The sequence below is a fragment of the Scytonema sp. HK-05 genome (assembly GCF_963872035.1).
GTDB lineage: Bacteria > Cyanobacteriota > Cyanobacteriia > Cyanobacteriales > Nostocaceae > Kalymmatonema.
Window position 1 is genome coordinate 1 of sequence record NZ_CAWMYC010000046.1, and the last position, 165,905, is coordinate 165,905.

General features: G+C 43.9%; 132 protein-coding genes, 1 tRNA gene, 9 pseudogenes and 1 CRISPR repeat array. Of the genes and pseudogenes, 72 read left to right on the forward strand and 70 right to left on the reverse strand.

All coding sequences use genetic code 11. The features are described from left to right. Positions 1 to 409: 409 nt before the first annotated feature. A complete protein-coding gene (locus tag AACT52_RS07530) occupies positions 410 to 2,389 on the reverse strand; it encodes a DICT sensory domain-containing protein (protein ID WP_073629958.1) in 1,980 nt (659 codons plus the stop codon). Positions 2,390 to 2,526: 137 nt separating this feature from the next. Continuing rightward, positions 2,527 to 3,147 carry a pentapeptide repeat-containing protein gene (locus AACT52_RS07535; protein ID WP_073630187.1) on the reverse strand — a complete coding sequence of 207 codons (621 nt, stop codon included), beginning with the start codon at positions 3,145 to 3,147 and terminating at the stop codon, positions 2,527 to 2,529. A gap of 374 nt (positions 3,148 to 3,521) precedes the next feature. Here AACT52_RS07535 and AACT52_RS07540 point away from each other — a divergent pair, with 374 nt between their 5' ends. After that, positions 3,522 to 3,722 (forward strand): hypothetical protein, encoded by a 201-nt coding sequence (locus tag AACT52_RS07540; protein ID WP_073629960.1) that lies wholly within the window; start codon positions 3,522 to 3,524, stop codon positions 3,720 to 3,722. A gap of 110 nt (positions 3,723 to 3,832) precedes the next feature. Here the strand turns inward: AACT52_RS07540 and AACT52_RS07545 are convergent, their stop codons facing one another. The 3 genes from AACT52_RS07545 to AACT52_RS07555 form a co-directional block, all read right to left on the reverse strand. Further along, positions 3,833 to 4,951 carry an ABC transporter permease gene (locus AACT52_RS07545; RefSeq protein WP_073629962.1) on the reverse strand — a complete coding sequence of 373 codons (1,119 nt, stop codon included), beginning with the start codon at positions 4,949 to 4,951 and terminating at the stop codon, positions 3,833 to 3,835. A gap of 90 nt (positions 4,952 to 5,041) precedes the next feature. Continuing rightward, positions 5,042 to 5,917, reverse strand: a complete 876-nt coding sequence (locus tag AACT52_RS07550) for an Npun_R2479 family HD domain-containing metalloprotein (protein WP_073629964.1) — start codon at positions 5,915 to 5,917, stop codon at positions 5,042 to 5,044. Positions 5,918 to 6,049: 132 nt separating this feature from the next. Continuing rightward, on the reverse strand, positions 6,050 to 6,301 hold the full coding sequence (locus AACT52_RS07555) for a hypothetical protein (protein ID WP_143172748.1): 252 nt from the start codon (positions 6,299 to 6,301) through the stop codon (positions 6,050 to 6,052). Positions 6,302 to 6,382: 81 nt separating this feature from the next. Here AACT52_RS07555 and AACT52_RS07560 point away from each other — a divergent pair, with 81 nt between their 5' ends. From AACT52_RS07560 to AACT52_RS07570, 3 genes are all read left to right on the forward strand, one after another. Further along, positions 6,383 to 7,945, forward strand: a complete 1,563-nt coding sequence (locus tag AACT52_RS07560; protein ID WP_073629966.1) for an efflux RND transporter periplasmic adaptor subunit — start codon at positions 6,383 to 6,385, stop codon at positions 7,943 to 7,945. 87 nt (positions 7,946 to 8,032) lie between these two features. Then, entirely contained in the window at positions 8,033 to 11,203 is a 3,171-nt protein-coding gene (locus AACT52_RS07565; RefSeq protein ID WP_073629968.1) for an efflux RND transporter permease subunit, read from the forward strand. A gap of 55 nt (positions 11,204 to 11,258) precedes the next feature. After that, positions 11,259 to 11,330: transfer RNA gene (locus AACT52_RS07570), tRNA-Gly, on the forward strand. Between the two features lie 482 nt (positions 11,331 to 11,812). Next, positions 11,813 to 12,366: a CRISPR direct-repeat array (repeat unit 37 nt; unit sequence CTTTCAACCCACCCCTAGCCGGGATGGTTGTTGAAAC). Positions 12,367 to 12,863: 497 nt separating this feature from the next. Here AACT52_RS07570 and cas12k read toward each other — a convergent pair. After that, entirely contained in the window at positions 12,864 to 14,936 is a 2,073-nt protein-coding gene (gene cas12k, locus AACT52_RS07575; protein ID WP_073629970.1) for a type V CRISPR-associated protein Cas12k, read from the reverse strand. A gap of 162 nt (positions 14,937 to 15,098) precedes the next feature. On the opposite strand from cas12k, the gene AACT52_RS07580 reads away from it, so the two are divergent. The 4 genes from AACT52_RS07580 (at position 15,099) to AACT52_RS07595 (ending at position 19,725) form a co-directional block, all read left to right on the forward strand. Then, positions 15,099 to 15,272, forward strand: coding sequence for a hypothetical protein (locus AACT52_RS07580; protein WP_198940883.1), 174 nt, complete (start codon positions 15,099 to 15,101; stop codon positions 15,270 to 15,272). Between the two features lie 267 nt (positions 15,273 to 15,539). Next, positions 15,540 to 17,054, forward strand: a complete 1,515-nt coding sequence (locus AACT52_RS07585; protein ID WP_073629972.1) for a class I SAM-dependent DNA methyltransferase — start codon at positions 15,540 to 15,542, stop codon at positions 17,052 to 17,054. Next, the gene (locus AACT52_RS07590; protein WP_073629974.1) at positions 17,051 to 18,310 is read left to right on the forward strand and encodes a restriction endonuclease subunit S; all 1,260 of its coding nucleotides are present in this window, start codon (positions 17,051 to 17,053) and stop codon (positions 18,308 to 18,310) included. The genes AACT52_RS07585 and AACT52_RS07590 overlap by 4 nt, the downstream gene beginning before the upstream one ends. Continuing rightward, positions 18,307 to 19,725, forward strand: coding sequence for an ATP-binding protein (locus AACT52_RS07595; RefSeq protein ID WP_073629976.1), 1,419 nt, complete (start codon positions 18,307 to 18,309; stop codon positions 19,723 to 19,725). The genes AACT52_RS07590 and AACT52_RS07595 overlap by 4 nt, the downstream gene beginning before the upstream one ends. Positions 19,726 to 20,169: 444 nt before the next feature. Here AACT52_RS07595 and AACT52_RS41255 read toward each other — a convergent pair whose 3' ends face one another. Next, complete coding sequence (locus AACT52_RS41255) at positions 20,170 to 20,346, reverse strand: hypothetical protein (RefSeq protein ID WP_198940884.1); 177 nt, start codon at positions 20,344 to 20,346, stop codon at positions 20,170 to 20,172. Here AACT52_RS41255 and AACT52_RS07600 point away from each other — a divergent pair. The 4 genes and pseudogenes from AACT52_RS07600 to AACT52_RS07615 all read left to right on the forward strand — a co-directional run. After that, positions 20,321 to 20,470 (forward strand): annotated as a pseudogene (locus AACT52_RS07600) (zinc ribbon domain-containing protein); the annotation flags it as partial. The gene AACT52_RS41255 and the pseudogene AACT52_RS07600 sit on opposite strands and share 26 nt — an antisense overlap. Positions 20,471 to 20,661: 191 nt before the next feature. Continuing rightward, positions 20,662 to 22,287, forward strand: coding sequence for a patatin-like phospholipase family protein (locus tag AACT52_RS07605; protein ID WP_073629980.1), 1,626 nt, complete (start codon positions 20,662 to 20,664; stop codon positions 22,285 to 22,287). 16 nt (positions 22,288 to 22,303) lie between these two features. Further along, a complete protein-coding gene (locus tag AACT52_RS07610; protein WP_073629982.1) occupies positions 22,304 to 23,188 on the forward strand; it encodes a hypothetical protein in 885 nt (294 codons plus the stop codon). 246 nt (positions 23,189 to 23,434) lie between these two features. Then, positions 23,435 to 24,823 (forward strand): annotated as a pseudogene (locus AACT52_RS07615) (IS701 family transposase). A gap of 21 nt (positions 24,824 to 24,844) precedes the next feature. Here AACT52_RS07615 and AACT52_RS07620 read toward each other — a convergent pair. The 3 genes from AACT52_RS07620 to AACT52_RS07630 all read right to left on the reverse strand — a co-directional run bounded on the left by AACT52_RS07620 (position 24,845) and on the right by AACT52_RS07630 (position 25,991). Beyond that, positions 24,845 to 25,609 (reverse strand): transposase, encoded by a 765-nt coding sequence (locus tag AACT52_RS07620; protein WP_073629984.1) that lies wholly within the window; start codon positions 25,607 to 25,609, stop codon positions 24,845 to 24,847. A 93-nt stretch (positions 25,610 to 25,702) separates the two neighbouring features. Continuing rightward, positions 25,703 to 25,855, reverse strand: a complete 153-nt coding sequence (locus AACT52_RS07625) for a hypothetical protein (RefSeq protein ID WP_233153867.1) — start codon at positions 25,853 to 25,855, stop codon at positions 25,703 to 25,705. After that, positions 25,848 to 25,991 carry a hypothetical protein gene (locus tag AACT52_RS07630; protein WP_233153868.1) on the reverse strand — a complete coding sequence of 48 codons (144 nt, stop codon included), beginning with the start codon at positions 25,989 to 25,991 and terminating at the stop codon, positions 25,848 to 25,850. The genes AACT52_RS07625 and AACT52_RS07630 overlap by 8 nt, the downstream gene beginning before the upstream one ends. 69 nt (positions 25,992 to 26,060) lie before the next feature. Here AACT52_RS07630 and AACT52_RS07635 point away from each other — a divergent pair, with 69 nt between their 5' ends. Continuing rightward, entirely contained in the window at positions 26,061 to 26,396 is a 336-nt protein-coding gene (locus tag AACT52_RS07635) for a PDDEXK nuclease domain-containing protein (RefSeq protein WP_083630214.1), read from the forward strand. Continuing rightward, a complete protein-coding gene (hsdR, locus tag AACT52_RS07640; RefSeq protein WP_073629986.1) occupies positions 26,393 to 28,747 on the forward strand; it encodes an EcoAI/FtnUII family type I restriction enzme subunit R in 2,355 nt (784 codons plus the stop codon). Before AACT52_RS07635 ends, hsdR begins: the two co-directional genes overlap by 4 nt. Before the next feature lie 198 nt (positions 28,748 to 28,945). On the opposite strand, the gene AACT52_RS07645 is transcribed toward hsdR, so the two are convergent. After that, positions 28,946 to 29,203, reverse strand: a complete 258-nt coding sequence (locus AACT52_RS07645) for a helix-turn-helix domain-containing protein (protein WP_073629988.1) — start codon at positions 29,201 to 29,203, stop codon at positions 28,946 to 28,948. A 246-nt stretch (positions 29,204 to 29,449) separates the two neighbouring features. Between AACT52_RS07645 and AACT52_RS07650 the strand changes: the two genes are divergently transcribed. Beyond that, on the forward strand, positions 29,450 to 29,755 hold the full coding sequence (locus tag AACT52_RS07650) for a hypothetical protein (protein WP_233153869.1): 306 nt from the start codon (positions 29,450 to 29,452) through the stop codon (positions 29,753 to 29,755). A gap of 75 nt (positions 29,756 to 29,830) precedes the next feature. On the opposite strand, the gene AACT52_RS07655 is transcribed toward AACT52_RS07650, so the two are convergent. The 3 genes from AACT52_RS07655 to AACT52_RS07665 form a co-directional block, all read right to left on the reverse strand. Then, complete coding sequence (locus tag AACT52_RS07655; RefSeq protein WP_073629990.1) at positions 29,831 to 30,358, reverse strand: TniQ family protein; 528 nt, start codon at positions 30,356 to 30,358, stop codon at positions 29,831 to 29,833. Then, complete coding sequence (locus tag AACT52_RS07660; RefSeq protein WP_073629992.1) at positions 30,358 to 31,194, reverse strand: TniB family NTP-binding protein; 837 nt, start codon at positions 31,192 to 31,194, stop codon at positions 30,358 to 30,360. The genes AACT52_RS07655 and AACT52_RS07660 overlap by 1 nt, the downstream gene beginning before the upstream one ends. A gap of 62 nt (positions 31,195 to 31,256) precedes the next feature. Continuing rightward, complete coding sequence (locus AACT52_RS07665; RefSeq protein ID WP_073629994.1) at positions 31,257 to 32,996, reverse strand: Mu transposase C-terminal domain-containing protein; 1,740 nt, start codon at positions 32,994 to 32,996, stop codon at positions 31,257 to 31,259. A gap of 744 nt (positions 32,997 to 33,740) precedes the next feature. Here AACT52_RS07665 and AACT52_RS07670 point away from each other — a divergent pair. Then, positions 33,741 to 35,084, forward strand: a complete 1,344-nt coding sequence (locus AACT52_RS07670) for a restriction endonuclease subunit S (RefSeq protein ID WP_073629996.1) — start codon at positions 33,741 to 33,743, stop codon at positions 35,082 to 35,084. 5 nt (positions 35,085 to 35,089) lie between these two features. Here AACT52_RS07670 and AACT52_RS07675 read toward each other — a convergent pair whose 3' ends face one another. Both AACT52_RS07675 and AACT52_RS07680 read right to left on the reverse strand, forming a co-directional pair. Continuing rightward, complete coding sequence (locus tag AACT52_RS07675) at positions 35,090 to 35,464, reverse strand: type II toxin-antitoxin system RelE/ParE family toxin (RefSeq protein ID WP_339374971.1); 375 nt, start codon at positions 35,462 to 35,464, stop codon at positions 35,090 to 35,092. Further along, positions 35,410 to 35,667, reverse strand: coding sequence for a type II toxin-antitoxin system ParD family antitoxin (locus AACT52_RS07680; RefSeq protein WP_073630000.1), 258 nt, complete (start codon positions 35,665 to 35,667; stop codon positions 35,410 to 35,412). The genes AACT52_RS07675 and AACT52_RS07680 overlap by 55 nt, the downstream gene beginning before the upstream one ends. Before the next feature lie 2 nt (positions 35,668 to 35,669). On the opposite strand from AACT52_RS07680, the gene AACT52_RS07685 reads away from it, so the two are divergent. The 10 genes from AACT52_RS07685 to AACT52_RS07730 all read left to right on the forward strand — a co-directional run bounded on the left by AACT52_RS07685 (position 35,670) and on the right by AACT52_RS07730 (position 47,401). After that, a complete protein-coding gene (locus AACT52_RS07685; RefSeq protein WP_073630002.1) occupies positions 35,670 to 35,891 on the forward strand; it encodes a hypothetical protein in 222 nt (73 codons plus the stop codon). Positions 35,892 to 35,959: 68 nt separating this feature from the next. Then, positions 35,960 to 36,115: a hypothetical protein gene (locus tag AACT52_RS07690; RefSeq protein WP_158054580.1), complete on the forward strand. Its 156-nt coding sequence runs from the start codon at positions 35,960 to 35,962 to the stop codon at positions 36,113 to 36,115. Between the two features lie 220 nt (positions 36,116 to 36,335). Further along, a complete protein-coding gene (locus AACT52_RS07695) occupies positions 36,336 to 39,533 on the forward strand; it encodes a type I restriction endonuclease subunit R (RefSeq protein ID WP_073630004.1) in 3,198 nt (1,065 codons plus the stop codon). Next, on the forward strand, positions 39,530 to 40,228 hold the full coding sequence (locus AACT52_RS07700; RefSeq protein ID WP_073630006.1) for a M48 family metallopeptidase: 699 nt from the start codon (positions 39,530 to 39,532) through the stop codon (positions 40,226 to 40,228). Before AACT52_RS07695 ends, AACT52_RS07700 begins: the two co-directional genes overlap by 4 nt. Positions 40,229 to 40,839: 611 nt before the next feature. Next, entirely contained in the window at positions 40,840 to 41,340 is a 501-nt protein-coding gene (locus AACT52_RS07705; protein ID WP_041033465.1) for a DUF2231 domain-containing protein, read from the forward strand. Beyond that, positions 41,337 to 41,942 (forward strand): DUF2231 domain-containing protein, encoded by a 606-nt coding sequence (locus AACT52_RS07710; RefSeq protein WP_073630008.1) that lies wholly within the window; start codon positions 41,337 to 41,339, stop codon positions 41,940 to 41,942. The genes AACT52_RS07705 and AACT52_RS07710 overlap by 4 nt, the downstream gene beginning before the upstream one ends. A 92-nt stretch (positions 41,943 to 42,034) precedes the next feature. Further along, positions 42,035 to 42,940 (forward strand): cytochrome c oxidase subunit II, encoded by a 906-nt coding sequence (locus tag AACT52_RS07715; RefSeq protein WP_073630193.1) that lies wholly within the window; start codon positions 42,035 to 42,037, stop codon positions 42,938 to 42,940. A 157-nt stretch (positions 42,941 to 43,097) separates the two neighbouring features. Then, entirely contained in the window at positions 43,098 to 44,768 is a 1,671-nt protein-coding gene (gene ctaD, locus AACT52_RS07720; protein WP_073630010.1) for a cytochrome c oxidase subunit I, read from the forward strand. A 225-nt stretch (positions 44,769 to 44,993) separates the two neighbouring features. Then, positions 44,994 to 45,596: a cytochrome c oxidase subunit 3 gene (locus AACT52_RS07725; RefSeq protein WP_073630012.1), complete on the forward strand. Its 603-nt coding sequence runs from the start codon at positions 44,994 to 44,996 to the stop codon at positions 45,594 to 45,596. A 239-nt stretch (positions 45,597 to 45,835) separates the two neighbouring features. Beyond that, positions 45,836 to 47,401, forward strand: coding sequence for a GMC oxidoreductase (locus tag AACT52_RS07730; protein ID WP_073630014.1), 1,566 nt, complete (start codon positions 45,836 to 45,838; stop codon positions 47,399 to 47,401). Positions 47,402 to 47,619: 218 nt separating this feature from the next. On the opposite strand, the gene AACT52_RS07735 is transcribed toward AACT52_RS07730, so the two are convergent. Both AACT52_RS07735 and AACT52_RS07740 read right to left on the reverse strand, forming a co-directional pair. Then, positions 47,620 to 48,192, reverse strand: coding sequence for an HD domain-containing protein (locus AACT52_RS07735; RefSeq protein ID WP_073630016.1), 573 nt, complete (start codon positions 48,190 to 48,192; stop codon positions 47,620 to 47,622). 137 nt (positions 48,193 to 48,329) lie between these two features. Beyond that, a complete protein-coding gene (locus AACT52_RS07740; protein ID WP_073630018.1) occupies positions 48,330 to 48,752 on the reverse strand; it encodes a hypothetical protein in 423 nt (140 codons plus the stop codon). Between the two features lie 853 nt (positions 48,753 to 49,605). Here AACT52_RS07740 and AACT52_RS07745 point away from each other — a divergent pair. Beyond that, on the forward strand, positions 49,606 to 50,691 hold the full coding sequence (locus AACT52_RS07745) for an RNA-guided endonuclease InsQ/TnpB family protein (RefSeq protein WP_073630020.1): 1,086 nt from the start codon (positions 49,606 to 49,608) through the stop codon (positions 50,689 to 50,691). Positions 50,692 to 51,162: 471 nt separating this feature from the next. Here the strand turns inward: AACT52_RS07745 and AACT52_RS07750 are convergent, their stop codons facing one another. Together AACT52_RS07750 and AACT52_RS07755 are read right to left on the reverse strand one after the other, a co-directional pair. Next, complete coding sequence (locus AACT52_RS07750) at positions 51,163 to 51,402, reverse strand: hypothetical protein (RefSeq protein WP_073630022.1); 240 nt, start codon at positions 51,400 to 51,402, stop codon at positions 51,163 to 51,165. Positions 51,403 to 51,463: 61 nt separating this feature from the next. Continuing rightward, entirely contained in the window at positions 51,464 to 51,676 is a 213-nt protein-coding gene (locus tag AACT52_RS07755; protein WP_073630024.1) for a chlorophyll a/b-binding protein, read from the reverse strand. Positions 51,677 to 52,122: 446 nt separating this feature from the next. On the opposite strand from AACT52_RS07755, the gene rsmA reads away from it, so the two are divergent. The 6 genes and pseudogenes from rsmA to AACT52_RS07785 all read left to right on the forward strand — a co-directional run bounded on the left by rsmA (position 52,123) and on the right by AACT52_RS07785 (position 58,424). After that, entirely contained in the window at positions 52,123 to 52,950 is an 828-nt protein-coding gene (rsmA, locus tag AACT52_RS07760) for a 16S rRNA (adenine(1518)-N(6)/adenine(1519)-N(6))-dimethyltransferase RsmA (RefSeq protein WP_073630026.1), read from the forward strand. Positions 52,951 to 53,008: 58 nt separating this feature from the next. Then, positions 53,009 to 53,959 carry a 4-(cytidine 5'-diphospho)-2-C-methyl-D-erythritol kinase gene (ispE, locus tag AACT52_RS07765; protein ID WP_073630195.1) on the forward strand — a complete coding sequence of 317 codons (951 nt, stop codon included), beginning with the start codon at positions 53,009 to 53,011 and terminating at the stop codon, positions 53,957 to 53,959. 38 nt (positions 53,960 to 53,997) lie between these two features. After that, positions 53,998 to 54,315: a DUF3082 domain-containing protein gene (locus tag AACT52_RS07770; protein WP_073630028.1), complete on the forward strand. Its 318-nt coding sequence runs from the start codon at positions 53,998 to 54,000 to the stop codon at positions 54,313 to 54,315. Between the two features lie 27 nt (positions 54,316 to 54,342). Further along, complete coding sequence (locus tag AACT52_RS07775; RefSeq protein ID WP_073630030.1) at positions 54,343 to 54,987, forward strand: Uma2 family endonuclease; 645 nt, start codon at positions 54,343 to 54,345, stop codon at positions 54,985 to 54,987. A 4-nt stretch (positions 54,988 to 54,991) separates the two neighbouring features. Beyond that, positions 54,992 to 55,231: pseudogene (locus AACT52_RS07780) on the forward strand (cryptochrome/photolyase family protein); the annotation flags it as partial. Positions 55,232 to 56,057: 826 nt separating this feature from the next. After that, positions 56,058 to 58,424 carry a response regulator gene (locus AACT52_RS07785; RefSeq protein WP_073630032.1) on the forward strand — a complete coding sequence of 789 codons (2,367 nt, stop codon included), beginning with the start codon at positions 56,058 to 56,060 and terminating at the stop codon, positions 58,422 to 58,424. Between the two features lie 610 nt (positions 58,425 to 59,034). Here AACT52_RS07785 and AACT52_RS07790 read toward each other — a convergent pair. From AACT52_RS07790 to AACT52_RS07820, 8 genes are all read right to left on the reverse strand, one after another. Next, entirely contained in the window at positions 59,035 to 59,790 is a 756-nt protein-coding gene (locus tag AACT52_RS07790) for an alpha/beta fold hydrolase (RefSeq protein WP_073630034.1), read from the reverse strand. Between the two features lie 10 nt (positions 59,791 to 59,800). Next, entirely contained in the window at positions 59,801 to 60,301 is a 501-nt protein-coding gene (locus AACT52_RS41260) for a hypothetical protein (RefSeq protein WP_443216623.1), read from the reverse strand. Further along, positions 60,270 to 61,037, reverse strand: a complete 768-nt coding sequence (locus tag AACT52_RS41265; protein WP_073630038.1) for an ABC transporter substrate-binding protein — start codon at positions 61,035 to 61,037, stop codon at positions 60,270 to 60,272. Before AACT52_RS41265 ends, AACT52_RS41260 begins: the two co-directional genes overlap by 32 nt. Beyond that, entirely contained in the window at positions 61,034 to 62,086 is a 1,053-nt protein-coding gene (locus AACT52_RS07800; protein ID WP_073630040.1) for an NAD-dependent epimerase/dehydratase family protein, read from the reverse strand. The genes AACT52_RS41265 and AACT52_RS07800 overlap by 4 nt, the downstream gene beginning before the upstream one ends. 248 nt (positions 62,087 to 62,334) lie before the next feature. Beyond that, on the reverse strand, positions 62,335 to 62,943 hold the full coding sequence (gene clpP / locus AACT52_RS07805; protein ID WP_073630042.1) for an ATP-dependent Clp endopeptidase proteolytic subunit ClpP: 609 nt from the start codon (positions 62,941 to 62,943) through the stop codon (positions 62,335 to 62,337). A gap of 102 nt (positions 62,944 to 63,045) precedes the next feature. Continuing rightward, a complete protein-coding gene (locus tag AACT52_RS07810; protein WP_073630044.1) occupies positions 63,046 to 63,378 on the reverse strand; it encodes a cupin domain-containing protein in 333 nt (110 codons plus the stop codon). Between the two features lie 154 nt (positions 63,379 to 63,532). Next, positions 63,533 to 64,132, reverse strand: coding sequence for an SRPBCC family protein (locus AACT52_RS07815; RefSeq protein WP_073630046.1), 600 nt, complete (start codon positions 64,130 to 64,132; stop codon positions 63,533 to 63,535). Next, positions 64,117 to 64,452, reverse strand: a complete 336-nt coding sequence (locus AACT52_RS07820) for an ArsR/SmtB family transcription factor (protein ID WP_041033416.1) — start codon at positions 64,450 to 64,452, stop codon at positions 64,117 to 64,119. The genes AACT52_RS07815 and AACT52_RS07820 overlap by 16 nt, the downstream gene beginning before the upstream one ends. Positions 64,453 to 64,971: 519 nt before the next feature. Here AACT52_RS07820 and AACT52_RS07825 point away from each other — a divergent pair. The 11 genes from AACT52_RS07825 to AACT52_RS07875 all read left to right on the forward strand — a co-directional run bounded on the left by AACT52_RS07825 (position 64,972) and on the right by AACT52_RS07875 (position 79,424). Further along, complete coding sequence (locus AACT52_RS07825; RefSeq protein WP_073630197.1) at positions 64,972 to 65,814, forward strand: response regulator transcription factor; 843 nt, start codon at positions 64,972 to 64,974, stop codon at positions 65,812 to 65,814. A gap of 789 nt (positions 65,815 to 66,603) precedes the next feature. Beyond that, entirely contained in the window at positions 66,604 to 67,710 is a 1,107-nt protein-coding gene (aroF, locus tag AACT52_RS07830; RefSeq protein ID WP_073630048.1) for a 3-deoxy-7-phosphoheptulonate synthase, read from the forward strand. 292 nt (positions 67,711 to 68,002) lie between these two features. Further along, the gene (locus AACT52_RS07835; protein ID WP_073630050.1) at positions 68,003 to 68,587 is read left to right on the forward strand and encodes a chorismate--pyruvate lyase family protein; all 585 of its coding nucleotides are present in this window, start codon (positions 68,003 to 68,005) and stop codon (positions 68,585 to 68,587) included. Between the two features lie 26 nt (positions 68,588 to 68,613). Then, positions 68,614 to 70,152, forward strand: a complete 1,539-nt coding sequence (locus tag AACT52_RS07840) for a class I adenylate-forming enzyme family protein (protein ID WP_073630052.1) — start codon at positions 68,614 to 68,616, stop codon at positions 70,150 to 70,152. 28 nt (positions 70,153 to 70,180) lie between these two features. Next, positions 70,181 to 70,438 carry an acyl carrier protein gene (locus AACT52_RS07845; protein WP_233153870.1) on the forward strand — a complete coding sequence of 86 codons (258 nt, stop codon included), beginning with the start codon at positions 70,181 to 70,183 and terminating at the stop codon, positions 70,436 to 70,438. Positions 70,439 to 70,583: 145 nt separating this feature from the next. After that, positions 70,584 to 73,163: a condensation domain-containing protein gene (locus AACT52_RS07850; RefSeq protein ID WP_073630056.1), complete on the forward strand. Its 2,580-nt coding sequence runs from the start codon at positions 70,584 to 70,586 to the stop codon at positions 73,161 to 73,163. A gap of 25 nt (positions 73,164 to 73,188) precedes the next feature. Beyond that, entirely contained in the window at positions 73,189 to 74,910 is a 1,722-nt protein-coding gene (locus AACT52_RS07855; protein ID WP_073630058.1) for an NAD(P)/FAD-dependent oxidoreductase, read from the forward strand. A 552-nt stretch (positions 74,911 to 75,462) separates the two neighbouring features. Next, positions 75,463 to 76,545, forward strand: coding sequence for an SGNH/GDSL hydrolase family protein (locus tag AACT52_RS07860; protein ID WP_073630060.1), 1,083 nt, complete (start codon positions 75,463 to 75,465; stop codon positions 76,543 to 76,545). A gap of 23 nt (positions 76,546 to 76,568) precedes the next feature. After that, positions 76,569 to 77,762, forward strand: coding sequence for a 4-hydroxybenzoate 3-monooxygenase (locus AACT52_RS07865; RefSeq protein ID WP_073630062.1), 1,194 nt, complete (start codon positions 76,569 to 76,571; stop codon positions 77,760 to 77,762). 37 nt (positions 77,763 to 77,799) lie between these two features. Then, positions 77,800 to 78,789: a cupin domain-containing protein gene (locus AACT52_RS07870; RefSeq protein ID WP_073630064.1), complete on the forward strand. Its 990-nt coding sequence runs from the start codon at positions 77,800 to 77,802 to the stop codon at positions 78,787 to 78,789. Between the two features lie 26 nt (positions 78,790 to 78,815). Next, positions 78,816 to 79,424 carry a glutathione S-transferase family protein gene (locus AACT52_RS07875; protein ID WP_073630066.1) on the forward strand — a complete coding sequence of 203 codons (609 nt, stop codon included), beginning with the start codon at positions 78,816 to 78,818 and terminating at the stop codon, positions 79,422 to 79,424. A 133-nt stretch (positions 79,425 to 79,557) separates the two neighbouring features. Here the strand turns inward: AACT52_RS07875 and AACT52_RS07880 are convergent, their stop codons facing one another. Next, the gene (locus AACT52_RS07880; protein ID WP_143172752.1) at positions 79,558 to 79,758 is read right to left on the reverse strand and encodes a hypothetical protein; all 201 of its coding nucleotides are present in this window, start codon (positions 79,756 to 79,758) and stop codon (positions 79,558 to 79,560) included. Positions 79,759 to 79,914: 156 nt separating this feature from the next. Between AACT52_RS07880 and AACT52_RS07885 the strand changes: the two genes are divergently transcribed. The 6 genes and pseudogenes from AACT52_RS07885 to AACT52_RS07910 all read left to right on the forward strand — a co-directional run. Then, positions 79,915 to 81,561, forward strand: coding sequence for a flavin monoamine oxidase family protein (locus AACT52_RS07885; protein WP_073630068.1), 1,647 nt, complete (start codon positions 79,915 to 79,917; stop codon positions 81,559 to 81,561). Between the two features lie 672 nt (positions 81,562 to 82,233). Further along, positions 82,234 to 83,481 carry an RNA-guided endonuclease InsQ/TnpB family protein gene (locus AACT52_RS07890; RefSeq protein WP_073630070.1) on the forward strand — a complete coding sequence of 416 codons (1,248 nt, stop codon included), beginning with the start codon at positions 82,234 to 82,236 and terminating at the stop codon, positions 83,479 to 83,481. Positions 83,482 to 83,590: 109 nt separating this feature from the next. Further along, positions 83,591 to 84,961 (forward strand): terpene synthase family protein, encoded by a 1,371-nt coding sequence (locus AACT52_RS07895; protein WP_233153871.1) that lies wholly within the window; start codon positions 83,591 to 83,593, stop codon positions 84,959 to 84,961. Positions 84,962 to 84,967: 6 nt separating this feature from the next. After that, positions 84,968 to 85,093 carry a hypothetical protein gene (locus AACT52_RS07900; RefSeq protein ID WP_272937082.1) on the forward strand — a complete coding sequence of 42 codons (126 nt, stop codon included), beginning with the start codon at positions 84,968 to 84,970 and terminating at the stop codon, positions 85,091 to 85,093. Positions 85,094 to 85,167: 74 nt separating this feature from the next. Next, complete coding sequence (locus tag AACT52_RS07905) at positions 85,168 to 86,337, forward strand: RNA-guided endonuclease TnpB family protein (protein WP_073630072.1); 1,170 nt, start codon at positions 85,168 to 85,170, stop codon at positions 86,335 to 86,337. A 71-nt stretch (positions 86,338 to 86,408) separates the two neighbouring features. Continuing rightward, positions 86,409 to 87,347: pseudogene (locus tag AACT52_RS07910) on the forward strand (family 2B encapsulin nanocompartment shell protein); the annotation flags it as partial. A gap of 596 nt (positions 87,348 to 87,943) precedes the next feature. On the opposite strand, the gene AACT52_RS07915 reads toward AACT52_RS07910, so the two are convergent. Beyond that, a complete protein-coding gene (locus AACT52_RS07915) occupies positions 87,944 to 88,528 on the reverse strand; it encodes a CIA30 family protein (RefSeq protein WP_158054582.1) in 585 nt (194 codons plus the stop codon). Between the two features lie 460 nt (positions 88,529 to 88,988). Here AACT52_RS07915 and AACT52_RS07920 point away from each other — a divergent pair, with 460 nt between their 5' ends. After that, positions 88,989 to 90,308 (forward strand): tyrosinase family protein, encoded by a 1,320-nt coding sequence (locus AACT52_RS07920; RefSeq protein ID WP_073630091.1) that lies wholly within the window; start codon positions 88,989 to 88,991, stop codon positions 90,306 to 90,308. A gap of 75 nt (positions 90,309 to 90,383) precedes the next feature. Here the strand turns inward: AACT52_RS07920 and AACT52_RS07925 are convergent, their stop codons facing one another. The 5 genes from AACT52_RS07925 to AACT52_RS07945 form a co-directional block, all read right to left on the reverse strand. Beyond that, entirely contained in the window at positions 90,384 to 91,883 is a 1,500-nt protein-coding gene (locus AACT52_RS07925; protein ID WP_073630092.1) for a mechanosensitive ion channel family protein, read from the reverse strand. Beyond that, positions 91,876 to 94,023 carry an adenylate/guanylate cyclase domain-containing protein gene (locus AACT52_RS07930; protein WP_073630094.1) on the reverse strand — a complete coding sequence of 716 codons (2,148 nt, stop codon included), beginning with the start codon at positions 94,021 to 94,023 and terminating at the stop codon, positions 91,876 to 91,878. Before AACT52_RS07930 ends, AACT52_RS07925 begins: the two co-directional genes overlap by 8 nt. A 191-nt stretch (positions 94,024 to 94,214) precedes the next feature. Further along, complete coding sequence (locus AACT52_RS07935; protein WP_158054584.1) at positions 94,215 to 94,376, reverse strand: hypothetical protein; 162 nt, start codon at positions 94,374 to 94,376, stop codon at positions 94,215 to 94,217. A gap of 112 nt (positions 94,377 to 94,488) precedes the next feature. Beyond that, positions 94,489 to 95,676: a mechanosensitive ion channel family protein gene (locus AACT52_RS07940; RefSeq protein WP_083630209.1), complete on the reverse strand. Its 1,188-nt coding sequence runs from the start codon at positions 95,674 to 95,676 to the stop codon at positions 94,489 to 94,491. A 94-nt stretch (positions 95,677 to 95,770) separates the two neighbouring features. Beyond that, positions 95,771 to 96,160, reverse strand: coding sequence for a carbonic anhydrase family protein (locus tag AACT52_RS07945; protein WP_272937084.1), 390 nt, complete (start codon positions 96,158 to 96,160; stop codon positions 95,771 to 95,773). A 365-nt stretch (positions 96,161 to 96,525) separates the two neighbouring features. Between AACT52_RS07945 and AACT52_RS07950 the strand changes: the two genes are divergently transcribed. Beyond that, on the forward strand, positions 96,526 to 97,461 hold the full coding sequence (locus AACT52_RS07950) for a LysR family transcriptional regulator (protein WP_073630098.1): 936 nt from the start codon (positions 96,526 to 96,528) through the stop codon (positions 97,459 to 97,461). A 211-nt stretch (positions 97,462 to 97,672) separates the two neighbouring features. Here the strand turns inward: AACT52_RS07950 and AACT52_RS07955 are convergent, their stop codons facing one another. From AACT52_RS07955 to AACT52_RS07970, 4 genes and pseudogenes are all read right to left on the reverse strand, one after another. Further along, complete coding sequence (locus tag AACT52_RS07955) at positions 97,673 to 99,316, reverse strand: EF-hand domain-containing protein (protein WP_337251574.1); 1,644 nt, start codon at positions 99,314 to 99,316, stop codon at positions 97,673 to 97,675. Positions 99,317 to 99,392: 76 nt separating this feature from the next. Next, positions 99,393 to 99,683 (reverse strand): annotated as a pseudogene (locus AACT52_RS07960) (phosphoglycerate mutase family protein); the annotation flags it as partial. Positions 99,684 to 99,783: 100 nt separating this feature from the next. Continuing rightward, positions 99,784 to 100,755 carry a glycerol acyltransferase gene (locus tag AACT52_RS07965; RefSeq protein WP_233153873.1) on the reverse strand — a complete coding sequence of 324 codons (972 nt, stop codon included), beginning with the start codon at positions 100,753 to 100,755 and terminating at the stop codon, positions 99,784 to 99,786. Positions 100,756 to 100,931: 176 nt separating this feature from the next. After that, the gene (locus tag AACT52_RS07970) at positions 100,932 to 101,120 is read right to left on the reverse strand and encodes a hypothetical protein (protein ID WP_073630100.1); all 189 of its coding nucleotides are present in this window, start codon (positions 101,118 to 101,120) and stop codon (positions 100,932 to 100,934) included. A 59-nt stretch (positions 101,121 to 101,179) separates the two neighbouring features. Here AACT52_RS07970 and AACT52_RS07975 point away from each other — a divergent pair, with 59 nt between their 5' ends. From AACT52_RS07975 to AACT52_RS07985, 3 genes are all read left to right on the forward strand, one after another. After that, positions 101,180 to 102,418 carry an RNA-guided endonuclease InsQ/TnpB family protein gene (locus tag AACT52_RS07975; protein WP_073630102.1) on the forward strand — a complete coding sequence of 413 codons (1,239 nt, stop codon included), beginning with the start codon at positions 101,180 to 101,182 and terminating at the stop codon, positions 102,416 to 102,418. Positions 102,419 to 102,445: 27 nt separating this feature from the next. Beyond that, complete coding sequence (locus AACT52_RS07980) at positions 102,446 to 102,751, forward strand: molybdopterin dinucleotide binding domain-containing protein (RefSeq protein WP_233153874.1); 306 nt, start codon at positions 102,446 to 102,448, stop codon at positions 102,749 to 102,751. Positions 102,752 to 103,430: 679 nt separating this feature from the next. Further along, entirely contained in the window at positions 103,431 to 104,009 is a 579-nt protein-coding gene (locus AACT52_RS07985; RefSeq protein ID WP_073630104.1) for a Uma2 family endonuclease, read from the forward strand. Positions 104,010 to 104,394: 385 nt separating this feature from the next. Here AACT52_RS07985 and AACT52_RS07990 read toward each other — a convergent pair whose 3' ends face one another. From AACT52_RS07990 to AACT52_RS41275, 17 genes and pseudogenes are all read right to left on the reverse strand, one after another. Beyond that, on the reverse strand, positions 104,395 to 105,621 hold the full coding sequence (locus AACT52_RS07990) for a hypothetical protein (RefSeq protein ID WP_073630106.1): 1,227 nt from the start codon (positions 105,619 to 105,621) through the stop codon (positions 104,395 to 104,397). 574 nt (positions 105,622 to 106,195) lie between these two features. Continuing rightward, positions 106,196 to 106,384 (reverse strand): hypothetical protein, encoded by a 189-nt coding sequence (locus AACT52_RS07995; protein ID WP_143172755.1) that lies wholly within the window; start codon positions 106,382 to 106,384, stop codon positions 106,196 to 106,198. Further along, entirely contained in the window at positions 106,381 to 107,559 is a 1,179-nt protein-coding gene (locus tag AACT52_RS08000; RefSeq protein WP_073630108.1) for an ABC transporter permease, read from the reverse strand. Before AACT52_RS08000 ends, AACT52_RS07995 begins: the two co-directional genes overlap by 4 nt. Positions 107,560 to 107,813: 254 nt before the next feature. After that, positions 107,814 to 109,082 carry an efflux RND transporter periplasmic adaptor subunit gene (locus tag AACT52_RS08005; protein WP_073630110.1) on the reverse strand — a complete coding sequence of 423 codons (1,269 nt, stop codon included), beginning with the start codon at positions 109,080 to 109,082 and terminating at the stop codon, positions 107,814 to 107,816. Between the two features lie 82 nt (positions 109,083 to 109,164). Continuing rightward, positions 109,165 to 110,379 (reverse strand): glycosyltransferase family A protein, encoded by a 1,215-nt coding sequence (locus AACT52_RS08010; RefSeq protein WP_073630112.1) that lies wholly within the window; start codon positions 110,377 to 110,379, stop codon positions 109,165 to 109,167. 45 nt (positions 110,380 to 110,424) lie between these two features. Further along, the gene (locus AACT52_RS08015; RefSeq protein WP_073630114.1) at positions 110,425 to 111,558 is read right to left on the reverse strand and encodes a glycosyltransferase family 2 protein; all 1,134 of its coding nucleotides are present in this window, start codon (positions 111,556 to 111,558) and stop codon (positions 110,425 to 110,427) included. A 71-nt stretch (positions 111,559 to 111,629) separates the two neighbouring features. Continuing rightward, the gene (locus AACT52_RS08020; protein ID WP_073630116.1) at positions 111,630 to 112,802 is read right to left on the reverse strand and encodes a glycosyltransferase family 2 protein; all 1,173 of its coding nucleotides are present in this window, start codon (positions 112,800 to 112,802) and stop codon (positions 111,630 to 111,632) included. Between the two features lie 206 nt (positions 112,803 to 113,008). Continuing rightward, the gene (locus AACT52_RS08025; protein WP_073630118.1) at positions 113,009 to 114,148 is read right to left on the reverse strand and encodes a glycosyltransferase; all 1,140 of its coding nucleotides are present in this window, start codon (positions 114,146 to 114,148) and stop codon (positions 113,009 to 113,011) included. After that, positions 114,145 to 115,347: a hypothetical protein gene (locus AACT52_RS08030; RefSeq protein WP_073630120.1), complete on the reverse strand. Its 1,203-nt coding sequence runs from the start codon at positions 115,345 to 115,347 to the stop codon at positions 114,145 to 114,147. Before AACT52_RS08030 ends, AACT52_RS08025 begins: the two co-directional genes overlap by 4 nt. Positions 115,348 to 115,349: 2 nt before the next feature. After that, positions 115,350 to 116,531, reverse strand: a complete 1,182-nt coding sequence (locus AACT52_RS08035) for a glycosyltransferase (protein WP_083630211.1) — start codon at positions 116,529 to 116,531, stop codon at positions 115,350 to 115,352. Between the two features lie 28 nt (positions 116,532 to 116,559). Next, a pseudogene (locus AACT52_RS41270) lies at positions 116,560 to 116,709 on the reverse strand (DapH/DapD/GlmU-related protein); the annotation flags it as partial. Between the two features lie 413 nt (positions 116,710 to 117,122). Beyond that, positions 117,123 to 117,695 (reverse strand): acyltransferase, encoded by a 573-nt coding sequence (locus AACT52_RS08045; protein WP_073630125.1) that lies wholly within the window; start codon positions 117,693 to 117,695, stop codon positions 117,123 to 117,125. A gap of 140 nt (positions 117,696 to 117,835) precedes the next feature. Then, positions 117,836 to 119,644 (reverse strand): ABC transporter ATP-binding protein, encoded by a 1,809-nt coding sequence (locus tag AACT52_RS08050; RefSeq protein ID WP_073630127.1) that lies wholly within the window; start codon positions 119,642 to 119,644, stop codon positions 117,836 to 117,838. Then, positions 119,641 to 121,449: an ABC transporter ATP-binding protein gene (locus AACT52_RS08055; protein ID WP_233153875.1), complete on the reverse strand. Its 1,809-nt coding sequence runs from the start codon at positions 121,447 to 121,449 to the stop codon at positions 119,641 to 119,643. Before AACT52_RS08055 ends, AACT52_RS08050 begins: the two co-directional genes overlap by 4 nt. 83 nt (positions 121,450 to 121,532) lie before the next feature. Continuing rightward, on the reverse strand, positions 121,533 to 122,120 hold the full coding sequence (locus AACT52_RS08060; protein WP_073630131.1) for a hypothetical protein: 588 nt from the start codon (positions 122,118 to 122,120) through the stop codon (positions 121,533 to 121,535). 6 nt (positions 122,121 to 122,126) lie between these two features. Then, a complete protein-coding gene (locus tag AACT52_RS08065; protein WP_233153876.1) occupies positions 122,127 to 124,256 on the reverse strand; it encodes a glycosyltransferase in 2,130 nt (709 codons plus the stop codon). Positions 124,257 to 124,432: 176 nt separating this feature from the next. Continuing rightward, positions 124,433 to 124,556 (reverse strand): annotated as a pseudogene (locus AACT52_RS41275) (IS5/IS1182 family transposase); the annotation flags it as partial. 122 nt (positions 124,557 to 124,678) lie between these two features. On the opposite strand from AACT52_RS41275, the gene AACT52_RS08075 reads away from it, so the two are divergent. Next, the gene (locus AACT52_RS08075) at positions 124,679 to 125,689 is read left to right on the forward strand and encodes a hypothetical protein (protein WP_073630133.1); all 1,011 of its coding nucleotides are present in this window, start codon (positions 124,679 to 124,681) and stop codon (positions 125,687 to 125,689) included. 20 nt (positions 125,690 to 125,709) lie between these two features. Beyond that, positions 125,710 to 126,660, forward strand: a complete 951-nt coding sequence (locus AACT52_RS08080) for a hypothetical protein (protein WP_073630135.1) — start codon at positions 125,710 to 125,712, stop codon at positions 126,658 to 126,660. 81 nt (positions 126,661 to 126,741) lie between these two features. Here AACT52_RS08080 and AACT52_RS08085 read toward each other — a convergent pair. The 3 genes and pseudogenes from AACT52_RS08085 to AACT52_RS08095 form a co-directional block, all read right to left on the reverse strand. Then, positions 126,742 to 127,188, reverse strand: a pseudogene (locus AACT52_RS08085) (response regulator); the annotation flags it as partial. A 2-nt stretch (positions 127,189 to 127,190) separates the two neighbouring features. After that, positions 127,191 to 130,322 carry an MHYT domain-containing protein gene (locus AACT52_RS08090; RefSeq protein WP_073630139.1) on the reverse strand — a complete coding sequence of 1,044 codons (3,132 nt, stop codon included), beginning with the start codon at positions 130,320 to 130,322 and terminating at the stop codon, positions 127,191 to 127,193. Continuing rightward, the gene (locus AACT52_RS08095; RefSeq protein WP_073630141.1) at positions 130,316 to 132,694 is read right to left on the reverse strand and encodes an NACHT domain-containing protein; all 2,379 of its coding nucleotides are present in this window, start codon (positions 132,692 to 132,694) and stop codon (positions 130,316 to 130,318) included. The genes AACT52_RS08090 and AACT52_RS08095 overlap by 7 nt, the downstream gene beginning before the upstream one ends. A 1,182-nt stretch (positions 132,695 to 133,876) precedes the next feature. On the opposite strand from AACT52_RS08095, the gene AACT52_RS08100 reads away from it, so the two are divergent. The 6 genes from AACT52_RS08100 (at position 133,877) to AACT52_RS08125 (ending at position 140,528) form a co-directional block, all read left to right on the forward strand. Next, complete coding sequence (locus AACT52_RS08100) at positions 133,877 to 134,941, forward strand: NAD-dependent epimerase/dehydratase family protein (RefSeq protein WP_073630143.1); 1,065 nt, start codon at positions 133,877 to 133,879, stop codon at positions 134,939 to 134,941. Continuing rightward, positions 134,902 to 135,468 carry a dTDP-4-dehydrorhamnose 3,5-epimerase gene (gene rfbC / locus AACT52_RS08105; protein ID WP_073630145.1) on the forward strand — a complete coding sequence of 189 codons (567 nt, stop codon included), beginning with the start codon at positions 134,902 to 134,904 and terminating at the stop codon, positions 135,466 to 135,468. Before AACT52_RS08100 ends, rfbC begins: the two co-directional genes overlap by 40 nt. A gap of 453 nt (positions 135,469 to 135,921) precedes the next feature. Then, positions 135,922 to 137,202: a class I SAM-dependent methyltransferase gene (locus tag AACT52_RS08110; RefSeq protein WP_073630147.1), complete on the forward strand. Its 1,281-nt coding sequence runs from the start codon at positions 135,922 to 135,924 to the stop codon at positions 137,200 to 137,202. Positions 137,203 to 137,447: 245 nt separating this feature from the next. Further along, positions 137,448 to 138,299, forward strand: a complete 852-nt coding sequence (locus AACT52_RS08115) for a glucose-1-phosphate cytidylyltransferase (protein WP_073630149.1) — start codon at positions 137,448 to 137,450, stop codon at positions 138,297 to 138,299. A 34-nt stretch (positions 138,300 to 138,333) separates the two neighbouring features. Then, entirely contained in the window at positions 138,334 to 139,134 is an 801-nt protein-coding gene (locus AACT52_RS08120) for a PIG-L deacetylase family protein (RefSeq protein WP_233153877.1), read from the forward strand. Between the two features lie 77 nt (positions 139,135 to 139,211). Then, the gene (locus AACT52_RS08125) at positions 139,212 to 140,528 is read left to right on the forward strand and encodes a DUF4910 domain-containing protein (protein ID WP_233153878.1); all 1,317 of its coding nucleotides are present in this window, start codon (positions 139,212 to 139,214) and stop codon (positions 140,526 to 140,528) included. A gap of 137 nt (positions 140,529 to 140,665) precedes the next feature. Here AACT52_RS08125 and AACT52_RS08130 read toward each other — a convergent pair whose 3' ends face one another. Continuing rightward, the gene (locus tag AACT52_RS08130) at positions 140,666 to 142,366 is read right to left on the reverse strand and encodes a vanadium-dependent haloperoxidase (RefSeq protein ID WP_073630153.1); all 1,701 of its coding nucleotides are present in this window, start codon (positions 142,364 to 142,366) and stop codon (positions 140,666 to 140,668) included. Between the two features lie 121 nt (positions 142,367 to 142,487). After that, a complete protein-coding gene (locus AACT52_RS08135; RefSeq protein ID WP_073630155.1) occupies positions 142,488 to 143,771 on the reverse strand; it encodes a calcium-binding protein in 1,284 nt (427 codons plus the stop codon). 1,074 nt (positions 143,772 to 144,845) lie between these two features. Between AACT52_RS08135 and AACT52_RS08140 the strand changes: the two genes are divergently transcribed. Beyond that, entirely contained in the window at positions 144,846 to 145,406 is a 561-nt protein-coding gene (locus AACT52_RS08140) for a helix-turn-helix domain-containing protein (RefSeq protein ID WP_143172757.1), read from the forward strand. Positions 145,407 to 145,457: 51 nt separating this feature from the next. On the opposite strand, the gene AACT52_RS41280 is transcribed toward AACT52_RS08140, so the two are convergent. After that, the gene (locus tag AACT52_RS41280) at positions 145,458 to 145,637 is read right to left on the reverse strand and encodes a hypothetical protein (RefSeq protein ID WP_073630207.1); all 180 of its coding nucleotides are present in this window, start codon (positions 145,635 to 145,637) and stop codon (positions 145,458 to 145,460) included. 60 nt (positions 145,638 to 145,697) lie between these two features. Here AACT52_RS41280 and AACT52_RS08145 point away from each other — a divergent pair, with 60 nt between their 5' ends. After that, positions 145,698 to 147,017: an RNA-guided endonuclease InsQ/TnpB family protein gene (locus tag AACT52_RS08145; RefSeq protein ID WP_096549459.1), complete on the forward strand. Its 1,320-nt coding sequence runs from the start codon at positions 145,698 to 145,700 to the stop codon at positions 147,015 to 147,017. Between the two features lie 9 nt (positions 147,018 to 147,026). On the opposite strand, the gene AACT52_RS08150 is transcribed toward AACT52_RS08145, so the two are convergent. Next, entirely contained in the window at positions 147,027 to 148,775 is a 1,749-nt protein-coding gene (locus AACT52_RS08150; protein WP_073630157.1) for a S8 family peptidase, read from the reverse strand. 164 nt (positions 148,776 to 148,939) lie between these two features. After that, a complete protein-coding gene (locus AACT52_RS08155) occupies positions 148,940 to 149,674 on the reverse strand; it encodes a hypothetical protein (protein ID WP_073630159.1) in 735 nt (244 codons plus the stop codon). A 175-nt stretch (positions 149,675 to 149,849) separates the two neighbouring features. On the opposite strand from AACT52_RS08155, the gene AACT52_RS08160 reads away from it, so the two are divergent. Together AACT52_RS08160 and AACT52_RS08165 are read left to right on the forward strand one after the other, a co-directional pair. Continuing rightward, the gene (locus AACT52_RS08160) at positions 149,850 to 150,266 is read left to right on the forward strand and encodes an element excision factor XisH family protein (protein ID WP_073630161.1); all 417 of its coding nucleotides are present in this window, start codon (positions 149,850 to 149,852) and stop codon (positions 150,264 to 150,266) included. Next, a complete protein-coding gene (locus AACT52_RS08165) occupies positions 150,254 to 150,589 on the forward strand; it encodes a XisI protein (protein ID WP_073630163.1) in 336 nt (111 codons plus the stop codon). The genes AACT52_RS08160 and AACT52_RS08165 overlap by 13 nt, the downstream gene beginning before the upstream one ends. 324 nt (positions 150,590 to 150,913) lie before the next feature. On the opposite strand, the gene AACT52_RS08170 is transcribed toward AACT52_RS08165, so the two are convergent. Together AACT52_RS08170 and bchH are read right to left on the reverse strand one after the other, a co-directional pair. Next, entirely contained in the window at positions 150,914 to 151,138 is a 225-nt protein-coding gene (locus tag AACT52_RS08170) for a type II toxin-antitoxin system HicB family antitoxin (protein ID WP_073630167.1), read from the reverse strand. Positions 151,139 to 151,243: 105 nt separating this feature from the next. Continuing rightward, complete coding sequence (bchH, locus tag AACT52_RS08175; RefSeq protein WP_073630169.1) at positions 151,244 to 155,008, reverse strand: magnesium chelatase subunit H; 3,765 nt, start codon at positions 155,006 to 155,008, stop codon at positions 151,244 to 151,246. Positions 155,009 to 155,398: 390 nt separating this feature from the next. Here bchH and AACT52_RS08180 point away from each other — a divergent pair. Both AACT52_RS08180 and AACT52_RS08185 read left to right on the forward strand, forming a co-directional pair. Beyond that, a pseudogene (locus tag AACT52_RS08180) lies at positions 155,399 to 155,899 on the forward strand (N-acetylmuramoyl-L-alanine amidase); the annotation flags it as partial. A 6-nt stretch (positions 155,900 to 155,905) separates the two neighbouring features. Continuing rightward, positions 155,906 to 156,346: a hypothetical protein gene (locus AACT52_RS08185; RefSeq protein WP_158054586.1), complete on the forward strand. Its 441-nt coding sequence runs from the start codon at positions 155,906 to 155,908 to the stop codon at positions 156,344 to 156,346. A 12-nt stretch (positions 156,347 to 156,358) separates the two neighbouring features. On the opposite strand, the gene AACT52_RS08190 is transcribed toward AACT52_RS08185, so the two are convergent. Then, positions 156,359 to 157,327: a CHAD domain-containing protein gene (locus AACT52_RS08190; protein ID WP_073630173.1), complete on the reverse strand. Its 969-nt coding sequence runs from the start codon at positions 157,325 to 157,327 to the stop codon at positions 156,359 to 156,361. A gap of 263 nt (positions 157,328 to 157,590) precedes the next feature. On the opposite strand from AACT52_RS08190, the gene AACT52_RS08195 reads away from it, so the two are divergent. Then, positions 157,591 to 158,691, forward strand: a complete 1,101-nt coding sequence (locus AACT52_RS08195; protein WP_073630175.1) for a DUF3616 domain-containing protein — start codon at positions 157,591 to 157,593, stop codon at positions 158,689 to 158,691. A gap of 496 nt (positions 158,692 to 159,187) precedes the next feature. On the opposite strand, the gene AACT52_RS08200 is transcribed toward AACT52_RS08195, so the two are convergent. After that, on the reverse strand, positions 159,188 to 159,841 hold the full coding sequence (locus AACT52_RS08200; protein WP_233153879.1) for a flavodoxin family protein: 654 nt from the start codon (positions 159,839 to 159,841) through the stop codon (positions 159,188 to 159,190). A gap of 55 nt (positions 159,842 to 159,896) precedes the next feature. Continuing rightward, a complete protein-coding gene (locus AACT52_RS08205) occupies positions 159,897 to 160,301 on the reverse strand; it encodes an NIL domain-containing protein (protein WP_073630179.1) in 405 nt (134 codons plus the stop codon). A gap of 154 nt (positions 160,302 to 160,455) precedes the next feature. Here AACT52_RS08205 and AACT52_RS08210 point away from each other — a divergent pair, with 154 nt between their 5' ends. Continuing rightward, positions 160,456 to 161,046: a thioredoxin family protein gene (locus AACT52_RS08210; protein ID WP_073630181.1), complete on the forward strand. Its 591-nt coding sequence runs from the start codon at positions 160,456 to 160,458 to the stop codon at positions 161,044 to 161,046. 41 nt (positions 161,047 to 161,087) lie between these two features. On the opposite strand, the gene AACT52_RS08215 is transcribed toward AACT52_RS08210, so the two are convergent. Further along, the gene (locus AACT52_RS08215; RefSeq protein ID WP_073630183.1) at positions 161,088 to 161,324 is read right to left on the reverse strand and encodes a DUF6737 family protein; all 237 of its coding nucleotides are present in this window, start codon (positions 161,322 to 161,324) and stop codon (positions 161,088 to 161,090) included. Between the two features lie 531 nt (positions 161,325 to 161,855). Between AACT52_RS08215 and AACT52_RS08220 the strand changes: the two genes are divergently transcribed. Beyond that, positions 161,856 to 165,812 carry a sensor domain-containing diguanylate cyclase gene (locus tag AACT52_RS08220; RefSeq protein ID WP_073630185.1) on the forward strand — a complete coding sequence of 1,319 codons (3,957 nt, stop codon included), beginning with the start codon at positions 161,856 to 161,858 and terminating at the stop codon, positions 165,810 to 165,812. The last annotated feature ends 93 nt before the right edge of the window (positions 165,813 to 165,905 follow it).

Below are 165,905 nucleotides of genomic sequence, written 5' to 3' on the forward strand. Positions count from 1 at the left end.
GCTGTGGCGACGATAGTTGGCGGGTAGCTGCCTGTGACAATAGCTCGGTGCCAGGACTATTTTTAAAAGCAAAAAGCCCTCCAATAGACGTCTGGGGGGCTTTTGGTTTGCAATAAAGGCTAACAAATATTTTATTTAAAATTCTTTATTTAAAATTCAAAGACTTGTATATTTTTTAGGTAATAAAATCAGAACAAAAAAATCCCAAGAGGATTACCGCCTAAGTCAATAAGGGGACTGTTTTGGGAACGACCAGTAATCCTCTGAGACCAGCTTAACACCCATCAAGAAGTTAACTGTTTTTGTTTTGCGCACACTTCTACCGCAAGAAGGATGTAAATGTAACATTTCAATGTATGCTTGAATACGTTGTCAGCATAAAACCAGTGTAATGAATCTTGCGGATGATCTAAGCGGGTCGAGGTGCGATGGGCAGCGTAAAGTGAAACTCACTACCCTGATTTTTGCCACCAGAAACAGCCCAAATCTTTCCCCCTAGTCTTTGAATAATTTGACGACAAATTGCTAAACCCAATCCAGTACCACCAATGGTACGTTGCAAGAATCCTTCTTCTTGATAGAACAGTTCAAAGATAGCTTCTAGCTGACTTGGCTCTATTCCTCGACCTGTATCTGCAATAACCACTTCTAACATTTGAGTATTGTGCTGACCTTGGAAATTCACAACTTCAATACATTCCACATCTAGAACTTGGGCACGAATTGTCACTGTTCCCTCGGGATTGGTGAACTTGCAGGCGTTGTCCAAAAGTTTCATTAAGACTTCTATGACTCCTTCCCCATCGGCTTGAACCAAAGGTAAGTCAGAAGCCAATTCTAAAATAATCTGGGGTAAACTCTTGGGTGATTGATTTTTTTTGAAGCTACTGAGAACGAGATCTAAACTTGCCTGGAGTGAGATAGGTTCAAGTTGCCAGTTGACCCAACCACCCTCTAACCGAGAAAGAGTGAGAAAATCTTGAATCAGCTGACGCATACGCTCTGAATCAGCCAGAGCAGTTTGCAGCATTGACTGCTGGAATTGTAGCGGCATGTCTGGTTCGGTAGCTAAACTTTCCAAGCAAACTTGGATTGTAGACAAGGGAGTCCGTAATTCATGCCCTACAATGGCAATGAGATTACTTTGGGTACGCTCTAAAGCTGCCAGTTGACGGTTAAGAGTTTCCAGGTTGTTGTATGCTTGAGCTTGTATCAGGGCGACTCCGACTTGGGTGGCGATCGCTTCTACTAATGCTTTGTCCGAATCACTCCAAACTAATGGTTCAACCCCACAGTGATGCAGTTCCAAAATTCCCAACCAGCTTTCTTGATAGCGAATAGGAACCACAAGGCAAGACCGAATCATAAAGCGCTGAAGTTGAGCGCTTAACTTAGGATACCCCCGAATACCCAAATCTTGTGTCGTGTCAGCAATGGCAACAGCTCTATCCTCAGCCAAAGCCACTTGAAACAGCTCATGCTTTGCTAAAGACCAAATTTCTCCCTTTAAAGAAGGTAGACCATCAGTTACTGCTTCATACTCAATAGGCGCTGGTTGGTCAATTGCATTATAGCGGTAAAGCAGACACCGGCAAGGACTAAAAACCTCACCCAGTTCCGTCACCGTAATTTGGAAAATCTCTTCTGGGTTGAGAGAGTGGCGGATAGCGGTACTAATGGTATTGATGAGGCGCTCTTGGCGCTCCTTTTTAGTAATGGTACGGTAAGCCTTGAGCTGCTTGTATTGACTGGATTGCAAATAGGTCACCAGTCGGTCGGTAAACAATCTGGCATCAATTTCCAGTACGCGTTCAGATGCGGTTTGATTCGAGCTGATCTGAGTTAAACCATAACGTTGCCGCGCTATTTCTACTTTATCAGCCAGTTCCGGTCGATCACTTAGAATCCGCTCCAGTAAAAGTCGGGCTGCATGAGTACTAACTTCACGCTCAAATGTCCAAATTCCTTTAAACTGTCTTGCCTGGTCTAAGGATGCTGCGTCTACTGGGGAAGCGTATTCTTGGCAGACTATGCAAGCGCTATACTGTTGTCCAATAATAATGAGATGCCACTCTTGGGCTAGACTGTCGTTGGGGTCAAAAGGAACTGTAACATAAGGGTCTGAAATGGCGGCAAAGTTAGATTCTGGTGCAGCTAAGATATATACCTGATCTGTCCGTTGGGCAATTCGCTGATAGCGACGGCTCTCCTGACGATAAAAACGCTCCTGCTGAAAATTGGCGATGACTAGCGGCTTATCTGTCCCTACCAGTACCAAGTCTTCCATTGCGTGAGATAGCGCTGTCAAGGAAGCTTTGAAATAAACTTGACAACGTAAATGTGGTGAAAGCTGGAGGACATCGTGCAATAGGGAATTTAAAGTTTTCATCACTAGTAAACTATGGAGTCCCGTTTTGTTGCCAATTTCCAGTCAAAACGGAGGAGGCGCTCTTAGAGTTTACTCCCCAAAAAATGATACCCCGTAAATTCATTAATGGATGAATAATACCACTGTCCAGGGTGGTGTTAGTTTGCCCTACTTGAAAGTGATTCAGGTAAGTTTGCGCCGATTAAGTTTGCTTCACCCAGATCCACACCATCCAAATTGATGCTGCTTAAGTCGGCATAACATAGGTCGGTTCTTGACAAAATGGCTTTCGTGAAGTTTACTTTATACAAGTCTGCCTTACTCAGTTTTGTACCCGTCAGGTTTGCCCTGCTTAGGTTCGCTCCTGCCAAGTTAGCACCACTAAGGTCAGCATAGCGCAAGTCCGCACCTTCTAGATTTGTGTTGCCCAGGTCAGCGTAGCGTAAATCAGCTAACCGTAAGTCTGCCTTAGCTAGAGTAGCATTGTGCAAGTCCACTTTAAAAAGACTTGCTCGGATCAAATTTGCTTTACTCAAGTTTGCCCAAATCATAAAGGCTTCGCTTAAGTCGGCTCTCCATAGGTTTGCTTCCGCCAAAGTCGCTTCACTCAAATTTGCTCCTCGCAAATTCGCCCCTGATAGAGTCGCTCCAGTTAGATCCGACCGACTTAGGTTGATTCCAGCTAAACAGGTTTCGCTCAGGTGCGCTTGTCGCAAGCTCACTTGCAAAAAATCCCTGTTACCCACCCCGTAGTGTCTTATCAATTCATTAGCATCCATGATACAGACTGCAAAGATTGAAACTTCATAACCTGGATTTGACTGGAGAACCATAGTAAGCAATTCAAAATTGAAAATACCCTGCCTTAAGCCGCTCCGCCTCTACAAAATTCACACATAGGGAAAGCCAGCTCCCGCAACCATCCTGCCAGGATGCTGCCTGCAAATTTAATGTGCATGACTCCTATATGGCGATGACTGCATAGTTGTTGAGATGCCTCTATTGTCTTTGGTGTAGTACATGAGGGTGTTTGATTTTAAGATTTACATTAATAAATGTAACAAAATATTAAGACTATTCAAGGTATCTTAACGATTTTATAATTAGTTTTACCTTGAGAAATTATAAATAATACTTATATGAGCAATGGCTTATGAGAGTGGGTAAAAAAATTGGCGATTGGCTCTCGGGATGCCCCTTGGGCGATGGCGCAGAGCGCCCGCCTCTTCGAGGCGATCGCTCCTTTGGAGAAAAACTTTTTGGTTTACTCAATGTCGGTCACGCAAATCCTTTGGGTTTATTCGGAACAACAGGTTGGTATGCTTACTCAAATTTCTCGTTATTTGCTATGTAAAAAATTCTGGTTCAATCGTTGTAAAAACTAACGTTGTAAAAACTAAAACCCATCCCCACAAGCGGGGATGAGTTGTGTATCCGTTACATCCGTTACAAATCGGTTGCCACCTATCTCTGCAAACTACGCGGATCTAAAGCATCCCTTAACCCGTCACCCAGTAAGTTGAAAGCCAACACTGTAAGAATAATCAACACAGCGGGAGGCCAAATTAGCCAAGGTTGCAACACCAAAATTGAAGCGTTCGTTGCCAAAGACAACATATTACCCCACGAGGGGTCTGGTTGTTGAATTCCCAACCCGATGAGACTGAGTACCGCCTCTGCCGCAATAAAGCTAGGAACGGCAAGCGTAGCAGAGATAATGATATAAGTGGCGGTTTGCGGTAATACGTGACGCACGATGATATAAAGTGGATTAGCACCCATTGCTTTTGCCGCTTGGACATATTCTCTTTCTTTAAGAGATAGTACTTGTCCGCGAATCACTCGTGCTAATCCTGCCCAACTGATAAACGAAGTAATCACGACTATCAGCAAAAAGCGTTGGGTACTGGATAATCCTGGCGGTAATACTGCGCCTAAGGTAACCAAAAGATAAATACTGGGAAAAGTCATCAGCACTTCGGCTAGGCGCATGATAACACTGTCAGTCCATCCACCGAAATACCCAGAAATTCCCCCAATCAACATCCCCAAGGGAAAGGTGAGTGCAACTCCGATAATACCGATAAATAGACTGATGCGACCGCCATGCAGCAGGCGACTAAGTTGATCCCGACCTTGGTCATCTGTACCTAAAAGGTTATACTTTGCGTCACCGGCAGCACCAAACAAATGTATATTTAACGGGATACCACCAAATATTTCTACCTCATCCCATTTTGGGGGTAGAGGTAAACTCGTCTGCAACAGACGATACTCTGGTCCAGTGACAAATAGCCTGAGGGGAGAGGGCTTTTTGAAGTCTACAATAATTTGGCGATCGCCCGTTTTTAAATCTGTGTCTCCCTGAGTTGTTGGATAAATATGAGGACCAATAAACTGTCCTGATTGTTGAGAAACCCAATAAACACGAGTTGGTGGCAATAGAGAACCATTTGGTTGTGAGACGTAAGGGTTGTAAGGGGCAACAAAGTCCGCTGCAATAACTGCCACATAGAAAACCAACAGTAAAATTGCCCCAAATCTTGCCAAAGGATTTTTCTTGAGTCGATGCCACCAATTCATAGGAGTGATAACTTATAAGTTATAAATTATGGATTTTAAATTATGAATTATGAAACTTTCTAATTATTCATAATTCATAATTCTTAATTTTTAAGCACGAAGTTTTTCAAGGAGATATAGGGGTTCTTCCTGAGGTTTTTCGTGTTCTACGACAAATACATTCGAGTAGAGATTAGCAATGATTTGCTTTCCCTGCTGTGTTAGGGAAAGGTAGCGCAATGCATCTTTGATATAAGGATAAACGACATTCCAGTAGAACTTGGCATAGTTTTTGCGTAAGTCGGCAGGGGTTTGATAACCCAACACCTTATTCATTCCAGTTTCTTCAAACTCGTAGAACAAAGAAGTAATTTTCTTTAAGTAACGCGGATCACTCAGTTGTCCAATCAAATCAGCAGCACGCACTAACCCTGCAAAATTATTTGTATCTTGATGGTCTTCTGCGGCTGGTACTGGAAACCGGGTCAACTCAATATTGCTCTTAATTGCCTGTGAATCTATCAACTTGTGACCACCAAAACGCTCATCAATGAACAGTTTGGCTCTGTCTACATGATATGGTGTGAGACTGGCATCAGAAGCTCCAGGAGGAAGAGGAATCATTTTTCCATCTTTACCAGTGGCATACAAACCTTCGTCCTCTCGGTCTTGTCGGCAAACTCCTTTAACATAACCAATATCATGACACACCAAGGAGATCATAAAATGCAACCAGTCTTCACTGGAAACACCTCCTTCACGGATATGTTTGCCGCGTAAAATTTCTTGTCCAACCAGCGTGACTAAGATAGAGTGTTCTACATTATGATACAGGGCGTCACTATTAGCAATGTTTTCCAAAGCCATATTGCCCGCCCAAGCTATGATATCTTGGTAATCGTTTTTTAAGCAGCCGTAGGTGCGCCGATAGCCTTCGCGAATTTGAGCTACAAACGCATCAATTAAGATTTCAGTGGCATTAAACATACTAGTGACTCAGTTGTATACCAAATTATTTATTATTGGTTTATCTCAAAGAAAGCATAATCTGATGGCTGTTGGGGAATTTAGAACAATGCAGATAATTCCTTGTAGCTGCTTATAATGTAAACATAGGTGCTAGCAGTATGTGTAAGCGGCATATAGCAAATCTTTACGATAGCACAACATGAGCCGTGCCTCGTGACTAGCACACAGCCCCAAACCACCACAAGAGTAGAAGTTGAGGAAAAAACGAGTTTTTTTTCCCATACTCGACGGCAGTTGCCATAAGTCAGATAATTCCGAAGCGCGCACTGCTTCCTCTACCTTGGAAAAATGGTGACGATAGTCATGGGTATATTTGGGGAATAATGCAACAAAATGCGTCATATTTAATATACAGTAATCAATTGTAAACTTTCTTAAGCATAACTGCCTATCGGTGGTAGGGCAGAAAGTGGAGGCACAACTGTGGGTGAGGAAAGTTTTTCAGAACTAGAGGTGGAAGAACCAGTGGCGTTTGAAGACGCTAATTGGCAGAAAAAAAAAGCGTATAGAAGGCGACGTTCATGGCTGGTACCACTGGTAGTAGGTACTGGCTTGGGAGTTGTCATCGCCTTAGGGGGAATGCGTGTACTGAGTCAGCGTGCACCTGGGAATACAACAGTATCTGAAAATAAATCAGCAGCACAAAAAGTTGCGCCAACGATGACAGTCACCGTCGCCCCGGCAGAAACGACTCGTGTTGCTCGAAGTCTCAGCGTTACGGGGACAGTTGCAGCACGTGATTTAACTCCAGTTTTGCCTCAAGCGAACGGCTTGCAAATCAAAAAAATTCTCGTGAATGTAGGAGATGTTGTCAAAGCAGGTCAAGTGATCGCAGTGCTGGATGATTCCCTACTGCAAGACCAAATTAGACAAGCAAAAGCGGATGTGGAAGCAAAGCAGGCAGATGTTGCTTCAAAGCAGGCGGACTTGGCATCAAAGCAGGCAGGTGTGACATCAAGTCAGGCAGGTGTGACATCAAATCAGGCGATCGTCCAGCAAAAATTAGCAGACTTGGCTCAAGCTAAGGCAAAATTACGAGATGCCGAAATCAATTTCAAGCGCGATCAAGAACTGGCAGATCAAGGGGTGATTAGCCGTCGGGTGTTGGATACTGCTTCCACAAATTTGGCAACAGCAACAGAAGGGGTGCGCCTTGCTGAGGCAAATATCAAAAGCGCTGAAGCCAATGTCAGTAGTGCAAGAGCGAATATTGGTAGTGCCGAAGCAAGTGTCAAGATTGCCGAAGCGAATATCAACAGTGCCCAAGCAAGCGTCAAAAGTAGTGCCGCCAAGGTAGAACAACTGAAAACTCAGTTAGGACAAACAATAGTTCGCGCCCCAGTTTCAGGTGTTGTGGCGGAGAAACTAGCAAGAGTGGGAGATGTGACCGGTGTACCACCGCAAACACAGATAGCAACTGTGGTTGGTGGAACACAAAAGCTATTTTCGATTATTCAAGATGGGAAGTTGGAATTGCAAGCCCTCGTTCCCGAAGTTCAACTACCACAGGTGAAAATTGGCGCTGGAGTCCAAATTAGTTCTGATGCTGATAGCCGCGTGCGCTTGCAGGGGCAAGTCAGAGAAATAGAACCTGTGGTGAATCAGCAAAGACGTGAAGCGACGGTAAAAATTGATTTACCGCAGACCAACTTGTTCAAACCAGGAATGTTTGCCCGTGCTGCGATTACCACCGTAACGACAAAAAGCTTGGCGGTTCCCCAAAAAGCTGTGCAGCCTCAACCAGATGGGAGTGCAATTGTATTCATGCTATCGGGTGTAGACGCGCAAAGCACCGGTTCCCGCCGGGAAGACACAGTTCGCGCCCAGAAAGTAGAAGTAGGAGAAATCCTTGTTGGTGGCAGGGTGGAAATCAAAAATGGTTTGAAATTAGGCGATCGCGTGGTCGTTGACGGTGCTGGATATATCAAAGATGGCGACAAAGTGCGAGTCGTTAATAGTCAACAGCCAATAGTCAACAGCCAATAGTCAACACTTTTGACTCTATAGCTCATGTACAGACGCTTCAAACAGCACGTCTCTACAACTGATAACTGATAACTGATAACTAGTTCCATGTCCTTCAATATTTCAGCTTGGTCGATAAAAAAACCTGTTCCAACGATAGTTATATTCTTAATTTTGACGGTAGTGGGTTGGTTTTCCTTCACTTCCTTAGGGATTGATACCAACCCAAATATTGATGTCCCTACAGTATCGGTTACAGTAACACAACCGGGAGCAGGTCCTGCGGAACTCGAATTCCAAGTAACGAAAAAAATTGAAGATGCCGTTGCTGGATTGGGTAATATCGACGAATTGCGATCAACAGTTGCCGATGGCTATTCTACGACCACGATAAATTTTGTTTTGGGGACAAACACGGATCGCGCCACCAACGACGTTCGTAACGCTGTGGCGCAAATTCGCCAAAACCTCCCTCAAGACATCAACGACCCGATAGTCAAGCGCGTGGAATTTTCCGGGGGTGCAATTATGACCTACGCGGTGAGATCCAACAAGCGTTCGGTAGAAGAATTGAGTAACCTGGTTGACCAAACCATTAGCCGCGCTTTGTTGGCTGTTCGGGGAGTGGCACAAGTTAAGCGAGTGGGTGGAGTTGACCGGGAAATTCGCATAAACCTTGCGAGCGATCGCTTGCAGTCTTTGGGCATCACCGCCACTCAGGTGAACGACCAAATCCGCGCTCTTAACATTAACCTACCAGGCGGACGTGCTGAAGTTGGCGGTAGCGAACAAACGATCCGCACCCTTGGCAGCGCCTCTAATGTGAATCTTCTAAAAACCTACGAAATCGTTCTGCCAAATGGTGGTTCCGTCCCCTTGTCCAGCCTAGGAACGATAGAGGATAGCTATGGCGAAGTGAGACAAACCGCACGTTTAAACAACCAACCTGTCGTGGCGTTCCAGGTGTTGCGTAGCACTGGCAGCGTTTTGGTGACAGTGGAACAAGGAGTGAAGGAAGCGGCAGCACAACTGCAAAAAACACTCCCCCCAGATGTAAAACTGGAATTAATTTTTACCAGAGCAACTTTCGTGGAGGACTCTTACGAAAGCACAATTGATGAATTGATCCAAGCATCACTGCTAGCGGTGATAGTCATTTTGGTGTTTTTACGAGACTGGCGAGCAACATTGATTACAGCGGTAGCCCTGCCGTTGTCAATCATTCCCACCTTTGCAGTGCAGCAAGCGCTCGGTTACACCCTCAACAATATGACTTTGTTGGGATTAGCACTAGCGGTGGGTAACTTGGTGGATGATGCGGTCGTGGAAATTGAAAACATGGAACGGCACATGGCAATGGGTAAATCAGCTTGGGAAGCTTCTTTTGACTCGTCTGACGAAGTGGGTCTAGCAGTGATAGCAAGTTCGGCAACAATTATTGCCGTGTTTCTGCCTGTTGCCTTTATGGGCGGTGTTCCCGGTCAATTTTTCCAACCTTTTGGAGTCACCGTTGCCGTTTCCACGATTTTCTCAACCTTCGTAGCCCGGATGGTGACGCCGATGATGGGGGCGTATCTGCTTAAGGATAAGGAAAAGCACCAGGGGGAGCAGGGGGAGCAGGGGAGCAAGAAAGCAGTAAGAAAACTGTTCAATCTAAAATCCAAAATCCAAAATCCAAAATCGTCGCGGCGGCGCTTTCAACCTTATAAATCCCTGCTGAAATGGGCGATCAGCCACAGGTTGACAACCATCGGTATTGCGATCGCTTTCTTCATTGCCAGTTTGACGCTGGTTCCGTTAATCCCTAAGGGATTAGTTGATGGTGGCGATATTGGAATTTCCTTCATTACTGTAGAATTACCTCCGGGTTCCACCATAGAAGATACCAACAAGGTTGTGTCGCAAGTGACCAACCTCGTGCGGCAAAACCCGAATGTGATCAGCGTGCTGGCTACAGAACAGGTAAATGCTGCTAGTCTCACCGCCAAACTTAAGCCTAAAAAAGAACGGAAAATTTCTCAAAAGGAGTTTGAGCAGCAAGTGCGTCCGCAGTTCCAGGAAATTGCGGGAGCGAAAATTAGTTTTGAAAGTGCGGGAGCAGTTGGCGGTCTTAAAGATTTAACAATACTTCTGCGGAGTGAAAATCCGGAAGCGTTGAATCAAGCGGCGGCTGCAGTAGAAAGGCAGATGCGGACGATACCTGGATTGGTGGAAGTGTCTTCTAGTGCGAGTTTGGTAAAACCAGAGATTGTGGTGGTACCCGATCCGCAGCGAGCAGCAGATTTGGCAGTGACAGTGGAATCAATTGCCCGTACTGCCTCTCTGGCAACCATAGGAGACAACGATGCGAATTTGGCGAAGTTTAATTTGAGCGATCGCCAAATCCCCATTCGCGTGCAAATTGACCCGAAAGCGCGTGAGGACATCAACACGATCAAAAATCTCCAAGTTCCCACTCAAAATGGCAGCTTGGTTCCCCTCCTAGCAGTTGCAGATATCCGCTTTGGCAGCGGTCCTGCGACCATTAACCGCTACGATCGCTCTCGTCAAGTTTCCCTAGAAGCGAATTTGCAAGGCATTTCCTTGGGAGATGCACTCAAAGCAGTCAATCAGCTACCAGCCATGCAAAACTTGCCGCCTGGAGTCAGACTGCAAAACTCTGGTGATGCCAAGATTATGTCTGACATCTTTGGTCGCTTTGGTGGCGCACTCGGGCTAGCACTCATGTGTATCTATGCCATTCTCGTCCTGTTGTATAACAACTTCTTGCATCCCTTGACAATTATGGCGGCTTTGCCCTTCTGTTTGGGTGGCGCACTGGTAGCGTTGATGGTTGCCCAAAAAGCTTTAGGAATATATGCCCTGATTGGTATCGTCCTGTTGATGGGCATTGTGACGAAAAACTCGATTCTCTTGGTGGATTATGCAATTATTAACCTGCAGGAAGGGAAAACCCAACGTCATGCGCTTCTAGAAGCTGGGTTGTCCCGTTTGCGCCCGATTATGATGACTTCTCTAGCAACGATCGCGGGTATCGTTCCCCTTGCCTTGGGAATTGGTGCCGGTGCCGAAGTCCGCCAGCCAATGGGTATTGCAATCCTGGGAGGTTTCACAACTTCTACCCTCCTGACCCTTGTAGTCGTGCCGGTGTTGTTCTCTTACGTTGACGACTTTCAATGCTGGATTCTAGATGTCGCGAAATACGGCTTTGGCAAGAAACAACGGCGCAAAATTGCTGAAGAAAATCGAGTGGTGAGGAATCTGCCACCGACTGGTTGAAATGGGCAAATCGTGTTATAATGGGGGTTAGCTTTATTGAGGCTAACATCCATTTGCGGGTGTAATTCAGTGGTAGAATGTCACCTTCCCAAGGTGAACGTCGTGGGTTCGAGTCCCATCGCCCGCTTTCAAATGTAGAGCGACAAATTATTTGACCGTGGCGACAAATTATTTGTCAAAAGTGGTAAAGCGACAAATTATTTGTCTTATAGTCATTTAATGTAGCCGACTCTTATTGAGTATTGTACAGTGACAAATTATTTGTCAGTGTTACTTGAATGTCAGTAGATCACAAACTTTTCCCCGAGCTTAATCCCTAAAAAATAAACTCGTATAGTCAAGTAATCTAGGATACTTTAGAGCGACAAACAATTTGTCATTTGTTTGAACGACTAATTGTTTGTCACTCTTGCTTTTTTATAACTGGTAGAATCTTTTCTTTGCAAAAAAATAGCGATTAATTTCAACCTTCCATTAGCCAGCATAGCTTTTGACACTCTTCTAGTATTGGGAAGGTGACATTCCTTTCAACCCTCACAAGCAAACTTGACCCGGGATAGTTGTTGAAACCTTGCTGCATACAGCAGTAACAGATTTGCTCTTCCCGTCGTTTAAACCCACCCCTAGCCGGGATGGTCGTTGAACCTGGATTATTTTCACAGCATCATTGCATTCAATCTGCTTTCAACCCACCCCTAGCCGGGATGGTTGTTGAAACGTTCGAGTCCTCTGGCTCCTCGATGACAATTTCCTCTTTCAACCCACCCCTAGCCGGGATGGTTGTTGAAACTTGTGACAATGCGCCTTGTCAGTTCTGCTCAGCAGAACTTTCAACCCACCCCTAGCCGGGATGGTTGTTGAAACGTAACTTTCCGGCGTCTCAAGACGTAATTATTAAGAACTTTCAACCCACCCCTAGCCGGGATGGTTGTTGAAACCGATCGCTTCTTTTCTTATCGAAAGTATTGTGATCCCCTTTCAACCCACCCCTAGCCGGGATGGTTGTTGAAACCTTTTATAGAGCCTGGATGTAGAGCAGCAGATTCTTCTCTTTCAACCCACCCCTAGCCGGGATGGTTGTTGAAACTTGTTATGGTCGAGATTATTCTAGTAGTTTTTTTTGCAACTTTCAACCCACCCCTAGCCGGGATGGTTGTTGAAACTCTGCCCGTCTAGACCCTTGTTACTGAAGCTTTTCGCATACAAATTTGACAATGCTGCTAAAAAGCTTCTTCAATCTAATTTGAAAAAACTAAATCAATTGACACCTTAGTTTATGAAACTAATATAGAACAAGGGTTTTAAGATTTTGGCAAGGACTCCAGGGATTTCGCCCCCGCTTCGCTTTGCCAAAAAAAATATTTGGGAGGGTTCCCCCGACGAAGGGGGTGATTCAGTAGCCACCACTGTGGTAATCCACACCGTTATGAATAACGACTATGGCTAAAAGCCTTACTCCTTATTGCTGGGAGCGCACCTATCCCATCTATAGAATTCTACAGATGGCAGCATCAGAAGCGGGCAGCTACCAGGGTCAGAAAGCATGACAGTCTGACAACTGCCAAACTAACCCAGATTTTTCACAGTACAGAGGCTCGAAAGAGCATGAACTGCGGCGCTGTTATAACAATATTATATTTTCAAGGTTCAGATTAGTGAATTAAACTAAAGCGGCTTGACGTTCTTGGTAAGCAAAGACGGCTAAATCTCGTGCTTTTTCTTCTGGACTACCTCTGATTGGCTGTGTCCCAATTTCAGTAGAGATTCCGACTTTTGCAGCTTGGGATTTGATACTCTCAATTAATCGTCCATAACTCCAGCGATGAACGCTCAGACGATATTCTTTGGCGTATTTTTGTTGAGCTTCCTTGTAACCAGGACATTTCTTCTCTGCTCTGGATTGGATTTCACTGGTGATTTGCTCACGCATATCGCGGAGTTTTGGGATAACTATGCTGCCTGCTTGATAGGTTTTGGCGATCGCAATAATTGCATCAGCTAATAATCTATCTACATATTGACCTAATTCAGATTCACCAAAAGAATTGGGTGCATTTCGTTTCTGAGCTTTGTGCCGTTCGTGAGATAGGCGTTGCTGTTGTTGTCGCTGACGATTTAGTAGATTGTAGTTTTTTCCAAGTAGTTGTTTAGTGCTGCGATATGCCAAAACTTTCTTGTTGGCAACATCTACCACAGCTACCGTTGCAGGTTTATCCAGCCCAAAGCTGACACCGACAATAATATTGGGTTTACCTTTATATATAGGTTTGCTGGGACGATTTGGAAAGAGGTTGTTAAGTTTCTGTCTATGAGATAACACTTTTTGTTTTGGCTTTCCTTTTTGTTCGCTCTCTCTAATTTCAGTTTCAGCTTGATTAATTTTCTCAATACGAACGAGTTCTGTTTCCTCTTCTGTCCATAAGCGTGTCTCTATAGAGCATTGAAGAATCAAGCGGTTAACCTTCCAAGGTGCGCCTGTACCTTTTCTTTTTTGCCAGAGTAGACGTGCAGAACGAAGAAAAAATAAGCTAGAAGAATAGGTTTCTTCATTATCATGCCAAACTTGCCAATCCTGGCATAAGCGTTGAAAATAATGACGCTGGCGAGAATCACAACAAATATAAAATTCAGGATTAATGATATTTTTCCTCAAGCCATTAAACTTAACGAAAATACGACCTGCTTTGTTTTTCAGATTCAACCAATTCACATCTCTTTTAGGTAAGCATCCCCTTTGGAAATAAAGATATTTAATGAAACTGTATGAACCGGATTTTATTAACTGCTTTAAAAAATATATCTGCCAAACTAAGATTACCTTTTTCTTAATGTCATCATCATTAGAATGTATTAACCAATCTAAGTCTGTATTGCTTTCATAATCAACCGGATACGGTATATCGCTAGTTACTTTTAACAGACTAGCTTGCCAAGATTTTGCCTCCAATTGATCCACGGGAACTTGATTAGTTGCCTCTTTTAAAGCTGTTAACCATTTTTCTCCTGTTAAATCTCTACCTTTGGGTTTTCGACTTTTGAGTTGCTTTCTTAACCGTTCAATTTCTATTTCTTTCCGACGCCGACGTTTAACATATTCCTCTGGGTCTTCATCAATCTCACTAACCTGACAATTATTTTTGAGTAAATATGCAAGAGCACATTGAGACAGACAGTCTTTAGTTTTATCGTAAATCTTAAATAATGCGTTGAAAAGTGTAGACTCTTCCTCTTCTTTTTTATTTTTTTTAGTCTTATTGCCTTTTTTTTTAAATTGCTGATTTCTATTCTCAGTGAAATTGGCAACAAATGAAGTCAAAATTTCGTTAGCTTTGTTGCGAATAATATCCAAATTGCACTGGCTTTCTTGCTGTAATTCTATATCGCTCTTCAACATCTTGAGCCAACGTTCTTTTCCTTCTATTTTGCGTTGTCGTTCCTGTTGTAAGGCAAACCAAGATTTGTATATTTCTTTAACTAAAGTAACTGCTGATGTGTAAAAACGACCTGGTTGACCAGCAAAAGGCTCTTGAGTTATGAGAGATTTTTTTATCGTGTCGATAGCTTCTTCAGGTACTTCACCTTTTTTTAGCCATTTCTCGAAGTTCGGATGTTGTCCTACTTGTTCTAATAATTCATTAATGAGTGGCGTATTTTTCTCAGCCATCAGTTCCCACAGTTGACGGAGGGTGTTTTCTTCAGCAACCAAGCGACATTGAATTGTAATAACGCTCATGGTGTCCTCAGCTTTGTGGATTCTGTGAAACTGACAGGCTTGTTGATTGTTTTTTTACTTCTCTTATTATAGCGCAATGCCGCAATAGCGCAATGACGCAAATGTTCTTTTGCTGAGAGGCTGTGCAAAAATGAAAGCCGCAAGCTTTGGCTTCAAATTAGGATGGCAGAAGAAACTAGAGAAGTGCGGGGGAGACTCCCTAAAGACTTAAAAATCGCGTTTGAAATTGCTTGTGCGCGTCTGGAAGTGACGCAAACTGCGGCTTTGGAGGAGGCGATTAGAGATTGGTTGCAAAAAAAAGATTCCCCTACTGGTGGAAAGTCGCAAGGGAGTTAAAGGGTTATGGTTAAAATTGCTGAATTTCTTGTATAATGTACGTCCTGAAACTTTTGGAACACTGATTTCTCAGCCTTTGGGAGAAATCCGGGTTTACAGCTACATGAATCGGGAAATTTAATTTAGATTTGGGAATCTTAAATTGGAGTAACTATGTACGGTCTTTTGACCGTGATTTAGCACTCAACGAATCTCACGCTCATTTCACGCCGTAGGTGCAAGATGTGAGCCAAGCCATTAATATTAAAAATGCCACAGTAAAGCTAAATGTTTGAGCAAACTTTTAAAAATATTGATGATGTTCTCTGGAAGGAGGCGGGTTGTACTACAGAGTTAGATTACACGGAGCAAACCTCTTGGCTGCTGTTTCTGAAGTATTTGGATGATTTGGAGCAGGAAAGGGCGCTAGAGGCGGAATTGATCGGCAAGCCCTATGAATTTATTATTGATGAGGCGCATCGGTGGTCATCTTGGGCGGCTCCAAAAAACGCGGATGGGACGTTGGATCATGATAATGCGCTGATTGGCGATGATTTGATAGATTATGTCAACCGCAAGCTATTCCCATATTTACAAGGTTTCAAGCAACGGGCTACTAGTCCAGACACAATAGAATACAAGATTGGGGAAATTTTTAGCGAGATTAAGAACAGGTTCCAAAGCGGCTACAGCTTGCGGGATGCGCTGGAATATATTGATGAGCTACGGTTTAGATCGCAACAGGAGAAACACGAGCTATCGCATCTCTATGAAGCGAAAATCAAAAATATGGGGAATGCGGGGCGCAATGGGGGTGAGTATTACACGCCGCGTCCGCTGATTCGCGCCATGATTCAGGTGGTGAAGCCCAAGATTGGCGATCGCATTTATGATGGGGCTTGCGGTTCGGCGGGGTTCTTGTGCGAGAGTTACGAATATTTACGTCGGGGTAATCTCACGACAAAAGAGCTTGAGACACTTCAGAAAGATACATTTACGGGTAAGGAAAAGAAAAGTTTGGCGTATGTGATTGCCATCATGAATATGATTTTGCATGGCATTGATGCGCCAAATATTATCCACACCAACACGCTGACGGAAAATCTCAGTGATATTCAGGACAAGAATCGCTTTGATATAATCTTGGCTAATCCGCCATTTGGGGGAAAGGAACGCAAGGAAGTACAGCAGAATTTCCCGATTAAGACTGGGGAAACAGCGTTTCTGTTTTTGCAGCATTTCATCAAAATCCTGAAGATGGGCGGTAGGGCTGCGGTGGTCATCAAAAATACTTTCCTGTCAAATTCGGATAATGCTTCGCGGGCTTTGCGTCAAGAGCTTTTGAGTAGTTGCAATTTGCACACGATTTTGGATTGTCCGAGTGGGACATTTATCGGGGCGGGGGTGAAAACGGTGGTGCTGTTTTTTGACAAAGGAAAGCCCTTTGACTTCGTTCAGGGAACGCCTTTATTTTCTCAGGGAAAACCTTTAACTCAGGGGATGGCAACTCAGAAAATTTGGTATTACCAACTTGATCCGGGGCGGAATATGGGTAAAACCAATTCGCTGAATGATGAGGATTTGCGGGAGTTTGTGGAGTTACAGGCTACATTTGCGGAAACAGAAAAATCTTGGCTGGTGGATATTGCTGATGTGGATCGGGAGACGTTCGATTTGTCGGTGAAGAATCCAAATAAGGCAGAGGAATCGGCGTTGCGGGAACCGCAGGAAATTTTGGATGAAATTGCAGCACTGGATGCGGAGAGTGCAGAGATTTTGGCTGGCATTGGGGGGATGTTATGAGGGAAGGTTGGCGGACTAGTTCTTTTGAAGAAGTCGTTAAATTTATTGATTACAGAGGTAAAACACCCCAGAAGACAGAAGCCGGATTGCGTTTAATCACAGCCAAAAACGTAAAAATGGGGTATCTACAACGCAATCCAATGGAGTTTGTAGATCCGGAAATATATGATACATGGATGACAAGAGGAATTCCGAATAAAGGTGATGTTTTATTTACTACAGAAGCTCCACTAGGTAATGCGGCTCAACTTGATACAGATGAAAAGGTTGTTTTTGCCCAACGAATCATAGTAATGCAGCCTAATCGAGAAGTCCTTGATTCAACATTTCTCAAATATATGCTTCTCTCAGATTTGATGCAGGAGCGAATCCATGAGCAAGGAACTGGGGCAACTGTAAAAGGAATTAAGTCTCAATTATTGAAAAAAATTCAGATATCTTTCCCTAAATCCCTTCTTGAACAACAGCGGATTGTGGTAATTTTGGATGAGGCGTTTGAGGGGATTGATAGAGCGATCGCAAACACCGAAAAAAACCTCGCCAACTCCCGTGAACTCTTTGAAAGCTATCTAAACGCCATCTTCACCCAGAAAGGCGACGGGTGGAAAGAGAAGAAGTTAGGTGAAATTGGTGGCAAAGTTTTTACGGGACCATTTGGCTCACTTTTACATAAATCTGACTATGTTTCTAATGGGATTCCGATAGTCAATCCAGCAAATATTGAAAATGATAAAATCATTCCAAATTTCAACAAGACTGTTAGTCAAGATATAGTTAAACGACTGCAAGCGTACATCTTAAAACAAAATGATGTCGTAGTAGGTAGAAGAGGGGAGATTGGAAGATGTGCAGTTGTAAGAGAAGAACAAGCTGGATGGCTTTGTGGAAGTGGTTCTTTCTTTATCAAACCATTTGAAAATGTTGATTCAGTATTTCTTGCTCATTTGCTTAGGTCAGCTGTATACAGAAACAAGCTAGAGAGCCTTTCTACTGGAGCAACAATGCAAAATTTAAGTAATCAGTCACTTTCGGATCTTGTTATTGCTATGCCGTCCTTAGATGAGCAGAATCGAATAACAAACAAAATTGATGATTTAAGAACTGAAACTCAACAACTCGAAACCATCTACCGCCAAAAAATCGCCGCCCTCAACGAACTCAAACAATCCATCCTGCAAAAAGCATTCACTGGCGAACTCACCGCAGACACCGCGAACCAAACAACAAAAGCTGCTCAAGAAGTAAACGCTGCATGATTACCCTTGAAAACCTTGAAAAATGGCTCAATGCACCCGCAGAAACAGAACAGCTAGAATTCAAAGAAGCCAAACAACAGTTTGATTCGACTAAGCTGCTGAAATATTGCGTAGCGCTGGCGAATGAAGGAGGTGGTTATATTGTTTTGGGTGTTACTAATAAGCGACCTCGCCAAGTAGTAGGTTCGCTAGCTTGGTCAACAGCAGAAACTCTGAACAGTATTAAGGCGAGAATAGTTAATGAACTCGGATTTCGGGTAGAAGTTACAGAATTACAACATCCAAATGGTCGAGTGCTAGTTTTTGAAGCGCCTCCCCGTCCCGTAGGTCGTGCATTGGACTATGAGGGAGCCTACCTGATGAGAGTCGGCGAAGAACTGCGACCAATGACTCCTGATATGCTGAAGCGGATTTTTGCTGAAGACCAACAAGATTGGTTTTCCCAACCTGCCCGATGTAACGCTAGCCCTGACGATGTAATCGCCCTCCTAGATACCCAAACCTACTTTGAACTGCTAAAAATCCCCTATCCGACTAGCCGTGATGCTGTCCTAGAACGATTACAGAGCCAAGATTTAATCAAACAGACAGCACAGGGTTGGACAATCAGCAACTTAACCGCCATCCTTTTGGCGAAAAAACTGAATGCCTTTTCCCCTGCATTGGCTCGTAAAGCACCCCGTGTCGTTGTCTATGAAGGTATCAATAAGCTACAAACTCGTGATGACAAGACAGGCAACCGAGGATATGCTGTTGGCTTTGACGGATTAGTGGGTTTTGTCCACTCAGCAGCACCGCAAAATCGCTTTATCGAGGAAGTTGTGCGGGAAGAAGTAAAGATGTTCCCAAAACAGGCTTTACGAGAACTTATTGCTAATGCTTTGGTGCATCAGGATTTTCTAGCAACAGGTACTTCAGTGATGATCGAGATGTATAGCGATCGCATTGAGATATCTAATCCCGGCATCCCGCCCATTAAGGTAGAGCGATTTATTGATGAAAATCGCTCCCGTAACGAACAACTCGCAGACATAATGCGACGTTTCGGTATATGTGAAGAAAAAGGCAGTGGCATTGACAAAGTTGTAAGCGCAGCAGAGATGTTTCAACTACCCGCACCAGATTTTCGAGTAGGTGACACCCGCACGACAGCAGTACTGTTTGCCCATCAAGATTTTGCAGATATGAGCAAAACAGACCGAATTCGAGCCTGCTACCAACATTGCTGTCTGCTGTATGTCAGCAATAAACGAATGTCTAATCAAACCTTACGGGAGCGGTTCCGTCTAAGTGACTCGCAAGTAGCAACCGTTTCTCTGATTATAGGAGCTACCAAAGAAGCTGGCTTGATCAAGGCTGACGAATCCGAATCAACCTCTACCCGCTATGCTCGCTACCTTCCTTTTTGGGCGTAAAAGTGTTTTAACGCAAATCGAGATGAGTCACTCCCAAATCCTGAAACCCTGTCAAAACCAACAAAAAAGTGTTTTAACGCAAATCGAGATGAGTCACTCCCAAATCTTGAAACCCTCTCAAAACCAACAAAAAAGTGTTTTAACGCAAATCGAGATGAGTCACTCCCAAATCCTGAAACCCTGTCAAAACCAACAAAAAAGTGTTTTAACGCAAATCGAGATGAGTCACTCTCAAAGCCTGAAACCCTTTGAGAATAAGCTAAAAAGTGTTTTAACGCAAACCGATGCAGGCGAAATATGAACGAAGTTGACCCCTTCGAGGAACAGATTTGCGGTCACGGTACGGGTAAGTCAGACAGTTGCTTGGTTTTGGAAGATGATGGAGGAAATCACAAACTAGTGAGCTTGTCCTAAGACACCATTATCATAGACAAATCTAGTCACTCATTGACAATTGTCATTATCTTCAATGAACTCATCGATAAGATTTCTTAGCCGTTCCTGCCAATTAGGGATGGTTTTTAGCTTATCTTTCACACCTTCACGCACTCTCACGCAAAGAGGGGACTTATCGAAAGGCTCTTCATTAAAAGGAAAAACTTGTAGTAATTGCGGCACCAAAAAAGAATCCCTGTTGTTAAGTGAACGTTTTTATTCATGTGAACATTGCGGGCACGTGATGGACAGGGACTTGAATGCCGCAATCAATCTATCGCGTCTGGCTTACGGCGTGAATGCTTTCTGAGGGATAACCGCTCCCATGCTCCCTATGAAGAAAGAAGTAAATGTCTAGACTTGTCTAGGTTTTATGTAGCAGACATAATTGGTGTGACACTACAGGATGCGGAATGTAGGGTATTGTTTTTTTAGCTGGAAAATCTCATACTCATCTTGTATTAGAAATACTTTTAAGACAATACGTGCGGGGACTTCTCTATGCCTATGGAAGCTTACGCTATATTAGACGGTGGCGGGGTTAAGGGTGCTGCGCTGGTAGGATGTCTTCAGGCGGCAAAAGAGCAGGGCATTAAGTTTATAGGCTATGGCGGTACATCCGCTGGAAGTATTGTAGCTTTACTTGCTAGTGTCGGATATTCCCCACAACAAATCAAAGAGATAATGATTGAGGAAATTAATTTTAATGATTTTTTGGATGGTACTGACAATGACTTAAATCGTCTCAAAAAAATTCCTCAAGGATTTATCACTTCTTTTTTTAAAACTCTCTTTTTATTGCAAAATAAAGATTTAATTGACAAGCTTAATAAAAAATTAGGACTATGCAATGCCAAAACACTTACTGATTTTGTTTTAGAAAAAATTAAAAATAGCCCAATTTTTCAAGAGAAAACTAGTAACAATTCTGAATTAAGACAAAAAATCCAAAACGCAACAGACATCACTTTTCAAGAACTCAAAGATTTAGGATGTTCTCCTCTCAAAGTTATTGCTTCGGATATTAAAAACCATAAAGCTGTAATATACCCAGGAGATGAAGAAAAAGAAGCTTTAAATTATTCTGTTATTAAAGCAGTACGGGCGTCGATGTGTTTCCCGTTTGTTTTTATTCCAGTTAGACCAGAAAATGGCAGTGTTTTGGTAGATGGTGGGTTAAGTAGCAACTTGCCAATATTCCTCTTTCAGAAAGAGAGGTCTATTAATCACAAACCAGTAATAGCATTTGATTTGTGTGACGAGGAAGATAACATCCCTGCTCAGACTAACAATACGCAAGAATATCAACTAGGTGAATTGCTCGGAGATATGCTGGCAACAGCGCTAGAGTCAAGCGATGCCTTACTAAGGCAGGTGATAGATAATATTTATCACGTACGCATTCCTTTACCAAAAGATATAAATACACTTGACTTTTCAATTGATAAAGAGAAAAGAAAACGACTTTTTGATAGAGGACATAGTGTTACTTCGAGCTTCATAGGAACTAATTTATTGGCATGGAAACGAGCCAATAATACGGTAGAACGGCTGCAAGCCCTATATGCTCCTCCTCGTTTGGTTCAACCTATACTAAAAACAGTTGTGAGAGAACTGGAAGAAAGCCAAACTCTCAGTGATTGTCGTTCCTATATTATGTTGCCAACTGACGAAGGTAAATTGGCTACTGTATATCAATACCGTATGGATGACGATCCAGATATTGATTGGGAAATAGAAAAAAATAATGGAGGAGCTTGGTCGGAGACTTGGAATTTTAATCGAAAACCTGCTCTTCAAAATCTTGAAGTTCTTAGAGAAAACATTTTTAAATATAACATCACCAAAGCTCAAGCCAACAAAATACCAAAGGATAAAAAGACTACAGTTGTTGTTCCCATATTTAACTGGAAAATAATTACAGAACTTACAGATAAGCAATATAAAAAGTTTCTAAATTCTGATTTTCAAAATTTCCAAGACATTATTGACAAATATGATCTGATTGGAATTCTGTGTATAGATACTACCACCCCTACTCAGGATATACTTAATTCATCAAATTTACTTAATGTTTATCGCAGTATAATGGTAGAAGCTAGTATTCTATCAGGAATATTAAGATAGAGGATTAGATTAGATTATGATAGACCCAAGCGGAATTAAACCAAAGAATGACAAGTTGATAGTCAAAGAGGTAAAGCCTGGTGTATATACCATCGAAAATGCCTATGAAGGCGTTCACGAAGATTTCACCACCTCTAATTTTGATGTTGTAGAATCGTCTACTGTAGAAGAACAGTCTGATTCTAAAGAGAGGTTAGTTAAGGTTCTACTAAGTAAGGATGTTCTCTTGGAGGCGATACTCAATCGAACCCCATTGGTTGAATCAGCTCAAGTGTGGTTCAAAAGTGAATTAATAAACAGGAGTGTCTCAAAAGGGGTTGTAGAAACGTACCTTCTTAAAACTAGCGTAGACGTTATCTTGTTCATTCTTAGCTCAAAAAATGAGCAAAAAGCAAAAGAGTTTGTCTCCTATTTTATAAGCGAATATAACGTTTGCCAAACAACATATGACGATATTGAAAACAAAATACCTTTAGAACTTTTATATCAAGAAAAAAATAGTATATCAGAAATATTAAGATCATATGAGAAAGAGTATGCGAAGAAAAATGGTTACTATTATGTAACCCTAGAACCTCTATTACCTCTATTATCTGTAAATAATGATATTAGTAAGGTAATAACACCGCAGATGCTTGCAGATAGTTTGGTAATTGTAGAAGCTAGTTATGAGGATATGTCCAACAATGCAGCGCCACAAGCATTACGGGGGGTAGTTGAAAAAACAAGATTGATAACTCAGCGAAGAGAAGCACTTCGACAAATACTAGACGATAAACTAAAGGATCAACCTCAAACAATCGTTCAATTGTCCCTCGAACCACCCCCTGTGTCCCTCCCACTCGACGTCGATGTGTCCCGAGTACTCCAACGTTTACAGTTGTTGAAACAATTAAAGTAAAAACAACAATTAATCAACATCTAAATTAATGACAAATTGACTAATAATAACACATAAGCACTACTGCCTTTTATAAAGATTTGTTCTCTGAAATACTCTGAACGAATTCATAGGCATTTGGTGCATCATTTCTCATACCTGGCACCGTCCTGAACAAATAACTTCATGGCTATCCCTCTTCTGTCACTTTCCGGGTATTCTGAATAAAAGAATCAAAAGAAAAAACTCTGGAAGGTAAGCAGAGCAATGGATGTAGAATTACAAATCCTAAAACATTTGGCAATCTTATGCTCACCCAACAGTTGCCATCATAGATAAATATTGTGCAGAGTATAAAGACCTATTTAAAGAAGTAAGGAATTATGAGTGCTTCAAATATTTACACATGGGGATAATATCAACGATAAAACGAAAATCGTTACCAGAGATAGCGAAGGTAGTAAGTATAAATTCTGCACAATCATTACACCATTTTTTAGCAAATTCAGATTGGTCAGTAAATAAGTTAAAACAACGAAGATTAAATAAGTTGAAGAAACAATTAGATGGTCGGGCAATTACATTAGTAATAGATGAAACAGGAGACAGGAAAAAAGGTAAAAAGACTGATTATGTAGCAAGACTTTATTTAGGAAGCGTGGGAAAAGTAGATAATGGAATAGTTTCAGTCAATGCTTATGGAGTTTACGCTAACATAACTTTTCCATTAATCGTCAAAGTATTTAAACCAAAAGGAACACTAAAGGAGTCAAATAAATATAAAACTAAAATAGAGTTAGCATCAGAGATAATTACAGAATTAATGGAATCAGGGTTCAATATTGAATTAGTACTGGCTGATAGTTTATATGGTGAAAGTAGCCAATTTATTAGAAAAATATCTGAATATAACTTAGGTTATGTGGTATCGATTTCGTTGTAATCATGGAGTCTGGTTACCAGCAGGGCAAAGCGTTAGGGCGAATAAGTGGTGTAAATTTGAGAGAACATTTAGGAATCAAAAATCAGAGACAAGATATATTAGGGAAATAATTTATGGAAAAAAAAGAGCCATAACTTACTGGGAAATAACTACTGACCCAGAAACCATGCCAGAAAATTCTACAACATTCGTGATGACAAATCTGCAAGGTAATCTCAAGAAAACTGTAGGTGACTTATATGGATTAAGAACCTGGGTAGAATATGGTTTTCGCTACTTGTAAACAGGAACTAGGCTGGACAGATTACCGTTTCACTAATTTTCAACATATTGAGAGGTGGTGAGCCAGCGCGTTGCGGGGGTTCCCCCCGTTGTAGCGACTGGCGAACCCGAAGGGTGGGAGATTATTTTTTGTGTTTACACTGCGGTTTAGTTTAAATTCTCCAGTCTTCTTAAGCTTAAATCAATCTCGTCAACTTGAGATTGAGGCACAAGAAAATAGTGATACTGATTTTTCTAATCATCCACAATGGAACCATGAATGGGGATGGAAAAATACTTTAAATAACCTGCGTCTCATTATCCAACCACTCTTACTATTTTGGTTGATTTATCCCTGGCTAAATATTTTCAAAAATTCACATTTATTGCTGGGATTCAATAATTTAATTGCTGCAATGAATCAATTTAAACCCGGTTTTGCTTCTGGATAATTTAACTCCTGAACTACTTGCTTATTCCGGAAAGTGACAGAAGAGGGATATTTTCGGGTCATAACAATTAGCTAGTACAAACTTTTCTGCAACCGCCTGAACTTCTGTTGTTAATGGCTCCCATTCTGCCCAAGGTAATTTCATCTGCCCTGGTGATGTCTTTTTCTTCTTCCCCTTCACCACCTTGGATAACAACTTACTTCCCCAATGATAGCTTTTGTCTTGTTTTGGCTGTGGTCGATATCTCTTACAAAAACCACGATATTTAGAAGCGCATTCTTCTAACGATTTTCCTAAAGATAAAAATGCTGGATGCCACTCAGTTAGCCCATCATCAGTTAACCTATCGTGAGTTCCATAGTTACTAAAGTCATAGAAAAACCCCTGCTGCATTCCCGATGCTTTAGGGTTGGCATGAATGTATCGCAGCGTGTTTAATGCTCTTTTATAATCATTTTTTTCAAAGCCACTGCTGTGATATCTTTTCTCCCAAAAATGACCAGTGCGATTTAGCATTTGATTAAAACACATAGCGGTATACCAGTTTACCCAGTGCATGATTTTGGGAAGGTCTTCTGGTGTAGCTGGTTCAATCAAGTAGTGAATGTGATTTGACATTATGCACAGCGCATAAAGTTTAAATTGAAATTTATTGATAGCTTTTTTAATAGCGTAGAGAAACACTTCCCGGCATTCATGACGGCTTAATTTAAACTCGCGATTATTGTAACGAGAGGTGATGTGATAGCAAAAATTGGATTGAAAGTTACGTTTAGGACGGGGCATTGAGGGTTTTGATTTACTTGCGTCTTTTACCAACACGAGCTGCTAATTTATTAGTTAACTCCAGTTGGTACTGATTCTTGTTGTCCTCATAAACTAGAATTGTTCTGGGGTCGGCGTGACGGCTAAGATGTTGTACTTTCCCGTAATCACCTTCCGCCAAATTAAAAGCATCGGTAATACCTGAATGCCTAATTTATGGGGTGTCATCCGCTTTTTGATGCTAGCTAGTTCGTAGGTTTTACGCACAATAGCATAAATGCCGTCGCCGTCGCTGATGTCCGTCGTTTGTGTGGAAGTCTAGCGCAATAAACAACGGGTCACTAGGTTTGAGGTTGGTACGGCAACTTAACCAGTCAGCGATCGCGATTCGGGGCAGTGGCAAAGCCAATCGCCTAAGTGGAAAGTTTTACCTTCCTTTTCATCCTTCTTTCATATCTTGCCTTTTTTGTCAATGCGTAAGTCGTATAACCGTAAACTCAAACGCCTCTTCGCCATCGACCTCAAACTAGGTAACTTCCGTCACAAATACAAAAGACAAATGGAACTTTACCTGCCTTGGTTTGCCAAATACTATCAGGAGAGTGACGAACAGCCACCACAGGGAATCATCTTATGTACAGGTAACAAACAATCTTCAGATCGAATTGCTATAACTAGACAAAACTTGATCCACGTTGCCGAATTCTTCACCGTATTACCACTTAAAGAGTTGTTACAGGCTAAACTACAAGAAGCGATCGCGATCGCCCGCCGCCGACTGCCATATTCCAAAGACGAGCCATCATGAACGAAGCCGAAACTCGCGCTGAACTAATCGACCCCGCACTCAAAGCCGCAGGCTGGGGCATCATCGAAGGTAGTCGCATCCGCCGCGAAGTTATCGCCCCTGGTCGCTTGGTTGGCAATGGTAAACGTGCCCAATCAGACATCGCCGATTACGTGTTGGTCTATCGCGGCGAAAAACTCGCGGTCATCGAAGCTAAAAAACGCGACCTGCCCGATACCGAAGGTTTAGGACAAGCCAAAAAATACGCCGAAAAATTGCAGACTCGATTCGCTTACTCCACAAATGGCGATCGCATCTATCAAGTAGATATGCACACAGGTGCGGAAGGCTACATCAACCAATACCCCACCCCGGATCAACTGTGGTCAGCCACCTTTAGCGAAGATAATGAGTGGCGGGATCTCTTTGCTGCTATTCCCTTTGAAGACAAAAGCGGTACATGGGAAGCCCGTTATTATCAACACAATGCCATTAAGCACGTCCTAGAAGCGATCTGCCAAGGAAAAAACCGGATTCTGTTAACGATGGCAACTGGCACGGGTAAAACCTTCATCGCTTTCCAACTCGCCTGGAAACTCTTTCAAAGCCGTTGGAACCTCAGCCGACAACCCACCCGTCGCCCGCGAATTTTGTTTCTAGCAGATCGCAATATCTTAGCCAACCAAGCCTATAACTCTTTCTCTGCCTTCCCCGATGATTCCCTCGTCCGCATCGACCCCGAAGCTATCAAAAAACGGGGTCGAGTCCCCAAAAATGGCAGTATCTTTTTTACCATTTTCCAGACTTTTATGACCGGACGGGACGACGCTGGCAATCCTACGCCCAAATTCAGCGACTATCCCCCCGACTTCTTTGACTTCATCATCATTGATGAATGTCACCGAGGCGGAGCCAGTGACGAAAGCACCTGGCGCAGTATTTTAGAATACTTTTCGCCAGCAGTACAACTTGGACTCACTGCTACTCCTAAACGAGAAAACAACGCAGACACCTACGCCTACTTCGGTAACCCCGTCTACACCTATGCCCTCAAAGACGGCATTAATGATGGTTTCCTCACCCCCTTCAAAGTTAGGCAGATCGATACTACCCTTGATGAATACATCTACAGCGCCGAAGACCAACTCATTGAAGGTACGGTAGAAAAAGAGAGAATTTACACCGAAGCCGACTTCAACCGCATCATCGAAATTACCGAGCGCGAACGCTACCGGGTGCAACTGTTCATGGAAGAAATCAACCAGAATCAAAAAACTCTGGTATTCTGCGCCAACCAAGACCATGCTCTGGCTGTGCGGGATTTAATCAACCAAATGAAGATTAGCAGTAACCCTAATTACTGTGTCCGCGTCACCGCCGATGATGGGAAACTCGGTGAACAGCACCTCAGCACCTTTCAAGACAACGAGAAAACTATCCCCACCATTCTCACTACCTCCCAAAAGCTCTCCACTGGGGTTGATGCTCGGAACGTTCGCAACATTGTGCTGATGCGCCCAATCAACTCAATGATTGAATTTAAGCAGATTATTGGTCGCGGTACTCGCCTATTTGATGGGAAAGACTACTTCACGATCTATGATTTTGTCAAAGCCTACGAACACTTCAACGATCCGCAATGGGACGGCGAACCCCAAGAACCTGTACTGGTCAAAATTTCAAAGGGGCGGCAGGAATCAGGTAAATACAATGTCTCCACAACAGATACTGGTAAAGATAAAGGCAAAAATAGAAATGAAAGTACAGAAGTTCCCCGCCCCAAAACAATCAAAATCAAACTCGCTGATGGTAAAGAACGCACCCTCCAGCACCGGATGTCTACCAGCTTCTGGAGCCCAGACGGTAAACCCATGAGCGCCGCAGAATTTGTGGAACGTCTCTTTGGTGAAATTCCTGAACTATTCACAGATGAAGACGAATTAAGAGCAATCTGGAGCCGTCCTGACACCCGTAAAGCCCTATTAGAAGGACTGGCTGAGAAGGGCTACGGGGAGGAACAACTCACAGAAATTAGCCGCCTGATTGATGCCGAGAAAAGCGATTTATATGATGTGCTGGCTTATATCGCCTATGCCTCTCCACCCATGAGCCGCAGAGAGCGCGTCCTCGCTCACAAGTCCTTAATCTTCTCGCAGTATATAGGCAAACAGCAAGAATTTCTCGACTTTGTACTAGAGCAATACATCAACGCCGGGGTAGGAGAACTCGATCGCACTAAATTACCTCAACTGTTAGAGTTGAAATATCATACCGTTCGTGATGCTGTGGAAGAACTAGGGAGCGTTGCGAATATCAGTGAAGTATTTATCGGGTTTCAGCAGTATTTGTATTCACAGGATAGAGCAGCTTAATTGGGTAGATCACTACAATTAAGCACCCCAGTTAGAAGATTAACTCAAAGCTACATAACCATAGCTAAAAATGGCGATCGCCTATCAAAATACTTCAAAGCGTATTAATCTATACGTATAAATTAAAACTTACTCCTTACGTTCTATCTTTAACAGTTTTTTGCAGCTGGCTATTCTAGTGATATAGCAACATAGACTCTACGAAACTACATTAACAATAGAACTTTCTTTACTATCATCAGGCACATATTCCAAAAGCTCCCCAGGTTGACAATTCAATGCTATGCAAATGCCGTTTAAACGTTCTGGCGTTAGTCGGGGCATTTCATCAACTTTACGCAGCCTGTACACCGAATTTTCAGTTATTCCTAGCACCTCAGCCAAATCCTTGTTCCTCACTCGCGATCGCGCCATCACTTCATTTAATTTCCAGCGAATCACTTTATCCATAGGCATATTACTACATCCCCAGTTTAGTGGCTGCTAGGCGTAGATATCTCTACTTGTCACTATTTTAGCCTAAACGTAGATTTGTCCACATTTCAAGGTTATAAATCTACGCTTGACGTATTTCTACATGAGGCGTAGATTATTGAATAGACAAAAAAGGCGATCGCCCTCCGTCCAAAGATTGCGATCGCCTCTCTGAGGCGGCTCCTTTGGAGCATCGCCTTCTGTTAAACCCCATCAACGAGGTTCTTAATGATGATTGTACAAGATGAATTTGATAACCAAAGCTCAGCTGAATCAGAGCTTGAGGATTACATTGAGCAGCTAAGTGAAAAAGTAGCACCAGAAATCGAAATCGATTCAGTACCAGATGAATTAGGAGAACTATATCGAGTTTGGAACAGCTATCATCTGCTGGGAACTTTTTATCAGAATCTTGAAGGCAAATGGGTAGCACAACCCTGTAATAGAGATGAAAGAGCTTGTTGCGACACGCCTGAGTTAGCACAGCTTTTCATCATTGCTGTCAACGGGTTACTGGTGGCAGATGTAGCGTAACCACTAGCATCAATTATTTTTCCATCGCCTGGAGACGTGCTTAAATTCACGTCTCTTTCTTGTTTGGTGTTTTTGTCAATAGCGCTTCTGACGCCTTGCCATTTTTGCAAAAGGTAAAAAACAATGCGGACATTCTCCTTGCACCCAATCTGCGGGAATCGGGAAGGGTGTTTCACAGTTGGTGCATTTTGTGAGTAAGCCTAATTGATGGCGAGCATCCTTCGGATGAGCTTCGCTAACGCACTTAAGTTTGTCCTTAAACTGCCACTCGACACGGTGACAGGGTGACTCCTGATAACAAGCACCACACAATCGAATAGGTCTTGGTTTCATCGTCACACCTTTTGGTGGTAGCATCTCGATTAATCTGTCAACTTTAACTTCCACCACAGCAGCCAACGCTTCTAACTCCTGCGGTGTCGGAAATGGATTCAAATAAAACTTCTCCCAACGTGAAATAACTGCGCCAATTCCCGTTAATTTACCTAATTGAGTTGCAGTTAAATAATTTTCCCGACGAAAACGACCCAAAAAATGGCTTAAGCTTTCTCCTTCGAGCGGCTCTACTTGAAAAAATCGTGGTTGTTCCGCAGGTATTTCCATTACTCAAACCACTCCAAAACCTCATCCAAAGTAGCCTTATCAATGTTTTTCAAACCTTTTCTCAAGGATAAAATTGCAGCCCTTCTTAATACCCTATCTACCAAACCAATTTTGCCACTTGTTTTTTGATATAGCGGCTTTAAAGTTTCACTTTTTATTAAATTCGATGGCACAGGTAAACATAAAACTTCATCTTCCCAAATTTGTACAAATTCAGGAAATTTATTTTCTGATACTAATGGTAATTTATAACATTCTATAAATCTATCGTGAATATATCGCTCTTTTTTAATGAGATTATCCAGACCATCTGTCCCCACAAGAACAATTGAAATTTTCAATAAATCATAAATGCGAGCAATTTCACTAAAAGTATTTAACTTCAGAAAATTTGCTTCGTCGATCACCAGCATTTCAACTCTGGACTCCTTTAAAAGCCTTAACACTCGTCGTCTCAGGTCTGTAAGTTTCCCTGAAGTGGCATCATATTTCAAACTTTCAAGTATTAAAGTTAGCAACTCCCCAGCCGAACAATCTCCAGGTGCTTGCATATACAAGACGGGTACAATATCGCGTTTTCCTGTTCTTTTCTGCGGCTTATTTAGGAGTTTATAAACATCACAAGTCACCGACTTACCTGCTCGTGGTGGTGCAACAATTCGACCGCATTGTTTAGAGAGTCGTAAACTGTCTAACCAGTCATGAATTTTTTGGATATGCTCAAGTTCGACAACACTAGGAGTAATTAGCCGTTCAATTATCGGCAGTAATTCTTCCGGTATCGGGTCATCTCCCCATAAATTCTGCACCCACTTCCGCAAATAATCTTCTGCCATAATCAGTGGTTTCTCAAATATAAAATGCGTTCAAAATCGATAAACCAAAAACATCAATCAGATTAATCATCGTAGTCTTTGCGAAGTTGCTCGTAGTCAAATACTCTGGGGCGACGCTTTTGAGGTTGAGGTATTTCTTCTACAGTTTCTACTGGCTCCTTAGTTTGAAACGATTTGACAGAATGCACCTGAGCTTGTTCTTCTTTCTTGCGTTGCTTGTGACTCTTTTTCTTTTGCTTAATAAAAGTGTCTCTATCCTGCACTTCTGCTAAAATTGATTTATTACTTAATTGCTTGCCTGCATTCCGGATTTTCCGACTTGCAGCTTTTGTCTCCTCTAAGGAAATCTGCTCAGTTTCTAAGTCAATCGCATGAGCTTGAGACAGTAGCACTTCCTTGCCCGAATCTTGGCGGTACACGAACACAGTTGATATGTCTCTAGGGTCATATCGCAGCAACACACTTTCTCCTGCATAAGCTGATAAATAATCTCCCCGATACATAATGTTTTCAAAGCTTACATATCCGCCTTTGTAGATACTGCGGCGGGTCTTTTTCATCAGGCAGATATCCAACTCTCGCTCATTGACCAAATTCGGCAGTGCAGGTAATCCCGCTTCCCAGCGTTGAAACCTGGTTTGGTTTCCACTACGAGCATCAATTCGCTGATTGTAGTTATCAACGATGTAACGCACTATTAATAGATGTAATTCTCGCAGAGTAATACAAGCTTCCTCTTCTGCTCCTTCTGGACGCTTTTGTACATTTGAATCTAGATAACCGTAAAATCCTGACAAAAAACTGGTGTTGATAGTCCCAAATCCACGTTCTTCAATTCCACCTTCTGGTGGGCGATCGCGTAAATGGCACTCAAAACCAAGTTGAAAACCAATTTGCTTCAAATGCTCGGAGCGAAAATCTTTACCACCATCAGTAAATAGGTTTTCTGGAACCCCGTAAGTTCCCCACTCGCAATGAAGTTTATATTCCGAACTATACTGCTTGCGTAACATCGCATGACGCATAGCTAAGGCGACTACCAGAGAACTAGGTGCATCAAAACCTAAATGGATGCCCATAATGCAGCGCGAATAGCTATCTGTAATTTTTGTCAACCAAGGACGTGCCAAAGTTTCACCGTACTGGTCAACTAGCATGACATCCAATTTTGTATGGTCGCACTGCCAAACATGGTTACTATGATGTACATCGAGCGTCTGACCATCACGAGTTTGATGGGAAACTCTCGATCCACGCCAACCAATATTTCTTACCTTCTGCTTCTGCTCTTTACGTTCAATAATCGGGTTAAGAACGCGATAAACCGTCATGTGGCAGGGATATTTCTCTAAACCTAGCTGTCCGGCTCTAACCTGAACTCGAATTGCGACTTGGGCAGGTGTCATTTTTCTACCGCCCTTGTTACCTTCTTTATAAGTTTTGACGATAAAATCTTGCCAATCATCATCAATCCGATACCCACCTTTGTCAGAACGTTCGACTTCAGTAACGCCTGATAACCCCTGTTCTTGATATTTTTTGACGAGTCGCTGTACCGTCCGAACCGTCTTGCCAAGTTTTTCTGCGGCTTGCTTTAATTTAATTCCGTAGGTTTTGCGATCGCACGGCTCAATAAGACTTTGCAGTACCTGCATTCTCAGCTTGGCTTCCTCTGAGAGTTCAGTAACAATTACATTGCTTTGTTTTGTATCCTCACTCTCGGAAATTTCATCAACCTCATCCGAACCGTCGTACAAAACTAAAGATTCATCAACCTCGTTGGAGTTTAGCGTTTCACCCATAAACAAACTTCATCGCTTGAAACTAGTTGGTTAGCCAATACGGTACAGCAAGTCTAAGAGCGAAAAAGCAAAGTATACAGCCTCAACTCACATCAACCTTTAACGCAATATGAGGAATGACTTTGCAAGTAGAGAGAAATAAGAAGACTTGAGTACAACTATGTTTGTAAGCTGACGCGCATCTAAATGTAATATTTTGCAGCCTAAAGTCCTTGCTGCAAGGCTTTTGGGCAAAAAAATTAAATGCGTAACACCTTATTCGTACATAATTACTATTACCTAGTAAATATACTACTACTTTATTCCAAAAAGCGACACGTAATTTTAGATTTTTTACTCACTTCCAAAAGACGACACTTATTTTGTTATGAGCCGTTAAAAACTTTGGAAAGAGATTTTTTGAAAAAACGACACTTATTTTGTTATATTTACAAATTACGACGTTTAATTAGTTAAATATTTAGGAATGCTAAATAGAAATCAAAAAGGCTATAATCCTTGCTTAGTAACGATTATAGCCTTTACGTTTTGAGCGACATTAATTTGTTAAGACGACATTTAATTAGTTATTCGACAACTATTTATGGTGCAGTAACAACGGGGGATATTTGGAAGTTTTTGAAGTTAGAAGGCTGTGATGTGTTTATTGATTTGAATAATTATTATATTAAGGAGATCAATAAGATTTTGGGTATTTTATCTCAAGGTGTTCAGATTTGAGGGAGTTTTTGCAGGGGTTGGGGTATGCGTGAGGTTTTGGTGAAAGCTGAGGAGTTTAAGGATTCCCCTTTGGGGAAGATTCCAAAGGATTGGAAAGTTTATACCCTTGAGGAGTGTGTTCGTCCCGATGCACAAATTACTTACGGAATTGTTCAAGCTGGTCCTCATGTCGAGGATGGTGTCCCATACATTCGTACTGGAGATATGGCAGGAGACAGATTGAGCATTGAGGGACTGTTGCGAACTTCCCCGCAAATAGCTGCATCATATCGTCGTTCTACCGTCAAAACTGGTGAAATCGTATGCGCGATTCGAGCGACTGTTGGTAAGGTTTTAGAGGTTCCGCCAGAACTGGACGGTGCCAACCTAACACAAGGAACTGCTCGGATAGCTCCTTGCGAAGGAATTAACAGTCGTTTCCTTCTGTGGGCGCTACGCTCAACTTATGCACAGCGAGAGTTTAATTTAGCAGTAAAAGGAACAACATTTTCAGAAATCACACTGGAGAATCTAAGAAAGATAAATATTGCCCTTGCTGCAAGCCGAAACGAACAAGACAAAATTGCAGAAATTTTGGACACGGTGGATGATGCGATCGCCCGCACGTCCTCCCTCATTACAAAACTTAAACAAATCAAAGCTGGACTCCTGCACGACTTGCTCACACGCGGGTTAGATGAGAATGGACATTTGAGAGATCCACAAGCGCATCCTGAACAGTTCAAAGATTCGCCACTGGGAAGAATTCCGAAAGATTGGGAGGTTTTCAAAATTGAGTCATTACTCAATGGGCGACCAAAGAATGGATATAGCCCAAAGGAAGTTAATGAATGGACTGGCACATTAATGCTTGGGCTTAGTTGTCTCACCGAGGAAGGCTTTGAACCGCTTCAGTTGAAAAATGCACCGAGGAATGACCTAAAAGTTCACACTACTCTACTATGTGATGGTGATTTTCTATTAAGCAGATCCAATACTCGTGAGCGAGTTGCACTAACTGGAATTTATCAAAATATAGGCGTACCCTGCATCTATCCAGACTTAATGATGCGTCTAAGCATTAACGAGAAGACCTCTAGCCGCTTTCTGGAGCTACTATTGCGCCATTCTCCCGTCAGAAGACAGCTTACAGGTAATGCTCAGGGAACTTCTGGCAGTATGGTGAAAATCAGTTCTCAAACGGTAATTGAGACATTGGTAGCACTCCCAAATTCTACAGAACAAGCGAGGATTATTGAGTGCATCAACACCTACGACACCCGCATCCGTAAAGAAGAAGCCTACCTTAACAAGCTCAAACTTCAGAAACAAGGACTCATGCACGACTTATTAACTGGAAAAGTGCGAGTCAAGAATACCAAAAATTAGACTCATCACTCTTGCTCTTCCTCAAAAATAGCGGGGATATCTCGCGCTGCATGAACTACCCGCACTACCTCAATAGACTCATCGTCATATCGATAGAAAATCAAATATTTTTTAAAATCTTTCACTGCCCACTTACGCAACCCGACCAGACGAGGGTTTATAATCTGGAAGGCGCTACCCATACCAGGAGTTTTTGCTAATTGCGAAAACGTCAACCGTGCTGAGTCAAAAAATTGCAGTGCAGCATCAAAATTATCTTGGGCAATGTAAGCAAAGTGCTCATCAATATCTTGGCTTGCCCTTGGCGTAATAATAATGCGTCGCGTCATTTCTTTTGCTGGCGGAACCGTTGCATCATTTGAGCGCGTTTTTGTTCCCACCACTCATCTGTCACTTCAATGGGTTCACCACTTTCCAAACCCTCCAACAACATCGCCTCTAACTTCTCTTGCTCTGCTTTCTTTTGGGCTTGGCGAAGCAGATCGCGGATGTACTCACTCGCAGTGCTGTAGCCACCTTTTGCAACCTGCTGATCAATAAAAGCTCGCATCGAATCTGGTAAAGAGATGTTGAGTGTGGTCATTGATGGTTTACCTCTTATACTTTAACAGTTACCAGTTACCAGTTATCAGTTATCAGTTTCATCCGCAGGGTTTAAGTCCCCCACTAAGAGCACCGAAAGCGTTGGTGGCGGGTTTAAATCCCCCACCAGCCCGCTGGCGTCACTGGTCACTGTTCACTGTTTTAATATCTATATATTGGCAAAAATTGGCAATTTATGCCAACAATGCAAATGGTAATTCCTAAACTATTCAAACCTGAACATATAGTGGTTTGCATTTAAGTGCAATACATCAAGAAATAAAGAACCACAGATGAACAACGGACACTTGCTTCAACGGGGGGAACCCCCGCAACGCAGTGTCCTCCAGATGGACACAGATAAATCTGTACTTCATTCAAACGAGAAGCGCTATATTCGTAAAGCTTGGCAGCGCTTGCATGAGCAAAACTGGCTGACTTTGAGGTAAATGTTATAACAGCATTTGAATCAAGTTACTCCCTTCCCGGTGCAAGATTACCTATCTTTTCCTTGGCGTTCTTGGCGTCTTGGCGGTTCGTTAATAAGTAATCTACCTTACGGGAACGCCTAGCGGCGAACGAGCGTGAAAGGACTAAGAGGGTGAGCGATCGCTCTTCGCCTAACTATATCGCTATCAAATGCTGTGACTTTCCTCAAAAACTGCCACCATGTCTAAACAAACTCCTGAGTATATTCATGTAGAACTGCCCACTATTCAACAACTCAGTGAGATGGGTTGGCAGCATATCGAAGGTCATCAGTTCGACTTGCGAGTCACCGAACGCGAAAACTTCAAGCAAGTTCTGCTCATCCAACGCTTGAAAACCGTCATCAAACGCATCAACCTAGATGACAATGGTAATCCTTGGCTCGATGATACCCAAGTCAACGCAGTGGTGAGTCAACTTGAGCGTTTAGCAGCACCAAGACTCATGGAAGCAAATAAAGCTGCTACAGAATTACTGCTTTCTGGCACTACCATTTTAGGAAAAGACGGCAAACAGCACACCGTCCACTATATTGATTTTGAGCATCCTGAAAATAACGACTTTCTGGCAATCAATCAATACCGAGTAGATCCCCTTTGGATAACAGGCGATCGCGGTTTTATCGTTCCTGATATTGTGCTATTGGTCAACGGTATCCCCCTGGTTGTGATTGAATGCAAAAGTCCCAAGTTAGATAATCCCATCACCGCAGCAATTAATGACCTATTGCAATACTCGAACCAACGCAATAGCACTCAACCAGAAGGCGCAGAAAAACTATTTCATTACAACCTGCTAATGATAGCCGCTTCTAGGGGACGGGCGGTAGCTGGTGCAGTGGGTGCAAACCATGAGTATTACGTTGAGTGGAAGGATACCATACCCCGTTCCAAGGCTGAAATAGCCGCAGAGTTAGGCGTTTCCGAACTAAATACCCGACAAATGCTGATCGCCGGAATGCTCAAACCTGCGAACCTCCTCGATATCCTGCGGAACTTTACCTTATATGAAACCAGTGGCGGACGCACAATTAAAATTGTCCCTCGTTACCAACAATATCGAGCAGTCCAAGAAGCAATTGATCGACTGCTACACAATCAAACCCGTTTGCAACACGGTACAGATGACCAACGCGGTGGTATTATCTGGCATACTCAAGGTGCTGGCAAAAGCCTAACAATGGTTTACCTGATTCGGAAAATCCGCACGATTCCGGAATTACGCCGCTTTAAAATAGTCGTCGTGACTGATCGCACCGACTTAGAAAAGCAACTTTCCGATACTGCTGTTCTGACAGGCGAACCGTTGCAGATAGCGAAAAAAGTCAAAAAGCTAGAACAATACCTGCAACAACCAGGTGCAGGGTTAGTTTTCGGGATGATTCAGAAATTCAAAGGCGGCGAAGATTCCGAAGAAGAGGAACAGCCGGAAAAAATGCCAAAAAGCCTCAACCTTTCCGAAGATATCCTAGTACTCATTGACGAAGCGCACCGTTCCCACGCCAGCACTCTCCACACCAATTTACTCGAAGCCTTACCCAACTGCGTCCGTATTGGCTTTACTGGTACTCCCATCGTCAAATCTGCCAAAAAAACCACCAAACAAATTTTTGGTTCGTTTATCGATCAGTACAACATCCGTCAGTCCCAAGAAGACGGTGTTACCTTACCCATTCTCTACGAAGGTTTAGAAGCAAGGGGCGCAGTCACCCAAGGGGACGATTTAGATAAACTTTTTGAAATCATCTTTGCAGACAAAACCCCAGAAGAACAGGCGCATTCTAAAGCGAGATACGCTACCAAAACCCAAGTTGCTGAAGCACGCGAACTCATTAAAGCCAAAGCAAAAAATATGCTGCGCCACTATATACAGCGTATCCTACCCGGAGGCTTTAAGGCGCAAGTCGTCGCCCCTACCCGTCGCGCTGCTGTCCGCTACTACGATGCGTTTGTCGAAGCACAGCGGGAACTGGTGCAACAACTAGAAACTCGTGCCCCCATTCTGCGAAGTCTGGACCCAGAAGCTTTAGAATCTATTGATAATGAAGAAACGCGCTTTTTAGCCCAAGCACTTTCTTATTTGGAAACCATCCGCCGCTTACAATTTGGCGTTATCATCTCTGCGGACAAAAACGACGACCCCAGTTGGGAAGAGTGGACGAATAAAAGTAAGCAAGAAGCACGCATTGAACGCTTCAAAAAACCCCTAGTAAATTCTGACTCCACAAAACAGGATGGTCTAGCTTTCTTAATTGTCAAAAGTATGTTACTGGTTGGTTTTAACGCCCCAAATGAACAAGTTTTATATTTAGACCGGGAGATGAAAGAATATGAATTGTTGCAGGCGATCGCCCGTGTGAACCGCGTTTATAACGACACGAAAAAATATGGCTTAGTCGTCGATTACTACGGTGTCAACCTTGCAGAAGCTTTAGCAATCTACGAAGAAGTCGATACAGAATCAGCCTGGTTTGATATTGCGGACGAAATACCAAAATTACGCGATCGCCATCAGCGAGTTATCAATTTATTTACTCAAAACGGCTGCAAAATAGACAACGTAGATGCTTGTGTAGACTTACTCAGAGATGAACGCCTGAGAGTAGAATTCAACGAATTCTTGAAAGACTTCATCGATACCCTTGATACAATTCTGCCACGACCAGAAGCACGTCATCCCTATAATTTTGTTAAGGATGCTAAAAAACTCGGTTTCATTAAAAAATCTGTTGCAGACCTCTATCGAGATGAAAAACTTAACATAGTCACAGCCAAAGAGAAGGTGAGAGCATTAATTGACCAATATATTGAAGCACAGGGAATTGACCTGAAAGTTCCACGAATTGATATTCTGTCCCTAGACTTCAAAACCCACGTTCAACGCCATCGTTCAACTAAAGCGCAAGCCGCAGAAATGGAATTTGCTGCTCGTCATCACATTAGCGTACATTACGATGAAGACCCAGTTTATTACAAAAAATTAAGCGATAAATTAACAGAGATTCTCGAATCTTTTGCCGATAATTGGCAAGAAAAAGTGAATGTCTTGTGGCAATATATCCAAGAAATTCAAGCAGGTCGTTCTACAGATGAAACCGGACTCGACCCGAAAACTCAACTTCCATTTCTCAATATTTTAGCCGAACATTCCACCAAAGAATTAACCCAACTTGCCCAAGCCACACAAGAAATTGTCGAACACATCCGCCAAGATATTCGTCGAGTCAATTGGGACAGTCTTGTCAGTCAAGAAGACTTGCGAAAGTGGATAGCAGGTTACTTGGATGATAATGATGTCGTGAGTTACGACGAATTAGAAATAGTAGCAGATAAACTTGTGCAACTAGCTCGCCGAAATCGTGATAGTTTAATTGTATGACAACAATCACCTTTGGCGACCTCAGTTTTGAATTACGCCACAGTGCAAAACGTCGTACCGTAGGTATTACCGTCGAACGTGACGGTCAATTAATCATAGCTTCACCTCCAGAAGTGCCAATAGAAACTCTGGAGAAGATAGTCAATGAAAAACGCTACTGGATTTACAGCAAACTGTTAAAAAAAGAGTCATTCAATCCACCAGTAGGTGTTAAAGAATACGTTTGCGGTGAGAGATTTTACTACTTAGGACGCAGCTATCGCCTCAAATTAGTAGATAGGGTGAAAGGACAACCGCCACTCAAGTTTTACCAAAGCCGTTTTGAATTACACCGCGAAGAACAGCTACGGGGAAGAGAATGTTTTGTGAAATGGTATGGCGATCGCCTCTATCCAATTTTAAACACACATATTACTGTTTTTGTCAACCGTATTGGAGCTTTTCCCCGCTCAGTTCAGGTACGCGAGTTAGGCTACCGTTGGGGTTCATGCGGACACAAGGGGGATTTATATTTTCACTGGCGAGTGGCGATGCTGCCGCGAACCATGATTGAATATGTGGTGGTTCACGAGTTGGTGCATCTGATTGAACCGCATCATACTAATGCGTTTTGGGACAAAGTGGAGCGGATTGTGCCGGATTACCTTGAGCGCAAGCGGTGGTTAGCTGAGCATGGGGCGAGTTATGACCTATGACCCTGCATTTGAATTCTCTGCGAGGGAAATCATCCTCTACTTGTGAATTTTGATATTGTCGCAGAGGTGGCGAGCGATCGCCAGATCCATCTTTGATAGTTAAAAGCCACGCTGGAATAAATCAGAATTTATTTGTCAATTATAACAAAATAAAAAAAATATGAAACTATCAGATGATACATAAATTTTAATTACATAAGTTTAAGATAGCTAACAGTGGTAAACAGCCCAGGGGAAGAATTTACCACAAAAATGCAAATTTATTGGGCATGGGGCTGCGATTGAATCAGGTTTTTACTGAAAACCTGTGTCTATTTCATTATGTCATGATTGACCATCTGAGCCTCAAAATAGGTGTGGAATCATTGCGCGTGTTTATTGTGTGTCAGATTGCTCAAAATCCAGCCTATTAATACAGTAGGTTTCAATTAAACACTGTCCACAGCGGCTTACAGAAAAAGTTATTCTGTTACAACTTGACAGACATGAAATGTTGTAGAAGTTGCACTTTATTTAGACTGATAAACTTCAGTATAAACAGTATTCGCTGAATACATGATTTGCTGTCTTCAAATAGCAAATGGTTCAGAAAATATGTCTAGGAGACCATTATGTTTGAGTATCTTCCGGCTTTGAACGACCACAATTTACCGTATCCCGATACGATTCATCCCATCGTTGTACACTTCGTAATTGCGATGGTGTTGTTTGCCTTTGTTTGCGATGTCATTGGCTTTTTCACAGGGAAATACCGTCTTTTTGAAGCGAGTTGGTGGAATATGTTTTTCGCCACAATTTCCATCTTCATCGCCATCATTTTTGGTCAGTTTGAAGCAGGCTTGGCAGAACCTTACGATGCCGTTGAGTCAGTGCTGAATTTACATACACTGCTTGGCTGGTCGCTTTCAGGAATCCTTGCAGCGATTACAGCTTGGCGCTATGTGATTCGTATTCGCACTCCATATAAAGTACCGTTTTCGTATCTTGCAATCGGATTTATTTTGACAGTTCTAGTTGGTATACAAGTGTATCTCGGAGACAAACTCGTTTGGGTGTATGGACTGCATACAGTGCCAGTTGTTGAAGCACTAAAAGAGGGGTTGTTGCAATGAATGCTGAAGTTATTGACCAATTAAAAACGCATCTTGGCGCAAACGGATTGCCCTACGCAATACCAATTCATCCAAACTTGGTTCATCTCACGCTAGGTTTGTTCATCATTGGAATTGCCTTTGATTTCATTGGTGTACTGTTCCACCTCCAAACTCCAGTCTTCAAATTTTTGGTAATTCCCGTCGTTCGCTCCAATTTCTTTGATGTTGGCTGGTTCAATATGCTGGCTTCTGCCATCATCACCTTTTTTACTGTAGCAGCAGGCTTTTACGAAATCATGCTGGCAGAAGCACCATCTGATCTCAAGAGTGCTTGGGGATTGCACCCGCTGGAAACAATGCTCTGGCATGGTGTCGGTGGTGTCTTCTTATTAGCCCTGATTGTTGGTATGACTGTCTGGAGAGGATTACAGCGCTACGTTTGGTGCAAAAACGAAAGCCAACAAGTGCAGTGGAGTTATCTGCTCTCTGGGGTGACAATCATGTTGCTGATGTATCTACATGGAACACTAGGAGCGCAATTAGCTGCGGAGTTTGGCGTACATAATACCGCCGATATGTTGTTGCGATTGGGTCTTGACCCCAACACCTTGCTGAAGTAAATGATTTTAGTCCTTAGTCATTTGTACGAGTGCTAGTGACTACTAACCAATGACTAATGACTAATGACCAATGACTAATGACTTTTGTTGCTATGAAAATCTGGAATGTTTTGATATTAATTGTAAGTGCGATCGCTCTCACGGCTGCTAGTCTATGGATAGGGCAGCAAGCTTATTCCTGGCTTCCTCCACAAGCGGCAGCAGAATCGCAGCTGATAGATGATTTGTTTAGCTTTCTAGTCACACTCGGCGCATTCATCTTCCTGGGAGTGACTGCAACTTTGATGTATTCTGTGACTTTCCATCGCGCAGGCAAGTATGACTTTAGAGATGGTCCCCCTATTGAAGGGAATGTCACGCTAGAAGTTGTCTGGACAGCTATTCCAATTTTGGTCGTTTTATGGATTGCAGGCTACAGCTACCAAGTTTACGAGCAAATGGCAATTCGCGGTCCGATGGAGGTTGTCCACCTACATATGCCAATGGGAATGGAATCAGCGTATGCTGCGCCAATAAACTCCCCAACTCAACCCGTAGAAAACATTGAGGTCAATGCCAAACAGTGGGCTTGGGTGTTCCGTTATCCAAATCAAGGTGTCACCAGTACCGAATTGCATTTACCCGCCAATCACCGCGTTCGCTTAGCACTGCAATCAGAAGACGTTCTCCACGGCTTCTATATTCCTGCTTTCCGACTCAAGCAAGATATCATTCCCAAACGCAAGATTGACTTTGAATTCACTCCCGTCCGCATTGGCAAATATCAATTGACCGATTCCCAATTCAGCGGTACTTACTTCGCGACGATGCAGGCGAATGTGGTTGTTGATTCTCCTGAAGATTACGATAAGTGGCTTGCCGAAATAGCAACGCACAAACCATCCCCTGCACCTAATCAGGCAGTTGCCGAGTATACCCAGGAAACAAAGGGACTGATCAAAACTGGCTGGGCTACAGTTGAGCCTGCACAGCCTCCTGTAGTCAATTACAGCAATTAGTTAATGGTTAGTGGTCAACAACCAACAACTACTCCCTTCCCGGTATAAGATTACTTATCTTTTCCTTGGCGTTCTTGGCGTCTTGGCGGTTCGTTATTAAGTAATCTTCCAGCGTGACAGGAGTACAAACGAACAATCAACAACAAACAAAAGACAAATGACCAATATTTCTGTCAAAGACATCAGCATGAGTGGTGCGGAACCTCACCACGAAACTGCAACAGGCTGGAAGCAATACTTCAGCTTCAGCACTGACCACAAGGTCATTGGTATCCAGTACATTGTTAGCGCTTTCATTTTCTTTCTTGTTGGCGGCATATTTGCAATGGTGATTCGAGGGGAACTGATGACCCCAGAATCAGACCTCGTTGACCGCACAGTTTACAATGCCATGTTCACCATGCATGGCACGGTGATGTTATTCGGTTGGACATTCCCAGTGCTGGCAGGTCTTGCTAACTACCTTGTGCCACTGATGATTGGGGCGCGAGATATGGCATTTCCCCGCTTGAATGCTGCTGCCTTCTGGATGATTCCAATCGCCGGAACTTTGCTGATGGTGAGCTTCTTTCTCCCAAGCGGTCCAGCACAAGCGGGCTGGTGGTCTTACCCTCCCGTCAGTTTGCAAAACCCATCAGGTCAATTGATCAATGGGCAATTTGTCTGGCTTCTGGCTGTGGCAATATCGGGGGTTTCCTCGATTATGGGTGCAGTCAACTTCGTAACAACAATTGTCAAGATGCGGGCACCAGGCATGACATTCTTCCGGATGCCTATGTTTGTCTGGGCAGTGTTTAGCGCTCAGATTATCCAACTCTTTGGACTACCTGCATTGACTGCGGGTGCGGTGATGCTTCTGTTCGACCTGACGGTTGGAACGAGCTTTTTTGACCCTGCTAAAGGAGGAAATGCAATTCTTTTCCAACACTTTTTCTGGTTCTACTCGCACCCTGCCGTTTACGTCATCATTCTGCCCGTCTTCGGAATTTTTTCCGAACTGTTTCCTGTGTATGCTCGCAAACCTTTGTTTGGTTACAAAGTGGTTGCAATTTCATCACTCTTGATTGCTGGCGTCAGCGCTTTGGTTTGGGTACACCATTTGTATGTCAGCGGTACACCAGGCTGGATGCGGATGATTTTCATGCTCTCGACAATGTTCGTTTCTGTGCCTACGGGTATTAAGGTGTTTGCTTGGGTTGCAACCATCTGGGGAGGCAAGTTGCGGCTGAATACACCTATGCTGTTTGCACTGGGTGGATTAATATTGTTTGTCTTCGCGGGTATTACTGGTATCACACTCTCCTCTGTTCCGGTTGATGTTCACGTCAACAATACGTACTATGTGGTAGGTCATTTCCACTACGTCCTCTACGGCACAGTCACGATGGGAGTGTACGCTGCTATTTACCACTGGTTTCCCAAGATGACTGGGCGTATGTACCACGAGAGCTGGGGCAAGTTGCACTTTTGGCTGGCATTTATTGGCACTAACCTCAACTTCTTTCCAATGCACCCATTAGGATTGCAAGGAATGTTGCGTCGGGTTTCTTCTTACGCCCCAGAGTATGAATTCTGGAACATTATTGCCAGTCTCGGAGCGTTTTTGCTGGGGATGTCCACTTTGCCCTTCATTGTCAACATGATTGCTTCCTGGATGCATGGAAAGCAGGCTCCTAAAAATCCTTGGCGAGCAATTGGACTAGAGTGGATGGTTTCTTCGCCACCTCCTGTAGAGAATTTTGAGGAAATTCCTGTCGTTGTCTCTGAACCTTACGGGTACGGGAAGTCTGAACCGTTAGTAGCTAGTCAAGCGAATGGTCACAAATAGAGGTGTCAGGGGGTAAGGGCACAAAGCTTTAGGCTCTTAGGGTGTAAAAGAAATTCAAAATTATTCCCTGACACCCCTACACCGTTTATTTATATAGCTGTTTGCAAATAGAAAGAAATAATGAACCACAGATGGACACAGATGAACACAGATAAATACAGATAAATACAGATAGATTTGTACTTCCTTGAAATGAGCAGCGCTATATATAGGAGAATTCGATCAATGGACAGTTCTATCATTGCAGAACAGTTAGAGCAATCTGTGCATGAGCATACCCACGACGAAGAAGGCAACAAGATGTTCGGCTTTGTTGTATTCTTGCTCTCAGAAAGTGTGATTTTCTTGAGTTTTTTCGCCGGATACATTGTCTACAAAACTACGACTCCCGACTGGTTACCAGCTGGTGTTTCCGGATTGGAAATTAAAGAACCTGGCATCAACACGGTGGTTCTTGTTGCAAGTAGCTTTGTGATTTACTTGGCAGAACGCGCCCTAGCACGCCACGACTTGAATAAATTTCGCCTGTTTCTTTTAGCAACGATCGCTATGGGAACTTACTTCCTAGTTGGACAGGCGATTGAATGGAGCAATCTTGCTTTTGGCTTTACCACAGGTGTCTTCGGTGGGATGTTCTATTTGCTGACTGGTTTCCACGGTTTACACGTTCTCAGCGGCATTATATTGCAATTGATTATTTTTGCTCGCTCGTTCATTCCTGGTAATTATGACTCAGGTCACTTTGGTGTGAATGCAACATCGTTGTTCTGGCACTTTGTTGATGTCATCTGGATTATTTTGTTTGTCCTCATTTATGTCTGGCAATGAATATAACGGTTCTCGTTTCGATGCAGTACGCTTTGACCCCACCCCTTACCCCTCCCCGCAAGCGAGGAGGGGCGAATGTTCCCCCTCTCTGCTTGCGGAGAGAGGGGGGTAGGGGGTGAGGTTCCGAGTGCGTGCAATGAACAGAGAATTGCTATATCTCCCCTACACCCGTAGGACGCCATACGTTCTTGCGCCCCTACATCCCTACATCCCTACACCCTTAAGAGAGGAGAATTCCTATGATTATTGATGACCAGCACTATGACTTAATTATCGTTGGTACAGGTGCAGGTGGAGGTACATTATTACACAAACTTGCACCCACAGGTAAGAAGATTCTCGTCTTGGAACGAGGAAATTTCTTACCCAAAGAGAATGAAAACTGGAATGCTGTCGAGGTGTTTGGAAAAGGACGCTATAACGCTCAGGAACAATGGTACGACATTTCAGGAGAGCCTTTTCGTCCCCAAACTAATTATTGGGTTGGTGGTAACACTAAGGTTTATGGTGCCGCTTTGCTGCGCATGCGGGAAAAGGATTTTGAGAAGGTTCAACATCAAGATGGCACCTCTCCAGAATGGTGTGTCAAATACCAGGAATTTGAACCGTACTACACCGAAGCAGAAAAGCTTTACTCTGTCCACGGTAAACAAGGAGACGACCCAACAGAACCTCCTCGCAGCGAAGATTACCCTTGTCCTCCGGTAAGTCACGAACCCCGAATGCAGCAAATTTGCGATGCTATCTCTAAGCAGGGGCTGCATCCATCACATCTACCTTTGGGCTTAAAGCTGAATGAAAGCGATGCCGATGAGAGTTTTTGTATCCGTTGTAAAACTTGTGATGGGTTTCCCTGTAAGGTTGATGGCAAAGGTGATGCTGAGGTAACAGGAATTGTTCCAGCCCTGGAGTTTCCCAATGTCACACTAAAGACAGATGCTAAAGTCGTACGTTTACACACTACTCCGTCTGGTCGAGAAGTCAAAGCTGTCGAAGCGGAAATTGCTGGACACTCTTATCTGTTCTTTGGTGATATTGTTGTGCTGGCGTGTGGTGCTGTGAACTCGGCGGCGTTGTTGCTGCGATCGCCAAATGAACAGCACCCCACCGGACTAGCTAATAGTTCTGATCAGGTGGGACGCAATTTCATGAAACACCTGCTGTCAGCAGTGGTGCAACTCAGTCCCGCACCCAATCCTGCGGTGTTCCAAAAGACGATTTGCGTCCACGATTTTTACTGGGGATACTCGGATTTTGAATATCCGATGGGTCATATCCAGAATACGGGTAATCTTCTTCAGGAGATGATTCTGACTGAAGCACCACCCTTGTTGGCTCTTTTGTCAAGATTCATGCCAGGGCTTGGGCTGCGGCAGTTGGCATCGCGTACAATTGGTTGGTGGTTGCAGACGGAAGATTTACCCGACCCCAACAATAGAGTGCGCGTGGATGGTTCTAAGCTGCATTTGGATTACACGCCGAATAATGTTGAGGCTCATGACCGCCTGATTTATCATTGGACAGAAGTACTCAAAGCAGTAGACAAAGATACAAACAGCCCGGTGGGCATTTATCCTTATAGCAATACGACGATTCGAGTGGTGGCACATCAGTGTGGTACTCTCCGTTTTGGAGAAGACCCGACAACATCTGTTCTCGACCTTAATTGTCGCACTCATGATGTCGATAATCTCTACGTTGTGGATGGTAGTTTCTTCCCATCGAGTGCTGCGGTTAGTCCAACGCTGACAATTATGGCTAATGCGTTGCGTGTTGGCGAACACTTGATTTCACGGTTGAATTAGGGGCAAAGTACGAAGGTGATACCAAATTCTCGTTCAATACCTTCAGAATAGAATTTTGGGGCTATACAAACTAAGCCCCGAAGTTCCCTAGGTTGGGAAACCCCTTCGGATTCGCCAGTTGCCTGCGGAGGGAAACCCTCCTGCAGCACTGGTCTCACCGCCTGCAGGACTTCTCTCCGCCTGTGCGGGCTATAAAATTATTGACAGGCTACTACCTATCAACCTTGCTGAAACAGTTGAGACACAACTCGTGACAATTCCTCAGTCATCCTGTCAGAACCAGTCTCCCGAAATACCTGCACCAAGGACTGATAAAACCAGAATGTATCCTCCTTGCTACCGTTAAACTGACTCCAGATCACATCGCCTTGTTGTTGCCATTCTGCTAGTAGGGAACGAGCATTGTGAAGTTTATCAGCAAGCGACACTCGTCGCACTGATGGTGAAGCATAGCGCAGATGTTCTATGTAGCGGGTTTTGCGTTCTAGCCAAGGGGGTTTGGGTGTGATGTCTGTTTCTGTGCAACCATCCACAATTTCCACAACTTGTTCGCCGAATTGCTGGCGAATTTCCTCACGAGTCGCTTTGCCTCCTTGGTCTTCTACAGCATCATGTAAAAGGGCGGCGATCGCCTCATCTTCATTTCCTCCTGCTTCGAGTACCAAAGCCGCCACACTTAACAGATGTGCAATGTAAGGAACGTTGCCAAGTTTGCGAGTTTGGGTTGCGTGCAAGCGAGTGGCATATATCAATGCTGCTTCAAATCGTTCTGTCAATTTTGGTGCATTCATGTCTACTGCATACTGAGGTCAAGATAGAATTGTGTCGCGTACTTTTCCAGAATTCACGCTGACAGTCGAGCAGGTTTTGGTAGCATGATAGAGCCATGCAATAATTACAGAGGTATTGACGCAATTGTCAAAGAATTTCAAGTTCTAGTAGACCTTATGAATGAAAAAGTTTTTGCTAAACTTTGTTGAATCATACTCTTCATCCCAACAACAAACTTAATAAATTGCTCTTTTAAAGACTGATTAATTGGAAAACCTTTTTCTCGCATCTCTTTAATGACATCCATCAGCCCCTGTTTCATGCCTGGCTCTTGTTCAAGATACCTGGGCAGAGAATTTGCCAATTTTTCAATCAGAGCCGATACTATCAAAATAGTCTCTTCACGGTTGATTTCTGGGTCAATATATAGTTTAACAGCTTGCTCATACTTATCAATTGCATTTATTAAAGCTTTGGATTCATGCAAGTGAACCAATAAAGGCTCGTTGTCCCTACTCAATTTATTCGAGTTATCTTGTTCTCCTGAATTTCGTGGAGCAAAATATGGTTTTTCTTCCATATTATTAATGTTTTCCTATTAGCATGACACTTAGAATTGATATGGAAAAAATCAAGAAATACACTAATATCTCTTGAATCTTTGCTATTTCTCTATATTAGAATTAATGGCTAATCATAAATATGATAATTCATAAGTATTCCCAATGTAATCACTCAAGTTTGCACTCGTTGTATTATTAAAATGTGTTTTTCATGTTAACCCAATGAACCTCTAGTTAGTTCTCAGTGTCAGTTAAATTGTTTTACCTAAGAAATATCATTTCTTCACAGACGTAAAAAATAAGTATAAATACTCACCATAAGCAACGGTAGAAAAGTTGGAAAAGTGCGTTTTCCACAAGATAGAAAAACCCCCGCCTGACAAAATGACAGTGCAGGGAGTATTCGTGATTGTTGTTGCAGCATATGTTATAGTTCTCAGCTCAAACAAAGGAAATTACGCAAGATTTGCTATTTCTTTATAAAACTTAATCTAAAACTTCGGCTTAACCAAGGCGGGTGAGAATTTCCCTTCCTCACATGAAAGAAATCTGAAACGCAAGCAACAGAAATTAGCGAAGAAGCAAAAGGGCTAGGAACTGTAACTTATTTTCTGGACAAAGCTACCCATTGCTACTGATTTTTGGGTAGCTTTTTTCAAACTTGTTCGGTTGTAGTATGGTTTTCACTACTGACTTTATAGTCATATAATTGGCATAATATAACTATAAGCACAAAAAGATTATGCCAAAAAGAGATAGATGGTTAAAGATACTGCTAACTCAACAAGAGTTAGACAAGCTTGAAGCTTATGCCGAAAGTCAAGGATGGAATAAATCACAAGCACTTAGAGAATGGATTAAACAGTTGCCATGTTGCTCGGATTCAAAACAGAACTGAAACTAAACAATCAGCAACGTACGGCACTAGCAAAACATTGTGGAGTAGCACGCCATGCTTGGAATTGGGGACTTGCTCTGACTAAACAGATTTTAGATCACAACAAAGCGAATCCCGAATCCAAAATTAAGTTTCCCACTGCTATCGACTTGCATAAGTGGTTAGTAGCGTTGGTTAAGTCTGAGAATGAGTGGTACTACGAATGCTCAAAAAGTACTCCGCAACAAGCTTTAATGGCGTTGCGCGAATCTTGGAAACGTTGTTTTAACAAGACGGCAGGTGTTCCAAAGTTTAAGAAAAAAGGTAAACGTGATTCTTTTACGTTGGAAGGTACAGTTAAAATTTTAAGCAATAACAAAATCCAAGTCCCTGTTATTGGTGTTCTCAAAACTTATGAACGACTACCACAGGTAATAACTAAATCTTGCACAATATCTCGTCAAGCTGATAGATGGTTTATCAGTTTCCGGTTTGAGGTAGAAACTCAAGAATGCACTTCCAAGAGCGTTGTAGGCGTTGATCTTGGTGTAAAAAACCTTGCTACTCTTTCTACTGGTGAGGTAGTACTTGGAGCTAAATCCTACAAAAAGTACGAAGCCAAGCTATCCAGAATGCAATGGTTGCATCGTCATAAAATCATCGGTTCAGCTAACTGGAAAAAAGCGCTCCTTCAAATAGCTAGATTGCACAGAAAGATTGCCAACATCCGCAAAGATACATTGCACAAACTAACAACATTGCTTGCCAAGAACCACGGCACGGTAGTAATTGAAGACCTCAATGTATCCGGTATGATGGCTAATCACAAATTGGCTAAGGCTATCGCTGACATGAGCTTTTTCGAGTTCCGTAGACAGTTAACCTACAAGTGCCAGTTGTACGGCTCAAAGCTGGTTGGGGTTGATAGATGGTTTCCTAGTTCCAAGACCTGCTCTAGCTGCGGAACAAAGAAAGAAACGCTCACTTTGAGTGAGCGAGTATTTGAATGCAGCCATTGTGGCTTTGTCATTGACCGCGATTTAAACGCTGCAATCAATTTGTCAAGAGTCGTCAGTTAGACGATGCTAGCCTGTGGACTGGTTAACGCCGACGTTGCCAGGATGAAGCAAGGAAGTAAACGAAACCCAAAGTGTAGAAAAGTCCAATTATGGGTAGCTTTGGGTAGGTGTTATGTAACGGGAGTAAGTCACGGCGGAAATATAGAAAAGTTGTTGCCAAAGTGGGATTGTCGTACTGAACTGCAACAAGTATGCTTGCCTAAACGGTTTAGTTTCAATTTGATGTACATACAACCGTTTAGAGCGATCGCTTTAATTCCCAAAATCATAAGGAAATATCAAATTTATCAAAAAATTTATCATTGCCAATGGCTTTCATTATCTTCAATATCTCATTGGGCTATTGTCAACAATTCGCGTATATGGCGATCGCCCTCTAGTTCCAACTTACCGCTAAAAAAAGAAGCCCTGGTTACGTTGACCAGGGCTTTGAGAATAGTTCGTATTAACGATAATCTGGACAGAGCTTATTCATGCAAGGTGAGTGAAAACAGCTCCCCCCAGACTCCCAGCCACTGTGATAGCAATCAGCAGGTTAGTGAAAAATTTACCCAATTCAGCATTTCGTCCCAGTGCTTTATCTTCCTGACCGCCGGTGAAAAACAATGACCAAGCTTGATTAGCGCTGATGACTTCAAAGTTATTGAAATCAGGTCTAAACACAACAGGTCCAAGTAAGTCCGCTTTAGGAAAGTCAAAGTCAGTTCTCATCGTTATTTCTCCAAATTTGATTTATATAGATTGATCAATTTCTAAGAATTCAGCTTTATATTTACAAGCTACTGAGCCACCCAATCAAACCGTGTCCGGTAAGAACTTCGAGCGCGATAAGTGAGACAAAGCCAATCATTGCCAAACGCCCATTGAGCTTTTCAGCATACTCAGTGAAGCCAAACTTCTGGGTTTCGTCCACATAAATCTTGGGTTCAATTGCGTAATTGTTCAATCGATTCCCTTCTTCTACTACGTAGCTGCGTGCCGTCATGGTTTTTTTCCTTTTTCTCTCTGTTGTAAACAATAGTAAAGCTTTGTAAATAAAGTTTGCAATAACTTGACAAAGTTATTTAGGAGTATAAACAGTAATAAATCTATACGGAATTCCGTACTTGACTAAAATAAAGTGCCTTGTTTGGGGCTACATATGCCCCTGTTGTTGCCTTTCGATGAGCATCTTTGCCATTGCTGGGTCTCAGTTCAATGCTTGGTAATTGCTATGCTAGTTGATCCTGGAGTCACCCCAATACAGTACGGGAACGCCATGTTCATCCTTCAAAGATCTCCTCTAGCCGTTTATAGGGGGGAAATTAGCCCCCCTTAAGAAGGGGGGTTGGGGGGATCAAGTCTTATCCGAACCGTATTGAGAGTCACCGCTGATCTCTTAGTAGACATCGATTGTTACAAAAGTAATGGAAATTGAACAAGGCTAAAAGCATGACAGAAAAGGTAAAACCGCGTAAGCAATTTGCTCAGCATTGGCTCAAAAGTGAAAAAGCCCTCAACGAAATTATTCAAGCTTCCCAATTACAATCAACTGACTGCGTCCTGGAAATTGGTCCTGGTACAGGTATCCTGACTCGCCGCCTATTACCGTTGGTACAATCTTTGCTGGCGGTGGAAATAGACCGAGACTTGTGTAAGGTATTGACAAAAGAATTCGGACGCAAAGAAAATTTTTTACTTGTGCAAGGAGATTTTCTAGAGCTAGATTTACCATCCTTGCTAGCACCATTTCCAGCTTTTCAAAACCAGAATAAAGTTGTTGCCAATATTCCCTACAACATCACAGGACCAATTCTAGAAAAACTACTGGGTACAATTGCCAACCCAAACCTTGAACCTTATGACTCGATAGTGCTATTGGTACAAAAAGAAGTTGCTCAAAGGCTGGCAGCAAAACCAGGGTCAAAAGCTTTTGGGGCGCTATCAGTACGAGTGCAGTATTTGGCAGAGTGCGAGTTGATTTATACCGTACCAGCTGGAGCATTCTACCCACCACCCAAGGTAGACTCAGCAGTCGTGCGCCTTGTTCCACGCCAATTTGAACCACAAGCCACAGACACGCGACGATTAGAAACTTTGGTGAAGTTGGGATTCGGGGAAAAACGTAAAATGTTACGAAATAATTTGCAATCGCTCGTAGAACGCGATCGCCTGTCACAATTGCTGGAAAAATTAGAGATAAATCCTCAAGCTCGCGCTGAAGAACTCAGCGTTAGTCAATGGGTAGCTCTAGCAAATGAGTTAGGAGATTTGTCTTGACGCTTTCATGAGAGTGCGTCTGTACAAAAGTCCTAAGAACTTACGTAAGCACTGTAAAATGCGTTCCTACACCCTAATAGCCCCTGCCAAAATCAACTTATACCTGGAAATCATTGGCGCTCGCCCTGATGGTTATCATGAGTTAGTTATGATACTCCAAAGTATCGACCTAGCGGACGAAATTCATTTAGAAGCAAGCGACAATCAAGCCATAAGCGTTCGTTGCCCCCATCCGGAAGTTCCATTAGACAAAAGTAATATTGCATACAAAGCAGCAGAACTCATGGCGGCAGAGTTTCCAAACGCCTTTGCCAGGTATGGCGGTGTCAACATCACCATAAACAAGCGCATACCTGTTGCAGCGGGGTTAGCTGGGGGTTCGACGAATGCAGCAGCAGTGTTGGTAGGGATAGATTTACTTTGGAAGCTAGGACTGACTCAATCAGAGTTAGAGGAATTGGGAGCGCAATTAGGTTCAGATGTGCCGTTTTGTGTCGCTGGCGGAACGGCGATCGCCACAGGAAGAGGTGAGCAACTTTCTGCGCTTCCCAGTTTAGACAACATATATATAGTATTGGGTAAATATCGTAGCCTTGCAGTGTCTACCCCTTGGGCATACAAAACCTATCGACAACAGTTTGGTGATTCCTATCTCAAAGATACCGACAGCTTGTCAGCCCGTGCAGCAGCTATACATTCCGGACCAATAGTAAAAGCTATTTTAAATAAGGACGCAACGGAGATTGCTCAAAAGCTGCACAATGATTTAGAGCGCGTGGTGTTACCAGCACATCCGCAAGTATTGCAACTGCGGGAGACTTTTGCAAGTGCTGGTGTTTTGGGAACAATGATGTCTGGTTCTGGTCCGAGTGTATTTGCTATTTGTGAGTCGCAACAGCAGGCGGAAAAAGTTAAACTTCAAGTGAGGGAGACTCTTGCTGATGAGGATTTAGAATTGTTTGTGGCACGGATGACATCACATGGGGTTCAGGTGGCATCATCGATGTAAGGATTCAGATACGAACCCCAAAGGACAAAGAAGATTTTATGAGTGACAAAAATTTAACACAACAAGCAGAGACTCAAGCGCAGGTTCAACCAACTCCGTTACGTTGTATAACTGGAGCGGTGATTTCCGGGGGACTTGGGTATGCAGCGTACTCTCTGATGATTGCTATAGCCACAACTTTTGCCACTAAACCTATTCATTCAGATAACCCGATGGTAGTGAATATCGCCTCTGCGGTGCGTACCTTAGTTGTAGGTGTGATTGCTTTGGGAACTGGGATATTTGGGATAGTGGCGGTTGGGTTGCTGGCGTTAGGGGTACAGTTGTTGGTGCAGCAGTTGACACAGAAGAGCTGATGCGGCGTAAATTTGAGCAAAGCCATTATGGTGACATTGCAACTCAAACAAATTCGAGTTCCACCAGGTCAGCGGGTGCTGCTGGAAGATATTAGTTGGCAAGAATTTGAGGCAATTCTCAACGAGTTGGGGGAACACCGCAGCAGTCGAGTTGCATATAGGCAAGGCACATTAGAGATTATGGTTCCACTCCCAGAACATGAGAGAGCCAAAGTCATTATTGGAGATTTAGTAAAAATCTTACTAGATGAACTTGACCTTAATTGGGAGTCATTTGGTTCAACCACCTTTAAGCGCGAGGATATGACCGCAGGTGTTGAACCAGATGATTGCTTCTATATTAAAAATTATAAGCTGATGATTGGCACAGATAGGATAAACCTAAATGTTGACCCTCCTCCTGACCTAGCAATTGAAATAGATGTCACCTCACAAACCAAAATTAGTGCTTATCAAGCGTTAAGAGTACCTGAAATTTGGCGCTACGAAAACGGTAATTTGGAAATCAATCTGCTGCAAGGTGAGCAATACATCAAGTCCCAAACGAGTCTCACTTTTCCTAATTTTCCAATCATTGAAGGGATTTATCGATTTGTGCAGATGAGTCGAACAATAGGAACAACTCCAGCACTCAGGGAATTCCGAAAGTGGGTTAGAGAAGTAAAGAAATAAAAAAATGACCATAGGCGTTTGGATACTAGGCGACCAACTTTGGATAGAACAAGTAGCACTGCAAAGTTGTCAACAGAAAGTCCCTGTGATCATGATTGAGTCGCTGCGTCATGTCCAAGCACGCCCATAGCATCGGCAAAAGCTGGTTTTAGTATGGTCAGCAATGCGGCATTTTGCTGAGGAATTGCGACAACTCGATTATCAAGTCACCTACAAGTTAGCTGAGGATTTTGAAACACCACTCCTTTACAGCGTTTTTTAGGTAAATGGACCACAATCCTGACCTCGCTTCCATTCCTCTCTCCACCTCTTTTTAACCCTCCCCTAAAAGGGGAGGGAAGAGGAGCAGCTTTTATTACGGAGAGAGGCTTACTCCCCAACGCTAGTAGGGAAGGGGTTGGGGGTTAGGTTTCTTGGCATAGTCTAAAAGCGTGAAAATTGCTCTAAGAATGAACGATAAGTGCGTTGACAGTTGACTAATGAGTGAAATTCCGGTCAATAGTCGATAGCCTACTGTCAACAGATCCAGCAGTCAATGACTGCCTTGACGAAAAAAAACTGCAATTTTCGACACGTATCTGCTGATAAGTCTTTATTTTCTTAACATAATGTGAGTACTTACTTCAATATCTTTGACTTTAAATAACATTTTTTAACTTTGAATTACGTAATGATTAAATAATCGTGATAGTTGAAAGAATTTGATTTAATACCAAAGCCAAACAAGAGTCGAGCTTGTGATTGATGAACTGAACAAGGCTAAACTCATAGACTGCTTGCTAGATGCTAGAAAACGGAGGCATTTATGCAGATGATTCACTGGCAAATCAAGCTAGTTAAGTTCTGTAAAGAAGCTTATGGTTACCTCTGTAACAAAAACAGTCCTGAGGAGCCAGCGCCCAGCGGAGGAGACTCCCGTTGACGAGCCACTGCGCCCTTGGGGGTTCCCCCCGAGTCCCGCAAGTGGCGTGCGACTAACGTTGCTGAGTATTCAGTACTAGGTGTGTCATCTATTAAATCGACAAAGCTTTTCTCAGGAAAACTTTTTCAAACATTTTTAAGAGGCATTAATGAGTATTAATACCACTGAAAAAGGTGTCATCTTAATCGTGGATGACAATAAGGCACATATAGAACTCTTGCTCAATTTGTTAGATAATGCTGGCTTTACAGTTTTAATCGCTGACAATGGGGAAAGAGCAGTGGAAATAGCAGAATCTGCCTTACCAGACCTGATATTATTAGATATATTAATGCCGAAAATAGACGGTTTTGAAACGTGCCGTCGCTTGAAAACAAATCCAGGTACCCAAGATATTCCTGTCATTTTTTTGACCGCTCTTGCACAGAGGGTAGATAGGGTCAAAGGTTTGAATATTGGGGCAGTAGATTATATCACCAAACCTTTCGAGAGTGAAGAAGTTTTAGCAAGAGTTAATATTCACCTACGTCTGCGAAACCTCACGAAAAGACTAAAAGAGCAAAATGAGCATTTGGAGAAGGAAATTTCTAAACGCAAGCGTTCAGAACAAGAACGTTCGCAAGCTTTTCAAGCACTCCAAGAAAGTGAGGCTCGGTTTAGACGTTTGGTTGAGTCTAATATCATAGGGATTATTTTGGCAGACTTAAGCGGCAAAATCACAGAAGCAAACAATGCTTTTCTCCAGATGGTGGGATATTCGCGCGAAGAACTGCTGTCAGGAAAATTGCATTGGAACGAAATGACTTCCCCAGAATATTGGAGTGCGGATGAAAGGGCGATCGCACAACTCATCAATTCTGGAGTATGTACTCCCTTCGAGAAGGAATACATTCGCAAAGATGGTGGTCGTGTTCCTGTACTTATTGGTATTGCGTTCTGTAAGGTTCAAGAACAAAGCATAGTTGGTTTTGTCTTGAACCTTACACAACACAAGCAAGCAGAACAGAAAATCCGCGAACAAGCTGCTTTGCTCGATATTACGACAGATGCGATTCTTGTACGAGACTTAGATAACCAAATCCAATTTTGGAACAAAGGGGCTGAATATCTCTACGGATGGAACACAGAAGAAGCAATTGGCAAAAATGCCAATGAATTTCTCTATCGACAGGAAACTTTATCTCAACTTCAAGATATCCAAACAAGCTTGATTGAACATGGTTCATGGCAGGGTGAATTGAGCCAGGTACACAAAGACGGCAAGGAAATTATCGTTGCCAGTCGCTGGACACTCATGCAAGATGAGCAGGGACAACCTAAATCTATCCTGACAGTCAACACTGACATTACAGAGAAAAAACAACTCGAAGCGCAATTTCTCCAAGCACAGCGCATGGAAAGCCTTGGCACTTTGGCAAGCGGTATTGCCCACGACTTAAATAACGCGTTGACACCAATGATGATGACGGTTCAACTTTTACAGACACAACTGTTCGATAAGCAGGGCAAGCAGTGGCTTTCTATACTGGAAAATAACGTTAGACGTGCCGCAGATTTGGTAAAACAAGTGTTGTGGTTTTCACGAGGTCATGAAGTTAACTTCACGACTTTGGAGGTGAGACACTTAATTTTAGAAGTTGAACAGATTGTTAGACAGACATTTCCTAAAGCAATTGATATCTGCGTAGATATTCCCACGCCAAACCTCTGGACAATCTCTGGTGATGCTACCCAGCTACACCAAGCCCTGATGAATCTCTGCATTAATGCTCGTGATGCCATGCCAGAAGGAGGTGTTTTGCGGATTTTCGCTAAAAATATGTGGATTGATACGCAGCAGCTACGTAAAAATATTGATGTTCAGGTTGGTCCTTATGTTGCTATCACCGTATCTGATACCGGAACGGGAATTTCCAAGGAAATAATAGATAGGATCTTTGAACCATTTTTCACAACAAAAGAATTGGGTCAAGGCACAGGTCTTGGTCTTTCTACAGTGATGGGTATCGTTAAAAGCCACGGCGGTTTTGTGAACGTAGTTAGTGAAATCAAAAAGGGAACAGAGTTTCAGGTGTGCCTACCAGTTAAGCAGACAGTGGAAACAGATGAGATATTAACAGGGCACAACGAGTTACTGGTAGGACATGGAGAATTAGTTCTTCTTGTTGACGATGACGACTCAATTCGTGAGATTACTAAAAACTTGTTGGAAAGAAATGGCTACAAAGTTGTCGTTGCTCGTGACGGCATCGAGGCTGTGGCATTGTATACACAACATCAGCATGAAATTAGTGTCGTGTTGCTTGATATGATGATGCCCTCTATGGATGGTTCAACGACTATCCGCATCTTGAAAAGAATGAACCCAAAAGTCAAAATTATTGGCGTTAGCGGGTTAGTATCAAACCATGAAATGATTAAAATTGTTGGTGATAGCATCACAACCTTTTTGTCAAAGCCTTTTACCTCAGATGAATTGTTAAAAAATTTACAGCTAACTCTCAACACAAACTAGTACAAAAAGGCAGAAGGCTTTCAAAAGCATAAACTACAAACTACATGGTAGGGGCACAGCATTGCTCATACGTGTCAACTTAAGCTGAAAAGCTTGTAATTACCTTGCCTCATGCCCTTATACTTGTCCACAATTGTTGCGCAACCCCACCCCGGTTTTGTCTAACGCCAAAACCGCCCCTCCCCTTATTAAGGGGAGGGGATTAAGGGGTGGGGTCAAACCAACGTGGGATAAAGCTTTGAACGTGATTGTTGACACCAATGAGCAAAGCTTCGTGCCCCCACAGCCAACCTGTATCCTAATTACAGCGCTTCTTCTATGATTAGACCACAATATCGTAGGGTGGGCGTTGCCCCGAAAAGCCTATGTGATGGACATTTGAGATATTGGTGAGCAGTCCGTTGCGGAGCCAGCACTGAACGCGAGTGCGTGGCACTCCGTGCCATAGACGGAGAAGCCAGTGCAGGTGACTGGCGTTGGGGTTCCCCCCGTTGTAGGCGGAACGCCTTCGGTGCAGGGTAGGAACTGCTCACCCTCCGGGTGAGCAATGCCCACTCAAAAGAAAACCGCTGTAATAGAAAACTGCTGTAAAAAAACCAGATTTCTAAATTTACTCAGCACTCAGTACCGAAGCAAGGTGGGTAGGGCGAGACAGATAGGGGCAGTGTCCTCCAGGCAGTTCTATGGCATCAACTCCCAGGCGTTTACGTGCAGCATACCGCGACCATACAGGGGAAATTGTCCGGTCATCAGTGCAGGCAATATACGTGTACTCTACATCCGGGAAAGCTTGCAGGGGAGTGACCTCGAAAATGTGTGCCATTGATTGTTGATTCCGTAGTTTGGAGATTGCCCAACGCGCCACATCAGGTTCACAGTCGTGAAACAGAACTTCCATTGCTAGTGCTTCGCTCCCTGAAGAGTCTTTGCCAAGCGCAGCGCCAAGCACAGCTGGGTTGTACATATCAGGCTCATCACGGAACTGCTCGAACTTACTCGCCTCTGGCAGTTCGTAACCTAGTGCTTTAAGGGCATTGGGATCAACCTCATCATAGAACTGGTCGAGGACACTTGTTCCTACATGCGGAATGAGCGCGGCGAGGAACACTAGCCGACGGACTCGACGTTGGGTGGCGACAAGGGGAATAACAGTACCAGCCATCGAGTGACCGACTACTACCACATCCTCATCTTCTGGTATCGCTTGAACGACTGCATCTGCAAAATCAGACAAAGTGGCGGATGCATCTTCAATAGGCAAATCCATTGCGACGGCTTTGTGACCTCGTGCTTCCAATTCGGGAATCAGCAAATCCCAACACCACGCGCCTTGCAAAGCGCCGTGAACTAAACAGAAAAGACTCATACAACCTCCTTTAAAATCCTAATCTGGATGCCTTATTGTGTGACTTTGATTTCATGAATGTTCCAAAATTTGTGAGCAATGGGGGCGTATTTGGCGGAGTATTTGATGCCTTGGACGCGATCGCCGAAGGCGGGCACTTCGTGCCATCGCGCACTGCCATCATTTCCAAGCGGTTAATCAAGTAAATACACGGTAAATACTCCTGAGCAAGCCGCTGAGTTTCGGCATAAATTGCTTTACGCTTTGCTTCATCAAACTCTTGTGCAGCTTGGCTATACAGCTTGCCGATTTCTGCTTCCCAATCAGCTACCTTCCTACCTTGTATCGGCTTGTGTCCGGCTTGAGGGCTTAGATTAAACAAAAGACCTCCGTTTTCGGCAGTCCAGACACCTGCTAAATCGTTCGGTTCTAAACTGCTAAGAAAACTTCCAAAAGAAGTTTCCCAATCCTGGGAGTTAAAGAGCTTGTCTATGAGAGCATTATTTACCATTGTGACGAAATCGACGAGCATCTTTGCGCCAGTAGTAAGGGTTGCGCCGGAACACCAAACGTTGACCAATATCGTAACGCTCTAGTATATAAGGACCGTTAGCGATCAGTTGATCGGGAGGAGTATCGGTGCCCCACTTGGTTATAAACATCGGCTTCCCCTCTTTGTCTTTCGTTTTCACCGACGCTTGGAGAGCATGGGCGGGCAAAACTTCAGCAGCTGTAATACCCAAGAAAGGAACATAGGGTTCTGGTAGAATAAATTCAATCCGATGCTCATCTAATTTGCGAACCTTGGGCAATACCCTATTTTCACCAATCCGGAATGTATCAATGAGAACTGTGGAAATCTCTTCGTTAAGGTAAATATCTTTGTAGGTAAACACCACATCATCTGCTGTTAGAGGCTTACCATCAGACCATTTCAACCCATAACGCAAGTTAAAAACAATCCGTAATTTGTCGTCGGAAATTCGCCAAGATTCGGCTAAGGCTGGTTCAACTTTACCAGTTACTGGGTTTTCTTTGACCAACCCCTCATAAGTCAAGCCAAAAATATTAACTCCAGCTTGATTGAAAGCAGTGTTAAAGGTTTGGGGTTCGCCAAGGATAGTAGTTACTAATTGATTAACTGGAGCAGATTGTGTTTGAAAGTGAGCTGAGTTGTAAGCGAAAACTATAAGTGCTGTTGTCACAATCAGGATGATTGGTAACCAAAAACGCTGGATTGGGGAAAGGATTGTACTGAAAAATTTCATACAAGCTTGGTCAAAATAGCATCTTCAGTTCCGTAGTCCAGTAACCAAGGTTCCGCCAACTTCTCAGGTTCCTTTGGTGGATGAGTCCGCTCCCAGTCTATAGTTCGTTGCAGTGCTTCTTCTGGGGGTACAACTTCCTTGTATCCCAACTCTTGGCGGATGCGAGTTGAGTCTACAAACCAGTGTTGCTCTGCGTTCACCGGCAGTTTCCACTCTGTTAACAACTTGTCTTTAGATACAGAAACTACTTTACCCTGCCATCCTGCGACCTTGCCAACTCTAGTTATGCGTTCAGCCTCGGAAAACACCTCTGCGTCGGCGACATGATAAATCCGACCCTTTGCCTGTTCATGACACACTGCTAGAGCGATCGCATATGCCACATTCTCCACATATCCATACGAGCCTCGCCACTCAGCAATACTCTCTTCCAACACAATAGCAGGGCGGTTATCATCGATGCGTTGTAAGTAGGGAAACAAGCGGTGTCGAATATCTCCTGGACCATAAACCATTGGCAAGCGTACAATTGTTCCTGGTAAGTCAGGCTCTGACATGACCACCCGTTCAACTAGAATCTTTTCGTAATCAACTGGCGCGTCTAGAGGTCTATTAGGCATCTCCCGAAAAGGATAAAGTGAAGAGCGCAGAGGCGAATCTTCAGTTAACGGTACCAAAACAACTTCAGATTCCCTGCCTAAAATCACCCCATAGGCACGATACACATCCATACTGCTAATAACAACAACACGCTGGGCAATACCCTTAAACGTCTTCATCAGTGTCTGTGCATCCTGTTCAGTGTAGGCAAACATATCCAGGACGACTTGGGGCGAAATCTCCTCAAACTTGTTTTTGAACTTGTCTAGGTGAGTGCGTTCACCGAAGGTGTGCCGAAGGCTCTCGCCCAAAATGTGATGCACATCTGATGGTAATTCAGCTATGCTTTTTCCTCGATGGAAGACAGTCACCTCATGATCCATAGCACAGAGGTGACGAACGACAGGAGGACCAATAAAGTTAGTGCCACCAATGACTAGAATTTTCATCTTTGAAATCCTGTTCATCAATCAGTTTTTTATCTAAGCAGCAAGACGCCAAGGACACTAAGAAGTTTTGTGTCTTTACATCTTTGCATCAAGTAAATTCAAAACAAATATCAGCCTCCATTCAACTGATTGTCAATGTGGGAGTTGGTTGAAGAGTTAGACTTCTTGCATTCATTCCAAAAAAAAGAATAATTAACCACAGATGGACACAGATGGACACAGATGGAATCAAACAAATGCAATCTTGTCTATTGAACAGAGGTAGGTGTTCTCAGGATAACACCGTCAATTAAGCCGTAAGCTTTTGCCTCTTCAGCACTCATGAAAAAGTCTCGGTCTGAATCACGTTGAATCTTCTCTAATGCTTGACCTGTATTAGCAGCTAATATCTTGTTGATAGTTTCTTTGGTACGCAAAAGTTCTCTAGCTGCAACCTCAATATCACTAGCCATTCCCTGAGCGCCTCCTGAAGGTTGATGAATCATAATCCGAGCATTTGGCAAAGCATATCTTTTGCCCTGAGTACCTGAAGAAAGCAAGAATGCTCCCATTGAAGCGGCAAAACCGACACAGACAGTACAAACATCACAACGAATCTGATTCATGGCATCGTAAACAGCCATTCCTGCTGTTACTGAACCTCCAGGACTGTTAATGTATAATGTGATGTCTCGTTCTGGGTCATCAGCATCCAGAAACAACAATTGTGCAACTATCAAATTAGCCGTTTCATCTGTGACTTCACTCTTCAAAAATACAATTCGCTCTGCAAGTAAGCGCGAATAAATATCAAAGGCTTTGTCTCCTTTGTCTGATGGTTGAATAACCATTGGAATGCTGAGTTGAGGATTGTTCATAGTGTTTTTATCCAAATAGTAGACAATTTGAAATTAACCTAACTGCCCAAATAGCTAGGATATTTACAAAATAATTTTGCTGACAAAATCTCAAGTAGTAAGCTACTGAAAAACTCCCATCTTACCAAGACGAATCGTCAAGATTTCGACAGATGTGATAGCTGTGTGAGGACCATTTTTAGTGTTAGCAGGTGTACACCAAAATGTTCCTGGTGTGCATTCACGTCCTCCTGTTTCGATAGTTCCATTAAGAACATAGACATACTCGTCGCAGGGATGAAAATGAACCGGAATTACCGTACCAGCAGCCATTTGTAATTTATGGATTGAACCTTGTGGTACTGGTTCCGCCAATGACAGTATTTTTGTTCCTGGAAGTTGCTCAATATCCTGCCACTGTCCAGTGTGAGTGTCAACAAAATTTTGTTCAGTCATATTTCATTGCTCAAGTTTGAAACTTATCTCACCAAAGTTTGTAATGCTAGAAGCATCGACTTTTACAGAGATAATTTATCTGTGTTCCATAAGTGTGCAGATGTGGTTCTAAATATTCATTAATCATGCTTTTGTAAGAAGACTATTATTTTCCTCACGAGAGAACTTGTGGCAATGTATGTTCAAGTTTGTACTCCCACCTACCACAGAAATAGGAAGTAAGAATCACGCTCGTCGATGCCTGAAATTCCATACCTCTTGACCAATAATTGGACAATTGATGTTCGCCACTCGTTCTTATAAAAGTTCTTGTTTGCAAGGCAGATGCTGATTTTATCTGTGCAAGTGACTTTTTATATAGAGCAGTTGTTGTCGTTTGCTCATGCATAGACTCGCCTTGCCACGGTTGTCGCGATCCAGTCATGGCGGTTTCTAGAATTCTATGTTGCAAGCGCACCTGAGTACCGCCTTCTTGTGGTTCCAAAATCCAGGTGACAATGGAAGGCTGAGGCATGAATTTATCCTGCCAAGTGTAGGAAAGCCGTTTTGGCTCTTCTAGTTCAATGACTTCGCAATCAATACTTTCATCGAGTCCTGGCAGTGTAGACTCCTGAAATCGGAATTTGTGTCCTACACGCGGCTCAAAGTCATTTTCCATCAACCATGCAGCTAAGGCGCGACGGTTGGTGAGTACCTGCCAAACTCGTTGCGGTGGATATGGATAGAAAACTTCCTTGTTCAAGTTTCCGAGCATGAATCTTCCTCCAAATAGTTGCTTAGGGCATCCAGTTTTTCTTGCCAGAACTGTTCGTAATGTGCAATCCAGTCAGAAATCTGCTTAAGAGGCTCGGGGTTCAGGCGATATAACCGCTGTCGCCCTGCTTTTCGCATTTGTACTAATCCTACTTCACAAAGCACTTGTAAGTGCTGAGAAATCGCTGGCAAGCTCATGGCGAAAGGCTCAGCCAACTGTTTGACTGGTTGCTCACCAGTACGTAACTGATCCAATATCGCCCGTCGTGTTGGATCTGCGATCGCTGCAAAAACATCAGCACTGGCAGCTAGTCTACTCATAGCGATTTGGGATTGTGGACTGTGGATTTTGGAGCAGGTAAACCAGGCTAATGGGGATTGTCAGGCGATCGCTCCATCGCTTGAAAAAGCAAAAATCTGATCATTGGCGTCATCCCAATACTTAAGCGAATACTTAACTATCTTTAGTTTATATAAGCAATTGCTTAAATGTCAACGGCGAATTTTAAGAAATGTTACGAGAACACCTTATTTTGCGTAATACTAACCTACTGGAACTGAGTAATTACTTAGATGTGGCAGTACAGGAACAGAATACCTAACTTTTGTCTGCTGCATAAGCTCAATGAGTTGTTCCCTATAAAATTATGTTGCTTATGCTAATAAAAGCCACCGCTCATAATTAACTGCACTATTTCCGGAGGAATGATTGTGATTATGAAATCTGAGATTCACGGGGGCGGGAATTGCGCGGTTCAGTCTGCAATGGCGTTGACACATAACACCGCAGAAAAGTATGGGCAAACAGGACGTGGAGATTATCGCTCTACCAATGTTTGGATGGCACAAAAAACAGTGAAAAAAATTCTGGTGATTGAAAATGGAGCAAAAACCCGAAAACTTTTTCTAGAATGCCTGGAAGCGGAAGGTTTCTACACTATAGGTGCTGAAAACGGTCTTATCGGTGTCCAGCGAGCACAGGAAGAGTTACCCGATTTGGTAATCAGCGACACAATGTTGCCAAAACTCGATGGTTACGGCGTCCTGACTACGCTGCGCCAAAACCCAGCCACAGCGATTATCCCCTTTATTTTTGTCACTGGCGAAGTGACTCAGGCTGACATTCGCAAAGGTATGGAACTGGGAGCAGATGACTATCTTACTAAACCCTGTACACCAGAGGAATTACTGAGGGCGATAAGAGCCCGATTGGAAAGACAAGCCACCTTCTGTCAATGGTACGCTGCAAACTCACTATCAGTCCGAGAACCACCATGTGCTGACCTTATAAGACCGACTGCCCCTCAATGCATCTTTCCCTCCGACCCTCAGTTGAGTAAGGTCTTCGACTTTATCGAGGCAAATTATCACCAATCGCTTACCCTTAGCGACGTGGCTGTTGCTGTTGGTTACTCTCCAAGTTACCTCACTAACCTGGTGCGACGTCAAACGGGACAAACTGTACAAAACTGGATTATTGAGCGTCGCATGGCAGCAGCACGTTCCTTGCTCTTGGAAACCGATGAGAGAGTGGAGGAGATTGCTGCTAAGGTGGGCTATCAATGTGCGGTTCACTTCTTCCGCCAGTTTCGCCAACATCACGGGACAACTCCCCAAGCTTGGAGAAAGTCGCAGATCACTCAGCACAAACAACAGCGACAAAAGAGTTACTTCTATCGATAGATTGTCTATTGTTACCGCATACTGTATTTCAGTAAACTGATTAACGATTGCAGCCTTTCTCATCTCGTACTTAATATGCGTTTACTCTGCTTTTAACTTACGGGCATTGTAATGTTTCACCTTTTGATAGTTCTCCCTGTTCTCACTCTCAATAGCCATTGAAAATAGTCAAGGTCTCCAAAAAATTAGTGAATGAGTGAATGGTGTTAATTAGCAGAGTCAACTTGAGGAATGATTACTTTTGGAAATTGTAAAATTATGTAATTAAAAAGTGGCATTTTGCATCAAACTGGCTAACGGCAACTGATTAATTAATAGATATGCCAGTCCAATCGCAAAACACAAATTGTGTCTGTAATAGTAATTTGACAGTCAGTGTAATAAGTGATATAAAACGTTATCTCACTCAAAACGACTCTGACTAATTGCAATATTTTGAGAAATTGTAATTAATTATAGTCGTACTTAAGCGCTGTTCGTGTCCAGTGCAATCAGCAGGGGCAATCTCCAAATTCTGCTAAACACACTAACGGTGTTTCCAGGAATTCAAACACGTGAACATCATGTAAAAAGCTGGGCATATACTCTGAAATTTGAGGTAAAAGTTAATGATTTTTTTAGAAACTAGATTAATAAGAAAATATTATTTAGGAATTTTGCGTAAAACAGAGAAATGGACTTGATTACTACTTATAGAGGTTCAATGAAACGAGATGCAACTGAAATAACTGAGGTTAAGTCAGTCACGCAACACGATTATTTGCAATATTTAAAGAGGAATGTGAATCAATGATTATCATCATGAAATCCGACACTCCAGCAGCAGAAATTGAGCGAGTCAGCTCTGAACTCCGCCGATGGGAAATCACTCCAGAAAAATCTGTAGGTCAGCAGAAAGTGGTGATTGGTTTGGTAGGTGATACGTCAGAAATTGACCCGCGACAGATTCAAAATTTGAGCCCTTTTATTGAGCAGGTTCTACGGGTGAAAAAGCCTTTTAAACGGGCTTCAAAAGAATTTCGCTATGGCGAACCTAGTGAGGTCGTTGTACCAACACCCAATGGACCTGTAACCTTTGGACAAAACCATCCTTTAGTTGTAGTCGCTGGACCTTGTTCCGTAGAAAACGAAGAGATGATTGTAGAAACAGCGTCAGCAGTAAAAGCAGCAGGAGCGCAGTTTCTCCGAGGTGGGGCATACAAACCCCGCACCTCACCTTACGCTTTCCAAGGGCACGGTGAGAGTGCTTTAGAGTTGTTAGCTAAGGCTCGTGAAGCTACAGGTTTGGGGATTATCACCGAAGTCATGGATACAGCTGACATAGAGAAGGTTGCATCTGTCGCAGATGTGGTGCAAATCGGTGCGCGCAATATGCAGAATTTCTCGCTCCTCAAGAAAGTAGGGGCAACTCTTAAGCCAGTTCTCCTCAAGCGCGGACTTTCTGCCACGATTGAAGATTGGTTGATGTCAGCTGAGTACATTTTGGCAGCAGGCAACCCCAATGTGATTCTGTGCGAGCGGGGAATCCGTACCTTTGACAAACAGTACACCCGCAATACCCTTGATATATCTGCGCTCCCAGTATTGCGTACGCTGACTCACTTGCCCATCATGATTGATCCCAGCCACGCCACTGGTTTTTCAGAGTTTGTACCCACGATGGCAATGGCGGCGATCGCAGCTGGTGCAGATTCCCTGATGATTGAGGTTCATCCCAACCCGGCAAAGGCACTTTCAGATGGACCTCAGTCTCTCACAATCGAAGGATTTGAGCAACTAATGCTCAAGTTGGCTCCCCTTGCCCAATTCTTTGGTCGTTGGACTAAAATACCGTTTGCAACTGCAACGCCAAATTTTGCTCCAAGAGTTTCCTCCACCGCAGGCGTTTCCACATGACTTGTGTGCCAAGAGGCTCCAGTTCGACAATTACTCTTGGTATGGGAGGGATGGGTTATGCGATCGCGCCTCGCAATTCGTGCCCAACTAGGCTCACCGCCAGGCACAAGGACAGTAGTTTTTGCTGGTAATGGAGTCTTATGACCGGATTTGAAATCCATACAGCCTAGGACTTACGCCAGGAAACTGACTATGTGCATTCAATCCCACATTCTGTTTTAGATATTCCAGCACTAGGTACGAGCCACTTGAAGAGACAAATTTCGCTATCAAAAATTCAAGAGAAATTAAGATGAACGGTAAAACGGCTGTATTAACCCCCAACAACTCCAATCGAGATTTTTCATCTTCTCAGAAATGCTATATTGACCCCGTTGTATTGAGTATTTTTCAGAGAATTTTACTAATCAATAATGGCACGATCACCGATTTGATCGAAACCTATACGGGCGAATCGATTAAGGTGAAAAAATTGTCAGAAAACATTATGAAATTAAATGATAAATTGCTACCAATGCAGCTTAATGAGGGCGCGGTAGTCCTTGATAGAAAAATTCTCCTACAAGGCGGCATTAGTGGACGCAATTATATTTATGCAGAGTCAATCATTGCCTTGGAAAGACTTGATGAGCAAATCCGAGAAGATTTATTAACGACTAAAAAACCGATTGGTAAAATTTGGCTCGAAAACAAAGTTGAAATTTTCAAAGAAAACCTCGAAACAGGTAAAGTACCAGCTCAAGATTTAGCGCATTACTTTGATATTGCTCCCGATGAAAACCTACTTTGTCGGACATATTGTGTTCTTTCTAATCGTAATTACACCATGATGATTACCGAAAAATTTCCTGAGAGCTATTTCATTAGACAGTTTTAAAAAATTCTCAAATTTGAGGTTTTCAGATGTTAGCTCACCTGTTTAAAAAAGCGGTAAAAAGATTTCCCAAACAAACGGCTATCGTTTATGACCAATTACAGATTAGTTACCAAGAACTTGACTCGAAGGTTGAGAGATTGAGTGCAGGATTAAGCAGTTTAGGAATAACGCAAGGAAACTGTATCGCCGTCGTTTTGCCAAACTGTCCTGAATTTGTCTTTAGTTTTTATGCGATCGCTCAGTTAAATGCTATTATTCTTCCCTTAAATCATCTGTTTAAAGAGGAGGAATTAAGCTACTGTATCGAGGATAGTCAGGCAAAAGCAATCATTACCGACTATAAGCGACTAGAAATTTGTACTAGAGCGATCGCCAAGCTTAATCGAGAGATTGAAATAATTGTCGTTGATCGCGTGGCTTCTCAGACACACTTCTTTTACGACTTAGTAACCAAAGTATCAACAAGCGCCACGAGTCAATCAGATACAGTCTTTGGGGGAAATTTCCTTTATCAATATTCATCTGGTTCGACGGGAAAACCGAAGCGAGTTTGTCGCACCCAAGACAACTTATATCATGAGGCGAAAAACTTTGCTCAAACAACTCAAATTACTCCAAACGATAAAATTTTGTGCGCTGTTCCTCTGTATCACTCACATGGGTTAGGTAATTGTTTATTAGCCGCCACCTGTAATGGTGCAACCCTCGTTATTCTCGAACCCGTTTTGCAAAAAGATGGCACACCTGTTGAGGTTCCCTTTGTCTTCCGTCGTCCGAGGATTTTGTCACTGATTAAAACTGAAAAAATCACCATTTTTCCAGGCGTTCCTTATATCTTTAACACAATGGCGGAAACTCCTGCTGACCAAAGCGTTGATCTATCTAGTTTGAGATTGTGCTTTTCAGCAGGAAACTTCTTATCCGAGGAGATTTTTGACAAATTTTTAGCCCGCTTTAACTTGCCAATTCGACAGCTTTATGGTTGTACAGAAGCGGGGGCTATTGCGATTAATTCAGAAATATATCCCGTACCAACTCGGACTTCTGTCGGTTTCCCTTTAAAGAATGTCGAAATCAAAATTATCGATGAAGCAGAGAATGAACTACCCGACGGCATGATTGGGGAAATTGTGATCAAAAGTCTCTCTCTAACCAGTGGTTATGCAAATCAGCCTGAATTGAATCAACAAGCTTTTAAAAATAGTTATTTCTTAACAGGAGATATAGGAAAAAAAGACCACACTGGACGGCTTTATGTTACTGGGAGAAAAAAACTCTTGATTGATACAGGTGGTCGCAAAGTTGATTCCCTCGAAATTGAGGAAATTCTCATGAAGCACCCCAAAATTCAAGAAGCGGTTGTGGTGGGAGTCAAAGGCGAGTATGCCGGAGAACTGATCAAAGCCGTTCTAGTCAAGAAGCCACAAGAACCCTGTGAATATTCAGAAATTATTTCTTTCTGTAAAACGCAGATGGCAGAATTTAAAATTCCCAAAATCATCGAATTTCGTCCAGAAATTCCTAAAAGTCCTTTAGGGAAAATTCTGAGAAAAGAATTAGTTTAGTCCATAAATACTTAGAGGTATCAAAGCAATGGTCATGTCTGCAATCAACATCAAACAACAAATCACCCAAGTGATTTTACAAATTATTCCTGATATCACTTCAGAAAATTTACAAGAACATGTGGATATTTTCAATCTGGGTCTTGATTCAATTAACGCAATGACCCTCGTTTCTAACCTCCAAGATGTCTTTGATATTCAGCTAGATCCTAATGAAATTAGTTTCGAGAATTTTCAAAACATTGCAACAATTGCGGCGATGGTCGAGCAGAAGAAAGGCTTTTGATCTTCCTGGCGCTCTATTTAATCTTGTGGAATTGAAAACTTATACCAATTTGAAAAAAGAATACGACAGATATACATTCTCAAACCCTTGTTCTGTCTGGCTTTCTTCATTTTGAACTTTGAATTTTGAATTTTGAATTGGTATTATGGTCAGTCAACTTGAACCTGTCCCCAAAAAAGAAGCCATCAGCCAGACTGCAAAACAAAACCTGTGGCAAGCCATCCAGACCGTGATCGGTTGGCAGAATCAGGCACCGCCATTGGTTCGTGTTTCTCGTCAAGAGTCTCTCCCACTTTCGTTTTCCCAAGAACGTCTGTGGTTCCTCCATCAGTTAGAACCCACCAAGGCCTCTGCTTACAACATTGCCCTTGCTTTTCGGATCGCTGGCTCTCTTAGCTACTATATTCTGGAAAAAAGCCTCAACGAAATTCTTTGCCGCCATGAAGCCTTACGAACCACCTTTGGCTGGGTCGAAGGGAAACCCGTTCAGTTGATTCATCCACCTGTTCCTTTCCCCTTAACGGTGATTGATTTACAACAATTACCAGCAACCCAACGGGAAGCCAAGGCAATGCAACAGGTGACAGAGGATATTCAGCAACCTTTTGACCTGCAAGATGTGCCTCTGATACGAGGAACCCTCATCCAGCTTGATTGCGAAGAACATATCCTTTTGCTAACGGTTCACCATATCGCTGTTGATGCTTGGTCAAAAGGCGTTCTCTTTGAAGAATTAGCAGCCCTTTACCAAGCTTTCTCCCAAGGTCAATCTTCTCCATTACCTGAACTGCCGATTCAGTACGCCGATTTTGCCGCTTGGCAACGCGAATGGTTGCAGGGAGATTTTTTACAAATCTTATTGGATTATTGGAAGCAGCAACTAGGCAGCAATCTTAAAGAATTACAGCTACCAATTGACCACCCTCGACCCGCTGCGCCAACCTGTCGTAGTGCCTCCCAAAAGGTCAAGCTACCGAAGGCATTAAGCGAAGCCCTCAAAACCCTGAGTCGTCAGGAAAAAGTAACCTTATTTGTGACGCTATTAGCCGCTTTCAACGTGCTATTGCATCGTTACACTGAGCAAGAACAACTCTTTGTTTGTAGTCCCACTGCTAACCGGACGCGGAAAGAGATTAAAGGGCTAATGGGTTACTTTGTCAACCTACTGATTTTAAAGACCGATCTTTCAGGAAATCCGAGTTTTCAAGAGTTCTTAGGTCGAGTTAGTCAGGTGGCTTCAGGAGGCTATGCTTACCAAGATTTGCCCGTTCAGCAGTTGTTGCGATCGCTCAATTTGCTGCAAGCACCTCTTTCTCAAGTGATGTTTGCCCTCCAGAATACAACTATTCATCAGCTAGAACTACCCGGTTTAACGGTGCAGAATCTCGACGTGGATACCGGAACAGCCGATTTTGATTTGTATCTGTACCTCATCGAAGAAGCAGGAAGCTTAACGGCAGTATTCAAGTACAACACCGATTTATTTGAGACGACAACGATTCAGCAGATGCTGCAACACTTTCAGACGATTCTGGAAAACATTGTCACCCATCCTGAGCAGTCGCTTTCATCCCTGTTGCCGTTAACTGAAGCCGAACAACAACAGTTACACCAAAAAAGAGCAAAACAGCAGAATTCCAAACTGGAAAACGTTTATATCGCTCCTCAAAATGCCTTGGAACTAAAACTAGCTCAGCTTTGGAGTGAGGTGTTAAACATCCCATCAATAGGTGTAAAGGATAACTTCTTCGAGTTGGGTGGACAATCGTTACTGGCAATGACGTTGTTTGCTCGCATCGAAGAGACTTTCGGTCAAACTCTACCCCTAACGACCTTACTCCAAGCACCAACGGTAGAGCAATTGGCAAAACTTCTGGGACAGGAGGCCACGCCATCTTGGTCTTCCCTAGTCCCCCTGCAATCCAATGGTCACAAACCGCCTTTCTTTTGCATCCACGGGCAACAGGGCAGTGTTTTAAACTTGCGAGACTTGGCGCACTATCTTGGCTCTGAGCAACCCTTTTATGGCTTACAGGCGCGGGGACTCGACAGCAAACAAGCCCCGCATTTTCGGATAGAGGATATGGCTGCCCACTACATCCAAGAAATCCGCACTATTCAGCCAGAAGGCCCTTATTTTCTGGGGGGTAACTCGATGGGGGGAATAGTTGCTTTTGAGATGGCGCAGCAACTCCACCAACAAGGTCAGACGGTTGCCGCATTGGTAATGTTTGATACTTTTGGTCGGGGCTGTTTTCCACGCCTCTCATTCCGACAACAGCACTACTGGACTTATCTTTGGCAACTCGGTCTATCCAAATCGCTGTGGCAAGAAGTTAGGGAACTACTACAGCGCAAGCGAGAAGTGATGATCGGTCAGCTTTATCTAAGTTTAGGGCATTCTCTGAGCCAGGCTTACTCAAGAGCGTTGGTGACAGAAGCCAACATGCAAGCCAAAAAAGGTTATACCCCAAAAGTTTATCCCGGTCGGGTGACGCTGTTTCGAGCTAGTGAGCCATCTACTTTTAGCAAGTTGTATTTACCGACTCCCAAAGACTGGTCGAGTCGAGATCCTCAACATGGCTGGAGTGGACTAGCCAGTGAAGGATTAGAGATTCACGATGTTCCCGGTGATCACTTTTCCCTGTTTCAAGAGCCTCATGTGCAAGTTTTAGCTCAAAAGTTAAAAGCTTGCCTCAATCAAGCACAAACAAATTCTTACTAATCATCCAAGATAGAGGTTTACTCCAATGACGAAGATTTATGATGTTGCCATTTGCGGTTCAGGTTTAGCAGGTTTAACTTTAGCACGCCAGTTAAAACTGAAAATGCCTGATATTTCTATTGTTCTGCTAGACAGGCTAGCTCGTCCTCTTCCGGAAGCGGGTTTCAAAGTCGGGGAATCAACAGTTGAGGTGGGTGCTTTTTATCTGTCTCAGGTTCTCCAGCTAACCGATTACTTTGAAGCACATCACTTTCATAAACTGGGCTTTCGCTATTTTTTAGGTGATACAACTGGCCCGTTTCATCAGCGACCTGAAATCGGGCTTTCAGAATTTCATCAGCCAAACTCTTATCAAGTTGACAGAGGTTTGTTAGAAAATGATTTACGTCAATTCAATGAAGAGGCAGGGATTGAGTTACTCGAAGGCTGTCTGATCAAAGATATCAAATTAGCTTCCGAGCCAGAACAGTTACATGAAGTGATTTATACTCAAGGTCATGATAAAACCAATCGAACAATTCAAGCGCGTTGGATTGTTGACTCGACAGGTCGCCGTCGAATTTTGCAAAAGAAATTGGATTTATGTAAACCCTTTGAAACTAACTTTAGTGCCGTATGGTTCCGGGTCGAAGGTCGTTTTGATGTAGATGATTTTGTGCCCCAAACTGAAACAGAATGGCATGAGCGAGTTCCGAATCAAATCCGCTATTTTTCGACGAATCATTTGTGTGGTGAAGGCTATTGGGTTTGGATTATTCCTTTATCAACGGGATTTACCAGTTTGGGCATTGTTACCAATGAAGACGTTCATCCTTTTAGTACCTACCATACCTATGAAAAAGCGTTTCAGTGGTTAGAAAAATATGAACCTGCGGTAGCTAACCAACTGAGAAAGCAACAACCCGTAGATTTTATGAAATTGCCTGAATATACTTACTCATCTGAGCAGGTTTTTTCTAGCGATCGCTGGGCTTGTGTTGGTGTGGCGGGTGTATTTGCTGACCCCTTCTATTCTCCAGGTACTGATTTAATTGGTTTTGGTAATTCCCTGATTACCCAGATGGTTGAACTTGATCGTCAGGGTAAACTCACTCCCAAAATTGTCGATGACGCGAATCGTTTCCTCATTTCATATAACGAAAGTGTAACAGCCAATATTCACGCTACCTATCTCTGTTTCGGTAATCAAACAGTGATGTCGATGAAATTCTTGTGGGATGTTTTATCGGCATGGGCTTTCAGTGCGCCGTTAATGTTTAATTCTCTGTTCCTTGAACCCAGCAAAAGAGCCAAAGTTCGCAAAGGAACTGGACAATTTTTCCTCTTGTCCCATCGGATGAGCCAATTTTTCCGTGATTGGATTGCCAAGTCACAGCGACGCGGTTCTTTTGAGTTTATAGATTATTTGACGATTCCTTTTGTCAGTGAGTTACGCACTCGCAATCTGAAAACTGATAAAACCGAACAAGAGTTAATTGACGATCATATCGCCAGTATCGAACGATTTGAAGAATTCGTTCAGGTGATTTTCCGCTTTGCGATTGAAGATACAATGCCGGAGCAATTAGCCAAGTTTCCCCCAGATCTTTGGTTAAATGCCTGGGCAATTAGTTTAGACCCCGAACGTTGGGAAGCTGATGGACTGTTCCGACCCACGACGCAGCCGCGCGATTTGCGTCCGATGACCGAACAACTGCGTAAACAGATTCGATTTAATGCTGTCGTTAAAGAACTGGCTGCTGTTTAAGTCATAAGTGAAGCGTTAGCGACGTTCGCGTCGCGTCTCCCCTTCGGAGAAGGGGCATCACTCCGAAGGGGTTAATAGTCCAAAAAAGCTTGATTAAAGACTATTGATTGTGGATTGTTGACAATTCTAATTTAGATTTTAGTGTGTCAGTTGCGTCAGTCTTAGAGATTTTTGACCCAAAATATTACCCCAACCACAACCATTCATGATATATTAAAACAACATTATTTTTGTCAATTAGTAATTTCACTTAAAATTTAGAAAAAGTTAATGTATGAAGTTAACTCCTGTAATAAACTGATAAAGCAAAAATAAAACAGGGGTATCAAGATTTAGTGTAAGCGCGTTCAACGAAGTCGTTATCAAACAGTAGCGCTTTGCCCTTGGGCATCGCTTGCCTAAAAATTGTGTTTCTAACCCCCATTTCCAGGTTACTTATTGCTTCTTGACAAATGAGATATGGTCTTAACCTCTCACGAATTAACCCCAACTCAGAGGTAGGCAATAATCTAGTTACTAGACAGATCGACAGTCCTTCAAAAATGGTGAATCATGGTAAGTCTCAATGAGATTTTTGACCAACAATACTACCTTAACCACAACCCAGATGTAGCCAATGCTATAGCTAGCGGACAGGTAGGCAGTGCATTGGAGCATTATGTTAAGTTCGGTCAGTTTGAGGGACGTAGCCCCCGTTCTCTATTTAGTGACTTCTATGTATTTGGTGATAGCTTTTCGGATACGGGCAATGTTTTTGCATTAACGAAAGGTATATTCCCTGACTTTCCTAATTATCAAGGACGTTTTTCTAATGGGAAAATTTGGATAGAAACCCTAGCTCAGCAACTGTCAGTATCAGCAAATCCTGCTTACAACTTTGCAGTAGGGGGAGCATCGGCCGGAACACAGAATATTCTGAATTTTCTTGACCCGAATAATCCTGGCAAGCCTGTTCCTATCTCTTACGACCCATTGCCAGGTATTCAGACAACCATCGATACTTTCGTAGCGCAGACATCAAGTGCAGATCCGAACGCACTTTACGTGGTTTGGGGGGCAAGTAATGACTATGTGGGTTTTGCTTCAACCGATGTAGAGACGACGGTGCATAACTTGGAGACATCGATCAACAAGTTAGCTGCAATTGGAGCAAAAAATTTTCTGGTACCAAATCTCTTTGACTTGGGAAAACTACCTCTAGCTCAACAGAGTTCTTCTGATGTCAAGGAGAGATTAACCAAGGTTAGTCAAGAACACAATCATTCCTTGTCCGAGGCTTTGATTGGTCTGGAGCAATCGAAAAAGGTCAACATTATCAATCTTGATGTCTCTTCTCTGTTTGATGACATCATTGCCGAGCCGGCTAAATTTGGCTTTAGCAATGTAACGGATGATTTCCTGACCTCTGGTACAACGAATCCAGATCCGTATCTGTTCTGGAACATCATTCATCCAACAACTCTTGGACATGACTTGATTGCTGACGAGGCTGCTAAAGCGATTACGTCAGTTCCAGAGGTGTTAGAGATCGTCCAAGCGACTCGATCTGTTCCTGAACCTGAGATGTCACTTTTGGGCTATGTTTTGGTCTTTGGTCTGGCTGTAACAGTCTTGCGGAAACTGAAATATTGCTGAAATCAACTGAGAGGGTTTAAAGCATGAATGACGAAACAGCACTGAAAACATCTGTTTGTATTTTAGGGTCAGGCCCGGCGGGCATCGTACTAGGCAATATCTTGCTACAGAATGGTATTGATTGCATAGTAATTGATCGCTACAATCGAGAAGAAATTTACGCCAGAGGAAGAGCGGGCGCAATTGAAAGTACAACGATCGCTCTACTCAAAAAACACGGATTAGCTGATACGATTCTGCTCAAAGGATATCCACATGATCGCTGTGAATTTCGTTATCCCGATGATAGCTTTGTCTTGGAATATGGTAAATTGAGCGATGGTGATGTACATTACTTTTATCCCCAAAGTGATCTCAATGAAGATCTCATTCAAAAATACCTCGATACTGGCGGTCAAATTCTGTTCCACCATCAAGGAATCCAGCTAACTCAAAGCGACGATGGGATTATAGTGGAGTGTGAGAACAAAAATACTGACACAACACTTAAGATTCAGGCTGATTTTGTGGCTGGATGTGATGGCTATCACGGATTAGCCCGTCAATCCGTTCCCGCTGAGGCTGCCAAGATTTACACCAAGGAGTACGGTTATCGTTGGTTAGCCATTTTAGCCGATGCTCCCCCTGCATCCTCCCATACGCTTTACGGGGTACATCCTGAAGGCTTTGCCGCTTATATGCGACGTAATAGTCACATTTCTCGCTATTACTTGCAGATTTCTGCCCATGATCAATTGACAGACTGGTCAGACGAACGGGTCTGGAGAAGCTTGCACCAGCGATTGGCCAAGCCGCTGACACAAGGCAAGATCATGCAAAAGCAAATCATGGTCTTACGCAACTATGTCATTGAACCGCTTCGTTACCAACGATTACTCTTGGCAGGTGATGCTGCTCACATCATTACGCCAATGGGTGGCAAAGGGTTAAATCTAGCGGTACAAGATGCAGGTGTGTTGGCAGAAACTTTGATAGGTTACTACTTGGAAAACCATGACCTTTCTTATTTAGATCGCTACTCAGAGATTCGTCTACCTTACATTTGGCAGGCGCAAGAATTTTCTTATAGCCTGTTAAATATGGTGCATTTACCCGAAGGAAGCAACCCTGAAGACGTGGATTTTCTGCATAAATTGAGTGCTTCCAAATTGGCGCAATTGAGGACTTCAACAACATTCGCCAAAAACTTTGCCCGCAACTATGTTGGCATTGTCTAAGAGTCAAATCAACTGTTTTTTACGTAGAAATTAAATCATGAAAACAACTGGTTTTGGATTAGGTATTACAGGTTCTTTACTATTAACCATTGCGATTAATACCAAAGTTCAAGCGCATACTTTTGACGGTCTTCCCCCGGTTCCAGGCGACTTGATGGAGTATATCCATATGGCTGAAGAGGGGACGTTACCTGATCCTCTCGATCCAGACAAGACAAAGTTTTGGGTTGCTGGGGGACGCAATACCTATTTAAAAACCACTGCGGATACCAACGGACAGTATTCACTCTTCGATTTATATGTACCGCCTAATGTTGGTCCTCCTTTACACGTCCACCATAGAGAAGCTGAGTGGTTTTATGTTATCGATGGAAATCCGTTATTTCAGATGAATGATGAGGTAATGGCGGGGAGCCCAGGTACTTTGATCTATGGACCCAAAGATCACCTACACACCTTTAAAAATCTGACCGATACGCCCGTGAGAATGCTGCTATTTTATGAGCCTTCGGGAATTGAAAATTTCTTTACTGAAGTGGGTCAACCTGTCATTGATCCGATCAATCCGCCTGGTTTTGAACCTGCAACACTTTTAGTAGCGGGAGCAAAGTATGGATTAGAGTTTCCAAGTACGTTTGTTTTTGCGACTTCTCAATTTAGTTCTGATACAGGAGTTACAATTATCCGTACTGGAGATCCCAGTGAAGCGGTGGGCGTTAGCTTAGAAGTGGGAGATAGAACCGAAATTCCGATCAACTTTGACATTGGCGAAAGTCTAAAGACGCTAGACATCTTTATCCCTCAAGGAAGTCAATCGGTGAATTTGCGTTTGAAATCTCCAACGAATGGAGCATACCTGGGACTTTTAGAAAATCAGGCTACTTTGAATCGTGCTACTTCAGTCCCTGAAGGTTCTTTCTCCTATGGATTATTGTCTTTAGGTGCTTTATGGCTCGCTTTTAAGCTTGCCCATCAGCAAAAATCGAGTTCACAGAAGAATTCTAATTCACATGTCTTCAATTCATAGTTTTTACTAAGATAACAGGAGTTTCCATGATTGACCTGTACACCGAAAATACCCCCAATGGTTACAAGATTTCGATTTGTCTAGAAGAACTCAATCTCCCCTATACCGTTAAGGTGGTCAATGTTCGCCAAGGAGAACAGTTCAAAGATGAATTTTTGGCTTTGAACCCAAATGCCAAAATTCCAGTAATTGTCGATCACGAAACGGGTCAGACTATTTTTGAATCTTGCGCGATTCTTCTCTATTTAGCCGAGAAAACGGGCAAATTGATGCCCAAAGATCGATGGGAAGCGATTCAATGGCTCTTTTTCCAAGCGGCTAGTATTGGACCAATGTTTGGACAACGAGCACATTTTACATTTTTTGCTCCCGAAAAAATACCCTATGCAATTGAACGTTACACCAAGGAAAATGAGCGACTTTATGGTGTTTTAGAAGGACGACTCAAAAAGCGAGATTATCTATGTGATGAATATTCGATCGTTGATATTGCTCATTTTGGCTGGATACACACAGTCAAGCGCATGGGCTTTAGTTTTGAGCAGTATCCTAACTTAGCCGCTTGGTATGAGCGCGTTGCGGCTCGTCCTGCGGTGGCTAAAGGAATTACGATTCCGGCTCCTTTACCGATGTAAAATTTCCAGACAAGTTCCTAAATTCAATACCTTCGCCAAAAAAAGAGGATGAAGAGAGAAGGCTTAGGGACTTCCAAGAAATAAAATTAGGACTTACGCATTGACAGAAACAATCAATTATGGGGCGGTTATTTCAAGCATTAAAGCTTGATGTTTCCAGCCTGACGAGCAATAAACTACCACCGAAGAAGTTCGATTGCCCTTTCGGCACTGCGCTGCGCGCAATCGCTAACAACCTGAAACGACCGAATATCGTTATCCACACGAGGGTCAATTCGTACAGTGCGTAAGTCCTACAAGTTGGCGATCGCCTTAATATTTCAGGTGCAAACACAAGTCCTGCTAACAACTAATCAGCATTATTGGCTTCTCTATTTTTTGACAGTAAGACTGTCAAGTTATCTAAACAAATGTAACAAGAACTGCACATTTATCTAGTATTTTCTAAGCTATATTTCTTATCACAAGATAAAAGATTAAGGCAACCCCAATGGCGAGATCGGCGTTGATGGCATCATTACGGCGAGCTTACAAAATCACCAAGGCATCTGTTGAAACAGGAATTCCTGCGGACGAAATCGTTGATATTCTCCACCAAAAGACCACTCGTCGTCGCCTGATATATGGGGGTTTGGGATTAGCAAGTGCCATCAGTGCGGTGACATGGCATGGTGGAGCTGACTCGGCTGCATTTGCCACAATTCCCAAAGTATTGGTAGTCGGTGCGGGAATTGCTGGACTCGTCGCGGCTTATCGTCTTTCTCAAGCTGGAGTGCCTGTAGATATTATCGAAGCAAGAAATCGCGTTGGCGGTCGGATATATACATTACAAAATTTTGCTGGTACTTCTATACCTGTAGACTTGGGTGGAGAATTTATCGACACAAGCCATACCAGCTTACGTTCTTTGGCGCAGGAATTAGGTTTGCAAATTGCAGATTTGTATACTGGTGATAAGGATTTGATACAATGGACACAGTATTTTCAAGGACGTAAAATATCAGAAAAAGAAATCACACAGTGGTTCACTCCACTGGTGCAGAAGATAAAGCAGGATTTAGCTGCTCTTGGCAAGACAGCCGTAACCTATGGCATACGCAATCAGGTTGCGATTAAGTTGGATAATACCTCTATCACTCAGTACTTGAACGACGCGCAAATTCACCCAATTCTGAGTCAGATAATACAAGTCGCTTACACTGGTTTATACGGTCGAGAAGCGAGCGAGCAGTCTAGTCTGAATATGCTGCTTTTTATTGGCACAGATCCAAGCAGCTTCCAGATTACTGGGGAAAGTGATGAACGTTATCAGATTGTTGGTGGGAATGACCAAGTTCCTCGTTTATTAGCGCGATTTTTGACAAATTCTATTGAAACAGGGACCGAATTAGAAGCTATCACGACTCGAAGCGATCGCACTTACCGAGTCAGTTTACGTTCTGCTAATCGCTCCTTTGAACGCACATATGAGCGAATTTTGCTGGCGCTACCATTTACTACTCTGCGCCAAGTCTCGTTAAATGTCGATTTGCCACCAGTGAAAAAAAATGCGATCGCCCAATTAGGTTATGGTAACAATGCCAAGTTAATTACTGCTTATCAAGAACGCATATGGCGCACACGGTATAACTCAACTGCATTTGTTTCTACTGACTTAGACTTTGCAGCCATCTGGGAAGCTTCTCGTTATCAACCAGGTGCAAGTGGTGTACTCACCAATTTTACTGGCGGTCAAAAAAGTTTACCTCTAGGGCTACGTTCGCCTGAATCTCAAGCTCAAAAACTGCTATCACAATTAGAGAATGTTTTCCCAGGAATGAGTAGTGTACGCCAGGGTCAACCCATCCGTGCTTATTGGCGCAGAGAACCGTATACACAAGGCTCCTATGCTTGCTATTTGGTTGGACAGTGGACAACAATTGCAGGAGCTGAACAAGAACAGGTAGGGAATCTGTTTTTTGCTGGCGAACATTGCTCCCAAAAGTTCCAAGGTTATATGGAAGGTGGTTGTAGAACGGGTGAAATGGCTGCTGTCCAAATTCTACGTTCTTTGGGTTTGAAAAAGAGCGCGGCTCAACTAGAAGCGCGAATCACTGCTTACCAAAAATCTCTCCAGTTTCCTTATAATTTTACTTGACAGACGTCACTCCAGTTTTCTGTCAATGGGTAAGTTCTAGTATTTTGGGTAGCTTTTGAGTTGTCGTTCTGGAAGACAATAACTCTACTACATCAGCAGAGCAAACGCATCTAAGTATTGAATCCCGAAGCCATTCGATATGTATAGCCATGTTTAATCACTCTCACCAGATTAAAATCTAAAACCCTTTGCTAGTCAAGGTTTTGTCTATGAACAAATGTGCTTGGTGCGATTGCACTCGTAGCGCAGTGCCGTAAGCGCAAAGCGCACACTGAGCGCAGAGCGCTCCCTTCGGGTACGTGTTGGCGTAGCCTGTCCGTAAGGACTTACGCGGAGCGTCTGGGCTACTGAGAAGGCGATCGCGCAAAGTGCAGTGCCAGAGGCGATCGCACGGGTGAAGGAGGCAGTGAATGCAAGAGGGATCGTGTGAAAACCCCACTGGCTTATTTATTCGACATCTACTTCTTAAGTAGTATTAAGCGTTTATTAAATATTTTCTTAACTGTCTTAACTGTCCTTGCAAACTTACTATCAAAAGCATAGTGGGAGGGTGAGAACCCCTGTGATTCCATCCGGGGGATGAAACCCGACTCAAGGGGATTTATCCCCGCGTTTCAAGCGTTTGCCTTACTCCTAGTAAATAGAATATAATTTTGTAGGAGGTGAGGAACAGTGCTAACTTTGACTTACGAATACAAAGCCAAACCCACAAAAGAGCAGATCAAATTAATTGAACATATATTAGATGTATGTCGCAAAGTTTGGAATTTTGCTCTGCGTGAACGAAAGGATTGGCTGAATTCTCGTAAATGTCCGGTTAACGCTTGCTCGATAACCTCTGAATATATCATTCCAGCAGATGCGCCGTACCCAAACTACAATACCCAAGCCAAAGCTCTCACCCAAGCTAAAAAGCAGTATCCAGAACTAAAAACTGTTAACGCTCAAGTGCTGCAACAGGTATTGAGAAAACTAGAAACGGCATTCATTGATATGAAACGCAAAGGAATGGGTTTTCCTCGTTTCAAGAATCGGTACAGAATGCGTTCTTATGTTTATCCTCAACTTGGGGAAGGTCAGATATTGAGAGGCAATCAAATTAAGTTGCCTCAAATTGGGTGGATGGAGTATGTGAAATCACGCGATATCCCTGATGGATTTACAGTTAAACAAGTTCGGGTTGTTCGCAAAGCCTCTGGGTATTTCTTAATGTTCACTCTGGAATGCAACGTCAACGTCCCTGATACTTTTCCTGCTGGGTATGCTGTAGGTTTAGATTTAGGTCTAGATAAGTTTGCAGCTACTTCTGATGGTACCTTAGTTGAACGCCCTAGATTCCTGACTCAGCTGCACGGCAAGCTGAAATTGCTGCAACGCAGACTGAAGAACAAAAAGAAAGGATCAAGCAATCGTCACAAGTTAAATCGGAAGATAGCAAGGCTACATCAACGTATTTCTGATACTCGCAAGGACTGGCATTTCAAGCTTGCTCATAAGCTTTGTGATGATACAGGAATGATTTTTGTTGAGGATATCGATTTCCGTGTGTGGGCTAAAGGAATGTTTTGCAAACATACTCTAGATGCTGGATTTGGGCAATTTGTTTCAATCTTGCAATGGGTATGTTGGAAGCGAGGGGTGTATTTCGCCAAAGTAGATAAGGACTACACCTCGCAGGTTTGTCCTCAATGTGATACTCACACCGGAAAAAAGGAATTGAAAGACAGGGTTCACTCCTGTCCTGAATGTGGCTACATGACACATCGAGATGTGGCAGCCGCACAAGTGATCCGCAACAGAGGGATCAACGCGCTGGGACGCAGCGTGGTAGAAAATGCTTGTGGAGACGGTCTGACGGGGACTGGCGACAGTCTAGTTAAGAGTCAAAGAAGCAAGAAGAAAGGTGGAGAGGCGCGGTAACAAAGCCGCCTCGTAACCATCTTTTGAGAATCCCCTCGACTTTAGTCAGGGGAGTACGTCAAATGCCAAAGGACTTCAGGATTGGCAGTCGGGGGGTCATGAGTGGCACATGAGATCGAGCCGCTACATGAACCAGACATCAGACAAATCTTCGACAGCAAGCTGGTTTTTAGGCGGCCCTACTGGACTAGGCACATCGGCAGCCCGTCTGGGAGCTTTATACGATAGTTTGGGACTAAAACGGTTCAAAAGCTTCACTCATGTCCCCTATCAGCCTGTAGGGCCAGTAACTCTGCCGCAGTTTTATATGCCCTTCTCCACCAGTTTAAATCCCCATCTAGGAGAGGCTCGGCGGCATTCTAAGGAATGGGCGCGTCAAATGGGGATGTTGGACGTAGTGCCAGGAATGCCCGGCATTTACATCTGGGATGACCACAAATTCGATGTGGCCGACGTAGCTTTATGCGGTGCCTATATTCATCCCAATGGGTCTAGTCCTGAGTTGAATATCACAGCTTGCTGGCTGGTTTGGGGAACCTATGCCGATGACTACTTCCCTGCACTGTATGGTCATAGCCGCAACATGGCAGGGGCAAAAGTTTTCAACGCTCGGCTATCAGCGTTTATGCCCCTTGATGGGAGTCCTATTCCCGTACCAACAAACCCAGTCGAACGGGGTTTAGCGGATATTTGGGCGCGGACGGCTGGACCGATGACAGCTAATGCTCGCCGTCTGTTCCGCCGTGCGATCGAGGATATGACCGAAAGTTGGTTATGGGAACTCGCTAACCAGATCCAAAATCGCATTCCCGACCCGATAGATTATGTGGAAATGCGCCGTAAGACCTTTGGCTCCGATCTAACCATGAGCCTGTCTCGGCTTTCCCAAGGGGACGAGATCCCACCAGAGATCTTCCGCACCCGAACCATGCAGGGAATTGAGAATTCAGCCGCCGACTTCGCCTGTTTGACGAATGATATTTTCTCTTACCAGAAAGAAATCGAATTTGAGGGCGAGATTAATAACGGTGTGTTGGCGGTTCAAAATTTCCTTAACTGCAATATCCCCCAAGCCGTCGCAATTGTTAACGACTTGATGACTTCTCGTGCTCGTCAGTTTGAACATATCGTCGCGACTGAACTCCCTATCTTGTGTGATGATTTCGACCTGGATACCAGTACCCGCAAGAAACTGTACGGATACGTCAAGAAACTGGAACAGTGGATGTGCGGCGTACTCAAGTGGCATAGGGCGGTAGACCGCTATAAGGAATTTGAATTGCGGAATAACTCGACAGAAAAGCGGTTACTCCAAGGTCCCACAGGATTAGGCACTGCCGCGACCCAGATTAGACCAAGTGTCCGTCAGGAAACAACTCAAACTAATGTTCAGCCAGTGGTGCAGAACGTACTGAGTGGTCCGACAGGGTTAGGGACTTCAGCTACCAAAATCGGATCGCTGTTAGGAACGAAAGGTTAGCTCAATTTGAGTCCCTATTCCGGTCAATCAAATAACTTGTCAACAAACATTACAGTGTTGGGAGCAGAAAGCCCACGGCTTCCAGCCGTGCGGATGAATGCGTGGCAAATGCGCGTTGCTGTCATTCCTTGACATAAACTTTGCGTTAGCTTGATATATTGTCTTACCCATGCGCGTAAAATAGTAATATCAAGGAGGTGATAGATTTGAGACGAGTAACACGAACAATTAAGTTAAAGTTTCCACAACTAAATAAAACCAAAACTGAACTATTTGAAGAAATGACGGTTGAGGCAACAGACTTAGCTAATTGGTTGCTAACTATTCCTCTTCCAGAAAGACGAAAATTGACAACCTCTAAAGTTCAGACTCGTCTCATGTCTGCTCTGTCTAATCAAATCATCCGACATACCACGTCTGATGCTGGTAAAAAAGCAAAATCTTTCAAGCGATTGCCACCAGAAGTCAACAATCAAAACTGGGCACTGCATAAAGTAGGGACTACGTATAGCATTAGCTTCCCCACTATCAAAGGAACAAAACGTGTTCCTGTTGAAGTTGCATCTAAACACTGGCAGCCTGTTCTAGAAGGAATTCTTAACGGTACGGTTGAAAGAGGTAGCGCCAAAATAATTAAGCATCGGAATAAATGGTATGTCTATGTTTCTGTAACCGAGGAAGTTCCAGAGGTTGTAGTAACTAATAAGATTGGCTGCGATAGAGGGCAAAACAACCTTGCAGTAGTAGCGTCCAAAAATGGGTTTGGAAAGTTTTTTAGCGGCAAAGAAGTTATGCATCGTCGTCGTTATTTTCAACAAAGGCGCAAGCAACTACAGGAAGCTAAAAAATTTAGAGCGCTTAAAAAGTGGGACAAGAAAGAACGCCGTTGGATGGATGCAGTAAACCATACTGTCTCGCGTCGGATAGTGCGTTTTGCTGAATATAAATGTGCTGATGTGGTGGTTGAGGACTTAGAAGAATGTCGCAAAACCATGAAGCAATCCAAAAAGCAGCGCAGCGATTCTGGCCAATCCCGCCACTCGTGGTCATTCTACTCACTGGAAATGAAGCTAGACTACAAGCTAGCTATGTCAGGCTTGAAGTTAATCAAGCGTCCTGCGCCATACACTTCCAAATCCTGCTCAAGTTGTGGAACGCTGGGAATAAGGAACGGACATCACTTCAATTGTCCACATGGACACTACCATAATGCAGATCTCAATGCTGCCAGGAATATAGCGCAGTGGGATGGTTTTGCTTGTTCTTTGGATCTAAAGAGAGACATAGCTGCAATGGTTATGTCCGATTCAGAGAATGGGCTGCTTGGCGCAGCCCCTAACTGGATGAAAATCCAATCCACGGGGATTGGGGACTAGATGCCAGAATCCCACGGCTTTATGCCACATTGGAGCGGAGCGAAAATGTGGTAGCCGTGGGAGCGTCAAGGGATATCTTAGCTGAGGGCGATCATTTTGGGGGTCAAGCTATAGTTCTGTCTCAGGATACTTGGGATGTTAGCTTCAGAGCCGTTACGCGCTGCATAGTTTTGTCTTTGCCAGTACAGGCGTTTCGGGAGTTGATGAACCAGTCTGAAGCATTGCAGACTCAGGTTGATCGCTTTAGAGCTATATTAAGCAAACCCCAGGATAAGTACAATCAAGCCGAGATCGCCATATCCGCAGGTCATAGTCAGGAAACTGAGTTACCCAGGACATTTGCTGATTACGACTTGAGTCCACGGGAGTATGAGTTAAGCGTCGCTGAAACCATTTTACAGGTAAATACGCGAGTTGCTGACCTCTACAACGAACCCATGAACCAGACCGAGCAACAATTACGGCTGACTATAGAAGCGTTGCGGGAACGGCAAGAATACGAAATGCTTAATAATCCTGATTTCGGGTTGTTGCACAATGCTCATCTCAACCAACGCATCTTTACCCGCACCGGTCCACCGACTCCAGATGATTTTGATGAATTGCTTTCTCGGCGGCGCAAATCCCATTTTTTCCTAGCTCACCCTCGCGCGATCGCTGCTTTTGGCCGCGAGTGTAACCGTCGTGGACTCTATTCCCCAAGCAGGGAGGTTAACGGAAAGATTGTACCTGCTTGGCGCAACTATCCGATTTTTCCTTGTAACAAAATTCCTATCACCAAGGAGGGTACTAGCTCTATTTTGGTACTTCGTGTCGGAGAAGAAAACCAAGGGGTGGTAGGTCTACACAAAACGGGTATCCCTGATGAATACCAACCCAGTTTGTCTGTACGGTTTATGGGTATCAATGACAAGGCAATCACTTCCTACTTAGTGAGTGCTTACTACTCCGCAGCCATACTTATCCCTGACGCATTGGGTATTCTTGAAAATGTGGAAATTGGACTCTAACTAAGATGTTTTTTGAATGTTATAGCACTATATTTAAAAAACTATGGTGCTATATTTTTTGAGGGTTTTTCTATTTCTTTCTGAGAGAATGCGGTAATCTAGTTCTGGAAGCACGGTATATCACTATATGACTCGACGTTTTGTTCGCGAAGCGTTGCGTAGCAAAGGATTGAGCGAGTTGGAATAGAGGCTATTTAACGATATTTTTTCCAAAGAACCACAAAAGCGCGCGATCGCCAGGGCAAACAAATCAAAATTTCCAAAAAGCTGCAATACGTTTCTGGAAGCTTGTCGAAAAAAGATTTTAACTAATTAAACAAGGAATTTGATGAGTTAAAATTTTAGTCAAAGATAATATTAATAATTAAATCTAATTTTTGAGAGCATATCAGAAATTATTGTGCATGAGACAATGGGGCTTATAATAAACTTTGAAACCCAAACTAAAATCTGAAATATAAAATATAAAATTGTGCTTATAGCAATCCTAAATGATTCCTGAAAAGGAATCATACATAAATATTTTGGGAAAATTAAAGATTTGACGGAGAGTGGCAAGTTCAAATAATCTTTTAAGGGAATATTCTGAGTTCTTGTTAATCTTGATTTGTTACATAGACCTCTGAGCCTATATCTAAAGCAAATTGCAGTGGAATTGGTGAATTTGATTCCTGATTGCTGCGATTGATTTGAAAAGAGAGCGATCGCACTCTTTGCAAATCCAATTGGAAGCCATCAACAATTCTCCCACGAATCTTTGCTCTAAAGTGGTTCAAAGGAAGCTTCACCTTTGTCCACTCTGTCCCAACAACAAACTCTTGCTCAAATGTGAGAGTACCAGTGTCCTGTTGAGCTTGCTCATCTTTAAGTGTGAGGGTATAAACAACTCCAGGCTCTTTGGACTTAGCGTAAAATTCAATGTATTTGTATGCGCTTAAATCTAACGACAAAGGCGTTTCTACAAACGCAAACCCGACAAGTCCCTCATTACCCGCAATAGCAGCCAGTTCACCCTGAAATTGTAGTTCATCTTCGGCTTTGAGCAATGTTGCAGAACTACTACCAACTTGGGGTCTTTCAGTTTTATCAGTCTTGATTAACCAATCCGCCTCAACAGTTGAGAGCGTCAGTCTGGGGTCTTCAAAATTACTAATTTGTGCGCTTGCAAAAGAAGAGTTCATCAAACAAAGAAAAATAGAGGCTACAACTAACTTTTTTCTCATGTCAAGAATTTTACAAGTAATTGAGTCAGATATCGCAATCTTCTCACAATTCACTTTTATACCACGTAAGTTCGACAGAGTGATTAAACCGTAGTCGTTGTAGCGAAGAGCAAACAACAGGATTTTCAACCTAGACTTGCGCGATAGGCGTTACGGCGTCCTGCGATCGCACAATCCATGATCATGTCTAATTAGCTGGGTAAGTATAATATTTTTCTCTTTTCAGAGTAACAAAAAAGGCATAATTTTTGATTCGACAAGCGGCTTTTTAGCTATTTGCAAAAGAATAGAGGGATTTTCCGAAAAATTTTATATTGTGAATCAATTTTTTCTATGTAATTTTATATACTTATAACCCATTGATATTACCCGAATGCCCAGCAAATCTTATCTTGAGAACACAATAAGAGTCTAAATTATGAAAATTTTCCCCAAAACTATCAAAACAGTCATCATTGCTAGTATAGTTGCTGCTCTAGTAGTGTTTGGAAGTCCCGCACTTTCCCATAATCCTCAGCATCAACAGGCATCAAATCACATCGTCAACGGCAGTTCTAATACCAAGCTGCCAGTATTTTATAACGCTGGTTCTGCTCTTGCTCCCTCAAACAGCAAACTTGTTATTAGTAAAAGGATTCCTCCTTATAGAGCACGTGTTAGAAGGAACGTTGTTGACCTGACCTCATCCGAGAAACAAGCATTCGTTCATGCTGTGCAGACATTAAAACATACATTCCCAGAAGGTAGCAATGTCAGTATCTATGACCAGTTTGTTGCAGTGCATGTGGCAGCAATGGGTTTAATGTACGAGAATGCCCAAGGTCCGGCTGCTGGACATGATGGTGCTCATGAAAGCGATCTGTTTCTACCGTGGCATCGTGAGTTTATACACCGATTTGAAGAGGCCTTGCAATCAGTAGACCCGAATGTGGCGCTTCCCTACTGGGATTGGACAGATCCTAAAGCATTGGAAGTGATCTTTCAAGATGACTTTTTGGGACCAAATGGTCAAGGAGTCAATTTCAACATCCCGGAATTAGGTAATGTTCAAGGAGGACCTGTTGTGTCTGGTCCTTTTACAAAAGCCAATGGATGGGTTATCAACCCAAACTTACATATTAAACCCTCGCAAGAATCATTGGGCGACACACTCTTACGCTTTCTGCAAGTGCCTCCTACAAATAGTTACCCTGTTCCTAAAGAAGATGTGGAGCAAGTCCTTGCTATTAAAGACTATGGAACTTTTCGTCTAGCTTTAGAAGGATTTATCAAACTGGATAGTTCTAGTCAACAACCAACGCCTGGAGTCTTTCAACATAACTATTTTCATAGCTTCGTCGGTGGGGCTACTTTTGACCCTGCTGTAGGTCGTCCTGAACCTTTAGGCACAATGGCTGCCCTTGCTAGTTCTATCAACGATCCAGTATTTTGGCTGATTCATTCTAATGTAGATCGCCTTTGGGCTGAATGGCAGGCAAACGGGCATGAAGGTAGCAATTATTATCCTGCCTCAGGTGGACATTATGGAGAAAATCTCAATGACCGATTGTGGCCTTGGGATGGCGGTGAGTCCACTCCAGCGAATTGGACTCCAGGGGATTTGTTTTCCTTGCTACCTGCTTTTTCACCAGATGATATTGTCACACCAAGAGACACTTTGGATTTGAAAAAGTATGGCTACAGCTATGACACCGTTATTAGAGCAAATGTCATCAAGCTGATACCGGGAGCAAAGTAAGCTTTCAGAGCACGCCATCCCCACCTTATGAGTACATTGAAGGTGGGGACTTTCGCGCAATATTAAAATCCCTGTTTAATTATCGTCCAGCTCCCGCGAAAAAAATCGCTCTTCCTGTTGAGCCATACTTACGGCCTTGCTTCGCGCTTCTATAATTTGACCTATCTCACGCCCCAAGCTTGGTTGACGTTCAATCATCAGATTTACAGCATCTGAGTAGATGACAAGAACTTGCAAATCGTCAACGGCGGCGATTGATACCGGACTCGGTTCCCCACTAAACAGTGCCATCTCGCCAAAGAACTCACCACGCAAGATAGTCATTACCTCCAACTCCATGCCAAACTCGTTCGTGACGGTGACTAGAGCTTGACCTGCAATGATAATGTACAAAGCCTTACCAGGCTCGCCCTGCCGGATGACTTTCTCGCCAGCACCGAACTGTTGTAAAATAGTTCCCTTCGCTAAGTCATCCAAATTTTTCTGCTCACGAGCATAAGGCATAAATCCGGGAATTGAGTGCAGGCTTTGGGCTAATTTATTTGAAGCGCTATCTGTCTTATCAGCAGTTTCCACAGCATACTCGTATCGGTAGCGATATAGCGTCAGATTGTTTCGCTGCGCTGCGTACCAGACTCGCGTCATAAATCTATCAAGTATCTGCTCCACATCCTCAAAGTTTTCTATAAAGAACTCCACCTCATAAATAATTGCAGTTTCATCATAGGATGTAGTTTTGCTCTCTGGTTCGGGTTCGGCTAATATGCCCTGTGTAGCCAGAGCTGTACTTGTTAGTACCTGCTTGACGAGGTTAGGGGGGCTATCGTAGGAGAAGCCAATATTGATGCGTTGGTTATAAATGCGTTCTGGTTGGCTGTAATTATGGATTATTTGTTTTCCAATGAACTGATGAGGAACGACAATCACCTGACGCTGGAGATTTAGCAGGCGAACAGATCGCCAATTGATATCAATTACCTGCCCTTCGATCGCCTTGCCTTCGCCTTCGCTATTCCCAACGCGCAACCAATCACCGACGCTGAAGGGGCGTTCGAGAAGCAGCGCAATGCCAGACATGATGCTACCCAATGTGTCCTGAAGCGCCAAACCGATCACAATCGAGCTAACGCCTAATCCGGTAGCAAGACCTGCCAAATCTGCACCCCACACCGCCGCCAGCACGATCGCGCTTCCCACAAGCACCAAAAACAATCTGGAAAGGTCGATCAGTAGTTTGGGCATCCTTGCCCGCCATGTATTTGCCTCAGCTTCTTCAAACAAAATCACATTCAACAGCGAGAGAGAGGCGTAGATAACAGATATCCAAAACAGCGTTTCGACGAGCTTTGCAAAATTCCCGTTAACGTCAAGCTTCAGGACATTCCTGATTAAAACCATCAGCATTAAGACGGGCAGGACGAGGTTTTTCACAACCCGCAGCGTAGCCGCTATCGGTCTACCGCGCCTTTGTAGATGATAAATAACTTCTCCTAGTAAAACGACCAGGAGTGGGAACCCTAATCCGACAATTACTGCCCAGGTGTGCCAGTCACTTGAAAAGCTTAAATTACTCATAGACTTCTTCCCCTCCAACACTTACGGTCATCTGGGAACTTTTGAGTTGCCAAGCCACTAGCTTTTCTTTTCCAGGTTCTTGAATTTCACCAAAGAACTCAAAATCGTAGAGATCGTGCAGGCGATCGCAGACGTTTTGAGAAACTAAGATAGCTCCTGGCGGACAAGCCGACTTCAACCTATTGGCAATATTTACGGTATCACCCCAAACGTCGTAGAGCAATTTATTTTTGCCAATCACGCCTGCAACCACATCTCCTGAATTCATGCCAAGCCGCAGGTCTAAATGCAAGCCTTTTTCATAATTAAATCGCCGGACAAACGACAGCATTTCCAAAGCAAAATCTACTGTGCGTTTGTCATGATCCAGACGCGGCACACTCAGCCCGCATACAGCCATGTAACCGTCACCAATCGTTTTAATCTTCTCCAAACCGTATTTATCTGTCATTTCATCGAAGGCTGTTACCAGTTCATTAAGCAAGCTAACAACTTCTTGAGCAGACATCATTTGAGAAAGCTTGGTAAATCGGTCGAGGTCGGAAAACAAGACCGACACATTAGAAATCTGCTCGGCAATTTCTCTATCGCCCTGTTTGAGGCGTTTGGCGATCGCAGGACTAAATATATTTAAGACTAATGCTTCATTTTCACGATTTTTCTGTTCGATCAGTTTCGTTTCCGTGCGAAGGCTGCCTATTGTTTGGTTAAATGATTTAGCTAACTCTCCAAATTCATCTTGGGAACCAGATGTGACAACGGCATCAAATTCCCCAGCCCCCACCTTGCGGGCGCTTTTGATTAAAGTATTGATGGGTTTGACAAAGATTGTGGTCAGCCACATGGCAACAAGCGTGATTAGGGCGATGATTAAAGTAGCCCCAATCAAAACTGTTTTTTCAAACGAGTGAATTGGGGCATAAGCCTCAGAAACATCTATTTCCGCCAAGATAACCCACCTCAAGCCATCAATATTTAGTGGAGCATAAGAACTCAAAACTGGAATATTACGATAATCGTTGATAACCTGCGTACCCTGTTTGCCAAACAACGCTTCCTTTACTGCTTTTGTTTGCACGAGCTGTAGGAGGATTGTAGTATTGAACTCTTTGATTTTGTTGATGGTCTTTTCATCAGTACCGATAGAGCGTAGGGTTTTTGCATGACCTTTTGGGTTTTCAATCTGGAAACGAGACGCAGAGCGCATTAGATAATCCGATCCCACCAGATAACTTTCTCCGGAATCGCCCAAACCATTTTGTTTCCACTGTTTGTTGCCAGTCATAACATTGTTAATTTTGTCAACCGGAAGCTGGAACGCCAAAATACCAATGAATTGGGAGCCGTTAAAAATTGGGGCAGCGATAAAAGCCGCAGGCGCACTCCCAGAAGGGCTATACGGTTTAAAATCTACTATTTTCACATAGCCCTTTCCGTTTGCTACTCGTGCGGCGGCGATCGCTTCTGCTAGGTTACTCTCTTTGTAGGGTCCGTTAGTGAAGTTTGTGGTAAAATCGGTTTCTTTAAAAACCGTGTAGACAACGGTTCCTTGGGGATCGATCAAAAACATATCGTAGTAACCGTATTTTTGCACTAGATTGCGAAAAATCGGCTGGTAGCGGGCGTGAACGCGGCTGTAGGAGCTGCCATCGCCTGGGTCGTCAAGGAGAAGTTTCTTGCCAACGGGGTTGGGGTTAGCGACGGTGTAGTAGTATTGTAGGTAACGGGCAGCAGTTGTTTTTGGCGTGTAAGATGCGACAACGGGCGAACCCTCGTTAGTTCGCGCCAGTCTGGGGAGAAATTGTGTTTGGTAGTAGGTATCAATTTTTTTGTCAAAATCCGCTGGTACTGTTGATTTTTCCAGTTCGCGGTAAGCTGTGTTAAACTCCTGCATGGCGGCGACGATTGTCAAATCTTCGCTTAAAGTTTGGCTATGGATGTAAAGGTTTTCAAAATAATCTTCGATTTGATAAGTTTTGGCAGCCCGAAGGCTGGTTAATTGATTGAAGACCCTTTCGGTCAGAAGAGATCTACCAGCACTAGAGCATGTAAAGGTGCTTGCGAGCATAGCGCAAAGGCTAACTACCAGCAACATGACTATGAGTTTTGTTTTTATACTTAATTGCTTAAATAATTGCATAAAAATTTTCCTGATATTCTTTGCCTTATTTCTCTCATCAGACATCTGGTAAAAATTCAACTTTTGCCCCTATGCTACAAGGAGTATTGTTTATGGTCTTGTACAGCTTGTCCATTAATCCTTGAAGATTCAAGCCTCTTTCGAGCATCTCTATAAACTGCCGATTGCTTGATTTGACCTCTGAAAACTGGTTACACAGGTATTTGAGGCTCTGAATCCTTCAATAGCCCCGCATTCAGTCGATGGTACGACTGCTCTAAAGATGACAAATCAATATCCGCACTAGATATTCCGTTGTACTCAAAAGGATTGTCAAGATCGTAGATGAGCAACAACAAATACATGAATGACATAAATAGAAAACCTGAAATAATCAAATTGGTATTAAAATCGTCGCTACGCGTCATTAACAAAGTAATGCTTGAGGCAATTATCAGAAAATGCAGCAATGTATAGTCTGCTTTGTCAATTTTTGATCGGTTCTAAGTTATTTTGAGCTTCTCCAAGGTTGGTTTGGAGTTGCACCGGATAATAAGTGAATAGATTAATCTGCTCTTTTTCCAGTTGGCTCAGTATCGCTAAGTTGAGTTTTTCGATGGTATCAAAGTATAATTGAGGATTACCATTTGTATTAGCAAAAACCCGAATTTTAATCACACGAGAATTTCGATCAAGTTCGCTAAAGTAGATAAAAAACTTTTCCGTCAATATATCAATTGACTTCGGAATTTCTCGAAGAGCGACACAAATTTTCTCTATTTTTTCCGCAGAAATACCATCAATTTTTAGGGTTAAGTTGATACCTATTGAATTATCATTCCCTACCGATTGGAAGCAATTTTCAACGACTCCATTAATCATTTTAGAATTGGGCACTTTTTGGATAGTGTTTCTGCTCAGTATACGAAGGGTTGTACTTCTGAGTCCAACATTTTCCACCTTAATTAGACCCTCTACTCCATGCATCGTCACTTGGTCACCGGGTCGAAACAGATTATCTACGTAGATAATGATGGTACAACACAAGTCATAGATCAGGTCTTTGAGTAACAAACCTATGGCAACACCCGCTCCACCAAGCAGACCGATGAGTGCCCCTGCCGATGCACCCAAAAACACTTCACTTGCTTTGAGCAAGATAATCGCGATCGCCAACACCTGAAACAACTTCGGCAGATAGGGCACAAGCAAATCGTCTAGCTCGGTTTCAGTTGAGAGCGTCCATTGTTTAAGCACCTCTCCCAACACAGGAGCGGCACGGTAAACAACAAAGGCGAAGGTAGCGATCGCACCAAACCTGAGAATCCCTTCTACTTTTTCGTTCAATTGTGTTCCGAAATTTTCTGCCAGAATTAGCTGCACTATCCAGAGTCCACCGATAACAATCAGCCAGTTTAAAGGTTGCTTGATAATCTCGATTAACTCATCGTCAAAAGTGGTCTGCGTTTTGCTAGTCAGACGCTCGATTCTCCGAATGATAATTTCGGAGAAAACTTGTTTTAACGCCAGGGTAAGTGTGAGGACAATGACGATAATAACGATTTTGAACAGCGGTATCGGTGTATTGACGATAGAGATGTCTGCATTAAAAATGATTTTCAAAAAATCAGAACCAGCAAGAGCTTCTGTAAATGATATTGCAAAAGTTTTCATGTTTCCTAATTTGATACTTACACAGCGTTGTAGTCTCTTCTGTTTCAACTACCCCGACTTGCTTGTTAAAAATCGGGGATTGTTTCGTCGTTATTCAACTTGAACGCAACACAAAGCGATTGTTTAACGGTTGCACAGGTCTGGCGTCAATGGATATTAAGTTGGCAAATCGCTGGATCTGATTTTGTGAGATTTCAATAGGCTGCTGCATCACAATCCAGTTCACTCCTTGGGAGCAGGGTGGTGTCGTCAGAGAGCCAAAGTAGCGGTAAACTTTTCGGTCTTTTGGTAAAAATTGCTCTGCATTTACCTTCACTGTGTTCACTAATTGCTCTGGTTCATTGCGATTTGGGAATGCGTCCCAGATCGGTTGCAGGGCTGCATTGTGTTGTCCCTGCTTCAATAACACTCCAATCACAGCTAGCCCACCAGCCTCGCTGCGATGTACTAGATGCAGTTCCATGTCAAATGGTTTTTTATCAATGGTGTGTTCGCTTAGATTTTTTTCAAATAAATATGGTCTAACTCAACGATATTTAATAAAGATAAGTGTTCAACTTATGCTTGTTAAAGTTGAACAGATATTCACCTGATCATAGGAAAAAACTACAATTCTTAGAGAGTTCCTGTAGTGATACAATTAATTTTTTATCACTTAAAAAAATAGTATCACTTGAAAAAATAGTAAAATTCTATTTTCATACTATAAACAGTTATAAAGATACGGGTTCATGATTTTTGATCACTCCTAACGCAAGTGCGAAAAGTTTTGTGGAACAGCCTATAGTAAACATACTGATACTATGTAATTTAGTGTTTTTTGTCAAATGCATAAAACAAATAATACATATGCATAAAATAGATTTGTTGCAATTGGATCTTAATCTTTTACTGGTGTTACATGCTTTGCTGCTTGAGCGTAATGTCACGAATGCTGGAGAAAGAATTGGTTTGAGTCAATCAGCTACTAGTCACGCCCTGGGGCGATTACGCGAAATATTCAACGATCCACTGCTTGTGCGCTCAAACAAAAACATGGTTCCCACACCACGTGCTCTTGAGCTACTCGAACCACTAGAGAAAATTTTGTTAGATATCGAGGGATTGATTCAACCAACCATTTTTGAACCGAAAACAGCACAAGGTACTATTCAATTAGCGGCATCAGATTACTCAATCGTTGTGATTCTGCCAAAGGTTCTCAAGCTTCTTTCTGACAATGCACCTCATCTGAATTTAGAGTGTCATCATTGGCGTTCTGACATATTAGATTTACTGAGAAATGGAGAGATCGATCTAGGCTTAGGAGTTCTAAATCTACCCCAAACTTCGGAGTTGAGGTTCCAAACGTTATTTGTCGAAGATTTGGTATCTGTGGTTCGGGCTGACCATCCCATCACTCAAACAAATTTGACAATTGAGTCTTACGTTGCTTGGTCACACGCTTCAATCACTATCCCGAACTCGCCTGCAAGCCCAATCTTGCACTCGCCGATAAAGCATGTCGATAATGCGCTGTCAAACTTAGGTGTGAAGCGTCGGGTGATGTTGAAGTTACCGCATTTTCTCGCGGCTCCTGTGATTGTCGCTCAGAGCGATCTGATTCTGACATTACCTCGTCGAATAGCAATGATGTTTGCTGAATATGTAAACCTTGCTATCCTAGAGCCACCGATTGATTTTGGTCAGTACGACTATATGCAGTTTTGGCATGAGCGTCGCGATCGCGACCCGCTACACATTTGGCTACGCCAGCTCATAGCGTCCCAAACCCAGCTACTCTAAAACTTTAACAAAAATGCGTGTAACCAACAGATTGCCACCAATACACGCGCCCAGGCTTTGTTAAAATTTACGCTGGAACAACAAGTTGAATGTATGGCGATCGCGCTACTGCCTCCGAAGGAGCGCCTTTCAGTTAGACAAAGCTTTTATACTGACGGATTCCTCAACTGTTAGTATAAAAGCCCATAAAATACCTTTTATCTTCTTCCTCTTATGTTGTTACCGGGGATGCAGCAGCAGAGACAACGTTAAGGTTAGCAACTAACCCATAAGTTGATACATAGTCTTCTAACTCTTGCATATCGACTGTGCCATTTTTATCGGAGTCAAGAGTGGCAAAAAGATAATCAGTTACGTACCTCCTAACATCTTCAGAGCTACGTTCACCTGTTGTCATATCTTCAATTCGACCTAAAAGCTCCATAATCTCGTCTCTATCGAGTGCATTGCTACCATCTGTATCCAATTGCTGAAACAGTTTTCTCACATCTTCAGTTGCCATTCTCGAAGAACGCAGTGTTTCTCGCAATAATTCATTACCAAATGAATTCATAAACAATATCTGCTCGACGAGTGGTATGCAGAAGAACCCCAGTGCTGCCCAAAAAATTGCATATTTTACGGCTTCGGGATTTGCAGTTGCACTAACTCCAAGGAAAAGAGCTGCCCAAAGGAAAAAGTTTGGATTAACTAGCAGGATATAAGCATCCCTCGCTTCTGCCTTAATAAGCTTGGCTTTTGTAACCACTGAAGTTAATACGGCAAAGACGCGCATTAAGATAAAGACTAATGTTGCCACTGCCAATTGTTGCAGACAAGCTAGGGAACGGTTTGCATCCGTTGAGGAAAATAAACCGCCCAGAAATGTTGATGGAGTAAACTGAAACCCAGTTGCCAAAGCCATTAATGCGACAGCAAGCACTCCAATAAATTTCCAGTTCTTACTGTGGTGATTTGATTCAACAGGAGATTTGTCACGCCAAAATTGAGCTAAAGCTCCCGGTATTGCCAAACCAACAATTAGAATGACACCGAAAAATATCAGGCTTGAACTGTTAATTGGTAATTGTTTTGCCAAGCCAAATGTCACAATCAATGCAACTGGAGCGATAATTGATAATGTCCTTGATAAGATAGCCGACGGATAAAGATTACCGCCCCAGAGTACCGATAAAACTGGGGAAGTAAGAGCGGGTGGAACCATCCAAAAAAGCACCCACATAACTTTGTACAAATCCGCCGGACCTTGATACAAGATTCCAGAAAATATTAAAGCTAGCCCAACTACCCATCTCACCAACATCCACGCATAGACTATATACTTCACAGTTGAAGTTACTTTGCGTTTACTCGCTGCAAAGTCAATGTCTAGGTAGGTATAAAACGTTGAAGCCGCGAGACAAACAACGATTATCGCTCGAAATAGTTCTGAGGGAATTCCGACCGAGGAGGCGCTTATTGCCCTAAGGGAGCATCCCAGTAAGAAAGCAGCAGCATACAGCAAAATTGCCCACATAATTGACAGATCGTTGATCTGTTTACGCACCGAAGCTGCACCGCCAGATTCCTTGTCGCGAAACTTGACTAGCTCTTCACCACTGAGAGCTTTACCGTTAGGGAGTTTCAGATGTTTATAAGCCTCCGGTGGTAAATCACTTAAATAAAGTGCTAGAGGCTCCAATACATATTGGTGGCACACTACTAAAACAGTTTCGCCCCGTTTTAAGTGCGGTACAACCCGCTCTTCGTAGAAAGAAGCAGCGCGTCCGTAAACTTGTGCAATCTTCTCGCCAGCCGGAGGTGCAACGCCAGTGGGGATGCAACATTTCCTCGAAGCCTTCGTAGCCAAGGGCAAGACGTAGTAGATTCAGGTTACGACCCGCAAAAATGCCAAAGGATTTCTCGCTAATCCGATGGTCGATTTCAACAGGAATATCTGGTGACTTTAGCGCCTGACTTTCAGCAAGCGCGATCTCGCAAGTTTGCCGCGCCCGTCTCATGTGAGAGACATATACTGCATCAAACTTCACACCTTTTTTCTTAATGTCAACACCTGCACGGCGTGCCTGCAATCTACCAAATGCTGTCAGGTCAACATCCAGTACCCCGGCAAAAATGTTACGTTCATTGCTGGTACTTTCACCATGCCGAATAAAATAGGCACGTCCTGGCAGATTATTCTTTTCTGCAACAGACGCGCTGGTATTATTAGTTTTTACCACAATTGTTAAAAGTTTTAAGCCGAACTGTTTTAAAGTAGAATAAGGCTAAGTCACAAATTTTTCAATGATTTTTTTACAAGTTTAGTAAAGATTTAATGCTTCATTTAATACAAACCGGACAATAGAAGCCTCTTTCCTTTGCCTCAAGGCAGTCATACTTTTGTACTAGGTCATCGAGTTCCGCTTGCATCATCGCACGAACCCTTTCGTAACAAGCATCTATGTAACCACGGTCACGAGCTGCGGCACAACCGTAACGCTCAAACACAATCGGTGCACAGACACGAGTATGAATCTGCATGGGGAGCGGGAAATTTGGTACAGGTCCAATCCCCACCCCCCAAGGTAGCCCAAGGTAAACTGGGAAGACACCGGTGTTGCCATCAAGTAACCAGGGAAAGCCCCATTCATGCAATTGTTTCACCTGTTGGTAGAGGTCCGCTAGCACAATCAGAGTTGAGTGTGCACCATGAGAAATAATCGGCACAATTGGCACCTCCTCCCGCAAAGCCAGCTTGATGAACGCTTTATTATTTGCCAGATGAATTCGGTTTCGCCAACTGTAGGGACGAAACAAATCCTGGGCACCTCCAGGGTAAACGAGTAGCGCTGCATCGCTTCGTAGAGCAGCGATCGCCATTTTGGGATGCGCTATAATTGCCCCCACCTGGGCACCCGGCAAAGCGAAGATGGGAGTTTGCCAGGCTGACGGGTGCATCAAAGCGTAGACTAATCGTTCATAGCCAAAGGTACGGAACCAGTCATACATAAACATCGATGTATCTGGTGAAGCTAACCCGCCATTATGGGAACCGACAATCAACACTTTCCCAACCGATGGCATATGATGCCAACCAGAGGTTTGAACCTGAAAATAGTAGCGGTAGAACCATCCCCATATCGGCATCCAAGCTTTTATCGCCTCAGGGTTTCGCTCCGACAAAGACCAACCATCGAACCTACGACGCGAAGCTTTATCGTCAGCACCCGAGTTGTGTGTGAAAATACTTAACTTATCTAATAGTTCCTCAAACGGGTTAAAAATTTTGTCGCCTTCGCCGTGGCTGCCCATAAAAATATTCAAGTAGCTTAACAATCATTATTACAGCGTTGGAAGCAGAAAGCCCACAAGTGTATGGGTTCCTGAGTCACCCATACACGTCCGCGATTGTGTGGGATGAATGCGTTGCACCGTTCGGCTGAGCGCGGTTCGGCTGAGATCAGCGTCGAAGCCTCACGGCGAAGCCTTCAGGTGCAGTCAAAATGTTTTCTAATTAATTGCTCAATAAATTCACTTGCACTTACTTCTTTTTCTTTTGCAGCTTGTCTAACTTTCTGCCAACTACTATCAGTCAAAAAAATTTCATGCCCCTTTTTTAACTCTGCATAAAAAACAGGGTTATTTTTCGTTCTTTTTATTCCCTTTCCTGTTGACATTTTTAGAATACCTGGCTATACTAAATTAACTATAGGCAATACAAGGAGGTGAGTCAAGCGTGTTAGTTCTAGAGTACAAAGCTAAGGCTAGTAAAGCACAATACACGGCAATTGAGTCAGCTATTAAAACTACTCAATTTGTTAGAAATAAGTGTTTAAGGTATTGGATGGATGCTTCAAGAGAGGACAATATTAACAATGCAGCCATTAGCCGATACTCAACAGTGCTACGCGCTGACTTCCCCTTTGTTGCGGCGCTAAACTCAATGGCGGTACAAGCTGCTGCCGAAAGAGCCTGGCTTGCAATTTCGCGGTTCTATGACAACTGCAAAAAGAATAAACCAGGGAAAAAGGGATATCCCCGGTTTCAACACGATAACCGTTCTGTTGAATACAAGACGAGCGGTTGGTCATTGCATCCAACTAAACGGCGTATCACCTTCACTGACAAAAAACAGATAGGTGAACTTAAATTAATGGGCAAATGGGATATTCACACCTATCCTGTTAAATCCATCAAACGAGTTAGGATTGTCCGGCGTGCTGATGGATTTTATGTACAATTTTGTGTTGATGTTGAATGCAAAGAGGATGTTTCATTTACAGGGCAAGAGATTGGCTTAGATTTTGGCTTGGAACATTTCTACACTGACTCAAACGGACACCACGAACCCAATCCCAGGTTTTTGCGTAAAGCCGAGAAACAAGTTAAACACGCTCAACGCAGAATATACAAAAAGGAGAAAGGCAAGAACGGAAGAAAGAAGGCTCGAAATCGATACGCACGCAAACACCTGCATATAAGTAGACAACGCACCGAACACGCCAAATCAAGGGCACGTCACGTCATGCGGTCTAACGACTTATGCGTCTACGAAAACTTGCAGGTTATAAATATGGTGCGTAACCATCATCTAGCGCATAGTATCAATGACGCTGGATGGCGGCAGTTTCGGGGATATCTAGAATACTTTGCCAACAAGTATGGAAAAGTGGCACTAGCTGTAGAGCCTCACTACACCTCACAGCAGTGCCCAGATTGCGGCACGATGGTCAAGAAGTCGCTGTCAACCAGGACTCATACTTGTCAATGTGGTTGTGTCCTGCAACGTGACCATGCTGCTGCAATCAACATACTACGCAAGGGCAAAGAAAAAATTGCTACCTCTGGGCAAGGGGGAAGCAAGACTTCTAAACGGAAGTCAAGAAACGCTAGGGGAGTTGGAACCGCTACTCAGGTTGGTGCAAACCTGCTTGAGCAAGTTCCGACGTTGAGCCTAGAATCCCGCTCCTTCTAAGGGTGGGAGTGTCAAACGGGTAAACAAATGAACGGTGTTCGCTTAGTTCAAATCCATCCCAAAGTAGCGCAAGCAGCAGGCATTAACAACGGCGATGAGATCATTGTCGAAAGCCCCAGAGGATCTATCACAGGTACAGCTTTAATTTGGGAGGGAATTCGCGAGGACACAATTTTTGTGCCAAATTGGTTTGGTCAACAGCAGAAAATGGCGGAAGAACTCCGTACTCCCTACTACGAAGCAGCTAACCAATTGATAGACAACCAGTACTACGACAATCTTTCAGGACAGCTTGCCTTTAAGTGCTTTGCCTGCCGTGTGAAAAAGGCTTGATATCATAAGACCTCGTGGGAAGTATGGAAACGAGCGCGTCTATGCCTGCGGCACGCTGCGCGAACAGACCTGAGAGGAAATACGACTCGTGCGGCTTTAGTCGCTTTGTTCCATTACCGCCTTGGGGTTACTTGAATCGGTGTACTTTTGTAATGTACTTTCGAGCTTGACAATTACCATCTCAACTCGTTCACCCCTTCGGGTTCGCAGTTCCCTGGGCGTGGGAAACCCGCCTATGGCACTTCGTGCCACGCTGCGCGAACAGGACTGGACTCACCTGTACGCATAACGGTTTTGCACTCGATGTGCCTTCCCGAAAGGGAGTAATGTTAGCCTCTCCCAAGGGGAGACGCTGAGCCCTGCGGGCACGCTGCGCGAACGCGAACGACAATGTTAACGGTCGGTAACTATACCAAAGACACTGGCTTAACCCAATAAACTTGTTTAATCCCTGGTTTCTAGAGCTTGGAACTGGCTATGCCTAACGTCCCGTTGAGGGATACGCATTGTCCTCGGTAGGAACTTGAACACTTACCGTTAACGTAGTACTCAAGGTACGCGCGTCTGGTCAACTATGGTCAAGTCTTAGGCTAGAAGCCCAGTGTCTTTAGACCTGGGTTGTTGACGTCCGGTTAAGATGCAATTAAACAGAACATGTCTTTATAATGTTAGGACAGCCATGACCGCAATTACCATCAACTTTAATAATGTCGTTAAACTTAACGACGACCAATTTTACCAACTGTGTCGGGATAATCCCGATGTTAAATTTGAACGTAATGCTTTTGGAGAACTAATTGTAATGCCACCAACGGGGGGAGAAACAGGGAAACGTAATGCATTGATTATTGCGGATTTTGTAATTTGGAACCGTCAAACAAAACTCGGAGAGGTATTCGACTCCTCCACCTGTTTCAAACTCCCCAACGGTCCCGACCGCTCCCCCGATGTATCCTGGATACAATCAGAAAGATGGAACGCCCTTAAACCAGAACAACGCGAGAAATTTCCTCCTATCGCTCCAGATTTTGTTTTAGAGTTAATGTCCCCATCCGACAGTTTGAGTGAAACGCAAGCCAAAATGCAAGAATATATGAATGCAGGCGTAAAATTGGGTTGGCTTATCGACAGAAAAACTCGCTGTGTCGAAATTTATCGACAAGGACAACCAAAAGAAGTATTAGAGTCCCCCACAAGCTTATCTGGAGAAGATATATTACCTGGTTTTGTCTTAGATTTACAGATTGTATGGGGTTAATTTCAATTCCAAACAAGCTAAAATTTTAACTTTTTTAAAAGTGCTGAGAACGGGCGTGTTATTGTTATGCTTTTGGTCGCACAATCGCTCACTGAATCCCCCGACTTTTTGTCTAAATAGTTATGAGTAGCTTTGTCCAGAAATTAACTGACAGTTTCACACCCCTCAAGGCATTAATTCCTCTTAGACTCTAAAAATCAGCGAACGTACAGTTATCTACGCTAAAATCTTTCCCTCTCCTTTATAAGGAGAGGAATGCCCGACAGGGCAGGGTGAGGTTCGGTGCGCGTACAAAAGGAATTTTGAGTCATTCGATGACTTGTGCGTACACCGTAGCCTTTTTAGGGGAGGGGAGATCAACCCTTATCTGAACCCGTATTGGCTTTTAATTTCCAATTGGTGGTGCTAAAGGTTGGCGTGGTGTACCGCCCCCACCAACGCTCTTCGGTCCGTTGTTGTCCACAACCTTCACGGCACCAATGATTTTGGCGAAATCAGCTTGGAGTGCGGCATCTCCATGAACTTCATGCCCAGTGACTTGCTCGTACTCTTGCTCGGCACTGCGCTCAAGGCAGAGGTAATTGTAGTCCCACCCGGAATCGTCAACAACATAAGCACCGTAATTTTGCATTGCTTCAAAGATTTTCTTGCCTGCTTTACTAGTCAGTCCGAGGCTTTCTGCTGTACTTTCCGGCGGAATTGCTAGCAACGAACCCATGACCAGCGCCGGATTGGAGCCATGGTATTGGTTTGGTGCATTAAAATCAGCGAGACGGGCAGGCCAGCGGCGACCGGGGGTTGACGATGAAGAATTGTAGTGCAACCATTTGCCCCAGATAACAATCTTGAGTGCATGACGAATAGGCTCGTCGTTCAACAACTCACCTTTGCGAATGCTACCGCCAATGCTCGACATTCCTGAGCCACCATGTCCACCGTCAATGCCATCACCGTAAATATCCTGCTCTCCAAACCAAACACCGTAAAGCGGCGCACCCTCCTGACAACGGGTGGTGACGTTATAAGACACCAAAGTTCTACCATCTGGCTTCAAAAACGCTGAGGAGTTGTTTGGAGTAAATCCTGGCTTTGCATCCTGAATGACAAGATCGTAAGGAACCTTCAACGGTTGACCCGCTTCAGAATGCCATTGTGCTTGCTGCTGTGGGGTAGAGCCGGTGCAGCGACCTTCACCCCAGGCACCAGGCATATAAGTGGACACACCCGGATCGCTTTCCTTGGTTATGATGAACCAGTCGGTGTCAACTCCAACGCTCTTTGAGCCAATATAGGCATCAACATATTGGGCGTTTGATCCAATCGGCATATTCCAAATGCTGTCGCAGGCGAACGGCTGTGTGTACTTATCACGTGCTTGACCAGAACCGCATTTGCTAGTATCTGAACTGAATGTTGGAGTGCTAGCTTCAGCTATGAAAGTGGGAGTAGTAGGAGTTTGATGTGAAAGCCTTTTTGAGCTATTTGCTAGCTGCGAATCTGTTTCTTTACTCAGACTCAAGCTTGATTGATTTTTAATGCTAACGCCGATTACAGAAGCAGCATTGAGGGCATGGCTAATAGAACTCAAGGTACTAGGTTCAGAAATTATCATTTGCCTCTTCTCTCCTTATCAAGGTTGGCTAAAGCTCACATTTAATGAGTCTTCTTGCTCCAAGTTGGTAGAGGCAAAACCCTGAGAAACTGAAATTTTATTCCAAGGGATTTGACGCCCTGATCGGATTTGAGCTTACATAAACCCAGAGTGGAATTTAGCTTGCTCACGCAAGTAAGGGTTGCTCAAACTTTTCTAATGGTCATCTAATCAACGCAAACTTGTTAACAATATGTCAAAACCTATAAATATGTCAATCCGTAAGTTCTAGCTCTGCCACTAATAAAGTGTGCCAAGTCAGTCTGCAATTGTAGCAGTAAATTATACCAATTCAAAAAATCAACCGGAAACGAGTCTAAAAGATATATCGTACAATTACTAGTCTCTTTAAGTATTATCTCTGTTTAATGAAATAAATTGTCGATTAGCATCGAGACATTATGTAATCGCCATTTCAATAGTAATTTTTATAACATAATTAGTGCCAAATTATCGTCTTTCATATAGCTATAAATTATCACCTTTCATATAGCTATAAGGCTTATAAAACAGAGATGAACGCTAAAAAAGGCGTTCAACACTCTGTCAAAATTAAGAGTCCGTCAAAAATATCCGAAACGCAGTCTGGGTAAAGGTTGTTAGGAGTGCGATCGCCCAAAAGGCACTGCCTGCCGTAAGTCCTAAAGGAGGCTTGTGCCAACACAGCGTCTGGGCTACACCAGAAGGCAATCGCAAAACTTGTGAGAAATGCTATTTCTATCACTGTGAGCGTAAGGCTTGGACTGGGTCGATCTGGCTGGCTCGCAGGGCGGGAGGCAAACCAGCGCCCACCCCCACCAGTAGCGCTGAACCCAACGCTAGCGTTGCGATAGAAGTGTCAAACTCGTACGGCAATTTAAAGGTATCAGTGACTACAACCGTCAATCCATGCACCACCCCAAGACCAACTGTTCCTCCTAGTAAACTTAAAAGCGCAGCTTCCAGAATAAACTGCAGCATGATTTCCTGCTTTGTTGCTCCCACTGCCCGTCTCAAACCAATTTCAGCAGTTCGTTCCGTCACCGAGGCAATCATAATATTCGCAATTCCGACACCGCCAACTAAGAGGGCGATCACCCCTACCACCGTCAGTCCTTGGGACGCCATCTCAAGGGTTTGCTGCTGCTGTAGAAGATCTGAGACATTGTTCCAAAACCTAAATTTTTGACCTGGGTATCGTTGCTGTAGCAGTTCCTCAGCTTGGTGGCTCAAGTCTTCCACGTCTTCGAGTTTGTCGGGACGCATTTGAATGCTACCAATGTCGCGGCTACCAGTCAGAGCATTGTAAGCAGACATTGTTATATACAGTTGCCCCTCCGGAGGAGCATTTTCATCTAGAGTAGTCGTTACTACCCCCACAACGATATAAGGTCTATTCCCAGTATAAATCATCTTACCCACAGCGTTTTGCCCACCGAAAAGTTGTTCTGCCAGTAGTTGATCGATGACGGCTACTGGTCGGTAGCTGGCAAAATCTTCCGCCGTAAAGAATCGTCCTGACACTAATGCTTTTCCTGAAGTCAGCAAAAAATCTTGGGAAACAGGTGACATGGGCGGAGTGAACTCCTTGTCCTGAAATACAGTTGGTGTAGCACCAGCCCAATTAAAAGAACTGATTGCCCGCAAGCCCACCAGCCGTTCTCGTAAGAATTCCATATCTTCTAACTTGAGTTGAGTGGTCCGACCACCATCCTTTTTTGGGTATACTGAGGCTTGAGGTGCGCCTCGCTTTGCCAGTTCCTGAGCAATCATAGCTCGGCTAATGTTACCGACTTGAAGCGTAGCGCTGACAGCAGCCACACCCATAAACACTCCTAAAGTTGTCAGTCCAGAACGTAAAGGGTTCTTAGCCAAGGAGCGAAAGGTGATATTCAGTAAATCTAAAGGTGAAAGACCCATAGTGCAAATTCAAAATTCACGCATTCAAAATTCAAAAAAATTAATTAGTTTGGAATTCAAAAATTTTTAATTACAATTCAAAAAACGGCGTTGCTGAATCAAGATATGAATTTCAAAATTCTCTCAAAATTCTCATTGATGTAGAACTTTCGGAGCCGAGCGTTCGTACAGAGATTGCAGGAAATTCAACATCGTGCTACAACCATAATTCATTACCAAATTCATCAACGCCCAAAAAACTCATTTTGAATTTATCATTTTGAATTTTGAATTCCCCTTGGGGTTCCCCCTTGGGGGGTGACTGGGATTCCTGGCTTGAGTTGCGACTGGGCGGGCGGTACTATAACCTGTTCGCCTGCACGCAAACCAGAGGTCACTTCTACGGTCACTAATCCCTCCAATCCCAAGTTAATGGTTCGTTTTTGTGCCTTATGTTGACTATCCTGAACCCAGACAAAGGGCTGGGGTCCAGAGCGTTGAATAGCATCTGTACTCAAAACGACTACGTTTTGCCGTTGTTCTAAAACAATCTCAACATTCACCCGGCTACCAGGGAGCAACTTGGTAGTAGGGGTATTAAGCAGCACTGTTGCAGGTACCGTTGCTTGAGTCGATTGGTTTTGGTTGCCGCCCTCTTTCTGAGTTTCTTCAGGTGTCAGTGCTTGAGGATACAAACTTTGCACATATCCAGTGAACGTCTGTGCTGATGGTCCGATCGCATTGACGCGGGCAACTTGGTTGACCCGGACTCGGGCTGCATTGAGCGTAGAAAGCTGAAGCTTCACGAGTACTTGCTTAGGGTCGCCTAAGGTGAGCAAATTGGTGCGTAACTCAACCCCCTCACCGTCCTTAACATAAATACCCAAAACTGCGCCATCAAACGGTGCACTCACGGTGGTGTCTTGGAGTTGCTGCTCAATACCTTGGCGATCTAACTGTAGGCTTTGCAGTTCGAGGGCGGATTCACGAGCTTCTTTTTGAGCTTCTCGCTGGTCAGCCCTCGCTAGGCGGACTTCGTCCTCTTGCTGCTGGAATAGTTGTCTTGTAATAGCTCCTTCTTTGATCAAGGGAGTAAGCTTCTGGAGTTCCCGTTCCTTCGCTATGAGCTTCTCCTGAGCCTCGGTAATTTTATCCTGACTGCGTGCGAGCTTGAGTTTCTCTTGCTCAATCTTCAACTGCTGTTTGGCAAGAGCAATTTTTCGCTCAGGGTAACGCAGGGTGAGTAGCACTTGACCTGACCTGACTTTCTCCCCTGGCGTTACCAGTACCCGATCCACTGCACCCTCTGTTGGGGATTTGACGATCCTCTGTTCGCGCAGTTCAACAGTACCGCCTTCTGTGATTGTGGTTTCAACATTGCCACGCTCTACAGTCAGCAAGCGTACTGCCACTGGTTCGGGAGATTGATTTAAAACTAGGAAATACGTCAGCCAGCCGCCGCCGCCGACAACAGCCAGAGCAGCTGGCCACGCTAGCCATTGCACTCCGGTTTTGAATTTCTTTTTTTCCTTTTGCCAGATCATGACACTTCACCCGATCAGTTTGCAGTTCACTCTTAAGCGAGTGCAGCCCAAGGCGCTCACCTCACATTAATGTCGAAAGACCTCATGGTCCCAAATCGAACACAACAAGGCGACTGTTGTGCAAAATGCAGCGGAAATTTGAATTGAGATAATTTCTGAACTGAGAGTAGTAATCAAGCCACCAGAAGGCTGGCCAGCCAATGACCATAAAGCTTGCTCCGCAGTCGCGCATTCGTTCAAGTTCCCGGATGGCGGTTTCGTCATCAGATGGCGCTCCCCAGTACTGACCTTCATGTTCGAGGAAAGGAAGGGCATCGAATTCTGGAAAAATTTCTGCACCCCATTGATTTTCATCAACCAAAATAAAACGCTTCCCTGTAGGAATCACGGCTGCAATCTCCCGAATGGCAATTTCCAGCCGTTCTGACCAGTTCAGATTGAGTTTTGGTACAAGCTTATACGTAAATTCACTACGACGCATACTTATGTGCAACAGCCGCTCTGCCAGCCAGCGACGATAGGATGCATCTTCTGCACGCGGCGACTGTAGCAAATAAGCGATCGCATCAGTACGTTCTGCCATCACAGCAAGCGCTCCTGTTCCACTAAGAGAGTGAAAGCTAACCTGGGAATCCTGTTCAACGTGAAACCGGACTTGAGCCAACTGTTTGGCAATAAAAAAGAAATCGAATTGCGTCGCCATGCGCAAGTATAAGTTCAAGTCTAGCAAGTACTTTGAGTGCGTTATGTCGAATCCCCCAACCGCCCTGAGGGCAGAAGCGCGAAACATCACCGCACTGGTGCGCAAAATCCATTTCCGTCCATCAACAATTTGGTGGATGAACTCTAGACCGTCGATCAACCCTTGTGGCAAGTTGTCTGAAAATTCTGTGCCTTTGACCTGTAGTACAACACCGTTAGTGTCGATAAATTCAGCTTGGGCAGCCGATAGACCAGCATGAGGATGGTTGTCCAATCCTAAGACAGACTCGCGGATGAAGTTGGGCAGCAGTATGTCATCGTCCGACAAGATGCTCAGATAGGGGCTAGAATTTATCTCAATCGTTCGCTGCCAATTGCCAAATATTCCTATATTAGCATCATTACGTACATAAGTGATTCGCGAATCTGAGAATGAGCGTACAACTGCCTCTGTATCATCGCAAGAAGCATTATCCAGCACAAGAACTTGGAAATCTGGATAGTCCTGTGCCAGTGCGCTCTTAAGGCTAGCTTTTAGTAACTTCGAGCGATTGTAGGTTGGGATTGCGATGGTAACTTTGGTTTCAGGTATCATATGGTTTCTACTCACCCCCAATGTGGGAATAACGCCTACACAGTATCAAGCTGATATGCGCAAATCAAAGACAACCAAGCGCTGCGAATCTAAAACACAGCGAAACTTGGTACGCAGATAGCGAGCGAATTCAGCATAGTAGTCAAACCACCAAAAAGCTGGCGATCCAAACACGATGAAACTTGCCCCTTCACGGCGCAACCGCTCAAATTCCTCTATTGCAATAACATCATCACTGGGTACTCCCCAATACATACCATCTTTTTCTAAAAAGGGGATTGACTGACTATGTTCAAGTAGCTGTCCATTCCATCCCCATTCATTCATATCAACTAAAATATAGTTTTGTTTTGGTGGAATTAAGGGTTCGAGTTCCTGACCCAATTCGACCATATGCTGGATATACTTATAGCCAGAACTTTGAGCGCATTCAAAAGCATCTTTAATTTGAATGTCCTGTTCCTGTAAAAACTTACGCAGGACTGTCATTTCATAGTGATATTGGTTAAGTTGCCAGCGATAAGTAGTCTTGCTAGTGCCATTATCACCATGAATGCGATACAAAGCCTGATACTCAACAATGCGCTTGATGCTGCCAAACAAGGGAGCAAGAATTGCTAGGTAGGAATCGGCATTGATTCGATAGTGAATCTCCGGTATGGGCAAAACCCTTTTTAAGTAACTACGTGCCCAAGCATTGCCGCTAGTAGGGGAGAAGACATGACCATCTACACCACCAGTGAGTTGTGCATCAAGCAAATCTCCTTCTGGCAAAGGTTTTTCAGGAAATAACTTGTCCAACGGTTTCCCATGAACATCAATAGCACACAAAGGCCAATGTACCTTGACCACGTTTGGTTCGTGCAGCAGTGAGACTGCTTTTTCAACAGCACTGGGTAGCAAAACATCATCTGCATCTAAGAAGCAGACAACCTCACCACGACTGACGGCAAAACCGGCGTTGAATGCTGACCCCTGCCCACCATTCTCTTTCAAAACGGGAATAATTCGTTTTCCGTAATTGGCGATGATTTGCTGTGAGCCATCTATTGAACCATCATCCACTACGATGACTTCCGTAGGTTGATAGGTTTGATTCAAAGCACTTGCGATCGCCTCACGCAGAAAACGCCCGTAGTTGTAGTTAGTTATTATAATACTTGCTATAGGTTTTTCCATTAGATATGTGTGAAAACTAATCTCAAATTGTTGCTGTCTTTGGGCTAATGTTTAATTTCTGGAGATGTCTATTAGCGTAAGTCAAACACAATGAGACGCTCATTTTGTAATACACAGGGAAACTTTTGACGCAAATAGTCATGAAATCCGCTATAATACTCCAGCCACCAAAAAGTGTGCATCAGAAAAACTATCGCGCTGGCACCAGCTTGGTGTAGGCGATCAAATTCTCGAATAGCCGTGTCGTCATCTGTTGGAGCTCCCCAATACTTTCCATTGTGTTCAGTAAAGGGTATAGTCCGAAAACCCTCGATGATTTCATTGCCATTTAGCCAATCTTCATCGACCAAAATAAAGGGTTTGTGCGCCGGTATCAGAGCTTTGAGTTCCTCCATGCTTGCATGAAGCTGACCGATACGATTTCGCTCGATCGCAAAATCCAGATCTGCTGTCACCTGAACCAGATTCCACTTCTTTGGAATACGATCAAGATCCTGTTGAGCTCGTTCGAGATCCCATCTCATAAAGAAATAGTCCAGGTCATCACGACGGGGAGGAAAAGGGTGCCAGAAATGAACAACAGACTTCGGCTCAAACACAACTGGAATCTTGGCATTATATAAAGCCAAACTAGAATCGATCCAGTCTAGATAAACAACCTCTTCATCAAAAGGAGCGACTTGGTCAAAAACGCTTCGGCGATAGAGCTGACAGTGAGCCTCTCCAGACAGTTCTATCGTTCGGCGATGGGAACCTTTATCAAGTTGTTGCTCGTCTGTAAACGGAAGGATTTTGTATTTGACTCCGTCGGTTGTTTGCACTGAGTGGATCTGACCCAGGTTTGGGTCCCAGTGAAGTTTTGTCTCTCCCAAACGCCCCTCGATAATGCGTGGTATTGCCACATCAGCCGGATGCTCTTCGCATGCTGCCATAAGTTGAGATAGCCAGCCCTCCTCAACAATAACGTCACTCTCTATAAAGCACACAAAATCATCTTTGGCTTGCTGAATCACCAGATTTTTGCACTGGTTAGGCGTTAGGTAATGGTTCTTGTGGATAACTTCCACATGACTACGTCCGTCTAGCACCTGTTCAATCTGCTGCCAATACACCTTTGGGGTGTTGCAGTCCACTACGATCAGCTTAAAGGGGATGTGGGTGTAATCGAAAATCCGCTGCAAAGATTCAGCAGCTAAGGAGAATTGCTCGCGAGGAATGAATCCGATGGTTACTGTTGATGACATGTAGCAGTCTTATTTGAGTTGTAAAAATTATCAACCGCCAAGACGCCAAGAGCGCCAAGAAAAGAGAGAAAAGAGAATTTTACGTTCAAAGTAGCGTGCCCGTGCCTCCTAACGGAGGAGCTAACGCGCTTCACGAAGGGGGCGCGTAGGCTTAGGGCTTATGATTTAGGATTGCTATAGTGATATTTTATAAACTCAATGTATGGTTAACTCATAGCTGCCTCTAAAAGAGATGAAAGAACTTTATCTGCATTAAAATACTCCTGTGCTAACTGCCGTGCTGCATACCGATGTCGCTTATAGTCAGCGTTGATGGCTTCTATAGCGTTTACTGCCTCCTTTTGGTCACGGAAGGTTAAAATCCCTTCTCCTATCGGCAGCCAATCGCTTAAGCTTGTGTCTTGAACTAGAATAGGTCTGCCGGAAGCTAGGTAACAGACGCTGCGATCGCTAAACCAACCGCCCTTTGTGGCAACATAACCGTGTTTCGCCACTCCAAACTCAGCACGGGATTCTTGAACGAATTTTTGGTAAGACTCTGGTGAAAAAGACGCAATCCATCCAGGGAGGACTTCCCAGCCGTACTGGGATAGCTCATCGGGAAAGCCGCCACTTAATGCAATCCGAAACGGTTGTTTGGTGAGTTGGGGTATATCAATGAACTTGAGAAATTCTTTATCCTTGTTGCCATAGGTGACTCCTTCGTAGACTACCTCCCGATAACTGCGCCACTGCATAATCGAACTGAAGTGGGTGGCACCGTCGTCCTCAGTCACTGGCCAGTAAGGCAGTGCTACCGGAGGTAATGTCAACAGCCAATCCCTACCGATTGTGGGGATGAGACAGTCTGCGGCACCAATGCGCTGCCCAATTGTGAACAGGCGATCGCAATGTTCAACGGTGTTCGCTAATTCCGAATCACCACTGGCAATATTAATCTGAGTAAAACCTGGATCTGCATCAATATAAATGCGGCGTTGTGGCCACTTATATTCCTCTCTCCACAGAGAAATTGGTGAGCCACGGACAATCATCAAATCAGCTTCATTACATATTTCTTTAAAATTGTCAATACCCATCCCAACCGAATGGTCGCCAGCTCGGTAAATCCATTGATTTTCAAAGCCAAGCCCTTCCAGGCAGTTTCTCACATAATTGGTGGGATATTCCAAATCCGTGGTGAGTTGCTCGGTTTCCCAGTTGTAAACCCACGACTCTGGTCCACATTCTTCCAAATAGAAAACATTATGCCCAAGCGCACGCAAACCCAAAAGGTACTGCAGGTCAGACCAGGCATTGCCTCCTATAGGAAAACGACCGATCGCACTCGCAAAAATGATGATCATCTTACCTGGACTCTCCCTGACTCGTCACGAGCATGAATTGCTGTTTCCAGTAGTCGAGGCAGCACGACTTTGTAACTGAAGGTTTGCTCGGCTATTTCCCGTGCTGCAAGGCTTTGCGCCGGATAATCTGCGTTGACGCGCTCTATGCAGTCTACTGCGGACTCCAAGCAGGAAAACGCCAGCACGCCATGACCCGTTGGTAACCAATCGCTAAATCCGGTATCTTGTAAGATCACGGGGCGACTAGCGGCGAGATAGCAAACGCTGCGATCGCTAAACCAACCGCTACGGGTTTTGACATAAGCGTTTTTGGCAACGCTAAATTCTCCCCGCGAGCTAGTCAGGTAATTGATGTAAGTTGATACGTTAGCGCTCAGAACCCTGCCATCTCGAACTAACCAGCCTGCTGTCTGTAGAGACTTGGTAATCTCTGCTATTTCTGTATCCTTGCCCGAAAGCGCAAGTTCGAGTTTCTGGGCACAGTAGCTTGGGAGTTCCAGCAGGCGCATGAATTCCTCATCCTTCTGTCCATAGTGTTCGCCCTGGTAGATAATGCCACCATAGGCAGTCCAATTGGCAACTGTTGTCAATGGTATATCTACCCATTTTTCCCCACAATCTTCTGGAGTGAGTACAGGGCGTTGCCAGATCTCTGGCACAACAGGCGGTACAGTGGGGAGCCACTCTATACCATCACTCGGAATCCTGCAATCGGGTTTTCCGATATTCACACCATAACTAAAGTAGGCGTGATAGTCGTTGCGACCCTCAGCGGCGAATGTCCCAGTTTGAGTAAAGAATGGGTCCATATCGATTAATATCCGGCGCTTGCACAGAAAGAATTCAGGCAACCAGCAAACTCCACCGATATTCAATAGCAGATCCGCCGTCTTGAGCATCCGCTTTAGCTCTTGCCAATCCGCACCGTAGACGGTTCCCGTGTCCCGATTCACATAGCACACAGTGGCATTCACGCCATAAGTGTTTATAAGTGTTTCCACTGCGTGAATTCCAACGCTGGGGTCATCACTGTAACTGCGGTTTATCGGGTTATAGCAGGACTCAGACCAGCCGCTTTCCTCTAGGTATAGGACTTCATGCCCCAGAAGATGTAATCCTAACACATAGTGGAAGAAGGCCAAAAGATTACCAGCTAATGGATGACGGATCATATATCCGCAAACAACAATGCGTGCCATACTTATAACCCTGCTCGCTCCATAAGACTGCCAATCACCTTTTCTGCGGCAAAGTACTCTGATGCAATTTCGCGGGCTGCTTGGCAATTGCCTTTGTAGTCGCTTTCGATCGCGTCGAGTGCTGCTAGAATATCTTCCATATTGTTGAATGCAAAAAGTCCTTTACCCGTTGGCAGAAATTTGCTGAATCCTGTTTCCTGAGTAATCACAGGACGACCAGCTGCCAGATAGCAAGCAGAGCGATCGCTAAACCAGCCACTCAACAGGCGCGTGTATTGCTCCTTTGCCACCGTGAACTCCCCGCGCGATTCCTGGATATAAGCGCGGTAATTCTTCATATCTTGAGAGAGTTCCACCGCGTCTACCTGGCTCCAACCATGCTTCTGAAGCAGCGATCGCACATTCTCTCTTTCCTCCTCACTCACATTGGTCGCCATCTCAAATGGCAACGGACGCGCTTTGGGAAGATCCAGAAATTTTTCCAACTCACGCGCCTTGCGCCAGTAGTAAGTTTTGCCCTGATAAGTAATGTCCTTCCCCTTATTATTCCAAGTGGCGATGGTGTTGTAAGCAATCCCTGGTGTGAAGTTTGAGTCCCACAAATCCAGCACAACTGGTTGGCGGGTAGGTAACCACTGAAAGCCACCGACGGGAACACCACAATCTGGTGCCCCTAGATTTTCCCCAAAACTGAAGTGGGTATCGTGGGCGGACAGGTGAGCAATGAGTTTTTGGTCGTCCTGAGCAATCCGAATCTGAGAGGCAACCGGATCTGATTCTACATAGATGCGGCGGCGGCAAGCCAGATGCTCCTCGCGGATTTCCTGGTCACCCGTTACGTTCAAGAAGGCGTCTGCTTCCTGATATAATTGCAGGATTTGGGCTTCAGTCATCCCATAACATTCACCCCCGAGATAGTCGCGAAATCCCCACCGATCTTTGAAGCCATACGCCTCTAAAATGGGGGCAATTTGCTGGATATTCTCAGTAGCATCTGGAGAAAGGTCGTTGATGCGGGGATTGTAAATCCAACGCCATGAATCTTCTATATAATAAGCGTCATAACCTAAGCGACGAAGCCCTAGCAGGTAGTGGAGGAACTGGTAAGTCACCCCTGCTAAGGGATACCAAAATAGAATACCAAAAACTATAATTTTCCCTTTACTGGGGCGTTCACTTCTCACGGTCAATTCCTCCTGCATCTAACTCACGAACAACACGGGCAGGATTGCCAGCCACGATGGTGTACGGTGGGACATCCTGGGTGACAACAGACCGGGCACCGACGATCGCCCCCTCTCCAATCGTGACGCCTGGTAGTACACAGGCATCAAAACCAATCCAAACGTTAGAACCGATGAGAATCGGTTGCGCTGGTACCATGCCATCAATACATCGGGGCGAACGAAATGGTATCTGTTCTAGTTCACGCCGCCGCTGTGTCGGGTCGAACGGTAGTCGGTAGGTATCCATCAAAACAACATTCCAAGAGATGAGGGCATAATCACCGATTTCGATCTGGGCGTCACAGATAATCCTGGCTCCGTGGACAAGCGCATAGTTACCCAAGCTGACTTGCCCACGCGGACCAACATCAAACATCGTCCCCAGATAGGTGGAAGCACCGCGACCGTATTCTACCCCCACTGGTGCTTCGCTACGGTATAACTGAAAACTGAAGGTCGTTTCAACGTAGGCGGTTTCGTCAAGAACCACGTTTTCTGGAATCGTTCCTGGATACCAATCCCAGGAGAGAGTGCGTGTAGACATCGCCGTTAAACCTCCCCAATAATCTGTGCCGGGTTACCCATGACTCGGGTGCGTGGCGGTACATCTCGGTTCACCATTGCACCTGGCTCCACAATTGCCCCAGCTCCAATATGGACTCCCTTGAGGATTGTGGCGTTCGGTCCAATCCAGACGCCGTCGTCAATAACCACCGGTCGCTTTACGATTTCTGGTCGCGGTAAGGTCTTGCCCAGAGGTGAACAGGCGATCGCGTCAGCAATGCGTTCAGCAGGTGCGATCGGATGAAAGTCGGTATCAGCGAGTGTCGTATTCCATCCAATCACAACGTAGCTGCCAATGCGAAGTTCAAGTTCGCACAAAAGTACAGCGTTTGTGAAGTAGCAATAGTCGCCAATCTCGACCTGCCCCTTCTCACCAATATCGAAGTGAACGCCGTCCATAGTACAATGGTCACCGATGATTAGCCCCTGTGTCTTACGGCTATGGAATCGCTTGAACGCGAGATTGCCCATGATGACTGTGTTTGAACCAATTTGGACATTCTGTGGAAAATCCGTAATTCCCCTGTACTCCGACTCCTGATTAGTTAAATCGTTCACCTTCTCTCCCCTGGCTTATACTGTAATACAGTTCAGTTAAGCATTTCTTTTTTCTCTTTGCGTCCTCTGCGTCCTTGGCGGTTCGTTAAAAAAAATTGATTTTTACAAAAAGTTTTAGCCTTAGCATCAACCGTATTGCTTTATACCGATTCAGAATGGATGATTGGTCGGCTGGACTGGGTTTGGTGCAGGCGATAGTACAGCCCACGAGCGTTTAGCAATGCTTGATGGGTTCCTATCTCCGCAACTCGTCCTCGTTCCAACACCACGATCCGGTCTGCTCGTTGTACTGTCGAGAGGCGATGGGCAATAATAAACGTAGTTCGTCCTGCCATCAGTCGCTCTAATGCCTCCAGTAGCAGAAACTCGGTTTGAGCATCCAAAGCAGAGGTGGGTTCATCCAGAATCAGCACTGGAGCATCCTTGAGTAGGGCACGGGCGATCGCCAACCGTTGCTTTTCTCCCCCTGAAAGCGTAGCTCCTCGCTCACCAATGATGGTGTCATAACCTTGGGGTAATCGTTGAATAAAGGTGTCAGCATTGGCAGCTTGGGCGGCGGCGGCGATCGCTTGGCGGCTAGCACCAACACAGCCATAGGCAATGTTCTCCGCGATGCTTAGCGGTAGTAGAAACGGCTCCTGCAGCACCAGGGCAATCTGCTCGCGGAGGCTTTGCAGTTGCACGTCTCGGATATCTACCCCATCGAAGAGGACTCGTCCCTGCCAAGGATCGAAAAAACGGGGAATCAGAGAAACCAGGGTACTCTTACCTACTCCTGTCGCACCGACCAGCGCGATCATTTCCCCTGGCTGTGCTTCCAAGGAAATGTCTTGGAGTATGGGTTTCCCATGCTGGTAGCCGAAGGTGACTTTCTCTAGGCATACGTATCCACTCGCTTTACCGGGTTGTAAAAGCAGAGGTTTGGCATCAGCAATTTCCCGTACCTCCTCCTTGGCATCTAACACATCTAGCACTCTACGAGCACTAGCTGCCGCTGCTGCAAAACCAGACGACATATAAGCCAAAGTCTCCATCGGCGCATACAAGGAGGCGAGATAAGAAAGGAAGACCAGTAAAGACCCAATTGAAAGTAACCCATCCAAAACCTGGAAGCCGCCAAATAGCATAATTCCTGCTGTTCCGACTGCCGTTACCCCGCTCACCCCAATTTTGAATTGCATCTGGGCAAAAACAGCGCGCAAACAAGCCTGGAGCGCTTTTTGAGACAGGTAGCGAAAGCGCTCATCTTCGTGTGCTTCGCGACCAAATGCTTGAACAATTGGTAGCGCTGTTAACGTCTGCTCGCTAAGCGCCATAATCTCGCCTTCAAATTGTTGATGCTGATAGGTTCGCTCAATCATGGGCTTGTTAAAGACCCAAATCAGTAACACAATCAGGGGAGCAACGAGTAGCGAGAGCAGTGAAAGGAAGTGATCAAGTTGCCACATGACAACGAACATGACTACCAGATTCACCACGGAAGTCAGCACGGGCAGAAAAACCCCCATCGCCAGATTCCGAATACAGATGCTGTCAGTCATGACTCGCCGGACGAGATCGCCAGCTTGCTGTTGGTTGTGAAACTCCAGAGAAAGATGCTGTAGGCGATGAAACAGTGCTGCTCCCAAGTCATAACCCATTTGACTGCCAACGCCAGCACCAACATAGTCTTGGAGCAGACGAACTCCTTCACCAGCTAGAAATAGAGCGATTGTAGCACCCGCTAAGGGACCGAGTAGCCCAACATCGGCACCACCAACTAAGGTTTTGAGCCAAACAAGAGTATTTGGCAGGGATTGGTTACCCAGGACGCAATCAACAATCAACTTCAAAGGCCAGGGCTTGAGCACATTCAGCCCTACATTAATTAGCATGAGCAGCAGCACAAAGGCGAGTCCGCGCCAACGGACTCGGGCGTAATGTGCTAGTCGCAGCCACCACAGTTTCATAACACGACCTCCTGCGGCGAATCGGGAAACTGCAAGGAGTGCAAACGCTTGTAAAGACGAGAACCTGTCAGCAACTCCTGGTGCGTTCCCATCTCCACAATCCTCCCCTGCTCCAGCACCACGATGCGATCCGCCCGGAGAATAGTCGAGAGGCGATGAGCAATAATAAATACTGTCCGCCCCTGCATCAAGCGCTCTAAAGCTGCCAGCAGTAAGCTTTCAGTGTGGGCATCCAGAGCAGAAGTGGGTTCGTCGAGAATGAGTACCGGCGAATCCTTAAGCAGCGCCCGAGCGATCGCCAGCCGCTGTTTCTGTCCGCCAGAGAGGATAGCTCCTCTTTCACTCAGAACGGTGTCATACCCCTGAGGCAGCTGCCGGATGAATTCGTGTGCCTTAGCGGCTTTGGCGGCTGCGACAATCTCCTGTTGACTTGCTCCCGGACGACCGTAAGCAATGTTCTGTGCCACCGAGAGTGGCAGAAGAAACGGCTCCTGTAGCACCAGGGCAATCTGCTCGCGCAGGCTATTGAGTTGCACACCTCGTACGTCCACCCCATCGAATAAGACTCGTCCCTGCCAGGGATCAAAGAAACGAGGAATGAGAGAGACCAACGTACTCTTACCAGCACCCGTCGCACCGACCAGAGCAATAGTTTCTCCCGGTCGCGCTTCCAGGGTAATGTTTTCTAGCACAGGATAGCCAGCTTCGTAACCGAAGGTAACTCCCTCTAGACATATATGTCCCCGATCTCCCGGTGCACGAACAGGCAATGGTTTGGCTCCTGGGGCATCGTGCACCCCATCTTTAGCATCCAAAATCTCTAGCACTCTATCCATATTGGCTTCTACCGACTTCAGGCTCCCGTAGATGCCAAACAACCCCCGAAATGCTCCTTGTATGGATTGTAAATATGCCAGGAAAACCAGCAAGCTACCGACACTCATAGCTCCTGATAACACCTGCAGCCCGCCCATATAAAGGACAATCGCATTACCAACCGTTGTCACAGAACCATTTGCAAGACCGTAGGTACTTTTGAGCAGGGTTTCGCGTTGCGAAATCGTAACTGTGTCTTGAGCCAGGTGCTTAAACTGCTGGGTATTGTAACTCTCCCTGCTAAATGCCTGAATCATTGGGATTGCTGTGAGCGTTTGGTGGACAAAACTGGTGAGGCGAGACTGCGCCTCGCGATTCAGCTTTGTCCGGCGCTTGAGTCGGGAACCAAAGACGAGGGCAAAACCAGCCATCATTGGTGCAACCCATAGCGTTATCAGCGTTAGTGAAGAATTCAGGTTCCAGGCGACGATGCTAATAGTGAAGAGCATAAGCAGATGCTGCACAGGTGAAATTAGCACAGCACTGACTAGGGTATATACACAATAGGAATCTCCTGTCAAGCGGCTCAAAGAATCGCCGACAGTACGCTGGCTATGGAACAGCAGTGAAAGGCGTTGAAGACGAGAGAACTGGTTTTGAGCCAGTTCGTAGACCATACCTTGCCCAGCAGCACTCCAAGCCCAGCTCAAGCTCGTGTCAAGGATCGCGTTCAAAGCATAAAGTCCGAGGCTACTTAAAGCAGCGACAATGACCAGCAGTGGTGGCGTCAGGGACTCTTTGAAGTTCGCAAACGAAGAAACTAGGGGGGGGAGGGCTACCTGAGAGAGGGCATAATCCACCAGGATTTTCATTGGCCAAGGTTGAAGTGTTGCGGTGGCTGAGGTGCCAGCCGTGAGAGCGAGGATTGCTATTATGGTGCGCCACTGCCGCAGCGGATATTCGAGCAAGCGCCCGTATCGGTGCATCATTGCTTTTAACCCTTGCCTCATTTACAAATTCATCTCTCGTCTGACCATTTGCTCATTAGTATAAAGAAGCACTAAAACAAACGTTATGCTTGTATGACTGCACTTTGTACGACAGACTTGGTGCTCTTGGGGTGTATCGGCAGCAGGTGGAGTTTTTTGGCGACCATCTCCAGCACGTGGTAGAGAATACGCCCCAAACCGAAGTTCTGATAGAAAATGACGACGGCGTTGAGTACCCCTACTAAAGATGTAACTAAAGCGACTTCTGGCATTCCCAGAAGGATTGCCACAACTGTGTAGACGAAATACGCAACCATAGCCATAGTGGCAAACTGCGACATCCTCAGTCCACACCGTAGCCTCAGTAATCTCTTGTTGCCACCGTGATTTTCAGTACACACGTTCACCTGAATTTTTGACCAGATCCCCCGGTGAATCTCCAAATCCCAGTCGCTCCACCCATCATCGACAGTGATGAAATACTTGTAGGGCAGGAGGAAATCCATGACCTCTTGAAGCAGGTTCTCCTTTTCCAGTCCTGTTTCTGTCCAATAGGACAACTCATAGGCGCGATCGCGCCAACAAATGTGTACTCTTTTAGCTGATCGAGCAAACTTTATCAACTCCGGTTGAGTCAGTATTTGACTCTTGTTATTAGAAACTGCTTCCATTTTTCTTTACGGCTTATCAAACTTTATCGGTTCTACTTTAGTAAGTTGTTTTATGCGCCAGCGGTAGCGTTCTACACTGCGTACAATAGGACCCAGGTAGATCAGCACAGCAACAAGCAGGCGTGCCCTTGCTCCCTGAAACCGCTCTTCAATGCGTGCTTGTAAGGCACCAGCTATACACCAGACAAAAGAGGTGAGGAACATTGCCGCCGCCACCCACGGATAATCACCAGACACAAGCGCAGACACAAATAAAACACCAGCCGCTACATTCCACTCCAGCGTTAGGGGGAGGTAAGAAATGAGGGAGCCAGAAGGCTCATATAGGGTTTGAAACAACCCGCGACCAAACACCCCAGAGTAGATAACTGGTTGACCAAAACGAAGAAATGAGGATAAATCTCCGTAGATCCTCCCCGCCCAGCTGGGCTGTCCCAGAAGGTTAAAGCGGTTGGGATGCTTAAAATAAACGAGCGCCTCTGCCTTACCATAGCCTCGCTGCTGCTTAAGATACGCATCTACCGTGTTACGGCGAAAGTGCCATACTATTGCAGCTGGGCTAAAGCCAATTGCGTAGCCTTTGTCTTGCAGCCGCCAGCATATATCAACATCGTCACCCGCAGCACGATACTGCCGGTCGAACCCGTCAATTTCCTGTAGAACCTCCCGACGAAAAGCCATGTTGCAGCCAGCAATATGTTCGGCTACCTCATCGCTCAAAAGTACGTGGGTGGGTACACCGGGAGACACAGCAACGCAGGCTGGGACAAGAGAGTCTTCAGGAGGAGATAAGTTTGGACCACCGACGGCTGCCAAACCCGACGAGAGAAACTTTGCGACCAGATAGGTGAGCCAGTCTGGATCTGCCATACAATCAGAATCGGTAAAGGCAACAATCTCGCCCGTCGCGGCGGCGATGCCAACGTTACGTGCTGCGCTTAGTCCCTTGTTTTCCTGACTAATCAGGCGTACGTAGTCGTAGCGCTGAGTTATTTCTAGAGTGCCGTCAGTCGAGCCATCATTAACTACGATCACCTCATAGTTAGGGTAGTTGAGTTCTTTGAGAGAAGCTAGGCAACTATCCATAGTGCGCTCAGCATTGTACGCGCAGACAACCACTGAGACTTTAGGATACTCAGGTAGCACTGGCGGCAGAGGCGCTGTGTAATACTGCTGCACGGTGTCGAACGCAGGCTTTTTGTTACGTTCAGCATCAACCAAGCCAAAAGCCCAATCTTGTATAGCATACCCGCCAGTAAACCACTCATCCGTCCAAGAAAAGACGATCGTCCCTGCCGCTCCCATGTCAAAGCTTGATGACAACTTCTGGGAGAGGATCTGTGCTTGTTCCTGGGTTCCCTCACGGATCGAGTCAACACCAAACTCACTCAGCACGAGAGGTTTATCCCCCGCCAGGTTATGGAGTCGGGATAGGTAGCGGCGAAAATCTTTTTCTTGATGCAGGTAGACGTTAAAGCATAAAAAATCAGTAAAGTCAATATTTAAATATTCAGTACAGGGGTAATTGGCATAGCTTACCAGACCCTCTGGATCGCTGTCTTTTGCTACCGCCATTAACTCTTTGACAAAAGCACGAACCCGTTTTTGACCATGCCAACGCACAATATCTGAAGGAATCTCATTGCCCACCAAATAGGCAAAGGCAGCGGGATGGTTCCGGCAGGCTTTAACTCCGGTGGCAATGCAGTTACGGATTTCTGCCTGAACAGCAGAGGAGTCAAGGAAGGCGATATGTTGAGACCAGGGGATGCCAATAAGCAGCCGCAAACCGTAGGTTGCAGCTAGATCCAAAAGCCAATCAGGTGCAACGGTATAGATACGTAGACAGTTAGCGCCCAGCTGTGCCATCATGGCAAAGTCTTTCTCCACAACTGGTTTTTCTGGAAAAGGCTCGCCATGCGTGCCGGTGGAGAAAGGACCGTAGCTAACTCCTTTGAGAAAAAACTTCTGATCTCTCTTAAAGAAAAATTTGCCCTTTACTGTAACTGCCTCCCTATCTGCAAGCGTTGTAGGGCTGCGGCTAGAAGATGACATTAGATTTTGCAAAATACCCCCACCATTGACTGCAAATTCGCGTTTCTCGTTACGAGCTATCTTTACTCGCAACACACCCACCCGTAATATCCCCCTGGGGTGGAACCAACTGTTTATGAAATAACAGTGTGCAATCAACGTGTTTGCGATCGCGTCCTAGAAAATGTATGACTTAACGTATAAGTTCTATAGTTTTGGTCTGTTTGTGTCTCAGGTTGAGTCAACAATGCTCTCGTTACTGCAAATCCTTTCCCTTTTGACATCCTCGCCGCATAAATAAACGTCGCCACGGTTTCCGGCAGCACCTCATAGTCTTTACTCAAGCGACGATACCAATTAAACCAAAAGTGTAGGCAGTACCTCAAATCCTTTGACTTCTTCTAGGCAATCTTTCAGGTGTGTTATGAGCGATGACCAAATGGGAATCATAAGAAAAGAAGCTAATGCCATTTTTTGGTCTGAAGCGAACCAACGTAATACATACATAGTAAATTTGTTAATCCATGTCTGACAATCAAGAGCGTAATTCCGCTGTTAACGCCACTGCGACGACCAGCGTTCACCATGCCCAATTACAGGATTTACCCTTAAGTGCGGTGCGTAGATTATATAAAGGTGGGATTCGACCTGGTGAACTTCCAAGAACCAGAGTGCAAGCCGAACAGATGTTAGAAAAGATTCCCCCAGTTCAACGAGCTGGCATTGACAGCAAATCGGCTGGTGTTAATGCCCAAAAATATTTATCCGATAAGCACGCTAGTCACATCAAGCCCCACAGCCAAGGTGGCTCAAATGACCCCAAAAACATCTACTGGGAGAATGCCAGAGACAACATTGCTCGCGGCAATAAGCCTATGATCTGGCAAGAGCAAATGAGAATAAATGCCAAATGGCATTTTGACAATATGATGGGTGCTGTCAAAGCAGGTTTTCAAGCTGCTCCTCTAGGAGCAGCCATTGGTGCAGCAACAACAGCACCATTTTCGATGTTAACCAACGCGCTTCGTGTAATTCGGGGTGAAATTTCTGCACAACAAGCCACCGTAGAAACATTAAAAGATACCTTAGTTGGTGGCACAGTTGGAGGCGCTACAGCTTTTGCAACCACAGCAGTTGCAGCAGCTTGTCCACCAATTGCGATCGCCTTAACTACAGCAGCGCCAGCGTTAGCCGTTGTTGGAACTGCGGGTATGGTTTACGAGTTTTTCCAAATCCTCGATGACCATAAGCAAGCAGTAAAAACATATTACCAATCTTTGACTCAGCAAGAACTAGAACGTTTGCAACAGATTGAGAACGAACTCATTTATGAACACACTAAAAATCTAGAGTTCCTGGCTGAGGCGAAAGCAGTCAACGAAGACATTAAAAATCGACCCATTACACCAGGCATCGAAGGGGCAATGAAACGATATCTTGAATCATCTGCTATTGCTAAATCTCTAGGATTAACATCAGCAGATAGTAAGTTGCTTACTGATTCTCAACTTCCTCATCTTCCTCCTAATTCCTAGGGAACTCATCAAAGAATTATATGGTTTTTATACTTCCTTTTATTTTCGGCAAGCAAATATTAATCAGTGAATTTAGTTTGGGAATTCACAATTTTGCCTTAACTGCTAAAGAACAAATAAAAATAGAAATAGAAAAGGTCGTTGAAACTCAATTCAACAATACTTTAGAACGTGATGATGAGAAAAATATTTTTACATATATTTGGAAGAAGTTAAGTTCTTTATTTGAAGTTGACGCTAGCTCAGATCCATATAAGATTAGAGTCAATAAGAGAAAATATGCTGACGAAATTGGGAAAATAATTAATGATTACTGCACCCCTATAATACAAAATTTTTGGTTAGATACTCAAGATAAACTGGTCAGAGATGGAACAAAAATTCGCGAATATATAGTTCAAAAAATTCAAAAACAAATCCAAGCAATATCGGATGAAGTTTCTAAGTACATAGGAAATGCTTTAGAAGTTGAAATAGGTACTAATCCAATTGAGTTTCCTCAGTTTGAATTTTCAGGAATTGATGCCAAAATAGAAAAGCAGCAAGAAGTATTTACTAGAACTAGAAAAGAAACCAGAAACAAGAGTCGCTGCTGTGCCTCTGATGAATCATATGAAGTAGATGTTCCTTATCAGGAAACAGTTTCTTTCTATGAAATAGATTTAAAACTGACTTCACAAGCAATTCAGAAGAAGATAGACGAACAAGTGCAGAGAAACATAGAGTTGCTCCAGCGAGTCATTCAAAAACAAGTATCAGAAGATTTTCAAAAAGGCGAAAAGCAAATTAATGACTACATAAATAGATTTCAATCTCAATTTGACAACTTGCTTAAAGAACGAGCAACAAGGGAAGTAAAAGCTCCTGAGATTGTTGCTATGCTTGAGAGTCAGAGAATCAAAGTAAATGAATATCTCACTGAATTGCAGTCTATTCGAGAAGTACTTGATAGTTGGAAAGCAATGCCTTGATAAAATCTCAAATGTTGCTTTGAAATATTTAATCAGAGATTATGCTGGAGGCTTTTTGCGCGTTTCCTTATAACGAGCCACTATGCCCGCTAGACGCTCCAATTCGAGATTGGCTTCTTCTAACTGTTTATAAAGCCGGGATTGTTCGAGCAGACGACGCACGCGATGGCGCAGCACTGCCCAGTGAATCGGTTTTGTGATATAATCTGTAGCCCCGACTGCAAACGCTTGCTCAACCGAATCTGGATCGTCAAGCACCGTGATCATCAACACAGGCACAGTGCTGTCGTTTGCGGTTCGCAACTGGGTGCAACAGGCAAAGCCGTCTATCCCTGGCATCACAGCATCCAGCAAAATCGCGTCGGGCTTTTGATTTTGATAGGCGGCTAGACACGCCGCGCCATCTTGTGCTTCCAGCACTTGGTAGCCTTCTTGTTCCAGTGCGACACGCAGCAGCATCCGCATGGATTTGTCGTCATCGACAACAAAAATTAAGGGGGAGTTTTTTTGAACAGGGTCGATACTCATGTTTAAAGCCGCTCACGTTCGATTTGCAAGGCTGCCTTAACTGTTTCGTATGCCGCCTCAACTTGCAACACACCCGCCAATGCCCCTGTGGTGGTACCAGCGCCACCCATGACTTCCAAAGCCTTACAAAGCTCCAAAAGAGCGATCGCACCCAGGTTGGCACTCGCGGATCTTAGCGTGTGCGCCGCCTGTTGCAGTCGGCACGCGTCTCCTGTCGCAACAGCGGCACGCATCGCTTGCAGCAGTTGCGGCGCTTCTGCCAGATAATTATTGATGATTTCAGCCAGAACTTCGTTTGCTCGCTCACCCGCCATCTTGCGTAATGATTGCAACGTCTTCGCATCAAGAGGGGCAGAGGATAGAAATTTTTCATTCTCAAGAGCTCCCCTGCTCCCTTGCTCAAGAGCTCCCCCTGCTCTATTTGGCTGACACTGGCTCAAAGCCTGAACGAGTTTTTCTATTTCAATTGGTTTGCTGATGTAGTCATCCATACCTGCTTCCAAACACTGCTCCCTAGCATAGTCGGTGGCATAGGCTGTCATGGCAATAATCCGGGGTCGCTGGTCTTTTGACCATTCTTGGCAGATATGACGGGTGGCTGTCAATCCGTCCATTTTTGGCATTTGTATGTCCATCAACACCACGTCATACATTTGACAGCGCAGCGATCGCAGTACCTCTAGTCCATTGCCAACGGCATCAGCTTGATACCCAAGCTTCTTTAAGATGAGCAGGGCAACCTGCTGGTTCACTTGATTGTCTTCGGCTAACAGAATCCGTAGGGGTAACTGTTCAGCTATTTGAGGTATCGCAACTCTTGACTCCACCTTAGGGGTATCCACTTGCATGGGACTGGATTGGGCAATTAACGTGAAATAAAAGGAGGAGCCTTGACCCAGCGTACTCTCCACCCAGATCCGTCCTCCCATGATTTCGGTTAGCTGTTTACAGATGGCAAGACCCAGCCCCGTGCCTCCATAGCGACGGCTGATCGAAGAATCGACTTGGGTGAAGGGCTCGAACAGATGCTCGATCCGCTCTTGGGGAATGCCGATGCCTGTGTCCTTGACAGCAAATTCAATTTCATAAGTGTCTAAGGAGTCAGGACTCACGAGAGAACGCCAGTCTTGCTTGCCCCTCACCTTCTTTGCCGTTACCGAAACAGTCACTTTCCCAAATTCTGTAAATTTAACCGCATTACTCAGTAGATTCACTAAGATTTGGCTGAGTCGGGCAGCATCTGCTACGAGCGTCTTTGGGGTGGAGGGAGCAATCGAGTATGCTAGCTTTAAGCCTTTTTCTGCTGCCTTGGAAGCTACTAAGCTGATGGATTCCTCAACACATTTTTGTAGATCGAAGGGTTGTTGTTCCAGTTCGAGTTTGCCGCACTCAATTTTGGAGAAGTCTAAAATGTCGTTTATGATGCTAAGTAATGCGTCATTGCTGTGGCGAATTGTCTGGACAAAGCCTCGTTGCTCGGGTTTGAGTTCCGTATTCAAAAGCAGATTCGTCATCCCAATGACAGCATTCAGCGGGGTACGGATCTCATGGCTCATGTTGGCTAGGAACTGAGATTTGAGACGCGATGCTTCAAAAGCTGCTTCCCGCGCTTCTACCAATGCTGCCTCTCCTCGCTTGCGCTCGGTGATGTCTTCAAAGCTGCCGAGTATGCCTACAACATTTCCTCTCGAATCATGAAGTGGAACCTTGTTAGTGTCTAGCCAAGCTTGTTTGCCATCAGCTAGCAGTAGAGGTTCAATAATATGATATTCGGGTGTACTCGTTTCCATGACTCTCTGGTCACACTTGCGAAAGAAGTCCGCCTCCTGTGTCTGGTATGTCAAGTCGTAATCTGTTTTGCCAACAATATTCTCTGGACTGCCAAGGCCCACTAGTTGTGCAAAGTTACGATTGCAACCCAAAAAGACAGAGTTCCTATCCTTCCAGAAGATGAATTGCGGAATGTTATCCATCACTAACTGCAGCATCTGTTGCGACTCCCGCAGCGCCTCCCCGGTCCGCTTGCGCTCGGTGATGTCGCGGCAAGTGGTAACAATACCAGCCACACTCGGCTCAGCCAGTAGATTATTGACTAGCACTTCAAAATCTCGCCACGAACCATCTGCGTGCTGTAAACGAAACTCAGCTGTGATCTTGGTCTTAGAATAATCGAGGGCTTCCCTCAAGAGACTTTCTGCCTTGGGGCGATCGTCAGGATGGACGAGTTCAAAACCCTTTTTGCCAAGCAAATTCTCGGGTTGATAACCCAGAATATTTTTGACGGATAGGCTTGTGTAGCAAATGATGCCATCGGCTGCGATAACCGCAATAATATCAGATGCATTTTGCACCAAGGAGCGGAAGCGCTCTTCGCTCTCGCACAGTGCCTCGGCTCTGGCGGTCTCGGCACCCAGGCGCTGATCGAAAAAGCTAGTCAGATCCGTTAGCTTCAGGATGACCAAAGTCGCAATTCCAATTGCAGTCGCCAGTAAAGAGTGGTTCAAGCCATGAACGGGCTGTACCACTTGGTCAGCGGGCTGAAAGCTGACCGCCGCCATTGCTGTATAGTGCATCCCGGCAATGGCACCTCCCATGATGCTCGCACCGCCGAGCTTCCACACGCTCCCGCTCAGCATGGTCTGGGAGCGCAGATGGAACACCAGCTTTAGGGCGATGAGGGATGCACAGATCGCAATCACGACAGAAAGTGCAACCAGGTTTGGATCGTAGCTCGCTTTCGCTTGTAGTTGCATTGCCGCCATGGCGATGTAGTGCATGGCTGCAATCCCAAGTCCCATTAAAACGCCCCCAAAGAGCAACCCAAGCGTCGCCAGCTTCTCACGCCTGACGATGCAGAGCGCTCCTCCAGAGGTAACAATTGCCACCCCCATCGAGACTAAGACAATTGAGAGGTCGTGAGTTATGGGGATCGGCAGCTTATAAGCCAATATCCCGATGAAGTGCGTTGACCAGATGCCAATTCCCAGGGCGATCGCGCCAACCAAGAGCCACAGATTACGCGCTTGCCCAGTGCTCACCTCCACCCGTCCACCCAGATCCAGTGCTGTGTAACAGGCGATGAATGCGATCGCCACCGAAAAGACAACAAGGGGTACATCATAAGTGGCTACCATAGCTTCACCACATTTCCAGTAGCTAAATATACCTTTTTTTCCGATGCACCACCTGATGTTCTGGTGATGGGCAACAACAACGTTTCCGAAATCTGCTCTCGCACAGTGGGACTGACTTCACAAGCGACCTTGAGGCAATCCACCAGCAACTGGTTGGCAGCGTAGTACTGCTTGAGGACTTCCTTTTGCTGATCGCTGAACTGCCATTGATGACCTATATTGCGACACCGAAGCATCAGAGACCTCAATTTCTCAACCCAAGTCTGACCGTTAGCGTTCCACCATTTCTTCAACCTTTCTCTGCCTTGATCTGGGGCTGGTAGTTGTTTTTTAAGTTGTTGCAGCGATTGCTCGAACTCACAGTCACAGAAAACATCTATGTCATAAGTCAGAGCAAAACTGAGGGCAAGGACTCGATCCAGAGTCGGGTCAGCTGCCAGGGCTAGGCTGAGGGATAGCGCACGGTTAAGAGCCAGATCTACGGTCAAATCAGTGGCAAGATTACCAGCAACCCTGGGATCGATGGCAAGGGAGAGAGTCAGGTCACGGGTTATGCTCAGATCGCGAGGAAGAACCAGTGTCAGGTAAAAAGCACGAATAGCTGCTGCTTTGTAGGGAGCCTGGACGGAAAGGGACTTCTGGTTGAGCCAGATGAGGAACTGCTGCAATTGCTCATCAGCGCCAACAAGCGCATCAATCTGTTGCTTCATTAACTGCAGCAGGTCAGGGGCATGACCCAACATACCAGCTGTGAGTAAAAAGACTTTGCGCCAACGGGGTTCGGTCACATGGCTGACCAACTCGAGCAATTTTTCTTCTAATATCTCTGGTTTAGGACTAGTAACAATGTTTCTAGCCGTTAAATACTCTTGAAACGTGAGATGCGAGAACGAGTAAATCCCCCGCGCCCGCTCCACCAGTAGACCATGTGCTAAGAGCGATTTCAGCACTGCCTCACTATTGAGTTGCAGTACCTCGGGATCATCAGCTTGGGCAGTGGGTAAGTTACGCAGATAGTCCGCGATGTATTGCCGGACATTGCTTTTTGTAAAAAAGTAACGTTCTTGCTTAAAGGTGATGGCAGCAATTTGACTCAGCAGTTTGAGCTTGTGGGGTAAAGACAAATCACCATAAATACCATCGCGTTTAATGCTCCTGACTTGATCCCAGCGATTGAGCAAAATGTCCAATCCTTGCTTGTAAAGTTCGACCTGCCTAGCGGGAAAGTCTGAGCGGGTTTGAAACACACAACAAACCAGGTTGAGCAAAAGCGGCGACACAGCTAGTTCTCGAATGTGCCCATTTTCCGATAACTGCAACTTTTGCATGAACTGACTAGCTTTGGCTTGTGCTTGTTCACTGGAATTCCTACCAACGTTGACAAACCACTTTTGGACAAAGGCTTCTATTTGGAAGGCGTCAAAATCGGCAATTTCAATATCGGTGAATCCCTCAAACCGATACTGCTGAGTACCAATCCGACAGGTAATAATAAACTGATTTTTGTAATATTCCTCAGATAACTTGCGAATTTTTTTCACGATTTCGGCGCTATCTTCTTCTGGAATTTCATCCAAGCCATCCAGTAGAATCAACAGTTTGCCATGAGCGAGTAATGTTTGGATTTGCTGGTCACAAATGCCGAAGTAAGCAAGCTCTTGAGTGATATAGTTCAATAAACTAAAATCCCCTGTTTCTCTGGCATCCTCAGCAAAATTTTTTAATCGTATAAAAATAGGTATCCGGTCTCTTTGGAACTTGCCTTGATTGCATTGGGTGGCGATATATTGTAAAAATGTGGTTTTACCAGACCCTGGTTTGCCTAGCACCATTAGTTTGGGATAGGTTGCAACTGTCTGTAGCGCTGGAACGAGTTCATGACATTGATCCCAAGGGAAGCGGTCGAATTCTTTTGAAAAGCCTTGTAATTCAAAGATATCTAACCATCTTTGACTTGTAATATTATTCTGAATATTGACATCAACATAAATGTCTTCTAGCTCAATCGGTTGAGAAATATCTAACAACCGCATCGTGGCGCACTGGGCTTGAATTTTATCGCTTCTTTGCTTTCGCACCATTTCCACCAAGGCATCAATATCCTGGCAGCTGTCCCAATCGAGCTTTTTTTCCGTTACTGCGCCTCCTGTCGGTAGCTCAGCAATCTTTTGCCAATCCAAACCAAGTTGAAAGCAGATCTCCATGAAGCTCTGACGCTCAATCGGCTTCCCTGTAAAAAACTTCCAAATTGGCTGGCGAGTTTCCAGCCCTACCTCACTAGCTAGATATTCTTGCGTCCATTCCCGGATTTGAAAAGCCCTTTTTGCTTTCTCGATGCCTACGATAGATGCCTTCAACGAACGTCGTGCCATAAACCAGAACTCGAACCTCTAGAAATTTTCAACCTAAGGCAGCAATAAATAAATTAAGGACAATAAATTTGTTTTGACTTGCCCGTATTGACTTGTCTGTTGCTTTTTTATGCAACCGCCTGCACCCCGACAAGCATAGCCAGTTATTTCCTACTTTTGTGGTAGGTTAACTTTTATTAATTACGAATAATAAACGTCATTTAAATGTATTTCATAACTTTTTGATTAGCTTTTGAAACTCTTTTGTAATTGTTAGTTTTAATACATTTTTTTTGTTTTCAAGTCTAATTCCTATCAAACTCCTTGCTTTATAAGGTTTTTTTCTTTTGGTGTTGGAGTGCCTATTGCTATCCTAATTTGAAAGCAATCGTCGGGGCAACTGTCGGCTTGATATCTTGCAAATTCTCAACTTTGTTTTTATTTGTTTTATGTATCTGGAAATTAAACTACTAATGTTTACATAATCTTCTACCTTTAGACAGACTTTCTCTTAACTTATCCGGCAATGCTAAGTACAAAGAAGACTTTTGTAAAGCACTGAATAAACTTTCATCCTCCTGTTTGTTATTTTGATGATTTTCATAAGATACATATTTACAAATCAATGATTTTATGATATTTTAAAAAAAAATATTCAAAAAAAAATTAATAATAATTAATATCATCCGGCAGGATTCCTCATCTTCAGCGCCAGTCAAGTGGACACGCCAAGTAGTAGCGTGGCTTTTGGCGAGTATCAAGCCAAGCTAAATTGGGCAGATTGACTATTGCCCAAAACAGTCAGGGTGACTGTTGCCTTTGCGTAGGGGCAATGCCTCCACAAAGCTGTTAGAGTCAGCCAATATCGAGTTGCAGCGTCTAGCCTGCCTTGTATGGATCGTTACGAGCAAATGAATTTGCAGTAAGTGTGAGCATTATTCCACCCAAAGCGAGGCATAAACAGACCCAAACTATACAACTTATACGTTAAATCATACATTTCCCAGAACGCGATCGCAAACAGGTTAGTTGCACACTGTTATTTTATAGACGATTGCGCTGATACCACAGTATGGGCACAATCGGCTGCTGCAAGCGGCTCTTCGTGCCAGAGAAGCTCGTTACTTTGTTCAGGGTTTTGTAGTCATTAAGTCTGGGAGGTATTTTACAGAACCTGAGTTTATTTAGTAATATTTAAGACCTATGAAAATACTTGTAACTGGAACTGAAGGTTATATCGGCTCGTTATTAGCCCCAATCTTGATGCAACACGGACATGAGGTTATTGGGGTTGACACAGGATTTTATAAAGTTGGCTGGCTATACAACGGTACCGAAGTAACTGCCAAAACCCTAAACAAAGACATCCGCCACATCACAAAAGAAGATTTACAAGGTGTCGAGGCTGTCGTTCATCTAGCTGAACTTTCCAACGATCCCGCCGGGCAATTATCTCCCAATGTGACTTACGACATTAACCATAAAGGTTCGGTTCGTCTCGCCGAACTAGCGAAAGCATCTGGTGTGCGTCGCTTTGTCTACACTTCTTCGTGCAGTGTCTATGGCGTTGCGAGTGAGGACTATGTTACCGAAGAGTCTAAAGTCAATCCACAAACAGCGTATGCAGAATGTAAAACCTTGGTAGAGCGAGATGTTAAATTACTAGCTGACGATGGTTTCTCTCCCACCTTTCTGCGGAATGCCACAGCCTACGGCGCATCTCCCAGAATGCGCTTCGATATTGTTTTAAACAACCTGGCTGGATTAGCATGGACGACTAAAGAAATCAAGATGACGAGCGACGGAACTCCTTGGCGTCCGTTGGTTCATCTGCTTGACATTTGCAAAGCAATCGTTTGTACGCTCGAAGCAGAGCGCAACATTGTTCACAACCAAATCTTCAATGTGGGTGATACTGCCAGCAACTATCAAGTCAAAGAAATTGCCCAGATTGTAGCTGAAGTCTTCACCGGATGCAAGCTTAGCTTTGGGGACAGTGGTGCGGACAACCGCAGCTATCGGGTTTCCTTCGAGAAGATTAACACGACACTACCAGGATTCAAGTGTGAGTGGGATGCAGCTAAAGGTGCCCAGCAGTTGTTCAATGTGTTTAGTTCTATTGATATATCAGAATCCACTTTTTTATCTAGAGGATTCACTCGCTTGAAGCAGCTAGAGTATCTGATTCGCACTGGGCAAATTGATCAAAATTTCTTCTGGAATCAGTCATGCTATTCACAGAAACTCCACTCAAAGGCGCATTCCTGATTGACTTAGAGCAACGGCAAGATACTCGTGGCTTCTTTGCTCGTACTTTCTGCCAAAAGGAATTTTCCGCTCACGGCTTAAAGCCAACAATTGCACAATGCAACGTAGCTTTCAACTACAACTTGGGAACTCTACGGGGCATGCATTATCAAGTTGCTCCTGCAACCGAGGTAAAGTTGGTTCGCTGCACTCATGGTGCTATCTACGATGTCATCATCGACTTGCGCCCTGAATCTCCTACGTACAAGTTACACTTTGGCGTTGAGTTAACAGCTGAGAATCGCGTAGCTCTGTACGTCCCTGAGATGTTCGCTCATGGCTACCAAACGCTTACTGATGATGCTGAGGTTGTGTATCAAATGAGTGAATTTTATGCGCCAGACTACCAGCGTGGTTTGCGTTATGACGATCCCGCCTTTGGGATTGAATGGCCTTTACCTATAAGTGAAATTTCCGAGAAAGATACTTGCTGGTCTCCGTTTGAACCTGTTCTAGATTTTACCCAATACTTTTCAGTTAAGACTTGATCCCCCCTAGCCCCCCTTAAAAAGGGGGGAACAAAACCCGCCTTGTTAAGCGAGGAACAAAGCCCGCCTTGTTAAGCGAGGAACAAAACCCCCCTTGTTAAGCGAGGAACAAAACCCCCCTTGTTAAGCGAGGAACAAAGCCCCCGTTATTAAGGGGGAACAAAACCCGCCTTGTTAAGCGAGGAACAAAACCCGCCTTGTTAAGCGAGGAACAAAACCCGCCTTGTTAAGCGAGGAACAAAACCCGCCTTGTTAAGCGAGGAACAAAGCCCCCGTTGTTAAGGGGGAACAAAACCCGCCTTGTTAAGCGAGGAACAAAGCCCCCGTTGTTAAGGGGGAACAAAACCCGCCTTGTTAACGGAAGAACAAAGCCCCCCTTGTTAAGGGGGGTTGGGGGGATCTCCCTTGGAGTCGCTCTATCAAGTTACACATAACACTTAAAGAAGCTAATAAATGATTAAGACAACTTTGGAGTCCTACGTACAGAATGGTACAACCCTCAATCGTGGTTGCTGTCGATTTTGTGGATCAACATTAAAGCATACCTTTGTTGATTTGGGAATGTCACCGCTTTGTGAAAGCTACGTGTCACCTGAACAGCTTAACCAAATGGAGGCTTTCTATCCGCTGCACGTCTATGTGTGCGATCGCTGTTTTTTAGTTCAACTTCAGGAATATGTCAGCCCGCAAGACATCTTCACTGAGTATGCTTACTTTTCGTCTTACTCTGACTCTTGGCTACAACACGCCAAGAATTATACCGAAAACGTAATAGCTCGCTTTAGGTTACACTCATATACTCAAGTCGTGGAAATAGCTAGTAACGATGGTTACTTATTGCAATATTTTCTTGCCAAAGGAATTAATGTTCTGGGCATAGAACCAGCAGCTAATGTCGCTAAGGTAGCTATAAAAAAAGGCATTCCCACAGTTGTAAAGTTCTTTGGAAAAAACACAGCGAATGAATTAGCTGCTGATGGTACGCAAGCCGATTTATTAGTGGCTAATAATGTACTTGCTCACGTACCTGATATCAACGATTTTGTAGCAGGCGCTAAAATTTTACTCAAACCTCAAGGTGTCATTACTATGGAGTTTCCTCATTTAATGCGACTGATGGAGGGAAACCAGTTTGACACCATTTATCACGAACACTTTTCTTACTTGTCGTTGCTCACAGTAGAGAAACTTTTTGCAGAGCACGGTTTAACAATCTTTGATGTAGAAGAACTGTCAACTCATGGTGGTTCTCTAAGAATTTATGCAAGACAAGCAGAAGATACTTCTAAACCTATTAGTCAGCAGGTAAAGGAACTAAGAGCAAGGGAAGAAGCTGCTGGATTTAGCAATCTAAAACATTATTTTTCCTTTGGTGAAAAGGTGAAAGAAACCAAGTTCAAACTTTTAGAATTTTTAATTTCAGCGAAACGACAAGGAAAAACAATTGCTGGTTACGGCGCTCCTGGTAAAGGTAACACCCTTTTGAATTATTGTGGGATTAGAGAAGATTTCATTGATTACACCGTAGATAGGAACCCATACAAACAAGGTAAATTCTTACCAGGAACTCATATACCAATCTTTCATCCAGATAAAATTCAAGAAACACAGCCAGACTATCTGTTGATTTTACCTTGGAATTTGAAAAACGAGATCATGTCACAGATGTCGTATGTACGTGATTGGGGTTGTCAATTTATCGTACCGATTCCCGAAGTTAATGTCTATTCTTGAGCCAGCTAGAAATCAAGTCAGTAATCTTGGAAGAACCTCTCCCCTAACCCCTCCCCTGGTAGGGGAGGGGAATTTAGCTCCCCCTTCCCACAAAAAAAGTTTTTCCGCTTCCCTCTCCTAAAAGGAGAGGCTTAGGGAGAGGTGGGAAGGACGCTGGGGGGTTAGGTTCGTGATTAGTGAATTCATGCTCTATAAATCAACTGAAAATTCATTGAAATTTAATCAGAGAAAAAAAGGAAAATACAATGAAAGTAGTTTTATTCTGCGGTGGTTTAGGAACAAGATTAAGAGAATTTTTCGCCAATGTCCCTAAACCGATGGTTAATATTGGCTACAGACCAATATTGTGGCATGTCATGAAATACTATGCCCACTACGGACACAAAGATTTTATTTTGTGCCTTGGTTATAAAGCAGACGTCATCAAGAATTACTTTCTCAATTATGATGAGTGTGTTTCTAATGATTTTACGTTACAGGAGGGAGGCAAAAAAATCCAACTTCTAAATAGTGATATTGAAGATTGGAAAATTACTTTTGTCGATACAGGCTTGACTTCAAATATTGGTCAAAGGTTCAAGGCTGTTGAAGAATACTTAGAAGGGGAAGAGGTATTTTTAGCTAATTACAGTGATGGCTTGACAGATTTACACCTGCCTGACATAATTGAAGACTTTTATAGAGATGACAAAATAGCTAGTTTTCTCTGCGTCAAACCCTCGCAAAGTTTCCATTTAGTTTCCATGCAAGAAAATGGTTTGGTCACTGATATTCAAAGTGTCCAGCAAGCCGGGATTCGGATAAATGGAGGCTTCTTTGTATTTAAGAAAGATATCTTTAAATATATCCAACCCGGAGAAGAATTGGTGAACGAACCATTTCAAAGATTAATTAAATTAAAACAGCTAGCTGCTTATAAATACAATGGCTTTTGGGCGTGCATGGATACCTTCAAAGAGCAACAGCAGTTAGATGATATGTATTGTCAAGGTAACGCTCCTTGGGCAGTATGGAATCATGAAAGAAAGGCAAAATCTTTGCAATATAGTCGTATTCACCATGTTGCTCATGATTCTGTACCAGTCAAATTGGCTTAAGGATAAATACCATCGAATTTTACCCACGAACCGGATGAATTTTTCGCGCAAAGACGCAAAGGCGCAAAGTTTTCATAGCGTCTTTGCGACGCCAGAGCCGGCACGAGGGAAACCCTCCTGCATAGCGCTGGCTCGTCTTTGCGCGATATTTAAAATTTTCTTTGCGAGATATTTGTGCAATATGCTGAAATTCAATTTTGAGGAAAAGAACGACTCAAGTTATAAAGTTTTGTGTTTAGGAGCGCATTGCGATGATATAGAAATTGGTTGTGGAGGCACAATCTTAAGATTGATAGAAAGTTACCCGAATATTGTGTTTTATTGGGTTGTATTTAGCTCAAATATACAAAGAGAAAAGGAAGCTTATCACAGCGCTAATAAATTTTTAGAAAAAGTCCCAGAAAAAAATATAGTAATCAAACAATTTCAAGATGGTTTTTTTCCTTTCATTGGAATTGAAATTAAACACTTTTTTGAGCAATTAAAGCAAGATTATAATCCTGATTTAATTTTGACTCATTCTCGTCACGATCTGCATCAAGACCATCGCTTAATTTGTGACTTTACTTGGAATACATTTAGGAATCATTTAATCCTAGAGTATGAAATACCTAAGTATGATGGAGATTTAGGAAATCCTAATTTTTTTGTACATTTAAACGAGGAAATTTGTCAAGAAAAAATTAAGTATATTATTGACAGCTTCCCATCGCAAAATAACAAACAATGGTTTACAGAAGAAACATTTTTATCAATTCTAAGACTACGAGGAATTGAATCCAATGCGCCCAATAAGTATGCTGAAGCTTTTTATTGTCGCAAAGTGATTTTTTAACTTGAAAACTAAACTAGCAAGCTGATTAGATTTAGCTTAGATTGAAAATTTAATTATTTCTATAAAAGGTTAAAAACGTGAATATTACTGATATTAAAGAGAGGCTTAAGCCAAACGAAGTTAGCCAAGAAATGTACCAGTTAATATCACAATTGTATCCTATTTGCCGCTCTATTACTGGCAATGGTTTTCGAGAAACGCTGCATTGGATTAAAAAACATATTGAATTAACTCAGCATGAAGTTCCAACTGGTACTCAAGTTTTTGATTGGACAGTGCCTAAAGAGTGGAATATCAAAGATGCGTATGTTAAGAATTCCAAAGGAGAAAGAATTATAGACTTTAATAAATCAAACTTGCACGTTGTTAATTACAGCGTGCCTGTTAAGCAAAAGATGCATTTAAAGGAATTAAAGAAACATTTATTTACACTAAGCGATCGCCCTGATTGGATTCCTTATCGAACTTCATATTACAAAGAAAGCTGGGGCTTTTGTCTTAGTCACAAACAATTCTTGGAACTACAAGACGAAGAGTATGAGGTGTGCATCGATTCTTCCCTGGAGGACGGTCATCTAACGTATGGCGAGTATTACCTTAAAGGAGAGAAACCAGACGAAGTACTCATATCATGCCATGCCTGTCATCCATCACTTTGTAATGATAATCTCTCTGGTATTGCGATCGCAACATTCCTGGCAAAATATCTGAGCCAAATAAATCTTTCGTACTCTTATCGATTTATCTTCATTCCTGGAACTATCGGTTCCATCACTTGGCTTTCTTTAAATGAAAATCAGGTTCACAAGATTAAACACGGTTTAGTTTTAACTTGTCTAGGCGATCCGGGCAAGTCTACTTATAAAAAAAGCCGTCGAGGTGATGCGGAAATCGACAAAGCCGTGACTCATGTCTTAAAGCATTCTGGTAAAGATTCTGAAATCATAGATTTCTTTCCTTATGGGTATGACGAACGGCAGTTTTGTTCACCAGGATTTAACTTACCTGTGGGTTGTTTCATGAGAACACCGCACAGTTGTTATCCAGAATATCATACATCAGCAGACAATTTGGATCTCGTACAAACCGAGTACCTTGCCGATTCATTCTCCAAGTGTTTGTCAGTTCTGCATATACTAGAAAACAACAAAAAATACCTCAACCAAAATCCAAAATGTGAGCCGCAGTTGGGGAAAAGGGGTCTATACGGCGCAATCGGTGGACAGACGGATACAAAAATGAGAGAAATGGCTATGTTGTGGGTTCTGAATTTGTCTGACGGGAACTATACTTTGCTGGATATTGCAGATAGATCCGGTATGAGTTTTGATTCTATCAATCAGGCAGCAGATGCCCTGCTGCAACACGATTTATTACAAGAGAAACTTGAGTAGTCTTTGAGTGCTAGTGTTGTGGAGTGAACCAATAAGAACCCTCCATCATCAATTGTTAGTTGTTAGTTGTAGAGACGCGCCATGGCGCGTCTGTACATAAGTTGGTAGTTGTTAGTTGTTGGTTATTCCACTATCTACTAAATCAAAAAGTTATTAGACACGAAGTTGCCCACATTTGTGCCTACTTGCACGCCATCTACAGCGGCTGTGTCAATATGGATTCCACCGTAAATGCGGCTAAGGGCATCTTCCTGGGCGAACTGCGTAAAGCTGCCGTATGAGCGAGCAACACCAGGTAATTCCTGTGAAGGAATGTCAAAACTGATGTTGTCCGTGCCGTAGAATTTTCTGAGAACTTCGGCTGTTGCACCAGCAAATACGGAATGCCCTGATATGTAGTCAGGGAAGTTCGGCGTCGTTAGCAGTGGGTTCCAATTTGGATCGGCAATCGTGTCTGGATTGTTGTCCTTATCTGCATTCTGGATTGCAGTAATTGGGCGCAATTCCTCGTAGGTGTACTTGGCATCCCACGCAGCAATGCCCGCATCAGCTTGAGCAATGCTATGCAGCGCAAACAAACGGGCGTTCTGCTCCAGCGTATTGCCCTTAGCTAATGCTACTTCTTCCACAGCCTCGAGCAACTGACCTGGTGGTCTGAAGGTGTCGTTGCGATCGTATGCCCAGAATTGAGCGATTTCCGTCTGGTCTGCGTTGCGGACAGTGCTATTATCTTGACCAAGCGACTTGACTTGGTTAAAATCTCTCGCGTACCGAGGGCTAGCATACTCAGGGATAGTATCCGGGCGGAACTGGTTACCACTCGATAGACCAAAGGGAGTAACATTGCCCCACTGCGCCAATAATGCTGGCTTAAAATCGGGGGGAGTTGGCTGCCAATCGCCAAAGCCCTTTCCTGGTGTGTAGGGTACTTGAGCAGTCGCTGCACCATCATTTACCCGATTAGCGAGTATTTCCTGGGCAACCTTTCCTCCTATAGCAATGCCCTTGGTTTTAGCATCGCCATTAGGGATTGCTGCGAGAGACCTGTTGAGTTGTTCGTCAAATGTGGCTTTTAATGTGTTTATTGTGTCTGAGCGTAGTCTATTTCCCTGTGGGTCTGGTGGGGAATATCGTGGGTCTGTGAACACAGCGACTAGTGTATCGTGTGCTGCTTGAACTGCCGCAGCTTCTTTCGACGCGCCAAGAGCTTCAGATGCGCTGATATCGTTCACTAGGTAAGGCTTGTGCGTCCGGTCAATTGCGTTGACGGCATCATAAATTGCCGTGTTCATTATCGCCAGATCGCGTGTTTGTAGTGGAGGTGATGTACCAATATCACCGTTTTTACCCGTAGTCTGTACAGCATTTAAGAAAACAGAATTCCATTGGATAACAGCGTCACCTTGAGTAATTAACTGGTTGGCTGTGTTGTTGGCTGTATTACTATCAGTAACATTGTTACCCGGCTCCACCTGTGCAAACAGATAATAGAGTCCTGGGGACACAACACTCGCAGTACGGAAATCAGATCCAGCAAAGTCTACAGTCAAGGTTTGGGACTGACCTGGCGCTAAGTTAACTGTTTGACCATTCAAATTACCCAGTAACTCATCTGTGCCTTCGAGGCGATCGCTTGCACCCCTTGTTGGACCAAGGGTATCTAGGTTATTCGTGTCAAGAATGTTGTCGGTTGATGCATAAAGTTTAAGGTTTACAGGTCCGTTGATCTGTGCATCGCCCTGATTCTTAACAACAATGTTTAGTTTGCCTTGTTCTTGGGGAAAGATTGTGGGGTTTTGCAGTATATCACCAAATTGAACTGCAATATCTGAAGCCATAAAGTTTTAATCCTTTCCTATGCAAGTAGGATTGAGCATGGTTTCCCAGCATGCTTGCGCTCAACCGAAAAGAAGCACAAAAGCTGAGATTTTGGTTTAGTACCTGAGTTACAATTTCCAATCAAACGAAAGTGAATTGACTGGTATTGGAAAGACTGAGATTTTGCTGCGAAATTCCCTCGACAATACCAATAAGTTCATGCACATCTTGACCTTGGGTGTAAAATACTGCTGTACCAGATACTGAGCTAACAGGAGATGCACCCAATGAATACCAGCTCTGTTCACCTGCCAGCTGGATTTTATCTACACCACGGTTAAAACTGTCGTTAACGAAGCCAAAATCTTTAATCAGAGCGTAGTCTCGAACGCCATTGGCGAAAACATTGCCATCATCGTATAAAACGACATCCTGTACAACAGTATCATTACCGTTTGCATCCCTGGCATTTGCTTGTGCAAGTCCAAGGACGAATGTGTCGTTACCTTTCCCACCGGTTAAGGTATCAATCTCGCCTAAGCCAAATCCTAGTTGCCGTTGACCATAGAACGCAGTGTCAGTACCAATCAATGTATCGTTACCGTCGCCGCCATCAAGGGTGTCGTTACCTTGTCCACCAACAATTAAATCTTTTCCAGCATTACCAAAGAGGCTATCATTCCCCCGACTACCATAAATGCTGTCATTGCCAGTCCCACCATAGATTGTGTCGTCACCGCTAACGCCGGAATTGTTCTCTATGTCATCACCGTAGAGTATGTCGTTGCCAGCCTCACCATAGATTAAGTCGATTCCTTTCCCACCCTCAATATAGTCATTTCCAGAACCACCAAAGATTTGGTCGTCACGGTCTTGACCAAAGATTTGGTCGTCTCCCTCATTACCATAGAGGATATCATTGCCACTTGCAATCAAGTCTAAATTTCCACTAGGATTAGAGTCCCCATAGATGATGTCAGCCCCAGCACCACCACTGACGGTGTCAATTCCGCTTCCTCCGCTGATAGTGTCATTTGCATCTAGACCATAGACTGTATCATTGCCACCCAAAGCGGCAATGATATCTTTACCATTAGTGCCATAGATTGTTTCGCCGTTTGGAGTGCCTTGAATTTGATTAAAACCAGAAGAACCAGAAGTTGTGAAGCTTCTATTATCAGTTGTGGATGTGCCTGATTCTAATGTATTTAGTACATCTATAGCAGATTGCTGCTCTGAAGTGAGTTGCGGTCTAGTTGGACTTGTTGTTGTTGATAGGTTGAAAACGGTTGCTTCTGGTTGTTCGAGTTCTTGAAGTGCTGTTCCTGCTGTTGATGGCTCGAATAAGTTTGTTTCTTTTTGGATTTCTTGCAATTCTGTTGATTCAATGTTGTTAAGTGCCGCGTCGCTAAGTGTTATCGCCATTGTTTTTACCTGGTTCCTTCAATAACTAATGCGAACAAACTCAACTGACTACTGGTAGTTCAGCTTCCAGCAGTCAGTTGAGAGAATTGAGAGGGTGGCATCGCAAAAACTTTTTGAGAACAAAAGAGTTGGAAGGTGCAATCTATTTCTGCAGCCATTTTAAAGAGTTAGGCAATGCATTTGACTTGCCCCTCAAAATCTCATTTGTTAACTTCCTGGATTTCTCCTTTGCGAATTATCTATATCGCATGGTAGATGTCGTCAAGGTTGATTTATACCACTGTTGATTCTCATGAATTTTGACTTCAATTTGAGAATCTTCATTGAGCAACTAAATTAGTTATTCAGCATTTCAAATGCTAAATAAATAGCTCAGAATATGCACGCACCCCTAAAAAATCGTCATCTAGCTATTTCTAGTTTCATCCAAAGATTTAGATAGAGATTAAACTGAGTTATTCAATCTACTTGATTTATATATTATGAGGGCAAAATAAGCACGTCAATAGTTTCAGTAAAGTTAATCAAACAAAACTAAAGTAGTAATGTTCAAATTTTTTTAGGTTTGAAATCTGAGTGAGACAAACAGTTTTCTATTATAGGAAAGCTTTTTCAAGCTTCATTTGCTACAAAAAAAACAAAAAAGAGTAGAATAGAAAATTTTACTCTCTAAATATAAAAAAATATAAAATCCTCCTTAAGGAGGAATGCAATCGTCGCAGCATGACCAACTAGAGTCGCCCTTTATGACCATTACCCAAATTTTAATTTTTGTAACAAGCGGCATAATTCTAGGCTTAGATTCTGAGAAGTAAATAGAAGTTTTCATCTTGGCAATAAAACCCAAATTTTCAATTTTTACCCAAGGAGCATACTTGAGAATCTCAAGCTTAAGGATGCTTTAGCTGAGGTAATAAGGGCTATCAGTGAGATATGAAAACTAATTGGAAGCATCTACTGTTTAGTAAATATATCTGGTGGATAATCCGAAATGCTGCGACTTTAGTTTGTAGTTTGATGTGTTCCTGCACGCATTGAGATGTACCCAACTAATGAGGCTGTTCTACTTAAGTTATGCAAGAGGGAATTGCAGTGGAAAATCAAGGTCATTACTTAACAGCTTTTGAGCGCAAGCTTCTGCACAAGAGTCTAAAAGCCGATTTACGTCCGGAATATCGCCGTCGTATTGAAATCATGTTGCTTGCAGATGCGGGTCAATCTCAAGCACAAATCTGTGAAGCGCTCTTGTGCGCTCAAGAGACTGCACGATACTGGATTACTATGGCACAGACAGGTCAGGCTCACAAGTGGGATGAACGCCCGATGGGACGCCCCAAGGCAATTAATCAGCAATATCTTGAGCGCTTGAAAGAACTGGCGAGCCATAGCCCGCGTGACTATGGCTATGCATTTGAACGCTGGACAGCGCAATGGTTAGGGAAACATCTCGCGCAAGAATTGGGAATTAAGGTTAGCAATTACCACATTACCCGTCTACTTAAGTCAATGGGGCTTTCTACTCGACGAACAAGCAAGACTGTAGAGAAAGAAATAAAGGACGCCAAGGATTGCAGCATGACTATTACTATTAGCAGTCTGCTATTGCCTTTAAGCCTGTTTTTCTGTGGTAACTGAATTCGATCAAGATGAATGCCCGGACAAAAAGAGTGCATTCCCCGACCAATGTCAACCATCGGTTGACGAGGGAGTGGGAATAGCGCTTTTTTTGTCTACCTCTATGGTTGGCAACGAGTCAATAAGCTCCTCTATTACTTGAGTCATAGTCTTATCAGCATGAACGGCGTATAGGCGCACTTTATTAAGCCGACGTTCACTAATTCGTATTTTTAATTCTTTGTTTTTCATTGTGTTCCACCATTGTTCCCTCATATATGTTAGCATAGGTGTACAAAGGAGGTGATTAAAGTGTTGAAGGCAGTGAAGGTCAGGTTATACCCAACAACTGAACAAGAAATATTTCTAGCCAAATCGTTTGGTTGTGCAAGGTGGTATTGGAACTATGCCCTTAATGCTTGCATCCAACACTATGAAGAAACTGGAAAGTCATTAAAGCTAAGCGTCTACAAGGCTTATCTTCCCAAATTAAAGCTAGAGAACCCTTGGTTAAAAGAGGATTGTTATTCTGCTGTCTTGCAATGTGTAGCAATCAATTTAAACAAAGCTTACTCCAACTTTTTTGAGGGACGTGCTAAATTCCCTAGGTTCAAGTCAAAACATCACAAACAATCGATTCAATATCCCCAAAACGTTAAAGTTGTGGGTGATTGCTTGGATGTCCCCAAGATTGGGACTGTTAAAGCGGTCTTTCATCGACCTATTGAAGGTAAAGTTAAGACTTGTACAATAGTCAAGACTCCTACAGATAAATACTTTGCTTCAATCCTGCTTGAGTTCGATGGTGAAACTGGTCAAGTATCTGGTGATAAGACACTTGGTATTGACCTTGGGTTGAAAGACTTTGCTATTGTTCATGATGGCGAACAAGTTACAAAGTACTCAAATCCGAAACACCTCAAGCGTCATGAGAAAAATCTAGCCAGGAAGCAGAAAAAGCTTGCTCGTAAAGTTAAAGGTAGTAACTCAAGAAATAAATACAGAAAACTCGTAGCCAAGGTTCATGAACGAGTATCAAATTCCCGCCAAGACTTTTTGCACAAATTAAGCAGGAAACTGGTAGACGAAAGCCAAATTATTGTTGTGGAGAATCTCCACGTCAAGGGAATGGTACGAAACCGTAAGCTATCAAAGTCAATATCCGATGTAGGTTGGGGAATGTTCATCAATTTCCTTGACTACAAGTTGAAATGGAAAGAAGGACAGCCCTCCGGGTTCGCAGTCGCCACAACGGGACGGCAGTTGCTACAACGGGGGGAACCCCCGCAACGCACTGCCTCGGGAACCCCCGCAAGGCGCTGCTCACTTGTGGAGATAGGGAGATTCTTCCCCAGTTCTAAAATGTGTTCATGCTGCGGTCATGTCCTAGACGAGCTAACGCTCTTATTCCGTGAATGGGATTGTCCCAAGTGCGAGACTCACCACGACCGTGATGGTAATGCAGCATTAAACATCAGAAACGAAGGAATTCGGATATTGCAAAACAATGACGGAGGGAACCCCGTTATTGCCGTGCCGAGGCGGAGTAAGACCAATAAGCCGAAAGGTAGAAAGGCATCTGTCAATGACGCCGGAAGCGCACACTTACTGCGTCAGCAGAAGTGTGGGTAGTTCACGATTTCATCCTAGCTTTGTCTTCAAGGCTTCCGAGACACCGTGCAATAACAATTTCTCGCGCAAGAAATCTAGATTCTTTGGCTTTGATGACTCCGTAAAAGGCTGACTTTGAAACTGAGTCGAATGAGGCTTTTGACTAGATAGAGTTGCTGCAAATTGCTTGTACAGCTCTGGGTTTATGGTAAGGTAAAAAGCTAGCTCTTGTCCCACCTCTTTCAATCGCCTTGGTAATTCTGTTTCTGTTGTCTGCAACAGTTGAGCAAGACTTGCTCGGAGCTTAGTATCATCTCGAACTACTCCAAGAAAATTATTTTGGGGTTGATTTTGTGATAATTCTTGCTCAAAGAGATGGGCGAAGGTGTCGAGTCTGCCGTTGTCTATAGACGGGTGTTGTTCTAAGGCAAACCCTGGTGCAATGATTGAACGAGTCACATTATCAGGTAGTGGTGCAGCAAGTACTTTCTCTGCATTCACGATACCTTCACCGAATTGATTTGGCTTCCATGTGGGAAATTTCTCACAACTGTCGCGTAGAATTTGATTAAAGATGAAAGGAATCTTTTCGGCTCCATAGCGTTCGATAAGTTGCGATCGCCCATGATATGATAGCCATAAAGCTGCTACACCCGCGACGAATGGTGCAGAAAATGAAGTGCCGGAGCCTTGCAGAACGTTATAGCTAATCTGACCATTATTCTTCTCGACTTTTGCATACCAAACTGACTCACCAGGAGCAGTGACATCAACTTGGCTTCCCCGCGATGCACCCCACCAAATCTCACGTCGCACATTACTGCCAGTCACAGCAATCACTTCCTCATAGGCAGCAGGCCAAACCACGTAGGGAACCATGGTACCAGATGCTGCAACGATGATTACGCCTCGTTTTTGGGCATAAGTTATTGCACTCCGCAGACGCGGGTTGAACAAACCAGTTCCCAGACTAATTGAAAGGACATGAACACCATGATCTGCGGCGTACTCAATCGCTTCAGATAAATTACGTACGCTCAATAGTACAACTGAGTATGAAACTCGAAGGGGTACTAATTTGGCACCAGGTGCCACCCCCGCCACAGTTTTTCCGCTTGGGTACTTGCCTTGTCCCCCTCTTGGGCTGATGATGACACTGGCTGTAGATGTGCCATGACCTGGATTGTTAATAATTTCGCCCCCAGATGTTTCGAGTTCGTCTTTTGGGTCTTTGTCACCCTTAAGAAAATCGTAACCTTGTTCAAGGAGCAGATTGGCAATAATTTCCGGATGTTCCGAATAGCCCGTATCAGGAAGCCCAACGATAATCCCATCCCCTGGTCGTTTTTTGGGGTCTGGGAAAAAGCGTGACCATGCCTCAAAGACTCGCAGCTGCTTGAGACTCCATTCTACATCACTGCTTTCGTCGAGATTTTTGGGCGCAAAGGTAGCCCTAGGCTGTGTTGACTCGTCATTCCAGGCGGGGTAGTTGGGTATAGGAACAGCAAACAGTGGCTGTGCATCTACAACTCCTGGCTGGGAACGCAGATAATAACTTTTATCCCAAGCTTGTTTAACTGACAAAGCATCTTGCTTTTTGGTTACCTCAAACTCAGTGAAATTGTCACCAATCGGTTTAATCTTCCAATCTGAACCTAGTCCTTGGGTAACAATTTTCTGGACTCTCTGCTGTAGTCCTGGCATAACCATCTGGAGAAAAAACCCTTCAAACTTAGGAGCGAAGTTATTTGGGTCACTCTGTTGCTCGCGAATATGCATACAATTCACCTTTGTAATAATAGCAGACATCAGGAGTTACATAACTGTCAGTGGCGATTGGCTCCGCCAGTGCTGGGGCGGCGTGATAGCAAGGCGCACCCATAATTTCAAAGGGGACTGGAGGAGTTACGAAACGCAAACACACTTTACCCTGGATTCTCTCACTATATTAACTTTCGCATACCAGCCAAAACGATTTCTCCAAGATTATCGGATAAAGTTAGCAGTGGCTTTTGAAGTCCCCATGATTTAACTTTACTTGCTGAAAGCGCACCATGAGCAGTTGCATTCCGAAGTGCTTTAGCAAGTCTTACAGCTTCTGTCCAGTTAGTCACAGGAGTAGATTTAACAATCGATTCTTCGATGATTGTTTTATCTCCATTCTCAAGACTGAGGAAATCAGCAATTGCACTTTTTTCTTCACGAGATGGTTTGTTTAGCCATTTTTCAAGATTTACCCTTGTAGTCGCTGGCGGATTTAATGAACTGTAGTCTGGTAAGTAGCATTTATTTGTAAAGTCTTTGATAGTTTCTGGGGTTAGATATTTTTCTTTAATTAGTAATGTCTTTGTAACCATCTCAAATCCATTGTATGCCATCACAAGTCGCCACTGAATACCACGCGCCTTATGTGTATCATTAGGTTCTTCAATTGAGTTGTGACCAGCAGCAGGTTCTTGCCATTCTAACCCAGATTTAATAAGGTTAAATCCTCTTGATAAAGCTTGAATAACATCATCAATAGAGTCTGGCTCGGCTGAATGAAGAGAGTTGAAGTATGAGAGCCTGTGCTGTATATCTTTGCACTTAGCGTTCTCAGATGTCCAGGATTCTCTAGTGCCCAAAGCTTGCCATAAATCGCGCCATACGTCTTCAAGATGAGTGGTAAGATATTCCATGTGTTATGGTTCCTGCTGATAAGAGTTGAGGTGAAAAGTGGATTTTACTGAGGAGCAGCATGATTTAGAGTATAATATCAATCATTCATGAGTTCTTCTTTTTATACATATCAGTCATAAATCTATCCGGATAAAACCCAACCATTTTTTATTTCAGCAATACCTTAGTTTTGATATGCCAGCAAGAGATATTTATCATGATGCTGTTAAAAATGCTTTGCTTAAAGACGGCTGGACAATTACAGACGACCCTCTACATTTAAAATGGGGGCAGAAAGATATGTATGTGGATTTAGGAGCACAACGACTACTAGCCGCCGAACAGGGAAATAAAAAGATAGCTGTGGAAATAAAAAGTTTTGTGAGTCCGTCGGAAATGCAAGACTTAAAAGATGCTATCGGGGGATTTGTCATGTACCGGGCTGTTATTGGGCGTCTTGAACCTGAACGGACATTGTATTTAGCAGTGCGCGACAATGTATTTACAGCTTTATTCGAGGAACCAATTGGTAAACTTTTGATAGAGAGCGAGAATCTCTACCTAGTCGTGTTCAATCCTGACAGTGAGACGATTGTGCAATGGATACCTTAAATACTTATCGTCGCATTATTAAAGACGTATTAGTTCCATATACACAAATTCCTTACTCGCACGGAGACATTCAGTGTAAAACAGTCTTCGATAGCGAAAATGATAGCTATTTACTTATTACTTTCGGATGGGATGGTGTTAAGCGGATTCACGGTTGTTTAGTCCATATTGACATTATTGATGGCAAGGTATGGGTGCAACGGGACGATACAGAAGATGGCGTAACCTATGAATTAGTAGCCGCAGGAATTCCTAAAGATAGGATTGTGTTAGGATTTCATCCACCTAATGTTCGTCCCCATACAGGATATGCTGTTGCTTAAGATTAGATAAATTGGTGTTCTAGATACCAATATTACTACGGTGGAGGTATTTCCAAATCTTTACAAATTTTCACAGCCAAAATATCAACTATCTCAGTATGTCTTGGAACTGCTGATGTTCTATTGTTTGATGGATTGTAGTAAATGGTGTGTTTTCCAGCTTCCCGAAGCAAAAGATAACCGTTAGCTTCCAGATGGCAATTTTATCGCGGTTTGGAATTCTTGTAAGGTACACCAAAGAAATAATGAACCACAGATGGACACAGATGGACACAGATAAATAATTACTTCATTCAATTGAGTTGCGCTATAATTCTCGTCTCTTCACGATATTTTGACTGTAATCTTTTCACGTACAACATCTTTACCGCAGAGTTGTTGCTCTGCAAGTTGCCGATTCGATATTATAATTAGCTCGATAGCTTCCCGCAGGCTTTCCCTTGCTTCTTCCAGAGTTCTTTCTTGGACATTTGCACCAGGTAACTCTTGGACGTAGCCAATATACCAGTCATCGACTTTTTCAAATATTGCAGTGAAAGAGTTTTCCATATAATTTGCTGTCTGACTCTGTAAGTGTAATCATTTGAAGACATAATAGCCTCAAAAGAGGTGAGTTTGTGTGGTGCCGTACTCTCGGCTAACCCACCCTACCTTCTAAACCGTCACACCTTCAATCTCCTCATCTGTCAACTCATACAACTCGCGTAACTTCTGTAACTTCTCATCACCAGCTTGCCAAAAACCTCGCCCATGAGCCTCTAACATCCTCGCTACAATATTACGGAAAGCTTCAGGATTCGCCTTCCGCAACTTCTCTGCCATCTCTGCATCCAAGGCATAAGTATCAGCAGCTTGGTCGTATACCCAATCATCAGTAAAATCCGCAGTACCACCCCAGCCAATCAACGCCGTCATGCGTTGGGAAATCTCAAAAGCACCGCCAGAACCTTGATTTGCCATAGCATCCGCCCATTTAGGATTCAGCAACTTCGTGCGATATTCCATCCGCAGCAAATCATCTAAATTGCGCGGTGTCGTGTCTTTCGAGAAACTTTCCACAAAGCTGGTTGTCACTTTTTTACCGCGTTGTTTTTCCGCTGCTTTCTTCAACCCCCCAGTATTGGCATAATATTCTTGAATGTCAGTTAAACCGTATTCCACCGAGTCAATTTCTTGGACAATGCGACTGGTACTTTGCAAAAGTTGGGTAAGCACTTCTGGTCTAGCTTGACCCTTATCTTGCCTACCATAGCTAAACACATTGCGACCTTGCCAAGTATCCCCCAACTCATCGCCAGATTCCCAGTTACCATCAACCACGCGATCGTTCACCAAAGAACCAAAATCACCCGCCGGGTTAGAAAATAACCTCGCCGCCACATTTTCCACCCCTTGCGCCTTCAAAGCCAAAGCGTGTTTTCTAATAAAATTCTGGTCTTCGGGTTCATCAGCCTCAGCCGCCCGCCCAAACAAATCATCCAACAACTCAATAATATTCACAAAACTATCGCGGAAAATCCCCGACAAATTCCCCAAAACATCAATGCGGGGATGTCCCACCTCAGCCAACGGCTTAAGTTCATACCGGACAATTCGCCCCGTCCCCTCCTTCACAGGTTCCGCACCCACCAACTCCAACAGAATACCAAGAGATTCTCCCTTAGTTTTAATCGCATCCAAACCCCACAACATCACCGCCACAGTCTCCGGATAACTCCCATGTTCTTCCAGATGCTGCGCGATAATTTTTTGACCAATTTCCCGTCCCCGTTCATACGCCGCAGGCGAAGGCATACGATAAGGATCTAAAGCATGAATATTTCTCCCCGTAGGCAAAACACCCGCACCATCCCGCAACAAATCACCACCAGGCGCAGGCGGAATATACTCCCCATTCAAACCCCGCAACAAATTCGTCAACTCATCAGTAGTTTGTTCCAATAACTCTCTAATTCTCTTCTCCTCCTCTTGGCGTCCTTGGCGACTTGGCGGTTCATTCCCAAAATAAGCCTCCAAATACGCCCCCATCTCCTCCTCATTCGGCACATCCCCCAAAATATGCAACCCAGAAGAGAACAGCCGATTTTCCAACACCTGCAAATACTCGTACAACTTCACGAGATAATCATTAAAAGCATGACCACTAAACATCCGGACATTCTCCGGCGAAAACCCAATCCCCAAACGCTTCGCATCCTCAAACGGACAATCAGCATCCAAACCCGTATCCACAATCTTTTTACAAATCGCTTCCTTAAGGGCATAATTCTTCTCTGAGTCTTCTCGATACTCCGAGATTAAATCCCGCAACGCCACCAACTCCTTATACAAACCCGCGCGACCATAAGGCGGTACATTGTGAGAAATTAACACTCCATAACCGCGACGCTTCGCCAAAATGGATTCCGAAGGATTATTCGCCGCATATATATATAGATTAGGCAAATCTCCCAACAAAATATCAGACCAAGAATAACCCGTATTCCCCAAAGGAGAACCCGGCAACCATTCTACAGTGCCGTGCATCCCAAAATGAACAACACCATCAGCTTCAAACTCATTTTGCAGCCATTTGTAGAAAGCAGCGTATTGGGGATGCGGCGTTAAATCGCGTTCAAACATCAACCGCATCGGATCACCTTGTATTCCCAAAGGTGGTTGCACGCCTATCCAAACATTCCCTAACTGAACACCGCCAATCTGAAACTCATCGCCATAGGTTTTAATCCCAGTACCCGTGAGAGATTTCCATTGTTTCTCAATCCGGGATGTGCGGAGATATCCCAGCCATTTTTCTAGGGTGCGGACATTAACAGTAGAACCCCCCCTAACCCCCCCGTTCACAGGGGGGTATTCAACTCCCTCTCCGCTTGCGGGGAGGGTAGGGGTGGGGTTCTCGTCCGCCTGTTTCACTTTGCGAATCAACTCTTCCCCATCTTCCGGCAAATCCCCGACAGTGTAACCTTGCTCTTTAAGCGCGTGGAGAAATTTGAGAAGACTGCGCGGTACATTTAACAAAGCAGCTGTTCCCACAGCACCGTAACCAGGCGGGAACCCATACAGAATAATTGCAATCTTCCGTTCCGATGCTGGTTTTTGTTTGATGTTAATCCAGCTTTTTACCCTACCAATTAATCGCTGTACCCGTTCGGGAACTAAATAAATCTTTTCTCCCACCAAACCACCGAGGGGAACGGTGTCAATTGCCCCATCCAGTTCTGGTAAAGCGTATAAAACAACGCTTTGCAACCCGCCGATACCCTGGCGCGTCCAAGAGGAAATATCTTGAATGAGCAGTGGCGCGGCGACGATGTACGGTATATTTTTAGCATTCAGGATGCGTTTTGCGACTTCCACCTGACGCCCTGCTTCCATTGAACCAGCAGGACCACCCACCAGAGGAAAGCCGATGGTTGAGACAATGGCATCAATGTTGACTGCTTCCGAAGAAAGGGAAGCAATTTCTACATTACCCTGTTGTCGTTGCTGGGTTTCGTAGTCGGTTGTCATCCAATCACGCACCGCCACATGACCTTCTACACCGTTGATGAAGATGGGTAATGGTATCAAACCAGCTTCTTCAAAATGGCGGATGAGTTGGGGTATGTAAGGTTGTTTGGTGATAACGTGCTTGCGATAGAGGAGAATTCCGACTACCCCCCTCTTTCCCCCCTTGGTAAGGGGGGATGAAAGGGGGGTCTGGTTGTTTCCCCCCTTGGTAAGGGGGGATGAAAGGGGGGTCTGGTTGTGTTGATACCATTCCAGGTATGCCCGTGGCGATTCAAAATAACCTGGGTAATCGGGATGCAGTAACCCCATATTGGGGGTTTCGACTGGCGGGGGAATGTCGCCAACTTTTAAACCTAAGTATTTTTCTGCCAGTGTCCAGAATAAAGCGGCAACGTTTTCTGGTCCGCCGGCATTCCAGTAACCATATATAATCAGCCAGTTGCGTAAGTCTTGCACTTTTTGCACTGGCACATATTTCAATAACTTTGGTCCTATCTTTAAAAAGCTAATATAACCTGCGAGTTTATCTTCCTCTCGTCCGTTGCTGAATTTGTCGAGGATAAATTTAACTGGTTTGGGCATTCCTTTGGGTTTATCGCCAATGGCAAAAGCACCCAGCTTGGTTAAACTCAGCAATTCCAAAGCTGACTCAAACACCAGGCGGATGGGGATGTGCGAGATGCGATCGCGCAACCACAACACCTGATCATAATCAAACAGCAAGCTGCCAAAAAACACATCAGCATCTTTCAGTGCTGCTTCTACCTCAGCGCGTTTGGTGGTGATGTCGCGATCGCTAAATACGCGAATATCCAAATCACTGACACGAGACGTAGCCAAAAAAGCCGCCTTCCGATACAAGTCAGCGTTGAACGATTCAAAACCTGCAATCAGGATAATGCGTTTCATGCCTTGAAATTGAAAGCCTGCTTAACGTTTTACATCTCTTATTGTTACACTCTTAACTGCTTTTAAGGGGGTTGAGATGAAAGTGCCGTATCTTTTGAATTTGCTCGCTTCATGTAACCGATTTTCGCCCATCGAACCGTAACTTCTCGAACGGTGGTGTTTTCCAGCGACGCATTTAATTAGGTGGATGTATCCTGGTTTTTTCTGAAAAAATGAGTGATTATCCGAAGATAGGGAATTTTTGCGAATACTAAATCAGGGCTTACGTACTCAACTGATTTGTTGAGACTGAATGCATGAGAATCTCCAAAAACTGTTTCCTAACAGAAATTGACATTTATAACTAGAATTGCTGAAAACGAAGCATCCAAATCATCTGAGGCGTATAAAATGAAATTTGGAATTGATAGTGGTCATAATTGTCCTCCTGATTCTGGAGCTAGAGGGATACAAATTGAGGATGATTTAACTTTAGAACTCGGGAATAGAGTGATAGCAAAGTTAAAAGCTTTAGGGCATGAAGCAATATCATGTAAACCATCAAAAGCTAATACAGTCAAAGAATCTCTAGGAAAAAGATGCGATACTGCTAATGCTGCTAATGTTGATGTTTTTGTCTCCATACATTTCAATTTTTTCAATGGTCAGGCATATGGAACAGAAGTCTTTGCCATTAGCGAAAAAGGTAGTAAAATTGCTCATTCTGTCTTAAATGAAATCGTCAAGCTAGGATTTTTCAATCGCGGCGTTAAGAGTGGTAATCACTTATTTGTCCTCAAAAATACAAAGATGCCTGCGATTCTTATAGAAGCTTGTTTTATTGATTCGCAAAAAGATATGAATTTATATAATGCAGAGGCAATGGCAAATGCGATCGTCAAAGGCTTAACCAGTTAATTGCCACTTGAGAAGCACGGAGAATTCAGAATTCAGAATCACCCCACAGATACAGCGGTTTCCTATAAGGTGGGCATTGCTCACGAATATCTCAAATGTCCATTACATTGGCTCTGGGCAATGCCCCGAAGTTCCCTACGGCGGGAAACCCCTTCGGGTATGCCTATGGCTAACGCCACGGCTATCGCCGTTAGCGCAGCTCCTCCGGAGGAGGCACGGCACGCTACTTTGTTGGCGGAGCCTGCGCTTTGCGCTTACGCCAGTTGCCTCCGGAGGGTTTCCCTCCGGAGGCACTGGTCTCACCGCCTGCAGGACTTCTCTCCACCCTACGATTTGTGGTCTAATCATAGAATAAGCGCTCTCGAATCTGGCGGCTTGGAACTCCAATTCTCCACCCAGTCGCACAGAACTCATACGCTCGTTCTCACTGCTGAGTTATAAGTTCTTTGTTGGTTACATTGGATGCATTATTGTTAAATGAAATCCTTGTCTTGTCTCAGCTTTCAGATATCGCTGCTGTAATGGTTGCCACTGCTGCCATAACTTGTAACGATTTTGAGCTAACAAAGAAGCAAGGGTAGGAAGCTCTGGGTGTATTTCTGACTTGAAGACATCTGCAAGCCACTCGGCTAAAACTACACTATCTTGCATTCCTCCCAAAATTTCTTGGATACTTTTTACGTCTGCAAGACAAACCGTATAAGACTCGCCGTATAAGTCAGTAAATAACTCCATTTGGTAGCGCAGGCGTTTGGCTTGTTTGCGTAAACTGTGAAGAGTGTCCCCATTCGTTGCTAATTCTTGCTCTACCCTCTGGGAATCCCAGTTTCTAGAAATAACAATCTCTGCTCCCTCTACTTGGCTACCAATCAGCCAACCTGGATGCAGAAAGAATTCACTCACCTCAGGTAAAAGTAAATCTGGTAGGACTTGCTGAATTGGCAAAGATGCTAGTGGTTGATAAGATGGTTCCTCCAACCAGTCCTTTAATGTCTGTTTGAGAGACTTATAACGCTCATCCTTTAATGTTGACTTTACATCTGCCAGAACTTCTTCACGTTGTTTAGCCAACGCATCCAAAGCTGTTTCTAGAGACTCCTGTTCTTTACGAGGTAAATGGGATTGCTCAAAGTTTTCCAAAGTCTCTTTGAGCACGTCTAAATCTCGCAGGTTCCCAAGACGACGCGCAATTTTACCGATATTTTTATCACTCGCAGCCTTTGGCAGATCTAACGCTGACGAAAACCCAGTTACAGCCGAGCGTAGGCGACGCATCCCCACTCGCATTTGATGCAGTGCTTCTGGATCTTTATCTTTCTTGACTGCTGTTTCCCACTTTAACGTTTTCTTAAAGTGTTTTTGAATCGCGTCACAAGCGTAATTTCCTAGAGTTTCGACCTTGGGTTTTGTGGCTAATGTCATTCTGATTGATACACCTTGAGAGAGTAACACCTAACTAAATGAGGTTATTGAATGGTAGCATTAGTTAAACAATTTCATCTATGTTTTGTTATCTTTATCTTACCTAATTATTAAGAAATATATCCCTGCTGAAAGTTATATATTTATACTATATATAATGACAGACCCTGATTATATAACATTTTTTTGCGGTAAACACTGATGGTTGAGTTATATTAATAACTATCATATTTATGATAGAATTTTATTAGGGATTATTTGCAATGCACAATTCATCTCTCATCAATCAAGTTTTTCTAACTTTTACTGATAGCTTTAAAGAACATCGTAAAGATATTTCAGCAGTGCTGCTAACTCCGGAGAAGCATTTGTGGTTGGGGTCAGATGAAACCTCAACTATTGAACGTCTATCTTTTGTAGATGCCAAGAATTTCGCAGAACATAAACAATTTCACGTAGCCGGATTTATCAGTTTACCTGCACCAGAAGAAGAGGAAATTGATATTGAAGGGTTAGCATATAGTGATTATTACCTGTGGTTAATAGGTTCTCATAGCTATAAACGTAAAAAACCGAAACCCAAACATTCTGATGAGAAAAATATTAAAAGACTGGCAAAAATTACATCAGAACCAAATCGTTATATCATCGGACGTATTCCGCTGGTGGATGGAGAACTATTTCCATCATGCCCACATCCAGAAAATCCTGATGTACAATTGAGTGCTGCCAAACTTGAGGTGACGCAACAAGGTAACTTGCTTATGGAAGCTTTGGCAGATGACCCACATTTGGGCTTTTTTGTGAAAGCTGCAATTCCAGGTAAAGATAATGGCTTTGACATTGAGGGAATAGCCGTTTATCAAAACCGAGTTTTTCTAGGTTTGCGCGGTCCGGTGTTGCGAGGTTGGTCTGTGATGCTGGAAATAGAGTTAGAAAATTCTAGTCCCGAACTGCTGAGACTGAAGACAATTGGAGAGGAAGAAAAGAGATACAAGAAGCATTTTATCTTCTTGAATGGCTTGGGAATTCGGGATTTATTTTTAGATGGTGAAGACTTGTTAATTTTAGCAGGACCAACAATGGATTTAGATGGTCCTGTGCAAGTTTATCGCTTGAAGAATGGTGTTAATTTGCAAGAAAATATTCTTAATCAGCCAGAGGTTGTGCTTGATATCCCATATGGAAACAGGGACGACCACGCCGAGGGAATGACTCTATTTCAAAATATAGCTGGGGTATCTTCACTACTGGTAGTTTATGATTCTCCGGCAGAGCATAAGCTGGTAGGAGATGCTGGTGTACTAGCAGATGTCTTTAAGCTGAATTCATCGAAAATTTGGGTAGAAACCCCGTCCTTCTAGGACGGCTTTACAATATTTATGAATTTGCGAACCATTACCGCCTTGGGGCTACTTGAATCGGTGTACCTTTGCAATGTACTTTCAAGCTTGACAGTTACCCTTACGGGTTCGCCAGTTACCTGCGGAGGGAGACCCTCCTTCAGTACTGGCTCACCATTTCAATTCGTTCACCCTGTACGCATAACGGTTTTGCTCATTCGAGCCTTCCCAAAAGGGAGTAATGTGAGCCTAGACAATGTTATTTGGTCGGTACTTTATCAAAGACACTGGCTTAACCCTCTAAACCTGTTTAATCCTCGATTTCTAGAGCTACAGACTGGCCAGAGCGCATCCATAGGTAGGAACTTAAACACTTACCAATAACGTAGTACTCAAGGTACGCGCGTCGGGTCAACTAATCCGCTTAGGTTTGAGGCTGGAAGCCCCTAGCCTTTAGGCAGGGGTGTTGACAAAGAGAGGAGAACTGGTTACAGTCTCGCTCTCATTTTACCAGGGTTTACCCAACCCAACGTTTTGTCGCCTCTGCAATGCGTTGCCCAAAGCGTTCTGAAGTGAGGCGATCGCCTGGATCTATTTCTGCTTCCTTACCGCTCATATCGAGTTGGGTTTGACCCATAACGCCCAAAAATCCCCCTAGTCGATTCACTCCATCATCCTTACCAAACAAAAAGCTTTGCAAATCTCCTACATTGACCCAAATCATACCGTGCTGAGCTGCGTTTGTTGCCAAATATAACAGTGTTCCTTGTTTATCGCCGCTGGGGGAGCTAGAGTGCGTAAAGCCAGCAGCGATTTTATCTTTCCATCCGTGTTGAAACCAAATTCCGCTGGCTGCATCAATAAATGCCTTAAACTGAGCCGCTGCGCCACCCATGTAGGTAGGTGTACCAAACACAATCGCATCAGCACCGTTCAGCTTTTCTATCGTTGCATCATCTTTCCAGCGACCATTGACAATCTGCTCGCCAATAATCCGCAAAACCTCAACAGTCGTACCCTCTACTTTGCTTGCGCCTTCAGCAACGGCTTGAGCCATAAGATGAGTATGACCAGCACCGGAAAAGTAAACAATCGCTACGGTGGGCATGGGAAACCTGCTTAGTGGATTGATGTCAAATGACCGAGTAATATCATAGGGGCTCTCAGTCATAAAGTGAAGTCGCAAATTTTCACTATTTATGAGTCAATCCTGTGAGTTACCAGTTTTAAAGGTTTGTCGAGATTGCCTCCACAGGACAAGTCGGAATACACTGTTCGCACACAATGCAGCGCGATCGCGTAAATGTCAGCTTATCCGTTTGGGGATCAATTTTTAAGGCTTCTGTTGGGCAAACTCCTGTACACAAGCCACAGTGGACGCACACATCTTCATCAATGATGATTTCCCCTAAAGCTAGGGAGACAGTGATGTTTTGCGATCGCATCCACTCAATCGCTGCATCCAATTCATCAATATCTCCCGAGAGTTCTACGACCAGTTTACCAATTTGATTCGGTGCAACCTGAGCGCGAATAATATTGGCAGCAACGTTAAAATCTCTTGCCAATCGGTAGGTAACTGGCATTTGAACGACGCGTTTGGGGAAAGTGAGGGTGACTCGTTTTTTCACAGTTGTATTTAATGGGTTCCCCAAGCATCTGGGGATACCCCCTTATTTTAGAGCTATGGTTTTACAAACCGCCAAGATTCAAAGGTCGCCAAGAGAGAAACAGAGCAGGTTAAACTGAAGAGGGTAATACTTAATAAGTTTTAATAAATCTGTTATGAGTAGCGATTCACCTGTTCATTCTCCAGAAAAATCCGAAGCTAAGGTTGGGGCGCGCTTGAGAAATTTCTTAATTGCAATAGTGGCGATCGCCCTAAGCGTTGCCCTAGTTTTGGGACTGCGAACTCAGACAACCTCTGCAACTCTTGCTCAGTTAGGCGAGCAATCTACACCAATAGATGTGGCTTTAACCAATAGTAAGCCATCACTCATCGAGTTTTATGCTGATTGGTGTACTGTCTGCCAGAAAATGGCTCCAGATATCGCCCAACTCGAACAGCAGTATGCTGACAAGCTGAATTTTGTCATGCTGAATGTGGATAACACCAAGTGGTTGCCAGAGATGTTGAAATATCGGGTAGATGGCATTCCCCATTTCGTGTATTTAAATAAGGATGGGGAAGCTATCGCCCAGGCAATTGGTGACCAACCTCGCACTATTATGTCAAGTAACCTAGAAGCCTTGGTTGCTGGTTCGTCTTTGCCTTATGCTCAAGCGAGTGGGAAAGTCTCCCAATTTAATGCACCAGTCGCACCAACAACTGGTCAGGATGATCCCCGCAGTCATGGCGCTCAAGTGGTTAACTGATGAAAGCAGAATTCCCCATCCGACAAGAGCGGTGGGGTAGTTCATACCCCATCCTCATGTGATTCTAAAATGCCACTGCGGATAACAAGTTGGGGCCAGATGATCAAAAAGAAACCCATCCATGTCAGTACAGGCACACAGACAAGAACCGTCAACCAAACTGTCTTAAATATTACCCAGCTACCACTTATGAGCGTCACGCCTGTGAGAAGAATAGACCAAGGCTGACACCACCAGGGTTTGTATTTCCAAGGACTCATAGCTTGTTTCTCAGACATTTCTTGTTTGGTAATTGCCTAGAATCTTACACATATTAATAAAAAATAAAAATCCTTTTCACTAAACTAAAATCTCGATTAGAAATCCTTAATTATTTACCCTATAGAGAGTTAGTATTCTTTATTAAATACTAACTCTTGTCTAATATTTTTTAGAGAAGTTGACAATTGGAAATTGTAAATTTTATTAGTATATTTTGTAACTTTATATCTTAACAGTTTTCTTGATTGTTATTTGTTACAAAATATAAAAGGCATTTTTGCTCTATTCAAAACTGAGCAGATTGAATTTTGTAAAAAATGTTATGGAGATTTAATTGAAATGCCAAAAATACTATTATAAAACAAATCAAGAAGAAAAATTTGCGAAATATATTCATCCAAGAGCAATCTTTGCCTGTGTTAGAAGCAATCAACAACACACTTAATTTTTGGCAGGAAAAACGGATTGAGATCTTTTCCTCAGCTTTGAGACAAGTTAATGACTAAAATCAGCCAGCCAAAAAACTTGAACCAAATATTTAACTACAAATGAATAAACGTGTTGGTCAATTTGCAGTAGCCTTTGTTACCCTCATAGGGTGCGGTGTCTTGCTGGGTTGGCTGCTTGACGTTCCTCTACTCAAGAATGGCTTCCCTGGCAGTCCTTACACAATTAAGGCAAATACAGCTGTGTGCCTCTTGTTAATAGGCGTATCGCTAGGACTGTTGCAGCGACAACGACTTCCTCGGTGGCTCTCTCTCATTGCCCAAGGATGCGCAATGCTTCCAGTAACCATCGGATTACTTACTCTTAGCGAGTATCTTGTTGGATGGAATCTCGGCATTGATGAATTGCTGTTTGATGATGGAATCCCAACCCTTAACTCTCCCTACCCAGGGCGAATGACGGAAATTACAGCGTTTAATTTTGTGCTGCTGGGGATTGCCCTTTTGTTGCTAGCACAAAAAACTAGGCAGTGTAATTGGCTTGCTCAGAGCCTAATTTGTGTTGTAGGTTTGAGCGCAACATCAGCACTGGTTGGTTATCTGTTTGAAGTAGGGGTTTTATATGAGTTTGACGTTTCCACAACGGCAATACCCCTCATGGCTGTGACATTAATTGTACTGTGTGTTGGGATTTTATTTACCCATCCAGACAAAGGGCTAATGCAGACCGTGAACAGCTCCTCAATCGGTGGGGCGATCGCACGTCGCTTATTACCCTGGGCAATTATTGTACCGCCTGCAATGAATTGGTTAACTATTTGGGGGCTTGAGAGCAAGAATTATGACCAGATATTAATTCACGCTTTGCAAACCGTGTTCATAATCTTCATACTCTCGATTCTCATCTTGTCGAATGCTAAGTCAATCGACCGGGTAGAAGCCCAGCGTCAAAAAGCAGAGCAAAAACTACGGGAATCAGAACAGCAATTCCGACGTGCTGTGATGTACTCTCCACTGCCCATTATGATTCATGCAGAGGACGGAGAAGTCGTGCAGATTAATCATGCGTGGACAGATATCACTGGATACAAGGCTGAAGATATCCCGACGATTGCCCAGTGGACAGAACGCGCCTACGGAGAGCGTCAAGAATCTGTTAGAGAAGCCATTGACGGCTTATACAATTTAGATTGCCGTGTTGCAGGTGGAGAATTTACAGTCTGCACGCGTAACGGGAATCAGCGCGTTTGGGACTTTTATTCTGCCCCTTTAGGCAAAGATCCAGATGGTAGGCGATTGGTGCTGAGCACTGCAATTGATACCACCGAACGCAAGCAGGCTGAAGAAGCTTTAGTGCAGATGAATGCTACTTTGGAAATGCGCGTGAGAAAGCGGACGGCAGAACTTGCAAAGATAAACCAGCAATTGCAGCAAGAACTTTATGAACGCCAACGAGTGGCACAAGCACTTCAAGAAAGTGAGCGCAAATTCCGAGCCATTTTTGAACAGACATTCCAATTTATTGGGCTTCTCACTCCTGACGGTACACTGTTGGAAGTTAACCAAACAGCGCTGGATTTTATTAAAGCGCGACGAGAGGATGTCGTCAACCGACCTTTCTGGGAGATTTCTTCCTGGAGCTGCAACTTAGAAACTCAAGAGAACTTAAAGGCGGCGATCGCCCAAGCCGCAGCAGGACAATTCATCCGCATGGAAGTTACTTTACCAGATGCTGATGGCGTCATGACAGATTTTGACTTTTCGCTCAAGCCAGTGCGAGATGAGTCAGGTGAGGTGGTGCTGCTGATTCCAGAAGGACGAGATATTACCAACCTCAAACGGACACAATCAGAACTGCGCGAAGTTCGCGATCGCTTAAAGTATCTACTTACAGCTAGCCCAGCAGTTATTTTCAGTTCCAGAGCTAATGGGGATTATGGAGCTACCTTTATCAGTGAAAACGTTACTGCAATTTTAGGATACCAGCCACAACACTTTTTAGATAACTCTGATTTTTGGGTAAATCACGTTCATCCAGAAGATATTGAACGCGTCTTGAGAAATATAGGGCAAAATTTTGAAACAAATTATCACTTCCACCAATATCGGTTCTTGCGTGCTGATGGCACGTATTGCTGGCTCGAAGAGCATGTGAAACTCGTCCGAGATAAAAATGGCAATCCTGTGGAGTTTGTGGGGTATTTAATAGACATTAATGAGCGCAAAGCAGCCGAAGCAGCCCTGCGTTCAAGTGAAGAACGTTTCCAAGCTTTTATGAACCACAGTCCAGCTTCCGCGTGGATAACAGATGCAGATGGCACGATACTGTACGCCAGTCAAACCTACATCCGCACATTCCACCAAGCCACTGACAGTATAATCGGGAAAAGTATATTTGATTTGTATCCTGCGGAGTTTGCCCAGCAGTGGATTGAGAAAATCAAAAAGGTTGCCGTATCCAATCAGGTTTTGGAAGTCATCGAAACTGCTCCCCGACGAGATGGTACCGTAGGCGATTTTTTGGTGTATAAGTTTCCCATTAAAAGTTTGTCTGGGCAACAGCTAGTGGGGGGTGTCGCCGTTGATATTACAGAGCGCAGGCGAGCAGAACAGGCTTTAGCAGAGCGGGAGACAATGCTGCGTTCTATCGGTGATAACCTGCCTAATGGTGCAATCTACCAAGTAGCCCGTGAACAAAATCGCAGCTACCGCTTACACTACATTAGTGCAGGCATAGAAAATATTTGTGAAGTCAAAGCAGAAGACGCCTTAAGGAATTTGAGTCTCCTCCTCAACCAGTTTGTAGAGGAGGACTACCCAAAGTTGCTACAAGTAACTTATGAGACGATAACAAATTTATCAGTTTTCAACATTGAACTGAGAATACGAACGCCTAGTGGCAAACTCAAGTGGTTGCATTTTCGTTCATCACCCCGTAGTTTTGATGATGGACGGATTGTTTGGGATGGGCTTATTGTAGATGTCACTGATATAAAACAAGCACAAGAAGCATTACGATTGCAGGCAGAAAAAGAAAAGGCACTGAATCGAGTCATTCATACAATTCGTAACTCACTCGACTTGCAAACTATTTTCAACACCGCTGCGACTGAGACTGCTCAACTCTTGCAAGCTGATCGAGTAGAAATTGTTCAGTACATACCAAGCCAAAAGCTCTGGAAGCACGTAGCAGAATATCTTCAAACTCCTGACTTAGTAAGTTATTTGGAAATCGATATCCCAGATGAAGGCAATAAAATTGCTGAGCAAATCAAAAAATTAGAAGTTGTGCGTATTGATGATCCTACGACTATAGATGATCAAGTTAACCCTAAGTTTGCTCAACTCTTTCCGGGAGCATGGCTGCTGGTGCCAATACAAATTGATTCAACAGTTTGGGGTAGCCTGAGTTTAGGAAGAAGCAAACAATCTACATGGCAGGACTCAGAAGTAGAACTGACTATGACAGTCGCTGACCAATTAATGATAGCCATTCAGCAATCGGAACTTTACCAGCAGTTGCAAATAGCCAATCAGGAACTGCAACGCCTAGCTAAGCTTGATGGACTGACTCAGCTTGCCAATCGACGACATTTTGATCAATATCTCAAACAAGAGTGGCTGCGCTTAATCCGGGAGCAAAATCCTTTATCCCTCATTTTGTGCGATGTCGATTATTTCAAGCTTTATAATGATACCTACGGTCATCCTGCTGGTGATGCTTGTTTAGTGCAGATTGCTCAAGCAATTAGCGGTGCTGTTAAGCGTCCTGCCGATTTAGTCGCTCGTTATGGTGGGGAAGAGTTTGTGGTGCTTTTGCCGAATACAGACAGTGATGGAGCAGTAAAAGTTGTTCAAGTTATCCAAAAAAAGGTTAGACAACTCCATCTTCCACATATTGCTTCTGTGGTAAAAAAATATGTCACCCTCAGCTTTGGCATTGCTACAACTTTGCCCTCTCACGATGGTTCTGTACAAGCTTTGATTAATGCAGCAGATAAAGCATTGTATCAAGCAAAAAACAAGGGACGAAATTGCTACCAAAGCATCGATATATAAATCAGCATCATACGTGTCAGCAGTATAGACTAGGGCTGACCGAAATTCCTCACCCCGGAAGCCCCTGCTTTCCAAGCATGGGGAGGAAGGGGT

Coding starts and splice junctions, on each gene's coding strand:
- AACT52_RS07530 (WP_073629958.1), bottom strand. CDS start 2,389: ATGAAAACTTTAAATTCCCTATTGCACGATGTCCTCCAGCTTTCACCA.
- AACT52_RS07535 (WP_073630187.1), bottom strand. CDS start 3,147: ATGGATGCTAATGAATTGATAAGACACTACGGGGTGGGTAACAGGGAT.
- AACT52_RS07540 (WP_073629960.1), top strand. CDS start 3,522: ATGAGAGTGGGTAAAAAAATTGGCGATTGGCTCTCGGGATGCCCCTTG.
- AACT52_RS07545 (WP_073629962.1), bottom strand. CDS start 4,951: ATGAATTGGTGGCATCGACTCAAGAAAAATCCTTTGGCAAGATTTGGG.
- AACT52_RS07550 (WP_073629964.1), bottom strand. CDS start 5,917: ATGTTTAATGCCACTGAAATCTTAATTGATGCGTTTGTAGCTCAAATT.
- AACT52_RS07555 (WP_143172748.1), bottom strand. CDS start 6,301: ATGACGCATTTTGTTGCATTATTCCCCAAATATACCCATGACTATCGT.
- AACT52_RS07565 (WP_073629968.1), top strand. CDS start 8,033: ATGTCCTTCAATATTTCAGCTTGGTCGATAAAAAAACCTGTTCCAACG.
- cas12k (WP_073629970.1), bottom strand. CDS start 14,936: ATGAGCGTTATTACAATTCAATGTCGCTTGGTTGCTGAAGAAAACACC.
- AACT52_RS07580 (WP_198940883.1), top strand. CDS start 15,099: ATGGCAGAAGAAACTAGAGAAGTGCGGGGGAGACTCCCTAAAGACTTA.
- AACT52_RS07585 (WP_073629972.1), top strand. CDS start 15,540: ATGTTTGAGCAAACTTTTAAAAATATTGATGATGTTCTCTGGAAGGAG.
- AACT52_RS07590 (WP_073629974.1), top strand. CDS start 17,051: ATGAGGGAAGGTTGGCGGACTAGTTCTTTTGAAGAAGTCGTTAAATTT.
- AACT52_RS07595 (WP_073629976.1), top strand. CDS start 18,307: ATGATTACCCTTGAAAACCTTGAAAAATGGCTCAATGCACCCGCAGAA.
- AACT52_RS07605 (WP_073629980.1), top strand. CDS start 20,662: ATGCCTATGGAAGCTTACGCTATATTAGACGGTGGCGGGGTTAAGGGT.
- AACT52_RS07610 (WP_073629982.1), top strand. CDS start 22,304: ATGATAGACCCAAGCGGAATTAAACCAAAGAATGACAAGTTGATAGTC.
- AACT52_RS07620 (WP_073629984.1), bottom strand. CDS start 25,609: ATGCCCCGTCCTAAACGTAACTTTCAATCCAATTTTTGCTATCACATC.
- AACT52_RS07635 (WP_083630214.1), top strand. CDS start 26,061: ATGCGTAAGTCGTATAACCGTAAACTCAAACGCCTCTTCGCCATCGAC.
- hsdR (WP_073629986.1), top strand. CDS start 26,393: ATGAACGAAGCCGAAACTCGCGCTGAACTAATCGACCCCGCACTCAAA.
- AACT52_RS07645 (WP_073629988.1), bottom strand. CDS start 29,203: ATGCCTATGGATAAAGTGATTCGCTGGAAATTAAATGAAGTGATGGCG.
- AACT52_RS07650 (WP_233153869.1), top strand. CDS start 29,450: ATGATGATTGTACAAGATGAATTTGATAACCAAAGCTCAGCTGAATCA.
- AACT52_RS07655 (WP_073629990.1), bottom strand. CDS start 30,358: ATGGAAATACCTGCGGAACAACCACGATTTTTTCAAGTAGAGCCGCTC.
- AACT52_RS07660 (WP_073629992.1), bottom strand. CDS start 31,194: ATGGCAGAAGATTATTTGCGGAAGTGGGTGCAGAATTTATGGGGAGAT.
- AACT52_RS07665 (WP_073629994.1), bottom strand. CDS start 32,996: ATGGGTGAAACGCTAAACTCCAACGAGGTTGATGAATCTTTAGTTTTG.
- AACT52_RS07670 (WP_073629996.1), top strand. CDS start 33,741: ATGCGTGAGGTTTTGGTGAAAGCTGAGGAGTTTAAGGATTCCCCTTTG.
- AACT52_RS07680 (WP_073630000.1), bottom strand. CDS start 35,667: ATGACCACACTCAACATCTCTTTACCAGATTCGATGCGAGCTTTTATT.
- AACT52_RS07685 (WP_073630002.1), top strand. CDS start 35,670: ATGGTTTACCTCTTATACTTTAACAGTTACCAGTTACCAGTTATCAGT.
- AACT52_RS07690 (WP_158054580.1), top strand. CDS start 35,960: ATGAACAACGGACACTTGCTTCAACGGGGGGAACCCCCGCAACGCAGT.
- AACT52_RS07695 (WP_073630004.1), top strand. CDS start 36,336: ATGTCTAAACAAACTCCTGAGTATATTCATGTAGAACTGCCCACTATT.
- AACT52_RS07700 (WP_073630006.1), top strand. CDS start 39,530: ATGACAACAATCACCTTTGGCGACCTCAGTTTTGAATTACGCCACAGT.
- AACT52_RS07705 (WP_041033465.1), top strand. CDS start 40,840: ATGTTTGAGTATCTTCCGGCTTTGAACGACCACAATTTACCGTATCCC.
- AACT52_RS07710 (WP_073630008.1), top strand. CDS start 41,337: ATGAATGCTGAAGTTATTGACCAATTAAAAACGCATCTTGGCGCAAAC.
- AACT52_RS07715 (WP_073630193.1), top strand. CDS start 42,035: ATGAAAATCTGGAATGTTTTGATATTAATTGTAAGTGCGATCGCTCTC.
- ctaD (WP_073630010.1), top strand. CDS start 43,098: ATGACCAATATTTCTGTCAAAGACATCAGCATGAGTGGTGCGGAACCT.
- AACT52_RS07725 (WP_073630012.1), top strand. CDS start 44,994: ATGGACAGTTCTATCATTGCAGAACAGTTAGAGCAATCTGTGCATGAG.
- AACT52_RS07730 (WP_073630014.1), top strand. CDS start 45,836: ATGATTATTGATGACCAGCACTATGACTTAATTATCGTTGGTACAGGT.
- AACT52_RS07735 (WP_073630016.1), bottom strand. CDS start 48,192: ATGAATGCACCAAAATTGACAGAACGATTTGAAGCAGCATTGATATAT.
- AACT52_RS07740 (WP_073630018.1), bottom strand. CDS start 48,752: ATGGAAGAAAAACCATATTTTGCTCCACGAAATTCAGGAGAACAAGAT.
- AACT52_RS07745 (WP_073630020.1), top strand. CDS start 49,606: ATGTTGCTCGGATTCAAAACAGAACTGAAACTAAACAATCAGCAACGT.
- AACT52_RS07750 (WP_073630022.1), bottom strand. CDS start 51,402: ATGAGAACTGACTTTGACTTTCCTAAAGCGGACTTACTTGGACCTGTT.
- AACT52_RS07755 (WP_073630024.1), bottom strand. CDS start 51,676: ATGACGGCACGCAGCTACGTAGTAGAAGAAGGGAATCGATTGAACAAT.
- rsmA (WP_073630026.1), top strand. CDS start 52,123: ATGACAGAAAAGGTAAAACCGCGTAAGCAATTTGCTCAGCATTGGCTC.
- ispE (WP_073630195.1), top strand. CDS start 53,009: ATGCGTTCCTACACCCTAATAGCCCCTGCCAAAATCAACTTATACCTG.
- AACT52_RS07770 (WP_073630028.1), top strand. CDS start 53,998: ATGAGTGACAAAAATTTAACACAACAAGCAGAGACTCAAGCGCAGGTT.
- AACT52_RS07775 (WP_073630030.1), top strand. CDS start 54,343: ATGGTGACATTGCAACTCAAACAAATTCGAGTTCCACCAGGTCAGCGG.
- AACT52_RS07785 (WP_073630032.1), top strand. CDS start 56,058: ATGAGTATTAATACCACTGAAAAAGGTGTCATCTTAATCGTGGATGAC.
- AACT52_RS07790 (WP_073630034.1), bottom strand. CDS start 59,790: ATGAGTCTTTTCTGTTTAGTTCACGGCGCTTTGCAAGGCGCGTGGTGT.
- AACT52_RS41260 (WP_443216623.1), bottom strand. CDS start 60,301: ATGCTCGTCGATTTCGTCACAATGGTAAATAATGCTCTCATAGACAAG.
- AACT52_RS41265 (WP_073630038.1), bottom strand. CDS start 61,037: ATGAAATTTTTCAGTACAATCCTTTCCCCAATCCAGCGTTTTTGGTTA.
- AACT52_RS07800 (WP_073630040.1), bottom strand. CDS start 62,086: ATGAAAATTCTAGTCATTGGTGGCACTAACTTTATTGGTCCTCCTGTC.
- clpP (WP_073630042.1), bottom strand. CDS start 62,943: ATGAACAATCCTCAACTCAGCATTCCAATGGTTATTCAACCATCAGAC.
- AACT52_RS07810 (WP_073630044.1), bottom strand. CDS start 63,378: ATGACTGAACAAAATTTTGTTGACACTCACACTGGACAGTGGCAGGAT.
- AACT52_RS07815 (WP_073630046.1), bottom strand. CDS start 64,132: ATGCTCGGAAACTTGAACAAGGAAGTTTTCTATCCATATCCACCGCAA.
- AACT52_RS07820 (WP_041033416.1), bottom strand. CDS start 64,452: ATGAGTAGACTAGCTGCCAGTGCTGATGTTTTTGCAGCGATCGCAGAT.
- AACT52_RS07825 (WP_073630197.1), top strand. CDS start 64,972: ATGGCACAAAAAACAGTGAAAAAAATTCTGGTGATTGAAAATGGAGCA.
- aroF (WP_073630048.1), top strand. CDS start 66,604: ATGATTATCATCATGAAATCCGACACTCCAGCAGCAGAAATTGAGCGA.
- AACT52_RS07835 (WP_073630050.1), top strand. CDS start 68,003: ATGAACGGTAAAACGGCTGTATTAACCCCCAACAACTCCAATCGAGAT.
- AACT52_RS07840 (WP_073630052.1), top strand. CDS start 68,614: ATGTTAGCTCACCTGTTTAAAAAAGCGGTAAAAAGATTTCCCAAACAA.
- AACT52_RS07845 (WP_233153870.1), top strand. CDS start 70,181: ATGGTCATGTCTGCAATCAACATCAAACAACAAATCACCCAAGTGATT.
- AACT52_RS07850 (WP_073630056.1), top strand. CDS start 70,584: ATGGTCAGTCAACTTGAACCTGTCCCCAAAAAAGAAGCCATCAGCCAG.
- AACT52_RS07855 (WP_073630058.1), top strand. CDS start 73,189: ATGACGAAGATTTATGATGTTGCCATTTGCGGTTCAGGTTTAGCAGGT.
- AACT52_RS07860 (WP_073630060.1), top strand. CDS start 75,463: ATGGTAAGTCTCAATGAGATTTTTGACCAACAATACTACCTTAACCAC.
- AACT52_RS07865 (WP_073630062.1), top strand. CDS start 76,569: ATGAATGACGAAACAGCACTGAAAACATCTGTTTGTATTTTAGGGTCA.
- AACT52_RS07870 (WP_073630064.1), top strand. CDS start 77,800: ATGAAAACAACTGGTTTTGGATTAGGTATTACAGGTTCTTTACTATTA.
- AACT52_RS07875 (WP_073630066.1), top strand. CDS start 78,816: ATGATTGACCTGTACACCGAAAATACCCCCAATGGTTACAAGATTTCG.
- AACT52_RS07885 (WP_073630068.1), top strand. CDS start 79,915: ATGGCGAGATCGGCGTTGATGGCATCATTACGGCGAGCTTACAAAATC.
- AACT52_RS07895 (WP_233153871.1), top strand. CDS start 83,591: ATGAGATCGAGCCGCTACATGAACCAGACATCAGACAAATCTTCGACA.
- AACT52_RS07915 (WP_158054582.1), bottom strand. CDS start 88,528: ATGAACTCTTCTTTTGCAAGCGCACAAATTAGTAATTTTGAAGACCCC.
- AACT52_RS07920 (WP_073630091.1), top strand. CDS start 88,989: ATGAAAATTTTCCCCAAAACTATCAAAACAGTCATCATTGCTAGTATA.
- AACT52_RS07925 (WP_073630092.1), bottom strand. CDS start 91,883: ATGAGTAATTTAAGCTTTTCAAGTGACTGGCACACCTGGGCAGTAATT.
- AACT52_RS07930 (WP_073630094.1), bottom strand. CDS start 94,023: ATGCAATTATTTAAGCAATTAAGTATAAAAACAAAACTCATAGTCATG.
- AACT52_RS07935 (WP_158054584.1), bottom strand. CDS start 94,376: ATGTCATTCATGTATTTGTTGTTGCTCATCTACGATCTTGACAATCCT.
- AACT52_RS07940 (WP_083630209.1), bottom strand. CDS start 95,676: ATGAAAACTTTTGCAATATCATTTACAGAAGCTCTTGCTGGTTCTGAT.
- AACT52_RS07950 (WP_073630098.1), top strand. CDS start 96,526: ATGCATAAAATAGATTTGTTGCAATTGGATCTTAATCTTTTACTGGTG.
- AACT52_RS07965 (WP_233153873.1), bottom strand. CDS start 100,755: ATGGGCAGCCACGGCGAAGGCGACAAAATTTTTAACCCGTTTGAGGAA.
- AACT52_RS07970 (WP_073630100.1), bottom strand. CDS start 101,120: ATGTCAACAGGAAAGGGAATAAAAAGAACGAAAAATAACCCTGTTTTT.
- AACT52_RS07980 (WP_233153874.1), top strand. CDS start 102,446: ATGAACGGTGTTCGCTTAGTTCAAATCCATCCCAAAGTAGCGCAAGCA.
- AACT52_RS07985 (WP_073630104.1), top strand. CDS start 103,431: ATGACCGCAATTACCATCAACTTTAATAATGTCGTTAAACTTAACGAC.
- AACT52_RS07990 (WP_073630106.1), bottom strand. CDS start 105,621: ATGATAATTTCTGAACCTAGTACCTTGAGTTCTATTAGCCATGCCCTC.
- AACT52_RS08000 (WP_073630108.1), bottom strand. CDS start 107,559: ATGGGTCTTTCACCTTTAGATTTACTGAATATCACCTTTCGCTCCTTG.
- AACT52_RS08005 (WP_073630110.1), bottom strand. CDS start 109,082: ATGATCTGGCAAAAGGAAAAAAAGAAATTCAAAACCGGAGTGCAATGG.
- AACT52_RS08010 (WP_073630112.1), bottom strand. CDS start 110,379: ATGATACCTGAAACCAAAGTTACCATCGCAATCCCAACCTACAATCGC.
- AACT52_RS08015 (WP_073630114.1), bottom strand. CDS start 111,558: ATGGAAAAACCTATAGCAAGTATTATAATAACTAACTACAACTACGGG.
- AACT52_RS08020 (WP_073630116.1), bottom strand. CDS start 112,802: ATGTCATCAACAGTAACCATCGGATTCATTCCTCGCGAGCAATTCTCC.
- AACT52_RS08025 (WP_073630118.1), bottom strand. CDS start 114,148: ATGATCATCATTTTTGCGAGTGCGATCGGTCGTTTTCCTATAGGAGGC.
- AACT52_RS08030 (WP_073630120.1), bottom strand. CDS start 115,347: ATGGCACGCATTGTTGTTTGCGGATATATGATCCGTCATCCATTAGCT.
- AACT52_RS08050 (WP_073630127.1), bottom strand. CDS start 119,644: ATGAAACTGTGGTGGCTGCGACTAGCACATTACGCCCGAGTCCGTTGG.
- AACT52_RS08055 (WP_233153875.1), bottom strand. CDS start 121,449: ATGATGCACCGATACGGGCGCTTGCTCGAATATCCGCTGCGGCAGTGG.
- AACT52_RS08060 (WP_073630131.1), bottom strand. CDS start 122,120: ATGGAAGCAGTTTCTAATAACAAGAGTCAAATACTGACTCAACCGGAG.
- AACT52_RS08075 (WP_073630133.1), top strand. CDS start 124,679: ATGTCTGACAATCAAGAGCGTAATTCCGCTGTTAACGCCACTGCGACG.
- AACT52_RS08080 (WP_073630135.1), top strand. CDS start 125,710: ATGGTTTTTATACTTCCTTTTATTTTCGGCAAGCAAATATTAATCAGT.
- AACT52_RS08090 (WP_073630139.1), bottom strand. CDS start 130,322: ATGGTAGCCACTTATGATGTACCCCTTGTTGTCTTTTCGGTGGCGATC.
- AACT52_RS08095 (WP_073630141.1), bottom strand. CDS start 132,694: ATGGCACGACGTTCGTTGAAGGCATCTATCGTAGGCATCGAGAAAGCA.
- AACT52_RS08100 (WP_073630143.1), top strand. CDS start 133,877: ATGAAAATACTTGTAACTGGAACTGAAGGTTATATCGGCTCGTTATTA.
- rfbC (WP_073630145.1), top strand. CDS start 134,902: ATGCTATTCACAGAAACTCCACTCAAAGGCGCATTCCTGATTGACTTA.
- AACT52_RS08110 (WP_073630147.1), top strand. CDS start 135,922: ATGATTAAGACAACTTTGGAGTCCTACGTACAGAATGGTACAACCCTC.
- AACT52_RS08115 (WP_073630149.1), top strand. CDS start 137,448: ATGAAAGTAGTTTTATTCTGCGGTGGTTTAGGAACAAGATTAAGAGAA.
- AACT52_RS08120 (WP_233153877.1), top strand. CDS start 138,334: ATGAATTTTTCGCGCAAAGACGCAAAGGCGCAAAGTTTTCATAGCGTC.
- AACT52_RS08130 (WP_073630153.1), bottom strand. CDS start 142,366: ATGGCTTCAGATATTGCAGTTCAATTTGGTGATATACTGCAAAACCCC.
- AACT52_RS08135 (WP_073630155.1), bottom strand. CDS start 143,771: ATGGCGATAACACTTAGCGACGCGGCACTTAACAACATTGAATCAACA.
- AACT52_RS08140 (WP_143172757.1), top strand. CDS start 144,846: ATGCAAGAGGGAATTGCAGTGGAAAATCAAGGTCATTACTTAACAGCT.
- AACT52_RS41280 (WP_073630207.1), bottom strand. CDS start 145,637: ATGAAAAACAAAGAATTAAAAATACGAATTAGTGAACGTCGGCTTAAT.
- AACT52_RS08150 (WP_073630157.1), bottom strand. CDS start 148,775: ATGCATATTCGCGAGCAACAGAGTGACCCAAATAACTTCGCTCCTAAG.
- AACT52_RS08155 (WP_073630159.1), bottom strand. CDS start 149,674: ATGGAATATCTTACCACTCATCTTGAAGACGTATGGCGCGATTTATGG.
- AACT52_RS08160 (WP_073630161.1), top strand. CDS start 149,850: ATGCCAGCAAGAGATATTTATCATGATGCTGTTAAAAATGCTTTGCTT.
- AACT52_RS08165 (WP_073630163.1), top strand. CDS start 150,254: ATGGATACCTTAAATACTTATCGTCGCATTATTAAAGACGTATTAGTT.
- AACT52_RS08170 (WP_073630167.1), bottom strand. CDS start 151,138: ATGGAAAACTCTTTCACTGCAATATTTGAAAAAGTCGATGACTGGTAT.
- bchH (WP_073630169.1), bottom strand. CDS start 155,008: ATGAAACGCATTATCCTGATTGCAGGTTTTGAATCGTTCAACGCTGAC.
- AACT52_RS08190 (WP_073630173.1), bottom strand. CDS start 157,327: ATGACATTAGCCACAAAACCCAAGGTCGAAACTCTAGGAAATTACGCT.
- AACT52_RS08195 (WP_073630175.1), top strand. CDS start 157,591: ATGCACAATTCATCTCTCATCAATCAAGTTTTTCTAACTTTTACTGAT.
- AACT52_RS08200 (WP_233153879.1), bottom strand. CDS start 159,841: ATGACTGAGAGCCCCTATGATATTACTCGGTCATTTGACATCAATCCA.
- AACT52_RS08210 (WP_073630181.1), top strand. CDS start 160,456: ATGAGTAGCGATTCACCTGTTCATTCTCCAGAAAAATCCGAAGCTAAG.
- AACT52_RS08215 (WP_073630183.1), bottom strand. CDS start 161,324: ATGTCTGAGAAACAAGCTATGAGTCCTTGGAAATACAAACCCTGGTGG.
- AACT52_RS08220 (WP_073630185.1), top strand. CDS start 161,856: ATGAATAAACGTGTTGGTCAATTTGCAGTAGCCTTTGTTACCCTCATA.